Consider the following 230686-nt stretch of genomic DNA (forward strand, 5'->3'; position numbering starts at 1 on the left):
TTGCAATCGACTTATTTTCATGACCAAAAGCCTTCACCACCTGATGTCCGGTAAACATTTCTTCAATATGACCGTTGATGTTGCCAAGCTCTTCCTGCTGCTTAACAAAGTGTTTTTGTGAAAACTTCGTCACAATACTCGCAACCGTTAAACTAAGTGGAATGGTAACTACTACTACTAATGTCAAAAGAGGACTAATAACAAGCATCATGATAATAATCCCAATGATGAGATAAAAGAGTTGATTACTTGTGTTAGTGCCTGTTGTAGGGATGTATTAATGTTATCAATATCATTTACCGCTCTGCTTAACAAATCACCATGAGAGTGTTTGTCAAAATACTTAAGGGGCAACCGTGATAATTTCTCATTTACTTCCCTTCGAAGCTGAGCAACCGTTCGCTGTGAAACAGAAGCCATAATATATTGTTGTGCATAAGAAAAAATAGAAGATAAAAGGTATAAACCAATTAAAAGTAATAAAATCCTTGAAATAAAATCAAAGTCCACAGCAGAACCTGATGTAAAACTGCCAAAAATAGAAGAAGTGGCATCTCCCAATAATTTGGGACTAATTACATTAAACAAAGTAGAAAAAATAGCCGCGATCGCAACAAGAATCATCCGATTTTTCCAAGGCTTTAAATAACCTACAAGTCTTTTAAACGTTTTTTTGAAATCCTTTGGTTTTTCGACAACCATTCCGGGGCCGTGTCTCATACCTCCACCTACAGGAGGTCCGCCACGTCGCTTATTGTCACTCATGCACTCACCTCCCCATCCTCTTGAGAAGCTACGATTTCTTGATAAACTTTATTTTCTTGTAATAACTTTTGATGAGTGCCAACTCCGACAATCTTCCCATCATTTAGAACAATGATTTTTTCAGCATCTTTTACCGTGTTAACACGTTGAGCCACAATTATCATTGTTGCATCTCCTGTTTCTTTCTTTAATTCATGTCGAAGCAAACGATCTGTTTTATAATCCAATGCCGAAAAGCTGTCATCAAATAAATAAATTTTAGGCTTTCTCACTAGTGACCTAGCAATAGATAATCGCTGTTTTTGTCCTCCAGAGAGATTTACACCTGCTTGTTCTAACTTACTATGTATCCCTTGATCTCTTTTTTCAACAAAATCAATTGCTTGAGCGGTTCTTAAAGCAGCATACATCTCCTCTTCTGATGCATCTTCTTTACCAAACGATAAGTTTTCCGCAATCGTCCCACTAAACAGCGTAGCTTTTTGTGGAACATAGCCAATCTGCTTGCGAAGTGCACTTTGCTTAAAGGATTGTATATTTTGTCCATCAATGAGAATTTCTCCGCTTTCCACATCATAAAAACGAGGAATTAGCTGCAGCAACGTTGTTTTACCTGCACCTGTACTTCCGATAATTGCAGTTGTTTCACCAGGTTTTGCTGTAAAAGTGATCTCTTCAAGTACTGGTCTTTCCGCTCCTTCATAGCGAAATGTTACATCTTTAAATTCAATGATTCTTTTGGTTGGAAAGCTTTTATCTTCTCTTTCAGGATCTTTTATTGTTGGTTTAGTTGATAATACCTCTGTTAAACGTTTAGCTGATACTTGAGCACGCGGAATCATAATAAAAGCCATTGAAAGCATAATTAATGACATTAAGATCATCGCGGCGTATTGAATGAATGCTAATAGATTACCAACTTGCATATCTCCGTTATCGATCCTAATAGCCCCAAACCAAACTATGGCGATATTGGTAAAATTCATAATAATTAACATGATCGGAAACATAAAAGCCATTAACTTGCCAACTTTTATTCCTGTATCTTGAAAATCTTCATTTGCTGCATTAAAGCGTTTTCTCTCATGATCTCCTCTATTAAATGCTCTAACAACTCTTACCCCTGTTAAAGCCTCCCTTAAAATAAGAGTTAGTCGATCTGTTTTATTCTGTAAAGCTGAAAACAATGGAATTGCCTTTCTTGCCACAAGAAAAATAATCAAAGCTAAAACTGGTAGAGCAGCTAGAAAAACGAGTGACAAATACTTATCCCGGGACACGGCAAGAATAACTCCACCAATCAACATTAATGGTGCTCTGGTCATCATTCTCTGCATCATATTAATAACATCTTGGACAACCTTTACATCATTTGTCGTTCTAGTAATTAAGGAAGCTGAGCCAAACTTTTCATATTCATCTAGTGAAAAATGCTCTGTATGTACAAACATCGTTCTACGCATATCCCTTCCAAAACCCAGCGATACTTTAGAAGCAAAGTAACTTACTCCAACCATTAATAAAATAGCCATCAGTGAACATCCAAGCATCAAAGCACCTGTTTGCAGGATAAACGGAACATCACGATTAACAATCCCAACGTCCACTATTTCAGCCATTAAGGTTGGCAAATATAACTCTTATAATATCGCAGCCATTGAAAACAAAATAACAAAAGTCAACTTCACTCGATAAGGTTTGAGGTATTTTAGCATTTCAATCATCTCGTCACCTCATTTCAATTTATTTTACTCCTCATACTATTATAGCGATTATAGTTAACTTAATGAAACGTTTAGATATAAACTTTTGCCACTTAATTCTAGTCAGATGTTTATATTAACTATGAATAAGGTATAGAAATAATAAAGCTAGAAAGGAGAATGATGATGTCAACAGTAACTGCAGGATTTCAAGTTCTTCCTAATGGTAAAGATATGAACACAGACGGGGTTATCCCAAAGATGGTCGAAGTTGTAAAAGAATCAGGATTAAAGTACAAAATTGGACCAATGGAGACAGTTGTAGAAGGAAACTTTGATGAAATAATGCTCTTAATCAAAACATTACAACAAGTAGGGATTCATATGGGTGCAACAGAAGTACTGACAAATATGAAGTTACACTATAAACCAGATGGCATTTCAATTGAAAATAAAATGACTCATGTTAATTAGTAGAAGTCACTGTGGTAAAAGAATCTGAAAAACTATTAAATGAGAAATTAAAACAAATCAGAAAGGTGTGTTATTCTTAATGGTTTGGACTAAAAATGATTATCCAGAATCGATGAAAAACTTAAATGAATCTACTAGAAATAAAGCAATAGAAGTAGCAAATGCATTAGTTGATGATGGGTACGAAGAAGGAAGAGCAATCTCTATCGGAATATCTCAGGCTGAGAAAATGATGAACTCAAATTCAAGTGATATCTATCATATTGTCCCTCACGATGGTGAGTGGGCAATAAAAAAAGAAAATGCTAAAAAAGTGACTGAGGTGTTCCGAACAAAAGCACAAGCACTTGATAAAGGACAAGATTATATGAAAAAGAAAGACGCTCAATTGGTCATTCATAGACAGGATGGGACGATTGAAAAAATGAAAAATACAGGGAGTTAACCCAACAATCAATAACGGCTTTCGTCTCATTAAAGCCGTTATTTTTTTCTTGTCAAATTTTATGAAGCCGTGTAAAATAACTGCTATAAACTCATTTAATCACGGGGCATTAGCTCAGCTGGGAGTCCAACTGAGCTTTCTTCACTACCCCATTTTTGACAAACTGGTTTATATTGATTTTGAATGTGATTTCAACATTATCCTTATAAACCACAACCCTCTCAATCACCGTAGAAAGCATCATCTTCTTTTTTTCCGATGATGCATTTTCAAAAACTTCTCTCCAAATTGGTATATGTTTTTTTAGTTCTTCAACCTCATGAAGTTCAATCTTTTTTGAATCTAGCTCTTGTTGAGCTTCTTCTACAAGTTTATTTAATTCCTTTACTTCTTTCTCTTTACTTTCAATTATGTTATTCAACCTTTCTGGACTGTAATGACTTTGACCCATAATTGATTTTATAACCTCTTCATTCAACTTTGTTAATTGTAGATTTGCTGCATCTAATTCTCTTTCAAGTTTGCGCAATGTCTTCACTTCATTATTAGTGTTCTGCTTCTTTAGTTTTTGAATCTGCTTTGTCAGGTCTATTTGATTTAATTGTTGCAAGTAATCAAATAGCTCCTCTAAGACAATTCCCTCGATTTTTTTTGATGCATAAATTGTTTGCCCGTCACAATCTGTTTTCATTTGAGCTTTTCCCGAACAACGATATTTCGCCTGACTTGTTACTCGTTTAGTCCCATCTTTTCGTACATATGTCTTTTTATTATAGGTTGTTGTTAATGGATAGCCACAATGTCCACACTTTATTATCCCTACTAACATGAGAATTCCTTTTGTAGTTTTTATAACACTTTCTCCATCATTCTTTTTCACATTCTCAGGGCTTCTCATTTCTCTAATCTTTTGAGCTTTATTCCACTTTTCTTCATCAATGATAACTAAATCCACTAATTGCTCTTTGGAAGTAACCTCATTCTCTTTCCCTTTGTTATATGTCATATATCCTTTATACATCGGATTCCTTAAAACAGTATTAACCGATGCTGATGACCACTTTTTATCTGTTTTAGAAGGGTAACCTTTTGTGTTAAGTAGGCCTGCAATACGGTTCTGTCCATACCCCTCCTCTAAAACTAGGTCATATATCATTTTTACTATTTCTGCTTTTTCCTCATCGATGACTACCTTCAAAAGGTCTTTTCCTTTCTTGTTAAGAACCCCTGAATTTACTGTTTTATATCCATAGGGTACAGTTCCACCTCTATAAACTCCGGCTTTAACCATTTCAGCATGTTTATCATTTACCCGTATTGATGTTTTTCTACTTTCACCGCTCGACTGCCAAAATCGAATATAGTTAATCAGTTTATCTGTGTGGTCTTCAATCTTCTGCTGTCCCTCTTTAACAGACCACATCTCTATTCCCTGACTTACAAACCACTCTAAGACAAATGGTGTCTCATCATCTCTTCTTCCTAACCTATCAAACATATAGACTAGAAGAACATCAAATAATCCGTTTTCTGCATCTGCTCTTGCTTTTTGAATAATATCTCTATTGCTGGCGGTTACTTTATAACCCGAAACACCTTTTTCTACATATTCTTTTACGAATTCCCAATCATCTCGTTTATTTATAAAATCCATACAAGATTTCTTTGTGTAGGAATATCATCACCGTCAAGTTGACCCTTTGTTGATACACGATACAGTGTTGCCACTCTTTTTTTTTCCATATCTTTATACCTCTATTCTAAATTTGGGGGATTATATATTTTAGAAAGGAATTTGTTAGTTTAACTACCTCAAATTTACAAGATTTATCCTCTATATTCAACCATTTCCTTCTGACATTTGACTGATATATTCACTTTTCAATAACTCAAGTAGTTCATTCTCAGCATTTTCATTACTACCTGTAAATTTCAAAGTGACCCACATGCAGTATTTAGCACTGTATTTTTTTATACTTACGATTTCATTATTTTCAATTACCGGCTTATATTGTTGACCTTCAATAATAACAGAATATAAGTTAGACATGACTTCGCACCCCGTAAACGAATATTTTGGGCTAACCCCATGCCTACTTAAAAAATCTCTTGAAGAATATCTTGAAGAAGAAATTAATGTTCACCCAAATTCCTCTATGTCCCTTCTCTTCCGAAAATAAGCATAAAAAATGCACCTATTCTTTTCGTTGACTATTTAATAGTCAACGAAAAGAATAGGTGCTGCTTATTTAGCACATCAAGTACAATTATTTCAGTCAATGTTATTTAATAAACTTTTTAAACTTGCTACTTCCTCTTTGGATAAAGTTATGCCTTTACCCATTTTTTCATGATTTTCTGACCAGTCTCTTAGGTCATATTTGGGTTCACGCCCGTTCCAACTAATTAGGTTAAGTTCTTTTTTCCAACCCTTTGCAGATTCAGAAAGCACCCCAATGGTTTCAATAATTTCATACTTAAGGTCTGCCATTATATTTCATCCTTTACTTAATTAATTGAATTTAACACTCAATAACTATTCTATCTCAGGATTCCCAGTGAATACTTCACCATCTGTGTTGTAAGTTACATTAAACACCATATCAGTGAGCCACTTCTTAAATGAGTCATTATCGTTATATTGCTTAAAGATTTCCATATTATCTGTCATTAAATTAATTACTGCTCTATTTAATGCCTTTTGACTCTCAATTTTGGCGTTTTGTTTATCGGAATTTTTCATAGCATTTTGGTAATCTTTATCCTTTGCTACAACTTCTGGAATAGATGCAATATGCTTTTTGACTTGGTCTTCATCTTTCCAAGGAATGTTTCCGAAAAGGTCGTGGAAAGTCGATATTATATTACTTAATAAATCAAGCTCTGGGTCAGGCTTTCCACCTCCAGCAGTTGTAGGAACTGGGGGGATTTCATAATATGGTGAATCTTCCAGAACAATAGACATTTTCGCCTGTGCTTCTGCCCTATAACTATCTAAATCAATTGCCTCAAGAATACCTTTAGATAAATCTTCTTCCTTCGGTGCAGGAAGTTTCGGTATTAATAGATTTAAAAAGATAGATAGCTTTTCCCATTCTGCATTTCCATAAGGCAATATTGATGCTAAAAAGCCATATGTTCTAGTAAAGACTTTTGCCTTACTCTTAAAATCTATTTGCTCATTTTCGTCTAACTCATCTTCATAGTTATTTGCACATATATCTAAAATTGGATCTAGCTTATCTCTATCTGCTCCATTCAAATAAAGCTCAACAATGGTATCTATGTGATAATCTGTAAATACGTGATATCTTTTAATATCACTTTCAATATCATTTAGCTTGTCTGGGTCAGTTTCATCAGAAAGAACGGTAGTCTGATAATATTTAGAAAATGCTTCTTTAATAATATCTGTTTCATTGGCAAAATCCAATACAAAAGTATCATGTTTCTGTGGATGTGCTCGATTTAGCCTTGATAAGGTCTGAACCGCCTTAATATCTGTCAACACTTTATCAACATACATTGTATGAAGAAGTGGCTCATCATACCCCGTTTGAAACTTATTGGCAACGACCAAAATTCTATAAGGGTCTTTTTTAAGCTTCTTCTCGATTTCATTACTCGGAAAGCCATTAATGGCACTCTCCGTTAACTTTTTACCCCCGAACTCCTTTTCCCCAGAAAAAGCTACAATTGCTTTAAATGAGCTCTTTCTCTTTTCCAAATATGCTGATATAGAATAGTAATATTGTATTGCCCTCTCAATGCTGCTGGTCACTACCATTGCACGAGCCTTTCCACCAATTTTACCTTTGGCAATAACTTGGTCGTGAAAATGGTCAACCATTATTTCCGATTTCAACTCAATTGCCTTTTCGTTCGACTCCACATATTTTCTAAGCTTTTTCTGAGCCTTTTTCTTATCAAACATCGGGTCATCTTCTACTATTTTAGCAATCTTATAGTAACTCTTGATTGGAGTATAATCTCTAAGAACATCAATAATAAATCTTTCTTGAACAGCCTGTTTCATTGTGTATACATGAAACGGCCTGTGTTTTATTTTTCCATCTGCTTCATAGGGAACACCGAACATTTCTAGAGTTTTATTTTTAGGTGTGGCAGTAAATGCAAAATAACTAGCATTTGTGAGCATTTTTCTGCCCTCTAAAATCTTTACTATCTTATCTTCAATAGTCTCCTCTTCACTATCCTCATATTTATCAGATAGAGTCATATTCATTTTCGCAGACATATTACCACTTTGGCTCGAGTGAGCTTCGTCAATTATAATAGCAAAGTTATTTTTTCTATGCTGATTTCCGATATCCTCAAGGATATAGGGGAATTTATGAACAATTGTAATAATGATTTTCTTCCCATCTTGAAGATGCTTTTTTAGGTCTCCAGAGCTTTCAGCATGACCTACTGTGTTAGACACCTGCATAAAACTCTTAATCGTATTCTTAATCTGCTTATCTAGATTAATCCTATCGGTAACGACAATAACAGAATCAAAAACACTTTTTCCATCTTTGGTAAGAGAAACAAGCTGATGAGCAAGCCATGCGATAGAATTCGATTTTCCACTACCTGCACTGTGTTGGATAAGATACTTTTGACCAGCACCTTTTTCGCTTACATCGGCTAAAATAGACTCTACCCCTGAAAGTTGATGGTAACGAGGAAAAATTTGTGTCTTTTTTACCTTTTTCGTTTCATCGTCTTTCTCTTCAACAATTTGTGCATAGTTTTCTATTATATTAGCCAGTTCATCTTTTACTAATATCTCTTTCCATAGATAGTCCGTTTTGATTCCATTAGGATTAGGAGGATTTCCAGCTCCATCATTATAGCCTTTGTTAAACGGAAGGAACCAAGACCTTTTACCATCAAGTTTTGTGCACATCTTAACTTCGTTATCATCCACCGCAAAGTGAACCATGCATCTACCGAAATTAAAAAGAAGTTCTCGTGGGTCTCGGTCAGTTTTATATTGATACACTGCATCTTCAACATTTTGTTTTGTCAATCTATTTTTCAACTCACAAGTAATGATTGGCAGACCATTAATGAAAATAGCAAAATCAAGAGCAAGCTTTGTATTATCTCTTGAATACATCAGTTGTCTTGTTACACTGAATATATTTTTGTTATACAATTCTTTTGCATTGGCATTTTCCTGAGAAGGTGTGATATAAAACAAATCAAGTGTAACAGGGTAAATCTTTATACCCCTTCTCAAAACTTCAATGATACCGTTTTTTGTAATTTCTCCTTGTAAACGATTTAAAAACTTAGTCTTATTTAAATCGCTTTTAAATACTCCTAATTTTTCAAGTCGATCTGGTTGAGTATCTTGTAAAAAATTAAATAATCGTGTTTCATCTATTGCATAATCTTTGTTGTAGTTATTATTTGTCCCTTGCTCATAACCATTATTATTTACAAGATGTTCAACAATAAGCGTTTCTAATCCTGACTCTTTTGTGTTAGATTGCATTAAACCTCACACTCCTCGCTATCTACAACTTCATCATTGTCATTTAATTCTTTTTCGTCAATTTCTATATCAACTTCAATAATTTCATCAACAATAGCATTTCGTACATCAACTTTACCTGTAACAACGTCAGAAATAAGACGTGTACGGTATTCTGTTATTAGGTAGATTTCCCTTTCAATTGTTTCTATACCTTTGTCAAATACTTTCGTTTCATTGATAAGGTGCGACACTATTTCTTCTTGCTCCTTTACAGGAGGAAAAGGCACTACTAACCTATTCAAATTATTAATAGTTAATTGGTTTATAGTAGATGTAAAAAATGTTCCACATTGATATTTGAATAACATTGAATTAAAAACTTGAAACAAAAATGTATTGTATTCACTTCTAAATACTGTTGTAAACGCTCCAAATGATAATCCTGCACTAGTCTTATCAATCATTGCACTTTTTCCTACTAATTCTCGACTTCCGTTTCTAGAACATATCAATATATCATTTATTTTTGTTCTTAGCTTTTCTGGAATATCTTTTTTAACAAATACATTATTACTTAATTCAATTCTACCATCCTTAATATTTGACGAACGTAAAACAAGTGTTCCTGTTTCATCAACTAAATCTGCTGGACTATAAGTCAAACCTATTGTAGCCTTCCCCAGATTCTTTAATCGCCTAACTTCCCAATGTTCGGGTATGTCACTAAGCCAATCAACTCCACTTGGCTTCATTTTTACATTTGGATTAATCCCTTTAGTTACTGCCTCGTTAATAACTGCTTGTTTTTGCTCTTTTAGAACTGAAATCAGCTTTTTTTTGCTCTTTATAAATTTATTAATTTTCGCAAGCTGTGAATCCAAATATTTAACGATTTGCTCCTGTTCATCAAGAGGTGGCAAGTACAATTTTATATTTTTAAAGTCATCATATCGCATATCCCACTGACCTATACGGACACCATACGAAATTCTATTATATTGCGTCTTAAATTGAGGGGACCTAAGTAAATAGTGGATATACTTAAAATTTAATTCACCTACAAGTTTACAAACTATATATGCAGGACTAACTATTCCTCTATATTTAGATACACCAAGCGAACCCTGCCACATTTTCATTTTGTTTAAAACTATATAGCCATTATCTACAAATTTATAATTCGATAAATCTTGACTTTCAACATTATGATTATCATCTCTCGATGACTTCCTTATTACCCCATATTCTCGATAAACCGACAATAGTTCCAAATCATCTCTAGTTCCATTTCTTTCATTAGAAAGCTTAGTAATTGACCTTACTGTTACTCTTTTCCAATGTTCTGGTACATCTCCTAACCAATCATACTCAGTATCCTTATACTCCCCATAGGGTTTAAGATTAGTAGCCATCTCCCTTAACCCCCTATAATTTCATTAAGCAATCCATCAGTTTCTGCTTCTAATGCTTTAATGTCTTCTGCTATTTCATCAAGCGTACGCAATTGAACTGGCTTATAAAAATATTTTGTAAAACTAATTTCATAGCCAATTTGCGTTTTACTTTCGTCAATCCATGCATCTGGAGCAAAAGATAATACTTCATCTAATAAGAATTTTTCAATGCCACCTTCATGAAGTAAAGGTATTTGCTCCGTATCTCTCAGATTGCTATCTGTCTCATATTCCACAATACATTGTTTACCATCAATTATTGTATTGAATAAACCATATAGTGGATTTGCTTCAACCTTGCTAGGCTTGTATATTTTTTTTATTACTTTTTCTGCGTTTTCATCTATTTGAGCTAGACTATTTTTTATTAGGTTCAATCTTTTAACAGGTATTTTTACATTTAATTCTGCTGCTACCTTACCTAACTCTTTTACGAACAAGTTAAAGTCAGGAATTGTTGTATATTGTAATTTATCTGCTACCACATAAATAACAGGCATTAATGTTGTTTCTTTTTGATGCTCACAGATTTTCGCAAATGCTTCTAAGTTTTCTTTTGCGAGATTTACACTTAAACGTAAAGGTCTTTCAACTGTAATCTTATGGTAACCGAACTCTTCATTATCAAATACCTTAGACTGCTCGTTTTGTTCAAAATTAATAAGCATGTCAGAAATCTGTTTTCTAATTCTAGGCGTAAATTCACAATTCTTGTTACCCAAGTTTTTTCTTAAAGAACTTTTAAGACCTGTTGCATCTATCAGTTGAACTTTTCCTATTCTGTGTGGCGCTTTTCTATTAGTAACAACCCAAATATAAGTCGCGATGCCTGTGTTATAAAACATATTTTCTGGCAATGCAATAATCGCTTCAAGCCAATCGTTTTCGATGATATACCTTCTAAGATTACTCTCACCTTGACCAGCATCGCCTGTAAAGAGGGAGGAACCGCTATGAACTTCGACAATCCGACTACCCAATTCAGTATCGTGCTTCATTTTGCTAATTTTGTTTGCCAAAAATAACATCTGTCCGTCACTTGAGCGTGGAATCATCTTAAAATCTGGCTCTCCTGCATGAGAAACAATAAATCGTGTATCTGAGATATCTGATTTACCCCCAAGACGGTCTAAGTCTGTTTTCCAACTCTTCCCGTAAGGTGGATTCGATAACATAAAATCAAAATTATATGTTGGGAATCCATCATTAGATAAAGTAGAACCGTAGGCTACATTATCATCCTGTATAGCCTCACCTTTTATGAGCAAATCAGCTTTAGTGATTGCATACGTTTCTGGGTTAATTTCTTGACCGTATAGATAAGTAGAAATACTTTTGTTATGCTCTTTAGCCAATTGATGCAACCTTTCATCTGCGATAGTTAACATACCACCTGTTCCACAAGCTCCATCGTACACAAGGTAAGGTGCATCCTTAATTTTATCTGCTACTGGTAAGAACGTGATATCTGCCATAAGCTCAACTACATCACGAGGTGTGAAATGCTCACCAGCTTCCTCATTGTTTTCTTCGTTAAATTTACGGATAAGTTCCTCGAAGATTACCCCCATCGTATGGTTATCAAGCCCTGGAATTTGTATCTCACCATTGTCGTCTTTGATCGGTTTAGGACTTAGGTTAATCTTAGGACTTACAAACTTCTCAATTACAGCACCTAGGATGTCTGCTTCAATCATCGTGTCAATTTGATTTCTAAACTTAAACTTCTCAAGTATTTCTTGCACATTAGGTGAGAAACCATCTAAATATGCAAGAAAGTCAGACTTAAGCTGTTGCTGCTTCGCTCTCGACTTAAGGTCTTTTAGAGTAAATGGTGAGGAATTACAAAAAGCTTGTCCTGCTACATTACAAAGTGCAGCTGTTTGATTTACCACTTCTGCTTTATCCAATGCATCTTTCATCTGCAAAACAGTGTCTTTTGTTGGTTCTAATACTGCATCCAGTCTTCTAATTACTGTCATAGGTAAAATTACATCTCTATATTTCCCCCGTACATATACGTCACGAAGGCAATCATCGGCAATGCTCCAGATAAAACTAACAATTTGATTATATGTTTGATTATTCACTTTTGCTCCTCCAATATCTACATAAATACTCACACTAATAGTATCATATCTTCACTCAAATGTGAGACACTAGGAGATTGTTACCATTATTTTGGTTCGGACTGTAATTAATAAAAAATGCACCTATTCTTTCAGTGATGACGATAAATATTCATCACTGAAAGAATAGGTGCTAATTATTCATTTTTATAACTATTGGATATTTAAGAATCCGCTTAAAATAACAGATGAACCATAGGTATTTTTTTACTTATTCTCTGAATCAACAGGTTTTAATAACTTATCATCATCTTCTAAAGTATCAAAGACATATTTTTTGAATTCCTTAGGATATTTTTCTTTTCCTGTAGTTAGAATTACTTGATAATTAACGTTCTCATTTTCATCCTCGGATATAAGTTGTTTTAATACTTTTTCTAAATTTTCATGGTCAATTCCTAAGTTTTCTGGTGTGTCTATTAGCAAGAACCGTGGAAAAGGCATTTTTTTATTAGCAATAGACAACTTTAATAGAGTTAGAAAATACATAAATCTCTTAGGTACATTTGAACTAGCTTGTTTATACTCCCCGTCATTAATTATTGGCATATAATCATTTTCCGTAATAGCTGCTTTTACAATATCATCACTTGCTTCTGTCATAAGTTGGTTATAAACAGTATTGAAATTTTCAATTGTTTTTACTATTGATTTCTTAATAATATTGTTTTCCAAACCTTCTACTTCTTTTTTTAAAGACTCGAATGAATTAGTCTTATTAGTAGATTCTTTTTCCAGCTGATTATATTTATCAGCCACAACAAGCTTTTGTTCATTTTTTTGAATTTGATTCTTAATCAATAAGATTTTATCGTTCAACTCATTAATTTCAGCATCATTAGTATAAATTTTAATATCTTTCTCAACCTTTAGTAAGGTTTTTTTTATTCTCTCACTATTAGTCTCATGTTTAGCAATTATATTTACTACATCTTCTTTTTCTTTTTCACATGCCAGTAAAGCAGATTCGATAGTTTCTACAGATTTTATTTTTGATTTTAGAATTTCATGGTATTCATTATCTGTGTAGAAGAATCTTTCGTATTGCATATCATCTAATTTCCCACCACAAATACAATGTTGTTCTTTTCTTTCTACATTTCTAAGACAACAAGGACAAGTGTTTGGAGAAAATAAGTTTATTTCTTCATGAGCAACGATGATTTTTTTTATCTGAGTAACTTCTAAAATTACATTTTCTTTTAAAGTAAGAATACTTCTTAGCTCCATATTTAGATTTCTGAGTTTCGATTTCCATTTATTAAGTTCATTTTCATTCTCTAATAATTCTTTTCTTAAATTCTGAACTTGATTAAGAAGAATAGGAGAGTCTGATGTGGTTACCTTAATTCCATCCTTATATGTATTAATTTTTTCCAGTTGAAGTTTTGCTTCAGAGAGTTCCTTTTCAATTAATTGTTTATTTACAAATGAACTTTCATACCCCATTTGAAGTGAAATATCTTCATAATTTTTTAGTACACTCTTTGCTGAATCTTTTTCTCGCTCTAAACGATATAGTTCACCCAATTTACTATAATACTCAGAAAACTGATAACCATTTAATATTTCAAAAATCACTTTACGAATATAAAGTGAGTCAGCTACAAAGTTCCCATTGTTTCTATGTTCCTTATAAATTTTCCTTGCCGGGGTTTCTTGGTCATAATGAACAAGACGAAATAAATCAGAAATCCCTAGTTTGAATTTTTTTGAGCCTTGATAAATCTCTATTATCGGTATACTAAGTTTAGACAATAACCAATCAGAAAAAATTGTATTATTTTGTTGTCTGTATATTGGATATACTTCAATGTTTCCATGTATATCCTCTACAAATATTGTATTTTGTTTTATAAATCTCTTTATCTTGAATTCCTCGCTATTTAACCATACTTCTAATAATATATAATTATTTATGTCTGACATTACTACCTTATGCTGCGAATCATCTTTTGGATCAAATTGATATGCATAGATTCCTAATGCATAGCATATTAAATCACTAAATGTGGTTTTTCCAGTTCCATTTTTTCCTTCTAGAATATTTAATCCAAGTTTAAATTCTGGAGATATATATCTATATTTTTCTCCTAAATACGAAACTCGTTTTATTGCTAACCTTCCCATATGACAACCCCCTTTTCACCAAATACTTTTTGAAGAAAAGTTTCTAACCCTAGTGTTTTAATATGTGGATAGAGCTTTTTGAATTTCAAAGTATTATTTATTTCATAACCAAATAGCTCTTCTTCTAACAATGCATTTGGCATTTTTCCCTGATTAATCCAAACATCAATACAATTTCTTGTAGGATTCTTTATTAGATTTACTATCCCTTTTCGTTCTAAGGCAAAAAGGATAGATGAAATCCACCTTGTTCTTAATCTGCTTTTGATGTAAACATTCCTTAAAATTTCGGCCTCATCAAAGTTTGGAAAGATATCCATAGTATTATATTTTGATATTATATCTAACAAATTATATTCAGATATTAATGGTACAATATATGCTAACTTATTATGGTCTTGTAATCTCTTTTTTTCTTCAACACAATTAATGGTATATAAAAAAACCAATACATTATAAGCTAAGAAGTTGTAATCATCATTTTTATTAAACATAATGCGTTTCTTAACACCCAGTTTTTCTCCATCAACTTCACTATTCACCTTTAGCTACCTCCTTATCAAAAGCTAAAAAACACATATCAAATAGATAAAGAATTGTATTCTTAAGTGTAACCCTATTTGTAATCTCGTATTGAAAATCCTTACTCACTTCTAATAAATAATCATGAGATTCGCTAACCAATATTTCAATCCAATCTTCAATTTCCATTTGTTTCATTTCTTTTCCTTCATTTTGCCTTATAAAATGTTTTATTTTTTGTTTACAAATTGTGTATATACGATATTTGTATGAACCACTATCACGGTCGTCTAGCTCGCCCAGCTCTATATTAGCCTCACACACACCTCTCTCAAGGTCCCCAATATCGTCCTCGTCAAAATTCTTACATACTGTATAAATTTTTTCGGATATATTCCTTGTATCTACTGGGATTTTAATTGTTTCCCACATCTTATGAATAGGATCCTTTCGTTTACGAACATTGTTCATAATTTCTAAATAAACAGTCTTAACGTGTTGTTCAGATATTAGCCTATGGTAATAATCCTTTAAATCTTGCCTTCTTTCTAATTCATCCATTAATTCATGTAGGATAAATTTTTCCTTTCCACTTATATCTCCAGAATAAGGGTTATATTTTGATATCTTCTCTAACAGCATCTCCTCAAGTTCGGTATGATTTTCACGTTCAAATTGCCAATCTATACGATTTAAAAAATCTATCCAAATTTTATCAGTCCAAGCCTTTATTATATGTAGATTCCCCTGATGACCATGGCGTTTATATTGGTCTTCATAACACTTTAGAATATGTAATTTTATATAAGGTAATAACTTTTCATCACTATAGTTATAGTTCTTTAATAATCGAAGAATAGGTTCTTTTGGTAAAACATTTTTCAGTCCATTAATATGATTCTCTTTTCCATATTTCGCATTTGTATAAAAGCAAAATATAACACTTTCACTCATTCTATTTATTATCCAGCAGTCTAGTAATATTATTAGAGAATTAGTAACCTCGTTTGAGTGAAACGAGAATTTGCTATCTGGGTTATAATTTTTATCTCCTTCAATTACTGTCTGTGTACTTCCGTCAGCTTTAAGAGTTTTGAGATAAACATCATCAAATAGTTCATTAGCTACGCAAACTGCAATATTCTCCTTATCAATCATATTATCTAAAAGGTAGTTTACAGCTCTTAACTTTTGTAACCTAGCCCCTTTTCCTTTATCGCCAGCTTCTCGATTAATAATCTTTTCACTCATAATAATAATCATTCCTTTATTTAAGTTCACATAACATATTTCTACACAAATCAACATATTCCTCTAAACTGGAAATTTTTAAATTGTAAACATTAATTCTCAAATTAGATTAGCCCCTCATTATATTCAAACAAAAAAAACACCTATTTTTATTTAACTTGACAGGTTATCAAGTCTATAAAAATAGGTGCAAATTTTATTGCATAATAAATATCTTTCTAACTTACCCTAAGTAAATCCCACTTTAAGACATTACCCCAATATAATAGTAATCAGCTGTTCCATCATCATTTACTACATAAGAATACATGTAACCTTGAGTAGCCATGAATATCTCATGCTCTATGTATTCCTTGATAACCATTTCTCTAATTCCTTCATTAGTTATTTCCTTGTCAAAAGTTATTGCATCAGCGAAAATATCCTTTGGAACACAGAGATAACTTTTTGTAACAATAACTTTTTCAAATATAGATAATTCATGTTCACATTGGATTTCAGTTTGTTTTCCTACCATATAATATGAGAGCAAAACATGATAAACTGATAATCCATTCTTATCTAAGTCTGAAATAATACCCTCATCTATTTTAGATAATTCTTCGTGAAAAATAGATAGGGGATTTAGGCAATTAGTTTTTAGGACTTTTCCTTCCTTGAATGATTTTATAATGCTGTCTTTTATGCCAACTGTTTTCATTAAATCAAGTGCTAACTTCTGACTTCTTGTGCTGAATTGAATAATATCACCATAATCTTTGTTCCATAAACGCAAATCCTTTACCTGATTCGGCATTTGATGCATCTCCTTAAGTTACGATTTTTTTTATAGAGAATTGATAAGCTTTTTTAGGAAGTAGGAAATTGAGAGCAGAATACCCCTAATAGCCAATAAACTAAAAATTGGTTGTTATTATAACTCTAATAAAGAAAATTGGTAGAACTTTTAAGAACACTTTTTACAACAAATAGAAATAATAGCAATTTCCGGCAATATAAAGATAAAATACGTATAAAAATCAGCGACAAAAAAACCACGAGATACTATACCTCATGGTTTCAACTCTTAATTCTACAGTTATTAACGGATGCTCGGTTGCTTGGTTACTAGATGACTTGGAAACAAAACTACTAAGTCCTTTATGTTGGCTTAATTCTTAGAGTTGCTTGAATTGGAGTGATGTAAGTGAAACTTTCTTGTGATTCATGTATTTTATCCTTTTCGTTGCAGTCCTCTCCTATAAGATATAAGTTTTGTTTGTCTTCTACTCCTAAAATCTATGTATCTCCACAAAGATTTTTATTTATGAAATTCCCTCAATTACAGATGGCTAAAATATTGAAATAAATAATAATTACGATTTAGCAACCCATTAAATATTAATATTGATTTATATTGGTATTATTTTTATGAGCTTGTTATTTAACCGCTAATGATTCTTCGAATTCTTTTACTTTTCTATAAAAGGTTCCCTTTGTCATATTAACGATTTCCATAAATTCTACAGCCATGATTTCATCATTCTTCCACTGCCCATATAGGATAGGGAACTCATTGGGTATCTCTTTTCTAGGTCTCCCTAAGTGCTTACCTCTTGCTTTAGCTGCTGCTATTCCTTCGGCTTGCCGTTTAAGAATATTTTGACGCTCGTTCTCACTTACGAAAGCTAGAATTTGAAGGACAATATCGCTTACAAAGGTTCCTAACAAATCTCTATGCTGCGTGGTATCTAATAATGGCATATCAATTACTTTAATATCAACACCGAGTTCATGAGTAATTTCTTGCCACTCCTTCATAATTTCCTTACTATTTCTACCAATACGGTCAATCGATTTAACGATTAGCAAATCACCTTTTTCTAAGGATTTTTTCATATACTGGTATCCGATTCTAGCCATATCTTTTCCACTCGCTTTATCTTCATATATGTATTTTTCTTCGATGCCTAGTTTCTTCATTTCATCGATTTGACGAGAAAGATTTTGCTCCTTACTTGAAACACGAATATATGCTACTGTTTTTGGCATTTTACATCAAACCTTCCATCTAGAGTTTGTGTGATTTTAGCTCTAGAGAACCAGAAGGTCAACAAGTTTATTAGAACGTCACAAAATAAAATTAGAGACTTTTTGAAACGCAAAATACCCCGTTTATTGAGAGTATCATAACCTATACCTTTCTTGACGTCATATAGGATAAAATAATAGGATAATGTGAAGTTCCCTTTTCTGAAATGATTTATATTTAATATTATTGAGGACCTATAAACTACTTTGACCAAAAATATTGCAGGAAATAATTCTTACTTGTCGAATCTTATGTTTTGAAAGGGTGATATTAATGGAGAATGAGGAAAAAGGATATAATCAAAACGAAGAAGAATACCAATTAATTGACGCTAATGATGGTAAGGTTACAAAACTATTGAATAAAACCAAACAACAAGTAAATGGCATTGTCGACAAAATAGGCTCAATACCTAGCTTCGCTAAAGATATTTTAAACTCCTTTGATAAATCTGAGGAAAACTATGATAAGTTAGCAAATCAAGACAAGGAAACCATTCAATTGATTATTAAACAAAAACTTGAATCAGGAAATTACACAGATGAAGAGTTGCATAAATTATTAGATAGAGCAGAAAAAATTACAGAGGACAGTGGTGGCTTCAAAGAAAAAATTATTGCTCATAGAAGAGAACTACTACTTATCGTTTCTGGTGCTATGGTCGCTACTTTAAAAATTATGTTAGAGAATAGAAATAAAGCGTAAGTGATTAAATGTACACTTACGCTTTTTATTCCTAAAAAACTCATTATTCAACAAAAGACTTTTGTACTTAAATACTTGTGAATTTAAGTGCTTTAATGTAACTTAGGGTTTACATTTCCCCTTAAAAATTCGTCTATTTTTAATTTTGTATCCTCTAATTTTTTACCTCCTCTAGTTGGGTTGTATGACCTTATAATGACGTTTTTGTAGGGCTTATCTATGCAATTTTGTTTGAAGAAATCCCAAGCAAAGTTTCTTGTAGAATCCCTTAGATATTTTTTAGTCCCTGCCATATAATCGAACCTACTATTAAAGTGATACAAGTCCCCATCATGCTTAATGGATAATAAATAGTACGGCCCACCTGGATTTGGTACTTTAAACTCCCATATTTCAAAATAATGCGTCTGTGGAGTGTTCATTAATGTATCCTTATACTGTTTAAACATAAAATCAATCTGTTGAATTCCTTTTGGAACTTGAGGAAGTTCACCCGCAACAATCTTTATCGAAGTTAAAGGTTCACTATACATCCCTTCAACTTCACCATCCTTAAAACTTCTAATTTCCTCGATTGTAACAAAATCAATTTCCATCGGAGTAATATTACAATATTTCATAGCCAACTTTAATTCTTCTGAAAACTCTTTCGCTAGAATATAAACCTTGTGTACGTTAATATTTTTCATTTTCAATTTTGCATAGTATTCCATAACCTGTGCTATATTTGGGTAATCAGCTTGATGTCGTTTAATCTCAACCAAGTGAAGTGTTCCATCGGTTTTGCTTTTATATATAACATCACATCGCAGATTAGTTGCAACCCATTCTTGTTTTGAGTATATCTCCCAATCAGAATTGAACTTTTCTGGGTAATTAGCGTACATACTTTCGAAAAATGATTCTCTTTCATCAATGGCTGCCAAAGTTCATCTCCCCGATTTCTATTTATTATTACTCTTCAATTATTCAAGGTCAGAAAGCTATAAACATTACCCCAACTGATTCTTTCTTAATTTAAGTTCACGCCTACGTTCCTTTAATACCTGCTCGACAGTCATATCTTTTACTACAAGTGAAAATCCTGTTTGCTGCTTACATTTCCTTGTATTGTTAATATCAAACAATTTATATTCACGCTTTTGCTCAGGATAATATACATAAGCAACGTGTTCTGAAGTAGTAGCTAAACCCATTCGATTTAACTTGTTTTGGGTGAATAGATAGTCTGGTACTTCTTCTGGTAGATACCGTTTCATCTCTTGGCTGATCATAGATGCCTCCTTATTATGATTATAAAAATCTTTTAAAAAGTAAAAAATTCAGGCTCTATATCGAACTTCATATCATTGCCTCTTACTTTTATATATTTCTCCCAAATATAGAATCTCCACTTCTCATCCTCAGAATAATTTAACGACATATCTGGGGTTATTAATTGTCTGAGTTGCTTGAAATTAACATAATAAATTTTATATCCCTCTAGCCGAACCGCCAGTATTGCTATATCTGCGTCATCCAGTAAATCCACCTGTTTAGTGGTTAGGTCGAACCAACCGTGACCTTGTGGATGTAATCTTGATTCTGGTGTACAAAGGACTAAACTCTTACCGTTGCTTACCCCATGATACATTATTTTCTTCCGTATGATATTGGAAAGTGAACAATTATATCTCTTGCAGACCGTACTGACTACAATGTTCTTATCTGGAATTGACACCTTACTACCCCCATATTTTGTTATTTTCTTTCATCATATCATATGGGTTCGTAGCCTGTACTTAGCAATTACATTGCTAAAAACTAGTGTTTAATCGTAGCATATAAAGTGACAGCTGCAAGTTCTAGTTTATATTTCTCCCACCTGGAATAAAGTCATTCCTACACCATTTGATAAAGTTACCCGAATGAAGTAGATATGTTCTTGCTGTACTGTCGGTCAACAAACCTTCTTTTGAACTTTTTCTAACCTCTTGCTCGTATGTCTGATAAAGTTCTTCCAACTGCTTGATAAATTCCTGTGACGCTTTCATTTCATCAGCTCCTTGTTTTTATTGAGTCAATTATATCGAATATGCTAAACCCCTGTAAGTAATTGGTATTTGTGACTATGTATTGTGATTAGCGAATTCATTACTTTCATTACTTTCATTACTCTTTTGCCATCAGAAAAGGAACCGTTCATCAGTAGTTACCGAACGGTTCCTTTATCACTACATATATTATTATTGATCTGTCGATTCTTCCATCTCTACCTCGCATATAAATAACATAGATTTTATTCTTCTTTCCTTGGTCAATTTATAACCGAAACGACCTCTTCTTTTATTTTTGTCCTTGTGATATTGCTTGGCTACTAAAACAAGTTTCTGGAATCGCTTGTCATTCAAAAGTCGCTTATGTTCTTTGGTTTTTATTTTTCCACAACACTGCTTCCCCAGTACAATTTCCCCAGTATCTACATTTAATTTATGCTCTGAATCTAAACTATGTCCATGCGGAATAGAAGGGAAAGGGTCATCATCGTAAGCATGGAACTCCCATAACATCCGATTTAATTGATAAGAAGGACGATAACCTAATCTTCTTCTCTTTGTCGAATTAACTCTTACTCTTCGTCTACGCATTTCTCTCTCCTAAAGCAATGTTTATCTTAATTCAAATTTATTCCTCATTTATTATTGAATATCTTTACTGACTACTCAAAAACTATAAAAATATCTTGAAAGGATTTGGGATGTCGCTTTCCCTTTATCAAAGTGATTTGGTTCAAGTATTTCTGCTTGTTTAGTTTGAAGGGTGGCACAAAAAGTCGCTTCATTTTATATAAACTCTAAATTTTATTCTTTTGTTGTTGATGCTTGAACATATTGGTCATAAATCGGTTCTCGGTTGCTAGGTTGGAAGTATGTGCTTAGGAATTTTTCCTTGTTATAGTCAACCCCTCTATCCTCGAATACAGCATAAATTGTATCTAGAGTAGACATCCAAACATATTTTTCACCTTCATTAGTCTTGAGCCACTGGTGAGAACCATCAAAATCAATTAGCTTGATAAAGAAATTTAATTCACTGAAAGTACAAGTATCTATACCTAGTTCTGTTAAATGGAAAGTTTCATTACATATTGTAAAGTCTTCATAATCATCAAACATGTAAATAGACTCTTTTTTTCGCTCTTTTGAAATTTGTTTAATTTCGTCCAATTCAACTCGACGAGTTAATCGTGTCTGAATAATTGGATACCATTCTAATTTAACTGAGCCATTCTCAATACCACTAATTACCGCTGGATGACAATGTGTTAATTTTTTGATGGTATCATCCTTAGCAGATTTTTTCCTTTTGTAATACAAAACTACGTCTCCAACTTCAAAATTTTCTTTCAAGTGATTAAACTTTTCAGTTATGGTGTATTCTTTATTCATTAATCCTTTTTGACGGTGAAAAATTACAAAAGCTTCCCAATCAGGTTGTGCACCTGCTGCTTGAGAATATATAATTTCTACTAGGTCTTTAAGAATTTTATTTCCGTAGTTTTTCAATATGAAAAGGTCAACATATTCTAAGTTCTGATGGGTGTACGTTTCATGGTCTATTAGCAATTTGGGTGTTGGAACTTCATCACGCAAACTCTTGACCATTATGTACGCTATTAAACTTACATATGCTGCTGAACGGTTATCTCCTTGCATTATTCTGTTGGCTTCTGTATTATGTTCGAAGTCGTAAACAACCTGTTTCTGAGTCTTTGCTTTGAAGTCTACCCCATCCACTTTCTTAGTGAAATAATATCGGGCATTCTTTGAATAGTCTGCTAACTCTTTTCTTTCAATCTCAAATCCAACGTCTAAACCATTGCTTACAACAAAACTGAAATGCTCTTCGCTTAAAAGGTCTTTTGAAATGCTTATGCCTGTTAAAGATAATTCCTTTCCTAACAAATGTTTGGCATACCTTCCTAGTTCGTAAGCTAATAGTAGCTCGGAACCTGTGGCAATCTCCTGAATACTCTTGGTATGGGGCATCAACTCATTTAAAGTAATCAGGTTCTTTTCATGTTTTACAGGCTGGCTTGTGTTAGTTGAGATGTCACCATCTCCCATTAGTTGTTCTTTACTTAAGTCGTCTGAAACTCTGAGTATCGCTAATTTACCTTCTCTGTTCTCTGCCAATATAATCACCTATTTAAACTAGATTTTATTATAATGATTATATCAGTTCTAATTGGGATTATAGAAACCAAAATTAAAGATGGTTTCGGAATAATAAAACCTCTAAACTAAACTATAACTAAAACCATTCGGACATTATGCCGAAGGGTAAAATTACTTTCTGTTAATAGTTTAATGTGCTAAGGTCATATTTCCCATGCTTGATTCTTTCCTTTTTAATTAAGTTTGCAAAAAGCGATGCCCTGATTGCCCTTGTTACCCCTCTCCGTTATAATTCAACACTGTCAGTAGATACAATCTTGATCCCGCTATATACATTGTTCTTTTCTTTGCATTATTTTCCTCATTTATTAATAATAATCTCGCTTTCTACTCATAAAGAGATAGTCTATCAAGAAGATATTTTACATTTATTAGGATGTTATTTCCTTAACAGTGGTCCAAACTTCTCCGAATAAGCTTTTTTGATTACCCATTTACCGCCTGAATTCTTTTCATCTATATTCACTATGCTTGCTTTTATAGGGGCATGTTCATCTACCCCTGCATATTTGATACGATTATTTCTTCTAAAGGCGAAAGTTGGTGTTGGTAATTTAGCCTCTCCTTTCATAAATGCAGTTGACTTTACCGATAAATGTAATCCTTTATCATCACCGTTTGCTTCACAAAATCCTGCATACTCGTCTCGTAGCAGTAAAAACATACATTCATAATATGTTAAATCAAAATTTTCTCCTGCTTTTATTTTTCTATATGAGATATCCTTTTCTATATCAATTCCAGTATTTTTATCCTTCAATATATTAATTTTTGGGACTTCAATATCAATATCAGAACATAAAGTAATACCCACTGGGGTTGATACTTTTATGTATCTTTTACCTTGCTCGTCAGATAATGTCCTAGTTGATTTCCTTGATTGTAGACCAAGTAAATTAACGAAGTGTAACTTTCCTGATTTGCTACCAAGATTATTTATTTCTTCTTCACTCATCGCTGCAATAATTTCTCGACCTTTTCGCAATAGTTCAGCATTTTCTTTTGTCATTTCAGGATGTTTTTTCTTGGATTTATTTGTTACATCCTCATATTTATTTTTTTTATTACCTATATCACTAGTATATAAATCCATATAAATGGTAGTTTTATGTACTGGCTCAGAATCTTCTTCACCTATTATAGGAGACGTAGTCAGTTCAGTCTCTCTCATTAAAGAGTAAATTGATAATTCTTCTGTGATTGAACGATTATTTTTAAATGACATAATATAAAAACTCCTTCGTTTTTATTAATCGTATCAAATAACATTACTAAGGAACCACCTTTTTTTGGCAAGATCATTCTTTTATTACATTTAGATTACTAATGTCTAGTTTTCCCAAATATTCTATATAGTTATCTCCAATGAATATTTATATAAGTAGAGAGAAAATTTCTCTCTCCCTATTAATCATCCGTTAAATTCTAATGCGTATTTCATATTCTTCATGAAGTATATTATTTACCATCCCTCCACTTAACAGTTCGTAAAAAAACTTGCTCGGTTCCTTAAATAATGAGATTTTTACCCTTCTAGCATTTGTGTACATTCTTGGCGTCATCGTTGGAAGTATTTCTCCAAACGCAAATCCCCAATAATTTTGTCTTTGTATCGCCACCATAAAACGATTAAAGGGACTGTTACTGACAAGTTGATTTTGAGCCACTTTCGCTATTTGTCTTAAAGCCATATACTCACTTGCATCAGTTGATAAATTTAATGCATAAATACCTAATGAACCAAGAAAATCATCTGTTGTGAAAAATAAGAATTGGCGTGTCCAATCGCAGACTGAAGGCATTCGGAAGTAAGTCTCGTAGAATAAGCAATTTACAGACATATCATTAATTATCCAATCACCCCTGGCAATATGCTGTTCTACAATTCTACCTAAATTTTCGTGATAAAATGGTCTTAATGAACTCTTTGTAACAAAATAAGCGAGCTTGCTCCAATTTTCGTTTGAATACGGTGTATTAGTTATGTCCGTGATTTCATCAAAGGTCAAGGGATTTTGAAGTTCTATACCCCTTAAGAGATGGATTCTGCTTGGATTTGGAGTATTATCTGGTTCAACTGTATTTACAAAGAACATTATTTCACCTTCTAATAATTTTTGTACTATCTGTAACCTTTAATTAATTACTCTTCAAATGCCTTTGTAATTTGGGAATTTATATCTAAAGATCTACCATCTTCACCTTTACGGAAATCTCCCTTAAGTAATTGATACAAAACTTTTCGTTCATCTGCTACGACACTATCTGTTGATGTTAAAACATACAATAGGTACGACAAATTATCCTTATTGTATAAGCAGGAGTGCTCTTCTAAGTTCGACTTTGTAAGTGTAAGTAAAAACTTAATTTCTTTTTCACATTCTTCTAAAGTTACATGGCGTTTATTTGACTTTGGTAACAAATCCAACAGACCATCTATTAGATAATCCGCAGGATTTAGCTTACCAGTTCCTGCACGAAATTGAATCATTGCTTCATCTACTTTATGTGCAAGTATCAAATCAATGGTACTTGTCCCAATCTTAGCTTCAAGTTTTTTTGATAAATAACTCATGGATGCTTCAACACTGTTTCTACTCTTTGCTCGAAGTTCATTTTTTGTTTTTTCATATGAACAATGGTTCTTGATGAAAATAATTACTTTCTTTCTCGACCTTTCTTGACCTGCCCATGTCTCGTCATTCTTTATATAATCAAATATTTCTTTCAGAGCAGATAACTGCCTCTTTTCTAGTGAATCATCTTCACCGTAGAATTCCTTGCTTCGCTGTGACACCTCTACCTGTTCTCTTGCTTCAACATACTTTCTGAAAATCAATTTATTTGCCATCCGATTATCCACCACCTATGGTTATCTGAAATACCCCTTATTAAGCGAACTGACTCTAGACCAAAGCCATTTCTTTATTTCACCAAGTTCTTGTTGTGACTCACAATTTACAATTTTGGTTAAGGTGTCCTCACCAACAATATTCTCTAAGCGACTATTGAAATACCAAATGGTTGCTCGTAAACCATCAGTAGTCATTCCTAACTTTTCGGCTGTTTCCTCTCGGTTCTTACCCTTACTTACCCAAGCTTCGTATTTCAATGATGATTTCTCTGTCGACTTACCAATGTGTTGAATTAATAGAAACAATTCAGCTAAAAATAGCTTTTTCTTATTCTCAAGACATCTGGCTTCATCAGTTACATCTTGTGACCGTAACCTTTGCTCGATTTCATTTATTCCTGCATGAACTTTCTCCCACAACAACAGCTTTTTCATGAACTTCCTTCCTCCTGCCCTTTGCCTTTTACTTAAATAACCTTTGATGCAAATTACGTAAAATCTACAAAATCAGCAGAAACCTTCAGAACTACTACAAGACTTAATAAAAATTAAGCAAACACCATATTGCTTAATAAATTTCCACTATTATTATTTTTATAGATTTGTAAAACTTTAAAAATCCCTAGAGCTACAAGGTTCAAAATCTCCAAACACAAGGTAAGGTAAAAATTAAGAGTGATTTTTATTAAGAATAAAATTAAGTATCTTCCTACTCAAAATAGTTTTGATTGCTAGAATTCTCTTGAAAATTTAAAATGTTCCATAACATAATCAAAATGTTAATAACGAATTTCAGAAAGATACATGCAAAACCGTTGATATTGAGTGAATTTTGGCATTTTCAAGATATTGAACACCAATTAGGAGAATTAATTGAGGAAATGACCATATATGAGCATAAAATAAGTTAGGCATTCTTCACCTAACTCTGGTTGAAGTCTCTATTTGAGGAATAACAAAGAGGATGGATACAAAAATATTTAAATTCTTATATCTATAAAGCAGCCCCTAATAAATGAGCAGAATTAGGATATGGCAAAACACTTTATAATGTATATACATAGGACTGTATCCGAAGGTGTGTAAAGTGTAGACATTTATAACCCATCTATTCGCTTTTTATAAAAAATTTATGACTTTTATAAATTCCCTTCTAGTTTTAGAAGAATTTCAGACCTTTTATAAGAATCCTTTTCGGCTTTTATAAAAATATTGAGAGAGTTATAATTCCATTTTTTCTTTTATAAAAATATCTAGAAAATTATAAATCTTGTTTTCGGTATTATAAGAGGATCATCTACCCCCTCACTAGATATTTTTGGATTTAGCCTTACATCGTAACGAACTCCACAACTCAAACATTCGACTGTTTGAACGGAATGAAAACTATCAAAGACTTTGACTGTTCCAAAACAATATTCACAATTCAAATTAATTCCTCCTACAATGACCACCTTTGCGGTATTTGTTCACTAAATCAGAGTTAGCAAGCAAAATTGCCCTGTTTTCTATTTTTAATACTCACTTGGGGTCATAAATGTGTAATAACTGAATTCTAATTCCTCACCATAAACCGCCCAGACATCATGGCTGAATAATCGTTGTTCAATGGTAGCAAGGATAGCATCATTACCATCAGTGATTACTGTTCTGCCTTCTAAATATTTAAAGACTATGAAATCTTCCTTTTCAGCAAAATGATTTACAATTAATGATGCAGCAACATCTAAATGAACGATTTGTAGAGCCTGAACGACTGGTGTTTGATAGAACCTTAAAGAATTAAAAGACATTGGACTACCCCTCCTTTAGATATGTTGCTATGATAACTCTGTATTCAAATATTTGATAGAATTTTTACGGAATGATTGGGAATAAGGCATAAAATATACAGCTACCGAATAGAAACACTGATTTTTCAACTTGGTTGGTCATTATAAAAATACAAATAAAAAATAGCAAGGATGGAATAGGTAGACCACCCTTGCTGTTTTTTACAATCAAACACTTTATTTAGTATTTTTATCATCGGTTCCCTTGAGTATTTGAAGGTTGCGAACTGAGTTGTTTTTCGATTTTTCATAGGCAACAATATGACGAAGTTTATGAGTAGGTGAATTACCTACACATAGATTAAGGATTATAATACCACATTTCATTAATGCAATTATCCAGTGAACTCTTATAGAATCTGCAAAGTTGTTCTCAAAACGTACAGCTGGAACACCTTTGTAGTCACTACTTGAATCACCTGAAAAATACGTATAGTTGTTCATTCCGAGATGCTTTACATTCCTGAAATCCAATTTACCACCTTCAATAAGGAAATGCTCCTCACCAGTATTGTTATCAATAACTAGTATGTTATCATCTACAACTTTAACCGTGTAAAGTTTACTTTTTATTTTATATACTTGTCCATTAACCATGTCTATTACCAAATATTCATCAGTCGTTTTACTTTTCTTTCGGCTTACGTAGAACTTCCCTTTCTGCACCTTTATTTTCATAGCATTAATTTTTGCCATCTCGACTACTCTGGTATTATCACCGAAAAGTAAGATGTAATTGTCTGTCTGGTCAACTCCCTCTCGTTGCAAGCGATTAAATTCCTGTAATTTACTATGGATATTCTTATACATTTTGTTTTCCTCCTTAGTTATCTCTTTGTTTTATGTTTTATGCTAATCCTTAATAATTAACTAAATTCACGTACAAGCCTGTAGAACTTATGCACATCTATCTTTAGTTTCTTGGCTGCAACTTCTGCCTTTAGACCATTATTCTTATAATCAATAAATACCTCATAAAAACCGTCTGGAAATACTACTTGATTTTCTCGATGCTTGATTTGGTTCTCGGCTTTGATTTCAATTGCACCTCTAATTTTGGTTACATCCCTACGGAGATTGAATATTGCTTCCAAAGTTTTAAATCCCCCATCGGTTAAAAAGATTTCCTCTCCTCGTGTTGGATTTAAGAGATTCAGCTTTACCCCTTTATTGCGAAAAATGCACAGGAGATTATAGACCTCATCTAAATCTTCACTTATCATCACCAGACTTGGCAGGATGACTTTATCATTTTCCTCTACTTCTTCTATTAAGATATTAAACTCTGCATAACTAGAACAGCCTCGATCGGTTGCTAAGTCGATGTAAAACTTATCTGCTTTAACTACGCTTTTGTACAGCTGAGCCTCGCTATGCTTTTTCGTGCAAAGGTATCCGATTATTTTACCCATTTTTTTCACCTTCTTTACATTTACTCAGCCATATACTACCGATAGTGATAACTTCTATGTCCTATTATTTATAAAATTGTCCCGGATATTGATAATATGGTAGATTAGCTGGTATAGTAATAAAATATTTTATGCACGCTCAACTCACCTTTCGTATAAACTTTCCATGTACTATTGCAAAATGTCAGTCGGAACATATTGAAAAAACAGTTTGATTTAAAGGCACAAAAAAAAAGATATTTTTACAAATCCATTTAATTAAAATTAATATTTTATAAACAATACCCCTGTAAGCAATTTTAAGCACCGAAATTGACGAGCTTGAACAAAAGTAAGGGGAATAGCCTACCGACCCAATAAACGATTTGTGAGCAAATTTGAAAAGACATATAAACACCCCAGATAAGACATAATTTCTAGGGTATTTACTTGGCAATATAAAATCATTATATTAATTCTAATTTTATTGATTAGAAATTTAGTGACCTGTAATACTCAATTAAATAAACCTTTACTCCCAAAAATTCAAATTCTCCAGTTTCCACTCAACCACAATATAATCAGTTATCTGGGTGATTGGGTAAGTGGGTGTTTATTCATTTCACTTGTTTTGGTAGTAGATATAAAGGAATGTCCATGTTTGTCCATATAAACTCAGGTTGTTTATCACCAATTTTAGTTGAACTGCTTTTAGGAATATTACCTACAAAATACTTGTTCCAACCTCTACCAACTAAATAATCATAAATAGGGTTATCAGTTCCACAGAGTACTGCTTTCATGTCTATGTCCCAAATACTTCTGACCATATCCTCATGCATTTCATTCGGAAATGAATCTTCGTAAATGTCGGAGTCCACGTAAGGTGGGTCTAGGATACATAGAAAATCACTCCTGTGTCCATATTCCTCAATAAAGAACTTGTAGTCTGCTTGGGTTATTACAACATCTTGCATTAATGGAACTAGCTCTTTGTATCTAACTAAACTTTCATAGCTAATACCTTGCTTAGTATTTTCCTTACAAAAACTTATTCTGTCTCCTGCTCTACTGTACTCTTGAATGAGAATTGTAAGTGCTGCTGATTCAATCATAGGTGTATTAGAAGAACGTTTTTTAATACGAGCATCTTCAAAATCCTTTTTAGTCTTAATTGCTTTTTGCAGTTCCCAAGTCAAGTCCACTAATTCTCTCGCACTACCCCAATCTGATAAACATGCCATAACATTTGAGATACCAGTATCTAGCTCATTATAGAGCCTGAAAGGTACTACTTTTTTATTTAATTGAGGAATGAACTTATTACCTCCACCAAATAAATCTAGAAAGCCATTAATCTCATAGTTTCTGATGGCATAGTTGATAATAGGAAGTAATACTTTCAATAGGCGGGTTTTACCGCCTATTGTTTTGAGGGCTTTTATATATTTAACATCAACCATTTTACATACCTCCCTTAGTTAATACTGATTCATCAATTTTAAAAATGTAAGAGTGCCTTGCATTGCCTTGTCTCAAAGTTACTTTCTTTCGGTTCTCACTTGAACCTGGGAAAAGGACTCCTCTGATGGCTAACTCCCCCAAAATAGAATTCATTTTTATTTTGTTTTTAATTTCTAAAAGCTCACCTAACTTCTTTGCTTCAAATGCAATAGAATATTCACCATATTTAGCCTTATCCCTTTCATCTGTGAAACGAACTCCATCGTTCTCATCTTTATATTCACCTTTTGCTGGAAAAGCAGAGCCGTTTTCTATTACATGCTCGACAATTGTGTGATAAACCCTGTCAGCTTCAGCCTTATTTTTTAGTTCAGATGTCCCCAATATATGTTGCTTATACCCCCTGTCATTTGAAGTAATTAATTCTGCTCTTTTTAGACAATTTACATACTTTATAAAAGCTGGAAGTTCGTCTGGATAGAAAACTCCCTTGTTTACCAACTCTTTTGTCAACTCTTTTTGTTCCTTCTTATCATGAAAATCAGAGAAAAGACGGTATGTAGGACTAGTGTCACCCCATTTGCTTGTCATCTTTACAATAGAAACTTTACCCTCATAATCTGGATGCTCTTCAAGTAGAAGTTCTACTTTCCAATCGGATTCGACCGCCTTTTTAATATCAGTTGGAAATTGAATATCCTGTGGAGGTAATACCCCATTTTTTACTATTACTTGTTCCTTTACAGCTTGATTACCCATTATGACCATTCCTCTCTTGTAGAATTTTTTCGTTTCTACTTAGAGAGAAAAAACCTCTTGAAAATTTACCCCAAATATACTTAACTCACAGCCTGAAAAAGTAAATATGTTGCAAAACATACTGTATGTCGTAATTTATTTTCAAAGTCCCCATGAAAATGTCGATGTTCATACAAAGTCATTTCATGAACTTTTTGATTTGATGACTGCTACCTTTTAATGAAAGTGGGTGAGTGGGTATTCCGTTATTGTGAGGAATGTTAAGGACGGGAACAAATGATGCTCAAACCGGATGAGGAAATTTGAAAATTGGGTGAATTACTTGAGTATGTGTGGTGTGGGGTAAAATTTTGTTGTTCTCTGGTTTGTTTTTTTGCTCAGTCTATCTCTAGTTATAATATTTCTAATCACCGACAACTGTTAATTCCTTTTTATTCTGGACTCATAGTTTTAGAGTTCTTTTTAAAATGGGCGTCTGGGTATTCGGGTATTTGAGTGAAAAAGGAAGATCTAGTTTGAGATAGATAAGGAGGATACAAGATGGGTTACAAATTCTGAGTTGCTTGGGTTCATATGGTGTGGTTGAAAATGTTATTATGCATTCACATTTTTACTTTTTATATTCAGACTCTCTCTATCTACTATGTTTTAGCTGAACCATCCACTCATGAATGTTTCTTTTCTCATAAAAAAAGTTTTCAAAAATTACCCTCTAAATTATTTGAACATTCAATTAATTAGCAATACCTGAATTATCACTGAAAAATTTGTTTTATTTTTTCACAACCATTAAATACTCAAGGAATAAAAATAAGGTGCCAATTTTAATGACACCTTAAAATAAATCATCATATTCATGTTCTTCATCAAATAAATCCAGTGAAAACTGTTTATACTTATCTATGATCATAAATACTTCTGGAGTCGAACTGGAAAAATCAATACTCAAACTATCAAACAATTCTCCGATGTAATAAATATCAATGTCAACCTTTCTATTTCGACTTTTAAACCCATTCCTCTAGCTCTTCAAATAACATTACAACAAGATGCAGTTTTTTTTTATTGAGATTCCATTGTGTCCAGTCATATAAATCTTGTTCAGAATCAATTTTATCAAATAATGATTTTTCCTTTGCCCAAGGGAACCTTTCTAGACGGATTGACCATTTTAATACTACTCCCCAAGATATATTGCTCGATATTTTTCAAATATGTAATCCACCTCAGGAAACCCACATTTCTTCTCAACGAAAACATGACCCTGAACCTCTTTAAACTCAACTATTGCAACCTCAATCGGTTTGTTACTTAACAAATACCAATTTTCTACCTCTTCAAGCATTGTGTGTATCAACTTCAATTGAGCCTAATTGAAAGTCCAAGGCATAGCATCATAGAAGAATCCCTCATCAGAATCTTCAATCCCTAAATCAAAAGGTTTTGCCCAAGGGAAACAATTATAAATATTATCCTGTGTTATTTGCATAAATACTTCTTCCCTCTCAAATTTACATTTGAATTTTTACTTTGTTGTAATATAACTCGGAAATAGGGTGAGATAAAGTAAAAGAAGATGCCTATTTTTATAGCACCTTCACCAAAAACCACCAAATTCTTTTCTATCCATTTTCTCACCTAACTTTCAAAATTATAGCTAGGCATCTCCCATTCTCCTTTTTTCCACAAATCTAGATAGGGTTTGCCATCCATTGACTAATTGTAAATACCCCTTGCCACCGCAATCATAGCAAGTAGATTTAGATAACTTGCCTGATAATTAAAGCCTGGTATTGTTTGCTTATAAAAAGCTCATCAAGCTCAGTGAATAAATCCCATATTAAATTGAACTAGCCATCAATCATTAACCTCTATTTTGTAATACCTATAACGGATACATACTGTCAGCTACCCCAGGGACCTGCTCTTCAGTTGTTGAAGTAATTCATGCTTCATCTTGTACACCTACTCTCTCCATATAATTCCTCTTAACTTTTTAGAGAAATCTGTATCCCATATTACTTCACTTACGAAACCAAATGCATCATTGAAATAATAATCATCTGCCTCAACTGAAGATACATCGAGTTCTATTGCCATTACCCTTTTACCATCTAAACCTTTTCTTCTATTTCTCAAAACATCTGCATTAGATATATTTAACTGAGAAGCCACTTTTTCTACTAATTTATCTTTCTCAAATTCAAATCTATTAATTCCTTTTATAGTTATACGCCCATTCTCAATAGACCAATTAAATGTATCGACCATTTCAAATGGTATTTGATACCAATGAACATATCCTGTTCCATTTTCATCAAAGACAAGGGTCGTATCCTCAAAACCTGTAAGGTGTAACATACCTTGTGACCATTTTCCAATGATGTTCTTGGCTTCACAAAGAACCATTCCAAAATATTTGCCATTTTTACGGTCTAGTAAATCATTTAATGCTTCTGAATCAGTTATAGCTTCCCGAATATCACTATCAATTAAATGAATCCCTTTTAGTACAGTAAAATCCTCAATATAGTTATAAGCTAAAAATAAACGACTCAGATTTGAATTTCGATGTTTCTTTAATGCAGAAATATCCTTGATTTGATTATGTCTAAGGTTTATAAAATAAATTCCTTCTAATTCCCCTAATGATGTAATATCAGTGATTTTGTTGTGTCTCAAAGTTAAGTAATAAAGGCTTCTTATGCCCTCGAGTGGACTGATATCGCTTATTTCATTATGAGAAAGATTTAAGTCATCGATAAACTTACAATCTGCTAAAGGAGTAATATCACTAATACCACAATTCGTTAAACATAATTTCTTTAATCCACTGAAAATTTGATACGTATCCGATTCCCTACTTGCCCTGTCATACCGCTCCGATTGTTCTCTGAACAGATTTCGGATAGGAATTAAATTGGAGAATTTACAATTCTGTATATACAGGTATCTGAGACTCGTCAAACTTTGAATAAAAGACCATTCCTTATTATCACTATCTACTACATACAATTCTTCCAGATTGCAGAACCCCTCCAAAAAACTAAGGTCATCTGTGGCAAAGTAAATATGCAATGATTTAATATGAGTAAAATGCTCGATATCTGCAATCCATTTACCCAATAAACGAATCATTTACATTGAAAGAAACATTAGGGAATACCATACTAAATGCTGCTGAATCTCCAATCCAAGGAATCGAAAAACCCGATGCCTTACCGACAGTGATAATTATTCCTTGGACAACTGATAAATCTGCTACTGTAATTCTTTCGGATTTAATATTTAACAGTTCTTTTACCGATTTTTTAAAACCTTTATCTTTAAATTCAATCTGACCCATTATGAAAACCCCCTAACTGCTTTATTAGAGTAACTAATAATTTTACTAATAGCGTGTCTTGTAATATAACTCAGAAAAGATTTTTATATAAGGTATAATGAAAATTAATTAAAAACAATTACAACTAAATAAGAATTCGGACAGTGACGATAATAAAAAAAGATGTCCAATTATCGACACCTTTCAAAATGAATATTATTTTAATGATTTTCACTTAAATAATTGTTGGGAACCTTTAATTATGATAAAATTCATTATATCTTACACTAGGGGCGTTAGTTCAGTGGGAGAATATTTCGCTGGCAGCGAAAGGGTCAGGGGTTCGAATCCCCTACGCTCCATAAACATAAGCGACAGAGATGTCGCTTTTTATTTTGCCTAAATTTATTTTGATTTACTCATTTGAAAGTATACTAATTGTATTTTGCTAATAATTTTAGGGTAGTGTTCCCAACTATGGTGGGAGAATATTTCGCTGGCAGCGAAAGGGTCAGGGGTTCGAATCCCCTACGCTCCATAAACATAAGCGACAGAGATGTCGCTTTTTATTTTGCCTAAATTTATTTTGATTTACTCATTTGAAAGTATACTAATTGTATTTTGCTAATAATTTTAGGGTAGTGTTCCCAACTATGGTGGGAGAGCGCTACGCTGGCAGCGTAGAGGTCAGGGGTTCGAGCCCCCTATGCTCCATCTTTAAGAACCTTGTATATCAAGGTTCTTCCTTTATATCTTTGAATTTGTGTAGTAGTATACTAAACTATAATTGGTTTTTAGCCTTATGGCGATTTCTGTTGTTTCAGAATTATTGCAAATTATCTTGTAATGATGTATAAGGTATGCACGTTTCCATTAATGGAATGTACTTGTCGAATTTAATTTAAGTTATACTATCCACAGAATGCTCTTCCACTCCAAAATATGAAGATAGTGGTTTATTCTAAAAAACAAACGTGTACAAAATGTATACATTAAAAATAGATAGTTTTTATGGAGCAATTTATACCCTTCAGAAAAATTGAGAATAGAACGTACACTTGTCTCATATTAATTAAGGACAAATCCCCCTCTAAGGAGTGTTTTTATGTCCGTAAATCATTCACACGATAAAGTGCCATATATTCAAAACCCTATTGATCAACCTGGATATGTTCATCATCAACCAGCATCCCATTCGCCTATTTATCCGATAGCTGGTATTCCTCAACCTACTAATTATTCCACCAACTTAGACCCAGTTTTTGTTCAGCACATTAGTAGACATCAAGGACAAAAAGTTGCATTAGTGACTACAGCTGGACGAATTGAAGGTGAAGTAGCCGGTGTAGCGGTTGATCATGTTCAAATTAATTTAGATGATCGCGCATTACATATTCGGCTTTCACAGGTGATTTTGTTCGAGGGGCCTTTAGCTTCTTATAGAGAGAACAACGAATAGTTTACTCAGTTTTCTTATACTTTTAGCCAGCCTTTAATTTACTCTTTCTAATATAAAAAAGTTCAACAGATTTTAAAAAAACAATCTGTTGAACTTCTTCTCATCTACATAATCTACTTACATTTTATTTTGGTTCACAATACCAAACTTACACTCTTAGTATCTGTTACAGCATTCACACTTTCTATCATAGTCGTGTTTCTTTCTGTAATCGTTTTTGTGATCCTTCTTATAGTCGTAATCTTTTCTATCATATTTTTTATGATCGTAATCTTTCTTATCATCCTTTTTGAAATCAAAATCTACATCAAATTTTTTGTAACCCCAACAGTAGCATTTACCATACTCTACATTTTTCTTCTTCTTACCCAATCTAATCATCTCCCTTTTGGTATAGTAAGAGAGAAAAACAAAAGGTATTTCTTAATTACTAGTGTTGACTTTATTGTCTTTCTCTCTTTGCTATTAATCTATTCTTTTAAGGAAAAAAAGATTGGGTAAATAATATGTAATTTCCTAGTTTTATTTATCATTTTTTCTATTGATAAAAGAAAGAACCCCCAATTTGTGGGGATTCTATTGGCTCTATAGTCAATGAAGGAAAAGTAAACTAAGGACACCTTTATTTAATTCACTACTTTTTCTATCTGATTAAAATCTTCTATCCACTTAACAAAATCATCTTTTTTTAATGGTGGTGAATAATAATATCCTTGAATTCCCGGCTTTTCCGGCATGCATGTTAAAAAGGTAATTTGTTCTTCGGTTTCAACACCCTCAATAATTACCTTCATATTTAAGGAATGACATAAAACAATAATCGCTTTTATAATCGCAGAATCCTTCTCTGATTCTGGTACTCCGTCTACAAACGATTTATCAATTTTCACTGTTGTAATTGGCAGTCTTTTTAAATAAGACAATGAAGATAATCCCGTTCCAAAATCATCAAGGGCAATATTAAACCCGAACTTCCGAAATTCACCTATCGAAATGATCGCATTTTCAATATTGTTGATCACACTCGTTTCTGTAATTTCTAGCTCAAGTTGATGACTGTCTATTCCATACTTAGCAACACTTTCTTTTAATACATCCATTAATCGTTGCGATGTAATATATTGTCCTGGAATATTAATAGAAACCCCTTTAATAGGATGGCCTTCTGATAGCCAATGGGACATTTGCTCGCAGACTTTTTCAATAATCCAATCTGTTACATCTATAATTTTCCCATTCTCTTCAAGTAAAGGTATGAACATTCCTGGAGAAATAAATCCATGAACAGGATGGTTCCAACGTAATAATGCTTCAGCACCTAAGCTTTCCTTTTCCGATCCTACCTTTGGCTGATAAACAACATAAAGTTCATCTTCTTCCATTGCTTTTTCAATATCTTGGATAATACCTCTTTCAAAAGAAAGCTTGTGAATAGAAGGATCGTATTCAATCACCTTATGTTTATATTCTATGGAAGAGTGTTGCAATACTGCCATAGCATTTGAAAAGAGTTGTTTTGCTTCTTTTTCATTAGAACATGTGGAAACCGAACAGGCTACCTCAACAACAAGCTTTTGGTTTTCAATAACAATTGGTGTCATTAAGGCAGAAACTAATTCATTCATACTTGCTTTAAAGTCTTTGTAGCTTTGCGTTAAACTTAAAATTGCAAATCGGTTCCCTTCAATACGGTATAATTCTGCCATTTCAGGCTTTGTTCGAATAATTGTTTCACTAACATCCCTTATAATTCTGTCACCAAAGGAGTATCCATAACCACTATTCCATTTTTCAAGACCATGTAGATGGATAATAGCTAAACTGCCTTTTGAGATGGAGGTATTTAGTTTTTTCTCGAACTGTCTTCTATTCGGTAATATTGTTAATGCATCAAAATAGTTTAGTCGATATTCAACATAGCGATCCAAGAGACTTGATAGTCCCGAAAAGGCGAAAAAGATCATAATTCCAACAGTTATACAGATAATTAGGAGAGTTAAATCCATCTCGTGCATATGAGATGATGGAGGCACCTCTGTATAAAAGATTACGGCTGCCATTCCCGTATAGTGCATGCTTGCTACCGCAAGACCCATAATGATAGACGTTATAATCTTAACAAACTGATTCTTAATCAATCTTTGCATCGTTGCGAAGATATATAGTGCCACATATGATACTACGATCGCTACTCCTATTGATGCCGTAAAAATCCATGGTCTATAAATGTATTGAGCCTCCATTTTCATAGCAGACATTCCAACATAGTGCATGGAAGAGATACCAAGTCCCATAACAATACCTGAAATAACATATGACCATTGACTCTTATTTTTCTTATTTGCAATATAAAATGCAAGGTATGATGCAACACCAGCAGGAAATACAGATATAATTGTTTGAACAAGGTCATACTCCATTGGAATAGGTAGTTTTAGCGCACTCATTCCAATAAAGTGCATAGACCAAATACCTAACCCCATTGCAATAGATGCCAAAGTAAGCCACACATTACGGTTAAAAAAACTATTTTGTTGAATTCTCTCGTTCATCGAAAGTGCAGTATAAGCTGCAAGACATGCAATGACAATTGATAAGAGAATGATAAGCGGTGAATATTCTCCTTCAAGTATATACACGTTGTCTGACACAGGTAAAAAGAACATATTCATAACCTCTTAATAAGATTTAGTAGTCTATTTGTTATATCGGCTAATTATCCTTTTTTTCCACTCTTTTTAGATAAAGATTAGGTCGGAACAGTGTAACTATGAAATTCGTTTAATAAGTGGATGAACAACAAAACAATATTTGATATTATATAGATTACAATCCATTTTTAAAATCATTAAAAAGAGACATGCAGCAGCATGCCTCTTTAGAAACCTTTATAGAATTCTTCTCCCCATTTGCCCTAGCGCAAAATGTATTCCATGTTGTAACGATTGAAAGCAATCAAACTGTGAGAAATTCATTCCTGACTGAGAGATGATCAGGCTTAATTCTGGATTAATTCCAACTAATATTGTTTTAGAACCAATTAACGAAGAAGCAGAGCCGATCTTTTCTATTAAGCTTGCTGTTTGCTCACTAATATCGTTATCAAGACCAGTTAAATCTAAAATAAGATAACTAGCTTTGTGTGAAGGTAGATTATTTAAAGTATTTGTAATCAGTTCTTCAGCACGATCTACCTCATATTTTCCAATTAACGGTACGACCACAATTCCTTCAAGAACAGGAATAATTGGAGAAGAAAGCTGTTTGACGAGATCTTTTAGTTCTTTTGTCTTTTCTTCGACAAGTTCTTCTAGTTGCTGTATTTGTTCCGATTCTTTCTTCCGGGCTAATTGATGGATATTTTGTGTGATACTGATTTCTGATGGATAATAGTTAATAATACTGTATTCGTGACCATCAAGCTGTTGTTGGACAACTTCATACCAAATATTTGTTCCGAACAATCCCGTGAATATACCTGCAAAATGTGCAGGAAGAAACTTACCTTCCTGCTTTTTATTCTGAGCCACATTAATTTTATATTCCCACGTATTTTTAAGGTGAGCTGTTAATGTTTTCGTTTCGTAGTTAAGATCGTTTATTTCAATCTGTCCCCAACCCGCTGAAGCATACGTAGATGTAATGGATTTTGCTGCCTCTTCTACACTTAAATCTTTCATTTTTTCAAAGTAATCACCAACGACCAACCCTTGCCGAAATCCTGAAGTCTCGAACACTAAGCTCGATGCTTCCGCACCAGAAATTTCTTCGATTGTATCAAAAAAAGACTTCATAGCTGTAGATATCCAAAAAAGAACGGCTTCTTGTCCCTCAAATTGAAAAGTCCCTTTTTGTACATCCCACTCAAACTGAAGTCCCTTTATATTAATGTTTTCATTTCCCACTATAAACCCACCTTTTGTAAAGCATACCTACTATTCTATTAATTATAGATACTCTTAAATAAGAAGTCCAACAAACTTAAACTTCTTCAAGTATAAGAGGTCCTTTTACCATTTGTATATCAATATACTTGGACCTTACTACTTCACTATGTAAAAACTCTATTTAAAATCGCAAAAAAGGAGCTTCTTTTTTAGAGGCTCTCTTATATTCTCAACCTTCGCGATCATAAACAGATGGTTTTCTTTCAGGCATTGCTTTCTGTAAAACCTTCATTCCAATCAGACTAACTTTAATCCATATCCAACTATACAATAATGAAAATAAGGATAAACTGCCTAACATTCCTAACCCTAATGAATTTACCGATGGACCCAAGATTGGAAATTGAAATAAAGAAATTAAGACAATAATTCCAAGTGACATTGTACCGCCAGCAAAAAGCATGACTTTAAATACATTTTTCATTTTTCTTAATCCGTATCCTATACTTATTCCTAACAGACCTGTTGTAAATGAAAACACTAATACCTCACTCGGTTGAATAATCGCAAGCAGAAAAATCGTGGTTACATAGGATAAGATCCCTATTTGAAATGAGATCGATGCAGCGATAATCATTGGCCATGTAGCTAACATACTTAACACGTATCCGAATCCAATAAATATACCCGCAGATTGAAATATAACTGCCAAAGCTGCCATTATAGCTCCCATTGCTATTTTGCTAAGTTGTGAATAATGGTCCATTGTTGGTACATCATCTATTTTATTGTAAAATAGTGCCCGTATTCCCCTACTTAGAAATGTTCTCATTTTTACACCCCCTATTAGTTAAATGCTACTGAAAGCCTATTTAGACCAGTTTCGTTTCTTAATACCTGTCCTTTTTTAGCAGTGAAAGACTCCACGGGCAGGACCAACGGAAATCTTTCACTATTCTTCAACTAAACATTTTGTTTATAAAGGATAGAAATTGGTGCCATTTCCAACATGTATTCTTGTATTAAAAGTTGGTGCATTGTTTTTTCATGAACAACTTTAAAGGTAGCTTTTACAATTTCTTTTATTCCTAAAGACAAGCCTAGTTGTTCAGCAACCGCAAAGGCACCCATTGCCTGTTGATTGAGAAGAAGTAGTTGGTGCATTCCTTGCCATGAACCTACTGCTCCCGCCATCAAATCTTGAAATGTGAGCAGTCCTTCCTCTAGCTTAGAAACCGTTGTTCCTAGAATGCGGTCCATTACAATATCTGGATTACGATTAATTAATTGAAATAGTTGTTTTGCTATTTTCTGATGTTCCTTTGTAGCGCCCTCTATCTTTTCAATGGCTTCCTTTATGTGAGGCTCTTGAATTTTTGGGATTATTTTTTGAATGACAACTTCAAATGCCATTTGAGCAGTTAGTACATGTTCAAACCATTTTTCTACTTCGTTTAATTGCTGATTCCTTATCTCATCATCTAGCTCAATTAATAATACGGGATTTTCTGTTTTCATCTTTTTTCCTTTCTTATTCTTCTTTTGTAATTTTCCATAACGCACCTGTATGACCATAGGCATGGATATATCCTTCAGTAACAGGGGAGTGACCAAAATCTAAAATATATAAACTCTTTCCGTCCGGATGAAATTTACAATCAACAGGTCGCTCTATTCCACCTGATTGATGTGCTGATGCTGCACCAAGTTGCTTATTTTTCATAAACACTTCTGATGTTCCCGTCTTAACATCAACCCTTACAACTTGAAAACCGTTGTTAAGATCTTTCTCATGTGGTGAATTTAACGGTGCATATGTACCCCATTCGGTTACAAATAGTTCTCCACGATACCCAAAATCATCTGAACGGCTAAAGTCCATCTTTGTCATAGCGGAATGAGGTTTCTCAAGATAAACAGGAGGGCCAGCCCATTCAGGCGGATTTTCGATTAATTGCTCTGCTTCTTTCCCCTTTGCAGGTTTACATTTTTCATCCCATACAGGAACTCCATCTGCTCTCATATCTGGGAATCCATACCAATCAGGCTTTTTTACAGATCCATGAGAGGTCATAGCATTGCGAATATGCCAAATTCGATCAGGATCACCTGCAATAGCTCTTTCTCCTTTTTCCTCTAAACAGTTATCAGATGCGTACAGCTCTCCCTCATCATTAAATGCTAAGCCATAAGGATTCCTTAGTCCCCATGCTAATAATTCAGGCTCGCTTCCATCTGGCTTAGCTCGCCAAAGTCCGGTTGAACACCAAAGTTCTCCCTTAATTTTTTCACCCTTCTTTGCAGGTGTTCCAAACGGTTTAAACGCTCCCGTTTCTGTTAAAAAGGGAAATGGCATGAGTGGATTTCTAGACGTTACATTATGACCAGTAAGAGTAATGTCATCCCCAGGTATATCATGAGCCTCTGGATGCTTTGCTAGGTCCACTGTAAAACCAGCCGGTAAACATACACCATTTTGTGAAACAGAGCCATTGGCAAAGTACATTAAACCGTCCTTAGGACTAAATACAGGACCACCTGGTTCATGCCAACCACCACTAGGTATTTTTTCAATTAACACTTCTCTTTTCTTTGTTTTCACATCATAACGGACCACTCTAGCAAGATATCCACCTTTACATGTTACATAGATATAACCTTCGTGATAGGTAACTCCTCTTGGTCCACCTAATGTTTCTACAGCAAATACATCTAGCTCTCCAGAGGGTGTTAAACTAAGAATTCTAGGTGGTAACGCTGGACGTGTTGGCCAAGTACTTCCACCTTCTAAAATATAAAGGGTTCCATCATCTGCAAATCCCATCCCAGTTGGAAAAGATAAGCCCGCTGCCACGACCTCAACTTTATAACCCTCAGGTACCCAGACATCATCTGGATTTAACAACGGTCTAGCACTTGTCGGCAGCTCAACAACCCTCTCCCGAATTTGCTTAGTATGTATCATTCACCATAGCTCCTTTGACTTTATATTATAAGAGGTTATTATTTCTCTCTTTCAGTATGATCTTGGAAGAAAATAACTATTCCTTATTATTGAGCGCCTATTTTTGCCCCTATGCAACTTTTTACCGTTAAGTCATTCACCTACACCCAATGTTTTGAATATGGTACATGTGATAGGAGGTTAATGATTACATGGAACTATTTGAAAAAGAATCACTAAATATAGATGATCTACAGGTTTGGAAAAAAGATGCTTTGGAAAAGTTTGAGGCTAAAATGGTGGATAAAGAGCAAAGGTTCCCGTGTATACCGGCAACTCAAGGTCATTCATTAAATCATTTACGATACGGCTTTGTAGGGGATCCTAGAGAAGTTTCATCTGCTGAAGAACTTGCTAACTTACTTTCCGCTTATACACCACAATCAAAAAACTATGGAAAATATACATCTCTTATTATCTTTTATGAAACACCAGCCGATTTATCCAAGACTAGTGTTGAAGAATTTGAACAAATGTTTTGGAAGCAATTAAGTTGGGCAAGTGAGTTTGATTCCATTGAATGGCCGGAAAATATTCCTGTTGATCCACATGATTCTGCATGGGAATTTTGTTTTCAAGGTGAAAAATACTTTATGTATTGCGCTACTCCAGCCCATCAAAATCGCCAAAGTCGATATTTCCCATATTTTATGCTTGCAATTACGCCAAGGTGGGTACTTGAGAAATTTAATTCTTCCCCTTCGCTGGCACAAAAAATAAAATCTAATATTAGAGAAAGAATTACACATTACGATTCTATTTCCATCCACCCTGATTTAAACAGCTATGGTGAAGAAGATAATTTTGAATGGAAGCAGTATTATCTCCATGATGATGATTCAGCTTTATCCAAATGCCCTTTTCACCGAATGCTTAATACTATGAAGAGGGAAGAATAGCTGGTATTCTATGCTCCCATTCCTATAAAAAAATGGGGGCTAATTTTTTCTTTTAGAATGGATCTTTCTTTTCTTACCTACACTATAGGTGTTCTTATATTAAAGAAGAAGGTAGGCGAAGGAATGAACATCATTGAAAATCAGCCAGCACTGCTAGTGTTAGATGTACAAAAAGGATTTGATGATCCTTATTGGGGTAAACGAAACAACCTGGAAGCTGAAAACAATATTTTAACGTTGTTAACAGAGTGGCGAAAACGTAACTGGACAGTCATCTATTCACAACACTTATCGTTGGAGCCACAATCTCCTCTTCATTATAAGAATCCAGTGGGAACAGAGTTTAAAGACAGCATTAAGCCTTTATCAGGTGAAGTAATTATGCAAAAAAATGTTAATAGTGCCTTTATTGGAACACAATTAGAAACCTATTTAAAAACAAATCAAATCAAAACGGTTGTTATCACTGGTTTATCTACACAACATTGCGTTTCAACAACAACACGTATGAGCGGAAACCTCGGATTTACAAATTATCTTGTTTCAGATGCTACGGCAGCATTTGAAATTACTGATCAAAATGGTACATATTATACTCCCGAAGATATTCATCAAACAGAATTGGCAACCTTACATAAGGAATTTGCGACGATTGTTAAAACGAGTGATGTAATAAAACAACTAAAGTAAAAGGCAGTGTGTATTTCCTTAACTGGTTCGGGTTTTCGAATACAAAATTGTTTAAATAAGCGGAGTTTTTCCGGTTAAATCTAAAAATGGAGCTCGATTTGGGGATATAAGCGGAATTTTTCCGGTTAAGCAAAGGAAAATGGCCCATTTTCATCTTCTTCGATTAAATAAGCGGAATCTTTCCGTCTGTTTCATCTATTTTTCGTGATATTTCCTCATTAAGAGGAATTTCTCCGCTTATTTTCTGGTGACTCTCAAAGAATGGGAGTTCACTTAATCCTGTGCAGTGCTTATCTCAGTATTAAAAGACGCTTGGAGCATATAAAGTCTCCAAGCATTTTTCTTTACTAACTTACTTGCCAAATTGCATATTAATTCCTAGTTCGAATTACAATCAATATGCTTCAAAACAGAACCTATTAGTATTCTCTCTGCCCTCTTGAATCCTACTAAACCTTTATATATTTGCTCCTTTGTGCAATCACTCGCTCTTTTAAAGTTTCATAATTGATAAGAATCATCCCTATACAAATAGTGACAGCACCTACTCCTGTTAACCAAGAAAAAAACTCATCATAAAAAAGAACTCCTACAACAACCGCAATAAAAGGTGAAATATAAAGCCAGGTTGACGGGAAAACCGGATCTGTCTTAACTACAAGCCAATAAAATAAACTATGACCAACCATTGAGCCAATTACAATTAAATAAAAAAGAGACAAAAGTGAGGCTGGTTGTATGATTGTTTGCGCAGAAATTTCTTCTGTGAACAAACCTAAAATAAATAATAAAATTCCCCCATACATCATTTGAACCGCATTTAATGCAACTGGGTGAATTCCTTCAAAGTTTTTTGATACACTCTTCGTATAGATCGTACCTGATGCATAAAAAACCTCTCCAAGAATGATGGCAAAACAACCAATGATCCAATAGGAATTCACCTCAAGTGAAAAGCTTGGTAATATAAGAAATAAAACTCCTATGACACCGATCATACATCCTACAATGGATGTTCTTCTGACTTTATGCCTTAAGATAATACTCTGAATCACAATGATCAACATCGGACCGGTTGCGGATAAAACCGCCGCTATTCCGGATGTTACATACTGTTCTGCCCAATACAATGTTGCAAATGTCCCAAACGTCAAACCAACCCCTGATAGAAAAAGTTCCTTTCTAACTAATAAACGCATGATGTTCTTCTCTTTAACAAGCATAATCAAAAACAATAAAAAGCCTGCGATAAAAAAGCGAATTCCCCCCGATAAAAACGGCGGCAACCCTGAATCTACTCCTATTTTTATCGCCAAAAAAGTCGTCCCAAAAATAATACACATTAAAACATAATTTATAATGACCATTCTAAACTCCTCCTTTATGTTGATCATACGATTAGCGCTATAGAACAGATTGAACACAATAGAACAGTTAGAATGGAAACATGTTAAAATCATTACATTAAGAGGAAATGGAGTTGGCAAAAGCTGTGCAAAGTGAACAATTATTATATAAACAGATCTATCACTATGTGGTGAATCAAATAGAGCGGAAAGAATGGAAAACTCACGACAAACTTCCCTCGGTTCGCAGCCTAGCCACTCAATTCAACGTTAACAGACTCACTGTATTAAAAGCATATCAATTACTAAAAAAAGAAGGAAAAATATATGTTAAGGATAAGTCAGGTTATTATGTGCAACCACAAATAACTAAAGACTATGAATATAGTGAAAATCCTATCATAGCTGCTTATACAAAAAAAAATCACCTATCAGAAATTCATAGAGCACCTGTTACCTATAACTTTTCTCAAGCCTTAATTGACCCAAATCTTTTACCAAATCACTTTTTTTCAGACTATGTGAAAAAAGTGTTCGATCTTTATCCTAAAGTTCTTGCTACCTATTCAACTGTTCAAGGAGATGAAGAACTGCGGGAGGTTCTTGCTGAATACTTTGTGAAACAATTTAAAACACATCTCACGAAAGATCACCTATTAATTACTTCTGGTTCACAACAGGCCATTCATTTAATCTCAGAAACTTTTATTAAACCCGGAGATATTGTTCTTTTTGAGAGACCGAGTTATTGTGCTGCTATTGATATTTTTCAAGCGCAAGGAGCACGCATTATGACTGTTGATATATACGAAAATGGGTATGACTTAGAACAGCTAGAAAACATGCTGAAGCAATACAAGCCACGACTATTTTACACAAATCCAACCTTTCACAATCCAACTGGCTATACTATTTCAGTAGAACAAAGAAAAAGATTAGTAGAATTGGCTGAACAGTATCGTTGTTTAATTGTTGAAGATGATGCTTATCATGATATTTACTATGAACAGCCCCCACCTCTCCCGATTTATACGTATGATACAGCTGGGACAGTCATTTATGTTCGAAGCTTTTGCAAATATATCTCGCCAGGATTAAGGGTTGCAACAATTATTTCTCAGCCTTCTATTATGCCCATGTTACTCACATCAAAATCGTTAATTGATAATGGATCACCTCTTCTTAATCAGAAGATTTTCCTCCATTATTTTTCGTCATTACGATTACACCAACATTTAGAAAAGCTAAGAATTGCGTTAGAGATTAGGAAGGAAATGATGGAGGAGGAATTAGCGAAAACAAACTGGAAATGGAGCAGCCCACAAGGCGGTTTAAGTTTATGGGTACAACTGCCCGATAATTTATCAATTGAATCATTGCTGTTAAAAAGCCTTCATCACTCTATCTCATTTGTACCAGGTGTAGTATGTGATCCATTAAAACAAGAATCTCACTGGATACGTCTAAGCTTTTCGTACGAAAATGAAAAAAAGTTAAAGGATGGAATGAAGCAATTTGTAGAACTTGCACAGAGGTTGGAAGAGGAGAAAAAATAAACCGATCAACACCAACCTTATAAAAAAATCCACCAGCTATAAAAAACTGGTGGATTTCTCATTATACCATTACCTTACACATATCATTTGTAAACTCAACCGGATCTTGAATTGGTAAGCCTTCAATTAAAAGCGCTTGGTTGTATAGAAGATTTGTATATAATGTTACCTTTTCCTTGTCACTCTCAAATGCATTCTTTAGAGATTGAAACACTTCGTGGTTGCTGTTGATTTCTAAGACTTTTTCTGCCTTTACATTTTGATTATCAGGCATAGCACTTAGAATTTTTTCCATTTCAATTGTTACTTCACCCTCAGTTGTTAAGCAAACAGGATGAGATCTTAGACGCTTGGATAATCTTACATCCTTTACTTTATCTGAAAGGATATTTTTCATGAACTCAAAGAGCTCTTTATTTTCAGTTTGCTCGGATTCTGTTTGCTTTTGATCTTCTTCTGACTCAATTCCTAAGTCACCGCTAGAAACCGATTTGAATTCTTTTTCGTTATAGCTCATGAGCATTTTGATAGCAAATTCATCAATATCTTCTGTGAAGAAAAGAATTTCATAGCCTTTTTCAGACACTAATTCTGTTTGTGGTAATTTTTCAATTCTCTCGATCGACTCACCAGAAGCATAGTAAATATACTTTTGATCTTCAGCCATTCTTGAAACATACTCATCAAGTGAAACAAGCTTTTTCTCTTTTGAAGAATAAAACATTAATAAGTCCTGTAACACTTCTTTGTTGCTACCAAAGTCACTGTACACTCCATATTTTAGCTGTCTGCCAAAGGATTTGTAAAACTTCTCATAATTTTCACGATCATTTTTCATGAGACTTTTTAATTCATTTTTAATTTTTTTGCTAATGTTTTTAGAAATGAACTTTAACTGACGATCCTGCTGTAAAATTTCCCTTGAAATATTAAGTGATAAATCCTCAGAATCAACCATTCCTTTAACAAAGCTAAAATAATCTGGAAGGAGTTCCGGACATTTATTCATGATTAATACACCGTTTGAGTAAAGCTCTAAGCCCTTTTCATATTCTTTTGAATAATAATCATATGGCATGTTTTCAGGGATATAAAGAATTGCATTGTATCTTACTGTACCGTCAACATTAATATGAATGTGCTTAATCGGCTTATCAAATCCGTAATGCTTTTCATTGTAAAATGCCACATAGTCTTCATCTGTTAATTCATTTTTATTTTTTCTCCAGATTGGCACCATGCTGTTGATGATTTGTTCTTCTTCGTATTCTTCTAACTCATTATCGCTGCCTTCTTTAGCTCGTTGGCCTTTAACATCCATTTTGATCGGATAGCGGATAAAATCAGAGTATTTTTTAATGATTGATTTTAGGTTATATTCCTCTAAAAACTCATCATAGTTATCTTCTTCTTCATTTTCTTTTATCTTCAAAATAATTTCTGTACCAACTGTATCTTTTTCATGCGGTTCAATTGTGTAGCCTTCAGCACCCTCTGATTCCCATTTGTAAGCTTCATCACTTCCAAGCGCTTTACTGATAACAGTAACAACATCAGCCACCATAAATGCAGCGTAAAATCCAACTCCAAATTGACCAATTATATCATGGCCGTCTTTTGATTCATTTTCCTTTTTAAACGCTAAGGAACCGCTTTTCGCGATAATACCCAGGTTGTTTTCAAGGTCTTCCTTTGTCATGCCAATACCTGTATCTAAAATAGTAAGTGTTCTATTTTCTTTATTTGGTGTAATTTTGATAAAGTAACTATCCTTTTCAAAGCTTAAAGAATCATCTGTTAATGCTCTGTAGTAGATTTTATCAATTGCATCACTAGCATTTGAAATTAACTCTCTTAAAAACACCTCTCGTTGTGAGTAAATAGAGTTAATCATCATTTCCAACAATCTTTTGGATTCTGCTTTAAATTGCTTTTTTTCCAATTTACAACCTCTCCTCTTCGAAAATTTAGCCTACTTTATTATGTAGTAAAATAGAAAATGATTAGGTGTTCTATGGACACTCCTTCTTCTAGTTTAGCACTCTAAGCTCTAGAGTGCTAAACTATTATTTAAATATCATATTTTTCTTATCTATGTCAACTAGTGGCAAATAAAAAAGTGCAATGAAAGCTAGTAAATAGCTAGTCATTGCACTTCATCTTTATACTAAAGCAGCTAATCTTTCTGTTACCTGCTCTTCTGTTAATCCATTTTCTGAAACATATCGATTACGTTCATGTACACGACACTCATGACTACATGCGCGCAAGTATTTATGCTCATTTTCTTCAGAGCAAAGAATTTTTTTATTACATTCAGGATTCCCACAGTTAACAAAGCGTTCACAAGGTTCACCAGTAAAATGATCTCTTCCAACTACAGTTGGTTCTACTCGGTTAACAGGTACAATTAGACGCTCATCAAATACATAACACTGACCGTCCCAATTCTTCCCTTGTACTTCAGGATCTTTACCATAAGTAACAATCCCACCGTGAAGCTGTGCCACATCCTCAAATCCCTCTTGACGAAGCCACCCTGAGAATTTTTCACAACGAATACCACCTGTGCAATACGTTAAGATCTTTTTGCCTTCAAACTGGTCTTTATTTTCACGAATCCAATCTGGTAACTCTTTAAACGTATTAATGTCAGGTAAAATCGCATTTTTGAAATGACCAACAGCATACTCATAGTCATTTCTAGCATCAATAATGACAGTATCTTCTTGTTTCATAGCTTCCATAAATTCTTTAGGGCTGTAATATTTACCTGTTAGCTCTAAAGGATTAACATCATCTTCTAAACGAAGCGTCACAAGCTCTGGGCGATGACGAACCTTCATTTTTTTGAAGGCATGCTCATCTTCTTCATCTATCTTATAAACCATTTCAGCAAAGCGAGGATCTTCTTTCATGTGAGCCATGTATTGATCCGTTTGCTCAACAGTCCCTGAAACTGTTCCATTAATTCCTTCTGTAGCAATTAAAATTCTGCCTTTTAGCCCAAGGTTTTTACAAAACTCTAGATGCTCTTGAGCATACTCCTCAGGGTTATCAATTTGAACATAGTGATAGTATAGTAAAACGCGATATTCTTTTGACATATATTTTTCACCTTCTATATTATATTTGCAAGATATACATACAGAGATGGTTACTTGCTTTTACATTTTACTTGTTTATAAAATGTAACATCTTATTAAAACAAATTTTCTACGAAAATGCAAATTGATAGTTTGTAAAGGTGAGATGTACCAATTTTGTTTATGTTCTTTTCGATTTTTTGTTCATACCCGCGATGAACGACACTTCCCTTGATTTTTCCAATCGTTTTGTCGTTCATATCCGCGATGATTGTCATTTCCCAACATTACACACATTACCCACCGTCACATTCATTACTAACTCAATTAGAACTCCATTCAAAAACAGCCCAATTTCAATTAATTGGGCTGTCACTTTAAGCAATGACAAAAATCAAGCAAAATCCTCTTCATTTTCAAGCCAAGTTGTTACCGCTGAGACTGCCTGTCTTTTTCCCGTCATTTCTTTCATATCAGGGTAGCCAATGTATAATAATCCAACCATCTCCGATTCGGAAGATAATGTAAACAGTTCCTTTACTTCATTCGAATAACAGCTTTCACCTGTTCTCCAAATAGCACCCAATCCAAGGGCATGGGCTGTGAGCAGCATATTTTGAACAGCTGCACAGACAGCTGCAACTTCCTCCTTCATCATGACACGTTTGTTTGCTGTTGTTGGTTCTACTGCAACAGCGATTATAACCGGTGCTCGCAAGGGTTTATTTTCTTCTCTTTCTAGTCGCTTTTGACTTTCTTCACTATTTGGATCTTCTAGTGTTTTTTCTACGAGAGATGCGAGTGTTTTACCGAGTGCTTTTCTGGCATCACCAGTTAATACAAAAAATCTCCATGGCTCTGTTCGGAAATGTGAAGGAGCCCATGTTCCTGCTTCAAGAATTTGATGAATCAACTCACTCGGGACAGGATCTTCCTTTACTTTTCCAATACTCCTTCTAGTTGCAATAGCTGAAAGGACGTCCATTATATTCACTCCCATTTTTTCAAGTTATTTCATCTTATTCAAAAACATGAGAAATGACTCTTTAGAATATCCTTCTCGAAATCACACCTACTCCCCCCATTAAATAAGTAGCGAGAATGAATACTATAAACATAGGAGGGGTTAGAGTGGAACCTTATGTTAAAGATGCACTAGATGAGTGGAAAGAGGAAATGTTAAAACAAAAACTTGATTTAGATGAAGAATACGAAAAAATCAAAAGTGAATTACAAATCTATTCTTATAAGTCAGGTATTACAAAACAGGTTATTCAATCAACAATAAATGATGAAATTATTGAAACGATCAAATCAACATATCACGTACCCTTTGTTGAAAAATACGAACAATTGAAGCAATACATACGAGTTTTGGAAGAAAAACGAAAAGTGTATCAAATGTTTGTTGATAAAATTCAAAAAGTAAGTGAAACTGAAGTAAACGAGAGTCATGTTTAAGAGAGCAACATGACTCTCGTTTTTTTGATTTTCCCTTTCCATTTTTCCTTACCAGGAAATTTTTAGATAGACTAGAATGATATGGATCGTTTGTAACGTTCCTATCATCTTATTGTAATAACGTAAACAAACTGTTAAGTGCTTGTTCTTTTAAACTCTTTTATTCGTGGTAAGATGAACTCATTGATTAGCTAATGTGCTAACAAGGAGGTTATACAACATGAAAAATAAGATTTTATCCTTAATTACCTTCGCATCACTAACAGCTGGATTTTCAGCACATGCAGCTGCAGAAGAGGTGACTGTAAAAGAAGGTGACACTTTATGGGAAATCGCAAAGTTAAATGAAGTAGAAGTAGAGAATATAATAGATTGGAATAAACTTCCTGGTGATATCATTCATCCAAATGATCAATTAAAACTGCATGAATCACATGAAGTATCAACAGGAGAAACATTATGGGATATTGCTGAAGAATATGATGTTGATATTGAAGAAATTGAAGCCTGGAACAAAATTGATTCACACATCATTAAACCGGGAGACGAGTTAATCATTAAAGAAAACGAAAAAGCACAAGCGTCTTCTGAAGATAAAAAAACAGAATCAAATAAGGAAAATAGTAAAGAATTAACTGTTACTGCTACTGCCTATACAGCAAATTGTGAAGGCTGCTCAGGTACAACTAAGATGGGTATTGATCTCCATGCAAATCCTGATAAAAAGGTAATAGCAGTTGATCCTGATGTGATTCCATTAGGATCAACTGTAGAGGTTGAAGGTTATGGGACAGCGATTGCGGCAGATACCGGTGGAGCTATTAAAGGAAATAAAATTGATGTTTTTATTCCCTCGGAATCAGATGCCCTACAATGGGGAAAACAGCAAGTAGAAGTGAAAATTATAGAAGAATAAACCATTTACACCCCCTTGGTGAGTAATAGTACCAAGGGGGTGTTGTTTTACTATTTTTTAATAACCGGAATCCATATTTCCGCTCGATAATCTTCTGAATAAGCATCTCCTTCAGGGTAAACCTCTATTTCAGGTGCAGGTGCAGGTGCATGCTCGTACCCTGTCGCAGGAAACCACTCAGAAAAAATTCGTTTCCAAACATGTTGAATAGCGTGAGGCATAGGACCAACAGACTCAAAAACAGCCCACGTTGCAGCAGGTATTTCTTTGACCTCTAAATCTGGAGATATCTTATCGGTAGTTTTTTCAACCGCTATATAATAGGTAAATTCATTTTTTTGTTGATTACCTTCCGCACAGACTCCTAATATTCCCATTTCTCCAGCTTGTTGTGCAAGCTTCTCAGAAAACCCATTCTCATTAGATTCTTTCCAAAATAATGGAATTCTTTCATTATTATTCTCCATTGAGACCCGGATCCCTTTACCAACAACCTGAAATGCTTCTCTTTGAATGATCTTATAATTCATTTCTTCTTCTCCTTTTAGTTGGATTTGAAAGGAAAGCTTAGGAAAGGCTTTGACGGTTTTGCCTGTGTGCCTCACTTCAGTCGGACTAATTCCATGTGCTTTTCGAAATGCTTTCGAAAAGGATTCAGGACTTTCATAGCCATATTTTAAAGCAATGTCCAATACTCTTACATTTGAATGAATTAGTTCTTGTGCTGCTAATGTTAACCTTCTTTTTCGAATATACTCGGCCACAGTAAATCCGGTGAGTATTTGAAACATTCTTTGAAAATGGAACCTGGACATGCAGGCAATTTTTGCTGCTTCTTCAATAGACAAATGTGAAGCTAAATTGTTTTCAATATATGCAATAGAATCATTTATTTTCTGTAAACTCTCCATAAGCTCCCCCTCATCCATACAATAACAAAGAAGTAACCTATTTTACCTGTCATTTCTTGCACAATAATGACAGATTAACTTCACTTTTTCTTAAAATCTATCAACTACCTTTTTTGTTATAGCTTTATACCAAATTTTAGCTTTTACTGTCGTTAATTGAAAGAAATCTAGTTTATCCGCCATATTTTAATAGATTGTGCAGAGAAATGTAGATAAATATTTGCAGGAAATCTTCCACTTTTCTAAAACTTATTAATAAAAGAGCTTTGTTACTTCTTATCCGTTCATTTTTATCCTCTTTTATTCAAGGAAGAAGCAAAATGAACAATGAGTTTTAACATAGCGGATAAAGAAACTAAAGGAAAGGTGGTCATTTTTCGTGAGAGACGATTTGACCTTACAACAGCTTGCAGAAGGAATTCCAAAATCACTTCTTAATGCATCAGATAAAGATTTAGAAGGCTTCCAGCATATTATTGAAGAAACAATTAAATTACGTGAAGGACACCGAAATCTTCAAAAACTAATTAAAAGCTTCTCAACATCAGGTATCCAACGTTCGTAACTTTTGAGTAAATCTTTATTAAGAGAGCCATTAGCAGGCTCTTTTTCTATGGAATTATTCCATATTGCATAAGTAATCATCTCATTTTAGAAATCAATTTAACGAGCCAAAAAGGCAGAAATAACAGAAAAAATGTTCCCAGTGCCACAAACTCTAGAGGAATGATATACCACGGCCATTGTCCAAAATAATCAATCATAGATGGATTAACAGGCTTTCTAGATATATACATATAATTACCACCAAGAATCAGATTTAAGACAAAGATGAAGGCTGCATAAACATTTAACCATATAAAAGCCTTCCAAATTGATTTAAATTGAGGACGGAACCCAGCAACAAACACCATAAATAAATTTGCAAGCACAGTACTTCCGTGTGATACAAAAAAATGCACATATCGATAATGAGGAAATGTGTAATGACTAATATCAGGTGTAATCATGGCTTGAACCGCACTACCAACACCAGCAAAGAATGTAAACTCAAATAGAGAATATGACTTGGTCAACAACATAACAGCAGATAATAGAATCGTAATGCTACTAAGATGCAAAGGCAAAGAGTGAGTATATGTCCAGGAATCAAACCAGTATAACCATATATGTAGACTGATTTCTGAAAGTATCATAATAAAAAATAAAGTAATACGCGCAATTTTATTATAAGGTTCTTGTCTTAAAACATTTCTTACTATATAAATGAAAACTATAAGTATGATAAAGATAAAGAGAGTTACCAAATGAACAGGTGAGAATAATGTAAAGGCATAATCTGTTTGTGGAAAAAAAATCCCTTCCATTACATGTCACCTCTTTCTTAGAAATGTTGTTTAATTTAGTGTATCTCTTTAGAAGGAAGGTTATCACCTCAAAAGCAAAAACAGTTATTTTTTATCTTCTTGAACAAAAAAACCAGCCTCAATATGAGACTGGTTACTAAATTTATTACCCATTTACCTCTGTACCTAAGCTAGAAGGATTTAACCCAACTGCTTCAAATACTTTACCGAATTTTTCATCACCTTGTGTGAATGTTTCATTCGCAGCATCTAATGAAGGTGCGTCTTTCTTCAACTCATCTGCTTTTGCTTGATAAGAATCAGATAAATCTTTAATCGCTGCTTCTAAGTCAGCTTTATGATCTGCTAATTCCTCTGGTACCTCTACACCATTAAGTCCTTCTACGACTGCTGCTGCAGAAGCTTCAGCTGCTGGTTTCATTTCTGCAGTTGGCTCTTCTTCTGCTTCATAAGCATTTAAATCTGCATCATTTTCATTAATTGCTTTTGAAACCGTCATGTAAAATTGCATCATGGCACTTTTTGCGTTTTGTTCTTTGTCAGCACCTTCAGTTGCTTCCTCACCTGCTGCTTTATCTTGCTCTTTCGTTGTTCCCTCTGATTCTTCAGAACATGCCGCTAATCCAATAGACAACATTAACACTGAAATTAAAAACCAAAACTTTTTCATCGATTTCCCCTCCAATTAATTACTAGCATATGTATAGATAACCTGATCACTCAACCTAATAATATTTTCCATATTCTGAATGATCTTCCACCTATGTATTATAGGATTCTAATAAAAGAATATCAACTGTTATTTTACGAAAATATATAATCATATATTTCCTATTTTATCGAGTAAACACTTAATTTTTTTTAGCCTAATAAACATTAGTCGTACTTATATTATAAAAGGTTACAAGAAAATATTCATATTAAAAATACCCTTTAATAGAAAAAATTTACATTATTTTTGAAAAATTTTTAAAATTCTCAAAACATAAAAAAAAGAGGCAACCCCCATTCTTACAAGGGCTGCCTCTTTCCAACATTAATTAGATCCTGTCTTCAATAGAACTTCTTGTTCATCTTCAAGTTTTACAGATTTTGATTTAACATATTTTGCTGTTAAAATCACTGCTGCAACAACAAGAACTTCAAAACCATACTTAACAAAGCCATTTTCAAATAATCCACTTAAGAAATGTTCACCAACAATCATTTTTGAAGCTGTCCAAGCAAGAACACCGGCGCCGATTGTAACGATGATTGGATATCTGTCAATCCATTTAAGAATTAACGTACTCCCCCACATAACAACTGGTACAGAAATAAGTAATCCGATAACAACTAGTAGCATGTTACCATGTGATGCACCTGCTACAGCTAATACATTATCAAGTCCCATTAACGCATCCGCAATAATAACGGTACGAATCGCTGCCCAAAAACTATCTCCAGCTTTAACATCACCATGATCATTATCATCCACAAGCAGTTTATAAGCTATGAAAACTAATAGAAGTCCACCAACTAAATGAAGACCAGGGATAGCTAATAACCAAACAACTGCTAAAGTCGCAACAATTCGAATCGCTATTGCTCCTATAGATCCCCATAAAATAACTTTTTTCTGTTGATGTTTAGGCAAATTTCTTGCCGCAAGCCCAATTAAAATGGCATTGTCTCCAGCTAAAACCAAATCAATCACAATAATAGATAAAAGTGCAGTGAGAAATTCCATTTCCATCTTGATTACCTCCTTCTGATATTGTTTTCAATCTGAAAGTTAAAAGATTGAAAGATTGCTTTTTACAAAAATAAAGAGACCTTTGCCATAGTGGCAAAGGTCTCGCTAAGCACAAACATTATGCCAATAAAGCCGATGAACCTCGTTCATGTAATGACGACTTTATTTCAGGTTAAACCTGACGCTACTCCCCTTTACGGTGGGAAATTTTACTATCGATTTGTCTATTTGTCATTATACTTTATTTTATGGGCGTGTGTCTATGATTTTGTTTAAGTGACAGGCACCACCCGGATTTTGTCGAATCAATTTTTTTCTCCTATTTAATATGAAAAACATCCAAATTACAATCTATAAATTCCATATATTACCACTTGCCCTTTCTCCTATATGACACTTGTCATACTCATTCTATGACACCTATGTCTACAAATTTCAAGAGACTATTTTTATAATTTAGTTAAGGATAGAAAACCCTTGATTGAAATGGGAGACAACATAAAACGTTCCTTCCTATTCATTCCACTCAATTTTTTTAACTACAGACTACTTTGTCTTTTTAACGTTTTTAAAGAAGGGAATTAAAAAATGAGTAAACAATTACAACGTAATTTAAGGAAGCAAGTCGCTCCTTATGAACAGTCAAGCTCGAAGGATAGTATCATTCAACTTATCACAACAATCGGTCCATTCATTATTCTATGGATTCTTGCCTATCAAAGCTTAGCGATTTCCTATCTTCTTACATTAGCTTTTACCATTATTGCTGGTGGCTTTCTTGTACGAATTTTTATCATCTTCCATGATTGCTGTCATTACTCATTCTTTAAGAATAGAAATGCAAATAAAATACTTGGAACAATAACAGGAATCCTTACTTTATTCCCTTACAGTCAATGGCAGCATGACCATTCCATCCACCATGCTACTAGCGGGAATTTAGACAAACGAGGAACTGGAGATATATGGGTACTTACAGTTGATGAATACCTTTCCTCTTCATTATTTGAAAGAATTAAATATCGTTTATATCGAAATCCAATCGTTATGTTTGGACTTGGTCCAATCTATGTTTTTCTTATTAAAAATCGTTTTAACAAAAAAGGAGCTAGACGTAACGAAAGATACAATACGTACCTTACTAACATAGCAATTGTTGTATTTGCAGGACTGTTGTGCTGGATGCTTGGAGTGATTCCGTTTTTATTAGTACAGTTGCCTATCTTTTTAATCTCAGGCTCTTTAGGAATCTGGCTATTTTATGTACAGCATACGTTTGAGGATTCTTACTTTGAAAAGAATGAAGAGTGGGAATACGTTATGGCAGCTGTGGAAGGCAGCTCGTATTATAAGCTACCAAAACTGTTACAATGGCTTTCCGGTAACATTGGTTATCATCATGTTCACCATTTAAGTCCAAGAGTACCAAACTATAAATTAGAAGACGTACACAATAATACAGAACCATTACAAAACGTTCCAACAATTACACTGGCAACAAGCTTAAAGTCGTTAAAGTTCCGTCTTTGGGACGCACAGAATAAAAGGTTTGTTGGTTTTAACTATTTGTCAAAATTACAAAAGTAATATTCTCCTTTAGAAGATGACGTATTAGTACAAACTGTCGGGAATGAAACGTACTAATTTTTGTCATCCTCTTAAAGTTTTAAGTAAATATATGTTAAAATATGATGTAATTTCATCTTAATTAAAGTAGGTTCTGGCATGAAAAAAAGAGTTAACATTTTTCAAAAAAGCAATGGGATCTCCCCTTATATTTGGGCTTTTTTAAGCATTTTACCTTTTTATTTTATTTTCCAATCATCCTCTTCGGCGGAAATCATTACAGGCATAATCCTTACTGTATCGTTTTTCATTACACTTCGTTACGCATTTCTTGCTAAAAGCTGGAGAATTTACGTTTTAACACTTATTTTGATTGGGATATCATTTACATCAACTTATCTATTTAATTATTTTTATTTTTCTTTTTATATTGCATATTTCATTGGAAATATAAAGGATCGTGCTCCTTTTTTAACACTATACATTATTCATTTAGTCAGTACAGCCGTTGCCATAAACTTTAGTATCGTTTTACATGAGCAGTTGCTATTACGCCAGGCTCCCTTCGTGATTATTAGCTCTCTTAGTGTCATCTTTCTTCCATTTAGTATTTATAATCGAAAACAACGTGATCAGCTCCAAGAAAAGCTGGAAGATGCTAATAAACGAATATCTGAACTAGTTATACTTGAAGAACGTCAACGAATTGCCCGTGACCTTCATGACACATTAGGTCAAAAGCTATCAATGATTGGTCTTAAGAGTGACTTAGCTCGAAAAATTATTTATAAAGATCCAGAGCAGGCAAAAAATGAAATGAAAGAAATTCAACAAACAGCTAGAACAGCATTAAATGAAGTAAGAAAAATGGTTTCTCAAATGAGAGGTATCCGTATAAAAGAGGAAATGGTACATGTTAAGCAAATATTAAAAGCAGCTCAAATTAATTTAGTATGTGACCAAGAAATGGTCTTATCAAATGTCCCGTTGTTAACCGAGAATATCTTAAGTATGTGCTTAAAAGAAGCTGTTACAAATGTTGTCAGACATAGTAAGGCCTCTAATTGTTATCTTTCTCTTGAACAAAATTCGACCGAATTAATCATGACTATCAAGGATGATGGAATCGGTTTTGAAGACCTTACAATCGCAAAAGGAAACGGCCTTTCCGGGATGAGGGAACGCCTCGATTTTGTTAATGGAAATCTTGAAATAAAAAACGAAAAAGGTACATCATTAACGATTAGAGTACCTAATGTTGTAAAACAGATAGATTAGGAGGGGCTTGCTATGATACGAATTGTGATTGCTGAAGATCAACAAATGCTTTTAGGTGCCTTAGGTTCACTTCTTAACTTGGAGGACGATATGGAAGTTGTTGGCAAGGCTAATAATGGAGAGGATGCCCTTACACTCGTTCACAAACACAGTCCTGATATATGTATAATGGATATTGAAATGCCTAAAATGACTGGCCTTGAAGCTGCAGAAAAGATTGTGAACAGTGATTGTAAAGTAATCATCCTTACAACCTTTGCCCGTTCAGGTTATTTTCAAAGAGCCATTAAAGCTGGTGTCAAAGGATACCTTCTAAAGGATAGTCCCAGTGACGAGTTAGCGAATTCGATAAGAAGCATAATGTCAGGCAGACGAATATATGCACCTGAACTAATGGACGACGTATATAGTGAAGAAAATCCCTTGACTGAGCGCGAAAAGGAAGTACTAGGCTTAGTCGCAGACGGCATGAATACAAAAGAAATTGCCGATCAGCTTAGTATTAAAACCGGGACGGTACGAAACTATATATCCACTATCCTAGAAAAGCTTGATGTAAAAAATAGAATTGAAGCCATTACTCAATCAAAAGAAAAAGGTTGGTTTAAATAATATAAAAAAGAGGTCTCCTTTTGGATAAAATGTACCCTATAGAGTAGACACTTAAAAAAAGTGCTCTCTCTATAGGGTGCTTTTTTGTATAATGTAAGCATCACAACTACAGACATAACTTGGAGACGGAGAATCATGAGTAAAAAGCTATTTACAGAAAAAGAAATCAAACTATTATCTAAAAACCCATATGTGAAATCGGTCAGTTCAAAGGGAATTACTTACTCGGATGAGTTTAAACAACATTTTGTATCTGAATTCAGTAAGGGGAAGCTTTCAAGACAAATCTTTGAAGAAGCTGGATTTGATGTTGAAATTATTGGCATGCAAAGAATTAAATCTTCTTCAGAACGTTGGAGAAACACTTATAAAACTGAAGGCTTGTTGGGGCTTAAAGACACTAGGAAAAATAATTCTGGAAGACCGCGAGTAAAAGAACTGTCCCTTGAGGAGAAGTATGCAAGATTAGAAGCTAAGATGAATCTTGTAAAGGCAGAAAATGAACTCCTAAAAAAGATTCGTATGTTAGAAAGGGGGCTGAAGAAGTAAGGCTTCCTTCTAGTCAGAGGTACATTCTTATTCGTGAGGTTATTGAAAAATACAACCTAAAACACATGGTGAAATTCCTTTGTGACGTTGCCGGGGTGTCACGAAGTGGTTACTATAATTATTTCTCAGCTAAGTCCGAAGAACAAAGGAAACGTCAGGAAGTGAGGGATGAAGAAGCTAAAGCATTAATTTTAAAAGCCTTCCACTTTAAAGGTCGAAAGAAAGGGGCACGCCAAATTAAGATGACATTGGCGGGTCAATTTCAGTGTGTCTTTAATTTGAAACGTGTTCGCAGAATTATGAAGAAATACAATATTTTCTGTCCTATTAGAAAAGCTAACCCATATAAAAGAATGATGAAGGCAACCCAAGAACATCGCGTTGTGCCAAACATATTAAACCGCCAATTTAAGCAAGGGATTCCATATAACGTACTTCTTACTGACATCACTTATATGCATTACCATAATGGCCAAAGAGCTTATTTATCAGTAATTAAAGATGGATCAACAGGTGAAATTCTAGCTTATCATCTATCGGATCGTATCACCATGGAGTTAGCTACAAACACCTTGCACAAGTTAAAGAAGAACCGAAACTATAAGAAAGCTAAAGACGCTCTCATTCATTCAGATCAAGGAACTCACTACACCCATCCAGGATTCCAAAAGCTTGTGAAGAAAATGGGATTACGGCAATCTATGTCTAGACGGGGAAACTGTTGGGATAACGCACCAATAGAATCATTCTTTGGCCACCTTAAAGACGAAGCAAATATTAAGCCATGTAAAACTTTGGACGAACTAAAACGCGAAATAGACAAATACATCACTTACTATAACCATCAAGATATCAATGGAACCTAAAAAAGATGACCCCTGTAAAATACAGAGATCATCTTCTTCAGGCTGCTTAATGCCTTTTTTTAAAACTGTCCTTTACAAAGGGTACATTTTAGGATAAGGTGACCTCTTTTTTGATTAAACTAAAGGCGCACATGATGAGTACACCTGAACCATAAACATCTATTTATTCGCTTTTATTCGTTTCACCTTTTAAAAGATGAAAATCTTTAATAGGCATTGTAATAATTTTTCCACCTATTTGAACATGAACTGTATCTTGAAAAATAGCTTTAACAATTCCTTTTAGAGATATTGTTGAATTAACAGAAATTGGATTTTTCATATTTGCTTCCATTTATTACACACCTTTCTACTATAATATTAGTTTTTTAATATTGGATAGGTTTGTGTGAAACGATTACATGTGTTTCAACAAAGTGAAATAAGTAGTAAAACAAACTATAATGCCATCTCTAATAGTGAGATTTATTATATTCACAATTATAACCCTTTAGAACTAAAAAGTCTTATAGGAACTCTTGGGCTTTTAGTACATTTTTTTATAAATTAAAATTAGGCTTTTCCATACGCAACTATTCTGTTTTCATTCCGTCATATGTAGTAATACGGAAACGTTTTTCGTGTTAGATATCATTACCGGGAGGAAACATCATGAAAAAACATAAGCATAATTTCATTAAAGTAGCTATATTAACACTAGGAATAAGTGGAGTGTTTGGAGCTAGTTCAGCTAGTGCTTCAACAACATATGAAATAAAAAAAGGTGATACCTTATATAGCCTCGCAAAAAAGTATAACACCTCTGTTTCACAATTGAAGTTCATCAACCACCTTACATCAAACACGATCATTGTTGGAAAAAAACTTGTTTGGATAGTCAACACTAAACTAGACAACATTTTTAAGGTGTCCAAGTTTAAATTCAATTGGGCTAAGATAGCCTAATGTTCCATGGATTCGTTTGTGATTAAACCAATGGATATACTGTTGTAGTTCGTTCTCTAATTCTTCAAGACTATCAAAATGACGTCCCTTGACAAACTCAGTTTTAATGATTTTAAATGTAGCTTCTGCTACTGCATTATCATATGGGCATCCTTTCATGCTTAGCGATCGCTGGATATTAAAAGTCGCTAATGCCTCGTCAATGAGCTTATTCTTAAACTCACTTCCTCGATCTGTATGAAACAGCTTAATCTTACGTAAATCTGTTTTGATTGACGCTAACGCACGATAAACTAATAAAGCATTTTTATGACGACCGATACTATATCCAATAATTTCACGGTTAAAAAGATCAACAAATATACATATGTATTGCCATTTTTTATTGACTCTCACATATGTTAAATCACTTACTACGACTGATAATGCTTCGTCTTGTGTAAACTGACGATCAAGCTCATTTTTCTGTTCCGATTCGTTTGTCCCACTGGCATGTGGCTTGAATTGCGCTAGAGTATATGAAGACACCAGGCCTTGTTCTTTCATTATTCGTCCGATTCGACGTCTAGACACAACCTTTCCACGCTTAGCTAGTTCCTTTTTGATTTTACGAGTCCCGTAATTTTGGAAACTCTCATGAAAAATCTCAATAATATCTGAAGTGATGTCGTCTTCAGCCTGACGTTCTTTTGCTTCATAATAATAAGTACTTCTAGGTATTTGTAGGACCTTGCACATTGCTGATATCGAGTATTTGTGCTGGTTATTCTTAATCACATTTACTTTCGTCCTAGTATCAGCGCGGCTTGCTTTAAAATGTCATTCTCCATTTCTAATTGCTTATTTCGCTTTCTAAGCTCAGCTAGTTCCTTTTGTTCCGGTGTTAAATTGTCTTTTTCCTTGAAAGAACCAGAAGTTTGATTCTGACTCACCCATTTATCTAAAGACGAAGGAGTAAGATCATATTCTTGAATAATCTCTTTTCTAGGTTTGCCGCTGTTGTAAAGCTGCACAATCTGTTGTTTAAATTCCTCAGTAAATGTTCGGCGTTCTCTTTTAGTCATTGTAGATTCTCCTCGATAATATTATCTGTAGTCTACTTGACCTTAATTTTTCTGTCTAGTTAAGTGTAGCCGATTCAGTTATCCCTACAAATGTTACTGTAAAAGCAGGTGATACTCTATATAGCATCGCAAAAAATTACGGTTTAACTGTTAGTGAGTTAAAGTCAATTAACTACCTAACCTCTAACTGGATCAAGGTTGGTCAAACACTTAATGTTGCATATGCTAAAAAGGATGCAAGCTCACCCAATAGTTATGATGCGTCTAAAAAGGAAGTGAATGTCACACCAACAAAAGGATTTACATTTGACGCAGAAGAGCCACGAAAATTCATCTTACAATCTACTAATAAAGAAGAATATTTTTCTAGACTTGAGGTCTTAGATAGCAATGTTAACTTAGAAGAAATTAAGACTAATTCCATGATGTATCTTAATGGAAATAAAGTAACAGAGTATGATCCAAAAGCCACTTCACATCCTTTTTATCATGACGCTTTGCTTTATTTACATGGATATAACAACAAGACTCAAACAACAATTGTTGTAAAAGAGATTTATAAGATTTACCATTCATTACTCAAACAAAGAAGAATCTGAAGCAATTACACCTAAAATGATTAAAATCCTCCAAACTACTACAGTTAGATAACAGTTCTTCATAAATTAATTTCTATAAATTTATTAACCATCTCTTGACTATAATAAAAAAATATTTTACTATTATCTCAAGTAAATAAAAACGTTCTCCTAAAGGGGAGTAGCTTTTACAACAAAGTCGTCATTACAGAGTTTCTAACTCTCGGCTTCGTTGGCAACCTTTTCGTTGTTAGCAAGACCTTTACTGTTAAGTAAAGGTCTTTATGTGTTTTCCTAAGACCTTTACCATCTACGGTAAAGGTCTTTTCATTTGACTGCCTATAGGAAACGTAAAAAAGGAGATTACCATTATGGTAAAAAAAGTATCAATGGAAGATTTGATTAGAAAAAACAAAGAAGAACTTCTTAAAGATAAAACGCAAATGGATAGAATTGAGAAACGCATTGATCAAAAGTATTTATCACAAAGCAAACAAACAGGAGGAGATAAATGATGTTATTGAGGAAATATATGTCACTTTTAGGTGTAGGATCTGCGATAATTGATCTTATCTTAAGTAAGGAAACGTATAAACGTGGAGAACTGATCAATGGTTACTTTCATGTTAAAGGTGGAACTATTGAACAGCAATTAAGAAGAATTGATAGTGATCTAGTATTAATTGATGCTACGACAAAAACTGAAAAAGTGATTGATACTGCGACGATCTTATCAACAAAGCTTCTCCGATCAGAAGAAGCTAGCAAAATTTCATTTACATTTAAGTTGCCAGAAAACATTCCTGTATCTAGTGAGCATATTTCTTATCGCTTTAAAACAAGACTTACTTTTAATGAAGGTGTAGAAAGTAAAGATCAAGATATCATACAGGTAATATCATAAGATTGATAAGCAGAAAGGAAAGATGAAAGATGTAAAATCGATTTCTTTAATCATTGCTAATCTTAACAAGGAGAAACGATTTTAATTGCATTTAAAGAATATGCGTACCTTCTTCATGGGTATTGTATTATTAACAATTGTCGAAACAAAACTTCTAGCTTCTACTACATTAGAGGTGAAAAATCCACCACGACTGAACCTTAATATCGTAACAACCATTCAAGGTTTTTCACCTAAATCTTAAAAGGAATGATGAAATGCTCAAAATTATCAAACGAATAAAATTCATATTTACTTTTTGGAGATTTCTACCTTTTCTAAAAGAATTTTTTTTATCAAAACAGGTTGAAACCACTAAAAAAGTGATTGGGCTGTTATTCATCGTAGCCTACGCAATGTTTCCATTCGACTTAATTCCTGACTTCCTCTCTTTTTTAGGAATTATCGACGATGTTGTAATCGCAACATTCGTTTTGGAGCGATTAATTAAGATGGCTCCTGAGTCACTTAAGGAGAAGTATAATTTGTAAATATTTACCTACTTGTTCGGATAAAATATAAAGCCAAACGTTATTGGATTAAAGTACTGCTTATTCTAAGATTGTTTGCTATGAACAAATTTTAAAACAATAGTGAAATGGAGCGGAAGACACTTGACTCCTGCGGGAGCAGCGGGACAGGTGAGACCCCGCAGGCTGAAAGCCGAGGAGGCTCACCGCAGGCTGAAAGCCGAGGAGGCTCACCGCAGGCTGAAAGCCGAGGAGGCTCACCGCAGGCTGAAAGCCGAGGAGGCTCACCGCAGGCTGAAAGCCGAGGAGGCTCACCGCACGCCCCGCGGAAAGCAAGTGTCTGGAGCGCAATGGAACGAACTTATTTCTCAGGCGAATTTCAATCCCTATAATAATATGAAGCCTACACAAAACGTGTAGGCTTCATTACTTATTCTTCTATTTGCTTTACTTTCTTCCTTTTAATCACAGTATAAAAAGCCGGAACAAAAAGCAATGTGAAAATGGTTGAAAAGAAAATACCTGAAATAATTGAAATAGCAAGTGGAGTAAATAATACATCTCCACTAAATGCAATTGGTAATAGTGCACCCATTGATGTAACTGCCGTTAAGACTACAGGTCTTAATCTCGCTTCACCTGACTCTACTACAGCCTCCAGTAAAGTAGCACCTTCTTGAAGTCTCTGCTCCATAAACTCAATAAACACCGTTGCATTTCTAACAACTATTCCTGCTAAGGAGACAATTCCCATCATCGCCATAAAGCCTAAGCCTGTTTGAGTAAGGAATAAACCTATAACAGCTCCTGAAATAGCAAGATAAACAGAACTCATAATCAGCAACGGAATTCTTAGTGAGTTGAATTGAACAACCATTAAAATATAGATAAGAAACACAACAATAATGAATAGCTTTCCTACTTCTACAAAGAAATCTGAACGAGCCGAAGACTCTCCACCTACAGAAACATTAATTGAATCTGACGTATATTGTTCCGCTAACGTCTTAATTTCAGATTCTACATCTGATTTTTTGTCGTCAGTTGGATATGTTCGAATGGTAATGGTTCTTTCTCCGTTACTATGTGGAACAGATTGAATTTCTTGACCTTCCTCTACAGCTACAAGCTCAGATAATGGTACAAGAACTGGTGGTCCTTGCTGTGACATCGAGTTGGAAGGTAATTTTATTTCCTCTAGGTTTATATCACTTTCATCACGATCACCTGAAACCTTTATAGTGAAATCACGGCTTGTTGTCCCATCATCATAACTTCCCATCGGAACTCCGTCTGTTATTAATCTAATTTGTTGGCTAATCTCATTAGGTGTGATTCCATGCTCTTGCATTTTATTACGGATTGGTTCGTAAACAATAGTTGGACGTGGTTGACCAACATCATCAATGACTGCTCCACTTCCATCTATTTTTGAGATTTTCTCTTTCATTTCGTCAACAGTATCGGTAAGTTCTTTGATATCACTACCCGATACAGTAATAGCAATTGGTGCGCCAACAGGTGGACCTGCCTCAATCGTAGCCATTGAAATGATTGCTTCTGGGTACCTCTCTCTTAAAGAATCCTGCCATTTATCGATCGTTTCTGCTGCTGATTGTGATTCTTTATCGACTCTAAGGACAATTTGCCCATTATTTTCACCTGGATTAGAAATAACACTTCCAAACATCCCTGGTTCACCCGTACCGGCAAATATTGTACTTTCATAAATCGCTGAATCTTCTTTTTTCATATACTTTTGCATTTCTTCCAGAAAATCTTCTGTTTGTTCAATTGTTTTTTCCGGTGGCAATGTAACAGTAACTGTTACTTCTTCACGATCTGCACTAGGAAAAAACACAACTGGAATAAATGGAACTAACCCATAAACCAATGTACAAAACACTAATACGGTTAATCCAATTCTCATCGGATATTTGACAACTTTCTTTAAGATCTTGTTGCTATAAAAAGCTGCAAGACCTTCTAGCGGTTTTCCTAATAAACCATCTTTTTGATTTTTAACAGTTGCTTTGTTTACTAAGCGCTTCTGATTCCACATTAAAAAGATCGGCACTAGTGTTAAAGCGATAATCGTTGATCCAATGATCGTTGTAATTAATACAGAAGGTAACGCGCGTATAAATGCTCCATTTGATCCCCCAATAAAGGTTAATGGCAAGAAAGTGAAAACGATCGCTAAGGTTGAAGTGATAACAGAAACTCTCACTTCTTTCGTTCCCTGTAGAGCTCCTTGTAAAGGACCATCACCTAGTTTGTATCTTCTTCTTATGTTGTCGTTCACAACAATGGCATCATCAACAAGAATTCCTAGTGCAATAATCATTCCGATAATCGAAATTTGATTTAAATCAACATTCATATATGGCAAAGGTATTAGCCCTAGTGCAATTGAAGCAGGTATTGCAATAGCAACAAGAAAAGCAGAACTAACATTTAATCCTAAAAGAGTTACTAGCACTACCACTGCAATCGAAATTAAAAAAGAAAGACCTAAATCCTTGAAAATTTTCCCGACAATCGTATTTTGAGTGTAATAAGTGTCCAAAGTAATATTTTCGGGCAAATCATTCGCTAGTTTTTTCACCTTTTCATCAACCGTTTCATGAAGAGATGGAATGTCCACTCCCGCTTCCTGCAGAACCGTCATTGAAACAGCAGGTGTGTTATTATAGTTAACGATTTTAGGTTTTTCTGAAGGAACTAACTTTAGTTCACCTACATCACCTATCAAAATGTCGTTACCTTTTTCATCTAGCTTTAAAAAGATCTTTTCTACCTCTTCAACCGTCTTAATATGCTCCAACAACAATTGCTTGTTTTCCCCATTTATTTCTTTACTGCCTAAAGGTGTAATCTCAAGTTCATTATTTATGCTGTTCATGACATCTGGGAAGATAAGGGAATAATCACTTAGCTTATCTTGATCAAGGGTTAACATGTATTCATCTTCTACAATCCCTTTAAATGATACCTTTCGAACTCCTTCAATTTTTTCCAATTCTTTCTGCCATCCAAGTAATAATTCTCTCTGGTTCTGTAATAGTTCTCTGTCATCACTTAGTAAATGATAGGAAGAAAGAGTGCCTGTTTGAATATCCGAATTAACTTCTGACTTCAACACATTTTCAGGGAATGTTTGGCTAGTGTCTGATACAGCCTGCCTTACTTGTGATAATACTTGATTACGATCTTCATTATCTGATAATTCAAGAACAATAGAAGAAACTCCAGCTCCGGATACAGATGAAAATTCTGCTATCCCTTTAATACCCTCGAGTTCTTCTTCTAAAGGATTCGTAACTGTTCTTTCAACAAGTTCTGGCTCAGCACCAGGAAAGATTGTTGTGATAGTAGCCACATTTACTGATATTTCAGGAATTTCACGCTTTGGCAGCTGCAAGGCTGTAAGTGCTCCTACCAGTATAAAAAGCACGATAAAAGTAAGGGTAACTTTTGGTCTCCTAATTAATGAATTGAACATTCGTAATCTCCTTTTCTTTTTTTGAAATATCAATGATTTTATGACCAATGGGTACTCTAATTTTACATAAAGACCCATAAAATAAATATATCCACTGACCAGTGGGTACTCGGAAATAAGGTAAGGAACGTTTATGAATTGTTCCTTTGACACCCTTTTAAAAAAAGATCTACTACAAATAAGACTGTCTTAAGTAACATTGAATAATCAAACTCTTTGTTAAAAAAGATATCTCTTTTATAGTTTTCAAGCATACCGATAAAAGCTTTCGCATGATCACTTGCATTAAGGATGTTTTCTTTTTCCATAACAGAAGTGACGTATTGATGATAATTATCTAAAAAATCATGTAAAGTTTTTATCATCTTAGGATTATTATTATATGCCTGCAAATATTTATTAGGAGTATGCTTATCTCTATAAAATACGGCAAGTTGTTCCTCAGCAATGCAAATTAATTTTTCTTTAAAAGAAGAAAAGGTGTTTACCTTTGCTTCAATCATATCTATATACCGCTGAAAATTTCTTTCATGTGTTTCTATATATAATTCATCTTTTGATGAAAAATACAAATAAATTGTACCTTTTGACACACCTGCTTTTTCAGCAATATCCAGCATTTTTGTATCATAAAACCCCTTTTTACCGAATATTTGCATGGCCGCATCTACTATTTTATCTTTCTGATCTTGCCCACGTGTCAATACTTACCCTCCATTCAGAACCGGTTGGTCATTATAAATATATAAGGTCTTTTAAAAATCGTCAATGTTGAATGTGCTTTTTGTTTCTGTGAAAATTTTCAAGTAAAATCAAAAAGATAAGCCCACTAGTGCTTACCTTTTTGATTTTATTATCTCCCTCGCACCTAACCCATCATGCTAATAATCGAAGTTTTCTTTTTTATAAATATTATACATGTGCTGCATTTTTTGTTTTATAATCAATAAGTTTTCCATTTTCAATATAGACGCTATTTCTGCCAGTACGCTTGGAGGCATAAAGCGCTTTATCAGCTGAATTCAGTGCATCTGTCATCATATTTTCTTCGATCACTTTCGCGACCCCGAAGCTTGCTGTAATATGTATGATTTCATTATTTATAACAAGTGGTTCATTTTCAATACTTTTTCTCATCATGTCTGCATACTCTCCAGCTTCTTCCAATGTCATTGAAGGTAAACATAACACAAATTCTTCTCCACCATAACGTCCAAATAAATCATTAGGTTGCAACAATTGCTTACAAATACGAACAACATGTCGAATTGCTTCGTCTCCTATATGATGTCCATAAGTGTCGTTAATCTGTTTAAAATGGTCAATATCAAAAAGAATTAAAACGACTGTTTGATCCTTTTTTCTCATTTCTTCAACTAATTTTATGCTTTCTTCAAGGAATGCAGATCGATTTAGTATGTTTGTTAATTGATCAATGTATGCCAGACGCTCAAGTCTATTTTGTAATCGTCGTTGCTCTGTAACATCTAGAATAACGATTGTATTTCCTAAAACATCTCCGCTTTTTTTCTTAATCGGAGAAGAACGTAATTGATAATAATGATTTCTCTCATGCCATTCTAATTCAAATTCTGATTCATGGTCCATCGAATCTAATTCAGGAAACGGAAAGGCTGAAGAATCATAATTATTTTCCCATAGCAACTCCATTTTCTTGCCTATCATAGTATTATCTAACTTTTTTATTAAACTAGTAGCAGCATAATTAAAATCAATAATTCGTTTTGATTGATCCAAAACAACTACTCCATCACGCATACTATCAAAAATAAGGCCCCTTGCGATAGGTGCTAAATCAAATAAATTAGTAGATAAAAACGCCCAAATATATAATGCTGATGTAACACTTAATACAACTGGAACTGGGTCAATACTAAAAGGAACAAGTCCGATTAGGTAAAGAAATGAAGCAATCATTGGTAAATACAATCCAAGGAGCATGACTAATGTTTGTTTCCAATATGTTGACTTTGTTTGCTTCCAATAATGAAGTAATAAAATACCTCCAACTAGTAAACAAGCAAATGTGTAACTGCCATGAACAATATACCAGGGACCTAAAACAAACCCCAATAATGGTGCAATCCCCTGTTTAAGATAAATGGTTTGATAAAAAAGGTGATGAAAATTATTTGTCAGGACAATTAGTGTTGTTAAGACTGGAATACTAAAAGCAGTTATTACATTCTTTTTGGTTATATATTTTTCTGCCCCAATATACTGAGTAACTAAAATCAAGCTAAGAGGTGCAATATATGGGAGTCCTAAATACTGAAAGTAGGTCCAAAACACAATCATCGACAAGCTTTGACTAGATAGCTCAAAAGCATGTCCAAATGTATAAATAGAAGAGAACAAAGAAATTAGTATAAACGTTTTGCTTCCAAAAAAGTTTTTTCTTCGAATAAAAGCAAATACTCCTATAAATAAACTTAACACTCCAGAAACTGCCAAAGAAACAATATATATAAAGATTTGAGAATTCATGTGATTTACACTCCACCATATGCTGTTTACTAGTTAAATGTTACCATATAATGCTTAAAAATGGATAATAATATCTTTAAATTTTCTTTCAATTAACAATAGGATAGGACCTTTTCTTCATTATCCACTTCTAAAACAAAATAACTGTTATTTAGAAGAACCAGGCTGTTGATTGTCTCTTACATTCTTCCAAATTGAATACATAGGACCTTTTGAGATGACTTCTGCTAGATGCGTAGCCATGTAGTCCGTGGAGTAATGCATATTTTCTTTCACCCACCATTTTGTGACTCCAATATAAGCAGAGCTTATGAAATTTAATAGAAAATCAGATGGAATCTCCAATGATTCTACGTTCTCAACAATTTCATGAAATTTCTGTTGAAATTTATGATAAATATGCTTTTCAATTTTCACAGTAAATTCTTGTACTCCATTAGGACCAAACATAACCTGATAAAAATCTCGATTTTTCTTTATGTTATCAAACACTCTTTTTAATGTAATTTGAAATCTGTCCAGATCCACTCGTCCATTTTGAATATGATAATCTGGATTTATTTCATCCATTAATTCCTGTAAATAGGTATTACTTACCTGCTCAAGCAAATCGTATTTGTCTTGGTAGTGTAAATAAAATGTTGCTCTATTAATAAGTGCTTCATCCGCGATGTCAGAATGGTCATGTTTTCAAATCCTTTTTCCTGAATGAGTTTTAATAAGGCTTCTTTTATTAACTTTTTTGTTCGTATAACCCGAAGATCTGTTTTCTTTCCCATCTTCCTCTCTCCCTATATATAAACTTTGTAAATTAATTAACTATTTCCTTAAGTATGTTGTATAAAAAACAAATGCACTTTTATTGATCATTGAATTAATCAAGGTATTTTTTATAATTACATTATACTCGACATTTTGTCAATTAATTAACAGTATGTCTATAAAGGAGGACAATTCCCGATGTTTCGAACTTACTTTACAAACAAATTACTTTGGATTGGTTTAGGTCTTATATCCCTTTTAGCCTGTATCTTCACCTTTGCATTTATGGGTTCTACAGTAAACCCCACTCCAAAAGAGCTGCCAATTGGAATTGTGTTAGAGGATGATGGTGTACAACTACCAAATGGGGAAGAACTTAATTTTGGTGAGAAATTGAGTGAACAAATTAAAAATAATGACAGTACTTCAGTTGAATGGATCTTGTATGAAACAGAAAAGGATGCACTAGAGGAAATGAAGAACAAAGAAGTGTATGGAACGTTAATCCTTTCAAAGGATTTGTCTAAAAATGTTTATTCATTGTTAACAAATACACCTACAAAGCCGGTTATCAAAACCTATTTAAATGAAGGTATGAATATGACCGGAGCAAATGTGGCATCTCAAATAACAGCTGGAGTAACTAACCAGTTTAATCAACAAATTCAGGAACAATTGTATAATAGAATAGATGAGGTAAAAGCACCTATAAGTTCAGATCTTGCCAAATTACTTGCAAACCCAATATCAGTTACTACTGAGAAGATTAATCCTATAGGGGAAAATTCAGCAAATGGAAATACACCTGCATTATTTACTCAATTACTCTGGTTAACAACCTTTTTCAGTTCAATGATTCTCTTTACAATTGTTAATAAAGTTACGGGAGGAAAATGGAGTCTAACTTCTATCGGTAGTCAATTGCTTTCAGGCACTTTATTTGTTACTAGTATCTCTATTATCATTTTGCTACTAACTGAAAATTTGTTAAATGTAGCGATACCTAATAGTAGCGATATGTTGCTTTTAATGATCTTTACTGGTCTATGCTTTTTCTTCATACAAAATGCTTTACTAAATTGGGTAGGGTACCCAGCTGCTCCACTAATTATTTTGCTATTCTTCTTTTCAATGCCTGTTCTAACAATGGCACCGGAAATGCTTCCTACTATTACTCACGATTGGTTATATTCATGGGTTCCGTTCCGTTTTAGTGTAGAAGGGTTTAAAGATTTCTTATTTTTCAAGAAGGAGATTTTTGAAGAAGGGGTAGGTACGCTTGGAATCATTGGTTTAAGCTCATTACTCTTAATTGGATTATCTATCTTAAAGCCTGCTAAAAAAACTAACAATAAAACTGAAAAGAAACAGAAGACTGTTGCTATCTAATTTTTAAAAGCCACATTCTAGATAAGAATGTGGCTTTATCATTGGATTATTTTGTAAATACTTCGGTTAATACAGGAACAATTTGCTTTTTACGAGAAACAACACCTTTAAGAGTAGCTTGGTTGTTATCTAGTGTTACGTTAAATGCTTGTTCCACTTTGCTTGTTTCATTACCGATTGCAACTGCTACAGAATCATTTGTTAAAATGTCTGTAACAACGAATAGGAATAAATCTAAGCCTTTTTCAGAAACAACGTTTGAAAGAGCTGCTTCAATTTCAGCTTTATGTACAAGAACATCATTTGTATCAACAGCATTAACTTGTGCGATTTCTACTTTGCTAGATCCCATTTGGAATTCTTTTGCATCAAGTGAAATTAATTGCTCAACAGATTTATCACTTAAATCTGCTCCAGCTTTTAACATTTCTAGTCCGTAAGTGTTTGCATCAACACCTGCAATCTCAGCTAATTCTTTAGCAGCATCAATATCTTCTTGGGTACAAGTTGGTGATTTAAATAATAAAGAGTCAGAAATAATCGCTGAAAGCATTAATCCTGCTGTTTCTTTTTCAATTGCAACACCATTCTCTTTGTAAAGCTTGTTAAGAATTGTTGCCGTACAACCTACCGGCTCAGCACGATAGTACAAAGGATCACTTGTTTCAAAATTTGCAATACGGTGGTGGTCGATAACCTCAAGTACGCGAACTGAATCAATATCGTCAGCACTTTGTTGACGCTCATTATGGTCAACTAAAATAACTTCACTTGCTTCACCTGCTACTTTTTCAACAAGACGTGGAGCTTCTTTTTTAAAGTAGTCAAGTGCATATTGAGTTTCCCCGCTTACTTCACCTAAACGAACAGGCTCAGCATTTTGACCAATTTTATTTTTTAATTCAGCATACGCAATGGCAGAACAGATTGTATCTGTATCCGGATTTTTGTGACCAAAAACAAGTACTTTTTCCATAATGAACTCCTTTACACATTAAAATATACTCTATCATATCATAATTACTATGGATTATTTAACCATGAATTATGAAAAAATATTGATTTTATCAAAAATGTTACAGCATTCCAATCTTTGTGAAGCTTCCTTCCATTCTCTTATTACTTCTACCACAATTTCTCTAGCAGTTTGATTGATTTTAAGAAGTCTTGTAGCTTGACCGGACCATAATCAAATCTATCTTAACCAATTAAAAGCCTGTAGAGAATAAACCAATTCTCAACAGACTTTATTTTATGCTCTACTAAAATGAATTGATACCCATTCATTTGTCTGAGCTTTTTCTTCTATAGTAAAACCACCTTTGGCAAATACATCAATTAATTGATCAATATGCCATTCAACTAATCCTGAAATAAAGAAAGTGTCACTATTTTTTAATAGATCATGCTTTTCAATAATACTCATTGTTTCATTTGCCCCGATATTAATGATAATAAAATCATAATGATCATTTATTTGATAATCACCAGTGATAAGATCCGCCTGAACAACTTGAAGATCGTTTTTTAGGTTGTTTAATTCTGCGTTATGATGAAATTCACGTGCCACATCCTCATAATCGACTGCCACAACTTTGTTAGCCCCTTTTAGAGATGCTGCAATTGCAAGCATACCAGAGCCTGTACCTAGGTCAAGAACACTTTTCCCAGTAAGATCTTTATCTAGTATCATTCGTAAGCAACCTTGAGTTGTTTCGTGTAGCCCAGTTCCAAACGCTGCCAAAGGGTCAAATTTTAGCACATGTTTATCTTCATACTGTTCTTTGGAATTTGGATATTGAATAACCCAACCATTCCCTAAATCAATATCCTCAAATTCATAGGTTTGCTCCCAATTTGTTTCATCATAGGTTTTATAATGAATGGCTTCTCTTGAAATAGATAACGTTGATTCAATCAACGGATAATAAGATTCTGGTAGGTTTTCTACCTCAAGATCACTCGCATAGATTTTTAAGTCTATATGCTGATCTTCTTTTTCCTCATAACCATATCCGTTTTGGACCTTAATGATTTCAATTGGTGATTCATAATATAGATTGTAGATGCCTGCTGTATTTAGCAGATCCGTAACTTCCTGAACATTTTTATAAGGTATGTTTATTGAAAATTCATGTAACATGATTGATTCCTCTCTTTATATGTAATGCGCTCAAACGTCCATTCACAGTTTAATATAGATCGTATTAAGATAGCAAATTGTTTTCAAATCTAATAAAAAAGAACCTAGTATTGCACTAGGTTCTTCATTCACTATTTATCACCATTCACATAGTCACGCCATTTATGCTGTGGCTGCCAATTTAATAGCTTCTTAGCTTTTTCATTAGAAAATAATGTCTCATAGCCTTCTAATTGTTTACGAATTTCAACATCCGGATAAATGGTATCCATAAGCTTTTGACTTTCAATGTTCATGCTTGTTTCATCCGCAGCGATATTTAACGCAACTGAACCTAAGCCATCTGCTTCTACAGCCAAGCGATAGGCAACTGCTGCATCTCTTGCATCAATATAGCTCCACATAATCACTTTTCTTTGTTCTGGATCATTGATAAAACTAGGGAAGTTTTCGTACATATGTGGAGCAATGATGTTCCCTAATCTCATTGATACAACCTGTATACCAGTCCGCCTGTGAATCATATCGGCTGTTTGTTCATTCACAATTTTTGATAACCCATAACTATCTTCAGGTAATTGTGGATGATTTTCATCAAGTGGCGCATATTGCGGCAGCAGCTCTTTTAATGGGAAAACTAATCCATATGATGATTCACTTGATGAAATCACTGCTTTTTTTATTCCTAGAGTTCCAGCAGCTTCTAATATATTATAGGTCGACATCACATTGTTTTGGAATGTCACTTCATTTGGATGAGAATAGGCAACTGGAATTGCTGCTAAATGAACAACAGCATCTGCACCGGCCAATACTCCATAAACCTCACCTGAATTTTGCAAATCTGTTATCACTGTTTTACAAATTGGATTCTCGGGATGTTTAATATCTGCATTTACAACTTCATATCCATGATCAAGAAATTCTTTTATAACAGAATATCCAAGAAGGCCGCTCCCTCCTGTTACAACAACTTTCTTCATAAAGTCACACACCTTATTTTAAAATGTCTTCAATTTTCGCAATCACATCAGCTGTTAATGTAACATCAGATCCTTTTGCATTTTCAATAATTTGCTCTGGCTTTGTTGCACCAACTAGAGTACTCGCGATATTAGGTAAACGTAGAATCCATGCAATCGCTAATTGAGATAAACTAATATCTAACTCTTTAGCTAGATTTCCTAGTTGTTCAACCTTTGTAAGTGTTTCATCATTTAATAATTGATCCATAAACATGTTCGAGTTAGGATCTGTTGCACGACTTCCTTTTGGAGCTCGGTTATTTAAACTATATTTTCCTGTTAATACACCTTGTGCTAATGGAGAAAATACAATTTGACCAATTCCGTGCTGTTCACTAACCGGGATCACTTCTTTTTCTATGTAACGGTGAAACATATTATAGTTCGGTTGATTTACAACAATGCGATCTAATAAATATTTCTCTGCAGTCCCAACTGCTTCTTGAATTTGTTGAGCTGTCCATTCACTTACACCTGCATATAATATTTTTCCTTGGCGAACTAAATCATCAATGGTTCTTAATGTTTCATCAACAGGTGTTTCTGGATCATAACGGTGACAGTAATAAATGTCCACATAATCAGTATTTAATCGTTTTAAGCTGGCATGAAGCTGTTCAAACACATGCTTTCTAGAAAGTCCACGATCATTAGGTCCTTCCCCCATCGGCCAAAACACTTTGGTTGCTAACACATATGAATCACGACTGTACCCACCAAGTGCTTCTCCGACAACTTTTTCAGATTCCCCTGTTGCATATACATTTGCTGTATCAAATGAATTTAGTCCTAAATCATAGGCTGTTTCAATCGTTTTAACTGCTTTATCTTTTTCAGTAGAAGCACCATATGTAAGCCAGCTTCCTAAGCTTACTTCACTTACTTTTAATCCTGATCTGCCTAAACGTCTATATTTCATCTCAACATCTCCTTTAACAAAATGAATGAACATGTTATTTGTGGTATCGTTTACATTTGTAAATTATATATAGTTGCCAAATGGTATACAAGTACTGAAATATTATTGATATAATAAAAAATAAGTTATCTACTTTACTTTTTATAGTAACTATAAGGGGGATACTATGGAGAAAGCAAACGAGTTACATATTGAATGTTCCATTGAAAAAGCACTAAATATTATAGGTGGAAAATGGTCATTTCTTGTTATTAAACAACTCTTTGATGGAACAAGAAGATTCGGTGAACTACAGCGTGCAATCCCGAATATCAGTCCAAAAGCACTAACAGATACACTTCGTCATTTAGAAAGTCATGAAGTACTAACTCGTGAAACCTTTGCAACTGTACCTGTGACAGTTCAATATACTTTAACAGAGAAAGGCCATGCTTTAAATATAATGTTAAAAGAAATGAAAAAGTGGGGAGCACAGTGGGGATAACTGAGGCTTCATATATAATAGGATATTAAGCAGAGTGAACTCTTATATGAGTTCACTTTTTTTATTTTTCAAGTGAGATTTATCACATCAATTTTTATTGGAATCCCTTAACCTTACCTTAAGAAAAGCAAAATGTAAGGGGGATTATGATGAGCAAAAAAATAAAGCACGAAGATCATGAACTTAAAGGTACTTTAATTAGTGTTTTTGTCATTGGTTTTTTCATTGTAGTCATGTGGTTTGGTGTTTATTTCTTTTATTTATCACGATAGTTAGGGGGTTTTACGATGCACTTTCATAAATTTGAAAAAATCTGGTTAGGATTCGGTATTATTTCTTTAGTTTTATTTCTAAGTATTATTGGAGTAACAGCATTTGCTTTCAATCATCATCCTTCAGGGGGGATGGATACAATCGATCCTGATAAAGTAGAGCAAACAGCTCCTTTTGACAACCCTGGTGTACATCAAATTGATGACAACACATATGAAGTGATTATCGTTGCAAAAGCATTTGGGTACGATCCAGCGGAAATAAAAGTACCAGTTGGAAAAAAAGTAGTTTTTAAGGTAGCTAGTACTGATGTTACTCATAGCTTCTCAATTGCAAAAACAAATGTAAACATGATGGTTGTACCTGGTCAAATTAATACAAAGGAATATACGTTTGATGAGGCTGGACAGTATTTGGTGATTTGTAACGAGTACTGTGGCACAGGGCATCATTTTATGAAAACAACAATTGAGGTGGTTGAGTGATGAAACAGATTAGTTTAGGAGATAGAAAGCTCGCTATTACAAATATTGTTGTAGCATATATTGCTTTTTTAATAGGTACATTTTGCGGTCTAATGCAGGTGTTTATTAGAAATGATGCACTAACACTTCCACCATGGCTTGACTATTATCAAATACTAACAGCACATGGCGTTTTATTAGCACTTATTTTTACAACTTATTTTATCTTTGCATTTCTTATTTCTGGAATGAGCTATTCCCTCGGTGCTTTTGGACCGAAAGTACGCCTTTTTTCATGGATTGGATTTTTTGTAACAACAGCTGGAACAATTCTTGCAACCGTCGAAATTATTGCTGGCAGAGCTTCTGTTCTTTACACATTTTACGCACCACTTCAAGCAAGCGGATGGTATTATGTAGGTTTGGCACTATTCGTAGTAGGAACTTGGATATACAGCTTTGCCCTTATTGGTCATTATGTAAAATGGAAAAAACAACATAAAAAACAACTAAGCCCTTTGTTTGCCTATATGACGATATCTACTCTTATTCTTTGGATTATTGCTTGCCTAGGTGTAGTAGCAACTGTATTATTTCAATTTATTCCTTGGGCATTTGGTTGGGTTGATACTATAAATGTTGAATTGAGCCGTTCACTTTTCTGGTATTTCGGGCACCCGCTCGTATACTTCTGGTTGTTACCTGCTTATATGGCATGGTATGTAGTTGTTCCAAGAATTATTGGCGGAAAAGTTTTTAGTGACTCACTTGCTCGTTTGTCATTCGTGTTATTTATTTTATTTTCTATACCTGTTGGCTTTCACCATCAGCTTACAGAACCAGGTATCTCAAGCTTTTGGAAGTTTTTACAGACAGTTTTAACATTTATGGTTATTATTCCATCATTAATGACTGCTTTCTCTATGTTTGGAACATTCGAAAGAACAGGAAGATTAAAAGGAGCTTCAGGATTATTTGGTTGGTTCTTTAAACTTCCTTGGAAAGATATTCGATTTACATCTTTATTCATAGCTATGTTCTTCTTTATCCCAGGTGGAGCTGGTGGAATAATCAATGCAAGTTTCCAGCTAAACGAGGTTGTCCATAATACCCTTTGGGTTGTTGGACATTTTCACATTACCGTTGGTACACCTGTTGCTATGACATTTATGGGACTAACGTTTTGGTTAATACCTTACTTAACAGGTAGAAAACTAACAAAGTCGATTCAGAAACTGGCTTTCATTCAGATCATTACTTGGTCAATCGGTATGTTGCTCATGAGTACCTCACAGCATATTTTAGGTTTACTAGGAGCACCGAGACGTACAGCTTATGCCGGTTATATGGATGATCCGACTGCTTTAGAGTGGTTCAATGGAATACTATCCAACCATGTAACAATGGCCATTGGTGGGACGATTCTCTTTTTATCTGCGATGATCTTAATCTATATTGTGTTTCAAACATTGTTCTTTGCACCTAAAGCAAAAACGGAGAATGAATTTGTTGAGTTTCCAATGGCAGAGAGTGACCTTGATCAAACTCCTAAATTTTTGGAGAATTGGTGGATCTGGATCGGTATTGCTTTCGCTTTAATTGCATTTGCTTATACCATTCCTTTAGCTGAGATGATCCATCATGCACCACCTGGCTCCTCAGGATTTAAAACGTGGTAGGAGGTTGATTGCTATGTTTACAGTTACCTTTTCAATGCTTATTGTAACAACGATCTTAATGGCTCTTTTAGTAGATTTTACAACAAAAGAAGAAAATGAATAATGAAAAGGACTCTCCTAAATGATTTATGGAGAGTCCTTTTCTATTGTAAGAGAAAAAATGATATATTATTAAGGATGTTTTAACATAATTTGTTGTTTATAATGTGTTAAACACAAAACAGGATCGTTCCATTGCGCTCCAGACACTCGCTTTCCGCGGGGAGGAAGCTGAGCCTCCTTCGCCTGCGGGGTCTCAGCCTTTCCTCTACCTCCCGCAGGAGTCGAGTGTCTTCCGCTCCATTCCACTATCGTTTTTATAGTATGACTCAAGTACAATATTGGAGAAAACAACCATTCCTAATCTTGTTATCTAGCAACAAAGTAATTATTAAAAGTAAAAAACAAAAGCAACATTAGCTTTTGTTTTTTATAAGCGGCATATCTGTAAAGGACAATCCTCACAGCGGCAAATGTTCTTAAGACCATTTAAATCAAAAACCGTGATATAGCCCTTATCATAATCTATTAATCCATCTTTTTTCAGTTGACTTAGCATACGTGTCACTGTTTCTCTAGGTGTTCCTATTAAACATGACATTTCATCATGGGTGAATTTTTTTGTAATTTCCCATTTATCACCCTGCTGTTTGCCATATGTGTTTGTCATTCGAATGATTACTGAAGCCATAGCCCCGTTTTTACCAAAAAACATTAAATCACGTAGCTTTGTTTGTGTTAGCTGTTGAGAATGACTAACCCATTTTGTAAATTCAATTGAAAAATCACGGTGTTCCCAAAGAAGCCGTTCAACATCATGCAGATTAATCATACCTACAACAGAATCTTCTAATGCTTTTGCGTTCTCTCTTGCTTTATTTTTAGCATTTGGAGGATAATCACCAAAAAGATCATCCTCTTCAAAATAATTTAATGTCAGAATTTTTCCATCTTCTGTTGCTTTATATAAATTAATTGTTCCCTCTACTACATAATAGAGAGCATTCACAGGATCTCCCTCAAAAAAGATGTGGTCTCCACTTTTAAACGTCATCATCTTCATGTTCTTTTTTACTAAATTTAAACTGTTACTGGAAAAGAAAGTTGTATTTTTGATATCTTCATTTCTCTTTTTTACACATGTTGTCATCATCATCGCCCCTGTATCGTTTCTTATACCCTTATTTTAAAGCAATGATGAAGAGAAAGTTATCAGGGAATTCCCTTATTTTCATTCCGGGATTCCCCCAATATGCAAAAAGAAGGAGCATTTAATTTTATGCTCCTTCTTTTATTTAAAAGGTACCTTTACCTTTATTCTTGTTCCCTCATTTATTTGGGATTGAACTTGGAAATCTGCTTCAATGGACCGGGCTCTTTCCTCCATACTAAATAATCCAACACCATTCCTTTTTGCTTGTTGATCAAATCCTACTCCATGATCATCAATGACAACCTCTAACTCATTTTCGCCTTCTATTATTGACAGGGAAATCTCATTTGTTTTAGCGTATTTTCTTGCATTTGTCATTGCCTCCTGTACAATGCGATAGATGCTAGTTTCAACCTCAGAATCAAGTCGTCTTTCAAGCTTATATGTAAAGTTTGTTTTTAGACCGTAATGCTCATTAAACTTATTTATAAAAGATCGAATAGCCGGAATAAGTCCAAGGTCATCTAAAATTGACGGTCGTAATTGCCATGATATTTGACGTATTTCATCAATGATGTTGGATATTTCGGTTTCCATTTGTTCAATGAATTGTTGATTCGAGTCGGTTCTTAATCGGTTAATCATGATAAGAAGACTATATAGGTTCTGACCAATACCATCATGAAGCTCCCGGGAGATTTTTTTCCGCTCCTCTTCTTGTATGCCGATCAGCTTACTCATCATTCTCTGTAATTCTTTTTCTGCACGCTTTCTACCGGTAATTTCATTACGGATCGCCAAGTATTGATAAGGCTTACCTTTTCCATTTAAAAAAGGAACAATTGTTGTATCAACCCAGTAATACGTGCCATCCTTTGCCCGATTCTTAATTTCTCCCTTCCATACCTTTCCGGTTCCGATTGTCTTCCAAAGGTTGCGAAAAAAGTCAGGAGAGTGGTAACCAGAATTAATGATTTTGTGACTTTTCCCAATCAATTCTTCAGTACTATATTTTGAAATTTTACAAAATGTTTCATTCACATAAGTAATAATCCCTTTTTGATCAGTTATCGCTACAATAGATGACTCGTCAAGAGCAAATTTAAAGTCCATCAATTCCGAAAGAGATGCTTTTAGTTCAGCTTTCATTTTTTTGAAGGATGATTCTTGCTCCTTTGCGGTTTCAACATGTAAAACAAAATATAATTGATCTAATAGTGAAAGCTTATTACCATTAACCTGAAATTTTGTGATAGATTGATCTTTTAAAATCCCTAACATTTCAAACGCAGAACAATCGTTTTCATGCAACAATTGAACATCGAAATGTGGAAATAACATGTTTATTTTTTTACCTTTTACATCCTCTTGCTTATGGCCAAATAGTTTTTCTGATGAGAGGTTAAAAGATTCTATTGTACCTTGTTCATTAATGATGATGTATACTTGAGAATCATTTTGAATCATTTATGTGAAATTCCTTTCCAAATGGTCCATTAAATACCATAGCCTAACAATCCCTTTTTTAAAGCATATTCTACAAGCTCAGGTCTTGTTTTTAACTTTAATTTTTCCATAATCCTCGCCTTATGATTTTCAACCGTTTTAACACTGATGATGAGCTTTTCTGCAATTTCTTTATTCGAAAACCCTTTGGCAATTAATGTTAGAACCTCTTTTTCTCGTTCTGATAAGAGGGAATACGTATCAACGTTTGCGCCACTTTGTAATTTGTCTAGATAATCCTCCATTAATTTCTTTGTTGCCGTTGGATACAAATAAGCTGATCCTTCAGCAACAACTGAGATAGCATGAATTAATTCGTTATGAAGTGCACTTTTTAATATGCAGCCAGATGCACCTGCCTGGATAACACGGAATAAATATTCTTCATCATCATGCATAGTTAAAATAAGAATTTGAACTTCAGGCCACCTTTTCTTAATTTCAACCGTTGCAGATAATCCATCTTTTCCATGTGGCATACTTAAATCCATTAATACAACTGTAGGTTTAAGCTGTTCCACCATTCTGATAGCCTCGTCACCCTCAGAAGCTTCCCCTACAACCTCCATGTTTTCGATATCATTGATTAACAATTTTAACCCTGAGCGAACCACAGCATGGTCATCAACTAATAAAATGGATGTTGTCAAAAAATATCACCTCTCATTCTGAATGGATATGGTTAGTTGACAATGATGTTCATCAATTCTTACTAAACAGATTGTTCCTTTAACTAACTCCATCTTTTCATTGTATTCTTGAATATGATGTAAAAACTGCTCATGTTTATTCTTTGATTGTAATTCAATTTTATAGTCTATTTTAATTTGAACGAGCTCTTCCCAAAAGAAAGTGACTTCTAGGTGGCTAACGGTAAATAGGTCTGCTAGTTCCTTTAGCATATCTTTCAGTAGTCGATAAAAAAACACTTCGACTATTTGCGGCAGTCGTTTCTTTTCTCCATAACTATGAATTTGAACTGTTACTCCATTCTTTTTGCTATAGTTTAATAAAAAAGCTTCTATTGCCCCGTTTATTCCTTTATGACAAAAAGGTAGCACATCTTGAGAGATAAACCTTAAATCCTCGATCGTACACTTCGTTAATTTTATCATTTCTTCATTTCGAGTTCTATCTTGTCGGTCATCAATATATTGCTGTACATATTGTAAATGGTTAAATAATGCATACATTTTTTGCGCAATATCTTCATGTAAAAGAGAGGAAATTTCCTCTAGCTCCTTTTCATAATGCCGAAGCATATGTGTATCAAGTAAATCGTGATTTTCACTGTTCATACTTTCACCTTTATCCTTAAGCATCTAAGAGTATGTAGGCTACTCTTATCTCTTATTTTAATGAATGCCACGTTATGAGACTGTGATATTCATCACGAGTAGATAACTTGGCTTATTATTAATCAAAAAAGAGCCACTTTGGGCTCTTTTTATCGTTTATTCTTCTGAAAGATAGTTTTTCACACCATATTCTTTTTGCTTATCTTCTAACCAAGTTGGATATTCAGTTGACAGCTTTTCATCAAATAAGATATCTTTAATTTCTTCTTTACTGTTATCAAAGTTTGCTTCAGCCGCTTCTTGAATTTCGGTTACTTTAATAATATGATAGCCGTATTCCGTTTTTACAGGCTCACTTATTTGATCGACCTTCATAGAAAATGCCGCTTCTTCGAATTCTGCTACCATGCTTCCTTCTCCAAAGAATCCTAAGTCTCCACCAGCTTCAGCTGTTGATGGATCTGTTGAATATTCTTTGGCTAGCTCTGTAAAGTCTTCACCAGCATCGATCTTTTCTTTCACTTCTTTCGCAGTTTCTTCATCCTCAACTAAAATATGACTTGCCTTTACCTGTTTAGTTTGAGCAAAAGTATCTTTGTTTTCATCAAAGTATGTTCGCATTTCTTCCTCAGTAATTTCAATCTTTGATTCTAGTAATTTTTCAATTTGAAGGTTAACTTTTACGTCTTCTTCTACGTCTTCCATCGTTAAGCCGCTAGAAGCTAATGTTTGTTTAAACGTTTCTTCTCCACCATATGTGCTGATTAACTCATCAAGCTCTGCATCTACTTCTTCATCAGTTATAGTGATATTTTCTTTTGCAGTTTCTTGCTCAATGATGCTTTTTGTGATTAATGTGTCTACTGCCGTTGTCCCATTTTGCTTAACAAAATACGTATATAGGTCGTCCTTTGTTACTGATTCATTTCCTACCTTTGCGACAACTTCACTTCTTGTAGAAAGAAAAATAAAAATGGCAATTGCTGCAACGACGAGGACTGCAAGGATGCCTATTGTTTTTTTGCTTGTTAATAACCTCTGAACCATTGTAAAACTCCCTATTATGTTTATAGTCTTTCGATTGTTAATACTGACTAGCTTTTACTATAAAGAGAAAGTGTGGGATAAATATGTACGAATTGTGGGAAATTATGAAAATGATTTTCATTACAGTGGTTCATTCTGTATCCTTAAAGAATGGTCGGATGGTTTCTACTGAGAATCTATTCTTGGAATAGTATAAAACGCTTACTAAGTCCAAGAAAAAAAGACCCCAATTTGGAGTCTTTTATAGAGCTGCAGTTGCAGCGTCATTATTATTTTTGAACGTTAGCAGCTTGTGGTCCACGAGCTCCTTGCTCTACTTCAAAAGTAACTGTTTGGCCTTCTTCTAAAGTTTTGAAGCCATCACCTTGAATTGCAGAGAAGTGTACGAATACATCGTCTTGTCCTTCTACTTCGATGAAACCGAAACCTTTTTCTGAATTAAACCATTTTACTTTACCTTGTAGCATTGTTTTTCCTCCTGTGTGGTATCTAAAAAGTCCACATTGTATTACTATTCTTGCTAGACAACGATTCTTCAAGAGGAAAAAACTTTTTAAAGCAACTTCCATCTCTCAGTCTTATCCGAACAAAAATAATTAAGTCAATCTTAACACTTATTTTTGTGTAAATCAAGAAACTAAACAAGCTTTTATCCACAAATGTTCGATAAAAACCTACATATTTCTTACCACTAATGCCCATTATAGTGAATAAAGATTCTGATTTACATGAGGTGGTAAAATGAATACCCCTACCTACCAGGATATTTTAAAAATAAATGAAAACCTAAATAACACAAGCTTTTCCCATTGGTATCACGATGATTTGTTTACTGCAACATGGTGGTTTCTATTATTATCAACAATTGGACCTTTTATAGTATGGAATAAATTAAGAGATCGGAGTAGATCACTCGAGCTTATTATATTCGGACTTATTAGTTCTTTGCTTGCTTCATTTTTAGATGAAGTAGGAGTTTATCTTGGATTGTGGGGATATCCTGACAAGCTTATTCCAATTATTCCACCACTTTTACCGGCTGATCTTGCCGTTATCCCTGTTTTTTCAATGCTAATCTATCAATATTCACCAACACTTACTTCTTATATGTGGAAATATATTATTTTTGCTGGTGTACTCGCATTTATTATTGAACCTACTTTTGTAAAGTTTGAGATGTATGCCAATCACAAGTGGTGGACACATACCTGCTCATTTATTGGATTAATCCTATATGGAATGATTATTCATTATTTCATTCGTGTTATTTTAATACATTTTCAAAAAACTGATCATTCATTTTAAAATGTTACATCTTCATTTCAAAAATGGCCTGTTTATGCTTGATAAAAGGTTACCTGGTTCTTCCCCTTATCTTTAGATTGATAAAGGGCTTGATCTGCTAAATCAATAACCTCATCAGGTTCTATGCCACATTCAGGCCAAATAGCTCCACCAATACTACATCTAATAACAACCTCAACTCCATCTCCTAACAAGATCGGTGAATTGATGGAACTAATTATGCTTTCTCCTAATTTGATACCTTCATCAATTCTGGAATTTGTTTCACAACGAATAATTAAAATGAATTCATCTCCACCGAGTCGAGCAGCAAAATCCCCTTCCTTAACAAACGTCTTCAGTCTTTCCGCAACTTTCACTAATAAATAGTCACCCGCCTGATGGCCGTAAGTATCATTTATATCTTTAAAGCCATCCAAATCCATAAATAAAAAGAGATAGTTTTCATCATTAGCTTCGTTTTCTAACTTTTTATCAATATAAGAGTATAATGCTACTCTGTTTGGTAGCCCTGTAAGGCTGTCTTTTAGAGCAAGTTTTTTCATTCTGCCAAGCTCAGATTTTGTTTCCATAATGGTTTCAACCATTTCTCTTAAGGATAAGGAAAGGTCATTCAAGTCCTTAATTCGTGTGAAATAAGGCATTTCTGTACGTTCTCCCCTTTTTAATTGATTGGCTGCAATAGCAATTTCCTTAAGCGGATTCGCAACTCTACCCGCAATAAACCAACCAATCACTGCAAACAAAATCGCGGCTATCATTCCTACTGTTAATGTATAGCTTTTTAGCTTTTCAACCGAGGCAAAGGCATAGTCAACAGGCTCTCGTACAATAATCTTCCAGTTTAGACCAGGATAATTTAAATATCCATCACTGTATGAATAACTTGTTACATAGTCCTTTCCATCAGGCCATTTCCTAATATTCCAGTTCTCATCAGATACCGAATTGTCATTTGTAATCGATGTCGGCAAAGCTGTACCAATCATATCACCTGGACCTAACAGAATACGATTATCGTCTGAACGAATGATAAAAACTTCAACTCGTTTTGCACTATTTAAGTGTGCTTTATACGGCTCAATAATCGATCTATGTATTTCTTTTGACCAATCCCAGCTAAGGTGAGAGGCTAGTACCCCCGAAAACTCTCCCTTCTGATTTCGGATTGGAAAGCTAATATCAACAAACTCCACAGGTTCTCCATTGGGACTAGGTATTAATTTTGCAAGCAATACCGCTTCATGGACATCACCAACAAATGGCTTTTTAATTGCCTCAAGATAAACAGGTCGCTCTTTAATGCTATTTCCAACTAACATATTATTTGTTGCTACAATTACTTCCCCTTCTTTATCGGTTATTCCGACCCAGGAAAAAGAAGAGATGTTCTTTTGTAACTCGTTTAAAAGGACTCTCTTTTCATCAAGATTCCCCTCATCTTTTATCGTGTTTAGTTCACTAAGCAGTTTTAATTCGTTATATCGGGACCACATAAAAAAGTCTAATTTATCAGCCATCTGATAGGAAACATTTGATAATGAGTTTCCAATTTCTTCTTCCATTTCCTCACTTGATTTAGATCCTACAGAAATAGTTAAAACAGCTGTTAACAATATAATAAAGATTAAAAATGTTAATGAAAAAAATGTCCGCAAACTAACATGTGACATAGGAGATTCTCCTTATTTCAACCATAAATTTAACCACAAGACTCATCTATCTTATAGCCTATTTGTTATATCGGTAAACTTTAAAAAAATCTAAACTATTTCAGAAAAAATATCTATTTAAAAAGGCAGTTGACACGATGTCAACTGCCTTCCTCTTACTATTAAGCTCTTTTAAATGGCCACCAATTTGCTGGTCCAAATGTTTTTACCATAACTGGAATAAATAGTGGTAATACAATGAGCGCATATAACAGTAATCCTGTTAGAATAATCGATGCTATTTGAATAAGAGATAACATGCCTGATGGAATCATTGCTGCAAATGTCCCACCTAAAATGACAACAGCTGAAATAATAACTGTTCCCATTTTCTTCATCGCAAGCAGCATCGCTTCACCAACTGAAAGATCTTTATATTCATTAAAGCGATCCATTAAGAAAATGCTATAATCTACGCCTAAAGCTACTAATATGACAAATCCGAAGAACGGCACTGCCCAGCTAATTCCCGAATAACCCAAGATGTTAACAAAGATCACTTCATTAATTCCCATAGCTGTATAATAAGTTAGTATTAATGATCCAATTATATAGATTGGCATAATAATTGAGCGGAACAAGAAAACAAGAATAATAGAAATACCAACAAGCATTAAAACAACTGTACGTGAATAATCGTTGTTAGACATTGTACTTAAGTCAGCATTCGTACTTGTAATTCCACCAATAGCCACCTTTGCATTTTCAAGCTTCGTATCTTTCGTAGCTCTTTCAATTGCAGCATTTAACTCATCCACTTGATTAATTGCTTCGTTTGAATAAGGATTTGCTTTGAAGATAACATCAAGCGTCATGACTTTACGATCGTCAGACAAATAGGTGTCTAATGCCTGTTCGAAGTCCTCACTCTCTAACACTTCTTCTGGTAAATAAAACCCTGATTCAGATGATTGAGACAAGTCAGCTAAATAATCCTGAGCAGAGCCAAGACCATCAGACACTTTGTTCAAACCGTCAACACTTTGTGATAATCCATCTGTTAATTGACTCATTTGACCGTCTAAATCACCAAATCCATCAAGTAGTTGCTGCTGTCCTTTCGTTACCTCTGAAAGACCATTTGAAAATTGCGGAATACCGTTAACGGCTTGACCTTGGTAATCAGCAAGCTGATTTAAGCCAGCTTGTTGCTGATCAATTCCTTGAATTAGTTGTTGGAGTCCGTTTACAATTTGCTGCTGTCCTTCAATTAATTTTGGGAATTGACTATTTGCTGTGTTCATTCCGCCTTGTATTGCTGCAAGTCCAGCATTTAGCTTCTCCATACCACCTGCTAATTCTGGTAATTGTGTTTGTGCAACATTTTGAACGGTTCCCTTTATTGCAGCATAATTTGAATCTTCTGCTAGCCCCACATATGCCTCATTATTTTCTAAAGCCTCAAAATTTGAATTCAACGAATTTAGTGCACCTGATAAATCAGAGATACCTGTTCCGACTTTGACATATTCACTATTTAGTTTACCGATATTTGTTTCAGCTTCTTGGTATCCCTTCAATAATTGTTCGCTTCCTGCAAGAATTTCTTCTGCCCCTGCTTTTGCCTCAGCTAATCCGGCTTTTAAATCCCCAGAACCAGTTGAAGTTTGACGGATTCCATCTTCAATTTGAGCCAGGCTTGATTGAAGCTCTGTTACACCTGAATTAAGTTTTGTCGTTCCAGTAATTAAATCACCGATACCATCAGTCGCTTCTTTTAACTTTGGTGCAGAACCAGCCATTTCACTCTCTGCTTCCGCTAAACCATCACTGATTTTTTCGATTCCTTCATTGCCTTCTCCAAGGCCTTCTTCAAGACTTTCTGCTTGTTTTGATACATAAAAATCTTCAATTTTTTCTCCAGTCGGTCTTGTTACAGATCGCACAGTGTCAACTAAATCAACCTTTTCTAATTCCTTTGTAATTTTCTCAGCGAGCGCGATGTATTCAGTTGAACCCATTTCTTCATCATTCTCCAGAACTACTTGAGTCGGCATTGAATCCCCAGGTCCGAAGCTATCTGAAATAGCATTAAAAGCTTTTATCGAATTATAATCTCCACCTATTTCCTCTAGTGAATTAAATGATAATTCTCCATCGTAGAAGGTTAAAAACGGCACAGATACACACGCAACAACAAGAAGGGCAATAAGAGGTCTTGCAAGAGAAAAACGTCCAACGACTCCCCAAATTTTACTATCTTTGTGCTCTAATGTACCTTTTGATGGCCAGAAGATTTTGTTCCCTAGTACAGCCATGAAAAATGGAACAACAGTAAATAAAGCTATTAAAAGAATGGCAACTCCTACTGCAACAGCTGATGCTGATTGATACAATTTAAATTGTGAAAAGCCAATTGCAGCAAACCCAATCATAACAGCTAAGCCACTAAAGAAAACAGTTCTTCCCGCGTTACGATATGTCTCAACTATTGCCTCTGTAACACTCTCCCTATGTGATAACTCTTCTTTAAAACGACTTAATAAAAGAATACAATAATCTGTCCCAATCCCAAATAACACAGCCACTAAGAAAATTTGTGTGAAGTTAGATATTGGAAAATTCACAACATCAACCAGCACAGAAACGATTGATTGTGATGCTAAATAGGTAAGACCTACTGTTATTAAAGGGATAATTGGTGCAATAATTGATCGGAAAACTAACAGTAAGACAGCTAAAATAAAGACAACTGTAATTCCCTCAGTTTTCTTTAAACCTTCCTGTGAGCTTGTCATTACATCCTGATCAATCATCCAGCCACTTGTATAATAATGTTCAACATCTACATCTTCAATTGTTTCATAGAGTAATGCAGATATCTCTTTTGCTTCACGATCATTTCTGTTAATCGTCACATTAGCAAGAATCGTTTTTCCATCTTCCGAAACTAACTGCTCTTCTAATGCTTCCTCATTAAAATGAGTTAAAATATCCGTAACATCTAATTCTTCATTTTCTTCTAACAAGTGAATCGCTTTTTCAGCTTCCTTTATTTCTTCATTCGTTAATTTATTATCATTATGAAAAACGAGTGCTGCTGAAATTTCATCTCCTACACTTTCTTTCTCCTGGACTTCATTCATGATTTCGTCGGCTAACGATGATGAATAACCATCTGGCACACTAACCTGGCCCTTTTCCTTTACTAGGTCCGCCATGTTAGGAGCAACTAAAAATAGTCCTACAACGATTGCTACCCATCCAATGATAACAAGCCATTTGCCTTTTATAATTGCGTTCACAACTACTCCTCCATTTTACAGTCTTTTAAATTATCCAACAGAGTGTTTAATTTCTCATATGTTTCAATAAATGAGACTATTTCATCTTCATCAAAGCTGGTAATGATCGACTCAACTAGCCTATGAATTTTCTCTTCTGTTTTTTCAAACAATTCTGTTCCCTTTTCCGTTAAGGTTAAATAAATAACCCTACGGTCATTTTCATCCCTTGTTCGTTTAATTAACTCCTTTTCTGTTAGTCGATTAATGATTGCTGTAATGGCACTTTTTTTCACATCAAAGATCTCAGATAGCTCAGTAGAGGTACACGTACCAACTTTATGTATATATCTGAGCGTATAGTGCTGATCGTTCGTTATAAAGTCCCCTATACTATCCTTAACAAGGCTTTCCCCCTTTTTGGTAACAGAAAAGCTTACTGCAAGATACCGATTAATTAATTCTTCTATTTGTTTTTCCTTCATAAAAGGAGCCACCCTTTCAAAGTAATTAAACTATTTAACTATTAACGTGTTTAACTATAATTTTTTTATCTTCTTCTGTCAATAAATAATGCTTATTCTTTCTAAAAAAAATCATTCATAACATCTAACAAGTTATATTTAGCATATAGTTACCAATAAAGGGAAACATAGGAGTAAAATAAAAGGAGAGGTATAGATGAGATCTTTCATAGGACGTAGACGATTCATTTATAAAGAATACCAACACATTTCGTTGCTTTTCTTTATTATTTTTGGTTTACTTTGTGTTGGTTATTTCGTAGATTATCTTGTTTTTCAGGATTGGTCATTTTTATATGTCACCTCTCTTGCTCCGCTTTTTCTCGGAATTGTTTACAAGCTTAAAAGTAAAGGTGAAGGTGAAAGGAAAATTGTTTTAACACCAAAAAGGTAGTCCAATACAAAAAGAAGGAGCAACTATTGCCCCTTCCTCTGTTTCTCACTCTTTAATGTTACGATTACAGACTTTAGATACATCTTATATTTCTCTGCTTCCTCTGTTTGTTCATTATGTAATACTTTGATGATTCTTTCAAAATTATCAATCAAATGATCTTCCTTCATTCCACGTGAAGTTAAAATATTATTTAGCCAAAGTGCATAGTCAATAAACAACTTTTCCTCATTAAGAGAAAAGGCCGTATCTAAATGCTTAAAATGATGATAATTATCTTCAACACATTTTTTTCTACCTAGTTCTCCATATTTTTCTTCTAAAATTGGATAGGCTTCATATATTCCTTCAACAATCTCATCAATCATAGAGGCAATGACTTCCTGCTTCATTCTGCCACCACTTCATATCTTTGAACAATTGGTTTAATAGATGCAAGTTCTTGATCAGGGTAATTTTTCTCAAGTTCATGTACTTTTTTGTAAGCATCACTTGTTACCCAATTTAAATAATCTTGCTTTGTTTTCCAATTAATTTGAACGGTTAATTCATTAGGTTTTACTTCGTTTTGTAATAACTGAAACGATTCAAACCCCTCATATGTATCGACAAGTTTAGAACGTGTCTGATATATTCCTATAACCTCTTCCACCTTCTCTATTGGGACATTAAAGGTTGAATGAACAATATACATGTAAAACTCTCTCCCCGCGTAGATAGTGTATGATGCTTTCCTTCACTATTATAGATGAAGATAGGTCCACCTGGAAACTATCCTACCTTTTAATGAAAATTGTATCTCTATATCATACTCTCTCTTTTTTTTTGAAATACTATCATAGAATTTGAAACAGTGGGGGTTAGAAAGTGAAAAAAATGCCAATGACTTCGGTTACTAGTGGAATGGGAATTGAAGTAGTACCAGATGTTTTTTGTTTATCTGTTCAAATCGTAAATGTCGTATTTATTGGAGATCCTAAGAAGTCTAATGAATTTGTCTTAGTTGATGCAGGAATGCCTGGATCACACGAGCTCATTATATCTGAAGCTGAAAAGCGATTCGGGGAGGGCTGCAAACCTACTAGTATCGTTTTAACGCATGGACATTTTGACCATGTAGGAGCGTTAAAAGAATTATTAAATAAATGGGATGTTCCGGTATATGCCCATCCTTTAGAAGCACCTTATTTGTCTGGAAGAAGTGACTATCCACCACCAAACCAAGAGGCTGAAGGACTGGTTGCTAAAATGTCACCGATGTTTCCAAGACATAGTATAGATGTTAGCTCAAATCTTGAACAGCTAAATGAGGAGGGTTTTATTCCTTCTTTAGCAGACTGGAGGTTCATCCATACACCTGGACATACGCCTGGTCACATTTCTTTGTTCAGAGAATCCGATCGAGCTCTAATTGTCGGAGATGCTTTTACAACAGTTGAACAAGAATCCTTATACGACGTGATGACCCAAAAACAAGAAATGCATGGTCCACCTGCATACTTTACAACAGATTGGAAAGCTGCTGAAGAATCGGTAAAAAAACTACAGTCCGTTAATCCTTCTATCGCTATATCAGGCCATGGTCTTCCAATAGCTGATGATGAATTAACAACAAATTTAAAAAAACTTGTTGATACGTTTGCTGAAACTGAAGTACCTGAAAATAAGAAATAAATGTCTATAACGCATTAGCGTTTCCTGCTATTGCGTTTTTTTATGGCCTGATTTCACGACAAAATCTTGATAATGTATTTCTAACCTCATAATTTTCACCATACACTTAAATGATGACAAATTAAGGAGGGGACATCATGATTATCATAGGAAACAGAGAAGTGAATGGAAACGAATTAAAATCCTCCGCTTTTAAGGCAGAACAAATTGAAATGATCGACAAAATGGATCGTTATCAAGAAACCTATTCTTTTATGAATAGGCAACATTTTCAATTCACACTTCAAATACGATATGCAACCATCCAGGCTGCTCGCGACTTATTAGCTAGTAAGGCTAAATTTACGACGTTTGAACGTGCTCACTGTAATGAACGTTTTTGGCATTTAACAGAGCAAGGTGGATTTAAACTAAAGCAAGGAATTAATCCGGCTGATGCCATTAACGATATTTTCCAGAATGGTGTAGAGTATGGATTTGAATGTGCTACTGCGATGGTGATCATCTTTTATAAAGCTGTTTTAGATTCCATTAATAACGCTCAATTCAACCGTATTTATCAGGGCATTTACCTTCGCGACTGGCAATCAGATAATGATTTGCCAATTTATACGAGACGGGGAAATGATTACTTACCAGGAGATTGCTTGTATTTTGATAATCCTCAATTTAATCCCAAAACGCCACAATGGCGAGGAGAAAATGTAATTGATTTAGGTAATGACCTTTATTTCGGTCATGGTATCGGAATAAAAACAGCAGATGGAATCATTGAATCCTTAAATAAGAGAAGAAAAGCTTATGCAACGGAGTCTGCGTATCTTCTATCACAAGTTACCAGATTAGATAACCGGTATCTTTATCAATTCTCTAATACTAGAGCTCAGATTCCAACTTTTCTTGCTGCAAAAACAATCGTTAGTAAATTAGGCAGTGCCACTTTTTATCATTAATCTAATAATAAAAGGCAATCGGGAACGACCGATTGCCTTTTATTTACATTTATTCAGTTCTCTTCCTTTTTATTCTATCGAATAAGTACATAATCATTGTCACAATAACAGAAAGTAGTGTGTATAGTAGCACCCAAATGAAAAAGGATTCATTGAATAGAAGGAGCATTAAAAAGGTAAAGAGGACAAATAAAATGGCTGGTGTAACATAGGTTTTTTTCGTCACAATGTAACCAACTATTGAAATGGTAAGTACGATGACTGGGAAAACCAAAAAGATAAGCTGAAATTCCATACTTCACCTCAAACGGTATGTGCTTTATGTTTTCTCATTTTACCATAAAACAAATAAAAGAAACCATTTTAGGGTGGAGCTTATTATTTCCACAACCAACATATTTCATTAAACTTTCACACTTATCTAATGATCTTAAAATAAACATCACGTTGTCTTGGGCCATCAAATTCACAGAAGTAAATTCCTTGCCATGTTCCTAGTAATAATCTTCCATTTGTAACGATTATTGTTTGCGAGCTGCCAACAGTGCTCGCTTTCATATGTGCTGCCGTGTTACCTTCTCCGTGTAAATCTTTGACAAGCTTCCATGGGTAAACTTCATCAAAGCGTCGCAACATATCAGTTTTAACATCAGGGTCGGCATTTTCATTGATCGTAATGCCAGCAGTTGTATGTGGACAATATACCAAAACCGCACCCTCGTCCATATTCTGATCATTTATGAAAGATTGAACTAAATGAGTGACTTCAATCATTTCATCCCGTTTATGAGTTTCTAGCGTGTGTTTCTTTAACATAAAAAGTCTCCTTTCTATCGCTATTAACACTAGTATATACCGTTTAAAGCAGTCTCTTAAACATTCCAATCATTTTTATACCAAGATAAGCACTCATAAAAGTGATTTTCAACTCTTCAAGAATTGCCAGGAAATAAGCTACTAAGATAAGCGGAGAAACTCCTCTTATTGAGGAAATAGCACAAAAAATAGATTAAATAGACGGAAAGATTCCGCCTATTTAATCGAAAAAGATGAAAATGGACCATTTTACTTTACTTAACCGGAAAAACTCCGCTTATATCCCTCAACCGAGTTCTATTCTTCAGTTTAACCGGAAGAACTCCGCTTATTGAAACTACCGGTTACTCAATTAATCCGTCACTCAGACATCCCCCTGGTAGATACATATCTTTTTTAGCTCACCAATTGAACTGGAATACCAATGAGAATTTCTTGCAGGCAAAACTTTATGTCTCCATGTTAAAAGTGGTTCGAAATTCAGAGCATATTTACCGTCCATTTAATAAACCCATATAAATCAACAAAAAAGAAGCAGTCTTATTCAGTTGCGAATAGGACTGCTTCTTGGTGTGCTAATTTAGTTTTTGTATTAGGAAACCGAATCCGTTAATTTATAGACTAGTTTTTTCATTTATTTATTGTAATCTCCATTTTCGCTAGGAATGAGGATTTGACCACTCCAGTCCTTTTTGAGCAAGGTCTGAAGAATCAACTTTGACAGTTTGCTTGGTTGATAAGGTTTTATTAGGTATTCGTTAGCTCCAAGAGCCAAGCCTTTTTCTTTTTCATCTAGAGCCGTTGAAATAAAGATTGGAATTGACTTAAATTCATCTATTGCTTTTAATTCCTTAATAATATCCCAACCATCAAGCCCTTTTTCCTCTAACATGATATCAAGGACAATAGCATCGGGCTTTTCTTCTTTTATTGCTGCTAATGCCTCTTCTCCGTTGCTGTAGATTTTTACATAAAAATGACTTTCCTCTAATTCTGTTTGAAGAAGATTTGCAAGACTGTTATCATCTTCAACAATAATGACATTCACTTTGCCTTTGTTTTCCGGTTCATGAGGCTTATCAACTTTAAGATTTCCCCCAATAACTAATGGGAAGCTAACAGTAAAAGTACTACCTTCTTTTAATACAGATTGTACGAAAACATCACCTTCATGGGCTTTCATGATTTCTTTTACAATAGCTAAACCTAGTCCTGTTCCACCGATTCTTCTTCTATCAGAATTATCTACTCGATAAAATTTTGTGAACAATTTATGAATCGCATCTTCTGGAATACCAAGACCTTGATCTTTTACAGAAACGTTTAAATTAGGTCCTTCTTCAAATACATTGATAAAGATGTCTCCTCCATCTGGAGAATATTTAATCGCATTGCTTATCAGATTATTAAATACTTGGCCAATCTTATCTTTATCTCCTAATACCATCGTATTACTTGTCTGAATATCACAATTTATCATGTGAGAAGGATTATTCACTTGATAGGTTTCAACAATATTCATGATAAGTGGAACGAGATCATCGTACTTTTTGTCATAAGTTTGTTTTCCGGCTTCCATTCGTTGAACATCCAAGAAATCATTAATTAAAGCTGTCAATCGCTTCGCTTCTTGGTAAATGGTTGTTAAATATTTTCTTTGTCGTTCAGGCTTTAACTCCTTATTCAGCATAAGTTCTGTAAAGCCAAGAACACTTGCTAGAGGTGTTCTAAGTTCATGGCTTACCGTGCTAACAAACTCAGACTTCATCACATCAACTTCATATTCCTTAGTGATATCACGGTGGACAATAACTGTTCCAAATTTTTCACCTGCTCTAGTCAGCGGTTCACAATATACTTGAACCACACGATTAGTAGGACTATGTTGATGATAGATAAAAGAAGACTGATCTGTTTTACCGTCTATGAGAATTGAATCAAAAAATTGTTTTAATTCTTGTTTATTTTCAACCGAATTTGCTAGCTTAGAAAGCCATTTTTCATATGAATCTTCAACAAGAGTATCTCGGTGACATTCAATAATATCACATATTTTTTGATTAACCTGTATCACTTTACCCTTTACATCAATAAGCTGAATTCCTTCATTAATTGTATCTAAAATATCTTGTGTTAATAAGCGTTCTTCCTCAGATTGTTCAAAAATATGAATTTTATCTAGAGAAATTGCAATCTGTTTGCTAAGTCCGTCATATTCTACTAATTCATCCTCTTTGTAGGATGTAGAATATCTGGAGTAGACCATAATAGCCTCTATCTCACCTGAAGATGATAGCACAGGCATATACAGGTCGTAACAATAGGATTTAACAAGATGGAATCCTGTTTCTTCCTCATCACACTCTCGTTTTATTGTATAAGGTTTTCTAAGCTCCTTTAACTTCTCAATCTCACCAGAATTTATGTTATGAATAAACTTCTCTACACCTTTTGATGAGAGACCAATACTAGCATGTTGATATGTGCGATTCATCACAACAACAATTCCTTTATCAGCCCCTATTACCTCGCACATTGTTTGCACAATACTATCCAATACTCTTTGTTTATCTAGCGTATTTGCAATACCTTTTACAAGATCATTTCGTCTCTTAAGATCCATCTCTCTATTCTGAGCAACCTCTAAAGCTTCTTCAAGCTCTGTCTGCTGTGCTTGCAATTCATCCTGCTGAGCAAGTAACTCCTCATTTTGTGCACTCAGGTCTTGTTCCTTATCTTGTATACTCTTTGTCATTTTCTCAAAAGCAGAAGAGAGAAGCCCTAATTCATCTCGTCTATTGGACGAATCAGTAAATAAAATAGGTTCCCCATCTGTTATCTGACCTGCAGCAAGGGTTAGCTTATTTAAGGGAGCACCGATATTGTTCAGCATTTTTCGAACAAAAACAACCATACCAATAACTAATAATAATAGGAATACACCAAACAATATTTGATTAATTGTAATTTTTTTTCTTTGCTCATCTTTCAGAATAGTAAGGAGACCTTCAAGATTATCTGTATATTTTTTAATATTATTTTGATAGGTTCGAATCGTATCTGAACCATTTTGGTTTACAGCTATTTGATAAACTTCTTCTGGCTGATTATTATCATATAAACTCTTAGAGCGAGGTATTACATCTTCAAAATAATAGTCGTAAAAGTCCTTTGTTTGTTGGATAAATAGTACATCTTCTTCTGTATCAGCAACATTTTCTAGTTCTGATATTTTTTCATCAACTATATCCCTTTGTTCTTGAACCTTATTATAATAAGTTTGTTCACCTTTATAAGCGAAATAGGCTCTCATTTCTGAAATGGCTAAATTAAAAGAGTAATCTAGGTCTGATACAATTGTTTCTTTTACTTCCAATTTTCTACTTTCATTATCAAAGTTATCCAAAATGGAGTTTTCATAAATCATCAAAGCCGCTACTAAAAGGCTAAAGACAAAAATAATTGTGAAAGTCAAAACACCATATTGTCTAGCCAAACTTGTTTTTAAATATTTATCGAGCTTCACCTAATATCTCCTCAATTCTTTCAACAAGCTGTATTGGGCTAAAAGGCTTTGACATAAAATAATTAGCTCCCGCTTCAAGTACCTTTTGCTGGTCAGTTGCCTGACTCTTTGCACTTAGCATCATGATTTTTGTTTGTATGTTTTCCTTTCGTATCAATTCAATTAATTCTAAACCGGTATAAACAGGCATCATATAATCAAGCAGAATTAAATCATACTCATTCTGCTTAATGAGATCATACGCCTCTTGCCCATCACAAGCCTCATCAATTGAATACCCTTCATCTTCAAGAGTATCAACAACGAGCATTCGCAATACTTCTTCATCTTCTGCAAGTAATATTTTTGACATATTATTTAACTCCCTACATCGCTTTCTTTTAAAAATCTCAGACCTGTAGAAATTTCACAGGTCTGAGATTTTCATTTTTGATTATTCGTTAATATTGATTTTTTTAAATGTTTCCTGCAGATAATTATAAGACTTCTTCAAGCGCTCATGATATGTTGGTTCATCCCAATTATCCCAAGAATATTGGATCCAATCACCTTCTAAAGAAGGTACCATCTGTACAGGTTCCTGATCTTTATTTGTGACAACAACCTTTGCAAAAAGAGATTGGATTATTTCTGAGCTAGCTATTCCTTTTTCTGACCATACATCGCCCATAATTTCTTTTTGACTTGGATCTTTCACATTAATCATTAACCAAGGAAGACGAAGTTCTAAAGTTCCATCCTTTATATAAAAATCCGCAAGGGAAGTTGAGTTCTCCTTTTGTGGGTTGCCTACACCATATGTTAATTTTCCTGTCTCATATGATGAAAAAGGAACGGTCATTTGTCCTTCTTCTTTATTTATCGTCAATTCTTTGTTTAGTGTTAAGCGTATTGGGTGATAGATTCCATTATTTTTTTTATTCGCATAATCTTTTGTTTCAATCATATTAAGCACTTTTCCATATTGATAATAGAATGTATCATAGTAGCTATCCACTAGCACTCTTGATTGATCCTCACCATTTATCTCTACAACAAAATCAATACCTTCTTCATTAACACGTTTCACATTAGGAATGGTCGATTGCCCTTGGTTTTTTATCGTATTTAACAAAATCGACGTATTATATTCTTCTGGATTCCATTTTGTTTGATCATAATCAATTCTTATGAATAAACCTCGTTCATCACTAGACATGAAAACATTTTTAATTGCCTCTTCTTCATTACTCTGAGCAACCGGTTCTGCATTTCTAGCCTTCCAATCAGAAGTGTCACCATCAATTTGTAGCTGTGTTTCTTGCGTATCAGGCTCAAAGCTTAACAGTCCAAAATGCTGCTCATTCGTTTGAATATTATCCCAATATGGTCGACGATCTGAATTATCATATTCCATCGTGTTCCATGTTCGTTTAAACCACTCATCCTGCCATGAGAAAACAAGTCCTCCTGCCATATTTTGTTCAACAATATCTTCATATAGACTCGATAGAAATTGACCTTGTTCTTGTTCAGAATGATGTCCTTGGTCATAGCCATGGACATTTTCATGAGATAACCCTCGTGAAGCCGGAATTCCATACTCAGCAACCACCACTGGCATGTCATGATATTGTCTCATATCATTTAAATATCCAGCATAGTTATTCTTTTCCCCACGATGATCAATAAAGTTAACATATTTCTCCTCATAATTTAGAAATTCAGGATAATAAGGGTAAATATGATAAGAGGCAAACAAACCCGAATAAAACTCGTCCTTAGCTTTTATTTTATTTGGATTAATGGATACCTTATCTTCATCCTCATCAGGCTCAGCAGGATGTGTAAGCAAATCAGTTGTCACCCAGTTTGCAAAACTCATTGGATGCTGCCATTGATAGTTTTCCGCTTCATATGATGCTGTATAATCCATCATTTCAGCGAGCCACACTTCAAATGGAGAGGCATTTTCAGTCATCATATACTTTCCGTTATAACTAGATTTAGTAGGATATTTTTCATTTGTTCTAATTACACTATCAGGATCCCACTCAACTCCAATAATCCACCCTAGAAGATACGGAGATAGATCATGAACATATTTTCCACTAGCATGACCTGTTCTTTCTTCAATGTCGGCATTTCCATGAATAATATCGACTGTTCGCTGAATTTCCGCCTTAAAATCATCCAATACTTCCGGATCATACGCTGTTCTTCCTGCTTCGTCATCAAAAAACACATCTTCATTTACCCATACACCGTGAAAGAGATAAAGAGGATCTTCACGGTTAATGTTATGCTCATATAATGCCTGATAAAACGCTGGTGGATGTATTGTATAAACACGTAAAGCATTAGCATTCATTTCACTTATCTGATCAAACCATCTTGCATATTCTTGTTTTGTTATGCCTGTTTCTCCAGGGAAGGTCCCCGGTTTGGCGATCCCCATATTCACACCTTTAATTAGGACATCTTCCCAGGCACCGTTTTGATAAACTTGTAGGTAGTCGTTAGAAGCAGCACCAGTTAGTTTCATTCCTTCTTTTGTCAAAACCTCTGGTTCAACTTTTGCATTTTGACTAACAGCTGCTTTCTCTTTTTCTGTTAAAATGGTCGTCATCATTGGTACGTAAGCCTTCCAAAAGAATGTATCTGTTCTTCCCTTTTGCTCAAAAGAAAACAGCTTTTGCCACATCGACAAACCACTCATTTGATAAATACTTGGTACTTTCTCCTGATCAACAAAATCACCTGCAAAATAATAGCTATCATACATTTGATTATTATGGTGAATAACAGCTGGGAATTTTGTTGGTATATTAAATTCCTTTAACTTTTGTTGACCACTTTGTGTTAATGGTAAATCAAACGTAGCTTGAACCTCTTCCTCACTACGCGCATTTACTATATCAAACCAATAGTTATATTGAATGGTTCTATCCATATCAAAGTTAGACAAACCTGCATCTGTAAGTGTAAATAAGGCATGGTCATCAAATGTATCTTTGTTCGTCAAAACAACCACTTGATCTTCTTCGTTTACAAAAACAAAACCGTTTCCCGTATATTTAAAAGGTTTTCCATATTGGGCTTCATAGTTCTTTTTCACCCAACTAGGCACTTCAGCATTGCTCAATTCATTAAAATACCGCCCCATCCAGCCAGTCCAATCTATGTTTAAGAGATTATAAAACTCCTGACGAACCTTCTCTTCCGTTGGGGATCCAAACGTATTAAATTCAGCAATAAGTGTTTGCTCATTTTCAATAAGAGACGCAGATAATGCTCTAACCTCTTCAATTGTCATCCCACCGTACAATAACTCTGAACGATTCCCTTCTTGATTCCCCTCAAGATATTCTTCTTTATACACACCGTATCCATCAGCTAAATACAACACATCGTAAGGAGATAAATCGTCCGGAAGTTCTCTCGTATCAAATTTAGGTGGCTCATTACTTGGCACAAATCCAACATAATCATTTTGTGCCTTGTATTCATCACCGCCATCCTTAATCAATTTCAAGTGATTCAGTAACCAAACTAACCCTTTATGTTCCCGATAAGATTGATCAGGTACCGTTTTATCAATAATCAATACATTAACATTTTCACTTGCTTTTAATTGCCATAACCAAAAAGGAGACGAGAATAAAACAAGTAGTAAAAATAGTCCTATGATAATCAGTACATTTTTTTTATTCATTTGACACACCTTTTCTAACCATTTCTCCCCAGCCTTTTTTCCCTATAAGCATTTCAAGCATTCCCTCTACTCTCCAAATAACTGTTAAAGGGCGGTACCAAAACGTTTCTGTTATAGATACAAGAAATAAGATCACAAAATGCTTCACTTTAGGATATCTTTCCATACTCCATTCCTCTAATAAAACTGAAGCCATAGAATAGATAGAACCGTATATTAATGAGAGTAGAAAGAAGATAATAGCATATTCTAAATAGATACTTCCTGCAAAAATAGAAAGTATTAGGATTATGTATCCTATTAATTCAATGAACGGACCTAAAAACTCAACAAAAAAGAAATATGGCATAGAAAACATGCCAATTGAGCCGTACTTTGGATTAAACATTAATTTTCGATGCTTCCATAAACTATCGAATAAGCCTTTGTGCCATCTTTTTCTTTGACGTCTTAAATATTTTATGGATTCCGGAGCCTCAGTCCAACAAACCGGGTCAGGTACATAGATAATCTTTTTGTTTTCTTTCTTTTCTTTAATTAATCGATGAAGCCTAACTACAAGCTCCATATCCTCTCCAACAGTGTGAGCATAGCCACCTGCTTCAATAACCCACTTCTTTGAAAAAACGCCAAATGCACCTGATACGATGAGTAATAAATTATTTTCACTTAACCCTACTCTACCGGTTAAAAACGCTCGTAAATACTCAACAATTTGCATAACGACAAGTGGTTTTTTTGGAAGATCTATCTTTGTAAGCTCACCATTCTGTATTTTACAACCATTAGCGATTCTAACACTACCACCTGAGGCTATGACCTCGTCATCTGATTCAATAATTGGCTTCAACACCTTCAAGAAAGCATTTCTTTCAATAATGGAATCGCCATCTAAGGAGCAAAAATAAGGATATTTTGAAAGATTAATTCCTGCGTTTAACGCATCTGCTTTTCCTCCATTTTCCTTATCGATGACATACATATAAGGATAAATCGTAGATTGGTAAACGCCTTTGACTTCTTTTGTATTCAACTGTTTTCTAATTACTCGATTGATTTTCACCATATTAAAACGATCTATTAGCTTTTCAAGAGTATCGTCTTTTGAACCATCGTTAATAATAATAATTTCATATTCAGGGTACTCAATACTTATTAAGGAGCGAATACTCCCATAAATACCCGCAGATTCATTGTAGGCAGGGACAAGAATGGAGACAGGCTTTGTAAATTCAGATTGAAGCAATTCTTCATAAGGTTCGACCTCATCTAACTCATAATTTTTACGTATATTGAGTAGGGAAATAACAAGCATTGCTCCATACACAACAATAATGATGATCATGTAGATAAAGATAAACCAACTACCAACTACCAAAAAACTAGACCAATTAATATTCAACGCCCTCCTTTCCAAGCCATTCAAGGGCCATATCCTTTGCAAAACCATCATTGGATTCTGATACGACTTTTCGTAATAGATCTACCCCACCCTTAAACTGTAAAATTGCTTTGGCTGCCTCAGAACGAACAACATATTCACGATCAGATAATAATGAAACTAACCGATCTTTAAATGGACTTAGTCTTCTAACACCAGCAACTTTTGCCGCCATCATTCGAACTTGCCAGCTTGTTGACTCAAAGAACTTACTTAATATAGCTTCGTCTATTGGTGCCCCTGTGTTAGCAAATGCCTTTAAAGCTCTAATTCTTAACTCTTCATCACTATTTTCAAGTAATTTTTGAATTAGGTTAATATAATGTAAATATTGCTTTTTCCCGATCGTTTCAATTATCATGTATTGCATTTGTTTTGATAATGCACCAAAGTCATCTGCTAGTTCATTAAAGTGCTCTTCTTTCAAGAGAGATAAAATAGATAATAGCGTGAAATTTGAAATAGCTGGATCAACATTCTTTAAATAATAAACAATCTGATCATCATGAAATTTAGCAAAAAGATTTAACATCTGAAATTTTTCAGTACGTGTTACATTTTTTTTAGCATATAATTTATGTAGCTCACCTACAAAGTGATTCATATAAAAATCCTCAATAGAGTATAGAGCGTTCATTCTTAGGCTCCATCTCCGCTGCTTTAGTTCACTTTTTATATAATTTGTTAAGTGCTTATTTGCAAATCCGCTTATTTTTCCTTTTACATCCTCACTATCAAGTACATTAGAATATTCATTAAGCAATTCAATTAGTGCGATAAATTTCTCTTCTGTTTTATCAGGTTGTAAACTCCCTTCTTTACCCGATTGTAGAAAATGAAACATATCTAAGCGATATGTTTCTTTAAGATCGTCAATTTTTTTCCTTTTTTGATTATGAAAATGCTTTATAATAAGCAAATACGTAAACAAACTAATTAAGATAAAAAACATTGCCAGAAATAAAATAAAAAGCACTACTAAACTTATCTCAAACATATTACTTCATCCTCTTAATTAAGTGACCTAATCGGGTTTCAAGCTCTAATAATTTAAACGGCTTTGTTATATAATCATCGGCCCCAAGCTGTAAGGCTCTAAAGATGTCATGTTCACTTTTTCGGGATGTTAGCATCATCACTGTAAATCTTTCCTGATATTGAAGACTTCTTAATTTCTGTAATACTTCCAATCCATCCATTCTCGGCATCATGCCATCAAGTATGAGTAAATATGGATCTTTGTTGTTAAGATGCCACCCTGCTTCCATAAACTCCATACCATCTTTAAAGGTTTTAATATCAAGTGTAAATCCATCTGTAAACTTACTTTTACTGATTAAGTCCTCAAGCATTGTGCGAATAATTGGGTCATCATCAATAATTCCAATGTGAATTGGTTTCTTAGTATATTTAACATTATTTACAGCAGCCACTTTCACCTGATTTCTACCAGCCTGTTTCGCCTCGTAAAGTGCTCCATCTGCAATATCGATATTTCTTTTTAGCTCTAACTGAGTTGGGTGAACTTCATGAATTCCTGCAGAGAACGAATTATAGAATTTTGAATCTCCAAAACGAAAAGCAGTGTTGGAGAACTCCTTTAAAATCCGCTCAATAACAAGTTTCGCCTCATTAGCTTCTGTTTCAGGCAGAAGGATAATAAATTCCTCACCACCATAACGAATAATGGTGTCATTAATTCTTAGGCCCCTTCTAACAACATCAGCGAATGTGCTAAAACCTCATCACCTACGATATGACCGTATGTGTCATTCACTTGTTTAAAATGATCTAAATCAACAAGCACTAAGCAAAATGGCTCATATCTTCTATTTAAATTACTAACCAAGCGTTCATAAGTTTGAGCTAAAAATTTCCTGTTATAAACCCTTGTTAGCTCATCGATTAACATTACATCGTCAACAGCTTGTTTTCGCTCAAGTTGGCGGTTTATTCTTACAATAAATTCATCCATTTCCAAAGGTTTTTGTATGAAATCATCTGCGCCCAGCTTATAGCTTTTCATTCTGATTTCCTTTGATTTATCAACACTAATCATAATTGTCGGAATAAACTGTTGCTTCATTTTTTCCTTTATTTGCAACAGTACATCTAGTCCATTTTTATCTTTCATATGAACATCAATAACAACACAGTCAGGATTCAAGTCATAATAGGAATTAATAGCACGGTCTGGGTCAGCAACAGCAATCACCACCCAGCCTTCTTTCTCTAATTCATCCTTAAGGTACATTAATAATGCTGTATCATCGTCTATGAGCAAAATAAGGTTTTTATCTTCATACTCTTTTTTGTTCTCAATAATTTCATCAACATTGGAATATTCTTCATAATAAATAATGGAAATAAGGGGTAGCAAAAAAGATTGCAATTCCTCTTTGTCCCAAACTCGTTCTTCATGCTCCTTTAAATGGCTCATCAATTCTTGGGCCATATCTCCTGCTTCAGAAAATCCAATGGTTGCAGCAGTTCCAGATATGGAGTGAAGGAAACGATAAAGTTCTTTATGTTGAATTTCTTGTTGTTCATTTAACCAAGCTTCAAGCTGTTTTCGTACATTTTTAATTAATGTTTGCAAATATTTACTCATTGGCCTCTCCTACTCAAAACGAATATTTACATTTATCTCTTCTATCCATATAACCATATTTTAGGGGGGAATTCTAGAAAAAAGTTTATATTTTGACAAGATTCGACTTTCGAAACACTTATTCTCTGTTCCCCTGCGAAAAGATCGCAATAAACTTTACTAATTGCAGCAAGGAAAGCAAGGCAGCGGCCACATAAGTTAAAGCAGCAGCACTTAATACTTTACTTACCCCTCTTTCCTCATTATTAACAATCATTCCTTCAGAAAGCATTAATCTTTTTGCTCTTGAGCTTGCATTAAATTCTACTGGCAACGTAATAAGCTGAAAGGCTACAACTGCTGAGAAAAAGATGATCCCTAAGCCAATTAAATTTAAACTTCCTAATAAAAAGCCACCAAATAACAAAAATGGCGCAATACCTGAAGTAAAGTTCACAATTGGAAACATTTTATGTCGTAAAACGAGTGCACCGTATGCTTCACGATGTTGAATAGCATGACCAACCTCGTGTGCTGCAACAGAAATCGCTGCAATTGATTGACTTCCATAGACTGAATCCGATAATCTAACAGCTTTTTTTAAGGGATCATAATGATCCGTTAAAGAACCCCTCACATGTTCAACAGGTACGTCTGATAACCCGTTTCGGTCAAGTAACTGCCTTGCAATCTCAGCCCCAGTCATATGAGAAGATGCCGACACTTTAGCATACTTTTCAAAATTCCCCTTAACTCGAAACTGCGCCCATAATGAAAGACCAAAAGCAATAATGATTAAAAAATCCAATGGATGGAAAAACATTGTTGATATCCTCCCTACAACAGATACTTGATTATGGTTAGTTTAATCAAAACATTGATTTCTACCATACAAAATTTCATATGGTTTCTTTTGCTTAATCCGCAAACTATAAACAGAAGGTGTACATACTAAAATATGCTTAAATAAATCGCTGTCACTCCAACTGTCTTTTTGAAGGCTGCTCGTTGATTTTAAAAACATAGTGCAATGGAGCGGAAGACACTTGACTCCTGCGGGAGGTAGAGGAAAGGCCGAGACCCCGCAGGCAAAGCCGAGGAGGCTTGGCTCCCTCCCCGCGGAAAGCAAGTGTCTGGAGCGCAATGGAACGACCTCGTTAAAACGAACAGATTTATAAGACCAAGCAAGATAAGAGTTTTTGTGTAGAACTAATTTTAGAATACATTCTTTTTTTAGAATAATTTAAAGCTTCAAATGCTAAAAGTTAGGAAGTGAAACTGTTGAAAGTAAATGAAGAAGAAAAGAAATTACTTAGTGAAGCAATCGATAAAATGAATGAAGGGTTAGACTCCTTTATTGGTTTTTATAATGATTCTGAAGAAGATAAGGCACTTATTGAATTCTCAGAGGATACAATTGAGACGATTGAAAAGGCCATTGAAACATATGGAAAAGACGAGGTAACAGCCAAAATTAATACAATTATTAAAGAAGTTTTATCTTTTATACCAAATAAGAAAGGATGAGTTCACAACATGGCAAAATCAAATAAAACCATCACACAATGGTTGCGTTGGCCAATTCATTTTCGTATTACCCTTATCGTTCTACTCATCATTTTAGTGTTTGGTGAAATCATTACTCTTATCGAGCCAAACGAGTTTCCAACAACATTTGATGGAATTTGGTGGGCTGTTGTAACTGTCTCCACTGTTGGATTTGGCGATTATGTCCCACAAACGTACCTTGGAAGAGGCATCGCTATGTTAATGATTTTAGCTGGAGCTAGTTTTGTAACCGCTTATTTTGCTAGCGTTTCTTCAGCTGCGATTAAAAGACAGCACTCCTACCTTGAAGGAAATGTGACGTTTTCGGGTAAAAATCATGTGATTTTAATTGGGTGGAATGAAAAAGCAAATGAAATGATTGACTCATTAAAAACCGTTAAGCCATATAAACAAATTGTCTTAATAGATGACTCATTAAAAGAATCGCCATTAATTGAAAATGTTCATTTTATCCGTGGAAATGCTGCCAATGAACAAACTTTACTTAAAGCGAATATCCAAGAAGCTGATGCAGCTATCATCACTGCTGATCAGCACAAAAATGAACAAGATGCTGATATGAACTCTATTCTTGTCCTGCTATCCCTAAAAGGACTAAATCCAAATTTATACTGTGTGATTGAATTGCTAACAGAACAGCAAGCAAATAATGCTAGCAGAGCCGGAGCAAATGAAATTATTAAGTCTTATAAATTAACAAGTCACTTTATTATGAGTAGTTACTTAGCGAAAAACGGTTTGTCATCATTTTATTCTGAGCTTAACCCTGCGAGCGGTAATTTATTTCAAGTTCTTCCGGTAAATAAAGAGCTGATTGGCAAAACCTTCAAAGACGCAAGTCACCAACTCCTCGAAAAAGAATCTATTTTAATTGGCATAAAAAGAGGAGAGGACACGAAAGTAAATCCGCCCCTCTCCTTTGAAATACAAGATCATGATTCACTAATAGTGTTTACTCACTAGTCAAGCAATACAGCCTCTAATTCCTTAACAAGCGCCTTCCCTAAATCAATATATTCTTCAGGGAAGGTTGCATCTTTATCTTGCGGCTCCTGGAATTGATCAAAAGATGCACTAAAATTCCCAATATGCACATGGTCATCTAATCCAATTTGATATTTATGAGATAAAAGAAAGGGTGTACCCAATTCAATTGTTGTATTTCTAGAATCAAGCTGTCCATCCACAGATGTAAATGGAACCCTCAAGAATTGATAACCTACTTCAGAATCAATTTTATAATCAAAGTAGCCATGATCATAATCCCAATTTCCACCTATCGTATAGCCTAAAGGTTTAAGCTCCTGCTCTAGGTCATATAATTGAAATGTTTGTCCTTCTAACCTTGAACGAACTTCAATCATAGCAAATCCTCCTTTGTCTTAGACCTGTTAATGCTACATTTCTTCTTGCAGGTTTCGTGACCTCTTTCTAAAACAAAGCCTGCTCTACTAAAGAAATGGCTTAACATTGCCTTTTCCTTAGATTTGCCTAATATAAGAAAATCATGACCATTAAAACGAAAAAAGGCCGACATTATTGTCGACCCTTGTTCAAAATTATTTTTCTAAGCGTTTTTCAAGTTCTGCTTTCTTTTCTTCAAAGCCAGGCTTTCCAAGTAAAGCGAACATGTTTACTTTATATGCTTCAACCCCCGGTTGATCAAATGGATTAACTCCTAGAAGATAACCACTCATAGCACAAGCCTTTTCAAAGAAATACACTAAATATCCAAGTGTATATTCATCCATTTTTGGAATGCTTACTACTAGGTTAGGAACTCCACCATCAGTATGAGCCAACATCGTTCCTTGGAATGCCTTTTTGTTAACAAAGTCTACTGATTTACCAGCAAGATAATTCAAACCATCTAAATCACTTTCTTCTTCTTCAATCGTTAATTCATGGCGAGGTGTCTCAACATTAATGACTGTTTCAAAAATGTCGCGACGTCCTTCTTGTACATATTGCCCTAAAGAGTGTAAGTCAGTTGAGAAGTTTGCTGAAGAAGGATAAATTCCTTTTTGGTCTTTTCCTTCACTTTCGCCAAATAATTGCTTCCACCATTCAGCAAAATACTGTAGACCTGGCTCATAGTTAATGAGCATTTCAATCGTTTTTCCTTTGTTGTATAAAACATTACGAACAGCAGCGTATTGATAAGCTGGATTTTCCTCAAGCTCAGATTTTCCGAAATCTTCACTTGCAGCTTGAGCACCCTTCATCATAGCTTCAATATCTACACCTGTTACAGCGATTGGTAATAACCCAACAGCCGTTAAGATTGAATAACGTCCACCAACATCATCTGGAATGATGAATGACTCGTACCCTTCTTCAGTTGCAAGTGTTTTCAAAGCACCACGCGCTTTATCAGTTGTTGCATAAATACGTTGCTTCGCTTCAGATTTCCCATACTTTTCTTCAAGAAGCTTTCTAAAAATACGGAATGCTAGTGCGGGTTCAGTAGTTGTACCAGATTTAGAAATAACATTAATCGAGAAATCTTTTCCTTCAAGTAAATCATGAAGATCCTTCATGTATGTAGAGCTGATGTTATTTCCTACAAAAATAACTTGTGGAGCTTGTCTTTGTTCTTTTGATAAAGAATTATAAAAAGAATGATTAAGCATTTCAATGGCAGCACGTGCTCCTAAATAAGAACCACCAATTCCAATGACAAGAAGAACTTCTGAGTCGTTCTTAATTTTTTCAGCACTTTTTTGAATACGAGCAAATTCTTCTTTATCATAATTGTTAGGAAGATCTACCCAACCTAAGTAGTCACTTCCAGCTCCTGTTTGCTCATGAATTGAATGATGAGCAACTTTCACAAAATCCCTTAAATATGTAAGTTCATGTTCGTTAAAAAAAGTTAAGGCACTAGAATAATCAAAGCTTACATGCGTCATAACATTTTTCCTCCAATGTTTGCTTTTTGTTTATAGCTATTAACAACTTTATCTAAACTACATGTGTAAATCAAGTATAGATCTTTATGTAATCGCTAACATTTCCAATCTTTTCTGACAATTCATTTACAAAACAAGTAAACACGGGTATAACCCCGTGCTTACTTGTTTGCATTTTATAAAGATGCTGTTAAGATCGCAACCACATCGTCTTTATTTAAAGATTTAAAATTACCGAATTCACCATTAATCATTGCTTTATCAGCCATCAAATCAATGTTTTCATCATTAATATCATAATCCTTCAAACGATATGGTGCTCCAATGCTGCTCCAAAACTCACGAAGTTTATCAATTCCTTCAAGAGCTACAGATCGGTCGTCTTTACCAGTAGGATCAACATCAAAAACATTAACAGCCAGTTGTACAAAACGTGATACATTTTGATCTAAGTTATGCTTCATCCAGTTCGGGAATAGAATGGCTAATCCACCAGCATGTGGAATATCGTATACAGCAGAAACAGCATGTTCAATATTATGACTTGCCCAATCTCCTCGATACCCCATTTGCAGTTGTCCATTTAACGCAATCGTACCAGAGTAAAGAAAGGTTTCACGAAGCTCGTAATTTTCTAAGTCATTTATTAGCTTAGGAGCTGTTTCAATAACCGTTTTTAATGTAGCCTCACAGAAACGATCTTGTAACGGTGTATTTGTTGTATGATGAAAGTATTGTTCGAAAACATGTGACATCATATCAACAATACCATATATCGTTTGATCTTTTGGTACAGTGAACGTATTTACTGGATCCAATATTGAAAATTTAGGGAATGTTAAAGGACTTCCCCAACCATATTTTTCTTTTGTTTCCCAATTCGTAATAACAGAACCAGAGTTCATCTCAGAACCTGTTGCAGCTAATGTTAATACTGTACCAAATGGCACTGCTTCAGTAGGAATATGTTTCTTTGTCACAATATCCCAAGCATCTCCATCATATTTCGCCCCTACAGAAATAGCCTTAGTACAGTCTATTACACTTCCTCCACCTACAGCTAATATAAAATCAATGTTTTCTTTTTTACATATTTCAACGCCACGGTGAACCGTTGATAACCTAGGGTTTGGTTCTACTCCAGACAATTCAAAGATCTCAAGGTTGTTTTTTTCTAAAATTTGAACAACTTTATCATAGAGACCATTGCGCTTAATACTTCCTCCACCATATACAACAAGAACCTTTTTTCCGTACTTTGGAACTTCATTTTCAAGTTGTTCTACCTGTCCCTTACCAAAGATTAATTTAGTGGGATTATAGTATGTAAAATTATCCATTTATATCGCCTCCATATTTAGATTATGTAATTTCCTGATTTTATTGTAAAGAAATGTGCTTTTATTAAAATTTTCTTTGAATAGTTTTTTTGTTTTTTCGCAAGATATAAGTGTAGTTAACAACTAAGGAGGTTGTAAAATAAAATGAGCGCAATTCAACGTATAGCACTTGTACTTACGATAATAGGAGCAATTAACTGGGGACTAATTGGTTTTTTCCAATTTGATCTAGTAGCAGCTATCTTCGGCGGCCAGGATTCAGCATTATCACGAATCATTTACGGTTTAGTTGGTATTGCTGGTTTAATCAATCTTGGTCTGTTATTCAAACCTTCTGAGGAAGTAGCAAGAGAACCTCGCCCAGAAGCTCGATAAGAGTGAAGAAAAAAGAGTTAACTTCGGTTAGCTCTTTTTTTATTTTTGATTAAAGGGAATAAAAAAAGACGAACACCCTGTGTTCATCTTTTCTTCGTTCATTATTTTTTAATTTCTTCACGTTTTGATTGCTCAATCCACTCTTCAAGCTTGTCTTTTAATGTGTTGAAACCTTGTGGAGTTTCTGTTTCAGCTTTTACAGTTGCTTGACGTTTTTTAGGTCTTTTTGGAGCTTCTTGCTTTTCTTCAGCAGGTGCTTCTTGAGTAGCACGGATTGATAAGCTGATTTTCCCAGATTTTTCGTCAATAGAAAGAACTTTTACTTGAACTTCATCATTAACGTTTAAGTGCTCATTAACATCTTTAACAAAACCATGTGTAATTTCTGAGATGTGAACAAGTCCTTGTGTTTCTTCATCTAGTGCAACAAATGCACCATATGGCTGAATACCTGTTACTTTTCCTGTATGAACACTTCCTATTTCGTACTTCGCTGTCATAATAACACTCCTATTTTTCTTATAATTATATGTCCCATTATACGCAATTAAAAATTATATCATATCTTTGCGTCTTTGACAAAAATAAATATTTTTGATCTCATTTTTTAGTATACCCAAAAAAGAAAAAGCAACGATGAATTCGTTGCTTTAAGGCATTGGCTTATACACAATTTTTGGGGATCCATTTTCTAGACGAAGCTCAAGTGAAACCGTTTCTCCATCCCCTTTTATATAAATATGATTGATAACCTCTCCGTTTTCTTGATACTGAAATTCAACCATCGTAACTTCGTTTGATAAAGTCTGGAAGTCAGTAGAACTTATCTCGGAAATAAATTGACTTTTATCAGGTATGTTTGTGCCTTCTCCTTTATATAAGAGGTTATAAGCCATATCATAATCTCCAGTTATCACTGCATACATATAGATTCTTGCCACAACTAAATCAATTGTATTTGTTCCCGCAAACGGTCCATCAAACACTTTATCGTTATTAGTTCTTTTGTATTCCTCATATGTTGCTACCATTTGATCTGTTAGAGGCAACAGGTTCACGCTTAATCCATTTGGAGTAATTTTCAATTTCAAAGGGATGAGAGACTCTACTTGATTCTCAAGCTCTTCCGTTAGATGAAAATCACTGTCCTTAAGTTCACTTAAAAAAGCATCAACTATTTGTGAAGACATTGTATTATTGTTTTCAGAAATAAACTTCTCAAAACCTGATATGATCTCCTCTTTAACTCTTGCCTCATTAGTTGTAATCTGAGAATTTTCTGTTCCTGTCAAATAGTTTTTCATTAGATCTTGAAACAATATTTTCAAATCATTTATATTAGAAAAATTAGGGTGTTGGATTATGGTTTTCTCTAGCAGAATCAGTCTAGTTTCAAGTTCATCACGACTGATGACTAATTCAGCGTCTACCTTAAATCTTTTGTTTTTCTGAATATCCAGAAATAGTTTTAGTTCTTCTGATAATTTCTGTGAAAAAGTCTCGGAAATTTTGTCATAATCAACGGTAAAAGAGATCATTCCTTCACCATCATCAACAAAAATGTAACCATTCCCCTTTATTTCATCCACTAAGTTACTATATTCTTCTGTTCCATTTTTTACACTTCCACTATTAAGTTGTTGAACATAATCTTTAACGTTAGAAACATCTACACTCTGTTCCTTAAAGTGCGTTTCCCACCTATCTATATAGCGTTCTTTTAATAGCTCTAGTTTTTCAATATAATGAAGAATTTGTTCATCACTTATATCACTTTGATTTTTTAACATAGTAAATTCTGTATAAGGCATTGATACACGATATTCAATAATTGTTTTAACATTATTTCTATAGTTTTTTAACTCTGTTTGCGATTTATAACTCTTTCTTTGTTCAAAGGCTGCAACTGCACTTTTAGCTTCCTGGACAAACTGATATTGTTCCACATCTTTGGATTGTAGAGAATCATTTAACTCATCTACTTTTCTTTCGTAGTAGCCCCTAATCTCATTTGTTGCAGCCTCAATGTCTGAAGTTGTTACGGGTTGTTGATTTATTTGTTCATCTGGTGGATGTTCTGACCCCGTGTTATCCGGTTGCTTCAGAAGTTGCGCACCAAGGATTCCTCCAATTAAAAGTACACCGATAAAGGAGGCAACATACGGTAGTTGAAGTCTCATGCGCTTTTTATTCGGTTTTTCCGATGTTTTTACCTTGTTCACTATTTTATCTACAGAGGAAACTGAAGGCACTTGTTCGTATGATTGCTTTAAGTTTCTCATTCGTTCTTCAAATAATTTATCATCCATGTATGTCACCTTCTTTCTTATCAAGTTCTTCAATGACTTTTTTCAACATTGTTTTCCCGCGTAATATTCGTGTTTTAACCGTAGATAATGAAATAGACATGATTTCTGCAATTTCCTCATACTTCTTTTCATGAAAATAAAAAAGAACGATTGGTATCCGATATTTCTCATCTAGCTTTTGTATCGCTAAATGAAGAACCCGATCTTCCTCATTACGTAAAACCTCAGCTTCTGTTTCAGGGTAATACTCCTGTCGAAAGTCTTGTTGTATTTTAAAAACCTTCCGTAGATTAGATTGACGTTTTCTAGCAAAGTCCCTCGTTACATTAAGTGTTATTTTATATAACCAAGTAGAAAATTTTGCCTTAGTAAACTGATCTATAAATCGATACACACGAATAAATACTTCCTGTGTAATATCTTCAATCTCTTCTTGTCTGTTCCCTAATTGATAAGCAAACTTCTCCACAACAGGGTAATGTAGTTCAACTAGCTGTTGAAAAGCTGACATATTTCCCTGTTTGGCCTTTTTTATTAATTCTTCTTCGGTCATGTCTCTGCCCTCCTCTTTCATTTTATTTAACGCCATCATGTTCGACATTGTTTCATTTGGAAATTGATTTTAATGAGGATTTAAAAAGAGAGGAAAAATTTGATTTTTAGGTTTAAGCCACATAAAAAAGAGGGAATAATACAAGCATAAGGCTTTCTAGTATTCCCCCTTTAGTTTCTATATGAGCTGATCAACTGGTCAGCTTTTTTTAGTTGAGATTTATACTTATACGCCAGCTTTTTGTTTTTGAACAAAACGCTGCATTCTTCTTAATGATTCTTGAAGCTGTTCTAATGAAGAAGCATAGGAGCATCGGATATACCCTTCGCCGCTTTCACCAAACACGCTACCCGGAACAACAGCCACTCTTTCTTCCATGAGAAGCTTTTCTGCAAATTCTTCTGACGAAAGATTTGTTTCCTTTATAGAAGGAAATGCGTAAAACGCACCACCTGGTACATGACAAGTCAGCCCCATTTCTGTTAATGCGTTAACAAAAAGGTTTCGCCGTTGCCTGTAGCTTTTTTTCATATGCAAAACATCTTCTTTGCCATTCTTAATTGCTTCGATTGCAGCGTATTGAGCCATAGAAGGTGCACACATCATTGTGTATTGATGAATTTTTAGCATTGCGCTTAAAAATTCAGGCTGTGCAGCTACATACCCTAAACGCCAGCCTGTCATGGCAAATCCTTTCGAAAACCCTGAAACAAGGATTGTCCGTTCTACCATTCCATCAATCGATACAAAGCTTGTATACACATCATCATATGTAAGCTCCGCGTAGATTTCATCTGAAATAACCAATAAATCATACTTTTCAATAATTGTAGCTATTTTTTCTAAGTCTTCTTTATTAAGAAGTGTTCCAGTTGGATTATTTGGTGAGCACAAAATAACAGCTTTCGTTTTATCTGTGATTGCCTTTTCTAAATCTGAAGGCTGAAGCTTGAACTCCATTTCACCGCTCGTTTGAACAGATACTGGTACCCCACCTGCAAGAGAAATTAGTGATGAATAAGATACGAAGCTAGGCTCAATGACAATAACCTCATCACCAGGGTTCACAATAGCTCTAAGTGCAAGATCAAGAGCTTGGCTTGCCCCAACTGTTACTAACAATTCCTCTGATGGACTATAGCTTACATTTGTTTTTTCTTGAAGGTAATAACTTATTTCTTTTCTTAATTCAAGAAGGCCCGCATTTGCTGTGTAGGAGGTATACCCTTGTTCTAAGGAAAGGATACTTGCTTCTCTTACATTCCAAGGTGTAACAAAATCAGGTTCACCAACACCTAATGAAATTACACCTTCCATACTTGCTGCCAGGTCAAAGAACTTGCGTATTCCTGATGGTTTTAAGCCTTTGACTGTACTTGAAAGGTAATGCGTTGGTTCAATCATGGTGATACCACAATTCTCTTATCCTCATCATCTTGTTCAAATATAGTACCATCATGTTTATATTTCTTTAAGATAAAATGAGTTGTTGTAGACAAAACAGAGTCTAAAGTTGAAAGCTTTTCAGAAACAAATTGAGCAATAGCAGACATCGATTTTCCTTCTATTATAACTGAAAGATCGTAAGCACCTGACATTAAGTAAACAGACTTTACTTCATTAAAACGATAAATTCGACTTGCAATATCATCAAAGCCTACTCCTCTTTTTGGCTGAACTTTCACATCGATCATTGCTTTTACACCTTCGTGCCCATCAACCTTACGCCAATTCACCTGTGCTGTATAATCAACAATAATACGTTGATCTTCAAGATTTTTAATTATCTTTTTCGTTTCTTCTTCTGATAAGTCAATCATTTTGGCGATTTGTTCTGCAGTCAAGCGGCAGTCATCTTGCAATATTTCTAATAACTCTACTTCCTTTTCACTAAACTTCATTTTTCACCACTCCTACTTTTCAAATCTTCAGATAATTATACCACCATATTGCTCGTTTTTCATACGTTTCACAAAAAGAAAAAAGGGTAGATTTTTACATGAGTGTTTTTTTATATCCCGGTAAAAAATATAAAAAAACATAATTCTTCTTTAACAGCCTATTTGGTTAACAAAGTTTCCTTATAAGCTATACCCCTATATGACAAGCAGCAATTTTAGTGTGTTAAGTCAAACACATATTTTATCATACAATCTGGCAATATATATAGGAAAAATGGAGTGAATGCTTATGAATAAAAGCCATTACTACTGTAGCACAATGAATATTTTTGGCATAAACGTTCACTATGAGGTTTATCGCCAACATCCATCCAATCCTGTTATGATTTTAGTACATGGGTTTTTGTCCTCTAGTTTTTGCTACAGAAAAATTATCCCTTTACTCAAAGAGGATTTTACAATCGTTACAATTGATCTTCCTCCATTTGGAAAAACAGAAAAATCAACTAAATTTGTTCACTCTTATACAAACATGGCAAAAGTAGTAATACGTTTAGCAGAAGGACTGAACATAAAAAGAGCTTACCTTGTTGGTCACTCCATGGGTGGGCAAGTATCTTTGAATGCAGCAAAGCAAAGACCTGATTTATTTGAGAAAGTGGTATTACTATGTAGCTCAGGATATATGAAAGGTGTACATCCTTCACTAAAATTTGGTTCTTATGTTCCATATTTTTATCTATGCATTAAGCATTGGCTAGCAAGTCAAGGAATTCTAAAGAACTTAAACAACGTGGTACATGATCGCTCATTAATTGATCAGGAAATGATGGACGGGTATATGGAGCCTTTTCTCGATGACAAAATATTTCGTGCTTTAAATCGGATGATTCGTGACCATGAAGGTGATCTTAGTTCAGAAGAGTTAAAGCAGATCGAACAGCCTAGCTTGCTTATATGGGGAAATGAAGACAAAGTCGTACCTGTTTCTATTGGAGAAAGATTACAAAACGACTTACCTAATTCAACATTTTTCTCATTTAAACAAACTGGCCACTTAGTACCTGAGGAAAGGCCGGAACACGTTTCAGAAAAAATTATGAACTTCCTTATTCAGGCTCAATAGAAAAACCACTCATATGAGTGGTTTTTCGCTTAAATTTCACAGCTTGTATTATTTTTGATTTGAAGTAACTGCTTAGACATGGATTCACATTCCGTTAGAGGGATGATTTCTTCGAACGAAAATTCATAAATCGCTTGTATTTTTCTTGCTAACTTTAGTTTATCATCTATTAAATGAACAGCCTGGAGCACATCAACTACTTCCGTTTCATAACTATCTTCTCCATAACCTAACGGATCCCACTGTAATAAAACTTCCATTAACCTTATATTCGTTTGCTGTGTTTCCATTATTTCACCTTTATTAATCTTATTTTTTGCACTGTTATTGTAACACACTTATGATAGAAGTAGATAATGAAAGAAAGAAGCTATATCCATTTTTGTTTATGATTCATAACTGTACTACTCATGTTAAAAGAATCCTATTATAAATATAGCTCACAGTTTTATAAGAATCTTTAATAAGGGGTGAAGCAATTGAGTCAATTTGATCAAGTTATTAACCGAAAAAAAACAGATTCAGTAAAATGGGATTATACAAAAAGAATATTTGGTGTAGAAGATGTTCTACCGATGTGGGTGGCTGACATGGATTTTCAAGCACCTGAGGAAGTGATTGATGCCTTACATACTCGAGTTGACCACGGAATATTTGGATATACAATGCCTGGATCAAAAATGGAAGAAGCCGTTAAAAATTGGTTGAAGTCTCGTCATTCCTGGGAGATTGATCCAAAAACAATCACTTACAGTCCTGGAATTGTCACAGCTATTAGTATGGCTATCCATGCCTTTACTACTTCAGAAGACAAGATTGTCGTACAACCGCCTGTCTACTACCCGTTTTTCGAAATTGCCCAAAAGCATAAACGCGAGGTTCTTTATAATCAATTATTACTAAATGAAAACTTCCGTTATGAAATTGATTTTAATGATTTGGAAGAAAAACTTTCGGATGAAAGAACAAAACTTTTTATCTTATGTAATCCTCACAATCCAAGTGGTCGTGTTTGGAGTGAAGAGGAACTAACAAAAATTGGGGATCTTTGTATAAAGCATAATGTTCTTATTATATCAGACGATATTCATTCCGATCTGCTGCTGTTTGGAAATCAATATACTCCAATTGCTTCTATTCGAAAAGACATTGCCAATCAAACCATTACTTGTATTGCACCTAGTAAAACGTTCAATTTAGCTGGCCTACAAGCATCAATCTTGTTAATACCAAATGACTCCCTTAAAAGGCGTTACAATGAAGTTCAACAGCTGTTTGGGGTAATGGGTATCAACACGTTAGGAGCTGATGCGATGCAGGCAGCTTATGAACATGGGAGCAACTGGCTTGATGAATTAATTCAATATCTTCAGGAAAATGTATTATTAATAGAAGAATATTTAATGAATCATCTTCCTCAGGTAAAAATCATGCGTCCTGAATCAACATATCTTGTGTGGATTGATGTAAGAAGTTTAAATAAATCAGATAAAGAATTACAGGAACTACTTCTTAACAAGGGTAAACTAGCTTTACATATAGGTTCAAAGTTTGGCGAAAACGGAGAAGGTTTCCTTAGAATGAACATTGCTTGCCCAAAGGAGACTTTGTTAGATGGTTTAAAAAGATTGAAGATAGCCCTAACATAATTATCCTAAACTTCCAAATGAGCTCTTTTAAACTTAAGAGCTCATTTATTTCGTTTTTATGAAAAATTAGTTAAATTATGTTTATTTTAGAATAATTTTCACAATTTAATGGTATAATTAGGGAAACTTACTTATATCAAAGGTGAACCTTATATGGAACTAGTAAAAGATATTATCTTGCAAATTACATTCGTTGTTCTCCCTATTTTTGTCTATCATTTATTATGGTTAAGTAGAAACAATCTTAGCTCTTTAAAACCCAATAAACTATTAATTACGTGCGGCTCAATTTTTTCTTCTATCTTGTGTCTGATTTACCCGATCGAGCTAATTGATGGAGCTTTCTTTACCCTTCAACCTATTCCCTTATTTACTAGCGTCGTTTACGGAGGATCCATACCTGGTCTGCTTACTCTTCTTACAACTTCAATTTATTTTTCACAACTTTATGAACTGGGCTGGGTTTATTTTTGTGGGAGTGTAACGGTTTATTTTATTCTTTCACTGTCTCTACGAAGCAATTGGTATTCCTACACGTTTAAAAAGAAATTAAATTATGCTGCGATATATGGAATTAGTATTTTAATTTTTTCACTTTGCACAATCATAATTGTAAGCGTTTTAATTCCACATTATGTTGATTTAACTAATTATGTAATCCCAGGCATTACAATTTTCACCCTTACCTTGATACTTAGTCTATGTATATACCTCATTGAGTACATGCGGGCAAATGCTGTTATGAGGATGGAGTTAATGAAAGCAGAAAAGCTTTCCATTGTCAGTGAACTCGCAGCAAGTGTTGCACACGAAGTGAGAAATCCGTTAACTGTTGTCAGAGGTTTTGTTCAATTAATAGGTAATTCAACAAATTGGCCTTTATCTACAGTAAGTTGTTAAAAAATGAGGTTCTACCGAACCTCATTCATTGAATACATGACTTTAAAGTTAGACTATCATCTTACTTGATTTCTTTATAAATTGTTGCCCATACAACTTTAAGTTGTTCTTTCAATTTCCTGTTTTCTTCCTCCAAATTCTTATTTCTCTTCCGAAGTGATGCAATTATGACATCTTTTGATTTTTCTGTCATATCCCGTTTAACTTTCATGGGTGATTCTAATCCTTCTTCTTGCTTCCTTAAAGTTTCAATACGAGATCTAATTTCAATGTACTTATAAAGAAATGATTTAGAAACTCCAGATTCTTCTGCTACAGAGTTGAAGTTAATCTTTTTCTGTTGTTTTATCATTTTTTTAAGTGTTTTTTCTACCTTTTGAAATGTTATATTCTTTTTATCTTCTATGCTTCTTAATAGGGGACCAGTATTAGGATTCTTATTAGCCACTTTGTTTTACACACCTTTATATTAATTTCTGGATTCTCTTCTTAATTTTTGCTGTCCATATATTCCACCGTTTTTAATGATTCCGTCTCTAATTTCTTTATACTTTTTTAGTTTAGGTTGAATTATCTCGATTGAACGAATTCTTCCAGATTTCTGATATATCTGTATATCAGATTCCATTTTAGTAATTTGTTCGTTGTAGAAATTCAAAAATGTTTGGTCTACATGAAAACTTCGGCAGTTATTTTTAATGCATGGTGGTTCTAAAGTTTGTTCTAAAAAATCACAATTGTTCTTAGGGCTTTTAATACAAAAACCATGATCTAATCGAATAGAATCTAAGTTGTGACGTATCCATTCCAACTCTAATCCGTTTTCGTCTGCTTGTTGCTCTATACTAGTGGCGATTATTTTACCGCCTTGATTTAATCTTATAGCTCCACTGCTTGTGGCTTTTTCCCATTCTTTTCGAAGAGTTTTATCATGAATCTTGGCATATACCAATGTCATTTCAGGGCTCGCATGAGCCATAAGTTTTTGTACATGCAAAATGGTCATACCGTTATTGATAAGATTGACTCCATAACGGTGTCTAAACGCATGTGCTTTAAATCGATAGGTATCTCTCTTTTCGTCGATTATTTTATTTTCCATAGCTAGTTTGTTTAAATTGTTTACTACATTGTCCCTTGAAATAGGCTGACCTTTTCTCGGCCCATAATAGGTAGGAAACAAATAATTAAAGGGGTTTGTTTCAATGGTTGTTTTTTCTCTAGTCAATTTTTGTTGAGAAATCACAACCATTGCTATTTCTTCCGAAATTGGCACTCTATGGTCTTTATTTTTAACTTTACGTTGGTCTCCAATAATCCACCAACCATCTTCTCTTTGAATCAAACAATCTATTTTCAAAGTACACACATCTGAAATTCTAAATCCTGTTGCCTCTAATAAAATCACAATCGGGATAATTTCTTTTGGTAGTTTTCCTATATGGTTCAGGATTTGATTCCAAACGAAATCAGATATATATTTTATTTCATTAGAAGCTTTAGGTGGTAGTTTAGGTTTGTCTTCAGGAACGATTAAATTTCCTGCAGATTTAATTGGGGCTTCAGCCCATTCATATCTTTGAATATATAAAATAAACAATTCTATTACAGATAATGACCGATGAACGTGGTTATCCGAAGGGGCTTGTCCTTTATGAACACTATTCCCTCCCATAGGAGAAGTTCTTAAATAATATATAAATCCTTCTATATCACTTCTACTTAAAGAGGTTAAGCCTTTCCAATCTGGGTACTTGCAGTAAATATATTTAAAGAACTCTTGAAGTTTTGCTATGTTTTGTATGGCAGTACCCCAGCTTAAACTTTCTTGCATTAGGACACGTTTTTCGAAATATCTTTTTACCAAAGCTCGATAAGGGCTTGGTATAAAAGTGAAATTTAAGGTATAACCACATTTACTATTGTTGTAGTCAATACCTAGTTTTCTAACATCCCAAATATCTTTTTCTGTTTCGATACGTTCGTCATACCATTCAAAGTAAAAAGAACTAATCCGATTATATAATTGGAGGTATCCTTTAATAGTTAAATTGCTTATACCAAGTTCTAAAAGATAAGTCTTATAGTGAATTGAAAACTTCTCATGAGGAATTTCTATAAAAGAAAAAATATTTGGATAAAACCTTAAAATAAAAGTTTGTAATTTATTGATTGCACTAGCACTGCTCCATATTGTTGTCATTTTTAAAATCGAATCAGTCAACTGTCTAAAGAAATAATATTTCAATTCATGGTTTATTCCTGAACTTAAAGTCTCGTCGAATTTAAGCCTTTGTTTTCCTAAATTAGTGTCTTTAGTGTAGAAAGGGCAATCGATGGCATTCCATAGATCATTTTTCCAATATCCATTTAGTTCTTGTACTAGTTGCTCATATCGTGGAGATTTGGTCGAATTAGTAAATTTATATAATTTCATTTTAATTGATCACCCTTCATATTATCCTGTGCTTTCTGCCACTCTTTCCGAATTGTTTCATCCGAAGAATGCATATAAGTTTGTATTGTAGTTTGAACTTGTGCGTGACCTAACAACTTCTGAATAATCGAAGCTTCTACTCCTTTTTCATGAAGTTCAGTTGCATAGGTGTGTCTTAACATATGTGGAGTAACATCAATCTCAGTTTTCTTCCTTATACGCTCAATCACATCGAAAGCTGCTCGATAATTTAACGGTTTACCCTTATTAGGTCCTGATAAATTGATAAAAACAAAATTTGTATCTACATCGTGAAGATCAATAAGATAATCTTGAAATACATTCATAGTATCGGCAGATACATACACCTTTCGTCCTTCACCATTTACAGTTTTTGATTTCCGAACCTGAATGGTAGTGGAACCAATATCAAAATCCTCAATCCATAAAGATAAGGCTTCTCCAATTCTAAGACCACCCTCATATAAAATCCTAATCAATAAAGCATCGCGAATGTTACTACACGCATCGTGAACAGTTTGCACCTGAGTTTTTGTGAGTGTTAAAATTCCCCTTCGAGGTTCTTTTATTTTCAATATGCTTTTTTCAAATGGTTTACCCTTTGATATATGATGTAAAAAGGGTTTGAATGATCGGTACTGACCAGTAACTTGCTTCTTTGTTTTTTCGGATAGGTCCTTTTCATAATCCTCAATCCTAATCAAATAATCATAGAAACCTTGGACACATGTTAATATAGTATTCACTGTTCGTTCTGATCTCTTTGCTTGAGTTTTCTCAAGATGAACTACTTTAGTAGATTGATAAGGACTTCTTAGCCAAGATATAAACTCCGATAATAAATTTAAGTCAACCTCTTGGTATCCTATTTCTTTTTCGCTTAAAAATTGAAAGTATAACTTCAAATGACGACAATATGCTTTTAACGTATTTTCCGCTTTACCTATGTTGTCTAGATACTTAAGGTATTTGACAACAGGAACCACAGGTTTGTTATTTTCATCAATGAGTACATATCGTTTTTTATTATCAATTTGAAACTCTTGAACTTTCATAAACATCACCTCCAGATTAGATAGTGATACATTTATGAAACTCTTTCTATAAAAACTATGAATACTATATTTTCCCACTGTAGATAAGTTGATTTTAAAGAAACAAAAAAGAAGCAATACTTAACTTTAAATACGTTAAATACTACTTCTTTATATACTGTAGATAAAGTACAGATAGTCAAAGAAGAGAGTACATGGATCTTGTGTTAACAGAATTGGATCGAGCCCAAGCCATCATAACTGACTATCTAGGTATGGCTGGACAAAAAAGCATGGCCAAAGAAAAAATAAACTTAACCGATACTCTAAATGATATCACTACGCTCATGACATCTTATGCAAACTATAAAACAGTAAAATTCAAATGTGAAATTGATAAGGATTTGTATGTTTTTGGAGACCCAATTAAGCTAAAACAAGTTTTTATTAATATTATCAAAAATTCCATAGAGGCTGTTCCAAATATGGAAGGTTTGGTAACAATTCATGCATGTTTATTGGAAAGCACAATACATATTAAAATATCTGATAACGGGATTGGAATGACTAAAGAGCAAATTGAGAGATTAGGAGAACCATACTATTCTTCTAAAGATGATGGAACGGGACTTGGACTGACGGTTACATATAGTATAGTTAAAAACCATGGTGGTTCTGTCAAATACATAAGTGAAGTTAGCAAAGGAACAGTTGCTATTATTTCTTTTCCTCTTTACTTCGATACCAGCTCGGATTATTCTCACCTTTTTAACGAGAATTTATCAGGTTAATAAGAAATAAAAGGTGACAGATATGATTCTGTCACCTTTACATGATTATTCTTCTTCCTCAGGTTTGACTTCTTTCTTATCGCCACGATTTGCTTCTTTTTCCGTTACTTCTCCACAGGCAATTCTAGCTCCTGAATCTCCTGCTGGCTGAGTCATGCCGTCATCCATTTTTTCCGTTATCACAATAGCTGCTCCATCTGGATCAAGAATAGAATTTTTCTTTCCACTTTTTAGGGTTAATTGAGGAGCCATTAATTCCGCTTCTGTTTTTCCATTTTCGGAAATAACATTTGGAAGGTCCCCTGCATGAGCACCTTCGGGATGCAAAAGCCCATGCTTTTTATCATCAGGATTCAAATGATCTCCAGCACTTTTAAAATCAGGTCCCTTACAAGTACCTTTTTCATGAATGTTTATTCCATGCTCACCTTCTGGTAACCCCTCTACCATCACTTCAAACTTTACACCTTCTGGTTGCTCAGATACTTTAATGGTACCAAGTGAATCACCACTTGCATTAAACATTTCAACATCCATTTTGGTGATTTCTTTTTCCATACAACCGGACAAAATAAAAGGAAAAACAAAGTACAAAGACAAAAATGTTTTACGTTTCATATTACCCTCCAATGAAATCGTTTGGCTATAGGGTATTTTTTGTCACAATGTATAAACTTATTCATTTTATGAAAAGTTGTCTTCCCTTAGTCTTAGTCTTGATCTTGCTTCGTTTGATTTATTAATTTTTCTACTTGTTCTTGTTCTTTTTTAGAAAGCTTCATGATAAATCGGAAAGCAAAGAAAGCTGCTATAGTAAAAATGATCATTGTAATCGCAGCAGGTATATATTCTGACTTATCCTCAGGAAAATATAAAAATAATCCAAAAATAGGAAATAATTGATTCATGTTTTCACGACCTTTCTTCCTCCTAACTATAGCAAGTTTTAGACGAATTCACTAGCTATTAAAAGTATAGTCAAGAAACAGTCACAAATGCGATTTTAAAGCCTTCATGGTACTATAAAAGATATAAAATAAATATCCAAGGGGTGAGAATAATGGATGAAAAGAAAATCGGAGATGTTGTAACAGGCATTTATAAAACAGGTAAATACATTGGTGTTATTACCGACATTAAACCTATGCATTATTTAGTACAAGTTAAAGCTGTCCTAAAGCACCCACAACAAGGTGATTTACATAATCCAAAACAGGTGGATGTCCAATTTTTTCACGAGAGAAGGGCATTGGCTTACAACGAACAAACAAACGTTCCAAAACAGATGGTAAAACGATTCGAAGACGAAATTCCAGAATATCAGCAGTCGCTAAGAAAAGCGCTGGATGTTATGAAGAAAGAACTTGAAGAAAATAATATTGAATGGGCTAAGGAATCCCTGAAAAGGGTTGATGTTCTTGAGAAAGAGTATTTCCCTCATTAATTGAAAGATGTTTACTCAATAACAATATTTAGCATTTACTTTTAAATATTGTTATTGAGCTTTTTTCATATACATAATTTTGTACATTATTTCTGCTTTATGTTGCATATTTATTTAATACCTTTGACAGATCAATTCGATCACCTATTGTTGTTGGGGATGGCTTTTGCAAGTACCTTTTATCCTCTTCAACTAATTTAAATAAATTGTACGTAGTTAGGGCATCATCTAATGCACGGTGATGTTTACCGGTAGCCTTTTTCCCATATTCCTCAACAGCCTTCCATAAGCCGGTTTGATTACGATCACCAAAAAACTTTTTATATTCCATTGATAAATCTCTAAATTTTCCTGTGAATGGAAATTCTTCACTACTCATTTGGCAATTATGACGGAGCACCTTCATATCCATATTGCCCCAAGTAATAACAGTTGTTGATGATCCATTATTATAATCATTTAGTACAGCTAAAAGCTCTGAAAAAGTCATTCCTTGATCAATTTTATTTTGCGAAATTTGCAGAAAAGTTTTACATCGCTCAGTTAATAAGGGGAATTTGTTCGGTTTAACATATGAGGAGAATTGCTCTTCAATTTGTTGGTTCTTAACAGAAACAATACCCACTTCAATAATTTCTGGATAAAAGCCCTTTGGATTCGCTTTTCCTTCCGGCATGGTAAATTCAAAATCAATAAATAATAATTGCTCTTGTCCCTCCAATCTGTTTCGCTCCTCCTTTAGTTTATTTTATTTAAACGTTAAGAAAATATTGGCAACATAGAAAAGTTTTTTACGTAGGTAATCAACATCCATAAGGGCTACTACTCATCACGCTTCGCCTTTCAGGCTCGCCAATCAACGAGTTTTCTTTATACGTTAAATAGGTATGAATTGGCAGCAAAGAGGGTTGATTCGACGTAGTGGCCAATTCTAAGTATGAAGTATAAGGGCAACTACGTTTCTGTCTTCGCCTTTCAGGCTCGCCAATCAACGAGTTTTCTTTATTATATCACCGATGCATTAAAAAGAACTTTAATTTTTCCAAAAATAATGAATTGTCCCTTGACTATTTTTAATTGACTAGATGATTATCTTTACTCTATCTTACAATATATTCAGCAACGATCATTATTAGGTATAATTTTAAATTGACTGTTGAAATTTATTGAGTTTTTCCGATATATAACATATAAATTGTTTATTCGTTTTGTCTCTGTTGTGTCGTTATAGAGCAGAATAAGTAGAAAGAAAGTGAATCAGTATGCGACATTTATTTGGTTGGGCTTGTATCTTTACTATGGTACCAATCTTCATCATATGTGTTTTTGTGGCAGGTAAAGAATCTCAAGCTATTAAAGGGATTAGTACCATATTGGATGAAAAAATACCCATTGAATCTGTTGATTTAGCACAAAACAGTTATGTATATGATCATGAGGGTCGCCTTATTTCAGAAATAACATCAAATCAACAAAATCGGATTTATGTTAAATACGAAAACATCCCTGAGATCGTAAAAAAAGCTTATCTCATTTCAGAAGATCAGCGTTTCTTTGACCATATAGGCTTTGATGCTGCTGGTATGTTTCGAGCAGTATTAATTAACGCGAAATCTGAATCGGTGGAGCAAGGCGGAAGCACTATTACTCAACAGCTGGCTAGAAACGTTTATTTAAATCACGAACAATCTTATAATCGAAAGCTGAGCGAACTCCTTTATTCCTATCAACTTGAAAAATCCTTTACAAAAGAACAAATATTTGAATACTACTTAAATGCTATTTATTTCGCTAATGGTCAGTATGGAATTGGAACAGCAGCAGATTTTTATTTTAATAAACAAATTCACGAACTACATCTAGCTGAACTTATCTTTATTAGTGCCGTACCAAATAATCCCACACAATACGATCCAGTTAAAAATTATAAAGCAACAAAAGTAAGACAAGAAAGATTACTACAAACTCTATATGAATTCGGAGCTATTACAGCGGAAGAGAGAGAGACCGCAACAAATTTTCCTATAAAACTTTCTATAAAGAAGGAAGTAGATATTCAACCAGATTATGTAACATATGTTCACCATGAGTTAAAGCAGTTGGTTGCTGCAAAAGAAGGATTAAAGGATCATAACCAAATAAATACACGTGTAAATGACATTTTAAGTCAAGGTGTGATCATTTATACAGCGTTAGAAAGTGAACGTCAAAATAAACTTGTTCAATCAATTAACACTTACATTCAATCCGATGATATTCAAGGTGCTGCTGCAGTCATTAATCATCAATCACATCAAATTGTTGCCCTTGCTGGAGGCACAAACTATAATAAATTTGAATTTAACCGCGCTTTTCAAGCTTATAGGCAACCCGGCTCTTCTATTAAACCATTACTGGATTATGCACCTTATATAGATGTAACCGGAGCAACTACCAAATCCCGAATCAACGCAGGCAGATTTTGCAGTGGTGGCTATTGTCCCAAAAATTATAGCGGAAGAAATTATGGCATGGTTTCATTGGAAACGGCTTTAAAATACTCCTATAACACTGCTGCAGTGCGGATGCTTCATGAAATTGGAATTGAAAAAGGTTTTTCTTACTTAGCGCCATTTAATTTTGCGAAAATCTCAAAACAAGATTATCACCTTCCAGCTGCCATTGGTGGGATGATGTATGGAATTTCTCCCCTTGAATTAACAAATGCATACACTACTTTTGGCAATAACGGTATATATTATGAAAATCATGCTATTGTTAAAGTAACTGATCAAACAGGCAAAACACTTTACGAATGGGGTGAGAATCCTATTCGCGTATGGAAGGAAACGACCAACAAACAGATGCGATCATTACTTTCTGCTGTTGTGTCAAGCGGCACAGGTAAAAAGGCTGCAATGAATAAAAGCTATGTAGGTGGTAAAACTGGAACTTCTAACGATTATCATGACTTATGGTTTGCTGGTTTAACGGATCAGTATACTGGTGTAGTTTGGATTGGTAAAGATCAGCCTGCTAACATTAGGAGTGTTTATGACAGAGGCTCACATCTTCTTATTTGGAAAGAAATGATGAAATAAAGACAAGTACTTCAAAAAGGGGGGAATAAAATTTGAATGCAGATAATCAGCCTATTCTTCTCTTTGACGGAGTGTGTCATTTTTGCGATCAAGCTGTTCAGTTTATTATTCGATACGATAAAAAAGCTAAGTTTCAATTCGCTGCTCTGCAGTCAAACACAGGACAAGAACTCTTGGAAAAATTCCAACTTCCGACTACTAACTTCAATAGTTTAGTCGTGATTAGGGGTAGTAGCTATTATACAAAATCATCAGCTGTTCTTGAAATCTGTAAACTTCTAGGTGGAACTTGGCAACTTCTATATCTATTCAAAATAGTCCCGAGACCAATTCGAGACCTGCTATACGACTTCATTGCAAGAAATCGATATAAGTGGTTTGGCAAAAAAGATCAATGTACAATCCCAAAACCTGAGGATAGAAAAAGGTTTTTACCTTGAACAATAAAAAAAGCTGAGATTGATGTTATCCGTCAATCTCAGCTTTTTTATTTTAGACAGGCAAGCTCGCCATCACACTATTATAAAGCCTAATACATAGATACAATGTTCCAAGTATAAAGATAAACCAAAAAAGAACATGAAATAGCACTAATCCTATTAAAGATAGCGAGGTTAATGACTGACTAAATTTATAAACGATAAAAACAAAATAAATCAGTGTTGCTAAAAGAAATATTCCGATGATTGCATAAGGATACTGAACAGCAGCAAGAGAAAGTGCCCCACCAATTAAATAAATGGAAGATCCTCCTCTAATTTTAGTCAAATTTTCACCTGCTACATCTTTTGAAAAAAACAAAAGCGAAAGCTCAGTAACCGTGTTTGCAATTAGTTTTAATGCTGAAAACAGCATAAAAAACAGAAGAGAAAAAACAGTAAATAACGCCAGCTTGATCCCACTATTAGAGAAGAATTCCAGCATTCCATCATAAATACCAAACACCTGCAAATAATCGATTACAATCATGACTGTAACGATCGATAACGAAGCACTAAATAATAAGATTGTAATTAGCGGAAAATAACTAGTAAAGTATGTATTTTTCATAAAATCAGTTTCCTTGCTAAATAATTCAGTTTCCATCCTATTATGAATTAGCAGATTCGCTTTGACAAGACTTCATGTAAATAAATAGAAATTCATATTTCTTTGTACTAAAAAACAGGATGTCTATAATTAACACCCTGTTAACGAAGTACAACGCGTACATATTCACGCGGTCGAAACTTTTCAAATACATTTGCTTCCTCTGTTAACGATTCAATCGGTGTTTCAGTATTTGTTAACTGTATGACTGAGTCCTCAAATGAAATCGTTTCGACATATTCTCGTTTTACTCTTTCATTTATATACCAAGCACTGCTAAACAAGGATGAAAACAAACATCCTGCGACAAAAATCTTTGTTTTGTGCATGGAATCACCTCAAACCTTAGGATGTTCTTAAGGTCTTTATAATATACAAGTTAGCAGAAATTTGTTATCATTTTTATGTTCATATGAACTCGAAATGAGCAATATTTGATATAATTTCATAGTGCTCCACAATCTGGAACATAATAAATCAGTAATACTGAGCCAGATTTGTTTTAAATACAATAAGGAGGTTAAAAGATGACATTATTACACGTGGCAATTTTATCACCATTTTTACTTGCCATACTTATTCCATTCCTGTATAAGTACTTTCGTAACATTCATACAGGCTGGTTTGTACTAGGATTGCCGATCCTGCTCTTTGTTTATTTTATACAATTTCTAGATTCAACGATGCACGGTGAACAAATCAGTTACACCGCAAATTGGATACCTTCTCTTGGTATTAACTTTACCGCATACATAGATGGTCTTGGACTGTTATTTGCGTTATTAATTTCTGGAATCGGTGCCTTAGTTGTACTCTATTCGATTTATTACCTATCAAAAGAGAAAGAACAATTAAACACCTTCTATGTGTATTTACTCATGTTTATGGGTGCCATGCTCGGTGTTGTTTTATCAGATAACCTAATTGTCTTATACACCTTTTGGGAATTCACATCACTTTCTTCTTTCTTGTTAATTGGTTATTGGTATCACCGAGAAAAATCACGTTACGGTGCACAGAAGTCTATGCTTATCACTATTTTCGGCGGCCTTCTCATGCTTGGTGGTTTTATCATGCTTTATATGATGACCGGTACTTTCAGCATTCGAGAAATTGTTGGTCAAGTACCGGAAATAGCACAGCATGAACTTTTTGTTCCTGCTCTTATTTTAATTTTGTTTGGAGCTTTTACAAAATCAGCGCAGTTTCCATTTTATATTTGGTTACCAGATGCAATGGAAGCACCAACACCAGTAAGTGCTTATCTCCACTCAGCAACCATGGTTAAAGCTGGGATTTATCTAGTAGCACGTTTCAGTCCTGTATTTTCCGGGACACCTGAATGGTTTTGGATTGTTTCATCATTCGGTATTTTCACGATGTTCTGGGGATCATTCAATGCAGTGAAGCAGACTGATTTAAAAGGGATACTTGCATTCTCAACAGTCAGTCAATTAGGAATGATCATGTCAATGCTCGGTGTTGGTTCCGCTGCACTAGCTCTAGAGTCTATTGATGATAGCTACTATACAGTTGCGACGCTTGCTGCTATTTTCCATCTAATAAACCATGCTACTTTTAAAGGAAGCTTGTTTATGGTGGTTGGAATTATTGACCATGAAACAGGAACACGTGATATCAGGAAGCTTGGCGGTCTTATGAGTTTGATGCCAATTACGTTCACGATATCAATTATTGGAGCCTTTTCAATGGCAGGATTGCCTCCTTTTAATGGTTTTCTTAGTAAAGAAATGTTCTTTACTAGTATGATTCGTGTAATGGAAATGGATGTTTTCAATATTGAAACAATTGGTCTATTATTTCCGATTATCGCCTGGGTTGGTAGTATTTTCACTTTTATTTACAGCATGGTATTGGTATTTAAAACCTTCACGGGGAAATATCAACCTGAAAAGCTTAAGAAGAAGCCACATGAAGCACCAATTGGAATGCTCATTTCGCCGATTATATTGGCTTCACTTGTCGTTATTTTCTTCTTCTTCCCGAACATTTTAGCTTACACGATTATTGAACCGGCGATGGCTTCAATCATTCCGGGATTACTAGGTGATGAAGGACATTTTCATGTTCATATCTATCCTTGGCATGGATTCACTGTTGAATTATTCATGACAATAGGTGTTATTGCATTAGGTATTGTCGGGTACTTATCTCTTACAAAGTGGAGATCTGTTTATCGTCTAGTTCCTGAAAAGCTAACGCTAAATAAAGGATATGATGCAGCATTACATCAACTTGATCGATCTTCGTTCCGTTTAACTAGATTTTATATGACTGGATTTATCCGTGATTATCTAGCGTATATTTTCACCTTCTTTATTCTTATTCTAGGATCTGCCTTGGTTGCGACCGGAGGATTTTCATTCTCCCTGGCAGGAACTGCTCCAATTGGTGTTTATGAGGCAGTTTTAGCTTTTGTTATGGTAATTGGTACAGTGACAGTTTTATTTTCTAAATCCCGTTTGACTGCCATTATTGCTCTAGGGTCAGTTGGATACTCATTATCACTCTTTTTCGTCCTATTTCGGGCGCCTGACCTAGCTTTAACGCAATTATGTGTGGAAACAGTATCAGTAGCGTTGTTCCTGCTTTGTTTCTACCATTTACCGGAATTTAAAAAGAAAGAAAAAAAGCTTCACTTTAAATTAACAAACCTACTTATATCTCTAGGTGTTGGTACGATCGTTACACTTATTGCTCTATCTGCCAATAGCCAACGTGTATCAGAAACAATTTCAACTTATTTCATTGAAAACAGCTATAAGCTGGCTGGTGGAAAAAATATGGTTAACGTCATTCTTGTAGACTTTAGAGGCTTTGATACATTATTTGAAATAGCTGTTTTAGGGATTGCTGCACTAGGAATTTTTGGTATGATTCGCTTAAAAGTCAGAAGGGAGGAAAAAGGGTGAAAAAAGATATAAAAACAAATGATATCATCTTTCAAACTGTTACAAAGATTGTTGTGTTTATTATCATTATCTATTCATTACACCTTTTCTTTTCTGGACACTATACACCAGGTGGAGGTTTTATTGGCGGACTAATGACTGCTGCGGCACTCGTCTTACTGTTATTAGCCTTTGATATAAAAACAGTTGTCAATACCCTACAGGTTGATTATCTGAAGTTAACGGCAACTGGTTTATTAATTGCTGTATTAACAGGAATCGGTTCATTTTTCTTCAATGTTCCGTTCCTAACACATACATTTAGCTATGTACAGTTACCTCTGCTAGGAAAAACATCCTTAGCTACAGCGGTATTATTTGATTTAGGAGTTTACCTCGTTGTTATCGGTGTAACGATGACCATTATTCAAACGATTGGAGAGACGGAATAATGGAAATTTTAATGTCTATTGTTGTCGGGATCATTATTACGGCTGCGGTTTATTTAATGTTATCCAAAAGTTTATTACGAATTATTATTGGTACTGGTTTGCTAAGTCATGGTGCACATTTACTCATCTTAACGATGGGAGGACTAAAAAAAGGTGCTGCTCCATTGCTTGGTGAGCATGCAGAAGTCTACGTTGATCCACTTCCACAAGCTTTAATTTTAACTGCGATTGTTATTAGCTTTGGAGTCACATCCTTTTTCCTTGTTCTTGCCTACCGTTCATACCAAGAGCTTGGGACTGATGATATGGATCAACTAAGGGGAAATGATCAATATGAATAACTTAATTATCTTGCCAATTGTCATCCCATTTTTAATGGGAATACTTTTAATCTTTTTCAACAAACATATTACTGTTCAAAAATGGCTAAGTGCTGCTGCTTCATTCTTAAGTGTCATTGCTTCCATTGTGATCGTTCAGACCGTTCATACAAACGGCATTCAGACACTAGAGATCGGAAATTGGGCACCACCTTATGGAATCGTACTTGTTGCCGATATGTATGCTAGCTTGTTAGTGTTAACAACAAGTATAATTGGCTTTACATCGTTATTGTTTGCTTTCTCATCCGTAACAAGAGATCGAGAAAAGTTTTACTTTTATCCAGGAGTTCAATTTTTACTTTTAGGTGTAACTGGTGCTTTTCTAACAGGTGATATTTTTAATCTCTTTGTATTTTTTGAAGTCATGCTTATGTCTTCTTACTTGTTGATTGTATTAGGAAGCTCCAAAAATCAGCTTCGCGAGTCAATTAAATACATCTTAGTCAATGTTATTTCTTCGGCACTTTTTGTTATTGCGGTAGCGTATTTATATGCAGTAACAGGAACATTAAATATGGCAGACTTAAGTGTAAGAATAGCAGATATGGGGCAATCCGGGTTATTAACAGTCATCGCCATTCTCTTTCTAGTCATCTTTGGCTTGAAGGGTGCGATTTTCCCGTTGTACTTTTGGCTTCCTGCCTCCTACCAGGCACCACCTGCTGTTGTTACAGCATTGTTCGGCGCTTTATTAACAAAAGTTGGGGTTTATTCCATTACACGTGTGTATTCCGTTATTTTCTATCACGAGCCATCTTTTACACACCAAATACTCGCCTGGCTTTCAGCACTAACAATTGTTTTTGGTGTCATTGGAGCAATTGCCTATTGGGATATTAAAAAGATTGTCATCTATAACATTATTACTGCAGTTGGTGTTATTTTATTTGGAATCGCAGCAAACACTCCAAACTCAGTAGAAGGCTCTATTTATTATTTAGTTCACGACATGATTGTTAAAGGAGCATTATTCTTCTTAGTGGGTACAATTATTGCGATAACAGGCACTAGTAATTTACGTAAATTTAGCGGATTGATTGCTAGCCACCCTTTTCTTGGATGGATGTTCTTAATTGCCACTTTGGCTTTAGCAGGAATTCCACCACTCAGCGGCTTTATCGGAAAGCTAAAAATTATTCAGGGCGGCTTTGAAGCTGGTGAATACACAATTGCTTTCGTTGTACTGCTATCAAGTTTGTTAGTACTATACTCTGTAATGAAGATATTCATCCATGGTTTTTGGGGAGAGCCAAATAAAATCCCAGTTAATAAAGAGGCTACAAAGGGGTTAATACTCCCAATAGTCATCTTGCTTGTATTGTCAATTGCTTATGGCTTTGGGGTTGAATCACTATCACCTTATATTTCACAGGCTGCCGATACTCTGCTTGATCCATCAATCTATATTCAAGCCGTATTGAAGGAGTAGATCATATGGCATTTCAAATTTTACTTAACTTTATTTTAGGGTTCTTATGGATGTTTCTTTCGAATGATTATTCTTCCTTAGCTTTTGCTAAAGGGTACTTTTTCGGGATATTAATTCTTTTTGTTCTAAGACGTTTTTTTCAACACAGATTTTATTTATATAACGTGATTGCGATTATTAAGCTTCTCTATATTTTCTTAGTAGAGCTTGTTAAATCCAATGTATCTGTACTAAAAGTAATACTCTCTCCCAAGCTTAATTTAAGACCAGGAATTTTTTCTCTTGAGACGGAGCTTGAAAAGGAGTGGGAAATTACGATTCTTTCCAATCTCATTACATTAACACCGGGAACTCTCGTGCTTGAAGTTTCTGAAGATAATAAAACATTATATATCCATGCAATGGATATTGATGACGTCGAACAAGCAAAACTTGATATAAAAAATACGTTTGAAAAAGCGATCAAGGAGGTGAGCCGTTAATGTTTACGCTAGTTATGACCATTTCACTCATTATCGTTGCCATCTCGACTCTTTTATTCGTCTATCGACTAGTAAAAGGACCATCAACACCAGATCGTGTTATAGCACTAGATGCAATCGGGATCAACTTAATTGCAATAACGGCTATTATCTCCATTGTTCTTAACACAAGTGCTTTTGTTGAGGTTATTCTTCTATTAGGAATATTGGCTTTTATTGGTACTGTTGCCTTTTCTAAATACCTGGAGAAAGGAGAGATCATTGAAAATGATCGAAATCAGTAAATTCATTGTTGGCTTTCTTATTCTCCAAGGTTCGTTACTAAGCTTAATAGCAGCAATCGGAGTTGTTCGTTTGCCTGATCCGTATACTCGTAACCATGCTGCTTCAAAGAGTGCTACATTAGGTATCATTAGTATCCTATTGGGATTATTTATGTATTATTTACTTATTGATCACCATGCAAATTCTAGGGTGCTTTTAGGGATTATCTTTGTCTTTATCACAGCGCCTGTTGCAGGACATCTAATAAGTAGAGCCGCATATAATACCGGTGTTCCGTTGTGGGAGAAAAGTATTCAAGATGATTTAGCTAAAGCAAGAAAACATGAAAAAAGTAGATGAGCGTTGCTCATCTACTTTTTTATCCTCTAATTAACTAATGTCCTCTTGCTTTGCGCATGCATGATCAATATCATCGTTTAATAAAAGATTTCCTCATTTTTGTTTCTTCAAAATTGCCATTGTACATCTGGACAAGCATATCAGCTCTTCATCTTCATCTACGATCTTTATTTCCCATACCATTGTTGTTTTCCCACGATGTGCAGGTTTAGCATATGCTGTGACTACACCTGATTTTTTCCCACGAATATGATTTGCGTTTATTTCTAGACCTACACATACTTCTGTTTCATGATCAACTAGATTATAAGCGCCAATACTTGCTACAGTTTCTGCAAGAGCAACTGATGCCCCACCATGAAGTAATCCGAATGGTTGGTGTGTACGATGATCTACTGGCATTGTGGCAATCACACACTCAGGTGTAACAGTGGTTACTTCTATTCCTAAAGTCTCCATTAATGTATTTTTCACATTAAAATCCATTATGACCCGACCCTTCACATAGTCTATTACTCTTAATAATTTACCTTGTTTACTTTAAACAATTGTAAATATAGTCTATCATAAGGAGATTCTTGAAGCGAAAAATAAAAGATCAAATCATCACTTAATGGCTTTAAAGAATTTAAGTGTGCATAATTACATAAGTAGAAGATGAAATAACCTTCAGACTTAAATAACAGCTAAAATCCTGCAAAAATTCTTACTATTTTCTTAGAACAAACACAACAAAAATAAAATAAACAAACAATAAAAGTAATGTTGGAAGTACAGCCATAATATCCATTATAACCTCCTCATTTAGGAAACGCTTTCCTGATTCCTAAAAGGATATAATTAACATCTTAATGGATAAATATCATGGCTATATTGAGGATTTGTTTAGTTTTTGTAAAATTAAAGAATACAGGAAAACTACTTGAAATAAAATAGACCTGGCATTCACCAAGTCTATATTTCAATATCTATTTTTAATCCATTTTCTCTTGATGTTTCAATTAAGAACGATCCTTTTAAAGCTTTGACCCGTTCACTAATACCAGAAAGGCCTGTTCTTTCTTTTTGATCACCTATTTCTTCATAATTAAAACCAATACCATCGTCCTCGTAATGGAGAACAATCTTATCTTTTATAGAAACAAGAATAATCATAACATTTGTTGCTTCTGAATGTTTATGAGCATTTATAAGCAATTCCTGTACAATTCGATAAATGTTTAATTGAGTATCAATATCCAAAGAAGCATTTATATTTCCAGTATTAAGTCGGATATCAAAGCTTACAATGTCTTGATATTGCATAATGAGCTTATTTAATGCCTTAACTAAGCCTAAATCATAAAGTAACTGTGGTCGCAGTTCTTGACATGTTTTTCTTGTTTCTTTAATAACCTTCGTCATACTGCTGTTTATGCTTTGTAGCTGTTTTTTAAGAACATCAGCATCCTCTTCTGACATTGCCAATTCACATTGCCTTTTTAAAGTAACCAAGTCTTGAAGAACAGAGTCATTTATTTCCTTAGCTAAATGAGATCGTTGCTTTTCTTCTATAGAAAACAAAATCTTATTCAGCCAATCTGGTTTTCCTTCCTCTGTCTCAACTTTTTGTAAGTGTTGCATTAGTTCATCAATTTTCAAAAAGTTTTCTAATGAAACATTCGTGTAAAACGAAAGAGTTTTTAACCATGACACCTCATCACGAGTTAATTTAGGTGTGTTTAGTATAGACAAGCATACTAATACATAGCTCTTGTTGTCAGTTACACCTATATTAATAACAAAACCTTTATCTACTTCAACAATCTTACCAATTTCATTTGAAGCTTCTTTAATTTCTTTTAAATAAGATCTGTAGTTTGGTTCCTTTGCTAAGGGATCAACAGAAGTAATATTCTTTACCTTATCAAGCTCGATAAAATATGCCTTGCTAACATGGAGTACATCCACAATTACTTGCTTTAATTCTGCAATAACCTGTTCCAAATTGCTTGCTTTTCTTATGCTTTGAGTATACTTAAAAATACTGTCCTGATAATTATACTTTTCAGAAAATCGCTTTAATCTAAAACGATCATCTAAAACTTCCTTCACATAAAAAATGAACACCATAGCTAAGTAAATATAAACAAAAAGGTGGACAGAAGAAAAAGTTTGATTGCTATCTTTTAAAGTGAACATAATCATAACCATAATCAGAGTTGGAATTATGGCTAATATTGAATAATATTTAAGTCTTCCTAACAAGAATTCTATATCGTATATCTTCGTTACCAAAAATTGGTAAACTAATGAAAAGGGAATTAAAAGTAAAAAAGCAGATAAAAATATTGGCGAAAATACATACTTTTGAAAAATCACATACGGAATAACATAGAACAAAAGAAAAGGTGTAAAAGCTAAAACATTGGTTACAATTAATATTTTGACTAAATATGCTTGTTCTGAATATCTAATCTTTCTTAAACCTGAAAACTTTAAACTAAAAGTTAAAATAAGTAAAATAAGAAACGACACTAGTGTAAGCAACTTGTTACTTATTATGGTCATTCCCCAAAAATTATGAACTAATTCAGCCAAAATATTGATAAATACCAGCATATAACCAAATATAATATAAGAAAATCTGAAAAGTTCTTTTCCTAATTCTTTAAAATATTGATAGATAAAGTGTAAATAGCTTACTGGAACTAATGTAAATAATGCTATATTCACGTATCTACTTAGTAAATCTCCCCTTGAAGAACCACTTGCACTAAGATAAGCCATGGCTACTATTAATAAAAATAGTATTAATAAATGAGCAGACCGTTGATTTGTCTCTTTGTTTGATTTATTAATAAAATAAATACTAAACAAGCATAAAGCAAGAACTGCTAAAGGGATGATTATTATAAACAAAACCTGATTACTGAATAAAGTTGATGGAACAATATATTCTTTAGTTATTCCATTTTTCTTAAGTACCTTAACTGAATTTATCTGTTCAAGGAGACCATGACTAACAGCTGGAACATGAAGCTGTGGATCTTTGTTATTTATTTCAACGATCTTATCCCCAACATGAATACCCACTTTTTCTGCCCAGGTTTTTGGCTCAATTTCAGAAATCAGCATTTCTTCGTTATTTGTTTCAATTATTCTAGCTCCAACATATGGGTATTTATAATTTAAAATTATAATATAAAGGACAAAAATGATACTTAATATGACTAATAGTTGGAGCATCCTATTAAAGGTAAGACGCATCTAAATTATAATCACCTTTCAACATAAATTATGATATTAATCGTTCAAAATTGTTCTTTACTAGTTAATAGAACAGCTTTTAATCTCTCAACTTGGTCTTGTTTAATTGGTAATTCATTTATTAATTTTGCTGCTTTATTCACAGCTATTTGCTTCATAACATTTAAATAATGCACAGTTCCGGAATTTGAGAGTTTGTTACTAAATTTTGTATAACTTCCAAAGTAGGCCTCGACTGTTTTTTCACTTTTAAAGCCTTCAATAATATCCAAAGCATGTTCGTTACACTTTTTTTGAAGGTAAAGAAAGCCTAATGATTTTTTTTGTGCTGAAATATCATTTTTATTTGGATTAAATAAATCTCTAAAGTCATTTTCAATTTGTGCAGCAATTCCAATTTGATACGAATAGATCTCAACTTTTTCTTCATTTGCACCAGCTAAAAGCATGCCACTTACAGATGCTAATGCAATTAAAGAACCTGACTTATACTTCATCATTTTGATACATTCATCTTCAGTAAATAAAGAGTTTTCCAAATCAAGATGCTGCCCTTCCATTGCTTGGAGAGAAAACTGAGTAAATGCATCAAGTATTTGAATCTTATATGGAGAAGATAATGATAATATCACTTTATGACTTAACGTATAAATCATCGTTGCCGCATTTAAAGCAATAGAAGGGTTAATTTTCATCCATGGCTCTTCCAGATTATCTAAGTCTTCAAGATCATCCAACATATCAAAAGATAAGATTAGTAATTGAATAGCAGCAGCAAGCCTCACTATTTCTGCATTTTTTCCCTCGAATGCCTCATAATGTAATATGGCCAAATGAGCAAAATGAAAGTTGTCTTTTTCCTTAATAAAAGAAACAACAAGATGCTGTAATTTGCTCTCTTTTACTTGCGATTCAATGATTTGAATCATTTGTTGTTTAATATGTTCATTATCAACCATCTATTGGCCAACCACCTGTCTAGGTTTATATGACTACATGCTGAGATCTCTTTCAATGAATAAATCAATCATCTTCCATTCTCAACTAACCGCCAAATTATGTCAATAAAAAACAAAAGAAACTTGGTTTTATCCAAGTTTCTTAAGATACATTTAAAAATGCAAATTTATCATATTTATCGATACTTTTATTTATAAGCTGCAGCGATTCTTTTGATTCTTTTAACTCTTGTTCTATCTTTAATAAAAGCTGTGTCATTTCATCAATCTTCTGTTGATTCACAGTTTCACACTCCCTATTTGTTGGTAAGCGAATGTAAGGCCAACCTAGTCTGCTTTCTATAAGTTAAATTCTAATCTAAATAAGGTATTTTTTCACCGAAAATAATTCTTATGACTCAATGCGTGATACCGCAAGTCAAACGCAATAGTTCAAATTATATATTTCTTCGTCTTACCGACCTTTTTTTATTTTTGTTTCTACCTTAAGTCCTAACAAATAAACATTTCGTCTGCCATTTTGTTTTTATGGGTATATGGTAGCCCTAATTTCATATTTTGAGCTAAAAAGTCTATTCCATTGTGCTCCACTATCGCTTTAATTAAAAAACCAGATGAAAATTTTTTAAAAACAGCCTAAAAAAGAGACCTATTTCAAATAGATCTCTACCTAACTTAAACAGACAATATAGTCTTTGTAAAAATGTTTTCTGCCTCTGAAACAGCTAATTCGATCAACTGAGATTTCATTTCTTGAGGACCATGATACTCTATTGTGTAATCCTCAATTCCTGTTTTTGAATACAAACACTCCATTGTCACCTTGCAATTGTCCTTTAACACCGAAAAAACCGCAACCATTTTGTCATCTAACTCATAAAATGTTGGCTGCACCATCATCGTGTCTACAAGCCTCCTTAGAATAAAGAGAATTTTGAGGACTTGTCATAGGATGTATACACTCATATCTTTAACATTCTCTGTTTGATGACAGTTTCCTTCAAATAATTACAAATTATTATTGAACATCGAAAAAAATAAAGTGCGGGTAAAGTACCCACACTTGTTCTCGTAATAAAAAATTTATAATTCCCCTACTTTTCATCTAATTCCATAAGGTTTGTTGCCCATTCAATAGAAGATAAATAAATGCGGTTAATCTCTTCTTTTGGTATTTTCAAACCTTCTATATTCCAAGTTGATTTTTCAATACTTTCGGCCCAAAGTAACACATGATATAAATCGTTTTCTTTCCCGAGCAAAGCATCTTGAATATCATCGGATAGTGGTAAGTCCTTTAACACATCCTGGATATTTCGATGCATCAATGTATCAATTAATGAAAACATTCCTGTTAACATGAAAGGTGCAGACTGACCCATCTCAAGATAAATGGCAATCTGTTCACATAACTTCCCACGAATTAAGGATAACTTAATTACTTCTTGCATATTAATATCTTTTGGGTAATTTATATTTTTTAATGAAATAACATAAATCCATTTTTTAAGTTCATTTAATCCAAGTAGGACAATTGCCTGTTTGATAGATTCAATTTTATTAACAGGTCTAAAAGCCGGTGAATTAATTAATTTTAACAGCTTATATGACATAGAGATATCATGCTCAATTTCGGAGGCAATTTTATCAATATTAGGCTCTGTCTTCGCTATTTCTGAAAGTATATGATAATACGTTTTTAAGTAAGAAGGAACATCATAACTTGAAACAATATGTGGTTTGCTGAAAAAATAACCCTGAAAATATGTATATCCCGTTTTCTTTGCAAATAAAAAATCCTCTCTTGTTTCCACTTTTTCTGCTAAAAGTTCTATATTATAAGGACGATACCGTTGAACCATGGATTTTTGTTCACTTTTGGATGTGTTTAGAAAGTCCACTTTGATGATATCAACATAAGGTAATAATCTCGGTAATAAGGATGATTGCTCTTGGACATAAAAATCATCAAGCGCAATAGTATAGCCTAATTCTTTTAACTCTTTACATGAAAGAATTAGCTCTTCACTTATTTCAACATTCTCTAATATTTCCACAACAATAGAGGAGGGATTAAAAAATGTTGGTACTCGGGATTTTAGCAGACTATCTGTAAAGTTGACAAAACAACGTTTGCCTTCTGATAAATCATGAATACCAATATTTAAAAAACTATTAATAATGACTTCTGTTGTAGCAAGGTCTCCATCAATATCTGGAAATATATTTTCCTTACTTCCTCTATATAAAAGTTCATATGCAAAAACTTCTTCTTTTATATTAAATATTGGCTGCCGTGCAACAAAAACCTCCATGCTTTGACCCCCGATACAAAAAATAACCAATAATTTCAATTTATTCTATTTTACTACATTTATCTTAATAATAAATCATATTTTGGTTATTTACTAATAATTGCGGGTCTATAGTATTATAAATGACTCAAAAAACTCAACGTTATTTTAATCCATCCGAAAAATGACAACCATAATGGTACACTCAGCAATGTGGCCCAAGCCATTCCTTTAAAAAAATTGTCTTCATGCATAGTGTTCACACCCTTTATAAAGATCTGTAGTCATTATTTTTTCCATGGTATTATTTATTAAACCTGATTCATCACCAAATTTTGTGATAAGAAAAAAATAAGAAAACACTTTTGAAATCCTGGCAATAATGTTAGCGACCAAACTACACATTAGGAGGATCCAAAAGTGCTTTCCGTATCACTAGATTTGCCAGAATTTGAAGTTGTTAAACAGGAAGATTTGACTTCCAGTTATGTTGTTGTTGTTCAAAAGAATTCAGTAAAAGAACGTTGTTCTTTTTGTGGTTTTCTTTCTTCTTTTGTCCATGATAGAAGGACAAGAAAAGTAAGAGATCTTGATATATTAAATAAGCAAGTATATCTGCTTATTAAGGTAAAACGGTATAGATGTTTAAATTGCTCTGAAGTATTTTCAGAGTGTTACGATTCAATAGAACCTGGTAAACATCAAACTAATCGTCTCCGTGAACACCTGTATCAACTTTGCCAAGATACAACCATTAAACATGTTAGTGAGAAATACCATATTCCATATACCACTTTAGAAAGGATCTATTACTCAGTGGCTCATGAAAAAGCACTTATTCACAAAGAGGCAATTACACACGCTACTGACAAAGATGACCTTGTCTTAAGCCTAGATGAGGTAGCCGTTAGAAAGGGTCATCGATATGAAACGGTACTTCTTGATGCAAAGCTAGGATGCATTCTAGGTATGATTCATCAACGTAGTTATGAGTCTACCTCTCAGTTGTTAACAAATTACATTTCATCATCTCAAGCTGTAAAAACGGTTGTAGTTGATATGTGGGATCCGTTTCACAAAGCAATTAAATCTTTATTTCCTTTGGCTTCGATAGTGATTGATAAGTATCATGTTGTTCAAAAAGTTACACAAGCTCTAGATAAAGTCAGAAAGAAATACCCTAAGTTAAAGAAAGCCAGATTCCTATTGTTAAAAGGGTATGAAAAGTTATCTGAACAACAAAAAGTCCGATTAGATGAGTTATTAGAAGAATATCCTTTACTTGCTTCAGCTTATTACCTTAAGGAAACCTTCAGAGAAATGTATAAACTTGATAATTATAATGATGCAGAAGAATCGTTTGAAGAATGGATTCAACTTGCATGGAGTAGTCCATATCCTTCTTTTCATGAGGTAGCTAAAACCCTTGAAAATTGGAAAGCTGAAATTCTTCAATATTTCTTGTCAAGATATACAAACGGAAGGACCGAAGGTACTAACCATAAGGTTAAAAACATTAAAAGAAGAGCCTATGGTTATAGAAATTTAGAACGGTTTAGATTACGTGTATTTCTGGAATGTACAGGAAACACTTATAAAAAACAAGTAGCATAACTCTCTTTTATTCTTCAGCTATCAGTATGGTAGTTAGTAACTTGGATGCCGTCAAGGAAAGCACTTGACCGCATCCAAGTTACTAACTAAGTAGTCTACAAGCTGAAGAAGGAGATAGTTTGATTGCGACACAATCAAGCTAACTTATTTCTGGGATAGGTGTTTATCACAGAAAATGGTGAAGAGACTTAAACCTAAGGTAAGCGCTTACAGTCAGATTTTTCTTATTAATACTTACAATATTCATCCATAGACAGCATCATTCCTCTCTATATTATTCTTCTTTTTCCAACATGTTTTCATCCTATGTATCTTCTCACCTCATTACCCATCCTTTCATATAGTAATGACATATAGGTAGGGAGTGAAAAAAATGCCTGCAATTAATGGTGAAAAATATTTGGAGCGCATGGATCAGCTACATCCTGATGTATGGGTGAAGGGGGAAAAAATTTCAGGGAAGCTCTCTCAGCACCCAGTCTATAAAGGTGCCATGCAATCAAAGGCATCTCTGTATGACACTCAAGTTCATCCTGATTTTATAAAAAAAATGACATTTACATCTCCTACATCAAATGAACGTGTAGGACTATCTTTTTTGCAACCCAGAACGAAAGAAGACCTAGAAGCAAGAAGATATATGATTAAAACTTGGGCCAAAAAAACAGCAGGAATGATGGGACGTACACCAGATTACTTAAACACAGCATTAATGACGTTCGCAGCTTCAGCTACTATTCTACGTGAACAAGGTGATGAGTTTTGTAAAAATCTACTCAATATTTATGAAGATGCCAGAGAAAAAGATCTTTCCTTCACACACAGCTTTATCAATCCACAAGTAAATCGTTCAACAAATTATCATGAGTTATCTTCACAACCAATTGCTGCAAAAATAGTAAAGAAAACATCAGATGGACTTATACTAAAAGGGGCAAGGATGTTAGCAACACAAGGAGGTATGACTGACGAGGTATTCATCTTACCAACAGGTCAAACCGATGATTATGCCTTTTGTTTTAGTATTCCTTCAGATGCAGATGGAATTAAATTTATATGCCGTGAATCCTTTTATCAAGACGACTCTCAATTTAACTATCCACTTTCTTCTCGTTTCGATGAAATGGACACGATGATTGTGTTTAATAATGTAGTAGTGCCTTGGGAAAGAGTTATTTTTTATCACCGCAATGATCTTGCACATCAGCTTTTTGCAAGAAGTAGCTTTACACCACAAGCATTGCACCAGGTCATTATTAGACAAATTACAAAAACAGAGTTCTTAATTGGTCTTGCTCAAAAAATGGTTACTGCTTTAAACGTATCAGAGTATCATCATATACAAGAAAAAATTAGTGAAATGATTATTGGGTTAGAAACAATGAAGGCTCTTTTAGATCGTTCAGAGCTTGAAGCAAAGGAAGACGAATGGGGGACAATGGTTCCATATGTTCACTCTTTATTTGTTGCATCAAATATTTTCCCAAAGCTCTACCCTCGAATGATTGAAATCATTCAATTAATAGGTGCCGGGGGAATGGTAGCTATACCTTCAGAAGAGGATTTTGCTTCCAGCTTAGTTAGTGAAATTGATCATTTCTGTCAAGGATATGCTTGTGATGCTGAAACAAAAGCGAAACTCTTTCGCCTTGCATGGGATCTTACGATGAGCAGCTTTGGAACACGACAAACACAATATGAACGGTACTTTTTTGGTGATCCCAAGAGGCTAACATCAACTCTTTATCAGGGGTACCCACGAGAAGAATACATTCGTGATGTTGAAAAATTTTTAGAGCAAAATAGAGAGGCTTAACGACAAAGCCTCTTTACATTTCACCTACCCAATGTCCAATTTTACCTGCGAGCTCACCAGCAGTATCAGATTCCACTCTTTTCGATAAAGATGATTGAAGGCGGAGACTAAGTTCTTCTCTTCCCTCTTCATAGCTAACAGTCGTAGACCACTCAATTTCCGGGATGGCAATCATACTGAATTCTTGTTTTTTATTTTCATAAATATAAACGTTTGTTATGAATTCTTCTCCGTTTTTCACATTTGCTTTTCTAATTTTCACTATTCTTCATCCTTTCAGTAGTCTCTGACATTATTATAATTCATGTTTCTTTCAATTTCAGCATTCTCTACCCAAACAACAAACAAAAGAACTGATTTAGCAGGAACCTAAATCAGTTCTAGTAGATGATAACTCTTAATACAACTTAAAAGTTAAAAATGCTTGGTTGATCCACAATATCACTATCTTCAAAATTTGTGATATTAAACACATTTTCAATTTCGATATAATCCCCTGTATTTAATGCCCCTGCACCAACAGATGACTCACTTTGACTTTTAGGTGACAGGCTAAACGTATCACCTACTTTAAAAACAGCTGCATCATTTATCCTATTAAGATTGATAGGTCCAACCAATGCCGGCATATCCTTCCTCCTTGTAACATAAATGTAAAATTAATTGTTCAACATTATATGAAAAAGAGGAAAAAAGGGTTCTCGCCGAGCTTTATACTTCAGCATTCTTTAGCTCTTCTTTATATTTAGATCTTAATTTGATTAATCGAATAACATTTAAAACAACAGCTTTTAACACGGCATACGTTGGAACAGCAAGAATCATCCCAATGATTCCTCCAAAGCTTCCAGCTCCTATTAAAAGTAAAATAATTGTTAAAGGATGTGTGTTCAAACGTTTCCCGATAATTAACGGAGAAAGGAAATTCCCATCAAGCTGCTGAACAATCGTTACAACTAAAGCAGCAAGCAATGCTTTTGTCGGCGAATCTAATAAAGCAATAATGACGGCAGGAGCAGCACCGATAAACGGCCCCAAATAAGGAATTATATTAGCTACCGCGACAACAATTCCAAGAACAAGTGCATAATCAAGTCCTATTATAGTGTATCCTATGAAGCATCCAATCCCGACAGCAATGGACACAATTAACTGTCCTTGTATGTAAGCTGCTAACGTTTCATATAAATCTTGTAAAATCTTCAATCCTTCATGACGATATGTTGATGGTAAAACCTTTACTGCCGTAGAAGGGAGCTTATGACCATCTTTTAACATGTAAAAAAGAATAAATGGAACTGTAATAATCGTTAAGGTAATGTTTGTTACAACACCAAGCACAGCTGTGAAGCTTGTTGTAATATTTTCCGGCAGGCTCTTCGCATAACCAGTCAATGTATCTTCAATTTGCTTAAATGACACATAATCCTGCTCCATGACCCATGTAAACCAGTGAGTTTGAGACATATTAATAATAAATTGTGTAAACTCGTTTACGTATGAAGGGAAATTATTCACTAAATCTGTTATTTGTTCTGTAACAATCGGTCCAATAAATAAAACAATCCCTGTAACGACGCCAATAAATACAATATATGGAATCAGGATAGCCAGCGTACGAGGAACCTTTCCTTTTTCAAGTAACTTCACTAATGGATTAAAAATGAAGAATAGAATTCCCGCAATAAGAATTGGGAAAAACAAAGTTGATGCAAAAACAATTATGGGTTCAAACAAAAAGGAAACCCTTGTTCCTACAAAAACAATTAATAACATTAATAAAATTTGCAATGTCCAAAAATGAACTTTTGATCTTAACACTCTACTTCCTCCAGTTTCTATAGACCTTATCTATTTTTCAGTATAGTCATCTATATCCTTCCTTAAGCAACTTAAACATTTGTATCTAACAGTATATACGACTATTCCTCGAAATTGTTTCAAAATAATTCAAATTTTCATATACTACAAATGTACATGATTTACTAGATCTTTACCAATCTTTTCTTTGACGTAAACAGCTTAACCTAAAGAAAGCCAGCCCTGTTGTCGGACTGACTTTAGTGTTGAAATTATTCTTCAGCTTCCAATAATTGAAGTGTTTTTTCTTTTATTTCATGTTGAGAAGCCATTTGGATTTCTACAGAACGAATCAGGTGACCTTCCGTATCTAGAATATGAAATTCAAATCCTTCATACAGTATTTTATCTCCCTGCTTACTTTCCATGTTCTGAGTCAGAATCCATCCTCCAAGAGTATCAATATCTTCATCATCAATACTTAAGCCTAACATATTATTAATTTCGTAGATTAGCACCTTTCCATCGACAACAAAATGTTTTTCTCCACGCTTCTGAATGTCAGGAACCTCATCCTGATCAAACTCATCACGTATATCTCCAACAATTTCTTCAATGATATCTTCAACCGTCACAAGGCCAGCTGTTCCGCCATATTCATCCATTAAAATTGCCATATGAACTCGTTCCTTTTGCATTTTGATCAAGAGATCGTGAATTGGGATCGATTCAATCACTTGAATGACCGGACGAATATATTTTTGAATGAGCGTATTTTTTCGGCCTTCAGGTGTTAAATAGTATAAATCAGTAAAGATTTCTTTAATATTTACCATTCCAAGAATATGATCTTTATCCCCGTTTACTACTGGGTATCGAGTAAACTTCTCGTTTCTCATAATATCAAGATTTTCCTGAAAAGACTTCTCTACTGATGTTGTTACGATTTCAGTTCTAGGAACCATAATTTCCTTTGCAATTCGATCGTCAAACTCAAATATTCGATTCACATATTTGAACTCAGATTGATTGATTTCACCACTCTTATAGCTTTCAGAAAGAATAATTCTTAGCTCTTCTTCTGTATGAGCAATTTCATGTTCTGATGCTGGCTTAAGTCCAAACATTCGAACAAGTAAATTTGCAGAACCATTTAATATCCAAATAAACGGAAACATGACTCGGTAGAAAAAAATCAAAGGTCTCGCAAAGAGCAATGTAATAAATTCAGCCTTTTGAATGGCCATCGTTTTTGGAGCCAATTCACCTATTACAACATGCAAGTAGGTAATCACTAAAAAGGCAATAACGAATGTTAATACACTTATAATTGATTCATTCAGATGAAAACTGACTAGAAGAGGGTGTAGGATACTTTCCATCGTTGGTTCACCAAGCCACCCAAGACCCAGAGCAGTTATCGTAATACCTAATTGACAAGCAGACAAATACTCATCAAGGTTAGATGTTACCTTCTTTGCTGCAAGTGCTGACTTATTTCCTTCTGCTATAAGCTGGTCAATTCGTGAGCTTCTTAGTTTCACGATCGCAAATTCCGATGCCACGAAAAATGCGGTAATTGCAATTAAAATCGCAACAATAATCAGGTTAACTATATCCAAAATAAGGAACTGCTCAGGTCGTGTTAATAGTATCTATCAAACTATTACACTTTTGAAAATAGACAGTTCCTTTCACCTCCTAAATTAAGAAAATTTAAACGAATATTATTCTTCGTCACCTTGTACAAAGATCATAACGAACTTTAGTAATTCAAATAATGCCATTAATGCTCCAGCTACATATGTTAATGCAGCAGCACCTAACACCTTATTAACGCCATGTTCTTCATTATTAGAAATAATTCCTTCCGAAACCATTAATTTCTTTGCTCTCGAGCTTGCGTTAAACTCTACAGGTAAAGTGATAAGCTGAAACGCTACAGCAAATGAAAACAAAATGATTCCTAAACCAATTAAGTTAAGTTGGCCTAACAAGAATCCGCCTATTAATAAAAATGGGGCAACACCAGATGTTAGATTTACAACTGGAAACATTTTATGACGAAGCACTAAAGCACCGTATGATTGCTGATGCTGAATGGCATGCCCAACCTCATGAGCAGCAACTGAAACTGAAGCAATTGAATGTCCGTAATATACCGGTTCTGATAACCGAACAACTCGAGAAAGTGGATCATAGTGATCTGTTAACGTTCCTCTAACTGGCTCTACCTTAACTTGATATAGACCATTTTGATCTAAAATATGTCTCGCTACCTCAGCACCCGTTTTATGTGATGAAACAGCCACATCTGACCACTTCTTAAAATTACTCTTTACTTTAAATTGAGCCCATATTGATAAGCCTAATGCTGCAAAAATTAAAAAATCCATTGGGTGGAAAAACATTTGTTTCCGCTCCTCCTTTTCATATCTAAACGTTTTTGTGCACTTTTAAACTATTGTAATAGCAAATGCAATGTCTTCAGTAAAGCCTTGCTTTGTGAAGAGATTTGATTAGAAATCTCCATTTGAGAATCTTCATTTAGTTTATCAAAAATTGATTTGAGTTCTTTGATTTCTTGTTCCAGCTGCTTCATATGAGAAGCCAGAATTTCAGCATGTTTTAAGCACTGCTTTTGCTTTTCATCACATTGTTTATCCAGCCTCTTAAGCTCCAAACGTTCCTTTATATCTTTTAAACTCATGTGAAGTTCTTTGCACGCTTCGATAAAACGGATATCCTCAATTGCCTTTTCTGAATATAAACGATATTTAGATTCTGAAATGGTTTCAACATTCAAAAGACCAATTTGAGTATAATAATCAATCGTTCTTTTTGAGACATTTGCTTCCTTTGCTAATTCACCGATTTTATACAGCAAAACCCCATCTTATCACCTCGTACAATTGATACAAATATCTTATCTTCTCCAAACCGTACAGTCAAACGTTATACTTGTTATTTTAATCTTTATTTATAGAGTGTATTAGATATGTCATCTTTTTTGGTTTGCATTATGTAAATGGTTATTTAATCATAGAAAAAAACAGACCAGTTTAGGTCTGCTTTTCAATCATCAGTCAGGCATAACTGACACGATTTGTTGACATCGAACAAAGAATGTTGAATCTCCCACTCTTACGACAACGTGGTCTGGTTTGACATCCATTACTTTTCCTCTTAAGCTGTCACGAGTTGTTTGGATTACAGCAAACTTACCTACAAGAGTTTGCAATGTCTGATAAACATAAGGCTCAACAAGAGTAACCATTTCTGGGCCACCATGACTATGCATTTGATTATTAGGATAATTCATTATGAAGGCTCCCTCCCTTATTTTCATTTACACTATATGAGGGGAGCTAGGCCAATGTCACAAACATTTAAACTGTTTTGCGATACTCTGTCAAAAAATGCTCAATATCTTGATCAAGTCGTTCTATTTGTTTTATGGCATCTTCGTAGCTAATTTTTCTGTAGTGGTGTTTGCCAAAAGGTTCCTCATCCATTTCATCCGCTTTTCGGACAATGCGTTGTAATGTGTTTTTATCTATTGAGTTTTCCGGTAAATAAGAGTCTGTATGAAGTAAAATAGCAAGAGCAACTTCTTTAGCGTATTTGCGGTCTTCACCGAGTCTAATTAAAAGCTTATGTGCTCGTTCTGCTCCTTTAATGGCATGAATGTCATTTTTTCGATATGCTTCATAGTCCCATTCTCCATTTGTGTACCATTCATAGTGTCCGATGTCATGAAGCAATCCTGCCTTAGCTGCTATGTCGGGATTTACATCATGCTTAATGGCGAGCTGCACAGCATATTGGGCAACAGTAATCGCATGTGAAACTCCGGAACGATTCAAATATTTTTGTGCTATAGGATGTGTAAAAACATCGGTGATACTTACTCGTCGCATGGTAATCCTCCTTCAATAATATTCAGAATAATCTAACATATATATGTTATCCCTTCAAGTAAAAGGGGAGTTTTTCTTACAAGTTTCTTATTATACTTTAGTGATGTTCTTATATTTATATGATAAAAAGATGGAATTGGAACGTTTATTTCCATACTTTTCCCTTCCAACAGAAAAGGAAACTATTAAAATAGTTTCCTAAGACTTGATTGGGATATTAATTTTAAATGTAGTGGAATGCTTATTCGATTGGACATCAATCGAACCTCCATATTGATCAACCACCTTTTTAATGATTCCTAATCCATCCCCTCTTGCAACCCCCCGTTTCTCAGGTTTTGTGGAAAAGCCTGCTTGGAAGATTTTACTGAGGTGGTTTTTAGGAATTTCAGGACCAATGTTCTCCACTTTAAATATGTATGTTGAAGGTGTTTCTCTTGCTTCTATATTGATAAACCTTTCTGATTCTGTACCGAGCAGTGTTGCGTCAAATGCATTATCTATTAAATTGGAAAGAACTTTTATCAAATCAATAGAATTCATCTTTTTGAAGCTATTATGAGGATCTATATGTATATGCATATCAACCTTATCGTTTTGAGCTCTTACCCACTTTGATTGTAGCAAAATGAAAAGAGCAGGGTGATTAACTTTAACAGGCAATTCAAGCATTTCCACTTCTGCAGTTAAAGAATTCACATATTCAAACGCCCGATCCTCTCTACCGATCTTTAATAATCCCTGAATTACTTGAATATGATTAATAAAGTCATGCCGAATAGAACGCATTGTATGTAACATAGATTGAAATTCAACCTGATACGTTACTTCTGCATCTCCAACTTGTGATCTTTCTTCTTTTTGATAACAATATTGAAAAGTTATGAATATAGCAAAAGTAAATAAAACAAACAGACCACAAAAAATAAGATAAGGGATACTATTTTGTAACGCCTCTTTTTTCATAGCTTCTACGGTCTCGATGTTGGAATCAAGTACTCTTCCATTATCTAGGGGGCCCTTCAATAAGTTATATAATGTTTTAGCAACAAATGATGTTGATCTAAGCATCCCTTTTTCATGAAAATACTTGAATTGTTCGAGCGAAGAAAAATGTTCTTCTTCTGCTTGTCTAATAGTTGTTTGCATTTCTGTATCCATAATTCCTGGTGAAAATGCAATAGTTGTCATATTTGCTTTTGCTTCTATAAACTCAGCACCAACTGTTTGAGTGTACATATTTAATCCTGCTTTTGTACTACAATAGAAACTCCAACCTGGAATTGGCCGATTTGCAGCTCCAGATGTAATATTGACGATAATTGTATGTACTGAGTATTTCTCCGCTTCTTTTATTATTTCTTCACTCATTAACATTGGAGCAAGCAAATTTACATTCACGTGTGAAATAATAGCATGTTCATTTGCATGCCCCCCCTTTTTAATAGGATTAATAGTGCCTGCATTATTTACTAATGTAATTTTTTCGGCTGCTTTAAAGTTAATTGACGACAACACCCTTTCAATCCCACTTAAAACAAGAGATGTGTCAGATAAGTCGCATGCTTCAAAACGTATTGTAGATTCTCTTTGTTCAGCTACTTGCTGAAGAGAGGAATTTATTGATCGTGATAAACAAATAACTGTATGATCCTTTTGTAGTATTTCTTCTACAAATGCTTCACCTAAACCTCTCGATGCCCCTGTAACGATGTAATAGTGCACAAGTTTCACTCCTTTTTCATACGTTCATTACAATTATATCCATCCCTGTTTACCTTAGCCATTCTTATTCATCAGAATATCTCGACAACACTCACAAATGACCTTTGACAAACATGTACCATAATACTACTCTTAAATCAGAATATACATATATAAATTGTTAACTAAAGTAGGGATAAAATGACGGGAAGTTCTTACGATCCATTTAAATACCATTTTGAAAGATTAGAGGATGTAGCGGAAAAAATAAGTGAAGTGCTTCAATGTCCAATTACCATTGAAGATGTTAATCATAGATTATTAGCTTACAGTACACATGACGACCAAACAGATCAAGCCCGAATATCCACCATTATCGGTAGACGTGTTCCTGAAAAAGTGATTAACAGCCTTTGGAAAGATGGGACAATCCCTAAGCTATTAAAAACAGATGAACCAATTAGAGTGAAAACCATTGATGAGGTAGGTCTTGGAAATCGAATTGCCATCTCTATTTGGAAAAATGATGAAGTACTAGGATTTATATGGGCATTGGAAATAGAAAAACATCTTCAAGAATCTGATTTACTCCTATTAAAAAAAGCTGCACAAGCCGTAAAAAACAAAATGCTAAATCTTCAGGTGCGAAAAAACAAAAAAATAGAAAGAAATCAGGAATTCTTTTGGAAGCTCTTAACTGGTCATATATCAACTGAAGACGAAATTACAGATGGCCTATATGAATTAAACTTACAGCTACCACCTCCTTTTTCGGTTGTTATCTTTAAGTTCCCACAAGAGTTAAATGATGAAGCTGAAAAAAAGCTAACATACTTATTGCAAACAACTCAGCAAGTGAATATTTTGCTTTTCACAATTGATTTTGATGAGCTTATTATTTTATTATCAGGAAAAAGTGACACAGCTTTAACAGATATTAAGCAATTTACTATATCTACTCTTAGCCAACTACATGAGAGATATTCCTACAAAGACGTTACAGCGAGTATTGGAGGAATCTTTACCGATTCAACTTTTATTGAAAAAAGCTACAAAGAGGCACTTGCAGTTCTCGCATTAAAAAAGCGATTTCCAAGTGAAACAATCGACTTAAATAGTTTTTCAGAACTAGGTTTTTATCAATATTTAGATATTTTATATGAACAACGAAAACAAACCGGTTATATTCATTACCCTCTCTATAAATTAAAGGAATACGACAAACAGCATAGTACAGACCTTGTTCGAACACTTGAAGTGTTTCTTGATCACGACAGTAATGTTCATGAAGCTTCCAAAGCATTGAATATTCATATCAACACATTGAACTATCGATTAAAAAGAATTTCCGAAATAGCTGAACTAAACTTAAAAAACATGAATCAAAAAATTACAATTTACTTAAATTTAAAGCTTGATCGAATGTCTTTGTGATTTTTCACAAAAAGGCGCAAAACCTTTCTCATTTTTAAACAAAGATATTTAACTGAATTTTATTTATACTTGCGTTAATAAATAGAAACTTTTAAATATTGGCTTTTAAAGGAGGAAGGTTTTTTATGATTATTGGTGTACCGAAAGAAATTAAAAACAATGAAAACCGAGTAGCTTTAACTCCAGGTGGTGTTACACAGCTTGTTGCTTCTGGCCACCGTGTGTTAATTGAAAACAATGCAGGTGTAGGTAGTGGATTTGAAAATGAGGACTATGTCTTCGCTGGAGCACAAATCGTAGAAGAAGCTGCAAAAGTATGGGCAGATGCTGAAATGGTGATGAAAGTAAAAGAACCTCTTCCTTCTGAATATGCTTACTTTAGAAAAGGTTTAGTTTTATTCACTTATCTACACTTAGCTGCTGAGCCTGAATTAGCTCAAGCATTAAAGAAAAGTGAAGTAACGGCTATTGCTTATGAAACAGTAACTGTTAACCGCACACTTCCTTTGCTAACTCCAATGAGTGAAGTAGCCGGACGTATGGCTGCACAAATCGGTGCCCAATTTCTTGAAAAACCTAAAGGTGGTAAGGGAATCTTACTAGCTGGTGTTCCTGGAGTAAGCCGTGGAAAGGTAACAATCATTGGTGGTGGAGTTGTTGGAACAAACGCTGCAAAAATGGCAATTGGCCTAGGAGCCGATGTGACAATTATTGATTTAAGTGCTGAACGCTTACGTCAATTAGATGATATTTTTGGAACACAAATTAAAACATTGATGTCGAACCCAATGAACATCGCAACTGCTGTTGCAGAAGCTGATCTGTTAATCTGTGCTGTATTAATTCCAGGAGCAAAAGCACCAACACTTGTAACAGAAGAAATGGTAGAAGCAATGAAGCCTGGTTCTGTGATCGTTGATGTTGCGATTGATCAGGGTGGTATTGTTGAAACAGTTGACCATATTACAACTCATGACAACCCAACGTACGAAAAACACGGAGTTTTACATTATGCAGTTGCTAATATGCCAGGGGCTGTTCCACGTACATCAACCATTGCATTAACAAATGTAACAGTTCCTTATGCCTTGCAAATTGCAAATAAAGGTGCATATCGAGCTATTAGTGAAAACCCTGCTCTTCAAGAAGGTGTGAATGTAATTGCTGGAGAAATCACTTATAAAGCGGTAGCTCAAGATCTAGGTTACACATACAAAACAGTTGAAGAAGTATTAGAAAAAGCTCATTTAATGAACTAAGTAAGTGGTTAAGAGAGGCAGAGTATTCTGTCTCTTTTTTCTGTATAAAAATATCTCACATATTTTTTGTGTTTTTTCACAAACTAATCCTGATATGGAAAAGGAGGTAATTACATGCAAAAAAATGCTAGAGGGTATGTTCAGGATTCTTGTTCAGCATTAGAAACAGCTAAGTCCTCATTACAAAATGCCCTTAATACAGTTGAACAAGATTCTAATCGAGAAAGAATTCAAAGTTCATTGCAATCCGTAGAGGCAGCACTTCAACAATGCGGTCAAACAGCAGATATTTTAGAGCAAGCATAACAACATACATTCTAATTCTAAGAGCTAGCACATGCATAGCTCTTTTTTTATGCTTCATTATCGCTTTAACTTTTGTTATCCTAACCGATACAAGACTTAAGGGGGTGAACTATTGGATATTGCAGCATTATCAATTGGATTGAGCCAAGCATCCTTAGGTCAAAATGTTAGTATTGCCTTAGCAAAGAAAGTAATGGAAACTTCACAGCAAAGTAGCGAGCAGTTATTAAAGGTTATGCAAGCTCCACACCCAACTCATGGCAATGTGATTGATGTAAAAGGATAAAACATCATCTTAGAATCGCTAGAAGTAAGCCCAGGAATGATAAAATCTCTTGGGCTTACTTCTTAAAAAAGTATGTAGTCTAATTTTTTATTCTGTATTTGCATAAATCCCCAATTATTTTTCCATCCTTTTTCTTTTAACGACGAATTGCTACAAATTCCTTTGAAACTGTCGAAATAACTCTAAAACTATTCGTAAGAATTAGTTATATCCACCTAGAAGTTTGGTCATTATGAGTGTATCGGGCAAGACTAGACCAAACTATCATCCTAACTCACTTTTACTACAAGACACCCACGTCTTGCCCGTATTTATTTTATCAAGATAACTTCGTCATAACTCCTTAATCAAAGCTAAATCTTTCTTCTTCCCAAGGATCTCCTTGCATATGATATCCATTCCGTTCCCAGAAACCAGGATGATTTTTCTCAGTAAATTGAATTCCTCTTACCCACTTAGCACTTTTCCAAAAGTAAAGATGAGGAATAACTGCACGCAATGGAAATCCATGCTCAGGTGTTAAAGGTTCATCATTATAGGCATAGGCAAGTAAGCTTGTTTCTTTCATAAAATCCGCTAAAGGAAGATTTGTTGTCCAGCCTTCTTCAGCATGTATAATCACAAAGTTGGCCTTTGGCTTAAACTTAATGTCCTTCAAAAGGTCCCGAGTTTTTATACCTTGCCAGCTAACATCAAGTTTAGACCAGCCTGTTACACAGTGAATATCGTTAGTTAAGTTTGATTGAGGAAAATGCGTTTTAAGATCGTGTAGTGTATATAACTTTGGGTTTTCTACAAGACCGTAAATTTGCAAATTCCACTTCTCTATATCCTCATAGTACGGTACATTACCTGTATGTAAAACAGGAAAGGTTGTTGTTACGTTTTGATTTGGTGGTACACGGTCCGATGAAGATGTTTTTCTTTTTTTACCAAAGTACATTTATTTGAATCCCTCTCTTCCAACTCTTTATGTTAACCTATATAACAAACTGGTTGACAATGTTTCATTGGTCTATTATTCTTTTTTTAAGGATTATATCAAAAAGGGGGATAAACAATGAAAAAGAAATTAACTACATATGATCTTGCATTAGTTGGAATGTTTGCTGCTTTAATGGCGATAGGAGCAAACATAACATCTTGGGCACCGTTTCTTGAAGTAGCTGGTGTGCCTTTATCTATGCAGCCGTTCTTTTGTATTTTAGCAGGTTTATTATTAGGGAGCAGACTTGGTGCTTTATCAATGATCGTATATGCCTTAGTAGGAATGGCAGGAGCACCTGTTTTTGCACAATTTAGCGGTGGAATTGGTGTTATATTCGGAAGTACTGGTGGATTTATTATGTCTTATATTGTAGCAGCTTATGCAGCCGGTAAAGTGATTGAATTCAGTAAAGAAAAGAAGCTTCCTACATTTATGACAGCCTCTTTTGTCGGTATCTCACTTATTTATCTTGTCGGCACAACCTATATGTGGCTTGCATTAAATGTTTGGATTAATGCTCCTATGTCATATGGAGCTGCTTGGGCTATTATGGCTTGGTTTATTGTAAAAGATGTAGCTTTTACCGTTTTAGGTGCATTTATTGCTCCACGGATTTACTTTGCAGTATCAAAAGCAACATCAAAAAGAATAGCAGCTTGAATGAATACACCAAGGCATTTTATAAAGCCTTGGTGTTTTTTAAAATGTTTTTGTTAACCTTATTCTATTGAACCTTTATTTTCCTCAAGATAAAGCTGTTCTTGCTCAGCCGTCATCACGCCTGTTGCCTCTCCGATTGTACCTCCTTGAATTCTCCAAATTTTATTATGATCTTTGTCAGCTTCTGAGAAATCATCAACCGACCACCTATGTAAAATATCTAAAAATACTTCTTCATTTTCATATTGCCCAGTTTCAACAACTGCAATAAGATAGTTTATCCGTTCAGTTGTCATTTCATAATGAAGCCACTTTTCCTCGGCAATTACTTTTTGATGAGACATTCCATGCAGATAATTAAGTATATCTTCCTCTGTTAACTCAGTAGTATCTTTACCTCCGAATGGGTTTTCATCTAGATTAACTTCCTCTGAAGCCTTATCAACCTTCTCCTTTGATGTTTGTTCTTCGATATCAGCTTGGGCAGTAGATACAGCTTTTGAATTTACCATATCTAGCATAATGACACTAAAACACCCTAAACATATTGCACCTACTATCACACTAGCAACAAGTATTTTGTTTTCCTTCATCCATGACATGGAAGTAACCTCCTAAAAAAGGATAGTTCTATGATACAATGGATAATTTAATAGAGACAAGAGAAGACTTTGTCGAAAGAAATCACATCTAAACTTTTTTACTAATTTGTTAGTATGAATGTATAATAAATACTAGTTTTGGTTATAAAGTTAGTAGAGTAAACAAAGAGGGTGTGAAAAAATGAAGGCTTTAGTAATCAAAAGATATTTTTTAGATATAAATGAAAGAGAACAACTGGAAAGAGAGTTCACCAAACAAAATCCCGATTTAATTGAAAATATACTAGAATGGGATGATGAGGAGTTACTGGAGAAATTAAATATAGACAGAAAAAACTTGGTTTAGTAGACCAAGTTTTTTTCTGTTTAACCACTTATAACAAAACAGCTGCAATCCAGCCAAAGATAATTAACGGGATATTATAGTGCACAAAGGTTGGAACACATGTATCCCAAATATGATGATGATTTCCGTCAGCTGCTAGTCCAGATGTTGGACCTAATGTACTATCAGAAGCAGGAGATCCTGCATCTCCTAGTGCCGCAGCTGTTCCAACAATCGCAATTGTTGCCATTGGACTAAAGCCTAACTCCAAGCATAATGGAACGAATATCGTTGTAATGATTGGAATTGTTGAAAATGAAGATCCTATCCCCATCGTAATGAGCAAGCCCACAATCAGCATTAGGATGGCCCCAATTGTTTGATTTCCCCCAATTAAATTTGCTGCGTCTTCTACTAACTTTTCAACATGACCAGTTTCTTTAAGAACACTAGCAAATCCTGAAGCTGTAATCATCACAAAACCAATAAAAGCCATCATCTTCATACCTGAAGTCACAATCGAATCTGCTTCGTTTCGTTTTAAGACACCACCAAGAAATAAAACACTTAAACCTGCTAACGCACCGAAGATCATTCCTTCTACTCCGAGTTTCTGAGAAAGATAGAGTTGTACAGAAAGCGAAACTAGAATCGACACAATTGCTACAGTAATACTTTTCTTTGTATAAGTTTGACCTGATTGCTGCCCAGCCATTTCACGAGTTTCATATTGTCTTTTCTTACGATATGTAAAGAAAACAGCTATTAACAAGCCACATACCATCCCTATTGCAGGTATTGCCATAGCAGAGGGAATATCTGCTAACGAAACCGTTAAGCCGCTTTCCCGCATATTCGTTTGCATAATTTCATGGAAAATCGCCCCAAACCCTACAGGCAAGAACATATATGGAGTAATTAATCCAAACGTAAGAACAGTCGCAATTAATCGACGATCAACTTGAAGCTCATTCAATACTTTTAATAGAGGTGGAATAAGCACTGGAATAAAAGCAATGTGAACGGGAATGACATTTTGTGAGAAAATAGCCATGATTAAGATCATAAAAACAATTAGTGCCTTTGATAAAGCTTTTCTTCTTGTATCACCGTCACGACCTACTACTTTTATAACTGAAGATACCATTGCATCTGGAAGTCCTGAAGATGTTAGGGCAACTGCAAATGCTCCTAACAATGCATAACTTAGCGCAACTGTTGCATTGCCTCCCAAGCCTGCTGTAAAGGTATCTACTGTTGTGGCTAAATCAAGACCACCTGTTAGTCCTCCTATTAATGCGCCTATCACAAGTGCAAAAACAACATTTGTTCTTAATAAGCTTAAAATAAGCATAGCAAAAACAGCAATAATAACTGCATTCAAATATAAAACCCCCAAAAATCCTTTAGTTTACTAATATGGTAGAGAATTAAACAACGAAAATTAATTTACCATACTTTTTTCGAGCCTGTCAATTGCGAAAGGAGAATTTTTTTGACGATTTTGATCATTTATTTGCTAATTTCAAAGTTTTATTTGGCGATTCCGGCTTGGACCCCTTATTTTGGACACAAACTTTAGAATACTTTTGTTTTTGTCGTTTTTCATTTTCTTCTTCACCTTTGGCATTTTAGATGATGTCACTTCAGCGTCAAGCCAAGATCGCTTGACCCTTTCGCTCCATCATCTACGTGTGTGTTAGGTGAAGAAGGAGTTACTCTGCCATCGCTATAAGCTGATTGCCATTTCTTCAATAAACCCAGTCTCCATATACTGTTTGTTAAATTGAAGAGGAGACATATAGTTTAGGCTACCATGGTATCGACGTTTGTTATAAAACTCTATATACTCATCTACTCTAAGATACGCTTCATCAAAACTGTCAAAAATATATCTCTGGTAACATTCACGTTCAATGATACTATGAAAGGACTCAATAAATGCATTTAGATTGGGTGATTTCGGTGGTATCCTTTCATGGAACACCTTATGGTGTTCACAGAACTCTCCGAAATCATAACTAGTAAATTGGGGCCCATTATCAGTCCGAATTATAAGGCTAAACTTCTCTTCTTCTTGTGGTAAATGCACCTGTCTCTTCAGGAGTGCTTCTTGAAGCATATTTGTTATATCTTTGGCTTTACACACTGGTCCACGGTAATATCCTACGATACAACGGTCAAACACATCAATTGCACAAGCTAAGAAGAAAAATCGACCACTACCGTTTATAGAGCCATATTTTATATCTAACTGCCATAATTGATTTGGTCCATTAATATAATGCTGTTTTGCTAGGCGTCTTGGGAAAGATGAAGCCTTCCTTCTTGGTAATAAAATACCTAGTTCACCACACATACGATATACCTTCTTATGGTTAATGTTAAGGTTGAATGTGTCTCTCAAATATTCGGTGAGCTTATGGTATCCGTAGACACCTTCTTCACCTTCAACAGCTTCCATTAATATTTCTTCAATCTTTTCATCAGGAACCATTACTCCTGTATGAGTCTTTGAATAGCCTGGATAAGGTCGTCCTTTTTTCACTACAGTCTTTTCTTTTTGTTTATTTATATGGTAATAGTACAAGGATCTTGGCACCTCCACTGCTTTTGTCAAAAGTTTTATTGGAAATCCTTCATGAGCCCATAACCTGATCTCCTGAATTTTCTCTTCTAACGAGAATCGCTTTTTTTTAGCAAGTTTCTTAGCATTGCGACTTCCAATTCTTTTTCTCCAAGCAGCTTCATTGCCTGTTGATATTTCTCTTTTAATTCATCTTTTGAAGGATTTTCCGATAATACAGTAGTCCCTTCTTTTTCCATAATCTCTTGAACATCATCTTCGTATTCTTTCATCCATTTTCTAAGTGTCTCACGGGTAATTCCTGCTTTTCTTGCAGTAGATGTTAAATTACCTGTTTCAAGTGCGATTCGTACATACTTCTTTTTTACATCCTCAATTACATCTATCTTCTTTTTAGGCATGTCTTTAGCCTCCGTCATTTAGATACTCTTAGCTTAGTCATAGTTTACTTTTTTTAATATTTCGTGTCTAAATGATTAAGGGGTCTAAAAAGATTCTTAGCATTTATTTGCCGCTTTGCTCTATATATTTGATTTTCGACAAAATCACGAAAAAAGGACCAACATTCACGCATGTCGGTCCTTTTTCTTTATTTCACTTCAAAATTCTCTACTAAAGTAGCTAATGTTCTTGCCATTACGCCAGTTGCACCTGTTGGTCCAAGTTCAGATTTTTGGGAAGTTGTAGCTGTGCCTGCTATATCTAGGTGTACCCATGGAGTGCCTTCAGCGAATTCTCCAATAAACGTTCCTGCCATAATGGCATGTCCTTCACGACCAGGTGAATTGTTTAAGTCGGCCATCTTGCTATTTCGAACACGTTTTTTATCGCCTTCAAATATCGGTAAACGCCAGACTGGTTCATCACATTCGTGTGATGCTTGAAGAACTTGTTCAAAAAACTCCTCATTATTAGTCATAGCACCAGTTGTTTCTGTTCCTAACGCAATAATTACACCACCAGTTAATGTAGCAACATCAACTAAATAATTAGCTCCATGAAATTTTGCATAAGTAATTCCATCAGCAAGCGCCAAACGACCTTCTGCATCAGTATTCAAAACCTCAATCGTTTTTCCACTTAATGAAACAATCACATCATCAGGTTTAAATGCACCACCACTAATCATATTATCTGTAGATGGGATTACAGCTACAACATTTTGTTCCGGCTTCATTTCACCGATGATCTGCATAGCTCCAAGTACAGATGCTGCTCCCCCCATGTCCGTTTTCATCCCGACAATTCCATCCTTTGGCTTAATGGAGTAGCCACCTGTATCATAGGTGATTCCTTTTCCAACAAGACCAATTACATCTGTCCACTCTTCTTTTCCCTGATATTTTAAGACAATCATTTTAGGTGGCTCTTCTGAACCTTTATTAACTGCTAGGAGAGCTCCCATCCCAAGTCGTTCCATATCCTCTTTTTCCAAAACTTCGTATTCAAATTGATATCTTTTTGCTAATTCAATTGAATAAGAAGCAAGCTCTGTAGCTGTTAGAAGATTTGGCGGCATATTAGTTAGCGTTCTTGCACTATTTGTTCCCTCACCAAAAGCATAACCAACTTCAAGTGCAGATTTAATTTCAAGGCTTTCTTCACTTTCAGTTAATACTGAGATAGTTTCAATATTTTTTTCAGGTTCATTTGACTTTTGTTTATAATCTAAAATCTTATAAGTTGATAAGGAAAAAGCTTCTGCAAGAGCATGTGCTGCTTCAACGTCGTTCATTCTTTCATTTGAAAACGTGTCAATCGCTACACTTATATGTTGGAGCTTTGCTTGTTGAATCGTCTGAAATAATTCTCCAAAAGCTCTTTTCACTCGAAAAAATGTAATGTCTGCTTCTTTCCCTAAGCCAACAAAGAAGATACGTTTTACAGCAAGTTTTCCAAGGGTATGTAGTTTAGTAACGGATTTATATTTTGTTGAGAGATCTCCGTCTTTCATTAACTCTGTTATTTGACCATTTAATTTCTCGTCAAGTTCTTTGGCATATCCAGTGAGTTTGCTCGTTTTTTGATATAGCCCAATAACTAATGTATCGTTATCGTTAAGTTCAATTGTATTTGCTGCATGTATAACTTTAAACATTCATAGCACCTCCATTATGTATGTATATCTATTGTATAGTACATATTTAAAAAAGTGTAATAAGACAAATCCAACTAACGAACTTCACCTTATTCTGACAATGTATATGCTATAATGAAGAAAATCTTTTTAACAATTTTCTTTATATTAGGAGTTTTATAATACATAATTGCCCTAAAAACGAAAGGAGCTTAATCTTGGAATTATTGTACAACTTTCCTTTACTCGCTGCACTGGCAGCCATTTTCTTTGCACAGTTTATTAAGGTACCGATTTATTTCTTTGTTTCAAAGAGGCTGGATTGGTCACTAATTACAAGTACCGGCGGTATGCCAAGCTCTCATTCGGCAGCTGTAACTGCACTTTCAACAGGAGTTGCTCTTGATCACGGACTTGGTTCATCCATTTTTGCTATTTCTGCTATCTTTGCGATCATCACGATGTTTGATGCAACAGGAGTAAGACGTCATGCCGGTGAACAAGCAACCGTTCTTAATCAGCTTGTTCTTGACTTTAACCGCTTTGTTGAGGAAGCCAAAGTATGGCCTAAAAAAGCTGAACAAGATAAACAAAAAAAGTTGAAGGAGCTACTTGGACATCAGCCGATTGAAGTGTTTTTTGGAGGATTAACCGGTATTCTTCTTGCACTATTGTTACACTACCTTTTTGTTTTGTAAGGAGGCTTTAAATGAGGCTTATATCCATCTGTCCCAGCAATACGGAGCTTGCAGTTTATCTTGGTTTAAAGGAGCAATTAGTCGCCCTGGATGATTTCTCTGATTGGCCGCTGGATTTATCACATCTTCCACGTTTAGGCCCAGACCTTTCCATTAATATGGATATGTTGGAATCTTATCTTCCTGACTTGGTGCTAGCTTCTCTTAGTGTACCTGGAATGGAAAAAAACATTGAAGAATTGGAAAAGAGGAAAATTCCACATATTGTTTTTAATCCTCAGTCATTTCAAGACATTTGCGATGATCTTCACACATTAAGTAAATTAACCGGAAAGCAAAAGGAAGCTGAAGGTGTTATTAAAGACTTTCAAGCTACTCTTCAATCATATAAGGAAATTTCTGATGGGATACAGAACCCACCTTCCATTTTTTTTGAATGGTGGCCGAACCCAATTTTTTCTCCTGGTCAAATCAACTGGTTAACTGAGCTAAGCAGATTAGCAGGAGCAAGAAACATTTTTGAAGATGTTGAATTAGCTAGCGTGCAGACAACATGGGAAGATGTTCTGAATCGAAACCCAGAATATTTTTGTTTATGCTGGGTCGGAGTTAAGCAATCTAGAATGAAATTGACACATGTACTAAAAAGGGAAAGGGCACAAACCCTTCGAGCCGTTCAAAATAACCAACTCCATTTATTAGAGGAATCATTGTTTTGCCGTCCCTCTCCACGGCTTCTCCTTGGTTTACAAAAGCTCGCCTATTTGTTGCATCCTGATATTTATCCCCGTCCTAATTAAAAGACAAAAAGCTAATGCTCTTTTCATTAGCTTTTTGTCTTATTTTTTATATATTTTTGCCTAAACACTTGCATTGATTCATCTTCATTTAAGTTTTTTAATTGTTCTTCCGTTAATGTTCCATCACCCATTTGAACAACGTATACTTCTATTTGCTTTTTACCCCAATTATTATAAACCTCTTTTACGGTTTCATAATATAAATCTAATTTGTTTCCTTTAATGGCTCCACCCTTGTCCGCTACCACTCCATATCCGTAGCCTGGGATAAAAAGTATGGTACCAATTGGGAAAACATCTAAATCTGCAGCAACTGTCGAATATAGATCTCTTTTTACTTTTACCCCTGAATAGGTAATCCCATAGCTAGGATGATCGGGATGTTTACCAGTAGACTCAACACCTGCCGTATAACCAGTTGCTACCACTTTTCTTGTCGGATATTGAGACCAGTCAATTGCTTCTTCCAGTGAAACTTCTTGATTAATTGCTTCAACACTCGAAGACACTTGTGTTCTAATCGATGGTTCACTGTTCATGGCTTTAAAAGTAAGTCCTAAAAAACGGAAAGTTTCATTTTCTTCAGCTTCAGTGTGTGTATGAACTAGTTTTTCATTAAAATCCTCATTATGATTATAATACCAATTGGAGAGATCTTTAGCCTCAACACCTGAAATTGCGCTATATGTTGTTGTTAATGCTCCCAGAAATAATAATGTCATGATTAGTCTTCTACTAACTCTCTTTATACTGATCATATGTTTCTTAAACACTCCTCTCACAAATCTATTCGTTCCCAGATTGTGAGAAAAGTATTCAAAATGGAGAAAAGTAAATTTTACCATATCTGTTTTTTATTGATTTCTAAAAGCGAAAAAAGCCTGACATTCCGTTGTCAGACTTTTTGGTAGAAAATATATTAAAACATCTGATATCCGCTTTTACGAAGCATTTTAATAATAACCCCTGAGAGAATCGCACCGATCAGTCCGCAGGATAAAATTAATAAATCTGCTAAAGCTAATGACATCATTTTATCCCCTAATTGTGAAAACGAATCACTAGGGCTTCTAAAATACTCTATAAATTTGACGTTATCAACTATGAAAATGCATACAATTGGATACACAATAGCCATAATCCAAGACATGCGTAAAAGCATATTCAATAAAAACCCAATACCAAAAAATAATACTAAAAATAATAACATGGATATTAATAAAACCGGTAAGCTCAACATGCCTATCACCTCCATTACACCACTATTAAGTGTACTGAACTAACGATAGACAGTCAATGCTTTGTCAGTGAACGTTTTATGACTTCTTCCCAGTGCCATCACAGTTATTACATGTTTCAGAGCCACCTAGTATTAGTTGAAAATACCCTTTCCCAGAACAATATGGGCATTCCTTTGTTTCAACCTTTGTTGTGTTCATTTCTGTCTCCCCTTTAGGATAGTAGTGGTTTTTAATAATATACCAATTATTCTGACAATTATAAAGGGAGAAAATCTCACAAAAAGGTTTGTGTAAGCGAATACATTTAAGCTTTTCTTTAAAATCCTCTCTTTATCATAGTATTGTGAATATTATAAAAACATAGTATATGTAGTATATCCAAAATGATCCCCAGGATTAAATTGATCATATTTATTTAACTTTGATTCAATGACGTCAGACGCTAGTTTTGTAATTAAGAGTGATGAATTTTTGTCCTCTACTAACTTTTTAGGATGTATAAAAGCTACTTCATCTAATTCCTCTTCTTGAACCTGTATTTCATTTGAATTTGCCAATAATGAAAAAATGACCATGTTATCACTAATCACTTCTTTTATTACCCCTGAACGAATTCCAACAACTCCAGCTATACTTGCAGAAATGCCTGTTTCTTCTTTAATTTCCCTTAATACAGCCTCATCAATGGTTTCTCCTTCATTAACAAATCCAGCCGGAAAAGACCATTTCCCCTTGAGTCCACCATATTTCTTTTTAACAACAAGCCATTCTCCTTCATGATTAGCCACAATTCCAGATACTGCTAACCATACATTTCCCCTTTTGGATTGAGTCAATATAGAGCCCCCCTTTTTTATTATTTTAACACATAGAGAAATAAAAAAGAGACAAAGGCATATGCCTTCGTCTCTTTTTCACAACTATTATAAAATGTTAAATTTTCCTTTTTTCAATACTAATGAAGGACCGCCAACCATGTATAAAGCACGGTTATCAATCATTTTCTTCATAAATGAAGCTTTAGTACCTACTAATTTTTTACCAAATACAACACCAACTGCATCGTCTTCACCTAATGATGCAACAGATCCTTTAATGTCCGGAGTGAAAGATGCCATTTCTCCACGACCACGAATGGCTGATGCAAGGTTTTTCGCACAAGTTTCACCTTGTTGCATAGCGATTTGCGCTGTTGGAGGATATGGACGATTAATTTCTTCATTAATGATTAATGAACAATCTCCAATAATGAATACATCATCATGTCCCGGTGCACGTAGTTGTGGATCAACTTTTACACGGCCACGCATATTTTCAAATCCCGCTTCTTCCACAACACTGTTACCACGAACACCAGCTGCCCAAACAACCGTTCCAGCTTTAATTGTTTCTAACTCTTCACCTTTTGCAACGATGATTCCTTCTTCGATACATTCTTTAATTGCTGTACCGATCATGAATTCTACGCCTTTTTTCTGTAAGTGATTTGTAGCATACTCAACTAACTCAGGATCAAATCCTGGTAATGCTGTTGGTGCTGCTTCCACACAGATAATACGTACTTTTTTAAAGTCAACATCATATTCTTTACAAAGCTCTGGGATTCTGTTTCCAAGCTCTCCTAAGAATTCAATTCCAGTGAAGCCAGCTCCACCGACAACAATTGTTAAACGCTCATCTTTCTTTTCTGCTTCCATGTTATATGTAGCAAATTGATATTCAATATGCTCACGTAATTGTCTAGCAGAGTCAATGCTTGTGATTCCGAATGCATACTCTTTTAAACCTTGAATGCCAAATGTTTCAGGGTGAGCACCTAATGAAATAACTAAATAATCATATTCAACTTCACCATTTTCTAAAACGATTTTCTTCGATTCTTTATCGATTGATACAACAGTATCTTGAACAAATTTCACACGATTTGTATCGATAATGTCTTTGATTTGGTAACGAGCACGGTCATGGTGTAAAGTACCAGCTGAAGCCTCATGTAACCATGTTGTTTCATAGTGATAATCATTTTTGTTCACTAATGTGATATCTGCTTCATCAACACTAATTAATTTTTGTAAACGTGTAACTGTAATTAACCCACCATAACCTGCACCTAATATAACGACTCTTGGTTTTTTCACCGAAATACATCCACCTTTTCTTTTTAAAATTGTTGTAAAGGATCGAATAATGTCTATTACTATATTCGACTTAAAACCACAATTTTATTTTTATTTAAGAGATAAAACTTTGTGAAAACATTCACTTACTAATGCATACCTTGGTATCTGCTACGTATAATATATATAAATACACCTATAAATCATATTATCCATTCAACAATATTTTTTCAAGTTATTTTTTCTAACAAAAGACTATGTTTTTTTCTTCGTATAATTTATAATACATGGATTTTAGGTACTACTTTTATCGAAAGTGTTTTCAAAATGTGAAAAAAGAAGAATTTTGTCTTATGGATTGTCATTCATTTCAAGTGAAAATTTATGAATTGGTACACAATTAAATGTAGTAAAAGGAGGATGAGATATGAAAGAAGATACTAAAGTTTATGATATTACCATTATCGGTGGAGGTCCTGTTGGATTATTCACTGCATTCTATGGTGGAATGAGACAGGCAAGTGTAAAAATTATTGAGAGCCTTCCACAATTAGGTGGCCAGCTTTCTACATTATATCCTGAAAAATACATCTATGACGTTGCAGGCTTTCCAAAAATAAGAGCTCAAGAGCTTGTAGACAATTTGAAGGAGCAAATGGGTCAGTTTGAGCAAACAGTTGTTTTAGATCAAGCTGTTGAACACGTTGAGAAACAAGCTGACGGAGTATTCATGTTAACCACTAATAATGAAGTTCATTATACAAAAACAATCATCATTACAGCAGGTAATGGTGCTTTTAAGCCTCGCAAACTTGAGCTTGAGGAAAGCGAGAAATATGAGAATCAAAATTTACATTATTTCGTTGATGATTTAAATAAATTTGCCGAAAGAAACGTAGCTATTCTTGGTGGTGGAGACTCTGCCGTTGACTGGGCATTAATGCTCGAACCTGTTGCAAAAAGTGTAAGTTTAATACATAGAAGAGATAAATTCAGAGCACATGAACATAGTGTTGAATTATTGATGAAATCGAAGGTACAGGTTTTAACACCATTTGTTCCAGTCGAGCTAAATGGGGAACAGGCTATTTCTCAAGTAGTATTAGAAGAAGTGAAAGGTGATCGAAAAGAAGTTTTAGAAATTGACGATCTTATCGTTAATTATGGATTTGTATCCTCACTTGGACCAATTAAAGATTGGGGTTTAACAATTGAGAAAAATTCAATTGTTGTTAACTCAAAAATGGAAACGAACATTGAAGGAATTTATGCAGCTGGAGATATCTGCACCTATGATGGCAAGGTAAAACTAATTGCAAGTGGATTTGGCGAGGCTCCGACAGCAGTAAACAATGCTAAGGCATATATGGATCCAAAAGCACGTGTCCAACCATTACACAGCACGAGTTTATTTAATTAATAAGCTATGTTAAATAACTCTGTTGATATTTGATTATAACGAACCCTTGTTCTATAATGAATTTGTAAAATTAAACGATATGGAGTTGGCAAGGATGGCATTGAAGGACATTATCGAAGAAATTAGAAAGTTGAGTACGGGAGACCAATACCGACTAAAAGAGTTCTTTACTAAATCTTTGGCTTCCTATTCCGCAAGTGAACCTGTTTTTAAAGAGGTTTCAGAGCGGAAGCATAAAGATGGATTTACTTGTTCTCATTGCCATTCCAATAACTCCGTTCGTTTCGGTAAGTATAATGTGAAAATGGGTAGCCGTACATTGGAACGACAACGATACCGCTGCAAAGATTGTGGAAAGACTTTTACTGATGTGACGAATACGCCTCTTCATCGTACTCATCTTCCTCACAAATGGTTGGAGTTCGTTCAGTGTATGATAGAAGGCTATTCACTGCGTAAATCGTCAGAGCTTTTAGAAGTTCATTATGTAACTTTATTTTATTGGAGGCATAAGCTCCTTTCAGCCATTAAAAAGATGGATTTTGACCAATTCGAAGGTATTGTGGAAATGGACGAGACTTATTTTCTCTACTCGGAAAAAGGGAAACGTAAAGTGGAAGGACGAAAAGCTCGAAAACGTGGAGGTTCGTCTTCTCAACGGGGTATCAGCAAAGAACAAGTCTGTGTTCTTGTTGCAAGAGACCGTCAGAAGGTAACATACTCGAAAGTAGTTGGTCAGGGTCGGATTATAAAAACTCGTTTGGAAGAAGCTATTGGGTCTAAACTTTCCTCTTCCAATGTTCTTTGTACTGATGCTTGGCGGGCATTTATGACCTACGCAAAAGAAAAAGGACTTGAACATTATAGATTTAAATCAGATGGTAAGGAACGGGTCCGTGGTGTTTATCATATTCAAAATGTAAATAGTTATCACAGTCGTTTAAAAGGCTGGTTAAATCGATTTAATGGTGTGGCTACAAAATACCTCGACCATTATTTGAGTTGGTTTCAATTTCTCGACCAAATCAAACATCGAAATGACGACACAACTGTTAGTAAGATGATTGTTGAAAGTAGCCTGTTTTCAATTGATGTCACCTATGATAAATTGCGTTTATCACAATTTTCATTATGAAAATCAAACGATGTACCGAAGGTGAGATAGGAAAAAAAGGGGTAGTAATAGATGGTTTATAATTTGAAATCAAGTTCATTCGATACAAATGATTTTATTTTCAACCTGCAAAAAGGGATTTCAGAAATAATCAAAGATGATTTAATTGGTATCTATATCCACGGTTCCTTAGCAATGGGAGGATTTAATCCGAACAGTAGTGATATTGATGTATTGGTCGTTACAAACAAGTCGATGACAGTTGAAACTAAAAGGAAATTAGCAAAGCTCTTATTAATGCATTCTAGTTCCCCATTTCCTGTTGAAATTAGTTTCCTGAATACTGAACAATTAAAGGTCTGGCAGCATCCTTGCCCATTTGATTTTCATTATAGTGAATTTTGGAGAGAACGATATGCAAATGATTTATTAAGTGGAACAGACAAATTTTTGAATGGTGATGTTAATACCGATGCAGATTTAGCAGCTCATATTACCATCACTAATAAAAGAGGGGTTTGTGTATATGGTAAATCTATTGATGAAGTTTTTCCTTTAGTTCCATCCTCAGATTATCTATCATCAATAATGGGTGATTTCACGGATTGTTTAGAAAATATCGAAGAAGACCCAATTTACTGTACGCTAAATTTGATTAGAGTTTATTGGTACCTAAAAGAAGGTGTTATTTCTTCAAAGCAAGAAGCTGGTAACTGGGGGTTATCTACACTTCCCAAAGAGATAAAAAACACCGTTGAAAAAGTGGTTAAATGTTATTCAAATGATAAAGATACTTATAGTTTTGAGAAAGATGAACTGGTATTCTTAAAAAACTACATTTCAAACGATGTAAAGAAATTATTGAACTAACAAGGGAACTCCTTAATACTGAAGTCCCCTCGTTTATATTAAAAATCAACATTATTGTTTAACATAGCTAATTAATATAAAAAGCTGTTTACCACAAAAGTAAACAGCCTTTTTCTATCATCCGTGAAAGTCTAGCAATTTTCAGGCGTTCCAGTGTTTGTAGCTGTTCTAAACGATGATCCGCATCCACAACTGGCTATGGCATTTGGGTTATCTATCGTAAAGCCCCCACCCATCATGGATTGCTTGTAATCTATAATCGTTCCATTTAAAATGGCTGCATCTTCTTTTTTAATAAGAATTGTCATATCATGTTGTTCAAGAACTTGATCTTCTTCCGTTATTTCATGCTCAAATCCCATTCCATATGAAAGACCACTGCAGCCTCCACCTTTAACACCAACACGAAGATACGCATTTTCCTCTTCATGTTCTTTCATCATATCTTTTATCTGATAAGCAGCAGCTTCTGTAATTTTGACAATTTCACTCATCTGAATACCTCCTTGCTTTATGTGAAAGGATCATACTACTAGTATACAACTATTGTATGTGTTCACTCAAATAATTGAAACGATAGATTATTTAATATAAAAGGTTCCAGTACATATGACTTCTGCAGGACCTGTCATTAAAACATTTCCTTCATTTGTCCAATTAATCATAAGATCTCCTCCAGCGAGGTGCACAACAGTTTCTTCTCCTTGATTTGTATGTTTGTTTAACACGGAAGACACAACTGCTGCACAAGCTCCTGTACCACATGCCTGTGTAACACCAGACCCTCTCTCCCAGACTCGAAAATGCAATTCATTTTTGGAAACAACCTCTACAAACTCTACATTTACTCCTTCAGGAAAACGAGGATCTTTTTCAACGATAGGACCAAGTGATGTAACAGGTGCTTGAGTTATATCATCCACATAGAAAATAATATGAGGATTCCCCATTGAAACAGCTGTTACATCATATTGTTGCCCTGAGAATTCGATTGATTCTGATATGGTTTGTTCAGAACCCTCACCTTCCATTGGTATCTCTGCTTTAGATAAACGCGGTGATCCCATATCAACTGTTACGAGGTTTACTCGGTTTTCCTCAACATGAATAGTTGCTTCAACAAGACCTGACAATGTTTCAATTTTAAATGTTTTCTCTTTTACTAAATTATGCTCAAAGGCGTACTTAGCAACACATCTTAATCCATTTCCGCAATTCTTTCCTTCTGAGCCATCATTATTAAAGATTCTCATTTTAACTTCCGCTTTATCTGAAGGACAAATTAAGATAAGACCATCAGAGCCAATCCCTGTATATACATTTGAGACCTGTCTGGCAATGTCTGATAATTGGCCTTCTTCAAGTTTTTCCTCAAAAGTATTAACATATATATAGTTGTTTCCTAATCCGTGCATTTTCGTAAATTGAAATGAGTTCATTGTTATCCTCCAAATATCTTCATTTTTATTAGTATAAAATGTTGGAAATCTGAAAACAATATAATTATCCCCCGTTTTATAGAAATAAAAGCTTCCTGTTAGTCAGGGAGCTTTTATTTTTAACTGCTTCTTAAAATCTAAGCTTACTTTCAAAAAAATATTAGAGGGTATCCCTAAAAAATCCCATAATTTTAATAATAAATAGTCCTTTTTACATAGTTTTCTGATATAATTTAGTTAAATTAGTACTACATGTCCACTCTTGACGAGATAAAGGAGTGATTCTTTGTGAATAATGAACTACATCATTTGTATGATCGTAAAGTTAATTGCTTAATGTGTAAAACCAATTATACGACGAAAAAAGTACTTTCCAGATTTATTCGTTCACACCGGCACGATACAGACTTTTGTTCATATTACACTTCAACAGAAATCAATCCGCTTTTATATTATGTTTCTGTTTGTCCAAACTGCGGCTTTTCTTCCTCTGAGGAATGCTCGACTTATTTTCCTCCAAATGCAAAAGAAATGATTCAACAAAAAATTTGTGACAATTGGAGTGGAAGAAATTATTGTTTTGAGCGTACCGTTGATACAGCGATAGAATCTTACAAGTTAGCCATTTACTGCTCTAGTATAAAAAAAGAAAATCATGTTGCACTAGCTGGTCTTTATTTAAGATTATCGTGGTTATTTCGTACTGAGAAAATTAACCACGAGGAAGAACAACGCTTTTTAAGGCTAGCTCTTGAAGAATATGTTAACTCTTATATGGTTGATGACTATTCAGGAACCCAGCTTTCAGAAATTAAGCTTCTTTATCTGATCGGAGACTTAAGCAGAAGATTAGATCTAGTTAGCCAAGCAACACAGTATTTTTCAAAGGTAATAGAAAAACAAACGGACACTCTTGAAAAAGGTATTGTGCAAATGGCTAAAGATCGTTGGGCAGAAATGCGTGAAGTAAAATCAAGTTAATAAAAAGACTTTAAAAAGCTGACCATTTTTCGGTCAGCTTTTTCAGGTAATCATTCGCTATGTCAAACTCCTTCATGGCCTTTTAATCGCACTTTTCGACAAGTTTTAAAACATAGGATTTTCCTCTAAAAACGTATATATATTTTCAACTAACTCATCTGGGTCATCTCCAGTTACTACTTCTCCATTTACTAAAGCATATAACGAATGTCCACATTTGCCACAATAGCTTAAACATCCGTATTCAATAATATCTAAATTAGGGTCTTTTTCCAGCTTTTCTAACGCTGCCTGAGCCCCTTGTGCTAAATTACTTATACAAAATTCAATAATTGGCTTCATCTTAACACCTCTCTACTGCTTAATCCTAATAGGATTACAAATAAACGTCAAATTTTATTATACTCTATGGTATCTAGCAATAAATACTATATATAACATTTATGTGATGCTTTTTTGTCATTTTTTTAGTTAAAAAAACGAAATAGGATTGTAAACACTAAACAAATAATTCATAATTGTGTTGTACCATAAAGGAAAAAATTTTTAAAATAAAAAGAAAACGTTTTTTTGGAGTAATATTGTTGTAAAATGATTCAGTCGTTATACTTTTAATATTTCATTTATAAAGATAGGACTAGCCTTAACTAAACGTTTCCTTTTTAAAATTTATTTCCTAATTATTCATTTTTATTTGGTCAAAAGAATAGAACATATTGTGTGTATTATTCTTGGCCTTGCAATTATAGTTTATTAAAAACGTGGGGAAAAAGGAGTATCAAAAATGAAGAACCTAGTCATACTTGGCGGAGGATATGGCGGTATGCGCGTACTGCTTCGTTTACTTCCAAATCAATTGCCTGAAGATGTTCAAATTACTCTTATTGATAAAAATCCTTATCATTGTTTAAAAACAGAATACTATGCACTTGCGGCAGGTACTATTTCAGATCATCATATAAGGGTCTCTTTTCCGGAGCATCCTAGACTTCATTCCATTTTTGGAGAAGTAACGTCTGTTGATCTTGAAAACAAACAAGTACTATTAAATGATCACGAGCCTGTTCAATTTGATGACTTAATCATTGGTTTAGGTTGTGTAGATAAATATCATAACGTACCAGGAGCAGATGAATTCACTTATAGCATTCAAAGTATTGACCAGTCACGCGAAACCTACCAAGTGCTCAATAATTTAAAAGCAGATGCAACTGTAGGGATTGTTGGTGCAGGTTTAAGTGGTGTTGAGCTTGCCAGCGAACTTCGTGAAAGTCGTAAAGACCTTAACATTAAATTGTTTGATCGCAGTAAGCATATCCTATCAAGCTTTCCTGAACGTTTAAGTAGTTATGTTGAAAAATGGTTCACAGAGCATGGTGTTGAAATTATTAGTGAAGCTAATATAACGAAGGTAGAACCAAACATTGTCTATAATCATGATCAACCTTTTGAGTGTGATGCTATCGTATGGACAGCTGGAATTCAGCCAAATAAAGTGGTTAGAGATCTTCCGGTTGAAAAGGATAATCAAGGAAGAGTTGTATTAACTGTTCAACATTTTATTCCAAGTCACGAAGATGTGTTTGTTGTTGGAGACTGCGCAAGTCTTCCACATGCCCCTAGTGCTCAGCTGGCAGAAGCGCAAGCTGAACAAATTGTCCAAGTACTATTAAAGAAGTGGAACAACGAACCTCTTCCAGAATCATTCCCACCTTTTAAATTGAAAGGTGTACTAGGTTCTTTAGGGAAAAAGCAAGGCTTTGGACTTGTTAATGACAGACCTTTAATGGGCCGTGTACCACGACTATTAAAGTCCGGTGTTCTTTGGATGTATAAATATCATAATGGTTAATAACAAAAGCGGAAGCGCCTCGTTCAGCCCCGACCAGCATAAGACGATTTAGAATAGAAGGCGTACTTTGCCTTATATTCTAAATTGGCTTATGACCTCGAGGGGCTAGGTGCTGGAGCTGGATGTCGAAGCGTTATCCAAAATTATACGCTAAACGATAAAAAACACTCAAGTCAATGGACTTGAGTGTTTTTATTTAGTTACTTACATATCCATGCTCTTCCATTTCTTCACAAATTACCTTTAGACGGGGACTTCCCTCACCTACCACCTTGCCCTCGATGACAACAAGTGGATAAAAGTACTCATCATTAAGAATCTTTTGGGCAAACTCCTGCTTATCAGGCTCTTCTTGTGGCTGATCAATATCAATATATACGATTTTAAACAGTTGATCTTTATATTTTCGACTTAATGCAGCTTCTAACCACTCATACGTTTCTTTAGCTGATGGTAAATTCACACAGCTTGGACAAAGAACCTCTGCACCATATACACTAATTTCAACAGGCTTCATTTTCCTTCACCTACCGTCTTTTTCTCCATTGTAGTCGATATATTATCATCTTTCCATCCTTAACATTATATAAGAACTGTTAAACATCTTGAGGCTAGCTAGAATTCTTTGAGATTAGAGCTATTTTCATGACAGCATTTGGGTATACTTACTAATGAAAACAGGTTCCTTTCCCTTACCTTTAGAAAGATTATATGGTAATATTGGGTTTATTAAGCCTTAGAAAATTCAATCTTACGATTAGATTTTTTTCTTCATTTCAAATATAATATAGATAAGGAAAGGAGTCGATTATAATGACAACTGAAACAGCTATGCTTGAACAAGTACAAGAAGTATTAGATAAACTTCGTCCATTCTTGCTTCGTGATGGAGGAGATTGTGAATTAGTAGATATAGAAGATGGTATTGTTAAACTTCGCCTTTTAGGTGCTTGTGGAAGCTGCCCAAGCTCAACAATCACTTTAAAAGCTGGTATAGAGCGTGCGTTATTAGAAGAAGTACCAGGTGTTGTAGAAGTAGAACAAGTATTCTAATACAAAAAGACTGACATATAGGTGTCAGTCTTTTTTATTCCATCCCACTCTTGTATATAAAAAACTCGCCAATTGGCGAGTTTTTTATATACTCTTTATTTCCTGTACCTGCTCTACTCTACAGCCAACTAGATCAATATCTAGGCACTCTACATCACAATTTTTAAAATCATGAGAAAGCTTTTCTGCCAATTCATTTCCTTTGCCTTTTTCAATAAAGCAAATAACAGTAGGGCCTGCACCACTTAATGCTGAGCCATAGGCTCCAAGTGCTTCGACCTTTTCTTGAACAGCTTGAATTTCAGGAATTAATTTCCCTCTATATGGCTGATGAAAAAGATCCTTGCTCATCATATTACCTACTAAATGCCAATCATTCGTAAGAAGTCCTGCAATAAGCATATTACTGATTGCACTTGCTTCAACTGCTGTTTTATAAGCCAACTCTTGAGGTAATACATTTCTAGCATCGCTTGTAAATACCTCATATTTTGGTACAACGACTACTGCGTCAACATTCACTTCTTTAACGCAAACCAGTTCTGTTTTGTCTTCTTGATGAAGCCCAACGACAAGGCCACCATACAGAGAAGCTCCAACATTATCTGGGTGTCCTTCTTCAAGGCTTGCAATCCGTAATTTTTCTTCATCTGTTAATTGAAGATCACAAAGCTGATTTGAAAGCTCAATACCAGCAATTATGGCAGCAGCACTGCTTCCAATTCCTCTTGCCATTGGAATGTCACTCCAAACCTTTACTTCACATGCTGGTAATGTTTGATTATATTTTTCTGCTACCTTAATCGCCACTTTGGCAATTAAGTTTTGATCATTTGTAGGGATATCTCTTACATGGTCTGTCATCGGTAAGAAAATACGCTCTTCTGCTTTTTTTACCTCAAGCGTTAAGTATTTACCTAACGCTAAACCAACCGAATCAAATCCAGGACCTAAATTAGCTGTACTTCCCGGAACTGTAATTTTTAACATGTCTCCTTCAATCATTGTACTGTAACTCCACTTAATTGCTGTAGGAATGTCTCTTCGTCATTTGGAAGAACAATCGGTTTAATTTCAGAAACATCAATAGCTGTGTTTGGATCTTTTAATCCGTTTCCAGTTAGTACAGCAACAACTTTACTGCCTTCTGCAATTAAGCCTAATTTACGATGTTTAATTAAACCTGCGATAGATGCACAAGAACCAGGTTCCGCAAAAACACCTTCTTCACGTGCAATTAGTTGATAGGCTTCTAAAATCTCTTCATCTGTCACAGAATCAATACGTCCTTCTGACTCTTCTTTCGCTTTAACCGCCGTTTCCCAGCTTGCCGGGTTACCGATACGAATAGCCGTAGCAACAGTTTCCGGATTTGCAATTGGCTCACCACGAACAATTGCGGCTGCTCCTTCTGCCTGGAATCCGTGAATTTTTGGAAGGCCTGTTTGTTTCTTTTCGTTATACTCTTTGAAGCCTTTCCAATATGCAGTAATGTTTCCAGCGTTTCCGACAGGGATTGCTAAATAGTCCGGCGCACTGCCTAGCTGCTCACACACTTCGAATGCAGCTGTTTTTTGTCCTTCGATACGATATGGATTAACAGAGTTAACTAATGTTATCGGTAATTTTTCACTAATGTTTCGAACCATTGTTAATGCATGGTCAAAATTTCCTTGAATAGCATAAATATCCGCTCCATACATAACTGCTTGTGCTAATTTACCAAAAGCAATTTTCCCATCAGGAATAAGAACAATACACTTCATATTTGCTCTTGCTGCGTACGCAGCTGCAGCAGCAGATGTATTACCGGTAGAAGCACAGATAACAGTGTCACTGCCTTCTTCCTTAGCCTTAGCAACAGCCATAACCATACCACGATCTTTAAAAGAACCAGTTGGATTTGTTCCCTCTGTTTTTACGTAAAGCTCAACACCTAGCTTTTCAGATAGCTTAGGTAGATGAATAAGAGGAGTATTCCCCTCCTGTAAAGTAAGTTTTGGTGTATTTTCAGTTACAGGTAAAAATTCTGCAAATTCTTGGATAAGGCCTTTCCACATCATATTGATCCGTTCCCTTCTACACGATACGTGCTTTTAACTTCTTCGACTACTTCCAAGTCATTTAATTGCTGTAAAATATCTTCAAAATCACTTTGAGCTGCTTTATGTGTGACAATGACGATTTCTGCTAGGTTACTATTTTTAATAGGTAATTGAAGGATTTTTTCAAAGCTCACTCCTCTTTCAGAGAAAAGAGATGTAATATTTGAGAATGCTCCAACCTGATCTTTCGCGCTAATTCTTAAGAAGTGCTGAGCGTAAATATGCTCTGGACTTTTTAATTGTTTATCAAATTGAGGGTCAACAGCACTGCGGCCATTCACATTCAATCTCATATTTTTCATGACTCCGACTAAATCGGAAACTACTGATGTTGCCGTAGGAAGACTTCCGGCACCAGGACCGTAGAACATTGTCTCACCAACAGCTTCACCATATACATAAACTGCGTTGTACTCATCGTTTACTGCTGCAAGTGGATGTGTTTCTGGTAATAATGTTGGCTCAACAGACACTTCAATCTTTCCATTTTCACGTTCTGCAATACCAATTAGCTTCATTGTATAACCTAGTCGCTTGCTGTAGCTGATGTCATCATCAGATACACTAGAAATACCTTTTGTATTTACATCATCTAAATCAACATGCATTGAGAATCCCAGTCTTGCAAGGATTGCCATTTTTCTTGCTGCATCCAATCCTTCTACATCTGAAGTTGGATCTGCTTCTGCAAAGCCTAAGTCTTGTGCTTCTTTTAGTACCTCATCATAGGCACTACCTTGCTTTGTCATTTTTGTTAAGATAAAGTTTGTTGTACCGTTAACGATTCCCATCATCTTCGTAATACGATCTGAAGCTAAGCCCTCAGCTAGTGTACGTAGAATTGGAATACCACCAGCTACACTTGCCTCATAAAATAGATCACAGCCGTTATCAGTTGCAATCGAAAGCAATTCTGTTCCGTACACAGCCATTAAATCCTTGTTCGCCGTTACAACATGCTTTTTAGCCTTCAGTGCTTCAATTAGGTGTTTACGAGTTTCTTCAACCCCACCCATTACCTCAATAACAACATCTATGTCAGGATTTTTAATCACATCGTCCACGTTTGTTGTAAGCATTTCTTTATCAATATGAACTTGTCTTTCTTTTTCTAACGTTTTTACGACAACCTTTTTAACCTTAACAGGGCAGCCTACTTGGTGCATAAGTTTATCTTGATGGTCTTCTATAATCTTTACAACACCACTACCAACCGTACCAAGACCTAAAAGTCCAACATGAATTGCCTCCACAATATCCCACTCCTTTTTGTTTATCTATAAAGTACAATTGTACTCTCATAAAAGACACAATGAATATACTTGTCATTATAAAATGTAAAGAACTGTTTTACAAGGGTGAATTTTCAGTTTTTATAATAAAAACGTTTTCAAGTGAAAAATACGGTCATAATTAACCCTTACTTCAAACATCATCAAATCGTTACTTTTGTTTTAGGTTCTTCTCCGCTTAGAACAGCTTTAATATTCATTGCACAAAGATTCATCATTGAATATCTCGTTTCAAGACTAGCACTGCCGATATGTGGAAATGCCACAACATTGTTCAATCCCACTAAAGGATGATCAGCTTGTATTGGTTCATGTAAAAACACATCAAGACCTGCTGCCGCAATTTCTTTATTTACTAAAGCATGATAAAGGTCCCCTTCATTTACAACCGCACCTCTACTTGCATTAATAAAAATTCCTGTATTTTTCATTTTCTTAAATGCCTCTAAATCAAATAGATTCTTTGTTTCATTTGTAAGTGGTGCAAGGCATACAACGAAATCAGAGGAATTTAACAGCTCATCAAAACGACAAAACTTTGCTCCTAATGTTGTTTCAGCTTCTTCATTTCTAGTTCGATTATGATAAAGAATCTTCATGTCAAAACCAGTTGCCCGCTTCGCAACAGCTTGTCCTATTTTCCCCATTCCAACAATGCCGATCGTTTTATGATGAACATCGTGACCAGCTAAAAGAAGAGGAGCCCAGCTTTTCCATTGATTATCTTTGACATAATCCGCTGCCTCTATTAATCTTCGTGCTGATGTAAGTAATAACCCAAACGTTAAATCAGCAGTTGTATCTGTAAGGATATCAGGAGTATTACATACAACTACCCCTTTTTCATTTGCATATTGTACATTAATATTATCAAAACCAACCGCTAAATTGGCTACAACTTTAAGCTGAGCTCCTTTGTCTAGTAACTCCTGATCAATTGAATCAGAAAGCATTGTTAACAAAGCGTCTGCATTTGTTACTTTTTCAAGCAACACCTCTCTAGGGCATGGCTTCTCTTCCTCAGCCCACATTTCAACATCAGCTATTTCGTAAAGTGGCTGCAGCTGTTCTTCTGAGCATTTTCTTGTTACATATATGTAAGGCCTTTTCATTTTCTCACCTCTTACGTTAGTTTAAGACAATATATATTTTACCATAATTTTCAATGACTTCTTACTAGGGGAGTAACCAATAGTTTAATAAACGGAGTTTTTCCGGTTATCCTGAAGAATGGAACTCGGTTGGTGGATATTAGCGGAATTCTTCCGGTTAAGCAAAGGAAAATGGTCGATTTTCATCTTTTTTGATTAAATAGGCGGAATCTTTCCGTCTATTTAATCTATTTTTTGTGCTATTTCCCTCATTAAGAGGAATTTCTCCGCTTATTTCCTGAGGGTTCTTGTAGATTTGACAATCGCTTAAATGGGTGCTTATTTTGATATAAAAAATGCTTGGAGCATATATGTCTCCAAGCATTTTCCTTTGCTGAACTACATGCTAAATTTAATTCTAGTGTTAACTACTATATGAAAAGCTATATTTATACGTATTTTGTACTTCAAAACCGAACCCTTTAGGAAAATCAGGGCTGGTTCAAACCTACCTTATCGCAAGCCAATCAATTGCAGGGACAGAAATCCTTCTTGTTCTTATCGTTAACATACTTGAGTAAGCTTTTAAAAATTCTTCATACTGTCCTGATCTTTTTAAGATTACTTTCATTCGGTCTTCAAATCTCGGTTGTTGGTCTTCTGGTGATAAATAGTATTCTTCTACACACTCAAAATAATGAATTGGAAATAGCAGCCTGCTGTATATTAGTCTCCAGGAAAAGGGAGAAAGAGGAGTGGTACGATCATACTCTTCGAGGAATTTAAATCCCTCTGATCTAAGCTCTTCAGGTTTTTCCAAGAAATACTGCCTCATATATTCCGCTAAATCCCGACTACTATGATCAAACACCCAATCTGTTGGAGACTTTATACACATGCTAGGATTCCATGTGTATTCATGAAACCGCTGGTGACAAATTGTCCCTGAATCAATCGGCTGTGGTTCTTCATCCAATTCTGTGTCAACTATATATTGAATAGCATTTTCTGATAATCCTACATAATATGGAAAAGATTCAACAAACAACTTTTCAAATGCAGAAAGTGGTTGACTTTGAACTTTCCCCCTCCAGAACATCTCCAATTGATCCAGTCTTTTTTCCCAAAGAATTTTCCACTGACCGATCCGCTGCGTTTTCGATACTTGATATGGATAAGCCCTTGCCTTTGAATGAAAACGAGCTAAATCCCTTCCTAATAGGTTAAACCTGCTTTGTGTATAGGATGAACATTTTAGTACAGCATATCTAACTGAATCTTGCTCAAAAAACAAGTGATTTTGTTTCGTTAAGACCATAGTGGCTAAATGAGGTTCCCCTTTTTCAAGCATATATTGACTTAATTGATACAATTCATATAGCTCTTCCTCTTCAATATGCGATACAGGAACAATAATAAATTGATTATTATGCAGGCTAAACGAGTCATAATTCCCTAATTTACTTATTTCTCTTACCTTTATCCCATACTCTTCATAAATTGTTTGTTTCATTTCCTTATCCTCCCAGCAATAACCCCATACTAATCATAATCATTTATTCTTATCTTTATGATTAGACTAAAAAGAAAATAAGTTATTAGAAGGAAATCACCCTTCTATAAAGAATTTTATCTTTATTCATGTTATTAGAGAGTAAAACAAGGGAATGATTAGAAATGAACTGATTCATAAAATACGATAAGATACGTTTTTTATTCGTATATATCAGTGATTCATTTCATACAATGAATAAATACACAAAAAGTCTCGTCTACTGACGAGCCTTAAAAGGAAAGACAGAGGTATTGGCACTTATCTAATATTAAAAATAACTTCTGTGACATTACTTTCATAACGTACAAAAAAAGAATTGGGTGATAAGAATGAAAAGTGAAGAGAAAATGGACATTGTTGAAAAAACAGCAAGAGATTGGCTAGTGAAACGAGGCGTAAAGCTGGAGGATATCGCAGACCTTGTATACTTCCTACAAGAAAAATATCATCCTGATCTCAAAATGGACGATTGCTTGGATAATGTAGATCGTGTCCTTACAAAAAGAGAAGTACAAAACGCTATTCTTACAGGAATTCAGTTTGATATTCTCGCTGAAAAAGGACAACTAGAGGAGCCTCTTCAATCTATTATCGGCACTGATGAAAGTCTTTATGGAGTAGATGAGATTTTAGCATTTTCGATTGTTAACATATATGGCTCCATCGGCTTTACTAACTATGGATATATTGACAAAATGAAGCCAGGTATCCTTCAATATCTTAATGATAAATCGGGTGGAAAATGTCATACATTCTTAGATGACATTGTTGGCGCAATTGCAGCAGCAGCTTCAAGCAGACTTGCTCATCGTGCCAGAGATGTAGAATAAATAAGGTTTTAAAAAGCTACTTCCATTTTGAAAGTAGCTTTTTTACATTGCGTTTCAATTTATATTTTTCAAGTAGTCACTCAATGAATCTACTGTATAAGTTGGTTGACTATTGTATTGCTTTAGTAGCTCCTTCGTCGTTACACCAGTATGGACAAGCAGAGTATCAATTCCACAATTCATGCCTGCCATTATATCTGTATCGTAATTATCTCCAACCATTAATGTATCTTCTTTTGCTACTCCCAATACCTCTAGTGCTTGTTCAACAATAATTTTCTCCGGCTTACCAATAAATATAGGTGCTGTATTAGTTGATACAGCTATGACGGATGTTAATGCACCATTTCCAGGTAATAACCCTCTTTCAGTAGGAATTGCGATATCTGCGTTTGTGGAAATGAAGTCTGCACCGTTTCGTACTGCAATGCAGGCTTTTGCATATTTTTCATAAGATATGTCTCGGTCAATTCCCACAACAACATAATCTGGATTTTCATCAACTAAATGAAGTCCACTTGTTTGGATAGCCTCCCTTAAGCCCGCTTCCCCTATCATATAAACAGTTGCCTGCTCCTTTTTTTGTGCGATATAATTCGCTGTTGCCTGACTTGTCGTAAATACCCGATCCTCTGAAGCTTTTATTTGAAATTCATTTAGTTTCTTGGCAACTTGTTTAGGTGTTTGAGAAGAGTTGTTCGTCACAAACAGATATGGAATCTCATTTTTAACTAAATAGTCAACAAAATGACTAGCTTCCTCAATTCGCTCAGTTCCTTTATACATCGTTCCATCTAAGTCGATTAAATACCCTTTGTATTTTTTCAAAAGTAATCCTCCCCTGGTTGTTTAACCTTTATTAAAAGACTGGTAATAAAAACAAAGAGGATGACAAGTATTCGTCATCCTAATGGTTTAAATGCAGAGACCGGGCCCAATTCATTTTCTATGTAGCTTCGAACTTGAGCTGGGAATGAAGTAATTCCTGCTTTATGGGAAGTAACAACCTGCTGTAGCTCCTCATGGTTAATTTCTAAATAATCCTGAACAAGTTGTTTTCTAAGAAGGATGACTTGTTTTAAGTCATTTGCCTGTTCTTGAGTAACTACTTTTTCATCTAAAAGTATGTCGATAATGTCTTCGTAACTACCAGGATCTCTCATAATGAATCCATCAATCATCGAATTTCCCACATCTATGACCGTTTCAATGAACATATGACAAATTCTTTCTAGTCCTGCCTTCTCTATTTCTTGATTCCAAGATGTTTGGTTATTAAAGAGTTTTATCTGTCCTTCTAGAAATTTCAGTTTAGCTTCTATTTGTTCTCGATCTACAAAATACAAGTAATCACCTTCCTATACTAAAGCAACACGTTCCTTCTGTAATTGTCCAGGCTTTGCATAAAAGTATCCTTGTGCTAAATCAACCTGGTTTCTTTTGAGAACCTCTGCTTCTTCTTTCTTTTCGATACCTTCAGCTACTACTAAGGAGCCTGTTTCTCTTGCAATTAAAATAAGTCCTTTTAGCATTGATTCCTTTACCTTGCTCGTGTCAATATCTTGAATGACAGATCGATCTATTTTTATAATGTCCGGAAGAAGCTCACTTATTGTATATAAACTCGAATATCCTGCTCCTGTATCATCAACAGCTATTCTAAAGCCCTTTTGACGTAATTGTTTTATATTATCATGGAAAAATTTTAAGCCTTCAATTGAATCTCGTTCAGTTACTTCAAAAATCATCCTTCTAGGCTCGATATCAGGGTACCTCGTTAACAGTTTTTCTAGTCCAGGAATAAACCGTTTATTCCCAAGTGTAATTGGAGTGAAGTTTAAAAATACATCATCCATACAACCTACTGAATTGATCAAATGAAATGCTTTCTCAAGGACTAAAAGTTCAAGATCATAAATTAAATTGGATTGCCTCGCTAATGAAAATAATTGTAAAGGACTCTCAAATGCAGTATCTTTAGGTCCCCTTGTCAAAAACTCCCATGCTTTAATTTGATTTGTTGATAGGTCTATGATTGGTTGAGCTAACAGACTAACATCCTGTTTTTGAATAATATCACGCATTTCTAATAACGTTTCTATATATCGTGACTGAATTCGCTTTTCAGCCATTGCCACTGCTTGTTGTTGTGCTGTATATAGCGCATCCTGGATCGTTGAGTGCTCTCTTTCAATGAACATATAACCAATTTCAAAAGATTGGTTAAAATAAGGATACTTTGTAAACATCCATCTTTCTAACCTTGGCACTAGTGTTCGGATAAGATTCTCAATATACACAACACTTTGCTTATCATCATTTATTTTAAAGAAGATGGTTAATCCTTCACTGTAATAATCGTGAACAACAAGTAAGTCTGAGTTGTATGGGGAATCTTCAACAATGCTTTTGAATCCTGTTCTTAGATCTGTTTTATATTCCTCTAATTGTACCGGTTCCAATTGTTGAGAAAATTCACGAAGATTTGAAATAGTCATGACTACTACAGCAACCTGATGTCCGCTTAACATCGCTTGATGGACACCTTCTAAAATCGGGTCTCGAAGTACAAATTTAGGTGGATAGAACTTTAATTTGCTTTTATGTAAAAATAGTTTACTCCATTTTCTTAAACGCCTATAATGTTTTTCACAAAGCCCACTTATCATATTATGTACTCAACCCTTCTGACATTAACTATACGTAGTAACATTTTAACATATTTTTCTGTTTTTCGACTTTTTTTTGAAAAAATTATTTTCATTTTGTTCCATTTATGATTGAGGTTTTTTCAGGACTTAATTCTTCTGATATGATAAGGTATGGATGAAATTTGGGTAAATAAGGAGAGATATAATGTCTGAACGATTTTTTTTATATGATGATACCGTTGATACAAAAACAAGGTTTGTAAGCTTTGTGGGGGAAAATCAGCGATTCGACCTGGCCATTGTTCAAAGCGACCGTTATTATGGTAAGCATCTTGTTTTGGATATACAAAGTAATCGCTTTGCCATTATTGGTGAGGATGATTTAAAGGAACCAGGATACATAGAATATGCTTATCAGCTAAATGAGGAAGATGCAGCAGAGCTCCGTGATTTTTTATATGAATTAATGTGATGTATGTTAAGGTGATTTTCCGTAGAAACTACCGATTAAAAGGTAGGTGACCTATGATGGATGATAAAGAAAAAGAAACGTATGCCGATTTTTCAAATGTAGAAACACAACGTAACTTTTTAATTCCTGAACAACTTCCAGAGGGTCCTTATGGCTCACCGCGAAATAAAGACGAGCCTGTTACTAATAAAAGTACACCTTGGCAGGAAGGACAACGTTATTATAGTGCCTTTAATTACGAGAATAAATCACTTCATCAAAATTTGGAGCGACATGATATGCCGGCTCATCCAACCCATGATGACCCCAGCAAAAATGAAGAACCACCTTATACGTCAAAATAAGATGGTTAACTAGGTAACGTGACTACTTTTTGTCACGTTATTTTTTTTTTCTTTTTAAAACAAAGTACGCACAGCCGAAATTACAGTATTCAAATATGTACTCATCAAGGGTACTAATTTTTGTGTCATATGTTGCTTTTTGATTTTGATCATCAAAAAAACCACGAAGTCTTAGCTGACTATAGCCCCAATCTCCAACAATAAAATCGTATTTATTTAAAATTTCGCTGTATCTTTCCTTAAAAGCCTCTTCGTTAAAACCGTCTTTTTCTTCTTTTACTAATTCAAAATGCTGGTTTTGAACACTTATCATGATTTCACCTCATCCATATTCCTTATTCTTATCATAATCTAAACATCTTCAACCATCAATTGCTAAGAAAATTTCATGACAATTTGGTAACTATAAAAGAAGAGGAGGTGCTAATATTGATAAAAACCAAATTAGCGGTTAGTATTGTAGGTTTATCTTTATTAACAGCATGTCAGTACGGTGCAGAAGAAGATACTTCTTTTATGCATGAAAGTGGAAATACAATAAATGTAAGTGATCGTACTGATTTGTACAACGAAGAAGGTTCGCCAAATGCAAATGATAAAGGAGCAAACTTCGGATTTGTTCGACATCAAAAAAGCGGCATTCCTCAAGATATAGCCTATACTCCTACACCTGGAATGGACCGAGAAGCTGTTGCCAATTCGATTAGCAGCTTAAGTGTTCAGCTTCCTAACGTAAATGATGTAGCAACATTAGTTACAGATGAAGAAGTGTTAGTCGCTTACGAAACAGATTCAGATAATCGTTTTGAAACAGCCGATCAAGTAAAGAAAACAGCCTTATCAGTTATTCCACGTTATTATCACGTGTACGTTTCTGATAATCCAAATATGATTCAGCAAATTCAAGCCTATAGCCCACTTGATTCAACAAGTCGGGATATTGATGAAATCTTAACAGATACAATTAACAAAATGCTTGAGTCTCCTCAAGGCCGTGCTTTGAATAATGGCGAAAATGCTAATGGCGAAGGCTATGGAGAAATGAATGAGGATATCGATGATGATATGAAGGACGATTATGAAAAATCCCGCTACGAGAAGGAAAAAATGCAATAAAATTAAATGGAACTGTCATTTGACAGTTCCATTTTTCTACATTAATTAAGCCTGTGCTTGCTTTTGTTTAGCTGCAGAATTTACTTGTTCATCTGCATGATAGGATGAACGAACAAGCGGACCAGCTTCGCAATGGCTAAAGCCTTTACTTAATGCAATTTCACGTAGTTCAGCAAATTCATCTGGATGATAATATTTTTGAACTTTAAGGTGTTTTTTCGTTGGTTGCAGGTATTGACCAATTGTCATAATATCCACATCATGAGCACGTAAATCATCCATTGTTTCGATGATTTGCTCTTTTGTTTCTCCAAGACCAATCATGATACTTGATTTAGTTGGAATTTCAGGTTGCATTTCTTTTGCACGTTGTAAAAATTCTAAAGAACGATCATATTTTGCACGGGCACGAACTCTAGGCGTAAGCTCACGAACTGTTTCAATATTATGGTTAAGGATATCAGGCTTTGCATCCATTAACATCTTAAGATTCTCATAAACGCCACCCATATCTGAAGGTAGCACTTCAATTGTTGTAAATGGGCTTTTGCGTCGAATCGCACGAACTGTTTCAGCAAATACTTGTGCTCCACCATCTTTTAGGTCATCACGAGCAACTGCAGTAACAACTGCATGTTTAAGATTCATAAGAGCAACCGAGTCTGCTACGCGTTCTGGTTCTGCTAGGTCTAATTCAGTAGGAAGTCCTGTTTTAACGGCACAGAATCGGCATGCACGAGTACATACAGCACCTAAAATCATAAACGTAGCTGTACGACGAACAGCCCAACATTCATGAATATTTGGACATCTAGCCTCTTCACAGACAGTGTGTAAATTTTGCTCTCTCATAAGCTTTTTTAAATCTGTATAGTTCTCGTTCGTGTTTAATTTTATTTTTAACCATTCTGGCTTACGTAGATATTCTTCCTTTTTCGCCATCTGATTCATCTCCATTATGTAATCTATTTATAGTTGTCCACTAATCAAACTATTTCAATATACGTTTCCACTTTAACATAAGGAAACGAGTCGGACAAGGAAAAGGACTGTATGTAATTTCTAACATTTTCTATTAATGAAATACAAATTGAAAACCAAACTATAAAAAGATACTTCCATGGGCTGTTATTGACAAGGATTGGACTTTTTCTGGCAGTATTACCTTTTATATTGATACCAGGTACCACTGACAGTGAAGGTGTGATTCAATTTGGAACAAATGAAAGGAGCTCATTACTGTGCAAAAAGTACTTTCCTTTATGATCATCTTCTTCATGATGATCTCTGTTTCAGCACATCAAGTTTCCTATGCTGCTGAAAAATCCGACCAAGAAAAAGAATATGAAAAGCTAATGAGCTTATATACAAAAGTAGAAACATTAACGAACATACCTTGGTATGTATTAGCTGCAATTGATCAATATGAAAGAAATGTTCGTCATTCAAGAAAAGACATCCCAAAAGCTAATGGGTCCATTGAAATTTATGTCAAACCCGAAGTATGGGCAGGACCACTCAATCCAAATATGCAGGATACAAATCCTAGAAGCATAGGTTTATTTGGTGGTATTGGAGAGGATGGTAATGGAGATCAGGTTGCCGATCCAACAAATGATGAAGACATCCTCTATTCCTTTGCGAATTATTTACAATCATATGGATCTGATTTGGAAAATTTAAAGATTGGCTTATGGCATTATTATCAACGTGATAAAACAGTTGGACTCATTTTAGGTCATATGAAATTATATAAAAAATATGGCCACTTGGATTTAGATAAACATGCATTCCCTGTTCCTCTAAAACATAACTATAGTTACAAAAATACGTGGGGAGATGCCCGCGGCTGGGGTGGCAGAAGAATTCATGAAGGAACTGACATTTTTGCAAACTACGGGGTTCCAGTAAGAGCAACTTGTTACGGAGTTGTTGAGATGAAGGGGTGGAATCGATATGGTGGTTGGAGAGTAGGGATACGCGATATCGACAATACGTACCATTATTTTGCCCATTTAAATGGTTTTGCTGATGGTCTCCAAACAGGACAAGTTGTCGAGCCAGGTCAATTAATTGGGTCAGTAGGAAGCTCTGGTTATGGCCCTCCAGGTACAGCAGGGAAATTCCCACCACACCTACATTATGGTCTTTATAAAGATAACGGTCGAACTGAATGGTCATTTGATCCTTACCCTCATTTAAAATCTTGGGAACGAGCAGAACGAAAAAGAAAATAACGTCGACAAAACTCGGGGCGTGCCTGTCACTTCCCGAAATGCAAAAAAGAGGCTGATTTTCTCAGCCTCTTTTCATTTATTTTTGTTTTGCTTTAATTACAGCATTTGTAATACTTGCCGCAAGGCCTCCCCAAACGACTACAATACCGATTACCATCATTGCAATAGCAGATGCACTCATTATTGAGAAACCCCCTTATCATTTGAAGTTGTAGATTCTTTTTGCTTTTTATTTGTAACCGAGAATAGTACACCAACTAAAACTGCTCCAATGGCTACCGTCCAACCCCAATTAAATAGGAATTCACGAGGGTAGTCACCATATTCGCTTGTTAAGTTCGTTCTTAAGTTATCGAACATCATATATCCTAGTACGATTGGAGTGATAAAACCTAAGCATACTCTCCACCAAGTACCTAATTGAATGTCTGACAGCTCATTAGCATGCTTTTGAATATTCTTTAATTCCTTTGCAAACCATGCAATTGCAATTACTTCAATGAAACCAGCTAATGTAATACCAAATGTATTAATGAAGTAGTCAACTGAATCTAGGAAATAAAGACCACCTTTTGTAGCGAATATTAATGAGATAACAGCAGCTAATCCACCACCTATTGCAACAGCCTTTGTACGAGATACTTTAAATTTCTCTTGAATACCTGCAACATATGTTTCAGTAATGGAAATCAAGGATGTTAAACCTGCTAATATTAATGAACCAAAGAATAGGAACCCAAATAATCCATTAAAAGCAGGGAATTCATTAATAATTTGTGGGAATACAACAAATGCTAGACCAACACCAGAAGAAACTACTTCTGCTACAGGAACTCCTTGCTGTGCTGCCATAAATCCTAATGCACTAAATACTCCAATACCAGCAAGAACTTCGAATGCTGAGTTTCCGAAACCAGTAATAAAAGCATTGTTTGTAATATCAGATTTTTTAGGAAGATAACTTGAATAAGTAATCATAATAGCAAATGCAATCGATAAACTAAAGAAGATCTGTCCGTAAGCCGCAACCCATACTTTACCATCTAGAATTTTACTCCAATCTGGTTTGAAGAACGCATCTAATCCTTGAGCAGCTCCATCAAGTGTTAAAGCGCGAATAACGATAATAGTAAACATAATAACTAAAACTGGAATAAATACTTTATTAGCTGCTTCAATACCTTTTTTAACACCCGCAAATAAAACGCCTAAAGTAACAATCCAAACTAAGATAAGTGGAATTAAAACCCCTGGTACTAGCCCACCAAATTGACCAGGCTTTTCTGCTAGTTGTAGGTACTCACCGAATAAGAATCCTTCTGTATCAGTACCCCAATTTTGGTTAAATGCAAAAACAGAATAAGATGAAGCCCAAGCGATAATAACTGGATAGTAACATGAAATAACAAATGCGATAGCAACCTGCCACCAGCCCAACCATGAACTTCCCTTACCAACTTTACCGAAAGTTGTAGGAGCAGATCCACGATATTTATGTCCTAGTGTAAACTCCATTACTAGTAATGGGATACCAGCTGTTAACAAAGCAAATAGATATGGTAAGAAAAATGCTCCTCCTCCATTTTCATATGCTGTTGCCGGAAATCTCCAGATATTTCCTAAACCTACTGCAGAACCAACAGCTGCTAGAATAAAGCCAGCCCTTGTCCCCCACTGTGGGCGATTTTCCATAATATTTTCCTCCTCTTCTCATCTCTCACTTAAATGTGGAAACAATTAGAAATTATATAATTTTCTGATTATTTATTATAATCTATACATAGTATAATCGGACATTATGCCTATGTCTATAAAAAATTTTTAAAAAATACTATTTTAAGATGATATTTTCAGAAATTTTAGACTCTATTAAATAGAATATGGAAATACTTTATACATTTTCAAACAAAGACAGATTTTCCCTTTAACTCTTTAATTCTTAAAAGTTGTAAAATGAAATAGTCACCATAAATATTTTTTAACTTCTAAATATTCAGTATCTTTCGACCCTACCTTATATTAATAAAAAATAGATATTACTATTCATGGAATAACATTACAAAGAAATGGAAAAAAAAAGAAAGGCGAATCGCCTTCCTTTTTATACTGCTTTTGCTCTTTTTGCAAAAATGAAAATAAACCCTACTAATAAGATAGATATTGTAAGTAAACCAACTAAACTACTACCCGTAAAACCTAAAACAAGATAACCGATTGTAGCAACGCCTCCACCAATTAAGGCGTAAGGTAACTGAGTCAATACGTGATCAATGTGATGACTTCCTGCTCCTGTAGAGGATAGTATTGTCGTATCAGAAATTGGTGAACAATGATCACCTAATACAGAACCTGCAAGAACTGCTGCCATAGCCGCAAGCAACATGTTAATATCAGTAGCTGCTGTAATTTCACCTGCAATTGGTAACATGATTCCAAAAGTTCCCCAAGAAGTACCAGTTGCAAACGCAATGAATGCTGCCAATATAAACATTACGACTGGAAGATACGATAAGTTAAGGTTAGATTTTTCAACAATTCCCGCTAAATATTCCCCTGTACTTAATTGACCGATCAAATCTACAATAACCCACGCAAATAATAGGATGTAGATAGCTGGTAGCATTGATTTAACACCTTCAATGATTGCAAGGGGCAAATAACGTCCATTAATTCCTCTACTAAAAAATAATATGATGGTGATTGCTAGTCCAAATAGTCCGCCATATAATAGCGATGCTGAAACATCTGTATTTTCAAAGATTGCAAAAATATCTACAGCTGATTTGTCTTCAATTGCTGAATAACCCGTATAAAGCATCGATGCCACTGTACCAATAATTAAAGAAAGAATAGGCCAAACAAGGTTACCAATCGTGCCTTTATCACTTGTTGGTAAATCTTCTTTAATTTCACCCAATGCTTCTTTGGAAGGATCAACTACTTGTCCAGTTTGAATCGCACGATCTTCATGAACTTTCATGCTGCCAATATTAATATTGAAATAAGCTACTGCAAACACAAGAACCAATGCAGCAAAAACATAGTAGTTCATCGGAATCATTGTCATAAATGCGCCAAGCGGTGTAAACTCAGTAACACCATGAGTAGTTAAAATTGTCGCAATCATTGCAATGATATATGCTCCCCAGCTTGAAATTGGTGAAACAACACAAACTGGTGCTGATGTTGAATCAATAATATAAGCAAGTTTAGCCCGTGAAACCTTTTGACGATCAGTAATCGGACGACTAACTTGTCCAACGGCAAGTGCATTAAAATAATCATCAATGAAAATGAGTATTCCTAATATTGCTGCTGTAAATTGAGCTCCTGTTCGAGTTTTTACACGCTTTTCTGCCCACTCACCAAAAGCACGACTCCCGCCTGAGATAGAAATAAGTGCTGTAACAATTCCTAAGATTAACAAGAATAATATGATATAAACATTCCAAGTGTTTAATTCACCTTCAGAAATGAAAATACCTTTAACAGCATTTATTATGACCATCCCGGAATCTGCGATTGAAAAATCCTTTAGTAATAACGCTGCTGATACAATCCCCACGCCTAGAGATAACAAAACTCTCCTTGTTAAGATAACCATTAAGATGGCGATTATCGGGGGAATAATTGAAAAAATAGTGCCTGACATGATGTAAAATGCCTCCCTGTTTTTATTATTGGAAGGGCTTATACTGATTGTAAGGAACAATGCACCCTAAAAAAGTGCATAGAAAAAGAGTAACGATAGAAAATAACTATCATTACTCTTATTTGAATAATGTTATGTTATCCTCCATCTCGATCAGTAGCCCTCCATTATAGTTTTCTATAATGACAGTATTACCTTTATTCAACGTAATACCAGCAAATGCAGCCTGACTAGCTAACATTCACTTCGGCAAAAACCCCTTTTCAATACGTTCATCGTTGTCATTCTCACATATTGTACTCTTGGTTTCTGCGCCTCTACCTCATCATGAGATAAGGTGATGTAGGTCAATATTTAATTAACTTTCAATAGTTTAGCAAAATAGTAGTCATATGACAACTATGGAATTGCTGGTAATTCAATGGCAGGTGCATTTTCTCCGCTTCCATTATTATAATACTGCGGTACATCACCGTGAGCTGCAATGTCAACAATAGGAATTGTATTAGTAATCGTAACAGGCTTTGTTGAGAAGGGGATAACAACCTGGACAGTTACTTCCACAATAACAGATATTTCATGAACAGCACTGTTAATTCCATATTCCTTTAATGTTCTTTTTATATCGGTATGTACATCACCTATTAAGTAAAAACGAACTGGAATATCTGGACCTATAGTACTTAAAATTGCATTATCCGTTATTTGCCCCAGCGGAATCGAATAAACAATTCCATCATCTAATTCCATTTCCTGATTGTCTGTTGTATGAAAATTTCCTTTTTCAATTTCGGTTAATTTCCTTGTGATGTTATCAGTAATTCGATCTAATTCTGCTCGAACAACTGCTGAATTAAATCGGATTGTGTTTGTATTGCCGTTGTTATCCTTATCTATTATAACAAGGTTTTCTTGATCTTTCTCTGTTTCTTCCTTTACAGCTTCATGAATAATCGTTGTTGCAATGGAAGAAGCTTCTAGCTTTGCGATATCCATAATAGCTGGCTCTACTTTGCTATCTACATACCAAAAACTACTGGCTGTCAGAAACGTAAATATAACAAGTGTTAACAATAGTACATATCGAAAAGGTAAAGGCCCTTTGCGCGGGCGTCGACCGCGAAACTTAGCCAAAACAAATCCCTCCTTTACAAGCTATGTTTATGCATGACAGGAGGGATGTACGCTTACTTTTTTATTCATTCTAAACTTTTTATTGTTTTAGGACAATACAGGCTTGCTTCTTACTTAAGCCATTTTTAGTAAAGCATCTTTTCCTGTTGTTCCCACAGTGATTCCCAGTTTTTCTGCTTCATATGTGACAGATTCCAGTGGCGCTTCGAGTAATTGATCAATTGTACGGACACCAACAGCACGACCAGCAATAATTCCTCGGTCTTTAAGCTTTTCATTTAATAATGCAACATCAAGTGCTCCGCACATGATATATCCTTTATCGTTTGTAACTGCCATAAAATTTGTTTTAGGCAACGCAACTGTAATCGCTGTGAACTGCTTTCCTTCTATAACAACTGGAGTCATTGTAACCATTGTGTATCTACACTCCTTTCTTGATATATTCTTATGAATTAAGAAAGGATACGTGTAGATATGTGCCTATTCAATTCTAGATTTTTCACCTAACTTCCAAGCTAATAAATCTCTCAATAATTCAGGCATAAAAAACACTTTTTTCTCGGCATGACCGATTTCAGGATATAGTGGACCGAGAGTAAACATATCGATCGTCGCAACAGCATAAATTCTTTCAGGCGAAATGGGTTTGCCATTAACAACTATTTCTTTCACATGATCTTTGCCATCCTCTAACGTTTCCATGTTTACTTCAATCCCATCAAAAACCATTCGTCCCATTACTTTTCCTCTAAAGCCAAGACCTTTTAGCTTTAAATGTTCCATCTTCTCATCTCTCGATTGAACAATAACTTCTTTAAGAACATCACCTTTTAAATAAACCTTACACGGATTTATTGGATGTGGACAAATGCGATGAAGATCTTTTCTTGTGACAGATCCTTTTTGTAATGGCTCTAAAAGAATACCTGAGTTCACCATTGCAACCTCTCCATCACACCACTCCTTTATTGATTGAACAAGGAGTTTTGGGAATTCAGATTCTTGGTACCAATCTAAAGAAAGACCATTTTTTGAGACACCAATTACCTCCGAAAGAATGTTATCGGCTTGTCTTGAAGATTCTTGTAGCCATAACTCTGTTTCATTACATACTATTTTCTGCTCCTCTATTGGAAATAGAGAAGCTTTATACTGATGAAGTTTATTAGTCTCAAGACAAATAGATAAAGAAATATGCCCAACATATTGACCATATTTTCCTGCACCTGCGATTAGAGTGTTATGAAGCTCAATCCCTTCTTTCAGAACATGATGGGTATGACCTCCGATAATTACATCAATATCAGGAAACTCTTTTGCTATAATTTCGTCATCACTTATTCCCAAATGAGACAAAAGTACAATCACATCACATTGTTCCTTTACTTGTTCAACAGTCTCCAATAAACTTTGAAAAGGGTCTTTTATTCTCCATCCAAGTAATTCATAGAACTTTTCATAGAAAACCGTAACACCAAGGAAAGCAATCCTCGTACCACTGTTAAGTGTAATAATATGATAAGGAACAACCCAATTAGGGCGTTCCCCCAATTCGGTATATAAATTAGATAATATCACCGGAAATGTTGCGTTTTCGTATAAAGAATCAAGGTCTTCATGTGAAAAAGTAATGCCTTCATTATTACCAATTGTTACTGCGTCATAATTTAACTGATTTAACAGTGTAACATTTGCTTTTCCCTTTGTTGCTTCAGTTATTGGATGAAACCGATCTGAATGATCTCCAATATCCAATAAAATCATTTGTTCATTTTGTTGATCATGCCATGCTTTATTGTTTTTTATAAATTGTACGATAGCTGGCCAATTTTCAAAATGACTATGTAAATCATTTGTATGATAAAGGTGAACGGTTTCTAACATGTTCCTCTCTCCTTACTTAAACTCCACATATTACATGCCCTCATTATTATCTTGAAACAAACTTAATTGTTTTTCAGCTAAGCCTGTATAATGAAGATTTAGTAGATTTATCATCATCTTTGCATTATCTGCAGCATCTCCACCTGAGTTGTTATTAAAGAGCATATATGTTGTTTCTGTTCTATGTTGTATCTCAGCTAAATGGTCTTTCCACTCTAATAACTCTTCTTCATTATATCGATACAAATATCGAACATCTCGCCAATTATCTCCATTAGCCGGCTTATTCCATCCATATACATTTCTTCCATGGAGACGGATAAGTGTTTTATGAGGAGTAGTTGGTTTTAGAACGGTGGGAATCGATCTTTCACCAGCCTGAGGTTCGTCCACAATACTATGAATCCATTTCTCATCCTCCATAAACTGTAAGGTTTTATCATAATAACTAGAAGAAAACCACGAGCGGTTGCGAAATTCTAATGCAACCTCTGTATCTCCCATTTTTTCTCTGCACCATTTTAAGTATGCTACATTTTCTTTGTTACATGAAAACCAAGGGGGAAATTGGAATAATACCATAGCTAATTTATTTGCATTTTTTAATGGTTGAATCGATTTTATGTATGCTGAAAACATATCAGATTTGTTATCAAAGGGAATTTCTCCGCGAAGATGTCCTGTCATTCCTTGATAAGCTTTTGCTATAAACTGAAACCCCTTTGGTGTATCTTTTACCCACTTTTCCATATTACGTTCCGGCTGGACAGCATAAAAACATGAATCAATTTCAACCGTTGGAAAATGTGCAGCATATTCTTGTAATTTATTCGTTGTATTCAAACTAGTGTAAAGGGAATCATGATCTCCCCATCCAGTTAACCCTATTTGAATGCTTGTCAATCAAAATCATCCTTTTTTTAATTAACGGCTTTACCTTAATTATACGACTCTTTGTTCTTTCCATAAACCTTAACAGAGTTCTAACGACATATTACCCAAATATAACACAAATGGTTGTTTCACACGTATTCTTTACGTACTAAAAAGGACTGACAATTGTCAGTCCTTTTATATGAAAGTTATTAACCGATAGAACCTTCCATTTCGAACTTGATCAGACGGTTCATTTCTACTGCATATTCCATTGGAAGTTCTTTTGTGAATGGCTCGATAAAGCCCATTACGATCATTTCTGTTGCTTCTTCTTCTGAAATACCACGACTCATTAGATAGAATAATTGCTCTTCAGATACTTTTGAAACTTTCGCTTCGTGTTCAAGAGAAATATTATCGTTAAGAATTTCATTGTATGGAATTGTATCAGATGTTGATTGATTATCCATGATGAGTGTATCACACTCAATGTTTGATCTTGCCCCTTCAGCTTTACGTCCAAAGTGTACAATACCACGATATGTTACTTTACCACCTTGCTTTGAAATGGATTTGGAAACAATCGTAGATGATGTGTTTGGCGCAAGGTGAATCATTTTTGCACCTGCATCCTGGTGTTGACCTTTACCTGCTAAGGCAATAGAAAGTGTCATACCACGTGCTCCTTCACCACGAAGGATAACAGCTGGGTATTTCATAGTTAATTTTGAACCAATGTTACCATCGATCCATTCCATCGTTGCATTCGCATCACAAACTGCACGCTTTGTTACAAGGTTAAACACGTTATTTGCCCAGTTTTGAATTGTTGTATAACGGCAGTAGCCACCGTCTTTAACAATGATCTCAACAACTGCACTGTGAAGTGAGTTCGTTGTATAAACTGGAGCTGTACAACCCTCAACATAGTGTACATGTGCGCCTTCATCAACGATGATTAATGTACGCTCAAATTGTCCCATGTTTTCAGAGTTAATACGGAAGTATGCTTGTAATGGAGTATCAACTTTAACACCTTTTGGTACATAAATGAATGATCCACCAGACCATACAGCAGAGTTTAAAGCAGAGAACTTATTATCTGCTGGAGGAATTACTTTTCCAAAATGCTCACGGAAAATATCTTCGTTCTCTTTTAAAGCTGTATCCGTATCTTTGAAGACAATACCAAGGTCTTCAAGGTCTTCTTTCATGTTATGGTAAACAACCTCTGATTCATATTGAGCTGATACACCAGCTAAATATTTTTGCTCTGCTTCAGGGATCCCTAATTTATCAAATGTAGCTTTAATTTCTTCAGGAACCTCATCCCATGAGCGTTCTGATTTCTCAGAAGGTTTTACATAATACGTAATTTCATCGAAATTTAATGAGGCCATATCCCCACCCCATTGTGGCATTGGCATATTGTAAAAATGCTCCAATGATTTCAAACGGAAATCAAGCATCCATTGTGGTTCATCTTTCATACGAGAGATTTCTTCAACAATCTCTTTCGTTAATCCTCGTTTAGAACGGAAGATGGAAACATCCTTGTCAGCAAAACCATATTTATAATCGCCGATTTCAGGTGCCTTTTTTGCCATCTACATTCACTCCAATCAAATTAGATTTATGGCGTATGCAACCTATTCGTTGCCTTCTTTCACGCCCTTTTCCATAGCCTTCCAAGCTAATGTCGCACATTTTATACGTGCAGGGAATTTTGCCACTCCCTGTAATGCTTCAATATCACCTAAGTCGATATCATCATCATATTCTTTTCCTAACATCATATTCGAAAAGATTTCTGATAGCTTTAATGCTTCTTCTAATTTTTTACCTTTAATCGCCTGAGTCATCATTGATGCAGAAGACATTGAAATCGAGCAGCCTTCTCCTTCAAATTTTGCATCCTTAACAACATCATCTCGTACATCAAGTGTTAAACGGATACGATCTCCACAAGTTGGATTATTCATATCAATTGTAAGACTGTTGTCAAGGATCCCTTTATTTCTCGGGTTTTTATAATGATCCATAATAACCTGACGATAAAGAGTATCAAGATTTACATGATTAGACATTACTGAAGTACTCCTTTGTCTTTTTAATACCTGCAACAAGCTTATCAACTTCTTGTTCCGTGTTGTACAGGTAAAAACTAGCTCTTGCTGTTGCGGAAACCTTCAGCCATTTCATTAAAGGCTGCGCACAATGATGACCTGCACGAACAGCAATTCCCTCAGCATCTAAAACTGTTGCAACATCATGTGGATGCACATCTTCTATATTAAATGTTACTAACCCAGTACGTTTCTCTGGACTAGGACCGTATATAGTTAAACCATCAACTTGACTAAGCTGTTCATAAGCATATTTAGTTAGCTTACGATCATGGGATTCTATATTGTCTAGACCGACCTTCTCCAAGAAATCAATTGCTTCGCCAAGACCAATTGCCCCAGCAATGATAGGAGTTCCAGCTTCAAATTTCCACGGAAGCTCCTTCCATGTTGACTCGTGTAATCCTACAAAGTCAATCATTTCACCACCGAATTCAACAGGTTCCATCTTCTCAAGGAGTGCTTTCTTACCGTATAACACACCGATACCTGTTGGGCCACACATTTTGTGAGCCGAGAATGCAAAGAAATCACAATCTAAATCTCGGACATCTACTTTCATATGTGGAGCACTTTGACAACCATCTACAACCATCACAGCTCCATGCTTATGAGCAACCTCTGTGATTTCTTTTATCGGATTAATCGTTCCAAGTACGTTTGATACATGCATAACTGATACAATTTTCGTATTTGGTGTTATTGTTTCTTCAACATCCTTCAAGTCGATTGTACCATCTTCTTGTAATGGAATATATTTTAAAGTGGCACCAGTTATTTTCGCTACCTGTTGCCAAGGAATCACATTCGCATGATGCTCCATATAAGTGATGACAATTTCATCACCTTCTTTTACATTGGTAAGCCCATAGCTCTGAGCAACAATATTTAAAGCAGTAGTAGCACCTCTAGTAAAGATGATTTCCTGGATCGATTTTGCTCCAATAAATCTTCTTACCTTCTCACGAGCTCCTTCATAACCGTCAGTTGCTCTTGTACCCAATGTGTGCACACCACGGTGAACATTAGAATTATATTCTTTGTAATATGTGGAAAGAGCATCTATAACGGATAGTGGTTTCTGAGAAGTTGCACCACTATCCAAGTAAACGAGGTCTTTCCCGTTTACTTGTTGGTCCAAAATCGGAAAGTGCTGACGAATATCAGAGATATTCATTATTTAACTTTCCTTTCAATAACCTCAACTAACTGCTTTTTAACACCTTCAATAGGTAGTTCTTTAACAACAGGTGCTAAGAAGCCATGGATAACAAGACGCTCAGCTTCTACTTTAGGAATACCGCGGCTCATTAAATAATATAATTGAATTGGATCAACACGTCCAACAGAAGCAGCGTGACCTGCCGTTACATCATCTTCATCAATTAATAGAATTGGGTTTGCATCACCACGTGCTTTTTCACTTAACATAAGAACACGAGATTCTTGTTCTGCGTTTGACTTTGAAGCACCGTGCTCGATTTTACCAATACCATTGAAAATAGAAGATGCACTATCCTTCATAACTCCATGTTTTAAGATATACCCTTCTGAGTGTTTACCAAAGTGTACAACCTTCGTTGTGAAGTTTTGCTTTTGCTCTCCACGACCTACTACAACTGTTTTTGTATCTCCAAATGAGCCGTCGCCCATTAAGTTTGTAACATTTTCAGAAATTGTATTGCCATCATTCATTAAACCTAATGCCCATTCAATACGTGAGTCACGACCAGCAACCCCACGGCGGTTTACATAAGTTGTTACTCCTTCTGCAAGAGTATCAACTGCACCGTATGTTACACGAGCATTTGTATTAGCAAATACTTCTGAGATGATGTTAAACACACCCTCTACATTTTGAACAGTAGAAATATAGTTTTCTACATAAGTTACTGAGCTATTATCATCAGCTACAACAATTACGTGGTTGAATAATGTTGTATTAGGGTTGTCATGAACAAATACTGACTGAATTGGTTCTGCTACTTCTACATTTTTTGGGACATAAACAAATACCCCACCGTTATGAAGAGCTGCATGTAAAGCAGTTAAGCGGTGCTCGTCAACCTTCACCCCGTCCGTCATAAAGTATTTTTGTAGCAAGTCAGAATGCTCTTTTGCTGCAGTATGGATATCTGTTAGGATGACACCTTTATCTTTTAATTCAGAAGATAATGAAGTATATGCAGCTGTATTGTTAACTTGAACATATAAGTTTTTAGTTGTAGACTCAAGGTCAATTAATGATTTCACATCTTCATGTAAGTCATTTAATGAGTCTAATTTTGCACTCTCAACAGTATGTTCTTTAAAATTTGTAAAATTCCATTTATCGATTTTTGTTTTATCCGGTTTAGGCATAGGAAGATCCTCTAGCTTGGCAAAAGCTTGTAAGCGAAGATCTGTAAGCCAATCCGGCTCACCAAGCTGTTTTGAATAGCTTGAGACATAATCCTGATTGATCGTTAATGTTTCCATCGTCTTAGTCCCCCTTACTATTATGCTTCTTGCCCAACAGTTTCGTCTTCAATACCTAATTCTTGTTTAATCCAGTCATAGCCTTCTGCTTCTAAACGTTGAGCTAGCTCAGGGCCACCTGATTTAACAACACGTCCTTGCATCATTACATGTACTTTATCTGGAGTGATGTAGTTTAATAAACGTTGGTAGTGAGTAATCATTAAGCAACCGAACTCTTCACTACGCATTTTGTTGATTCCTTTTGCAACAATTTTTAATGCATCAATATCTAGACCAGAGTCAATTTCATCTAGAATAGCAATTTTTGGTTCAATCATCATTAATTGAAGGATTTCATTACGTTTTTTCTCTCCGCCGGAGAAACCTTCATTTAAATAACGTTGTGCCATATCTTGATCCATTTCAAGCTCATCCATGTTTGCATCCATTTTACGAATGAATTTCATTAAAGAGATTTCATCGCCTTCTTCTCTGCGGGCGTTAATAGAAGAACGTAAGAAATCCGCGTTTGTTACCCCACTGATTTCACTTGGATATTGCATAGCTAAAAATAGACCTGCACGAGCACGCTCGTCTACTTCCATTTCTAATACATCTTCCCCATCTAATGTAATGCTACCTTGTGTTACCTCATACTTTGGGTGCCCCATGATTGCTGAAGATAAAGTAGATTTACCTGTCCCGTTTGGCCCCATGATTGCATGGAACTCTCCGCCTTTTATTTCAAGATTTACACCTTTTAGAATTTCTTTCCCATCAATTTCTACGTGTAAATCCTTAATGATTAATGTAGAGCCTGCCATAATGATACCTCCAATAATATATAAAGTTTACTAATTCTCATTTTATTCTCATTCTAATATTATAACAAATGAAAAGTGAACACAACCTTTAAGGAATAGAGTCGAATTTTGACATTAAAATATCTATCCTAACTTTGATAAATTCACATTAAAAAATTTATGTAAATAGAGAAATTAGACAGTTTCTACTATATAACACATTGCTCTGTGAATCTACCTTGAGACCCTAGTTTATTTTTCACCTTTTAAGAAAAAACATTCTCTTTGTGATGAAGGAAATTAGAGGGTTAAGTATGTGAATTTGGAGTAAACACGCTTTTTCCTCCCTAATGTCTTTCCATTAAAAAAGAAGAACCAGTTATTCTGGTTCTTCCATCTATAGGCTTTACTTTTTCATTTTTCTTTCAACATCAGCATAAATCAACTGACTTTTACGATAATCTTCTTCACGGCTCTTTTCAACATCCATACGTTTATCATGCTTACTAGCATATTCAGCGTACCCTATACCATGAGAATGATGCATCGCCTTTTCCATTTCAGTTGTGTAATTGAGATCAATTGACTCTTGATTCGAGTGAATAATGAATCAATCCTTTCAGCTTTATTTTACATATAAAGCTTATCAAGAATATTCAAACAACTCAAAGTTCGTAAGATAATCTCACAAACCGTAATATTTGAAATTGATTCATTCTGTAAAAATAACCAACTATTTTTGTAATTTCCCTCAAAAATACTCTATATTACTCGATTTATTGTTTTAGTTGGTTTAACTCTGTTATACATTCTTGAACTAATGTAACAGCTTGGCTCATTGCTGCTCCACCACCAAATGCAGCTGTAACACCAACAGTTTCTAAAATTTCTTCTTCACTAGCACCGTTGTCCAAGCATCCTTTTGCATGGTAGATAATGCAGTATTCATCTTGGGTATTCACTGCAATTCCTAATGCAATTAAATGTTTTTCTTTTTTTGATAGTGTCCCTTCAGCAAAACAAGCTTCAGTAAAAGCATTATAATGGCGTGCAATCTCCGGCATCTTTTGTGTGAAAGTACCTAATCCACTTTTATATTCATGTAAAGCAGCTTCCGTAGAATTTCTAGGCTCATGATATTCCATTTTCAATAACAACTCCATTCATAACTTAATCAATCAGTAATAGTATGTATTTTTCAAACCATTGTATACAAACTTGGTGACTGAAGAATCCAATAAAAAAAGAGACCTGTTGTTTACAGATCTCTTAAAGGATTTCTTAAATTAGTCATTTACAGGCAGTACTGAACCTGGGTATTTTGTATTAATAAAATCCTTAATTTCTTGAGATTTTAATACTTCTACAAGAGTCTTAATCTCTTCCTTGTCTTTATCCTCACTACGAACAACAATGATGTTTGCATAAGGGTTATTTTCACCAGCTTCTAGAGCTACAGCATCTTCTGCTGGATTTAATCCTGCTGCAAGTGCGTAGTTACCATTGATAATAACTGCATCACCTTCGTTATTTTCATAAGCACTTGCCAACATTTCTGGTGCAACACTATCATCAATTTCTAGGTTTTTAGCATTTTCAACGATATCATCTTTTGTTGCATTAATTTTATCAACATCTGGATTTAATTTAATTAGACCTTTTTCTTCAAGTTGTGCTAACACGCGTCCCATTTCTGCAACGTTGTTACTCATGATAATTTTTGCACCTTCAGGTAACTCTTCAAGTGTTTTGTATTCTTTTGAGTAAATACCAAAAGGCTCAATATGAATTGCTCCAACATTTGCAAGATCAAAATCATTTTCTTTAATTGCATTGTCTAAATATGGAACATGCTGGAAGTAGTTTGCATCCAGGTCACCTTCAGCAAGCGCTGGGTTAATTAATGGATAATCTGAAAACTCTTCGATGTCTAATTCAATACCTTTGTCTGCTAACAGTGGTTTTGCTTCTTCTAAAATTTCTGCATGAGGAACAGTTGTCGCTCCAACTTTTAGTACTTTCGTTTCTTGCTCAGTCCCTGTGTTTTCTTCTTGAGTTGTTTCATTTTCGCCTCCGCCACATGCAACAAGTAGAATAGCGAAAATTGTTAATACTAGTGATAAAAGATATTTTTTCATCATTTTTTCCTCCTAACGTTTATCGATAGCTTTAACTAATATATCTCCAATAAATTGGATAATAAACACAATAATTAAGATAAAAATGGTTGCTACAATGGTTACTTCAAAATTATTACGCTGGAATCCTTCTCGATAAGCAAGGTCACCAAGACCTCCAGCACCTACTACTCCGGCCATAGCTGTATAACCAACCAATGCGATTGCAGTAACTGTAATCCCTGAAACCAAAGCTGGTAAAGATTCCGGTAATAGTACTCTCAACATAATTGTCGACGTTTTTGCTCCCATCGATTTAGCTGCTTCAATAACACCTTTGTCAACTTCCCTTAAAGCAAGCTCAACCATCCTTGCGTAAAATGGAGCGGATCCAATAATTAGTGCGGGTAAAGCAGCATTTTCTCCCAGAATTGACCCAACTACAACTTTAGTGAAGGGTAAGAGTAAAATAACAAGGATAATAAACGGAATTGACCGAAATATATTTACGATTCCAGATAAAATTGTATTAAGTATACTGTTACCCCAGATATTGCCTTTTGAAGTTAAGAATAAAAGTAAACCAAGTATAATTCCTAAGAAAAAAGTGACGACAACCGAAACTCCTGTCATGTAAGTTGTTTCATAAGTTGCCTCCCATACTTTTTCCCATTTTACATTTGGAAGAAACTGATTAAGCATTCGCCAGCACCTCCACTTCTACTTGTTGTTCTCCAATATAAGCAACTGCACGGTTAATTTCATCAAGATCTCCATCTATATGCAAAAATAATGAACCATAAGAGCCATTTTGCGTTTGTGAAATTTTACCTTGTACAATATTCACTTCAATATTAAATTTCCTAATAATATTGCTAATCAATGGTCTTTCTGTACCTTCACCAACAAATGTTAGCTGAAGTACTTTTCCAGAACGATAATTTTCTAGTAGTAGGTCAATTGCTTCCTTCGTATCATCCGGCTCTGAGATTTGTTTAACGAACGTTTTTGTTATAGGTTTCTGAGGGTTTCTGAAAACATCCAATACATTTCCTTGTTCAACCACTTCACCATTTTCCATAACAGCTACTCGATGACAAATTTTACGAATGACATGCATTTCATGTGTAATTAATACGATTGTTAAGCCTAGTCGTTTATTAATATCAACAAGCAGGTCTAGAATTGAATCTGTTGTTTGGGGATCAAGTGCTGATGTAGCTTCATCACATAATAAAACCTTGGGATTATTCGCTAACGCTCTGGCAATCCCAACACGTTGTTTTTGACCACCACTAAGTTGAGAAGGGTATGCATTCTCTCTTCCTTCCAGTCCAACCAGCTTAATAAGCTCATCAACACGTTTAAGTCGTTTCGCTTTACTTACTCCTGCAATTTCTAAAGGAAATGCAATATTCTCTCTCACTGTTCTTGACCACAATAAGTTAAAGTGTTGAAAGATCATGCTTATTTCTAAGCGTGCTTTACGCAACTTTGTACCAGAAATTGAGCCAATCTGACTACCTGCCACAACGACTTCCCCACTAGTTGGTTTTTCTAGTCCATTTAACAAACGGATCAATGAACTTTTTCCGGCTCCACTATATCCTATAACTCCGAATATTTCACCTTTTTTAATTTCAAGGTTTACATTGTTAACAGCTTGAACAGAGCCGCTCTTTGTTTTATAAACTTTATTAACATTTGATAATGTTATCATTTTGTCACCTTCTTCCTTTATTCCTTTACTATTTCTACCGTTCATTTTTTTACATATAAAAAACCTTCCTGCAAAATGAGCAGAAAGGCGCTTGAATACCTTTCTCTCATCTCTCAAAGCATCTGCTTTGTGTGAATTGGCACCATTTCAGAATGAACTGATGGTTGCCGGGCTTCATCGGGCACTTCCCTCCACCTCTCTTGATAAGAGTTAAATATTTGATTGTCTTTTTAAGTACGATTGTGATTGTATCATGTGTTGAAAATCAATGTCAATTATTTATTTTCTTAAAATAGCTTACTTTTTTCACTGTGATTTTACATTTCAAATATGAAAAGGGTTGCATTTATCTGCAACCCCTTTCAATATTATACAATAAATAATATTATTAGAATATTTCATTAATTAAGAATTTACTTTCTCCATTCCTTTTACACCTGTTGCTTCAAAAATAGCTTGATCTAAATCTTCTATTAAATCCTCTATATGTTCAATTCCTACTGATAAGCGGATCAAATCTTCTGTTACACCAGATTTCTTTAAATCTTCAACGCCTAGTTGTTGATGAGTTGTACTCGCAGGATGAATGATTAAGCTTTTCGCATCTCCAACATTTGCTACATGTGACCAAAGTTCAACGTTGTTAATAAGAGCTGCACCAGCCTCTCTTCCGCCCTTGATACCGAATACTACTACAGAACCAGCACCCTTAGGTAAGTATTTAGCAGCTAAGTCCTTCGCAGGGTGTTGGCTATTTTCAGGGTATAGAACCCACTCAACAGCTGGGTGACTTTCTAAATATTGCACCATTTTCCTTGCATTTGATACATGTTCCTTCATACGGACATGAAGGGTTTCTAGACCAAGATTAAATTGAAAGGCATTGTATGGGCTAATAGCTGGGCCTAAATCTCTTAATAACTGAACTCTCGCTTTAATAATATACGCTTGTTCTCCTAATGCTTCAGCATAAACTAAATCATGATAGCTAGGATCAGGAGTTGTAAACCCAGGGAATTTTGGACTATTCCAGTCAAATTTACCTCCATCTACAATGACTCCACCAAGAGTTGTACCATTCCCAAGCAACCATTTTGTTGCAGAATGAACAACAATGTCGGCACCATGATCGATAGGTCTGCATAGATACGGTGTGGCAAATGTGTTATCCACAATCAATGGAATTCCAGCTTCATGAGCAATTTCAGCAACTGCCTCGATATCAAGAACATCTAAGCTTGGATTTCCAATTGTCTCTGCAAAAATAGCTTTTGTCTTCGGAGTAATAGCTGATCGGAAATTTTCCGGATTCTTTGGATCAACAAAAATAGTATTGATTCCGTACTTTGGTAATGTGTTAGCAAAAAGGTTATATGTACCTCCATATAATGTAGAAGCTGATACGATCTCATCACCAGAACCAGCTAGATTTAAAACCGATAATGTAATCGCTGCCATTCCACTTGCTACAGCTAAACTTCCGATTCCACCTTCCAGTTCAGCAATTCTTTCTTCAAAGACAGATGAAGTTGGATTATGAATTCTTGTATAAATATATCCAGGCTCCTTTAATCCAAATAAATTTGCCGCATGCTCGGTATTTTCAAATAAATAAGCATTTGATTGATAAATTGGAACAGCTCTTGCACCTGTCATTGAATCTTTCTTTAACCCTCCATGAATGGTTACCGTTTCTGGGCGATAAAGTTTCTCTTTCATCTTCTTCCTCCTATTATACATTCTTAATGTCTACTAATAGGTGTGATAACAAGATGTAGTATTCTTTCCTAGACTACTTTAATGGTAATAGAAGTTGTGTTTGAAGTATATAAGAATTTTTAAGTTTAGATTAATTTAATTAAAGCCTCTAGCCTAAGAAAATCTCGATATGAGCCTTTTATTGATAATTTCCCAAACGATATAAGTTGCTTTAAACTTATCGGATGAAGAAAAACCTCTTCTAAGTCTGATTCTTCTCCTTCTATAACAAAATCAACATGAACTGGTTGAATCGATAATAGTTTTGATTCACTTGATGAAAGTTCTAAAAAATGACTCCCTTTATCTGTTGAACGAAATTCTACAATTAATTTTCGTTTTAAAAGAATGGGTGTTATTAAATTTCCTTTATTCAAGCTTGAGACAAAAGTTGTTAAAAACATAAAAAGAATCCTCCCGATCTCAACAAGGTTATGTTTATATAACTTCATTGAAGGTCGAAAGAATCCTCTATAAATAACTCGACAGTTTCTGCTTTTCTTTCGTAAAATCAGTCTATTTCCCGAGAAATATGTCAAATTAGCAGGCATATTGTTTGATTAAGTCAAAAAGATGTGTGACAGATTGGAAAGCATATACTTTTTCTTTCATTTCACCGTTCTCAGTAATAATTAGGCAAGGTACACTCTCAATTCCTAATCGTTTCGCATCTTCAGGATAATAATTTAGATTTACGGAGTAAATGTCCAAAGTGGGGATCATTTCATCAACGACCGTTAACATTTTCTTCGCTACTTGACATGTCCCACACATTGGTGTGTAAAGGTACGTAATTTGAATACCCTTTTTAGGAAGGGTGAGCTCCTTTTCTTTCCATTCAATCATAAAACTAACTCCATATCCCTTCTAAAGGAATTTTGCGTTTACATCTATATTTGCACTTAGCAAAACAGATGCTACATGGTGATCCGGTGCTGTTGCAACTTCACGATATGCCCGATCAATGTATAGATGAGAGGCTTCAGGAAATTCTCGTTTAAATAATTTTCTCAATCGTTCACCAGCATCATCTGAATCAACTAATATATAAACTTCCTTTAAGAATAATTCATCAATTAGCTCATCCATTTTTGTTATGCTAATTGTTCCATTTGTACAGATTATTTCTATTGGTTCAGTTACTACATTTAAAACCTTTTTCTTATCTGATTTTCCTTCAACAATTAATACTTTTTCAACCTCAACTAACGACATAGCCATCACCTATTTTTAATGTAAGTAAAAGTCTTTATATATAACCTATTCGATTTGTCGAGGTTGTTTCCCTTTATTTTATGTTTTTTCTAAATAGCTGTTATCTTTGTTGTTAATTGCGTTTACTCGTAAGACTGGTCCGTTCCATTGCGCTCCAGACACTCGCTTTCCGCGGGGAGGAAGCTGAGCCTCCTCGGCTTTGCCTGCGGGGTCTCAGCCTTTCCTCAACACCCGCAGGAGTCAAGTGTCTTCCGCTCCATTCCACTATCGTTTTAAAAAATAGTGTTCAAAAACAAAATCATTATGAAACAACTTAAATTAAAAATCTCAAATTCAGCTACTTAGAAAAACATGATAAGAAACGACCTGGTTTAATTCAAAAAGAGCAGTGGAGATTCCACTGCTGCTTTATTAACACCAACCATTTTCATAGTCACAATCGACGTATTTTTGGTCTGGTCCTGTTACAACATCTGCAACTTGGTAAAAGCGGTTATTATTGAATTCATATCCCGCTTTTAAGTCATAATTATTTTCTGAGACCATTTGGCCAATTCTTTCTTTTTCCAGATAAAGATTTAATTGCCCATCTCCAAATTTTCCTACAACTCGATCAGTAATATCTAATTGTTGTTTTTGAATTGTCATATGGACACCCTCCTTTATCTACTTATAGAATGTCCATAATTCACGATATCATGCTAATTAGTCTTGATTTGTCATTTCCTCATATTGCTCAGCTGTCATTAACTTTTCAATGTCAGCAGGGTTTGCAGGTTCAATGACGATCATCCATGCTTTTTCGTAAGGTGAATCATTAACGAATTCTGGACTATCATCAAGATTTTCATTAATTTCTACAACTTTCCCACTAATTGGTGCATATAATTCAGATACTGTTTTTACTGACTCAACGCTTCCAAATGGCTCGTCCGCTTGAAGTTCATCACCAATTTCTGGTAATTCAACAAATACGATATCCCCAAGCTCTGATTGTGCAAAATCCGTGATACCGATACGCACCTTATCTCCTTCTACTTTTACCCACTCATGTTCTTCTGAATAACGCAGTTCTTTAGGTGTGTTCATGTCTTCATACCTCCAGGAATATTTACAAATTTCAGCTTAATCATCTTTGTTTTAACAGTTTTCCGTTAACTATGCAATAACTAACTTCTATTTATTCCAAGTTTCGCCAAATTGCTCTTCTTTAAAGCCAACTGTAGCATGTTCATTACCAACTGTAAGAGGACGTTTAATAAGCATTCCTTCACTTGCTAAGAGTTGAAGCATTTCATCCTCTGACATTGATGCAAGTTTATCTTTAAGCCCAAGTTCACGATATTTTTGTCCACTTGTATTAAAGAATTTTTTAAGCTCTAGTCCACTTTTTTTGTAAATGCTTTCTAGCTCTTCTTTATTTGGTGGGTTTTCAACGATATGTATTTCATTAAATTCTACATTATGATCTTCAAGCCATTTTTTAGCTTTACGACACGTCCCACATTTAGGATACCAGTAAAAATTCAGTGCCAAGTTTTTCACCTCTTTGCTCCTAATAATCAAACTTTCCAATTAAGGAATATTTTTCTCTATCTTATCATATATCATCATTCCCGCCTAATTAGAAATAATTAAATTTCAAGGCTCAAATTTAACTTTTATCTTATTTGGTTGAGAATTAGAAGGCACTGAACATTGCTCTTTATTGATTGAAAACAGGTTGAAGGAGGCAATGATATCATTGCCTCCTGAAAATTAAGCTAGATATGCATTTTTATCGATAATTGCTGCTGCAATCTCTCTTTTCTTGCCAATTACATTAATTGGAGTGTGACGTGTAAATTTACGTAATGCTGACATCATCATTCGTAGAGAATCACCTGACTCAACCGCAATTAATGATTCTTTTGCATGTGCTTCAATTTCATTGAAGGCTTCTTGGCAATATACTTGTGTATAAAGAAGCTTTTGTTTGTTTTTCTCTTCACCGTTCTTAGCAATTGCTTTTTCAGTACGTAAAATCGCTGACTCCATCGCATATACATTGCTTACAATATCAGCAATATTTACAAGAACCTCTTGCTCTTTTTGTAATTCTTTTCCGTACTTTTGTGCTGCTAAACCAGCAATTAAAATGCCGATTTTCTTTGCATTTTTTAATAAGTACTTTTCTTGTTCTAGTGTCCCTTCTCCGACCTCTTCAGGCATAAGCATCATCAGCTCTTCTTGTAAACTTTGCGCTTTTTGGAATAAAGGTAGTTCACCTTTCATAGCTTTTCGTAAATAGGTTCCTGGTACTAGTAGACGGTTGATCTCATTTGTTCCTTCAAAAATACGGTTAATACGAGAATCGCGATAAACACGCTCAACTTCATATTCTGCCATGAATCCATAACCACCGTGAATTTGAACAGCCTCATCTACGACATAGTCTAGTGTTTCAGAACCAAATACTTTATTTAATGAACATTCAATAGCATACTCAGCAATTGATTCTGCGACTTTTTTTCCGTTTTTAATTTCCTCATCAGTTAACCTACTCATACGGTCTTCGAATAGACCAACGGTGCGATAAACTGAACTTTCCATCGCATATGTTTTCGCTGCCATATTTGCAAGTTTTTCCTGAATAAGAGAGAAGCTTGAAATTGGTGTTTTGAACTGTTGACGCTGGTTCGCATATTGAACAGCTACATCTATTAAGCGCTTTGCTCCACCAATTGTTCCAACTGCTAGCTTATAACGACCAATGTTCAAGATATTAAAGGCAATCACATGTCCTTTACCTAACTCACCTAATAAGTTCTCTTTTGGCACTAGAGCATCTTCTAGGATAACTGTTCTTGTTGAAGATCCTTTTATTCCCATTTTCTTTTCTTCAGGACCTGTTGAAACACCTGGAAAATCTCTCTCTACAATGAATGCTGAGAAATGTTCACCATCTACCTTTGCATAAACAACAATAACATCTGCAAAACCGGAGTTTGTGATCCATTGTTTTTCACCGTTTAACACATAGTGAGTGCCTTCTGCATTAAGTCTAGCTGTTGTTTTAGCACCAAGTGCGTCTGACCCTGAGCTTGGCTCTGTTAATGCATAAGCTGCAAGTGTTTCACCAGAAGCAAGCCCTGGTAAGTACTTTTTCTTTTGTTCTTCATTACCAAATAACACGATTGGTAATGAACCAATTCCTACGTGAGCACCAAAAGATAAAGAGAAACTTCCAGCTCTTGAAATCTTTTCAGTAATTAAAGCAGAGCTGATTTTATCTAATCCAAATCCGCCATACTCCTCAGGTACATCTGCCCCTAATAAACCAAGTTCCCCCGCTTGCTTTAAAAGCTTAATAGATTTATCAAATTCATGATTTTCAATATCTTCAAGATGTGGAAGCACTTCATTAACCGCAAAATCCTCCGTTGTTTTTGCAATCATTTTGTGTTCATCTGTAAAATCCTCAGGAGTAAAAACTCGATCATATGAAACATCTTCAATTAAAAAGCTTCCACCTTTAATCACTGCATCTGTTGCTTTTGACATGAAAATTCCCCCATTAACATTTATTTGAATAACTGCTATTTAGAAAGTAGAACTTGAAACAATCGTTTTTTTCGATTGCTCATCTGTTGTCGTTAATACTTACAATAATTCAAATACCCCTGCAGCACCCATTCCGCCACCAATACACATTGTTACGACACCAAATTGTTCATTTCTTCTTTTCATTTCATGGATTAATGAAAGAGTTAACTTTGCACCAGAACATCCAAGTGGATGACCAAGTGCAATTGCTCCACCGTTTACATTCACTTTATCTTCGTCAAGTCCTAGCTCTCTAATAACTTGAATGGATTGAGAAGCAAATGCTTCATTTAATTCAAATAAGCCAATATCTGAAAGCTCCAAGCCTGCGTATTTTAAAGCTAAAGGTACAGCAGCAACTGGACCAATTCCCATAATTTCAGGAGGAACTCCGGCAACAGCAAATGACCTAAACTTCACCAATGGTTGGTAGCCAAGAGATTGAGCTTTTTCCCGATCCATCAGCATAACAGCTGCAGCTCCGTCACTTGTTTGTGAAGAATTACCTGCTGTGACAGACCCTTTTACTGAAAATGCCGGCTTTAATGTAGCAAGTACTTTTGAAGTTGTGTTTGCTCGAACACCCTCATCCTGATTGAACTTAACAATCTTTTCATGTAATTTATGATCAGGTCCAACTGTTCTTACTGGTACATCTACAGGAACAATTTCATCATCAAATTTTCCTTCTTTAATTGCATTTGCCGCTCTCTGATGACTTCTTACTGCAAAAGCGTCCTGCTCTTCACGTGTGATACCATATTTTTTGGCAACAGCTTCAGCAGTGTGTCCCATGCCCATATAATATTCTGGAGCTTCTTCAGCTAGCTTTGCATTTGGCCTGACAACATGCCCCATCATTGGAACAAGGCTCATAGATTCAGCTCCACCTGCAATGGTTGTTTCTGAATGACCTAGCATAATTTTTTCAGCCCCATAGGCGATACTTTGTAACCCGGACGAGCAATAGCGATTTATTGTGATCGCAGGAACTGTATAAGGGAGACCGGCTAAAGCCCCAATGTTTCTTGCCATATTTAATCCCTGCTCTGCTTCGGGCATTGCACAGCCTATAATGAGATCATCAATATTCCCGTCATAATCCCCTGCTCTTTTTAATGTTTCCTTTACAGCTAATGCTCCCAAATCATCAGGTCGCATGTTTGCTAACGTACCTTTTTTCGCTCTTCCTACAGGTGTTCTGGCACCTGCCACAATAACTGCTTCTCTCATTCTACTAACCTCCCTTTCTTACAGTATTAGTTTCTAAGTGGTTTGCCTTTTAAAAGCATATGCTGCATACGTTGCTGTGACTTCCCTTCAGCTACTAAGCTTAAAAATGCTTGTTTTTCTAAATCCAGCAAATATTGCTCATCTACTTCTGTACCGAATGGAACCTTACCTCCTGCGATAACATAGGCAAGTTTCTTTGCGATTTTTAAATCATGATCTGAAATATATCCGGAAAGATGCATGGATTGGGCACCGAGTAAAAGAGTCGCATAGCCCGTTTCTCCCACTACAGGTACTTTGTTGCGGACAGGTGGTTGATATCCGTTATCGTAAAGCTCAATGACTCTTTGTTTTGCATCGTATAATAAGTGATCACTATTCACACTGATGTTGTCACGATTGTTTAGGAACTGATTTTTTCTTGCCTCTGCTGCAGAAGTCGATACTTTTGCCATGGCAATTGTTTCAAAGACTTTGTTAGCAACTGATTGTAAATCAAAGTCTGCTCCCTTAGGCATGTTGCTTAATTGCTTTATATAAAGCTCTTTGTTTCCGCCACCGCCTGGAATCAGTCCTACCCCAACTTCTACTAATCCCATATATGTTTCACTTGATGCTTGAATGCTACTTGCCGGTAAGCATATCTCCGCTCCACCACCTAATGTCATCCCAAACGGTGCAGCAACCACTGGTTTTTTGCTATATTTTATCTTCATCATTGCCTGTTGAAATTGATGAACAACCATTTCGATTTCAAAAATATTATCATCCTGTGCTTCCATTAGAATCATTCCTAAATTTGCTCCAACACAGAAGTTTTTACCTTGATTTCCAATAACAAGTCCTTTGTAGTTCTTTTCAACTTCATCAACTGCAAAATTAATCATTTGGATAATATCTAACCCAATTGCATTGCTTTGTGAGTGAAACTCAAGCAACGCAACATCATTACCTAAATCAATAAAGCTTGCACCACTATTTTTCTTAATAACACCATTTATTTGTTTATGTGTCTTTAAATTAATCACTTTAGGGTTTTGTCTTACTTGTCGATACTCACCATTGTTATAGAAGAAAAGAACCCCATTCTCTTCTCTGTAGAATGTTCCAAAGCCCTTTCCAAGCATTTCTTTTACCCAACTTGGTACTTGAACACCTTGCTGCTCCATTAATTCAACTGATTTTTCTACACCAATTGCATCCCACAGCTCAAACGGACCAGCCTCCCAGCCAAATCCCCATTTCATTGCTTGGTCAATTGCGACAATATCATCAGCAATTTCACCTAGTAGCTGGGCAGAATAAACTAGTGTTGGTACGGTGATGCTTCTTAACAATGCACCCGCTCGATCATCGCTATAAATAAGCGCTTTCAATTTATTTGGTAAGCCTTTAGCCTGCTTTGCAAGTTCTACAGATGCTGCCTGCAATCTCTTTTTCTCTTCATATTCAAATGTTTCAGGGTTTAATTCTAGAATTGTTTTTCCTTCTTTTTTATAAAATCCTTGACCGCTTTTACTGCCAAGCCATTTATTATCAAGCATTTTTTCTAAAAAGCCGGGAAGTTCAAATACTGCTTTTTCTTGTCCATCCACTTGCTCATGTACATTTTTCGCCACGTGTGCAAATGTGTCCAAACCTACTACATCAAGTGTTCGGAAAGTAGCACTTTTTGGTCTACCGATAATTGGTCCGGTAATAGAATCAACCTCACCGACACTATAACCGCCTTTTAACATTTCTTGGACTGTTACTAGTAAGCCATATGTTCCAATTCGGTTTGCAATAAAGTTAGGCGTGTCCTTTGCTTCTACAACACCTTTTCCTAACACATCTTCACCAAATGTTTTCATAAACGATAAAACAGCCTTGTCAGTATCTTTTGTTGGAATGATTTCCAATAGCTTTAAATATCTCGGTGGGTTAAAGAAATGGGTGCCTAAAAAATGCTTTCTAAAGTCATCTGAACGACCTTCAGCCATTGCTTCTACTGAAATACCTGATGTATTTGAACTAATAATACTTCCTTGTTTTCTATGTTCATCAACCTGCGCAAACACTTGTTGTTTGACAGCTAAATTTTCAACAACAACTTCAATAATCCAATCAGCCTCTGACAATTGATTCATATCATCCTCAAAGTTACCGACCTTAATGAGTTCGAGGTTGCTCTTCACCGTAAGTGGTGCCGGCTTTTGTTTTAAAAGTTTTTGAACAGCTGTGGATGCGATACGATTACGTACAGCTTTATCTTGTAATGTTAAACCTTTTTTTACCTCATCGTCATTTACCTCACGAGGCACGATATCTAATAGTAAGACAGGGATGCCGATATTTGCTAAGTGTGCTGCAATTCCTGAGCCCATCACTCCTGAACCTAACACAGCAGCTCTCTTAATTCGCTGGACCATTACATTTCCCCCTTATTTGAATGAATACTCATTCATTTTTCTCCCAAAAAAAATGAACCTTACGAATGAGCTCCTTTAATAATAATATAAAAGATTTTAAAAATTTGTTCAATAGATTTATCATATTTTTTACTAAATAATAAAATTCATCTTAGGAAAACCTAATTTAGCAGGGGGTGATACTTCATGGCACGTTTAAAAAAATCTCCATCAAAAGCAGGTGTTAGTGCTGCAAGTGTAAAAGGGAATGCTGGTCCTAATAACGAAAAGGCCGGTGGCGGTAAGCGCACTAGTCAAAATCAACAATACAAACAGCATAATATGGGCAGTGACAATATGTAAAAGTGTAAGTCTAAGGGGTCTGACATAGGTTGCAGGCCCCTTCTTAGTTTTCCAGTGGCTATTTCGCTTAGCGTTTAAAAATCCCCTTCAAAACAAACGCTACATTAGCAGGCCTTTCTGCCATTCTTCTCATAAAATATCCATACCAATCTGTCCCAAATGGTACATAGACACGCATTCGATATCCTTCTTTAACTAAATCTAATTGCTTTTCAGGTCTAATACCATACAGCATTTGAAACTCAAATTGATCCTTTGGTATCTTGTGTTGATCTACAAGCTCTTTTGTATAGTCAATCATAGTATCATCATGAGTTGCTACTGCTGTGTAATGTCCATTAAGTAGATGCATTTTAATAATTTTTTTAAAGTTTTCATCAACATCCTTTTTTTCAGGAAAAGCAACATCCGGTGATTCCTTGTAAGCACCCTTCACAAGCCTTAGGTTTGCTGCATAGCGACCTAATTCCTCAACATCCTGAACAGTACGGTATAAATATGCTTGAACAACTGTCCCTACATGTTTGAATTCCTTTTTCAACGTCTTAAAAATTTCTAGCGTTTTCTCACATCTCGAAAAATCTTCCATATCAATTGTTACAAATACATTATACTTTTCCGCTGCTGTTAAAATACGACGCATATTCTTTAAAACTACTTCATCAGATATATCTAAACCCATAGAAGTAAGTTTAATTGAAATTTGTGATTTCAGCTGACTGGTTCCTATAGCTTCAATTGCTTTAATACAATGATCAGCTGTTTCTCTTGCTTCCTGCTCATCCTCAATAAATTCACCAAGGTAATCTAATGTCACATCAAGCCCTTTATGATTAAGATCTTGAATGACACCTTTTGCCAAATCAATTGTGTCACCAGCTACGAATCTTCCTGCTCCAAATCTTAGTCCATATTTTTTTGCAAGTTTAGTCAACGTCTTATTCTTGGATAAAAACATAAAAGAGTTTCGTAATAATTGTTCCACTTGAAAACCCTCCTTTTGCGTTCTTATTCCATATTAAGTCCATTTTTTAGTCAATTAGCTAAATGTAACCGCATTCATTATATAAGATTTAGTGGAATACATGTTATTTGCAAAATGACATATTGATTTATGTCTTATCAGATCTGTATTCCTCTTATCAATAGTATATGTTTTGAAGTTAAAATCGGTTAAGGATCTCTTTTCCGATTGCATAATACACTATTGGAGTGGAACGATAAAAGGGTATGAAATTGTAAGGAGGGTTATTGATGCAGCAGCAAAATATGCAACAGCAGCAACAGCAATCAATGATGATGCAGCCACCTAATGTAATCACATCCAAAGACCAGCTCTACCTAACAGATATGCTTTCGTGGAATCTTTTAGCTATGAAAAAAGCCCACTTTTTTGCATCTCAATGTCAAAATCAAGAAGTTAAAAATCAATTCGAACAAGTTGGTCAAATGCACAATCAGCATTATCAAAAAATCTTATCACATTTACAATCTCAGCAGCCTTCATCAGGTGCTCAACTTCAGTAGGAGGTCAGGTAAGTATGGATCGTAAAATTAGCAATGCAGAAACACAAGTGCAGGAAGGACCTATGATGAACGATCGTGATTTTGCAAATGATTTATTATCAACCGAAAAATATTTAACTTCTTCTTATTCAACTGCACTTAACGAAGCAAGTCATCAAGCACTATACCAGGATCTTTCTACAATATTTAATGAAACACAGCAGGCTCAAAGAGACCTCTATAATCTAATGTTTAAAAATGGATGGTATTCCCTAGAAGCCGCTGATACACAGAAACTTCAACAAGCATATCAAAAGTTTTCAACAACCATTCAGCAGCAATCTCCATATGGAAATACTCAATAATCTACAAAAGAAAAAAGCTCACTTCATAGGAGAAGATGAGCTTTTAATCCTTCTTTTTTATTTGACGAAACTGTTCATTTAGGTCCTTGATTTCTCCAATAATACTTTTTAAATCTTCTTTAGCTTCTGGATAGGTCGAGTTCCAATGTTTAGCTAGCGGTGGCATTGACTTGGAAATATGGGTGTACAATGCCCACATCTTTACTTTTTCTTTTAATTCATCAGATGATTCACCTAATAATAATTCTGTATATTTTTCAAGCAGCCCTTCAAACTGATCTTTTAATTGTTGCTCCATTGAACGTCACCTCCTCACTGAGTCATTGGTTGTTTACATTCAATTGGACATGTTTGACAGCGATCTCCGTTTTTTGAAGTAAAGTAAAATAAACAACAGGTGGAACGTTTTCTCACATTGTTTTTCTTTTCATGAAAATACATTGTTAGAGGATTTTTATTTGTTAGACCAAAAGCTTCAGCAGGCGCATGTAATATGACATATGAAAAGTCTTCCTTTACCTTTGACTTCATTTCATCTGAGATACCTTCATCCTCGAGTAAAGATTCGTACATCCAGAAAATGTAGATCGCAATATTTTCCCAAAGTATGGACTTTGACACTTTCGAAGCTTTGGATACGTTAGAAAGAATCATCGTAATATTTTCTTTGAATAAGGCTGTGATAACAGTTTCCCTCCAACTGTCTCGATCAGGATCTGGAGTTGTTACGACCAAGTCATTAAAGTAAAAGCTTGGTAACCAAATTGGATCATCATCATCTGTTTGAAGTGACAGGTTGTTAATGCTACTGTTTATTCCTTTATCGTAGCTGGTCATGCAATATAATACAAGTGCTGCCAAAAAGGCATATCTTTTTACTAACATAGACCCGATGACAGAGTGTTTATTTGTATTAAGCTTGTTTTGTAGTATCTCATCATAAAGAGCTGCTAGTTGTTTTTGTTGAAGTAATTCAATACCCTCAATGATTGAACCATTTGTTTTTCTCTCTAGTATAAGTCGGTATTTCGTTAATGATTCTAGTTCTTCTTTTGTTAATTCAGCCATTTAATACCCCAACTTCTTTTATAATACATCTTCCTCTTCCATGAGGTATGCAAAGAGGTGTTCCAAAAATAGGATCTACTGTAACTTCACAATTCATTTGAAATACATTTTGTACTAAACTGCAGGTAATTACTTCTTCAGGCTTTCCTTGTGCATAAACTTTTTTATCCTTTAACGCTACAAGATTATGGGCATAGCGACAAGCTAAATTTAAGTCATGAAGAACCATAACAATCGTACGATTTTCACGTTCATTTAATTCAAATAAAAGATCTAATATTTCGATCTGATGTGTCATATCTAAATAGGTTGTAGGTTCATCTAGCAGAATAATATCTGTTTGTTGCGCAAGAGTCATGGCAATCCATGCACGTTGTCGTTGCCCACCGGATAAAGAATCGACTGGTCTTTCCGCTAAATCCTCTAACCCTGTTGCTTTTAAGGCATTTGAAACAGCGTCTTCATCCTCCTTCGACCATTGCTTTAACCAGCTTTGATGTGGATATCTACCTTGTTTTACAAGCTGCAGTACGGTTAATCCTTCAGGTGCAATTGGACCTTGCGGAAGGATTGCCAATTGTTTTGCTACCTCTTTTGTAGGAAGTTTTGCAATAGAATTACCCTCAAGTAAAACTGAACCGTTTCTTGGTTTTAGCAGCCTTGCAATAGAACGCAGTAACGTTGATTTCCCACAACCGTTACTACCAATAAATACCGTAATTTCACCTTTGGGAATTTTCACATCTAACTCATTAATGATAATTGTATCTCCATAAGAAAGAGTGAGCGCATTTGTTTCAATTGCATCCATATAAATCGCTCCTTTTGTATGGCAAATCTAGTTTTTTTTCACATGGCTTTAGCCAGAAATCTTACGCTTATGAGTTTCTTGTTTTATATAGTAAGTAAATAAAATATGGTGCACCGATTGCTGCAGTAAACACACCTGCTGGAACCTCTAAAGGAGAAAATAACGTTCTTCCAATTAAATCTGCTAACATAACAAGTATTGCACCAAGCAATGCAGAGACAGGCAATAAAGCGCCAAAGGAAGAGCCTACCATTCTCCTTGCCATATGAGGAGCCATTAAGCCAACAAACCCTATTACACCTGCAAAGGCTACCGATGCCCCTGTTAAGGCAGTCCCCAGTAATAAAAGAAAAAATCGGTTCCTTTGTACCAAGCTTCCCACACCTGTCGCCAGTTCATCACCGAGCTCTTGAATGTTCACATTTCGAACTGAAATCAAGCTAATTATTAATAAGATAAGAACAACAGGAAGTAATATGCGAACCTGTTCCCATGTTGCACCATACACTGTCCCTGTAATCCATACATTTGCTTGTGATGCTTGATATATTGGGCCCTTCACCATAAAAAGTGTAGTTAAAGACTGTGCTAGCATGGATAGCCCGATCCCAATAAGAACGAGTCGTACAGAAGAAGATCCATTCTTCCAAGAAAGGAAGTAAACAAGTATGCCTACGATGGTTGCCCCAATAAAGGCTGCAACAGGCATCCACTTAACACTTACAATCAATGAGTTGTTTCTATCGCTAAAAAGCATCAGGAAGCAAACAACACCAACTGCTCCTCCACCTGTTATTCCAATAATATCTGGTGATGCTAATGGATTACGTATTAAACCCTGTAGTATCGCACCTGCTACTGCTAAGCTTATTCCAACTAATAAAGCAATAATAATACGAGGCAATCGAAATGAATAAATAAATAGTTCATCCATCTCTGTACCGAATCCAAACAAGGTTTTCAAAACATTGATAGGGGTAATAAAAACCTCTCCAATGCCTGTACTTAACATAAAAATTAAACATGTAATACCTAACAAAATACACGATATAAAAAATGCCCTTTTATCTATTAAAAAGGAGAGAAAGCCTGCTCCTAACCTTAATTTATAATATTTTTTCACTTTCCGAACCCCCTACGTGCAATATAAATAAAAAAGGGAGTTCCGATAAACGCTGTCATAACTCCTACTGGCACCTCTTCAGGCATAACAATATATCTTGCAAGAATATCTGCAAACACAAGGAGTGATCCTCCTAAAAAGGTACTAAAAGGGAGAATCCAGCGATAATCATTACCAACTAAAAATCGGGCGAAATGAGGAATAACAATTCCGATAAAAGCAATCGGTCCAGCAACAGCAACAGCTCCTCCCCCTAAAACAATAACAAGTAATGCTCCTATAAGCTTTACTACTCCTGTTCGCTGTCCTAATCCTTTTGCAACATCTTCCCCCATTGTTAACACATTTATTTTTTGTGAAAGAATCATACTTAATATAATGGCAGGTAAAACATAAGGAAGTACCATATACAATCCTTCCAACTTTCTACCTTGAATAGAGCCAGCTAACCAAAATAACACTTGATCAAGAGCCGCTTCGTTCACAACTAATAATCCTTGTGTAAGAGAAGAAAACAGTGCTGCCATTGCTGCACCTGCTAATGTTAACTTCATTGGAGTTAGCCCTTCCCTACCAAATGACCCGATAAAATAAACAATAAAAGCTGAAAAGGCTGCACCTGCAAAGGCAATCCAAATATAAGCCTGATATGAGTTAACATAAAACACTGAAACTGCTACAACAATAAAGAATCCTGCACCGGCATTTATTCCGAATACACTAGGAGATGCTAAAGGATTTTTTGTTAAGGCTTGCATAATAGCACCGGCTAGTGCAAGACTTGCTCCGACCACAGCCCCTATTAATGCTCGAGGTAATCGAACATCATACACAATAATATGTTCATTTGTACCATTAAAGTTAGTAAAAGCCTCATAGACCGTTTTTAAGCTTGTATCTGTGTACCCAAATACAAGACTCCCACACATTAAAAAAATAAGTAACATGAATCCTAAAACTAAACCAACTGATTTTTGATAAGAAGATTTTAATAACATAGCTGCTCCTATAGTCTTACTTTTATTTCATAACAATCTTATCAAAAATTAATGATTTTGAAAATCATTTTCAATTAGATATTGACATTTGTCCTAATACCTTTTATCATTTTCGTTGTAAATGAAAACGATTATCAAATACAATGGAGGTTCAAACATGACAGCAACATCACGTAAATCTTGGTTATCATTATTTTTATTAAGCATGACTGTTCTTATTCTCGCAGCATGTGGTAATACCAATGAGGAAGCACCAGAAACGACAGAAGGATCAAATGATGCTCCTGTTGAAGAAACATATACAGTGGAACATGCAATGGGTTCAACTGAAATTACGGGTACTCCTGAGAAGGTTGTTATTTTAACAAATGAAGGAACAGAAGCATTATTATCTATGGGTGTTACACCAGTTGGTGCCGTACAATCTTGGTTAGGTGATCCTTGGTATGAACATATTACTGATAAAATGACAGATGTTGAAGTTGTTGGAACGGAAAGTGAAGTAAATGTGGAAGCAATTGCTGCTCTTAAACCAGATTTAATTATCGGTAACAAACTTCGCCAAGAAAAAATCTATGAGCAATTAAAAGCTATTGCACCTACAGTTTTCTCTGAAACTTTAAAGGGTGAATGGCAGGATAACTACAAATTATATGCTAAAGCATTGAACCGTGAAGATGAGGGTCAAAAAGTTATTGATGATTTTGAAGCTCGTATTGCCGAAATAAAAGAAACAGCTGGTGATAAAGTAAACCAAGAAGTATCTGTTGTTCGATTTATGGCAGGTAAAACTAGAATTTACTATAAAGACTCTTTCTCAGGAGTGATCTTAGAGAAGTTAGGGTTTGCACGTCCTGCAGTACTAGAGGAAGTATTCTCTGATAATCCGGAAGATCTATTTGCTCGTGAAGTAGGTAAGGAAGTTATTCCAAAAATGGATGGAGACATTTTATTCTACTTTACATATGCACCACCTGGTGATACTGAAGCAACAAAAACAGAAGAAGAATGGACAAAAGATCCACTTTGGCAAAACCTTGAAGTTGTAAAAGCAGAAAAAGCTTACAAAGTTGACGATGCTATTTGGAACACAGCTGGTGGAGTTCTTGCAGCTAACCTATTATTAGATGATATTGAAGCAAAGCTTGCTGAATAATAAAGAGATAAAGCGACTGACGATATTAGTCGCTTTTTTTGTTTTTTCTAAAACTAATAGGGAAAAATAAAGATTATAACGTGAGAGAGGATGAGGTACTTGCTTCAAGCAGCACTTTGGGGAGCGTTTGCTGGATCACCTATTTTTTTTGGTGCATTAGTAGGTATCTTTACAAATCTCCCTAAAAAAATTACTGGGTTGATTATGTCTTTTGGGACTGGTGTGTTAATTGGAGCTGCTGCTTTTGAATTGTTAACTGAAGCTGTTGATGAAGGCGGCTTACAATCTACATCTATTGGTTTTCTAGTCGGTGCATTAGTATTTACTTTATCTGAAATCATTGTTTCCAAAAGCGGAGGAAGTGAACGAAAACGATCAAAGAAGAGTAATGATAATCATTCTGGAATAACGATTTTTATTGGAACAATTATTGATGCTATTCCTGAATCTGTGATTATTGGTGTTAGTTTGCTCGAGCAAGGAACAGTTAGTTACTTGATGGTTATCGCTGTTTTTATTAGTAATTTTCCAGAAGGACTATCGAGTACAGTTGGATTAAAAAAAGATGGTTATAGCAAAAAGACAATTCTCACGATGTGGTTAATTGTTGTTTCTCTTTCTTCTGTTAGTTCATTATTAGGTTTTGGACTGCTTCAAAATGCATCAGCAAGTATTATTTCATTTATTTCAGCTTTTGCAGCAGGTGGGATTTTTGCGATGGTAGCATCCACTATGATGCCAGAGGCCTTTGAAGAAGGTGGAGCCATTGTGGGGTTAATTGCATCTCTTGGTTTATTAAGTTCCCTGTTTCTATCTCATTTGTAGCAAAAGAATTGAAAAAACCACTAATCACAAGTGACTAGTGGTTTTAATCATCCCGTTAAAATATCCTCCTGTGGATAACGAATCTTTTCTTTCGATGGACTCGCGAGTGAGAACATTAACGTTAGCGGACCAATCTTCCCTAAAAACATAATAAAAATAATAATTTGTTTACCAGCAAACGTTAACATACCAGTTAATCCAGTTGAGAGACCAACTGTTCCAAAAGCTGAGACAACCTCAAACATAATATCCAGAAACGATGCTTCTTTCTCCGTGATATTTAATAGAAGTATTCCAAGAATGACAAATACAATACTTATCATCGTGATAGCAAGTGCTTTTAAAATAAACGATGAATGGATGGTTCGTTTTGAAACAACTATATCATTTTTCCCTCTAAGAAATGTGACCGTTGCAAGCCCAATAACTAATGCAGTTGTTAGCTTGATTCCACCACCTGTTGATCCACTGCCCGCTCCGATAAACATTAAAATAATAATAAAAAAGATTGTTGTTTCATCTAAACCTCCCATATCTACCGTGTTAAACCCAGCTGTTCGTGGTGAAACCGCCTGAAAATACGATGCCCAAAGCTTGTCACCTAGCGATAAACTACCAAGTGTTTGCGGGTTGCTGTATTCTACACAAAAGATAAAAAACATCGCGATAATGTTTAAGACCAATGTCCCTGTTACCATTAATTTTGTGTGTAATGATAATTTTTTGTACGATCTTTTCTTCCATACATCAACAAGGACAGTAAAGCCAATTCCGCCGACAATAAATAAAAATGAAATAACAATGTTAATGATTGGATCTCCAACATACTGAATTAAATTATCAGACCATAATGCGAACCCGGCGTTATTAAATGCTGATATGGAGTGAAAGAAGCTATAAAACAGTCCCTTTGCTAAACCAAATTGTGGTACCCAGCGAATTGCTAAAAATACCATTGCAATCATTTCAATAGTGATAGAGAAAATAAATAAGTACTTAACTAACTTAATAATGCCACCTACAGAGGTTTGATTCAACGCATGCTGCATTAACAGTCTTTCTTTTAGCCCTATTTTTTTACCAAGCATAATAAAAATTAATACAGCAAATGACATAATTCCGAGCCCACCAACTTGTATTAAAAGGGCAATAATCAATTGACCAAATGTAGTAAAAGTTGTCCCTGGGTCAACAGTTGCTAATCCAGTCACTGTCATGGCCGACGTTGCAATAAACAGAGCATCAATCCATTTGATATGGTCATGTGTTGAAAATGGTAGTTTTAGTAAAATTGTTCCTACCGTTATAGACACCACAAACACAACAATTAA

The 230686-nt window shown here is 34.7% G+C and carries 236 protein-coding genes, 3 tRNA genes, 4 pseudogenes and 3 riboswitches (2 of these 246 only partly in view); of the genes and pseudogenes, 75 read left to right on the forward strand and 168 right to left on the reverse strand.

Going from position 1 to position 230686, the window contains the following annotated elements; translation table 11 throughout:
• Together LPC09_RS27680 and LPC09_RS19825 are read right to left on the reverse strand one after the other, a co-directional pair.
• A pseudogene (locus LPC09_RS27680) lies at window positions 1-765 on the reverse strand (ABC transporter permease) (its annotated part extends 149 nt beyond the left edge of the window); the annotation flags it as partial.
• Window positions 762-2489: pseudogene (locus tag LPC09_RS19825) on the reverse strand (ABC transporter ATP-binding protein). The pseudogenes LPC09_RS27680 and LPC09_RS19825, both read right to left, overlap by 4 nt.
• Window positions 2490-2654: 165 nt before the next feature.
• On the opposite strand from LPC09_RS19825, the gene LPC09_RS19830 reads away from it, so the two are divergent.
• A complete protein-coding gene (locus LPC09_RS19830) occupies window positions 2655-2942 on the forward strand; it encodes a thiamine-binding protein (RefSeq protein WP_231308086.1) in 288 nt (95 codons plus the stop codon).
• A gap of 79 nt (window positions 2943-3021) precedes the next feature.
• The gene (locus LPC09_RS19835; protein WP_231308087.1) at window positions 3022-3387 is read left to right on the forward strand and encodes a DUF2188 domain-containing protein; all 366 of its coding nucleotides are present in this window, start codon (window positions 3022-3024) and stop codon (window positions 3385-3387) included.
• A gap of 109 nt (window positions 3388-3496) precedes the next feature.
• Here the strand turns inward: LPC09_RS19835 and LPC09_RS19840 are convergent, their stop codons facing one another.
• From LPC09_RS19840 to LPC09_RS19890, 11 genes are all read right to left on the reverse strand, one after another.
• The gene (locus LPC09_RS19840) at window positions 3497-5041 is read right to left on the reverse strand and encodes a recombinase family protein (protein WP_231308088.1); all 1545 of its coding nucleotides are present in this window, start codon (window positions 5039-5041) and stop codon (window positions 3497-3499) included.
• Between the two features lie 186 nt (window positions 5042-5227).
• The gene (locus LPC09_RS19845; protein ID WP_231308089.1) at window positions 5228-5437 is read right to left on the reverse strand and encodes a hypothetical protein; all 210 of its coding nucleotides are present in this window, start codon (window positions 5435-5437) and stop codon (window positions 5228-5230) included.
• Between the two features lie 222 nt (window positions 5438-5659).
• The gene (locus LPC09_RS19850; RefSeq protein WP_231308090.1) at window positions 5660-5878 is read right to left on the reverse strand and encodes a YdbC family protein; all 219 of its coding nucleotides are present in this window, start codon (window positions 5876-5878) and stop codon (window positions 5660-5662) included.
• A 45-nt stretch (window positions 5879-5923) separates the two neighbouring features.
• The gene (locus LPC09_RS19855; RefSeq protein WP_231308091.1) at window positions 5924-8893 is read right to left on the reverse strand and encodes a type I restriction endonuclease subunit R; all 2970 of its coding nucleotides are present in this window, start codon (window positions 8891-8893) and stop codon (window positions 5924-5926) included.
• Entirely contained in the window at window positions 8893-10287 is a 1395-nt protein-coding gene (locus LPC09_RS19860) for a restriction endonuclease subunit S (RefSeq protein WP_231308092.1), read from the reverse strand. Before LPC09_RS19860 ends, LPC09_RS19855 begins: the two co-directional genes overlap by 1 nt.
• Window positions 10288-10292: 5 nt before the next feature.
• Window positions 10293-12419 (reverse strand): type I restriction-modification system subunit M, encoded by a 2127-nt coding sequence (locus tag LPC09_RS19865; RefSeq protein ID WP_231308093.1) that lies wholly within the window; start codon window positions 12417-12419, stop codon window positions 10293-10295.
• Between the two features lie 246 nt (window positions 12420-12665).
• A complete protein-coding gene (locus LPC09_RS19870; protein ID WP_231308094.1) occupies window positions 12666-14588 on the reverse strand; it encodes a hypothetical protein in 1923 nt (640 codons plus the stop codon).
• The gene (locus tag LPC09_RS19875) at window positions 14576-15130 is read right to left on the reverse strand and encodes a hypothetical protein (RefSeq protein WP_231308095.1); all 555 of its coding nucleotides are present in this window, start codon (window positions 15128-15130) and stop codon (window positions 14576-14578) included. Before LPC09_RS19875 ends, LPC09_RS19870 begins: the two co-directional genes overlap by 13 nt.
• The gene (locus tag LPC09_RS19880) at window positions 15123-16361 is read right to left on the reverse strand and encodes a hypothetical protein (RefSeq protein WP_231308096.1); all 1239 of its coding nucleotides are present in this window, start codon (window positions 16359-16361) and stop codon (window positions 15123-15125) included. The genes LPC09_RS19875 and LPC09_RS19880 overlap by 8 nt, the downstream gene beginning before the upstream one ends.
• Window positions 16362-16605: 244 nt before the next feature.
• Window positions 16606-17157, reverse strand: a complete 552-nt coding sequence (locus tag LPC09_RS19885; RefSeq protein ID WP_231308097.1) for a hypothetical protein — start codon at window positions 17155-17157, stop codon at window positions 16606-16608.
• 623 nt (window positions 17158-17780) lie between these two features.
• Window positions 17781-18392 carry a recombinase family protein gene (locus LPC09_RS19890; protein ID WP_231308098.1) on the reverse strand — a complete coding sequence of 204 codons (612 nt, stop codon included), beginning with the start codon at window positions 18390-18392 and terminating at the stop codon, window positions 17781-17783.
• 313 nt (window positions 18393-18705) lie between these two features.
• On the opposite strand from LPC09_RS19890, the gene LPC09_RS19895 reads away from it, so the two are divergent.
• Complete coding sequence (locus LPC09_RS19895; RefSeq protein ID WP_231308099.1) at window positions 18706-19137, forward strand: hypothetical protein; 432 nt, start codon at window positions 18706-18708, stop codon at window positions 19135-19137.
• A 92-nt stretch (window positions 19138-19229) separates the two neighbouring features.
• Here the strand turns inward: LPC09_RS19895 and LPC09_RS19900 are convergent, their stop codons facing one another.
• The 18 genes from LPC09_RS19900 to LPC09_RS19985 form a co-directional block, all read right to left on the reverse strand.
• Window positions 19230-20063 (reverse strand): hypothetical protein, encoded by an 834-nt coding sequence (locus LPC09_RS19900; RefSeq protein WP_231308100.1) that lies wholly within the window; start codon window positions 20061-20063, stop codon window positions 19230-19232.
• Between the two features lie 66 nt (window positions 20064-20129).
• Complete coding sequence (locus tag LPC09_RS19905) at window positions 20130-20411, reverse strand: hypothetical protein (protein WP_231308101.1); 282 nt, start codon at window positions 20409-20411, stop codon at window positions 20130-20132.
• A 32-nt stretch (window positions 20412-20443) separates the two neighbouring features.
• Entirely contained in the window at window positions 20444-20857 is a 414-nt protein-coding gene (locus LPC09_RS19910; RefSeq protein ID WP_231308102.1) for a hypothetical protein, read from the reverse strand.
• Window positions 20858-20981: 124 nt separating this feature from the next.
• Window positions 20982-21170, reverse strand: a complete 189-nt coding sequence (locus tag LPC09_RS19915; RefSeq protein ID WP_231308103.1) for a hypothetical protein — start codon at window positions 21168-21170, stop codon at window positions 20982-20984.
• Between the two features lie 192 nt (window positions 21171-21362).
• Window positions 21363-21764, reverse strand: a complete 402-nt coding sequence (locus tag LPC09_RS19920; RefSeq protein ID WP_231308104.1) for a hypothetical protein — start codon at window positions 21762-21764, stop codon at window positions 21363-21365.
• Between the two features lie 213 nt (window positions 21765-21977).
• Window positions 21978-23312 carry a hypothetical protein gene (locus LPC09_RS19925; RefSeq protein ID WP_231308105.1) on the reverse strand — a complete coding sequence of 445 codons (1335 nt, stop codon included), beginning with the start codon at window positions 23310-23312 and terminating at the stop codon, window positions 21978-21980.
• Between the two features lie 421 nt (window positions 23313-23733).
• Entirely contained in the window at window positions 23734-24579 is an 846-nt protein-coding gene (locus LPC09_RS19930; protein ID WP_231308106.1) for a hypothetical protein, read from the reverse strand.
• A gap of 193 nt (window positions 24580-24772) precedes the next feature.
• Window positions 24773-25450, reverse strand: coding sequence for a hypothetical protein (locus tag LPC09_RS19935; RefSeq protein ID WP_231308107.1), 678 nt, complete (start codon window positions 25448-25450; stop codon window positions 24773-24775).
• Between the two features lie 47 nt (window positions 25451-25497).
• Entirely contained in the window at window positions 25498-26205 is a 708-nt protein-coding gene (locus LPC09_RS19940; protein WP_231308108.1) for a hypothetical protein, read from the reverse strand.
• A gap of 21 nt (window positions 26206-26226) precedes the next feature.
• The gene (locus LPC09_RS19945; RefSeq protein ID WP_231308109.1) at window positions 26227-26643 is read right to left on the reverse strand and encodes a hypothetical protein; all 417 of its coding nucleotides are present in this window, start codon (window positions 26641-26643) and stop codon (window positions 26227-26229) included.
• Between the two features lie 1079 nt (window positions 26644-27722).
• Window positions 27723-28001 (reverse strand): hypothetical protein, encoded by a 279-nt coding sequence (locus LPC09_RS19950; protein ID WP_231308110.1) that lies wholly within the window; start codon window positions 27999-28001, stop codon window positions 27723-27725.
• A 216-nt stretch (window positions 28002-28217) separates the two neighbouring features.
• Window positions 28218-28850, reverse strand: a complete 633-nt coding sequence (locus LPC09_RS19955; RefSeq protein WP_231308111.1) for a hypothetical protein — start codon at window positions 28848-28850, stop codon at window positions 28218-28220.
• A gap of 56 nt (window positions 28851-28906) precedes the next feature.
• Window positions 28907-29452 carry a hypothetical protein gene (locus LPC09_RS19960; protein ID WP_231308112.1) on the reverse strand — a complete coding sequence of 182 codons (546 nt, stop codon included), beginning with the start codon at window positions 29450-29452 and terminating at the stop codon, window positions 28907-28909.
• 596 nt (window positions 29453-30048) lie between these two features.
• Window positions 30049-30894: a DNA adenine methylase gene (locus tag LPC09_RS19965; protein WP_231308113.1), complete on the reverse strand. Its 846-nt coding sequence runs from the start codon at window positions 30892-30894 to the stop codon at window positions 30049-30051.
• A gap of 1 nt (window position 30895) precedes the next feature.
• Entirely contained in the window at window positions 30896-31654 is a 759-nt protein-coding gene (locus LPC09_RS19970) for a hypothetical protein (protein ID WP_231308114.1), read from the reverse strand.
• Between the two features lie 1177 nt (window positions 31655-32831).
• Window positions 32832-32999 carry a hypothetical protein gene (locus LPC09_RS19975; RefSeq protein ID WP_231308115.1) on the reverse strand — a complete coding sequence of 56 codons (168 nt, stop codon included), beginning with the start codon at window positions 32997-32999 and terminating at the stop codon, window positions 32832-32834.
• Window positions 33000-33619: 620 nt separating this feature from the next.
• The gene (locus LPC09_RS19980) at window positions 33620-34780 is read right to left on the reverse strand and encodes a leucine-rich repeat domain-containing protein (RefSeq protein WP_231308116.1); all 1161 of its coding nucleotides are present in this window, start codon (window positions 34778-34780) and stop codon (window positions 33620-33622) included.
• Complete coding sequence (locus LPC09_RS19985; protein ID WP_231308117.1) at window positions 34773-35000, reverse strand: hypothetical protein; 228 nt, start codon at window positions 34998-35000, stop codon at window positions 34773-34775. The genes LPC09_RS19980 and LPC09_RS19985 overlap by 8 nt, the downstream gene beginning before the upstream one ends.
• A 269-nt stretch (window positions 35001-35269) precedes the next feature.
• On the opposite strand from LPC09_RS19985, the gene LPC09_RS19990 reads away from it, so the two are divergent.
• The 4 genes from LPC09_RS19990 to LPC09_RS20005 all read left to right on the forward strand — a co-directional run bounded on the left by LPC09_RS19990 (window position 35270) and on the right by LPC09_RS20005 (window position 36438).
• Window positions 35270-35341 (forward strand) — tRNA-Ala (locus LPC09_RS19990).
• A 100-nt stretch (window positions 35342-35441) separates the two neighbouring features.
• Window positions 35442-35517 (forward strand) — tRNA-Ala (locus LPC09_RS19995).
• 100 nt (window positions 35518-35617) lie between these two features.
• A tRNA-Ala gene (locus LPC09_RS20000) sits at window positions 35618-35693 on the forward strand.
• A 391-nt stretch (window positions 35694-36084) separates the two neighbouring features.
• Window positions 36085-36438, forward strand: a complete 354-nt coding sequence (locus tag LPC09_RS20005) for a DUF2642 domain-containing protein (protein ID WP_231308118.1) — start codon at window positions 36085-36087, stop codon at window positions 36436-36438.
• 156 nt (window positions 36439-36594) lie between these two features.
• Here the strand turns inward: LPC09_RS20005 and LPC09_RS20010 are convergent, their stop codons facing one another.
• The 6 genes from LPC09_RS20010 to LPC09_RS20035 all read right to left on the reverse strand — a co-directional run bounded on the left by LPC09_RS20010 (window position 36595) and on the right by LPC09_RS20035 (window position 43290).
• Window positions 36595-36810: a hypothetical protein gene (locus tag LPC09_RS20010; RefSeq protein WP_231308119.1), complete on the reverse strand. Its 216-nt coding sequence runs from the start codon at window positions 36808-36810 to the stop codon at window positions 36595-36597.
• Window positions 36811-37064: 254 nt separating this feature from the next.
• Window positions 37065-39104, reverse strand: a complete 2040-nt coding sequence (locus LPC09_RS20015; protein ID WP_231308120.1) for a bifunctional diguanylate cyclase/phosphodiesterase — start codon at window positions 39102-39104, stop codon at window positions 37065-37067.
• A gap of 222 nt (window positions 39105-39326) precedes the next feature.
• Entirely contained in the window at window positions 39327-40346 is a 1020-nt protein-coding gene (locus tag LPC09_RS20020; protein ID WP_098799803.1) for an STAS domain-containing protein, read from the reverse strand.
• 208 nt (window positions 40347-40554) lie between these two features.
• Window positions 40555-41157, reverse strand: a complete 603-nt coding sequence (locus LPC09_RS20025; RefSeq protein ID WP_098799804.1) for a YybS family protein — start codon at window positions 41155-41157, stop codon at window positions 40555-40557.
• A 131-nt stretch (window positions 41158-41288) separates the two neighbouring features.
• Window positions 41289-41906, reverse strand: a complete 618-nt coding sequence (locus tag LPC09_RS20030) for a hypothetical protein (RefSeq protein ID WP_231308121.1) — start codon at window positions 41904-41906, stop codon at window positions 41289-41291.
• Window positions 41857-43290: a PQQ-dependent sugar dehydrogenase gene (locus LPC09_RS20035; protein ID WP_098798235.1), complete on the reverse strand. Its 1434-nt coding sequence runs from the start codon at window positions 43288-43290 to the stop codon at window positions 41857-41859. The genes LPC09_RS20030 and LPC09_RS20035 overlap by 50 nt, the downstream gene beginning before the upstream one ends.
• Before the next feature lie 191 nt (window positions 43291-43481).
• On the opposite strand from LPC09_RS20035, the gene LPC09_RS20040 reads away from it, so the two are divergent.
• Entirely contained in the window at window positions 43482-44228 is a 747-nt protein-coding gene (locus LPC09_RS20040; protein ID WP_231308122.1) for a YqcI/YcgG family protein, read from the forward strand.
• Between the two features lie 123 nt (window positions 44229-44351).
• Window positions 44352-44918, forward strand: coding sequence for a cysteine hydrolase family protein (locus tag LPC09_RS20045; protein ID WP_442920000.1), 567 nt, complete (start codon window positions 44352-44354; stop codon window positions 44916-44918).
• A gap of 449 nt (window positions 44919-45367) precedes the next feature.
• Here LPC09_RS20045 and LPC09_RS20050 read toward each other — a convergent pair whose 3' ends face one another.
• A complete protein-coding gene (locus tag LPC09_RS20050) occupies window positions 45368-46285 on the reverse strand; it encodes a DMT family transporter (protein WP_231308123.1) in 918 nt (305 codons plus the stop codon).
• Between the two features lie 107 nt (window positions 46286-46392).
• Between LPC09_RS20050 and LPC09_RS20055 the strand changes: the two genes are divergently transcribed.
• Window positions 46393-47820 (forward strand): aminotransferase-like domain-containing protein, encoded by a 1428-nt coding sequence (locus tag LPC09_RS20055; protein WP_231308124.1) that lies wholly within the window; start codon window positions 46393-46395, stop codon window positions 47818-47820.
• A 61-nt stretch (window positions 47821-47881) separates the two neighbouring features.
• Here LPC09_RS20055 and htpG read toward each other — a convergent pair whose 3' ends face one another.
• From htpG to LPC09_RS20070, 3 genes are all read right to left on the reverse strand, one after another.
• A complete protein-coding gene (gene htpG / locus LPC09_RS20060; protein WP_231308125.1) occupies window positions 47882-49762 on the reverse strand; it encodes a molecular chaperone HtpG in 1881 nt (626 codons plus the stop codon).
• 220 nt (window positions 49763-49982) lie between these two features.
• Complete coding sequence (gene trhO, locus LPC09_RS20065; protein WP_231308126.1) at window positions 49983-50927, reverse strand: oxygen-dependent tRNA uridine(34) hydroxylase TrhO; 945 nt, start codon at window positions 50925-50927, stop codon at window positions 49983-49985.
• 373 nt (window positions 50928-51300) lie between these two features.
• On the reverse strand, window positions 51301-51891 hold the full coding sequence (locus LPC09_RS20070) for a nitroreductase family protein (protein WP_231308127.1): 591 nt from the start codon (window positions 51889-51891) through the stop codon (window positions 51301-51303).
• Window positions 51892-52037: 146 nt separating this feature from the next.
• Between LPC09_RS20070 and LPC09_RS20075 the strand changes: the two genes are divergently transcribed.
• Both LPC09_RS20075 and LPC09_RS20080 read left to right on the forward strand, forming a co-directional pair.
• A complete protein-coding gene (locus LPC09_RS20075; RefSeq protein ID WP_176551134.1) occupies window positions 52038-52367 on the forward strand; it encodes a hypothetical protein in 330 nt (109 codons plus the stop codon).
• Window positions 52368-52587: 220 nt separating this feature from the next.
• Entirely contained in the window at window positions 52588-53283 is a 696-nt protein-coding gene (locus LPC09_RS20080) for a 3D domain-containing protein (RefSeq protein WP_098798228.1), read from the forward strand.
• A 50-nt stretch (window positions 53284-53333) separates the two neighbouring features.
• Here LPC09_RS20080 and LPC09_RS20085 read toward each other — a convergent pair whose 3' ends face one another.
• On the reverse strand, window positions 53334-54194 hold the full coding sequence (locus tag LPC09_RS20085; RefSeq protein WP_098798227.1) for an AraC family transcriptional regulator: 861 nt from the start codon (window positions 54192-54194) through the stop codon (window positions 53334-53336).
• Between the two features lie 379 nt (window positions 54195-54573).
• Here LPC09_RS20085 and LPC09_RS20090 point away from each other — a divergent pair, with 379 nt between their 5' ends.
• Window positions 54574-54759 carry a hypothetical protein gene (locus LPC09_RS20090; RefSeq protein ID WP_098798226.1) on the forward strand — a complete coding sequence of 62 codons (186 nt, stop codon included), beginning with the start codon at window positions 54574-54576 and terminating at the stop codon, window positions 54757-54759.
• Between the two features lie 76 nt (window positions 54760-54835).
• Here LPC09_RS20090 and LPC09_RS20095 read toward each other — a convergent pair whose 3' ends face one another.
• From LPC09_RS20095 to LPC09_RS20105, 3 genes are all read right to left on the reverse strand, one after another.
• A complete protein-coding gene (locus LPC09_RS20095; RefSeq protein WP_231308128.1) occupies window positions 54836-55561 on the reverse strand; it encodes a YwaF family protein in 726 nt (241 codons plus the stop codon).
• Between the two features lie 145 nt (window positions 55562-55706).
• Complete coding sequence (locus tag LPC09_RS20100; RefSeq protein ID WP_231308129.1) at window positions 55707-56231, reverse strand: hypothetical protein; 525 nt, start codon at window positions 56229-56231, stop codon at window positions 55707-55709.
• Window positions 56232-56597: 366 nt separating this feature from the next.
• Complete coding sequence (locus tag LPC09_RS20105; protein ID WP_212137766.1) at window positions 56598-57296, reverse strand: TerC family protein; 699 nt, start codon at window positions 57294-57296, stop codon at window positions 56598-56600.
• Between the two features lie 107 nt (window positions 57297-57403).
• Window positions 57404-57501: riboswitch (yybP-ykoY riboswitch) on the reverse strand.
• Window positions 57502-57884: 383 nt separating this feature from the next.
• Here LPC09_RS20105 and LPC09_RS20110 point away from each other — a divergent pair.
• From LPC09_RS20110 to LPC09_RS20125, 4 genes and pseudogenes are all read left to right on the forward strand, one after another.
• Window positions 57885-58883 (forward strand): Delta(5) desaturase DesA, encoded by a 999-nt coding sequence (locus LPC09_RS20110; protein WP_231308130.1) that lies wholly within the window; start codon window positions 57885-57887, stop codon window positions 58881-58883.
• A gap of 138 nt (window positions 58884-59021) precedes the next feature.
• Entirely contained in the window at window positions 59022-60140 is a 1119-nt protein-coding gene (locus LPC09_RS20115; protein WP_231308131.1) for a sensor histidine kinase, read from the forward strand.
• 12 nt (window positions 60141-60152) lie between these two features.
• Entirely contained in the window at window positions 60153-60752 is a 600-nt protein-coding gene (locus tag LPC09_RS20120; protein WP_231308132.1) for a response regulator transcription factor, read from the forward strand.
• A 135-nt stretch (window positions 60753-60887) separates the two neighbouring features.
• A pseudogene (locus LPC09_RS20125) lies at window positions 60888-62217 on the forward strand (IS3 family transposase).
• 113 nt (window positions 62218-62330) lie between these two features.
• Here LPC09_RS20125 and LPC09_RS20130 read toward each other — a convergent pair.
• A complete protein-coding gene (locus LPC09_RS20130) occupies window positions 62331-62501 on the reverse strand; it encodes a hypothetical protein (RefSeq protein ID WP_231308133.1) in 171 nt (56 codons plus the stop codon).
• Between the two features lie 317 nt (window positions 62502-62818).
• Between LPC09_RS20130 and LPC09_RS20135 the strand changes: the two genes are divergently transcribed.
• On the forward strand, window positions 62819-63112 hold the full coding sequence (locus LPC09_RS20135) for a LysM peptidoglycan-binding domain-containing protein (protein ID WP_231308134.1): 294 nt from the start codon (window positions 62819-62821) through the stop codon (window positions 63110-63112).
• On the opposite strand, the gene LPC09_RS20140 is transcribed toward LPC09_RS20135, so the two are convergent.
• Window positions 63056-64176, reverse strand: a protein-coding gene (locus tag LPC09_RS20140) for an IS3 family transposase (RefSeq protein WP_231307522.1) whose coding sequence is annotated in 2 segments (ribosomal slippage) — window positions 63056-63894 and window positions 63894-64176 — 1122 coding nt in all. Because the reading frame shifts where the segments join, the coding sequence is not laid out codon by codon here. The two genes, LPC09_RS20135 and LPC09_RS20140, sit on opposite strands and share 57 nt — an antisense overlap.
• Window positions 64177-64451: 275 nt before the next feature.
• Here LPC09_RS20140 and LPC09_RS20145 point away from each other — a divergent pair.
• The 5 genes from LPC09_RS20145 (at window position 64452) to LPC09_RS20165 (ending at window position 66188) form a co-directional block, all read left to right on the forward strand.
• Window positions 64452-64775, forward strand: coding sequence for a hypothetical protein (locus LPC09_RS20145; protein WP_231308135.1), 324 nt, complete (start codon window positions 64452-64454; stop codon window positions 64773-64775).
• A gap of 350 nt (window positions 64776-65125) precedes the next feature.
• A complete protein-coding gene (locus LPC09_RS20150; protein WP_098798218.1) occupies window positions 65126-65269 on the forward strand; it encodes an FbpB family small basic protein in 144 nt (47 codons plus the stop codon).
• Window positions 65266-65658: a sporulation protein gene (locus LPC09_RS20155; protein ID WP_231308136.1), complete on the forward strand. Its 393-nt coding sequence runs from the start codon at window positions 65266-65268 to the stop codon at window positions 65656-65658. The genes LPC09_RS20150 and LPC09_RS20155 overlap by 4 nt, the downstream gene beginning before the upstream one ends.
• An 85-nt stretch (window positions 65659-65743) precedes the next feature.
• Window positions 65744-65902: a hypothetical protein gene (locus LPC09_RS20160; RefSeq protein ID WP_231308137.1), complete on the forward strand. Its 159-nt coding sequence runs from the start codon at window positions 65744-65746 to the stop codon at window positions 65900-65902.
• Between the two features lie 13 nt (window positions 65903-65915).
• Complete coding sequence (locus tag LPC09_RS20165) at window positions 65916-66188, forward strand: YkvA family protein (RefSeq protein WP_231308138.1); 273 nt, start codon at window positions 65916-65918, stop codon at window positions 66186-66188.
• A gap of 409 nt (window positions 66189-66597) precedes the next feature.
• On the opposite strand, the gene LPC09_RS20170 is transcribed toward LPC09_RS20165, so the two are convergent.
• The 5 genes from LPC09_RS20170 to LPC09_RS20190 form a co-directional block, all read right to left on the reverse strand.
• Window positions 66598-69672, reverse strand: a complete 3075-nt coding sequence (locus tag LPC09_RS20170; RefSeq protein WP_231308139.1) for an efflux RND transporter permease subunit — start codon at window positions 69670-69672, stop codon at window positions 66598-66600.
• Window positions 69673-69803: 131 nt separating this feature from the next.
• Window positions 69804-70376, reverse strand: a complete 573-nt coding sequence (locus LPC09_RS20175; protein WP_098798215.1) for a TetR/AcrR family transcriptional regulator — start codon at window positions 70374-70376, stop codon at window positions 69804-69806.
• Between the two features lie 208 nt (window positions 70377-70584).
• Entirely contained in the window at window positions 70585-72180 is a 1596-nt protein-coding gene (locus LPC09_RS20180; RefSeq protein ID WP_231308140.1) for a histidine kinase N-terminal 7TM domain-containing diguanylate cyclase, read from the reverse strand.
• 147 nt (window positions 72181-72327) lie between these two features.
• A complete protein-coding gene (locus LPC09_RS20185) occupies window positions 72328-72789 on the reverse strand; it encodes a TetR-like C-terminal domain-containing protein (RefSeq protein WP_331275786.1) in 462 nt (153 codons plus the stop codon).
• Window positions 72774-72959: a hypothetical protein gene (locus tag LPC09_RS20190; protein ID WP_231308141.1), complete on the reverse strand. Its 186-nt coding sequence runs from the start codon at window positions 72957-72959 to the stop codon at window positions 72774-72776. The genes LPC09_RS20185 and LPC09_RS20190 overlap by 16 nt, the downstream gene beginning before the upstream one ends.
• A 181-nt stretch (window positions 72960-73140) precedes the next feature.
• Between LPC09_RS20190 and LPC09_RS20195 the strand changes: the two genes are divergently transcribed.
• Window positions 73141-74331 carry a YhgE/Pip domain-containing protein gene (locus LPC09_RS20195; RefSeq protein WP_231308142.1) on the forward strand — a complete coding sequence of 397 codons (1191 nt, stop codon included), beginning with the start codon at window positions 73141-73143 and terminating at the stop codon, window positions 74329-74331.
• A gap of 46 nt (window positions 74332-74377) precedes the next feature.
• Here LPC09_RS20195 and LPC09_RS20200 read toward each other — a convergent pair whose 3' ends face one another.
• The 4 genes from LPC09_RS20200 to LPC09_RS20215 all read right to left on the reverse strand — a co-directional run bounded on the left by LPC09_RS20200 (window position 74378) and on the right by LPC09_RS20215 (window position 78418).
• Entirely contained in the window at window positions 74378-75307 is a 930-nt protein-coding gene (locus LPC09_RS20200) for a manganese-dependent inorganic pyrophosphatase (protein ID WP_231308143.1), read from the reverse strand.
• Window positions 75308-75583: 276 nt separating this feature from the next.
• A complete protein-coding gene (locus tag LPC09_RS20205; protein ID WP_231308144.1) occupies window positions 75584-76474 on the reverse strand; it encodes a 50S ribosomal protein L11 methyltransferase in 891 nt (296 codons plus the stop codon).
• Between the two features lie 131 nt (window positions 76475-76605).
• Window positions 76606-77457 carry an NAD-dependent epimerase/dehydratase family protein gene (locus LPC09_RS20210; protein WP_231308145.1) on the reverse strand — a complete coding sequence of 284 codons (852 nt, stop codon included), beginning with the start codon at window positions 77455-77457 and terminating at the stop codon, window positions 76606-76608.
• A 13-nt stretch (window positions 77458-77470) separates the two neighbouring features.
• On the reverse strand, window positions 77471-78418 hold the full coding sequence (locus LPC09_RS20215) for an aldo/keto reductase family protein (protein ID WP_231308146.1): 948 nt from the start codon (window positions 78416-78418) through the stop codon (window positions 77471-77473).
• Window positions 78419-78584: 166 nt separating this feature from the next.
• Here LPC09_RS20215 and LPC09_RS20220 point away from each other — a divergent pair, with 166 nt between their 5' ends.
• The 4 genes from LPC09_RS20220 (at window position 78585) to LPC09_RS20235 (ending at window position 81318) form a co-directional block, all read left to right on the forward strand.
• Window positions 78585-78902 carry a winged helix-turn-helix transcriptional regulator gene (locus tag LPC09_RS20220; RefSeq protein ID WP_098798204.1) on the forward strand — a complete coding sequence of 106 codons (318 nt, stop codon included), beginning with the start codon at window positions 78585-78587 and terminating at the stop codon, window positions 78900-78902.
• A 149-nt stretch (window positions 78903-79051) separates the two neighbouring features.
• Entirely contained in the window at window positions 79052-79174 is a 123-nt protein-coding gene (locus LPC09_RS20225; protein ID WP_331275787.1) for a cytochrome c oxidase subunit 2A, read from the forward strand.
• 15 nt (window positions 79175-79189) lie between these two features.
• Window positions 79190-79660 carry a cytochrome c oxidase subunit II gene (locus LPC09_RS20230; RefSeq protein ID WP_231308148.1) on the forward strand — a complete coding sequence of 157 codons (471 nt, stop codon included), beginning with the start codon at window positions 79190-79192 and terminating at the stop codon, window positions 79658-79660.
• Window positions 79660-81318 carry a b(o/a)3-type cytochrome-c oxidase subunit 1 gene (locus LPC09_RS20235; RefSeq protein ID WP_231308149.1) on the forward strand — a complete coding sequence of 553 codons (1659 nt, stop codon included), beginning with the start codon at window positions 79660-79662 and terminating at the stop codon, window positions 81316-81318. The genes LPC09_RS20230 and LPC09_RS20235 overlap by 1 nt, the downstream gene beginning before the upstream one ends.
• 469 nt (window positions 81319-81787) lie before the next feature.
• On the opposite strand, the gene LPC09_RS20240 is transcribed toward LPC09_RS20235, so the two are convergent.
• The 6 genes from LPC09_RS20240 to LPC09_RS20265 all read right to left on the reverse strand — a co-directional run bounded on the left by LPC09_RS20240 (window position 81788) and on the right by LPC09_RS20265 (window position 86828).
• Window positions 81788-82507: a Crp/Fnr family transcriptional regulator gene (locus LPC09_RS20240; RefSeq protein WP_231308150.1), complete on the reverse strand. Its 720-nt coding sequence runs from the start codon at window positions 82505-82507 to the stop codon at window positions 81788-81790.
• Between the two features lie 141 nt (window positions 82508-82648).
• Complete coding sequence (locus tag LPC09_RS20245) at window positions 82649-83977, reverse strand: PAS domain S-box protein (protein ID WP_231308151.1); 1329 nt, start codon at window positions 83975-83977, stop codon at window positions 82649-82651.
• Window positions 83978-84006: 29 nt separating this feature from the next.
• Entirely contained in the window at window positions 84007-84666 is a 660-nt protein-coding gene (locus LPC09_RS20250; protein WP_231308152.1) for a response regulator transcription factor, read from the reverse strand.
• Window positions 84667-84672: 6 nt separating this feature from the next.
• A complete protein-coding gene (locus LPC09_RS20255) occupies window positions 84673-85314 on the reverse strand; it encodes a sensor histidine kinase (RefSeq protein WP_212137735.1) in 642 nt (213 codons plus the stop codon).
• Window positions 85315-85470: 156 nt separating this feature from the next.
• Window positions 85471-86361: a peptidylprolyl isomerase gene (locus LPC09_RS20260; protein ID WP_231308153.1), complete on the reverse strand. Its 891-nt coding sequence runs from the start codon at window positions 86359-86361 to the stop codon at window positions 85471-85473.
• A gap of 269 nt (window positions 86362-86630) precedes the next feature.
• On the reverse strand, window positions 86631-86828 hold the full coding sequence (locus LPC09_RS20265) for a cold-shock protein (protein ID WP_026558957.1): 198 nt from the start codon (window positions 86826-86828) through the stop codon (window positions 86631-86633).
• A gap of 274 nt (window positions 86829-87102) precedes the next feature.
• Here LPC09_RS20265 and LPC09_RS20270 point away from each other — a divergent pair, with 274 nt between their 5' ends.
• Window positions 87103-87666 carry a CBO0543 family protein gene (locus tag LPC09_RS20270; protein WP_231308154.1) on the forward strand — a complete coding sequence of 188 codons (564 nt, stop codon included), beginning with the start codon at window positions 87103-87105 and terminating at the stop codon, window positions 87664-87666.
• A 32-nt stretch (window positions 87667-87698) separates the two neighbouring features.
• On the opposite strand, the gene LPC09_RS20275 is transcribed toward LPC09_RS20270, so the two are convergent.
• The 3 genes from LPC09_RS20275 to LPC09_RS20285 form a co-directional block, all read right to left on the reverse strand.
• On the reverse strand, window positions 87699-89339 hold the full coding sequence (locus LPC09_RS20275; protein ID WP_231308155.1) for a sensor domain-containing diguanylate cyclase: 1641 nt from the start codon (window positions 89337-89339) through the stop codon (window positions 87699-87701).
• 161 nt (window positions 89340-89500) lie between these two features.
• Window positions 89501-92623, reverse strand: a complete 3123-nt coding sequence (locus tag LPC09_RS20280) for an MMPL family transporter (RefSeq protein WP_231308156.1) — start codon at window positions 92621-92623, stop codon at window positions 89501-89503.
• 2 nt (window positions 92624-92625) lie between these two features.
• A complete protein-coding gene (locus LPC09_RS20285; RefSeq protein WP_121663240.1) occupies window positions 92626-93087 on the reverse strand; it encodes a MarR family winged helix-turn-helix transcriptional regulator in 462 nt (153 codons plus the stop codon).
• A gap of 196 nt (window positions 93088-93283) precedes the next feature.
• Between LPC09_RS20285 and LPC09_RS20290 the strand changes: the two genes are divergently transcribed.
• Window positions 93284-93520 (forward strand): hypothetical protein, encoded by a 237-nt coding sequence (locus tag LPC09_RS20290; protein ID WP_121663241.1) that lies wholly within the window; start codon window positions 93284-93286, stop codon window positions 93518-93520.
• Window positions 93521-93543: 23 nt separating this feature from the next.
• Here the strand turns inward: LPC09_RS20290 and LPC09_RS20295 are convergent, their stop codons facing one another.
• Together LPC09_RS20295 and LPC09_RS20300 are read right to left on the reverse strand one after the other, a co-directional pair.
• Window positions 93544-93912 carry a hypothetical protein gene (locus tag LPC09_RS20295; RefSeq protein ID WP_231308157.1) on the reverse strand — a complete coding sequence of 123 codons (369 nt, stop codon included), beginning with the start codon at window positions 93910-93912 and terminating at the stop codon, window positions 93544-93546.
• Complete coding sequence (locus LPC09_RS20300) at window positions 93909-94214, reverse strand: antibiotic biosynthesis monooxygenase family protein (protein WP_121663243.1); 306 nt, start codon at window positions 94212-94214, stop codon at window positions 93909-93911. Before LPC09_RS20300 ends, LPC09_RS20295 begins: the two co-directional genes overlap by 4 nt.
• A gap of 182 nt (window positions 94215-94396) precedes the next feature.
• Here LPC09_RS20300 and LPC09_RS20305 point away from each other — a divergent pair, with 182 nt between their 5' ends.
• A complete protein-coding gene (locus LPC09_RS20305; protein WP_231309788.1) occupies window positions 94397-95194 on the forward strand; it encodes an MBL fold metallo-hydrolase in 798 nt (265 codons plus the stop codon).
• 137 nt (window positions 95195-95331) lie between these two features.
• Window positions 95332-96147: a protein-glutamine gamma-glutamyltransferase gene (locus LPC09_RS20310; RefSeq protein ID WP_231308158.1), complete on the forward strand. Its 816-nt coding sequence runs from the start codon at window positions 95332-95334 to the stop codon at window positions 96145-96147.
• 49 nt (window positions 96148-96196) lie between these two features.
• On the opposite strand, the gene LPC09_RS20315 is transcribed toward LPC09_RS20310, so the two are convergent.
• The 10 genes and pseudogenes from LPC09_RS20315 to LPC09_RS20365 all read right to left on the reverse strand — a co-directional run bounded on the left by LPC09_RS20315 (window position 96197) and on the right by LPC09_RS20365 (window position 109037).
• Window positions 96197-96442 carry a DUF2651 family protein gene (locus tag LPC09_RS20315; RefSeq protein ID WP_231308159.1) on the reverse strand — a complete coding sequence of 82 codons (246 nt, stop codon included), beginning with the start codon at window positions 96440-96442 and terminating at the stop codon, window positions 96197-96199.
• 122 nt (window positions 96443-96564) lie between these two features.
• Window positions 96565-96963 (reverse strand): secondary thiamine-phosphate synthase enzyme YjbQ, encoded by a 399-nt coding sequence (locus tag LPC09_RS20320; protein ID WP_121663246.1) that lies wholly within the window; start codon window positions 96961-96963, stop codon window positions 96565-96567.
• Between the two features lie 634 nt (window positions 96964-97597).
• The gene (locus tag LPC09_RS20325) at window positions 97598-100489 is read right to left on the reverse strand and encodes an ATP-binding protein (RefSeq protein WP_231308160.1); all 2892 of its coding nucleotides are present in this window, start codon (window positions 100487-100489) and stop codon (window positions 97598-97600) included.
• Window positions 100476-100841 (reverse strand): response regulator transcription factor, encoded by a 366-nt coding sequence (locus tag LPC09_RS20330; protein ID WP_121663248.1) that lies wholly within the window; start codon window positions 100839-100841, stop codon window positions 100476-100478. Before LPC09_RS20330 ends, LPC09_RS20325 begins: the two co-directional genes overlap by 14 nt.
• 81 nt (window positions 100842-100922) lie before the next feature.
• The gene (locus LPC09_RS20335; protein WP_231308161.1) at window positions 100923-104183 is read right to left on the reverse strand and encodes a hypothetical protein; all 3261 of its coding nucleotides are present in this window, start codon (window positions 104181-104183) and stop codon (window positions 100923-100925) included.
• The gene (locus LPC09_RS20340) at window positions 104176-105528 is read right to left on the reverse strand and encodes a glycosyltransferase family 2 protein (protein WP_231309789.1); all 1353 of its coding nucleotides are present in this window, start codon (window positions 105526-105528) and stop codon (window positions 104176-104178) included. The genes LPC09_RS20335 and LPC09_RS20340 overlap by 8 nt, the downstream gene beginning before the upstream one ends.
• A gap of 46 nt (window positions 105529-105574) precedes the next feature.
• Window positions 105575-106621: a HEAT repeat domain-containing protein gene (locus tag LPC09_RS20345; RefSeq protein ID WP_231308162.1), complete on the reverse strand. Its 1047-nt coding sequence runs from the start codon at window positions 106619-106621 to the stop codon at window positions 105575-105577.
• A gap of 1 nt (window position 106622) precedes the next feature.
• The gene (locus LPC09_RS20350) at window positions 106623-107063 is read right to left on the reverse strand and encodes a response regulator transcription factor (protein WP_231308163.1); all 441 of its coding nucleotides are present in this window, start codon (window positions 107061-107063) and stop codon (window positions 106623-106625) included.
• Window positions 107064-107111: 48 nt separating this feature from the next.
• Window positions 107112-108235, reverse strand: a pseudogene (locus LPC09_RS20360) (diguanylate cyclase); the annotation flags it as partial.
• A gap of 118 nt (window positions 108236-108353) precedes the next feature.
• On the reverse strand, window positions 108354-109037 hold the full coding sequence (locus LPC09_RS20365; protein WP_231308165.1) for a zinc metallopeptidase: 684 nt from the start codon (window positions 109035-109037) through the stop codon (window positions 108354-108356).
• A gap of 458 nt (window positions 109038-109495) precedes the next feature.
• Between LPC09_RS20365 and LPC09_RS20370 the strand changes: the two genes are divergently transcribed.
• On the forward strand, window positions 109496-109741 hold the full coding sequence (locus LPC09_RS20370; protein WP_231308166.1) for an atypical membrane-integrating protein (Mistic protein): 246 nt from the start codon (window positions 109496-109498) through the stop codon (window positions 109739-109741).
• Window positions 109742-109750: 9 nt separating this feature from the next.
• Window positions 109751-110746, forward strand: a complete 996-nt coding sequence (locus tag LPC09_RS20375) for a potassium channel family protein (RefSeq protein ID WP_231308167.1) — start codon at window positions 109751-109753, stop codon at window positions 110744-110746.
• Here the strand turns inward: LPC09_RS20375 and LPC09_RS20380 are convergent.
• The 3 genes from LPC09_RS20380 to LPC09_RS20390 form a co-directional block, all read right to left on the reverse strand.
• Window positions 110743-111147 (reverse strand): YugN-like family protein, encoded by a 405-nt coding sequence (locus LPC09_RS20380; protein WP_098795715.1) that lies wholly within the window; start codon window positions 111145-111147, stop codon window positions 110743-110745. The genes LPC09_RS20375 and LPC09_RS20380 overlap by 4 nt on opposite strands.
• 195 nt (window positions 111148-111342) lie before the next feature.
• On the reverse strand, window positions 111343-112695 hold the full coding sequence (locus LPC09_RS20385) for a glucose-6-phosphate isomerase (RefSeq protein WP_231308168.1): 1353 nt from the start codon (window positions 112693-112695) through the stop codon (window positions 111343-111345).
• A gap of 176 nt (window positions 112696-112871) precedes the next feature.
• A complete protein-coding gene (locus LPC09_RS20390) occupies window positions 112872-114035 on the reverse strand; it encodes an iron-containing alcohol dehydrogenase (protein ID WP_231308169.1) in 1164 nt (387 codons plus the stop codon).
• Between the two features lie 144 nt (window positions 114036-114179).
• Between LPC09_RS20390 and LPC09_RS20395 the strand changes: the two genes are divergently transcribed.
• Window positions 114180-114410, forward strand: a complete 231-nt coding sequence (locus tag LPC09_RS20395; RefSeq protein ID WP_121663258.1) for a DUF378 domain-containing protein — start codon at window positions 114180-114182, stop codon at window positions 114408-114410.
• A gap of 101 nt (window positions 114411-114511) precedes the next feature.
• Here the strand turns inward: LPC09_RS20395 and yugI are convergent, their stop codons facing one another.
• From yugI to LPC09_RS20420, 5 genes are all read right to left on the reverse strand, one after another.
• Window positions 114512-114910, reverse strand: coding sequence for a S1 domain-containing post-transcriptional regulator GSP13 (gene yugI, locus LPC09_RS20400; RefSeq protein WP_121663259.1), 399 nt, complete (start codon window positions 114908-114910; stop codon window positions 114512-114514).
• Between the two features lie 150 nt (window positions 114911-115060).
• Window positions 115061-116719 (reverse strand): hypothetical protein, encoded by a 1659-nt coding sequence (locus tag LPC09_RS20405; protein ID WP_231308170.1) that lies wholly within the window; start codon window positions 116717-116719, stop codon window positions 115061-115063.
• Window positions 116712-117272, reverse strand: coding sequence for an RNA polymerase sigma factor (locus tag LPC09_RS20410; RefSeq protein ID WP_098795709.1), 561 nt, complete (start codon window positions 117270-117272; stop codon window positions 116712-116714). The genes LPC09_RS20405 and LPC09_RS20410 overlap by 8 nt, the downstream gene beginning before the upstream one ends.
• Window positions 117273-117497: 225 nt before the next feature.
• Window positions 117498-118676: an aminotransferase gene (locus LPC09_RS20415; RefSeq protein ID WP_231308171.1), complete on the reverse strand. Its 1179-nt coding sequence runs from the start codon at window positions 118674-118676 to the stop codon at window positions 117498-117500.
• Window positions 118673-119173, reverse strand: a complete 501-nt coding sequence (locus LPC09_RS20420) for an Lrp/AsnC family transcriptional regulator (RefSeq protein ID WP_098795707.1) — start codon at window positions 119171-119173, stop codon at window positions 118673-118675. Before LPC09_RS20420 ends, LPC09_RS20415 begins: the two co-directional genes overlap by 4 nt.
• A gap of 289 nt (window positions 119174-119462) precedes the next feature.
• On the opposite strand from LPC09_RS20420, the gene LPC09_RS20425 reads away from it, so the two are divergent.
• Window positions 119463-120299 carry an alpha/beta fold hydrolase gene (locus LPC09_RS20425; protein ID WP_098795706.1) on the forward strand — a complete coding sequence of 279 codons (837 nt, stop codon included), beginning with the start codon at window positions 119463-119465 and terminating at the stop codon, window positions 120297-120299.
• Window positions 120300-120328: 29 nt separating this feature from the next.
• Here LPC09_RS20425 and LPC09_RS20430 read toward each other — a convergent pair whose 3' ends face one another.
• Complete coding sequence (locus LPC09_RS20430) at window positions 120329-120589, reverse strand: DUF1871 family protein (protein WP_231308172.1); 261 nt, start codon at window positions 120587-120589, stop codon at window positions 120329-120331.
• Window positions 120590-120778: 189 nt separating this feature from the next.
• Between LPC09_RS20430 and LPC09_RS20435 the strand changes: the two genes are divergently transcribed.
• Together LPC09_RS20435 and LPC09_RS20440 are read left to right on the forward strand one after the other, a co-directional pair.
• Window positions 120779-121948 (forward strand): MalY/PatB family protein, encoded by a 1170-nt coding sequence (locus LPC09_RS20435; RefSeq protein ID WP_231308173.1) that lies wholly within the window; start codon window positions 120779-120781, stop codon window positions 121946-121948.
• Between the two features lie 153 nt (window positions 121949-122101).
• A complete protein-coding gene (locus tag LPC09_RS20440; protein ID WP_231308174.1) occupies window positions 122102-122848 on the forward strand; it encodes a histidine kinase dimerization/phospho-acceptor domain-containing protein in 747 nt (248 codons plus the stop codon).
• Between the two features lie 61 nt (window positions 122849-122909).
• Here LPC09_RS20440 and LPC09_RS20445 read toward each other — a convergent pair whose 3' ends face one another.
• From LPC09_RS20445 to LPC09_RS20455, 3 genes are read right to left on the reverse strand one after another with little or no spacing between them, the layout of a single operon-like run.
• A complete protein-coding gene (locus LPC09_RS20445; protein WP_098799056.1) occupies window positions 122910-123296 on the reverse strand; it encodes a DUF6262 family protein in 387 nt (128 codons plus the stop codon).
• Window positions 123297-123317: 21 nt separating this feature from the next.
• On the reverse strand, window positions 123318-125285 hold the full coding sequence (locus LPC09_RS20450; protein WP_098799055.1) for a tyrosine-type recombinase/integrase: 1968 nt from the start codon (window positions 125283-125285) through the stop codon (window positions 123318-123320).
• A complete protein-coding gene (locus LPC09_RS20455; protein WP_098799054.1) occupies window positions 125282-126361 on the reverse strand; it encodes a tyrosine-type recombinase/integrase in 1080 nt (359 codons plus the stop codon). Before LPC09_RS20455 ends, LPC09_RS20450 begins: the two co-directional genes overlap by 4 nt.
• 194 nt (window positions 126362-126555) lie before the next feature.
• Here LPC09_RS20455 and LPC09_RS20460 point away from each other — a divergent pair, with 194 nt between their 5' ends.
• Window positions 126556-127131, forward strand: coding sequence for a sensor histidine kinase (locus tag LPC09_RS20460; RefSeq protein ID WP_098795589.1), 576 nt, complete (start codon window positions 126556-126558; stop codon window positions 127129-127131).
• Window positions 127132-127176: 45 nt separating this feature from the next.
• Here the strand turns inward: LPC09_RS20460 and LPC09_RS20465 are convergent, their stop codons facing one another.
• Window positions 127177-127749, reverse strand: a complete 573-nt coding sequence (locus tag LPC09_RS20465) for a superoxide dismutase family protein (protein ID WP_098795588.1) — start codon at window positions 127747-127749, stop codon at window positions 127177-127179.
• Between the two features lie 92 nt (window positions 127750-127841).
• Window positions 127842-128039, reverse strand: coding sequence for a hypothetical protein (locus LPC09_RS20470; RefSeq protein WP_098795587.1), 198 nt, complete (start codon window positions 128037-128039; stop codon window positions 127842-127844).
• A gap of 152 nt (window positions 128040-128191) precedes the next feature.
• Here LPC09_RS20470 and LPC09_RS20475 point away from each other — a divergent pair, with 152 nt between their 5' ends.
• On the forward strand, window positions 128192-128575 hold the full coding sequence (locus LPC09_RS20475; RefSeq protein WP_098795586.1) for a kinase-associated lipoprotein KapB: 384 nt from the start codon (window positions 128192-128194) through the stop codon (window positions 128573-128575).
• A 97-nt stretch (window positions 128576-128672) separates the two neighbouring features.
• Here the strand turns inward: LPC09_RS20475 and kapD are convergent, their stop codons facing one another.
• Window positions 128673-129251, reverse strand: coding sequence for a 3'-5' exonuclease KapD (gene kapD / locus LPC09_RS20480; protein WP_231309790.1), 579 nt, complete (start codon window positions 129249-129251; stop codon window positions 128673-128675).
• Between the two features lie 586 nt (window positions 129252-129837).
• Here kapD and LPC09_RS20485 point away from each other — a divergent pair.
• Together LPC09_RS20485 and LPC09_RS20490 are read left to right on the forward strand one after the other, a co-directional pair.
• Complete coding sequence (locus LPC09_RS20485; RefSeq protein ID WP_098795584.1) at window positions 129838-131655, forward strand: transglycosylase domain-containing protein; 1818 nt, start codon at window positions 129838-129840, stop codon at window positions 131653-131655.
• Between the two features lie 32 nt (window positions 131656-131687).
• A complete protein-coding gene (locus tag LPC09_RS20490) occupies window positions 131688-132095 on the forward strand; it encodes a thiol-disulfide oxidoreductase DCC family protein (RefSeq protein WP_098795583.1) in 408 nt (135 codons plus the stop codon).
• A 52-nt stretch (window positions 132096-132147) separates the two neighbouring features.
• On the opposite strand, the gene LPC09_RS20495 is transcribed toward LPC09_RS20490, so the two are convergent.
• Window positions 132148-132705: a DUF5366 family protein gene (locus LPC09_RS20495; protein WP_098795582.1), complete on the reverse strand. Its 558-nt coding sequence runs from the start codon at window positions 132703-132705 to the stop codon at window positions 132148-132150.
• A 140-nt stretch (window positions 132706-132845) separates the two neighbouring features.
• Window positions 132846-133073 (reverse strand): hypothetical protein, encoded by a 228-nt coding sequence (locus LPC09_RS20500; protein ID WP_098795581.1) that lies wholly within the window; start codon window positions 133071-133073, stop codon window positions 132846-132848.
• Window positions 133074-133271: 198 nt separating this feature from the next.
• On the opposite strand from LPC09_RS20500, the gene LPC09_RS20505 reads away from it, so the two are divergent.
• The 7 genes from LPC09_RS20505 to mnhG are packed head-to-tail and all read left to right on the forward strand — an operon-like array spanning window position 133272 to window position 139026.
• Window positions 133272-135677 carry a Na+/H+ antiporter subunit A gene (locus LPC09_RS20505; protein ID WP_231308175.1) on the forward strand — a complete coding sequence of 802 codons (2406 nt, stop codon included), beginning with the start codon at window positions 133272-133274 and terminating at the stop codon, window positions 135675-135677.
• Window positions 135678-135685: 8 nt separating this feature from the next.
• On the forward strand, window positions 135686-136108 hold the full coding sequence (locus tag LPC09_RS20510) for a Na(+)/H(+) antiporter subunit B (protein WP_098795599.1): 423 nt from the start codon (window positions 135686-135688) through the stop codon (window positions 136106-136108).
• Window positions 136108-136449, forward strand: coding sequence for a Na(+)/H(+) antiporter subunit C (locus LPC09_RS20515; RefSeq protein WP_098795579.1), 342 nt, complete (start codon window positions 136108-136110; stop codon window positions 136447-136449). The genes LPC09_RS20510 and LPC09_RS20515 overlap by 1 nt, the downstream gene beginning before the upstream one ends.
• On the forward strand, window positions 136442-137920 hold the full coding sequence (locus LPC09_RS20520; protein WP_098795578.1) for a Na+/H+ antiporter subunit D: 1479 nt from the start codon (window positions 136442-136444) through the stop codon (window positions 137918-137920). Before LPC09_RS20515 ends, LPC09_RS20520 begins: the two co-directional genes overlap by 8 nt.
• A gap of 5 nt (window positions 137921-137925) precedes the next feature.
• Window positions 137926-138402, forward strand: a complete 477-nt coding sequence (locus tag LPC09_RS20525) for a Na+/H+ antiporter subunit E (protein ID WP_098795577.1) — start codon at window positions 137926-137928, stop codon at window positions 138400-138402.
• Entirely contained in the window at window positions 138402-138686 is a 285-nt protein-coding gene (locus tag LPC09_RS20530) for a Na(+)/H(+) antiporter subunit F1 (RefSeq protein WP_098795576.1), read from the forward strand. The genes LPC09_RS20525 and LPC09_RS20530 overlap by 1 nt, the downstream gene beginning before the upstream one ends.
• Window positions 138670-139026: a monovalent cation/H(+) antiporter subunit G gene (gene mnhG / locus LPC09_RS20535; RefSeq protein ID WP_098795575.1), complete on the forward strand. Its 357-nt coding sequence runs from the start codon at window positions 138670-138672 to the stop codon at window positions 139024-139026. Before LPC09_RS20530 ends, mnhG begins: the two co-directional genes overlap by 17 nt.
• A 93-nt stretch (window positions 139027-139119) precedes the next feature.
• Here the strand turns inward: mnhG and LPC09_RS20540 are convergent, their stop codons facing one another.
• The 6 genes from LPC09_RS20540 to LPC09_RS20565 form a co-directional block, all read right to left on the reverse strand.
• Entirely contained in the window at window positions 139120-139512 is a 393-nt protein-coding gene (locus tag LPC09_RS20540; RefSeq protein ID WP_231308176.1) for a hotdog fold thioesterase, read from the reverse strand.
• 468 nt (window positions 139513-139980) lie between these two features.
• Window positions 139981-142275 (reverse strand): histidine kinase, encoded by a 2295-nt coding sequence (locus tag LPC09_RS20545; protein WP_231308177.1) that lies wholly within the window; start codon window positions 142273-142275, stop codon window positions 139981-139983.
• A gap of 44 nt (window positions 142276-142319) precedes the next feature.
• Complete coding sequence (locus LPC09_RS20550) at window positions 142320-143234, reverse strand: polyprenyl synthetase family protein (RefSeq protein ID WP_231308178.1); 915 nt, start codon at window positions 143232-143234, stop codon at window positions 142320-142322.
• A gap of 142 nt (window positions 143235-143376) precedes the next feature.
• Window positions 143377-143517, reverse strand: a complete 141-nt coding sequence (locus LPC09_RS20555) for a DegQ family regulator (protein ID WP_098795571.1) — start codon at window positions 143515-143517, stop codon at window positions 143377-143379.
• 392 nt (window positions 143518-143909) lie between these two features.
• Window positions 143910-144134 carry a hypothetical protein gene (locus LPC09_RS20560; RefSeq protein WP_231308179.1) on the reverse strand — a complete coding sequence of 75 codons (225 nt, stop codon included), beginning with the start codon at window positions 144132-144134 and terminating at the stop codon, window positions 143910-143912.
• 194 nt (window positions 144135-144328) lie between these two features.
• The gene (locus LPC09_RS20565) at window positions 144329-145549 is read right to left on the reverse strand and encodes an EAL and HDOD domain-containing protein (protein ID WP_231308180.1); all 1221 of its coding nucleotides are present in this window, start codon (window positions 145547-145549) and stop codon (window positions 144329-144331) included.
• Window positions 145550-145948: 399 nt separating this feature from the next.
• Here LPC09_RS20565 and LPC09_RS20570 point away from each other — a divergent pair, with 399 nt between their 5' ends.
• Together LPC09_RS20570 and hpaB are read left to right on the forward strand one after the other, a co-directional pair.
• Window positions 145949-147142 carry an ISL3 family transposase gene (locus tag LPC09_RS20570; protein WP_231307480.1) on the forward strand — a complete coding sequence of 398 codons (1194 nt, stop codon included), beginning with the start codon at window positions 145949-145951 and terminating at the stop codon, window positions 147140-147142.
• 373 nt (window positions 147143-147515) lie between these two features.
• Window positions 147516-148958 (forward strand): 4-hydroxyphenylacetate 3-monooxygenase, oxygenase component, encoded by a 1443-nt coding sequence (gene hpaB / locus LPC09_RS20575; RefSeq protein WP_231308181.1) that lies wholly within the window; start codon window positions 147516-147518, stop codon window positions 148956-148958.
• 13 nt (window positions 148959-148971) lie between these two features.
• Here hpaB and LPC09_RS20580 read toward each other — a convergent pair whose 3' ends face one another.
• The 9 genes from LPC09_RS20580 to LPC09_RS20620 form a co-directional block, all read right to left on the reverse strand.
• Window positions 148972-149220, reverse strand: coding sequence for a YueH family protein (locus LPC09_RS20580; protein ID WP_231308182.1), 249 nt, complete (start codon window positions 149218-149220; stop codon window positions 148972-148974).
• Between the two features lie 145 nt (window positions 149221-149365).
• Window positions 149366-149587 (reverse strand): spore germination protein, encoded by a 222-nt coding sequence (locus LPC09_RS20585; RefSeq protein ID WP_231308183.1) that lies wholly within the window; start codon window positions 149585-149587, stop codon window positions 149366-149368.
• 82 nt (window positions 149588-149669) lie between these two features.
• The gene (locus tag LPC09_RS20590; protein ID WP_231308184.1) at window positions 149670-150779 is read right to left on the reverse strand and encodes an AI-2E family transporter; all 1110 of its coding nucleotides are present in this window, start codon (window positions 150777-150779) and stop codon (window positions 149670-149672) included.
• Window positions 150780-151030: 251 nt separating this feature from the next.
• Complete coding sequence (locus tag LPC09_RS20595) at window positions 151031-152380, reverse strand: hemolysin family protein (protein WP_231308185.1); 1350 nt, start codon at window positions 152378-152380, stop codon at window positions 151031-151033.
• Between the two features lie 105 nt (window positions 152381-152485).
• On the reverse strand, window positions 152486-153169 hold the full coding sequence (locus LPC09_RS20600; protein ID WP_231308186.1) for a zinc metallopeptidase: 684 nt from the start codon (window positions 153167-153169) through the stop codon (window positions 152486-152488).
• A 50-nt stretch (window positions 153170-153219) separates the two neighbouring features.
• Complete coding sequence (locus LPC09_RS20605; protein ID WP_098795562.1) at window positions 153220-153645, reverse strand: MerR family transcriptional regulator; 426 nt, start codon at window positions 153643-153645, stop codon at window positions 153220-153222.
• A gap of 195 nt (window positions 153646-153840) precedes the next feature.
• Complete coding sequence (locus LPC09_RS20610; protein WP_379052935.1) at window positions 153841-154080, reverse strand: YuzF family protein; 240 nt, start codon at window positions 154078-154080, stop codon at window positions 153841-153843.
• Window positions 154081-154147: 67 nt separating this feature from the next.
• The gene (locus LPC09_RS20615) at window positions 154148-154678 is read right to left on the reverse strand and encodes an HD domain-containing protein (RefSeq protein ID WP_098795561.1); all 531 of its coding nucleotides are present in this window, start codon (window positions 154676-154678) and stop codon (window positions 154148-154150) included.
• A 198-nt stretch (window positions 154679-154876) separates the two neighbouring features.
• Window positions 154877-156403 (reverse strand): (S)-benzoin forming benzil reductase, encoded by a 1527-nt coding sequence (locus LPC09_RS20620; protein ID WP_231308187.1) that lies wholly within the window; start codon window positions 156401-156403, stop codon window positions 154877-154879.
• 180 nt (window positions 156404-156583) lie between these two features.
• Between LPC09_RS20620 and LPC09_RS20625 the strand changes: the two genes are divergently transcribed.
• From LPC09_RS20625 to LPC09_RS20640, 4 genes are all read left to right on the forward strand, one after another.
• The gene (locus tag LPC09_RS20625; protein ID WP_231308188.1) at window positions 156584-157816 is read left to right on the forward strand and encodes a sporulation transcriptional activator AdeR; all 1233 of its coding nucleotides are present in this window, start codon (window positions 156584-156586) and stop codon (window positions 157814-157816) included.
• Window positions 157817-157941: 125 nt separating this feature from the next.
• On the forward strand, window positions 157942-159075 hold the full coding sequence (gene ald / locus LPC09_RS20630; protein WP_098795557.1) for an alanine dehydrogenase: 1134 nt from the start codon (window positions 157942-157944) through the stop codon (window positions 159073-159075).
• A gap of 114 nt (window positions 159076-159189) precedes the next feature.
• Window positions 159190-159381, forward strand: a complete 192-nt coding sequence (locus tag LPC09_RS20635) for a hypothetical protein (protein ID WP_098795556.1) — start codon at window positions 159190-159192, stop codon at window positions 159379-159381.
• Between the two features lie 112 nt (window positions 159382-159493).
• A complete protein-coding gene (locus LPC09_RS20640; RefSeq protein ID WP_098795555.1) occupies window positions 159494-159667 on the forward strand; it encodes a YjfB family protein in 174 nt (57 codons plus the stop codon).
• 343 nt (window positions 159668-160010) lie between these two features.
• Here the strand turns inward: LPC09_RS20640 and LPC09_RS20645 are convergent, their stop codons facing one another.
• Window positions 160011-160610, reverse strand: coding sequence for a sulfite oxidase-like oxidoreductase (locus LPC09_RS20645; RefSeq protein ID WP_098795554.1), 600 nt, complete (start codon window positions 160608-160610; stop codon window positions 160011-160013).
• Between the two features lie 117 nt (window positions 160611-160727).
• On the opposite strand from LPC09_RS20645, the gene LPC09_RS20650 reads away from it, so the two are divergent.
• Window positions 160728-161315, forward strand: coding sequence for a biotin transporter BioY (locus LPC09_RS20650; RefSeq protein ID WP_098795553.1), 588 nt, complete (start codon window positions 160728-160730; stop codon window positions 161313-161315).
• Between the two features lie 59 nt (window positions 161316-161374).
• Here the strand turns inward: LPC09_RS20650 and LPC09_RS20655 are convergent, their stop codons facing one another.
• A complete protein-coding gene (locus tag LPC09_RS20655; protein ID WP_098795552.1) occupies window positions 161375-161917 on the reverse strand; it encodes a DUF6241 domain-containing protein in 543 nt (180 codons plus the stop codon).
• Between the two features lie 181 nt (window positions 161918-162098).
• Here LPC09_RS20655 and LPC09_RS20660 point away from each other — a divergent pair, with 181 nt between their 5' ends.
• Window positions 162099-162263, forward strand: coding sequence for a hypothetical protein (locus LPC09_RS20660; protein WP_176550974.1), 165 nt, complete (start codon window positions 162099-162101; stop codon window positions 162261-162263).
• 28 nt (window positions 162264-162291) lie between these two features.
• Here the strand turns inward: LPC09_RS20660 and LPC09_RS20665 are convergent, their stop codons facing one another.
• The 4 genes from LPC09_RS20665 to LPC09_RS20680 form a co-directional block, all read right to left on the reverse strand.
• Window positions 162292-163626, reverse strand: coding sequence for a Na+/H+ antiporter family protein (locus tag LPC09_RS20665; RefSeq protein WP_231308189.1), 1335 nt, complete (start codon window positions 163624-163626; stop codon window positions 162292-162294).
• A 345-nt stretch (window positions 163627-163971) separates the two neighbouring features.
• Window positions 163972-165018 (reverse strand): IS3 family transposase, encoded by a 1047-nt coding sequence (locus LPC09_RS20670; protein ID WP_141549644.1) that lies wholly within the window; start codon window positions 165016-165018, stop codon window positions 163972-163974.
• The gene (locus LPC09_RS20675; protein WP_098795549.1) at window positions 164919-165230 is read right to left on the reverse strand and encodes a transposase; all 312 of its coding nucleotides are present in this window, start codon (window positions 165228-165230) and stop codon (window positions 164919-164921) included. The genes LPC09_RS20670 and LPC09_RS20675 overlap by 100 nt, the downstream gene beginning before the upstream one ends.
• 188 nt (window positions 165231-165418) lie before the next feature.
• Window positions 165419-166927 carry a leucyl aminopeptidase gene (locus tag LPC09_RS20680; RefSeq protein ID WP_098795548.1) on the reverse strand — a complete coding sequence of 503 codons (1509 nt, stop codon included), beginning with the start codon at window positions 166925-166927 and terminating at the stop codon, window positions 165419-165421.
• A gap of 197 nt (window positions 166928-167124) precedes the next feature.
• Between LPC09_RS20680 and LPC09_RS20685 the strand changes: the two genes are divergently transcribed.
• Window positions 167125-167604: a divergent PAP2 family protein gene (locus LPC09_RS20685; RefSeq protein WP_098795547.1), complete on the forward strand. Its 480-nt coding sequence runs from the start codon at window positions 167125-167127 to the stop codon at window positions 167602-167604.
• Window positions 167605-167615: 11 nt separating this feature from the next.
• On the forward strand, window positions 167616-168404 hold the full coding sequence (locus LPC09_RS20690) for a cobalamin-binding protein (protein WP_098795546.1): 789 nt from the start codon (window positions 167616-167618) through the stop codon (window positions 168402-168404).
• 26 nt (window positions 168405-168430) lie between these two features.
• Here the strand turns inward: LPC09_RS20690 and LPC09_RS20695 are convergent, their stop codons facing one another.
• The 5 genes from LPC09_RS20695 to LPC09_RS20715 all read right to left on the reverse strand — a co-directional run bounded on the left by LPC09_RS20695 (window position 168431) and on the right by LPC09_RS20715 (window position 171783).
• Window positions 168431-169162: a 3D domain-containing protein gene (locus tag LPC09_RS20695; protein WP_098795545.1), complete on the reverse strand. Its 732-nt coding sequence runs from the start codon at window positions 169160-169162 to the stop codon at window positions 168431-168433.
• A gap of 161 nt (window positions 169163-169323) precedes the next feature.
• The gene (locus LPC09_RS20700) at window positions 169324-169644 is read right to left on the reverse strand and encodes a YuiB family protein (protein ID WP_098795544.1); all 321 of its coding nucleotides are present in this window, start codon (window positions 169642-169644) and stop codon (window positions 169324-169326) included.
• Window positions 169645-169720: 76 nt separating this feature from the next.
• Window positions 169721-169843, reverse strand: a complete 123-nt coding sequence (locus LPC09_RS20705) for a YuiA family protein (RefSeq protein WP_176550973.1) — start codon at window positions 169841-169843, stop codon at window positions 169721-169723.
• 152 nt (window positions 169844-169995) lie between these two features.
• A complete protein-coding gene (locus tag LPC09_RS20710; RefSeq protein ID WP_231308190.1) occupies window positions 169996-170481 on the reverse strand; it encodes an NUDIX domain-containing protein in 486 nt (161 codons plus the stop codon).
• An 87-nt stretch (window positions 170482-170568) separates the two neighbouring features.
• Window positions 170569-171783: an NAD(P)/FAD-dependent oxidoreductase gene (locus LPC09_RS20715; RefSeq protein ID WP_231308191.1), complete on the reverse strand. Its 1215-nt coding sequence runs from the start codon at window positions 171781-171783 to the stop codon at window positions 170569-170571.
• A gap of 406 nt (window positions 171784-172189) precedes the next feature.
• Between LPC09_RS20715 and yumC the strand changes: the two genes are divergently transcribed.
• The 3 genes from yumC (at window position 172190) to LPC09_RS20730 (ending at window position 175166) form a co-directional block, all read left to right on the forward strand.
• The gene (gene yumC / locus LPC09_RS20720) at window positions 172190-173182 is read left to right on the forward strand and encodes a ferredoxin--NADP reductase 2 (protein ID WP_231308192.1); all 993 of its coding nucleotides are present in this window, start codon (window positions 172190-172192) and stop codon (window positions 173180-173182) included.
• Window positions 173183-173276: 94 nt separating this feature from the next.
• Window positions 173277-174317: an IS1595 family transposase gene (locus LPC09_RS20725; RefSeq protein WP_098794757.1), complete on the forward strand. Its 1041-nt coding sequence runs from the start codon at window positions 173277-173279 to the stop codon at window positions 174315-174317.
• 51 nt (window positions 174318-174368) lie between these two features.
• On the forward strand, window positions 174369-175166 hold the full coding sequence (locus tag LPC09_RS20730; protein WP_098794756.1) for an aminoglycoside adenylyltransferase domain-containing protein: 798 nt from the start codon (window positions 174369-174371) through the stop codon (window positions 175164-175166).
• Between the two features lie 131 nt (window positions 175167-175297).
• Here LPC09_RS20730 and LPC09_RS20735 read toward each other — a convergent pair whose 3' ends face one another.
• Both LPC09_RS20735 and dapF read right to left on the reverse strand, forming a co-directional pair.
• Window positions 175298-175660: a HesB/IscA family protein gene (locus tag LPC09_RS20735; RefSeq protein WP_121663309.1), complete on the reverse strand. Its 363-nt coding sequence runs from the start codon at window positions 175658-175660 to the stop codon at window positions 175298-175300.
• A gap of 87 nt (window positions 175661-175747) precedes the next feature.
• Complete coding sequence (gene dapF, locus LPC09_RS20740) at window positions 175748-176605, reverse strand: diaminopimelate epimerase (protein ID WP_231308193.1); 858 nt, start codon at window positions 176603-176605, stop codon at window positions 175748-175750.
• A 288-nt stretch (window positions 176606-176893) separates the two neighbouring features.
• Between dapF and LPC09_RS20745 the strand changes: the two genes are divergently transcribed.
• Complete coding sequence (locus tag LPC09_RS20745; RefSeq protein ID WP_255301532.1) at window positions 176894-177586, forward strand: DUF2225 domain-containing protein; 693 nt, start codon at window positions 176894-176896, stop codon at window positions 177584-177586.
• A gap of 105 nt (window positions 177587-177691) precedes the next feature.
• Here the strand turns inward: LPC09_RS20745 and LPC09_RS20750 are convergent, their stop codons facing one another.
• Window positions 177692-177928 (reverse strand): YuzB family protein, encoded by a 237-nt coding sequence (locus LPC09_RS20750; protein WP_098795538.1) that lies wholly within the window; start codon window positions 177926-177928, stop codon window positions 177692-177694.
• A 442-nt stretch (window positions 177929-178370) separates the two neighbouring features.
• On the opposite strand from LPC09_RS20750, the gene LPC09_RS20755 reads away from it, so the two are divergent.
• Entirely contained in the window at window positions 178371-179438 is a 1068-nt protein-coding gene (locus LPC09_RS20755; RefSeq protein WP_231308194.1) for an NAD(P)/FAD-dependent oxidoreductase, read from the forward strand.
• A gap of 196 nt (window positions 179439-179634) precedes the next feature.
• On the opposite strand, the gene LPC09_RS20760 is transcribed toward LPC09_RS20755, so the two are convergent.
• Window positions 179635-179955, reverse strand: coding sequence for a YuzD family protein (locus LPC09_RS20760; protein ID WP_098795487.1), 321 nt, complete (start codon window positions 179953-179955; stop codon window positions 179635-179637).
• Between the two features lie 296 nt (window positions 179956-180251).
• Here LPC09_RS20760 and LPC09_RS20765 point away from each other — a divergent pair, with 296 nt between their 5' ends.
• Window positions 180252-180491, forward strand: coding sequence for a NifU family protein (locus LPC09_RS20765; RefSeq protein WP_176550968.1), 240 nt, complete (start codon window positions 180252-180254; stop codon window positions 180489-180491).
• 84 nt (window positions 180492-180575) lie between these two features.
• Here LPC09_RS20765 and thrB read toward each other — a convergent pair whose 3' ends face one another.
• The 5 genes from thrB to yutH all read right to left on the reverse strand — a co-directional run bounded on the left by thrB (window position 180576) and on the right by yutH (window position 186492).
• Window positions 180576-181496 carry a homoserine kinase gene (thrB, locus tag LPC09_RS20770; RefSeq protein ID WP_098795486.1) on the reverse strand — a complete coding sequence of 307 codons (921 nt, stop codon included), beginning with the start codon at window positions 181494-181496 and terminating at the stop codon, window positions 180576-180578.
• On the reverse strand, window positions 181493-182551 hold the full coding sequence (gene thrC / locus LPC09_RS20775) for a threonine synthase (protein ID WP_098795591.1): 1059 nt from the start codon (window positions 182549-182551) through the stop codon (window positions 181493-181495). The genes thrB and thrC overlap by 4 nt, the downstream gene beginning before the upstream one ends.
• A complete protein-coding gene (locus LPC09_RS20780; protein WP_098795485.1) occupies window positions 182551-183849 on the reverse strand; it encodes a homoserine dehydrogenase in 1299 nt (432 codons plus the stop codon). Before LPC09_RS20780 ends, thrC begins: the two co-directional genes overlap by 1 nt.
• A 182-nt stretch (window positions 183850-184031) precedes the next feature.
• On the reverse strand, window positions 184032-185000 hold the full coding sequence (locus LPC09_RS20785; protein ID WP_098795484.1) for a 2-hydroxyacid dehydrogenase: 969 nt from the start codon (window positions 184998-185000) through the stop codon (window positions 184032-184034).
• 487 nt (window positions 185001-185487) lie between these two features.
• Window positions 185488-186492, reverse strand: coding sequence for a spore coat putative kinase YutH (gene yutH, locus LPC09_RS20790; protein WP_098795483.1), 1005 nt, complete (start codon window positions 186490-186492; stop codon window positions 185488-185490).
• A 371-nt stretch (window positions 186493-186863) separates the two neighbouring features.
• Between yutH and LPC09_RS20795 the strand changes: the two genes are divergently transcribed.
• Window positions 186864-187364: a phosphatidylglycerophosphatase A family protein gene (locus tag LPC09_RS20795; RefSeq protein ID WP_098795482.1), complete on the forward strand. Its 501-nt coding sequence runs from the start codon at window positions 186864-186866 to the stop codon at window positions 187362-187364.
• Window positions 187365-187418: 54 nt separating this feature from the next.
• Here the strand turns inward: LPC09_RS20795 and LPC09_RS20800 are convergent, their stop codons facing one another.
• The 3 genes from LPC09_RS20800 to LPC09_RS20810 form a co-directional block, all read right to left on the reverse strand.
• On the reverse strand, window positions 187419-188192 hold the full coding sequence (locus LPC09_RS20800; protein ID WP_098795481.1) for a TIGR01457 family HAD-type hydrolase: 774 nt from the start codon (window positions 188190-188192) through the stop codon (window positions 187419-187421).
• Between the two features lie 74 nt (window positions 188193-188266).
• A complete protein-coding gene (locus LPC09_RS20805; protein ID WP_098795480.1) occupies window positions 188267-188710 on the reverse strand; it encodes a DUF86 domain-containing protein in 444 nt (147 codons plus the stop codon).
• Window positions 188711-188722: 12 nt separating this feature from the next.
• On the reverse strand, window positions 188723-190033 hold the full coding sequence (locus LPC09_RS20810) for an EAL domain-containing protein (protein ID WP_231308195.1): 1311 nt from the start codon (window positions 190031-190033) through the stop codon (window positions 188723-188725).
• 187 nt (window positions 190034-190220) lie between these two features.
• On the opposite strand from LPC09_RS20810, the gene LPC09_RS20815 reads away from it, so the two are divergent.
• Together LPC09_RS20815 and LPC09_RS20820 are read left to right on the forward strand one after the other, a co-directional pair.
• Complete coding sequence (locus tag LPC09_RS20815) at window positions 190221-190487, forward strand: DUF3055 domain-containing protein (RefSeq protein WP_098795478.1); 267 nt, start codon at window positions 190221-190223, stop codon at window positions 190485-190487.
• A gap of 56 nt (window positions 190488-190543) precedes the next feature.
• Window positions 190544-190831 carry a cytosolic protein gene (locus LPC09_RS20820; protein WP_098795477.1) on the forward strand — a complete coding sequence of 96 codons (288 nt, stop codon included), beginning with the start codon at window positions 190544-190546 and terminating at the stop codon, window positions 190829-190831.
• Window positions 190832-190868: 37 nt separating this feature from the next.
• Here LPC09_RS20820 and LPC09_RS20825 read toward each other — a convergent pair whose 3' ends face one another.
• A complete protein-coding gene (locus LPC09_RS20825; protein WP_098795476.1) occupies window positions 190869-191144 on the reverse strand; it encodes a YutD family protein in 276 nt (91 codons plus the stop codon).
• A gap of 116 nt (window positions 191145-191260) precedes the next feature.
• Here LPC09_RS20825 and LPC09_RS20830 point away from each other — a divergent pair, with 116 nt between their 5' ends.
• Entirely contained in the window at window positions 191261-191947 is a 687-nt protein-coding gene (locus LPC09_RS20830) for a YhcN/YlaJ family sporulation lipoprotein (protein WP_231308196.1), read from the forward strand.
• A 45-nt stretch (window positions 191948-191992) separates the two neighbouring features.
• On the opposite strand, the gene lipA is transcribed toward LPC09_RS20830, so the two are convergent.
• Window positions 191993-192904 (reverse strand): lipoyl synthase, encoded by a 912-nt coding sequence (lipA, locus tag LPC09_RS20835; protein ID WP_255301566.1) that lies wholly within the window; start codon window positions 192902-192904, stop codon window positions 191993-191995.
• Window positions 192905-193209: 305 nt separating this feature from the next.
• Here lipA and LPC09_RS20840 point away from each other — a divergent pair, with 305 nt between their 5' ends.
• The gene (locus tag LPC09_RS20840) at window positions 193210-194184 is read left to right on the forward strand and encodes a M23 family metallopeptidase (RefSeq protein WP_098796457.1); all 975 of its coding nucleotides are present in this window, start codon (window positions 193210-193212) and stop codon (window positions 194182-194184) included.
• A 76-nt stretch (window positions 194185-194260) separates the two neighbouring features.
• Here the strand turns inward: LPC09_RS20840 and LPC09_RS20845 are convergent, their stop codons facing one another.
• From LPC09_RS20845 to LPC09_RS20975, 27 genes are all read right to left on the reverse strand, one after another.
• On the reverse strand, window positions 194261-194365 hold the full coding sequence (locus LPC09_RS20845; RefSeq protein WP_098796452.1) for a methionine/alanine import family NSS transporter small subunit: 105 nt from the start codon (window positions 194363-194365) through the stop codon (window positions 194261-194263).
• Window positions 194365-195876, reverse strand: coding sequence for a sodium-dependent transporter (locus LPC09_RS20850; protein ID WP_098796451.1), 1512 nt, complete (start codon window positions 195874-195876; stop codon window positions 194365-194367). Before LPC09_RS20850 ends, LPC09_RS20845 begins: the two co-directional genes overlap by 1 nt.
• A gap of 409 nt (window positions 195877-196285) precedes the next feature.
• Window positions 196286-197836, reverse strand: a complete 1551-nt coding sequence (locus LPC09_RS20855; protein WP_231308197.1) for a Na+/H+ antiporter NhaC family protein — start codon at window positions 197834-197836, stop codon at window positions 196286-196288.
• A gap of 149 nt (window positions 197837-197985) precedes the next feature.
• Window positions 197986-198164, reverse strand: a riboswitch (Lysine riboswitch).
• A gap of 71 nt (window positions 198165-198235) precedes the next feature.
• The gene (gene yunB / locus LPC09_RS20860) at window positions 198236-198970 is read right to left on the reverse strand and encodes a sporulation protein YunB (protein ID WP_121663329.1); all 735 of its coding nucleotides are present in this window, start codon (window positions 198968-198970) and stop codon (window positions 198236-198238) included.
• A gap of 114 nt (window positions 198971-199084) precedes the next feature.
• The gene (locus tag LPC09_RS20865) at window positions 199085-199387 is read right to left on the reverse strand and encodes a YunC family protein (protein WP_098796449.1); all 303 of its coding nucleotides are present in this window, start codon (window positions 199385-199387) and stop codon (window positions 199085-199087) included.
• Between the two features lie 66 nt (window positions 199388-199453).
• On the reverse strand, window positions 199454-200857 hold the full coding sequence (locus LPC09_RS20870; protein ID WP_231308198.1) for a bifunctional metallophosphatase/5'-nucleotidase: 1404 nt from the start codon (window positions 200855-200857) through the stop codon (window positions 199454-199456).
• Window positions 200858-200887: 30 nt separating this feature from the next.
• Entirely contained in the window at window positions 200888-201760 is an 873-nt protein-coding gene (locus LPC09_RS20875; protein ID WP_212137630.1) for a DUF72 domain-containing protein, read from the reverse strand.
• 182 nt (window positions 201761-201942) lie between these two features.
• Window positions 201943-203340, reverse strand: a complete 1398-nt coding sequence (gene sufB, locus LPC09_RS20880) for a Fe-S cluster assembly protein SufB (protein WP_098796446.1) — start codon at window positions 203338-203340, stop codon at window positions 201943-201945.
• Between the two features lie 42 nt (window positions 203341-203382).
• Entirely contained in the window at window positions 203383-203820 is a 438-nt protein-coding gene (gene sufU / locus LPC09_RS20885; RefSeq protein ID WP_098796445.1) for a Fe-S cluster assembly sulfur transfer protein SufU, read from the reverse strand.
• Window positions 203813-205036: a cysteine desulfurase gene (locus LPC09_RS20890; RefSeq protein WP_098796444.1), complete on the reverse strand. Its 1224-nt coding sequence runs from the start codon at window positions 205034-205036 to the stop codon at window positions 203813-203815. The genes sufU and LPC09_RS20890 overlap by 8 nt, the downstream gene beginning before the upstream one ends.
• Window positions 205036-206337, reverse strand: coding sequence for a Fe-S cluster assembly protein SufD (gene sufD / locus LPC09_RS20895; protein WP_098796443.1), 1302 nt, complete (start codon window positions 206335-206337; stop codon window positions 205036-205038). The genes LPC09_RS20890 and sufD overlap by 1 nt, the downstream gene beginning before the upstream one ends.
• A 20-nt stretch (window positions 206338-206357) precedes the next feature.
• On the reverse strand, window positions 206358-207143 hold the full coding sequence (gene sufC, locus LPC09_RS20900) for a Fe-S cluster assembly ATPase SufC (RefSeq protein ID WP_098796442.1): 786 nt from the start codon (window positions 207141-207143) through the stop codon (window positions 206358-206360).
• A 385-nt stretch (window positions 207144-207528) separates the two neighbouring features.
• On the reverse strand, window positions 207529-207669 hold the full coding sequence (locus LPC09_RS20905) for a YuzK family famiily protein (protein ID WP_176551024.1): 141 nt from the start codon (window positions 207667-207669) through the stop codon (window positions 207529-207531).
• A gap of 229 nt (window positions 207670-207898) precedes the next feature.
• On the reverse strand, window positions 207899-208267 hold the full coding sequence (locus tag LPC09_RS20910) for a carboxymuconolactone decarboxylase family protein (RefSeq protein WP_098796441.1): 369 nt from the start codon (window positions 208265-208267) through the stop codon (window positions 207899-207901).
• 141 nt (window positions 208268-208408) lie between these two features.
• Window positions 208409-209260 carry a MetQ/NlpA family ABC transporter substrate-binding protein gene (locus LPC09_RS20915; RefSeq protein WP_231308199.1) on the reverse strand — a complete coding sequence of 284 codons (852 nt, stop codon included), beginning with the start codon at window positions 209258-209260 and terminating at the stop codon, window positions 208409-208411.
• A 12-nt stretch (window positions 209261-209272) separates the two neighbouring features.
• Entirely contained in the window at window positions 209273-209941 is a 669-nt protein-coding gene (locus LPC09_RS20920) for a methionine ABC transporter permease (RefSeq protein WP_098796439.1), read from the reverse strand.
• Window positions 209934-210959, reverse strand: a complete 1026-nt coding sequence (locus LPC09_RS20925; protein ID WP_098796456.1) for a methionine ABC transporter ATP-binding protein — start codon at window positions 210957-210959, stop codon at window positions 209934-209936. Before LPC09_RS20925 ends, LPC09_RS20920 begins: the two co-directional genes overlap by 8 nt.
• A 103-nt stretch (window positions 210960-211062) precedes the next feature.
• Window positions 211063-211169: riboswitch (SAM riboswitch) on the reverse strand.
• A gap of 195 nt (window positions 211170-211364) precedes the next feature.
• Window positions 211365-212678 (reverse strand): O-acetylhomoserine aminocarboxypropyltransferase/cysteine synthase family protein, encoded by a 1314-nt coding sequence (locus tag LPC09_RS20930; protein ID WP_231308200.1) that lies wholly within the window; start codon window positions 212676-212678, stop codon window positions 211365-211367.
• A 125-nt stretch (window positions 212679-212803) separates the two neighbouring features.
• Window positions 212804-213121, reverse strand: a complete 318-nt coding sequence (locus tag LPC09_RS20935) for an SCP2 sterol-binding domain-containing protein (protein WP_098796437.1) — start codon at window positions 213119-213121, stop codon at window positions 212804-212806.
• Between the two features lie 136 nt (window positions 213122-213257).
• Entirely contained in the window at window positions 213258-213563 is a 306-nt protein-coding gene (locus LPC09_RS20940) for a thioredoxin family protein (RefSeq protein WP_098796436.1), read from the reverse strand.
• 21 nt (window positions 213564-213584) lie between these two features.
• A complete protein-coding gene (locus LPC09_RS20945; protein WP_098796435.1) occupies window positions 213585-213932 on the reverse strand; it encodes a toprim domain-containing protein in 348 nt (115 codons plus the stop codon).
• Window positions 213933-214343: 411 nt separating this feature from the next.
• Window positions 214344-214580 carry a YusG family protein gene (locus tag LPC09_RS20950; protein WP_098796434.1) on the reverse strand — a complete coding sequence of 79 codons (237 nt, stop codon included), beginning with the start codon at window positions 214578-214580 and terminating at the stop codon, window positions 214344-214346.
• Window positions 214581-214637: 57 nt separating this feature from the next.
• Window positions 214638-215021: a glycine cleavage system protein GcvH gene (gene gcvH, locus LPC09_RS20955; protein ID WP_098796433.1), complete on the reverse strand. Its 384-nt coding sequence runs from the start codon at window positions 215019-215021 to the stop codon at window positions 214638-214640.
• 87 nt (window positions 215022-215108) lie between these two features.
• Window positions 215109-215468, reverse strand: a complete 360-nt coding sequence (locus tag LPC09_RS20960) for an arsenate reductase family protein (protein WP_098796432.1) — start codon at window positions 215466-215468, stop codon at window positions 215109-215111.
• Window positions 215469-215690: 222 nt separating this feature from the next.
• A complete protein-coding gene (locus LPC09_RS20965) occupies window positions 215691-217475 on the reverse strand; it encodes an acyl-CoA dehydrogenase family protein (RefSeq protein ID WP_098796431.1) in 1785 nt (594 codons plus the stop codon).
• A 99-nt stretch (window positions 217476-217574) separates the two neighbouring features.
• Window positions 217575-218750 (reverse strand): acetyl-CoA C-acetyltransferase, encoded by a 1176-nt coding sequence (locus LPC09_RS20970; RefSeq protein WP_231308201.1) that lies wholly within the window; start codon window positions 218748-218750, stop codon window positions 217575-217577.
• 26 nt (window positions 218751-218776) lie between these two features.
• Window positions 218777-221161, reverse strand: coding sequence for a 3-hydroxyacyl-CoA dehydrogenase/enoyl-CoA hydratase family protein (locus LPC09_RS20975; RefSeq protein ID WP_098796429.1), 2385 nt, complete (start codon window positions 221159-221161; stop codon window positions 218777-218779).
• Between the two features lie 186 nt (window positions 221162-221347).
• Between LPC09_RS20975 and LPC09_RS20980 the strand changes: the two genes are divergently transcribed.
• The gene (locus LPC09_RS20980) at window positions 221348-221503 is read left to right on the forward strand and encodes a YuzL family protein (protein WP_098796428.1); all 156 of its coding nucleotides are present in this window, start codon (window positions 221348-221350) and stop codon (window positions 221501-221503) included.
• 67 nt (window positions 221504-221570) lie between these two features.
• Here LPC09_RS20980 and LPC09_RS20985 read toward each other — a convergent pair whose 3' ends face one another.
• Window positions 221571-222488 (reverse strand): proline dehydrogenase family protein, encoded by a 918-nt coding sequence (locus LPC09_RS20985; RefSeq protein ID WP_098796427.1) that lies wholly within the window; start codon window positions 222486-222488, stop codon window positions 221571-221573.
• A gap of 269 nt (window positions 222489-222757) precedes the next feature.
• Here LPC09_RS20985 and LPC09_RS20990 point away from each other — a divergent pair, with 269 nt between their 5' ends.
• Window positions 222758-223030: a hypothetical protein gene (locus LPC09_RS20990; RefSeq protein ID WP_098796426.1), complete on the forward strand. Its 273-nt coding sequence runs from the start codon at window positions 222758-222760 to the stop codon at window positions 223028-223030.
• A gap of 14 nt (window positions 223031-223044) precedes the next feature.
• Complete coding sequence (locus LPC09_RS20995) at window positions 223045-223374, forward strand: spore coat protein (RefSeq protein ID WP_098796425.1); 330 nt, start codon at window positions 223045-223047, stop codon at window positions 223372-223374.
• 43 nt (window positions 223375-223417) lie between these two features.
• Here LPC09_RS20995 and LPC09_RS21000 read toward each other — a convergent pair whose 3' ends face one another.
• From LPC09_RS21000 to LPC09_RS21020, 5 genes are all read right to left on the reverse strand, one after another.
• Window positions 223418-223672 carry a YusU family protein gene (locus LPC09_RS21000; RefSeq protein WP_098796424.1) on the reverse strand — a complete coding sequence of 85 codons (255 nt, stop codon included), beginning with the start codon at window positions 223670-223672 and terminating at the stop codon, window positions 223418-223420.
• A gap of 14 nt (window positions 223673-223686) precedes the next feature.
• Window positions 223687-224442 (reverse strand): IucA/IucC family C-terminal-domain containing protein, encoded by a 756-nt coding sequence (locus tag LPC09_RS21005; RefSeq protein WP_098796423.1) that lies wholly within the window; start codon window positions 224440-224442, stop codon window positions 223687-223689.
• A complete protein-coding gene (locus LPC09_RS21010; RefSeq protein WP_098796422.1) occupies window positions 224435-225259 on the reverse strand; it encodes an ABC transporter ATP-binding protein in 825 nt (274 codons plus the stop codon). Before LPC09_RS21010 ends, LPC09_RS21005 begins: the two co-directional genes overlap by 8 nt.
• 61 nt (window positions 225260-225320) lie before the next feature.
• Window positions 225321-226376, reverse strand: a complete 1056-nt coding sequence (locus LPC09_RS21015) for a FecCD family ABC transporter permease (RefSeq protein ID WP_098796421.1) — start codon at window positions 226374-226376, stop codon at window positions 225321-225323.
• Window positions 226373-227374: a FecCD family ABC transporter permease gene (locus LPC09_RS21020; protein WP_121663340.1), complete on the reverse strand. Its 1002-nt coding sequence runs from the start codon at window positions 227372-227374 to the stop codon at window positions 226373-226375. Before LPC09_RS21020 ends, LPC09_RS21015 begins: the two co-directional genes overlap by 4 nt.
• Window positions 227375-227531: 157 nt before the next feature.
• Here LPC09_RS21020 and LPC09_RS21025 point away from each other — a divergent pair, with 157 nt between their 5' ends.
• Window positions 227532-228530, forward strand: a complete 999-nt coding sequence (locus LPC09_RS21025) for an ABC transporter substrate-binding protein (RefSeq protein ID WP_121663341.1) — start codon at window positions 227532-227534, stop codon at window positions 228528-228530.
• Window positions 228531-228629: 99 nt separating this feature from the next.
• Complete coding sequence (locus LPC09_RS21030) at window positions 228630-229355, forward strand: ZIP family metal transporter (RefSeq protein ID WP_098796418.1); 726 nt, start codon at window positions 228630-228632, stop codon at window positions 229353-229355.
• 47 nt (window positions 229356-229402) lie between these two features.
• Here the strand turns inward: LPC09_RS21030 and LPC09_RS21035 are convergent, their stop codons facing one another.
• Window positions 229403-230686, reverse strand: the 3' portion of a protein-coding gene (locus LPC09_RS21035) for a TrkH family potassium uptake protein (protein ID WP_231308202.1). 36 nt of this gene lie beyond the right edge of the window; only the last 1284 of its 1320 coding nucleotides appear in the window; the start codon falls outside the window, past its right edge — the gene reads right to left on this strand; it ends in the stop codon at window positions 229403-229405.

The organism is Metabacillus sp. B2-18 (assembly GCF_021117275.1).
Taxonomy (GTDB): domain Bacteria; phylum Bacillota; class Bacilli; order Bacillales; family Bacillaceae; genus Metabacillus.

Coding starts and splice junctions, on each gene's coding strand:
- LPC09_RS19830 (WP_231308086.1), top strand. CDS start 2,655: ATGTCAACAGTAACTGCAGGATTTCAAGTTCTTCCTAATGGTAAAGAT.
- LPC09_RS19835 (WP_231308087.1), top strand. CDS start 3,022: ATGGTTTGGACTAAAAATGATTATCCAGAATCGATGAAAAACTTAAAT.
- LPC09_RS19840 (WP_231308088.1), bottom strand. CDS start 5,041: ATGGATTTTATAAATAAACGAGATGATTGGGAATTCGTAAAAGAATAT.
- LPC09_RS19845 (WP_231308089.1), bottom strand. CDS start 5,437: ATGTCTAACTTATATTCTGTTATTATTGAAGGTCAACAATATAAGCCG.
- LPC09_RS19850 (WP_231308090.1), bottom strand. CDS start 5,878: ATGGCAGACCTTAAGTATGAAATTATTGAAACCATTGGGGTGCTTTCT.
- LPC09_RS19855 (WP_231308091.1), bottom strand. CDS start 8,893: ATGCAATCTAACACAAAAGAGTCAGGATTAGAAACGCTTATTGTTGAA.
- LPC09_RS19860 (WP_231308092.1), bottom strand. CDS start 10,287: ATGGCTACTAATCTTAAACCCTATGGGGAGTATAAGGATACTGAGTAT.
- LPC09_RS19870 (WP_231308094.1), bottom strand. CDS start 14,588: ATGGGAAGGTTAGCAATAAAACGAGTTTCGTATTTAGGAGAAAAATAT.
- LPC09_RS19880 (WP_231308096.1), bottom strand. CDS start 16,361: ATGAGTGAAAAGATTATTAATCGAGAAGCTGGCGATAAAGGAAAAGGG.
- LPC09_RS19885 (WP_231308097.1), bottom strand. CDS start 17,157: ATGCCGAATCAGGTAAAGGATTTGCGTTTATGGAACAAAGATTATGGT.
- LPC09_RS19890 (WP_231308098.1), bottom strand. CDS start 18,392: ATGCCAAAAACAGTAGCATATATTCGTGTTTCAAGTAAGGAGCAAAAT.
- LPC09_RS19895 (WP_231308099.1), top strand. CDS start 18,706: ATGGAGAATGAGGAAAAAGGATATAATCAAAACGAAGAAGAATACCAA.
- LPC09_RS19905 (WP_231308101.1), bottom strand. CDS start 20,411: ATGATCAGCCAAGAGATGAAACGGTATCTACCAGAAGAAGTACCAGAC.
- LPC09_RS19915 (WP_231308103.1), bottom strand. CDS start 21,170: ATGAAAGCGTCACAGGAATTTATCAAGCAGTTGGAAGAACTTTATCAG.
- LPC09_RS19920 (WP_231308104.1), bottom strand. CDS start 21,764: ATGCGTAGACGAAGAGTAAGAGTTAATTCGACAAAGAGAAGAAGATTA.
- LPC09_RS19930 (WP_231308106.1), bottom strand. CDS start 24,579: ATGTCATTTAAAAATAATCGTTCAATCACAGAAGAATTATCAATTTAC.
- LPC09_RS19935 (WP_231308107.1), bottom strand. CDS start 25,450: ATGTTCTTTGTAAATACAGTTGAACCAGATAATACTCCAAATCCAAGC.
- LPC09_RS19940 (WP_231308108.1), bottom strand. CDS start 26,205: ATGGCAAATAAATTGATTTTCAGAAAGTATGTTGAAGCAAGAGAACAG.
- LPC09_RS19945 (WP_231308109.1), bottom strand. CDS start 26,643: ATGAAAAAGCTGTTGTTGTGGGAGAAAGTTCATGCAGGAATAAATGAA.
- LPC09_RS19950 (WP_231308110.1), bottom strand. CDS start 28,001: ATGTCTTTTAATTCTTTAAGGTTCTATCAAACACCAGTCGTTCAGGCT.
- LPC09_RS19955 (WP_231308111.1), bottom strand. CDS start 28,850: ATGTATAAGAATATCCATAGTAAATTACAGGAATTTAATCGCTTGCAA.
- LPC09_RS19960 (WP_231308112.1), bottom strand. CDS start 29,452: ATGGGTAAAATAATCGGATACCTTTGCACGAAAAAGCATAGCGAGGCT.
- LPC09_RS19965 (WP_231308113.1), bottom strand. CDS start 30,894: ATGGTTGATGTTAAATATATAAAAGCCCTCAAAACAATAGGCGGTAAA.
- LPC09_RS19970 (WP_231308114.1), bottom strand. CDS start 31,654: ATGGGTAATCAAGCTGTAAAGGAACAAGTAATAGTAAAAAATGGGGTA.
- LPC09_RS19975 (WP_231308115.1), bottom strand. CDS start 32,999: ATGCTTGAAGAGGTAGAAAATTGGTATTTGTTAAGTAACAAACCGATT.
- LPC09_RS19985 (WP_231308117.1), bottom strand. CDS start 35,000: ATGGGTCAGATTGAATTTAAAGATAAAGGTTTTAAAAAATCGGTAAAA.
- LPC09_RS20005 (WP_231308118.1), top strand. CDS start 36,085: ATGTCCGTAAATCATTCACACGATAAAGTGCCATATATTCAAAACCCT.
- LPC09_RS20015 (WP_231308120.1), bottom strand. CDS start 39,104: ATGTTCTTTTTACCTGTGTCAGACAACGTGTATATACTTGAAGGAGAA.
- LPC09_RS20025 (WP_098799804.1), bottom strand. CDS start 41,157: ATGAGAACATTTCTAAGTAGGGGAATACGGGCACTATTTTACAATAAA.
- LPC09_RS20030 (WP_231308121.1), bottom strand. CDS start 41,906: ATGCCTATGGTCATACAGGTGCGTTATGGAAAATTACAAAAGAAGAAT.
- LPC09_RS20035 (WP_098798235.1), bottom strand. CDS start 43,290: ATGATACATACTAAGCAAATTCGGGAGAGGGTTGTTGAGCTGCCGACA.
- LPC09_RS20040 (WP_231308122.1), top strand. CDS start 43,482: ATGGAACTATTTGAAAAAGAATCACTAAATATAGATGATCTACAGGTT.
- LPC09_RS20045 (WP_442920000.1), top strand. CDS start 44,352: ATGAACATCATTGAAAATCAGCCAGCACTGCTAGTGTTAGATGTACAA.
- LPC09_RS20050 (WP_231308123.1), bottom strand. CDS start 46,285: ATGGTCATTATAAATTATGTTTTAATGTGTATTATTTTTGGGACGACT.
- LPC09_RS20055 (WP_231308124.1), top strand. CDS start 46,393: ATGGAGTTGGCAAAAGCTGTGCAAAGTGAACAATTATTATATAAACAG.
- trhO (WP_231308126.1), bottom strand. CDS start 50,927: ATGTCAAAAGAATATCGCGTTTTACTATACTATCACTATGTTCAAATT.
- LPC09_RS20070 (WP_231308127.1), bottom strand. CDS start 51,891: ATGGACGTCCTTTCAGCTATTGCAACTAGAAGGAGTATTGGAAAAGTA.
- LPC09_RS20080 (WP_098798228.1), top strand. CDS start 52,588: ATGAAAAATAAGATTTTATCCTTAATTACCTTCGCATCACTAACAGCT.
- LPC09_RS20085 (WP_098798227.1), bottom strand. CDS start 54,194: ATGGAGAGTTTACAGAAAATAAATGATTCTATTGCATATATTGAAAAC.
- LPC09_RS20095 (WP_231308128.1), bottom strand. CDS start 55,561: ATGGAAGGGATTTTTTTTCCACAAACAGATTATGCCTTTACATTATTC.
- LPC09_RS20100 (WP_231308129.1), bottom strand. CDS start 56,231: ATGAAAAAGTTTTGGTTTTTAATTTCAGTGTTAATGTTGTCTATTGGA.
- LPC09_RS20105 (WP_212137766.1), bottom strand. CDS start 57,296: ATGGAAATGGAATTTCTCACTGCACTTTTATCTATTATTGTGATTGAT.
- LPC09_RS20110 (WP_231308130.1), top strand. CDS start 57,885: ATGAGTAAACAATTACAACGTAATTTAAGGAAGCAAGTCGCTCCTTAT.
- LPC09_RS20115 (WP_231308131.1), top strand. CDS start 59,022: ATGAAAAAAAGAGTTAACATTTTTCAAAAAAGCAATGGGATCTCCCCT.
- LPC09_RS20120 (WP_231308132.1), top strand. CDS start 60,153: ATGATACGAATTGTGATTGCTGAAGATCAACAAATGCTTTTAGGTGCC.
- LPC09_RS20130 (WP_231308133.1), bottom strand. CDS start 62,501: ATGGAAGCAAATATGAAAAATCCAATTTCTGTTAATTCAACAATATCT.
- LPC09_RS20135 (WP_231308134.1), top strand. CDS start 62,819: ATGAAAAAACATAAGCATAATTTCATTAAAGTAGCTATATTAACACTA.
- LPC09_RS20150 (WP_098798218.1), top strand. CDS start 65,126: ATGGTAAAAAAAGTATCAATGGAAGATTTGATTAGAAAAAACAAAGAA.
- LPC09_RS20155 (WP_231308136.1), top strand. CDS start 65,266: ATGATGTTATTGAGGAAATATATGTCACTTTTAGGTGTAGGATCTGCG.
- LPC09_RS20165 (WP_231308138.1), top strand. CDS start 65,916: ATGCTCAAAATTATCAAACGAATAAAATTCATATTTACTTTTTGGAGA.
- LPC09_RS20170 (WP_231308139.1), bottom strand. CDS start 69,672: ATGTTCAATTCATTAATTAGGAGACCAAAAGTTACCCTTACTTTTATC.
- LPC09_RS20180 (WP_231308140.1), bottom strand. CDS start 72,180: ATGAATTCTCAAATCTTTATATATATTGTTTCTTTGGCAGTTTCTGGA.
- LPC09_RS20190 (WP_231308141.1), bottom strand. CDS start 72,959: ATGGGAAAGAAAACAGATCTTCGGGTTATACGAACAAAAAAGTTAATA.
- LPC09_RS20195 (WP_231308142.1), top strand. CDS start 73,141: ATGTTTCGAACTTACTTTACAAACAAATTACTTTGGATTGGTTTAGGT.
- LPC09_RS20200 (WP_231308143.1), bottom strand. CDS start 75,307: ATGGAAAAAGTACTTGTTTTTGGTCACAAAAATCCGGATACAGATACA.
- LPC09_RS20205 (WP_231308144.1), bottom strand. CDS start 76,474: ATGTTACATGAATTTTCAATAAACATACCTTATAAAAATGTTCAGGAA.
- LPC09_RS20210 (WP_231308145.1), bottom strand. CDS start 77,457: ATGAAGAAAGTTGTTGTAACAGGAGGGAGCGGCCTTCTTGGATATTCT.
- LPC09_RS20215 (WP_231308146.1), bottom strand. CDS start 78,418: ATGAAATATAGACGTTTAGGCAGATCAGGATTAAAAGTAAGTGAAGTA.
- LPC09_RS20220 (WP_098798204.1), top strand. CDS start 78,585: ATGGAGAAAGCAAACGAGTTACATATTGAATGTTCCATTGAAAAAGCA.
- LPC09_RS20225 (WP_331275787.1), top strand. CDS start 79,052: ATGAGCAAAAAAATAAAGCACGAAGATCATGAACTTAAAGGTACTTTA.
- LPC09_RS20230 (WP_231308148.1), top strand. CDS start 79,190: ATGCACTTTCATAAATTTGAAAAAATCTGGTTAGGATTCGGTATTATT.
- LPC09_RS20235 (WP_231308149.1), top strand. CDS start 79,660: ATGAAACAGATTAGTTTAGGAGATAGAAAGCTCGCTATTACAAATATT.
- LPC09_RS20240 (WP_231308150.1), bottom strand. CDS start 82,507: ATGACAACATGTGTAAAAAAGAGAAATGAAGATATCAAAAATACAACT.
- LPC09_RS20245 (WP_231308151.1), bottom strand. CDS start 83,977: ATGATTCAAAATGATTCTCAAGTATACATCATCATTAATGAACAAGGT.
- LPC09_RS20255 (WP_212137735.1), bottom strand. CDS start 85,314: ATGAACAGTGAAAATCACGATTTACTTGATACACATATGCTTCGGCAT.
- LPC09_RS20260 (WP_231308153.1), bottom strand. CDS start 86,361: ATGGTTCAGAGGTTATTAACAAGCAAAAAAACAATAGGCATCCTTGCA.
- LPC09_RS20265 (WP_026558957.1), bottom strand. CDS start 86,828: ATGCTACAAGGTAAAGTAAAATGGTTTAATTCAGAAAAAGGTTTCGGT.
- LPC09_RS20270 (WP_231308154.1), top strand. CDS start 87,103: ATGAATACCCCTACCTACCAGGATATTTTAAAAATAAATGAAAACCTA.
- LPC09_RS20275 (WP_231308155.1), bottom strand. CDS start 89,339: ATGTCACATGTTAGTTTGCGGACATTTTTTTCATTAACATTTTTAATC.
- LPC09_RS20285 (WP_121663240.1), bottom strand. CDS start 93,087: ATGAAGGAAAAACAAATAGAAGAATTAATTAATCGGTATCTTGCAGTA.
- LPC09_RS20290 (WP_121663241.1), top strand. CDS start 93,284: ATGAGATCTTTCATAGGACGTAGACGATTCATTTATAAAGAATACCAA.
- LPC09_RS20295 (WP_231308157.1), bottom strand. CDS start 93,912: ATGAAGCAGGAAGTCATTGCCTCTATGATTGATGAGATTGTTGAAGGA.
- LPC09_RS20300 (WP_121663243.1), bottom strand. CDS start 94,214: ATGTATATTGTTCATTCAACCTTTAATGTCCCAATAGAGAAGGTGGAA.
- LPC09_RS20305 (WP_231309788.1), top strand. CDS start 94,397: ATGCCAATGACTTCGGTTACTAGTGGAATGGGAATTGAAGTAGTACCA.
- LPC09_RS20310 (WP_231308158.1), top strand. CDS start 95,332: ATGATTATCATAGGAAACAGAGAAGTGAATGGAAACGAATTAAAATCC.
- LPC09_RS20315 (WP_231308159.1), bottom strand. CDS start 96,442: ATGGAATTTCAGCTTATCTTTTTGGTTTTCCCAGTCATCGTACTTACC.
- LPC09_RS20320 (WP_121663246.1), bottom strand. CDS start 96,963: ATGTTAAAGAAACACACGCTAGAAACTCATAAACGGGATGAAATGATT.
- LPC09_RS20330 (WP_121663248.1), bottom strand. CDS start 100,841: ATGTCAAAAATATTACTTGCAGAAGATGAAGAAGTATTGCGAATGCTC.
- LPC09_RS20335 (WP_231308161.1), bottom strand. CDS start 104,183: ATGAATAAAAAAAATGTACTGATTATCATAGGACTATTTTTACTACTT.
- LPC09_RS20340 (WP_231309789.1), bottom strand. CDS start 105,528: ATGATCATCATTATTGTTGTGTATGGAGCAATGCTTGTTATTTCCCTA.
- LPC09_RS20345 (WP_231308162.1), bottom strand. CDS start 106,621: ATGTTTGAGATAAGTTTAGTAGTGCTTTTTATTTTATTTCTGGCAATG.
- LPC09_RS20365 (WP_231308165.1), bottom strand. CDS start 109,037: ATGTTTTTCCATCCATTGGATTTTTTAATCATTATTGCTTTTGGTCTT.
- LPC09_RS20375 (WP_231308167.1), top strand. CDS start 109,751: ATGGCAAAATCAAATAAAACCATCACACAATGGTTGCGTTGGCCAATT.
- LPC09_RS20380 (WP_098795715.1), bottom strand. CDS start 111,147: ATGATTGAAGTTCGTTCAAGGTTAGAAGGACAAACATTTCAATTATAT.
- LPC09_RS20385 (WP_231308168.1), bottom strand. CDS start 112,695: ATGACGCATGTAAGCTTTGATTATTCTAGTGCCTTAACTTTTTTTAAC.
- LPC09_RS20390 (WP_231308169.1), bottom strand. CDS start 114,035: ATGGATAATTTTACATACTATAATCCCACTAAATTAATCTTTGGTAAG.
- LPC09_RS20395 (WP_121663258.1), top strand. CDS start 114,180: ATGAGCGCAATTCAACGTATAGCACTTGTACTTACGATAATAGGAGCA.
- yugI (WP_121663259.1), bottom strand. CDS start 114,910: ATGACAGCGAAGTACGAAATAGGAAGTGTTCATACAGGAAAAGTAACA.
- LPC09_RS20405 (WP_231308170.1), bottom strand. CDS start 116,719: ATGGATGATAAATTATTTGAAGAACGAATGAGAAACTTAAAGCAATCA.
- LPC09_RS20410 (WP_098795709.1), bottom strand. CDS start 117,272: ATGACCGAAGAAGAATTAATAAAAAAGGCCAAACAGGGAAATATGTCA.
- LPC09_RS20415 (WP_231308171.1), bottom strand. CDS start 118,676: ATGATTGAACCAACGCATTACCTTTCAAGTACAGTCAAAGGCTTAAAA.
- LPC09_RS20420 (WP_098795707.1), bottom strand. CDS start 119,173: ATGAAGTTTAGTGAAAAGGAAGTAGAGTTATTAGAAATATTGCAAGAT.
- LPC09_RS20425 (WP_098795706.1), top strand. CDS start 119,463: ATGAATAAAAGCCATTACTACTGTAGCACAATGAATATTTTTGGCATA.
- LPC09_RS20430 (WP_231308172.1), bottom strand. CDS start 120,589: ATGGAAACACAGCAAACGAATATAAGGTTAATGGAAGTTTTATTACAG.
- LPC09_RS20440 (WP_231308174.1), top strand. CDS start 122,102: ATGGAACTAGTAAAAGATATTATCTTGCAAATTACATTCGTTGTTCTC.
- LPC09_RS20450 (WP_098799055.1), bottom strand. CDS start 125,285: ATGAAATTATATAAATTTACTAATTCGACCAAATCTCCACGATATGAG.
- LPC09_RS20455 (WP_098799054.1), bottom strand. CDS start 126,361: ATGAAAGTTCAAGAGTTTCAAATTGATAATAAAAAACGATATGTACTC.
- LPC09_RS20460 (WP_098795589.1), top strand. CDS start 126,556: ATGGATCTTGTGTTAACAGAATTGGATCGAGCCCAAGCCATCATAACT.
- LPC09_RS20465 (WP_098795588.1), bottom strand. CDS start 127,749: ATGAAACGTAAAACATTTTTGTCTTTGTACTTTGTTTTTCCTTTTATT.
- LPC09_RS20470 (WP_098795587.1), bottom strand. CDS start 128,039: ATGAATCAATTATTTCCTATTTTTGGATTATTTTTATATTTTCCTGAG.
- LPC09_RS20475 (WP_098795586.1), top strand. CDS start 128,192: ATGGATGAAAAGAAAATCGGAGATGTTGTAACAGGCATTTATAAAACA.
- kapD (WP_231309790.1), bottom strand. CDS start 129,251: ATGCCGGAAGGAAAAGCGAATCCAAAGGGCTTTTATCCAGAAATTATT.
- LPC09_RS20485 (WP_098795584.1), top strand. CDS start 129,838: ATGCGACATTTATTTGGTTGGGCTTGTATCTTTACTATGGTACCAATC.
- LPC09_RS20495 (WP_098795582.1), bottom strand. CDS start 132,705: ATGAAAAATACATACTTTACTAGTTATTTTCCGCTAATTACAATCTTA.
- LPC09_RS20500 (WP_098795581.1), bottom strand. CDS start 133,073: ATGCACAAAACAAAGATTTTTGTCGCAGGATGTTTGTTTTCATCCTTG.
- LPC09_RS20505 (WP_231308175.1), top strand. CDS start 133,272: ATGACATTATTACACGTGGCAATTTTATCACCATTTTTACTTGCCATA.
- LPC09_RS20515 (WP_098795579.1), top strand. CDS start 136,108: ATGGAAATTTTAATGTCTATTGTTGTCGGGATCATTATTACGGCTGCG.
- LPC09_RS20520 (WP_098795578.1), top strand. CDS start 136,442: ATGAATAACTTAATTATCTTGCCAATTGTCATCCCATTTTTAATGGGA.
- LPC09_RS20525 (WP_098795577.1), top strand. CDS start 137,926: ATGGCATTTCAAATTTTACTTAACTTTATTTTAGGGTTCTTATGGATG.
- LPC09_RS20530 (WP_098795576.1), top strand. CDS start 138,402: ATGTTTACGCTAGTTATGACCATTTCACTCATTATCGTTGCCATCTCG.
- mnhG (WP_098795575.1), top strand. CDS start 138,670: ATGATCGAAATCAGTAAATTCATTGTTGGCTTTCTTATTCTCCAAGGT.
- LPC09_RS20540 (WP_231308176.1), bottom strand. CDS start 139,512: ATGGATTTTAATGTGAAAAATACATTAATGGAGACTTTAGGAATAGAA.
- LPC09_RS20545 (WP_231308177.1), bottom strand. CDS start 142,275: ATGCGTCTTACCTTTAATAGGATGCTCCAACTATTAGTCATATTAAGT.
- LPC09_RS20550 (WP_231308178.1), bottom strand. CDS start 143,234: ATGGTTGATAATGAACATATTAAACAACAAATGATTCAAATCATTGAA.
- LPC09_RS20560 (WP_231308179.1), bottom strand. CDS start 144,134: ATGATGGTGCAGCCAACATTTTATGAGTTAGATGACAAAATGGTTGCG.
- LPC09_RS20565 (WP_231308180.1), bottom strand. CDS start 145,549: ATGGAGGTTTTTGTTGCACGGCAGCCAATATTTAATATAAAAGAAGAA.
- hpaB (WP_231308181.1), top strand. CDS start 147,516: ATGCCTGCAATTAATGGTGAAAAATATTTGGAGCGCATGGATCAGCTA.
- LPC09_RS20585 (WP_231308183.1), bottom strand. CDS start 149,587: ATGCCGGCATTGGTTGGACCTATCAATCTTAATAGGATAAATGATGCA.
- LPC09_RS20600 (WP_231308186.1), bottom strand. CDS start 153,169: ATGTTTTTCCACCCAATGGATTTTTTAATTTTTGCAGCATTAGGCTTA.
- LPC09_RS20610 (WP_379052935.1), bottom strand. CDS start 154,080: ATGAATTATCCTAATAATCAAATGCATAGTCATGGTGGCCCAGAAATG.
- LPC09_RS20615 (WP_098795561.1), bottom strand. CDS start 154,678: ATGCGACGAGTAAGTATCACCGATGTTTTTACACATCCTATAGCACAA.
- LPC09_RS20625 (WP_231308188.1), top strand. CDS start 156,584: ATGACGGGAAGTTCTTACGATCCATTTAAATACCATTTTGAAAGATTA.
- ald (WP_098795557.1), top strand. CDS start 157,942: ATGATTATTGGTGTACCGAAAGAAATTAAAAACAATGAAAACCGAGTA.
- LPC09_RS20635 (WP_098795556.1), top strand. CDS start 159,190: ATGCAAAAAAATGCTAGAGGGTATGTTCAGGATTCTTGTTCAGCATTA.
- LPC09_RS20645 (WP_098795554.1), bottom strand. CDS start 160,610: ATGTACTTTGGTAAAAAAAGAAAAACATCTTCATCGGACCGTGTACCA.
- LPC09_RS20650 (WP_098795553.1), top strand. CDS start 160,728: ATGAAAAAGAAATTAACTACATATGATCTTGCATTAGTTGGAATGTTT.
- LPC09_RS20655 (WP_098795552.1), bottom strand. CDS start 161,917: ATGTCATGGATGAAGGAAAACAAAATACTTGTTGCTAGTGTGATAGTA.
- LPC09_RS20660 (WP_176550974.1), top strand. CDS start 162,099: ATGAAGGCTTTAGTAATCAAAAGATATTTTTTAGATATAAATGAAAGA.
- LPC09_RS20675 (WP_098795549.1), bottom strand. CDS start 165,230: ATGCCTAAAAAGAAGATAGATGTAATTGAGGATGTAAAAAAGAAGTAT.
- LPC09_RS20680 (WP_098795548.1), bottom strand. CDS start 166,927: ATGTTTAAAGTTATACATGCAGCAAATACAATTGAACTTAACGATAAC.
- LPC09_RS20690 (WP_098795546.1), top strand. CDS start 167,616: ATGAGGCTTATATCCATCTGTCCCAGCAATACGGAGCTTGCAGTTTAT.
- LPC09_RS20695 (WP_098795545.1), bottom strand. CDS start 169,162: ATGATCAGTATAAAGAGAGTTAGTAGAAGACTAATCATGACATTATTA.
- LPC09_RS20700 (WP_098795544.1), bottom strand. CDS start 169,644: ATGTTGAGCTTACCGGTTTTATTAATATCCATGTTATTATTTTTAGTA.
- LPC09_RS20705 (WP_176550973.1), bottom strand. CDS start 169,843: ATGAACACAACAAAGGTTGAAACAAAGGAATGCCCATATTGTTCTGGG.
- yumC (WP_231308192.1), top strand. CDS start 172,190: ATGAAAGAAGATACTAAAGTTTATGATATTACCATTATCGGTGGAGGT.
- LPC09_RS20725 (WP_098794757.1), top strand. CDS start 173,277: ATGGCATTGAAGGACATTATCGAAGAAATTAGAAAGTTGAGTACGGGA.
- LPC09_RS20730 (WP_098794756.1), top strand. CDS start 174,369: ATGGTTTATAATTTGAAATCAAGTTCATTCGATACAAATGATTTTATT.
- LPC09_RS20735 (WP_121663309.1), bottom strand. CDS start 175,660: ATGAGTGAAATTGTCAAAATTACAGAAGCTGCTGCTTATCAGATAAAA.
- dapF (WP_231308193.1), bottom strand. CDS start 176,605: ATGAACTCATTTCAATTTACGAAAATGCACGGATTAGGAAACAACTAT.
- LPC09_RS20750 (WP_098795538.1), bottom strand. CDS start 177,928: ATGAAGCCAATTATTGAATTTTGTATAAGTAATTTAGCACAAGGGGCT.
- LPC09_RS20755 (WP_231308194.1), top strand. CDS start 178,371: ATGAAGAACCTAGTCATACTTGGCGGAGGATATGGCGGTATGCGCGTA.
- LPC09_RS20760 (WP_098795487.1), bottom strand. CDS start 179,955: ATGAAGCCTGTTGAAATTAGTGTATATGGTGCAGAGGTTCTTTGTCCA.
- LPC09_RS20765 (WP_176550968.1), top strand. CDS start 180,252: ATGACAACTGAAACAGCTATGCTTGAACAAGTACAAGAAGTATTAGAT.
- thrB (WP_098795486.1), bottom strand. CDS start 181,496: ATGATTGAAGGAGACATGTTAAAAATTACAGTTCCGGGAAGTACAGCT.
- thrC (WP_098795591.1), bottom strand. CDS start 182,551: ATGTGGAAAGGCCTTATCCAAGAATTTGCAGAATTTTTACCTGTAACT.
- LPC09_RS20785 (WP_098795484.1), bottom strand. CDS start 185,000: ATGAAAAGGCCTTACATATATGTAACAAGAAAATGCTCAGAAGAACAG.
- yutH (WP_098795483.1), bottom strand. CDS start 186,492: ATGAAACAAACAATTTATGAAGAGTATGGGATAAAGGTAAGAGAAATA.
- LPC09_RS20795 (WP_098795482.1), top strand. CDS start 186,864: ATGAAAAGTGAAGAGAAAATGGACATTGTTGAAAAAACAGCAAGAGAT.
- LPC09_RS20810 (WP_231308195.1), bottom strand. CDS start 190,033: ATGATAAGTGGGCTTTGTGAAAAACATTATAGGCGTTTAAGAAAATGG.
- LPC09_RS20815 (WP_098795478.1), top strand. CDS start 190,221: ATGTCTGAACGATTTTTTTTATATGATGATACCGTTGATACAAAAACA.
- LPC09_RS20820 (WP_098795477.1), top strand. CDS start 190,544: ATGGATGATAAAGAAAAAGAAACGTATGCCGATTTTTCAAATGTAGAA.
- LPC09_RS20825 (WP_098795476.1), bottom strand. CDS start 191,144: ATGATAAGTGTTCAAAACCAGCATTTTGAATTAGTAAAAGAAGAAAAA.
- lipA (WP_255301566.1), bottom strand. CDS start 192,904: ATGGAGATGAATCAGATGGCGAAAAAGGAAGAATATCTACGTAAGCCA.
- LPC09_RS20840 (WP_098796457.1), top strand. CDS start 193,210: ATGATCATCTTCTTCATGATGATCTCTGTTTCAGCACATCAAGTTTCC.
- LPC09_RS20845 (WP_098796452.1), bottom strand. CDS start 194,365: ATGAGTGCATCTGCTATTGCAATGATGGTAATCGGTATTGTAGTCGTT.
- LPC09_RS20850 (WP_098796451.1), bottom strand. CDS start 195,876: ATGGAAAATCGCCCACAGTGGGGGACAAGGGCTGGCTTTATTCTAGCA.
- LPC09_RS20855 (WP_231308197.1), bottom strand. CDS start 197,836: ATGTCAGGCACTATTTTTTCAATTATTCCCCCGATAATCGCCATCTTA.
- LPC09_RS20865 (WP_098796449.1), bottom strand. CDS start 199,387: ATGGTTACAATGACTCCAGTTGTTATAGAAGGAAAGCAGTTCACAGCG.
- LPC09_RS20870 (WP_231308198.1), bottom strand. CDS start 200,857: ATGTTAGAAACCGTTCACCTTTATCATACAAATGATTTACATAGTCAT.
- sufB (WP_098796446.1), bottom strand. CDS start 203,340: ATGGCAAAAAAGGCACCTGAAATCGGCGATTATAAATATGGTTTTGCT.
- sufU (WP_098796445.1), bottom strand. CDS start 203,820: ATGTCTAATCATGTAAATCTTGATACTCTTTATCGTCAGGTTATTATG.
- LPC09_RS20890 (WP_098796444.1), bottom strand. CDS start 205,036: ATGAATATCTCTGATATTCGTCAGCACTTTCCGATTTTGGACCAACAA.
- sufD (WP_098796443.1), bottom strand. CDS start 206,337: ATGGAAACATTAACGATCAATCAGGATTATGTCTCAAGCTATTCAAAA.
- sufC (WP_098796442.1), bottom strand. CDS start 207,143: ATGGCAGGCTCTACATTAATCATTAAGGATTTACACGTAGAAATTGAT.
- LPC09_RS20905 (WP_176551024.1), bottom strand. CDS start 207,669: ATGCATCATTCTCATGGTATAGGGTACGCTGAATATGCTAGTAAGCAT.
- LPC09_RS20910 (WP_098796441.1), bottom strand. CDS start 208,267: ATGGAATATCATGAGCCTAGAAATTCTACGGAAGCTGCTTTACATGAA.
- LPC09_RS20915 (WP_231308199.1), bottom strand. CDS start 209,260: ATGAAAAAATATCTTTTATCACTAGTATTAACAATTTTCGCTATTCTA.
- LPC09_RS20920 (WP_098796439.1), bottom strand. CDS start 209,941: ATGCTTAATCAGTTTCTTCCAAATGTAAAATGGGAAAAAGTATGGGAG.
- LPC09_RS20925 (WP_098796456.1), bottom strand. CDS start 210,959: ATGATAACATTATCAAATGTTAATAAAGTTTATAAAACAAAGAGCGGC.
- LPC09_RS20930 (WP_231308200.1), bottom strand. CDS start 212,678: ATGAAAGAGAAACTTTATCGCCCAGAAACGGTAACCATTCATGGAGGG.
- LPC09_RS20935 (WP_098796437.1), bottom strand. CDS start 213,121: ATGTTTTTAACAACTTTTGTCTCAAGCTTGAATAAAGGAAATTTAATA.
- LPC09_RS20940 (WP_098796436.1), bottom strand. CDS start 213,563: ATGATTGAATGGAAAGAAAAGGAGCTCACCCTTCCTAAAAAGGGTATT.
- LPC09_RS20945 (WP_098796435.1), bottom strand. CDS start 213,932: ATGTCGTTAGTTGAGGTTGAAAAAGTATTAATTGTTGAAGGAAAATCA.
- LPC09_RS20950 (WP_098796434.1), bottom strand. CDS start 214,580: ATGACAATTCAAAAACAACAATTAGATATTACTGATCGAGTTGTAGGA.
- gcvH (WP_098796433.1), bottom strand. CDS start 215,021: ATGAACACACCTAAAGAACTGCGTTATTCAGAAGAACATGAGTGGGTA.
- LPC09_RS20965 (WP_098796431.1), bottom strand. CDS start 217,475: ATGTCAAAAGCAACAGATGCAGTGATTAAAGGTGGAAGCTTTTTAATT.
- LPC09_RS20970 (WP_231308201.1), bottom strand. CDS start 218,750: ATGAGAGAAGCAGTTATTGTGGCAGGTGCCAGAACACCTGTAGGAAGA.
- LPC09_RS20975 (WP_098796429.1), bottom strand. CDS start 221,161: ATGGTCCAGCGAATTAAGAGAGCTGCTGTGTTAGGTTCAGGAGTGATG.
- LPC09_RS20980 (WP_098796428.1), top strand. CDS start 221,348: ATGGCACGTTTAAAAAAATCTCCATCAAAAGCAGGTGTTAGTGCTGCA.
- LPC09_RS20990 (WP_098796426.1), top strand. CDS start 222,758: ATGCAGCAGCAAAATATGCAACAGCAGCAACAGCAATCAATGATGATG.
- LPC09_RS20995 (WP_098796425.1), top strand. CDS start 223,045: ATGGATCGTAAAATTAGCAATGCAGAAACACAAGTGCAGGAAGGACCT.
- LPC09_RS21000 (WP_098796424.1), bottom strand. CDS start 223,672: ATGGAGCAACAATTAAAAGATCAGTTTGAAGGGCTGCTTGAAAAATAT.
- LPC09_RS21005 (WP_098796423.1), bottom strand. CDS start 224,442: ATGGCTGAATTAACAAAAGAAGAACTAGAATCATTAACGAAATACCGA.
- LPC09_RS21020 (WP_121663340.1), bottom strand. CDS start 227,374: ATGTTATTAAAATCTTCTTATCAAAAATCAGTTGGTTTAGTTTTAGGA.
- LPC09_RS21025 (WP_121663341.1), top strand. CDS start 227,532: ATGACAGCAACATCACGTAAATCTTGGTTATCATTATTTTTATTAAGC.